The sequence below is a fragment of the Pseudomonas sp. Ost2 genome, assembly GCF_018326065.1.
Classification (GTDB): domain Bacteria; phylum Pseudomonadota; class Gammaproteobacteria; order Pseudomonadales; family Pseudomonadaceae; genus Aquipseudomonas; species Aquipseudomonas gingeri.
In genome coordinates, this window is the sequence record NZ_AP021904.1 from 6,190,150 (window position 1) to 6,420,835 (window position 230,686).

The 230,686-nt window shown below is 60.6% G+C and carries 202 protein-coding genes, 5 tRNA genes, 1 pseudogene and 1 riboswitch (2 of these 209 running past the window's edge); of the genes and pseudogenes, 75 read left to right on the plus strand and 133 right to left on the minus strand.

Annotated features, from left to right (window positions below; translation table 11 throughout):
- The 4 genes and pseudogenes from KI243_RS27355 to rplM form a co-directional block, all read right to left on the minus strand.
- Positions 1–480, minus strand: a pseudogene (locus tag KI243_RS27355) (cytochrome bc complex cytochrome b subunit); it reaches 731 nt to the left of the window's first position.
- A complete protein-coding gene (gene petA, locus KI243_RS27360; RefSeq protein WP_042934291.1) occupies positions 477–1,073 on the minus strand; it encodes a ubiquinol-cytochrome c reductase iron-sulfur subunit in 597 nt (198 codons plus the stop codon). Before petA ends, KI243_RS27355 begins: the two are co-directional and overlap by 4 nt.
- Before the next feature lie 254 nt (positions 1,074–1,327).
- On the minus strand, positions 1,328–1,720 hold the full coding sequence (gene rpsI, locus KI243_RS27365) for a 30S ribosomal protein S9 (RefSeq protein ID WP_177106548.1): 393 nt from the start codon (positions 1,718–1,720) through the stop codon (positions 1,328–1,330).
- Positions 1,721–1,734: 14 nt separating this feature from the next.
- A complete protein-coding gene (rplM, locus tag KI243_RS27370; protein WP_017123588.1) occupies positions 1,735–2,163 on the minus strand; it encodes a 50S ribosomal protein L13 in 429 nt (142 codons plus the stop codon).
- A gap of 245 nt (positions 2,164–2,408) precedes the next feature.
- Between rplM and KI243_RS27375 the strand changes: the two genes are divergently transcribed.
- Positions 2,409–3,449, plus strand: coding sequence for an NADP(H)-dependent aldo-keto reductase (locus tag KI243_RS27375; RefSeq protein ID WP_017123587.1), 1,041 nt, complete (start codon positions 2,409–2,411; stop codon positions 3,447–3,449).
- Between the two features lie 144 nt (positions 3,450–3,593).
- Here KI243_RS27375 and KI243_RS27380 read toward each other — a convergent pair whose 3' ends face one another.
- Positions 3,594–4,730: an acyl-CoA dehydrogenase family protein gene (locus KI243_RS27380; protein ID WP_017123586.1), complete on the minus strand. Its 1,137-nt coding sequence runs from the start codon at positions 4,728–4,730 to the stop codon at positions 3,594–3,596.
- Between the two features lie 238 nt (positions 4,731–4,968).
- Here KI243_RS27380 and KI243_RS27385 point away from each other — a divergent pair, with 238 nt between their 5' ends.
- Positions 4,969–5,889, plus strand: a complete 921-nt coding sequence (locus tag KI243_RS27385; RefSeq protein WP_177084570.1) for a GlxA family transcriptional regulator — start codon at positions 4,969–4,971, stop codon at positions 5,887–5,889.
- Between the two features lie 99 nt (positions 5,890–5,988).
- Here the strand turns inward: KI243_RS27385 and zapE are convergent, their stop codons facing one another.
- The 3 genes from zapE to KI243_RS27400 form a co-directional block, all read right to left on the minus strand.
- On the minus strand, positions 5,989–7,083 hold the full coding sequence (gene zapE / locus KI243_RS27390) for a cell division protein ZapE (RefSeq protein ID WP_212810108.1): 1,095 nt from the start codon (positions 7,081–7,083) through the stop codon (positions 5,989–5,991).
- A 90-nt stretch (positions 7,084–7,173) separates the two neighbouring features.
- Complete coding sequence (locus KI243_RS27395) at positions 7,174–8,526, minus strand: tryptophan--tRNA ligase (RefSeq protein WP_017123583.1); 1,353 nt, start codon at positions 8,524–8,526, stop codon at positions 7,174–7,176.
- A gap of 25 nt (positions 8,527–8,551) precedes the next feature.
- The gene (locus KI243_RS27400) at positions 8,552–9,181 is read right to left on the minus strand and encodes an alpha/beta fold hydrolase (RefSeq protein WP_177128427.1); all 630 of its coding nucleotides are present in this window, start codon (positions 9,179–9,181) and stop codon (positions 8,552–8,554) included.
- Positions 9,182–9,330: 149 nt separating this feature from the next.
- Between KI243_RS27400 and KI243_RS27405 the strand changes: the two genes are divergently transcribed.
- Complete coding sequence (locus KI243_RS27405; RefSeq protein ID WP_042934286.1) at positions 9,331–9,768, plus strand: DUF1043 family protein; 438 nt, start codon at positions 9,331–9,333, stop codon at positions 9,766–9,768.
- Between the two features lie 80 nt (positions 9,769–9,848).
- On the opposite strand, the gene KI243_RS27410 is transcribed toward KI243_RS27405, so the two are convergent.
- The 9 genes from KI243_RS27410 to KI243_RS27450 all read right to left on the minus strand — a co-directional run bounded on the left by KI243_RS27410 (position 9,849) and on the right by KI243_RS27450 (position 27,366).
- Positions 9,849–10,640: an OmpA family protein gene (locus KI243_RS27410; RefSeq protein ID WP_017123580.1), complete on the minus strand. Its 792-nt coding sequence runs from the start codon at positions 10,638–10,640 to the stop codon at positions 9,849–9,851.
- A 97-nt stretch (positions 10,641–10,737) separates the two neighbouring features.
- Positions 10,738–11,382, minus strand: a complete 645-nt coding sequence (locus KI243_RS27415; RefSeq protein WP_017123579.1) for an MBL fold metallo-hydrolase — start codon at positions 11,380–11,382, stop codon at positions 10,738–10,740.
- Between the two features lie 119 nt (positions 11,383–11,501).
- Complete coding sequence (locus KI243_RS27420) at positions 11,502–15,827, minus strand: hybrid sensor histidine kinase/response regulator (protein ID WP_212810109.1); 4,326 nt, start codon at positions 15,825–15,827, stop codon at positions 11,502–11,504.
- Between the two features lie 73 nt (positions 15,828–15,900).
- On the minus strand, positions 15,901–17,595 hold the full coding sequence (locus KI243_RS27425; protein WP_177084140.1) for an EAL domain-containing protein: 1,695 nt from the start codon (positions 17,593–17,595) through the stop codon (positions 15,901–15,903).
- 213 nt (positions 17,596–17,808) lie between these two features.
- A complete protein-coding gene (locus KI243_RS27430) occupies positions 17,809–20,556 on the minus strand; it encodes a LuxR C-terminal-related transcriptional regulator (protein ID WP_212810110.1) in 2,748 nt (915 codons plus the stop codon).
- 208 nt (positions 20,557–20,764) lie between these two features.
- Positions 20,765–22,129 carry a DUF1329 domain-containing protein gene (locus KI243_RS27435; protein ID WP_177106541.1) on the minus strand — a complete coding sequence of 455 codons (1,365 nt, stop codon included), beginning with the start codon at positions 22,127–22,129 and terminating at the stop codon, positions 20,765–20,767.
- Between the two features lie 29 nt (positions 22,130–22,158).
- The gene (locus tag KI243_RS27440) at positions 22,159–24,024 is read right to left on the minus strand and encodes a DUF1302 domain-containing protein (RefSeq protein WP_017123575.1); all 1,866 of its coding nucleotides are present in this window, start codon (positions 24,022–24,024) and stop codon (positions 22,159–22,161) included.
- A gap of 327 nt (positions 24,025–24,351) precedes the next feature.
- Entirely contained in the window at positions 24,352–26,034 is a 1,683-nt protein-coding gene (locus KI243_RS27445; RefSeq protein ID WP_177106540.1) for a fatty acid--CoA ligase, read from the minus strand.
- A 147-nt stretch (positions 26,035–26,181) separates the two neighbouring features.
- The gene (locus KI243_RS27450) at positions 26,182–27,366 is read right to left on the minus strand and encodes an MFS transporter (protein ID WP_177106539.1); all 1,185 of its coding nucleotides are present in this window, start codon (positions 27,364–27,366) and stop codon (positions 26,182–26,184) included.
- A 104-nt stretch (positions 27,367–27,470) separates the two neighbouring features.
- Here KI243_RS27450 and KI243_RS27455 point away from each other — a divergent pair, with 104 nt between their 5' ends.
- A complete protein-coding gene (locus KI243_RS27455) occupies positions 27,471–28,244 on the plus strand; it encodes a helix-turn-helix transcriptional regulator (protein WP_017123571.1) in 774 nt (257 codons plus the stop codon).
- Here KI243_RS27455 and KI243_RS27460 read toward each other — a convergent pair.
- The gene (locus KI243_RS27460; RefSeq protein WP_017123570.1) at positions 28,228–28,857 is read right to left on the minus strand and encodes a LysE family transporter; all 630 of its coding nucleotides are present in this window, start codon (positions 28,855–28,857) and stop codon (positions 28,228–28,230) included. The genes KI243_RS27455 and KI243_RS27460 overlap by 17 nt on opposite strands.
- A 92-nt stretch (positions 28,858–28,949) precedes the next feature.
- On the opposite strand from KI243_RS27460, the gene KI243_RS27465 reads away from it, so the two are divergent.
- The 3 genes from KI243_RS27465 (at position 28,950) to KI243_RS27475 (ending at position 31,781) form a co-directional block, all read left to right on the plus strand.
- Positions 28,950–29,915, plus strand: coding sequence for a 2-hydroxyacid dehydrogenase (locus tag KI243_RS27465; RefSeq protein ID WP_017123569.1), 966 nt, complete (start codon positions 28,950–28,952; stop codon positions 29,913–29,915).
- Between the two features lie 33 nt (positions 29,916–29,948).
- Positions 29,949–30,947: a class I SAM-dependent methyltransferase gene (locus tag KI243_RS27470; RefSeq protein WP_017123568.1), complete on the plus strand. Its 999-nt coding sequence runs from the start codon at positions 29,949–29,951 to the stop codon at positions 30,945–30,947.
- Positions 30,948–30,988: 41 nt separating this feature from the next.
- Positions 30,989–31,108, plus strand: a riboswitch (yybP-ykoY riboswitch).
- An 88-nt stretch (positions 31,109–31,196) separates the two neighbouring features.
- Positions 31,197–31,781 carry a TMEM165/GDT1 family protein gene (locus KI243_RS27475; RefSeq protein WP_177084128.1) on the plus strand — a complete coding sequence of 195 codons (585 nt, stop codon included), beginning with the start codon at positions 31,197–31,199 and terminating at the stop codon, positions 31,779–31,781.
- Between the two features lie 158 nt (positions 31,782–31,939).
- On the opposite strand, the gene KI243_RS27480 is transcribed toward KI243_RS27475, so the two are convergent.
- Positions 31,940–32,758 (minus strand): M48 family metallopeptidase, encoded by an 819-nt coding sequence (locus tag KI243_RS27480; RefSeq protein WP_042934278.1) that lies wholly within the window; start codon positions 32,756–32,758, stop codon positions 31,940–31,942.
- A 30-nt stretch (positions 32,759–32,788) separates the two neighbouring features.
- Positions 32,789–33,013 (minus strand): hypothetical protein, encoded by a 225-nt coding sequence (locus KI243_RS27485; RefSeq protein ID WP_146049124.1) that lies wholly within the window; start codon positions 33,011–33,013, stop codon positions 32,789–32,791.
- 20 nt (positions 33,014–33,033) lie between these two features.
- Between KI243_RS27485 and KI243_RS27490 the strand changes: the two genes are divergently transcribed.
- Positions 33,034–35,172 carry a methyl-accepting chemotaxis protein gene (locus KI243_RS27490; protein WP_212810111.1) on the plus strand — a complete coding sequence of 713 codons (2,139 nt, stop codon included), beginning with the start codon at positions 33,034–33,036 and terminating at the stop codon, positions 35,170–35,172.
- Positions 35,173–35,200: 28 nt separating this feature from the next.
- Here the strand turns inward: KI243_RS27490 and KI243_RS27495 are convergent, their stop codons facing one another.
- The 3 genes from KI243_RS27495 to KI243_RS27505 are packed head-to-tail and all read right to left on the minus strand — an operon-like array spanning position 35,201 to position 36,310.
- Positions 35,201–35,821, minus strand: coding sequence for an SOS response-associated peptidase (locus tag KI243_RS27495; RefSeq protein WP_017123564.1), 621 nt, complete (start codon positions 35,819–35,821; stop codon positions 35,201–35,203).
- 32 nt (positions 35,822–35,853) lie between these two features.
- Entirely contained in the window at positions 35,854–36,114 is a 261-nt protein-coding gene (locus tag KI243_RS27500) for a DUF2007 domain-containing protein (protein ID WP_017123563.1), read from the minus strand.
- A 13-nt stretch (positions 36,115–36,127) separates the two neighbouring features.
- Positions 36,128–36,310, minus strand: a complete 183-nt coding sequence (locus KI243_RS27505) for a CPXCG motif-containing cysteine-rich protein (protein ID WP_017123562.1) — start codon at positions 36,308–36,310, stop codon at positions 36,128–36,130.
- Positions 36,311–36,452: 142 nt separating this feature from the next.
- On the opposite strand from KI243_RS27505, the gene KI243_RS27510 reads away from it, so the two are divergent.
- Complete coding sequence (locus KI243_RS27510; protein ID WP_042934271.1) at positions 36,453–37,619, plus strand: 1-acyl-sn-glycerol-3-phosphate acyltransferase; 1,167 nt, start codon at positions 36,453–36,455, stop codon at positions 37,617–37,619.
- Positions 37,620–37,634: 15 nt separating this feature from the next.
- On the opposite strand, the gene KI243_RS27515 is transcribed toward KI243_RS27510, so the two are convergent.
- A complete protein-coding gene (locus KI243_RS27515; protein ID WP_177084568.1) occupies positions 37,635–37,922 on the minus strand; it encodes a hypothetical protein in 288 nt (95 codons plus the stop codon).
- Positions 37,923–38,127: 205 nt separating this feature from the next.
- Here KI243_RS27515 and KI243_RS27520 point away from each other — a divergent pair, with 205 nt between their 5' ends.
- Positions 38,128–38,334 (plus strand): hypothetical protein, encoded by a 207-nt coding sequence (locus tag KI243_RS27520; protein WP_017123559.1) that lies wholly within the window; start codon positions 38,128–38,130, stop codon positions 38,332–38,334.
- Positions 38,335–38,403: 69 nt separating this feature from the next.
- Here KI243_RS27520 and KI243_RS27525 read toward each other — a convergent pair whose 3' ends face one another.
- Positions 38,404–38,988, minus strand: a complete 585-nt coding sequence (locus KI243_RS27525) for a YajG family lipoprotein (protein WP_017123558.1) — start codon at positions 38,986–38,988, stop codon at positions 38,404–38,406.
- 192 nt (positions 38,989–39,180) lie between these two features.
- Between KI243_RS27525 and KI243_RS27530 the strand changes: the two genes are divergently transcribed.
- Together KI243_RS27530 and mqo are read left to right on the plus strand one after the other, a co-directional pair.
- Complete coding sequence (locus KI243_RS27530; protein WP_017123557.1) at positions 39,181–39,414, plus strand: hypothetical protein; 234 nt, start codon at positions 39,181–39,183, stop codon at positions 39,412–39,414.
- Positions 39,415–40,147: 733 nt separating this feature from the next.
- Positions 40,148–41,656, plus strand: coding sequence for a malate dehydrogenase (quinone) (mqo, locus tag KI243_RS27535; RefSeq protein WP_212810112.1), 1,509 nt, complete (start codon positions 40,148–40,150; stop codon positions 41,654–41,656).
- Positions 41,657–41,840: 184 nt separating this feature from the next.
- Here mqo and KI243_RS27540 read toward each other — a convergent pair whose 3' ends face one another.
- Both KI243_RS27540 and KI243_RS27545 read right to left on the minus strand, forming a co-directional pair.
- Positions 41,841–42,128, minus strand: coding sequence for a PA4642 family protein (locus KI243_RS27540; protein ID WP_017123555.1), 288 nt, complete (start codon positions 42,126–42,128; stop codon positions 41,841–41,843).
- 62 nt (positions 42,129–42,190) lie between these two features.
- Positions 42,191–42,685 carry a hypothetical protein gene (locus tag KI243_RS27545; protein WP_017123554.1) on the minus strand — a complete coding sequence of 165 codons (495 nt, stop codon included), beginning with the start codon at positions 42,683–42,685 and terminating at the stop codon, positions 42,191–42,193.
- A gap of 147 nt (positions 42,686–42,832) precedes the next feature.
- On the opposite strand from KI243_RS27545, the gene glsB reads away from it, so the two are divergent.
- Positions 42,833–43,741 (plus strand): glutaminase B, encoded by a 909-nt coding sequence (gene glsB, locus KI243_RS27550; RefSeq protein ID WP_017123553.1) that lies wholly within the window; start codon positions 42,833–42,835, stop codon positions 43,739–43,741.
- Positions 43,742–43,883: 142 nt separating this feature from the next.
- Here glsB and garD read toward each other — a convergent pair whose 3' ends face one another.
- The 4 genes from garD to kdgD form a co-directional block, all read right to left on the minus strand.
- Positions 43,884–45,437: a galactarate dehydratase gene (garD, locus tag KI243_RS27555; RefSeq protein ID WP_017123552.1), complete on the minus strand. Its 1,554-nt coding sequence runs from the start codon at positions 45,435–45,437 to the stop codon at positions 43,884–43,886.
- Positions 45,438–45,448: 11 nt separating this feature from the next.
- Positions 45,449–46,819 carry an MFS transporter gene (locus KI243_RS27560; RefSeq protein ID WP_017123551.1) on the minus strand — a complete coding sequence of 457 codons (1,371 nt, stop codon included), beginning with the start codon at positions 46,817–46,819 and terminating at the stop codon, positions 45,449–45,451.
- 98 nt (positions 46,820–46,917) lie between these two features.
- The gene (locus tag KI243_RS27565; protein WP_017123550.1) at positions 46,918–48,363 is read right to left on the minus strand and encodes an aldehyde dehydrogenase family protein; all 1,446 of its coding nucleotides are present in this window, start codon (positions 48,361–48,363) and stop codon (positions 46,918–46,920) included.
- A 58-nt stretch (positions 48,364–48,421) separates the two neighbouring features.
- On the minus strand, positions 48,422–49,333 hold the full coding sequence (gene kdgD / locus KI243_RS27570; protein ID WP_017123549.1) for a 5-dehydro-4-deoxyglucarate dehydratase: 912 nt from the start codon (positions 49,331–49,333) through the stop codon (positions 48,422–48,424).
- Between the two features lie 224 nt (positions 49,334–49,557).
- On the opposite strand from kdgD, the gene KI243_RS27575 reads away from it, so the two are divergent.
- Both KI243_RS27575 and KI243_RS27580 read left to right on the plus strand, forming a co-directional pair.
- Positions 49,558–51,207 (plus strand): phospholipase, encoded by a 1,650-nt coding sequence (locus KI243_RS27575; protein WP_212810113.1) that lies wholly within the window; start codon positions 49,558–49,560, stop codon positions 51,205–51,207.
- 14 nt (positions 51,208–51,221) lie between these two features.
- Positions 51,222–51,413 carry a hypothetical protein gene (locus tag KI243_RS27580; RefSeq protein ID WP_212810114.1) on the plus strand — a complete coding sequence of 64 codons (192 nt, stop codon included), beginning with the start codon at positions 51,222–51,224 and terminating at the stop codon, positions 51,411–51,413.
- A gap of 56 nt (positions 51,414–51,469) precedes the next feature.
- On the opposite strand, the gene KI243_RS27585 is transcribed toward KI243_RS27580, so the two are convergent.
- The 4 genes from KI243_RS27585 to KI243_RS27600 all read right to left on the minus strand — a co-directional run bounded on the left by KI243_RS27585 (position 51,470) and on the right by KI243_RS27600 (position 55,937).
- Positions 51,470–52,219 (minus strand): FadR/GntR family transcriptional regulator, encoded by a 750-nt coding sequence (locus KI243_RS27585; RefSeq protein ID WP_017123546.1) that lies wholly within the window; start codon positions 52,217–52,219, stop codon positions 51,470–51,472.
- Between the two features lie 70 nt (positions 52,220–52,289).
- Positions 52,290–54,023 (minus strand): ABC transporter ATP-binding protein/permease, encoded by a 1,734-nt coding sequence (locus tag KI243_RS27590; RefSeq protein ID WP_212810115.1) that lies wholly within the window; start codon positions 54,021–54,023, stop codon positions 52,290–52,292.
- 97 nt (positions 54,024–54,120) lie between these two features.
- A complete protein-coding gene (locus KI243_RS27595) occupies positions 54,121–54,681 on the minus strand; it encodes a response regulator transcription factor (protein ID WP_017123544.1) in 561 nt (186 codons plus the stop codon).
- Positions 54,678–55,937, minus strand: coding sequence for an ATP-binding protein (locus KI243_RS27600; protein ID WP_017123543.1), 1,260 nt, complete (start codon positions 55,935–55,937; stop codon positions 54,678–54,680). Before KI243_RS27600 ends, KI243_RS27595 begins: the two co-directional genes overlap by 4 nt.
- 206 nt (positions 55,938–56,143) lie before the next feature.
- On the opposite strand from KI243_RS27600, the gene KI243_RS27605 reads away from it, so the two are divergent.
- The 10 genes from KI243_RS27605 (at position 56,144) to KI243_RS27650 (ending at position 69,534) form a co-directional block, all read left to right on the plus strand.
- Positions 56,144–56,854 carry an SIMPL domain-containing protein gene (locus KI243_RS27605; RefSeq protein WP_212810116.1) on the plus strand — a complete coding sequence of 237 codons (711 nt, stop codon included), beginning with the start codon at positions 56,144–56,146 and terminating at the stop codon, positions 56,852–56,854.
- A gap of 96 nt (positions 56,855–56,950) precedes the next feature.
- The gene (locus KI243_RS27610; RefSeq protein WP_212810117.1) at positions 56,951–58,552 is read left to right on the plus strand and encodes an ABC transporter substrate-binding protein; all 1,602 of its coding nucleotides are present in this window, start codon (positions 56,951–56,953) and stop codon (positions 58,550–58,552) included.
- Positions 58,553–58,810: 258 nt separating this feature from the next.
- On the plus strand, positions 58,811–60,436 hold the full coding sequence (locus KI243_RS27615) for an ABC transporter substrate-binding protein (RefSeq protein ID WP_042934263.1): 1,626 nt from the start codon (positions 58,811–58,813) through the stop codon (positions 60,434–60,436).
- Between the two features lie 298 nt (positions 60,437–60,734).
- Positions 60,735–62,333, plus strand: coding sequence for an ABC transporter substrate-binding protein (locus KI243_RS27620; protein WP_017123539.1), 1,599 nt, complete (start codon positions 60,735–60,737; stop codon positions 62,331–62,333).
- A 172-nt stretch (positions 62,334–62,505) separates the two neighbouring features.
- A complete protein-coding gene (locus tag KI243_RS27625; RefSeq protein WP_042934261.1) occupies positions 62,506–63,906 on the plus strand; it encodes an OprD family porin in 1,401 nt (466 codons plus the stop codon).
- 77 nt (positions 63,907–63,983) lie between these two features.
- Positions 63,984–65,579, plus strand: a complete 1,596-nt coding sequence (locus tag KI243_RS27630) for an ABC transporter substrate-binding protein (protein WP_017123537.1) — start codon at positions 63,984–63,986, stop codon at positions 65,577–65,579.
- Between the two features lie 75 nt (positions 65,580–65,654).
- Positions 65,655–66,665: an ABC transporter permease subunit gene (locus tag KI243_RS27635; protein WP_178990951.1), complete on the plus strand. Its 1,011-nt coding sequence runs from the start codon at positions 65,655–65,657 to the stop codon at positions 66,663–66,665.
- 10 nt (positions 66,666–66,675) lie between these two features.
- Positions 66,676–67,587, plus strand: a complete 912-nt coding sequence (locus tag KI243_RS27640; protein ID WP_177084116.1) for an ABC transporter permease subunit — start codon at positions 66,676–66,678, stop codon at positions 67,585–67,587.
- Between the two features lie 10 nt (positions 67,588–67,597).
- Positions 67,598–68,566, plus strand: coding sequence for an ABC transporter ATP-binding protein (locus KI243_RS27645; RefSeq protein ID WP_017123534.1), 969 nt, complete (start codon positions 67,598–67,600; stop codon positions 68,564–68,566).
- Positions 68,566–69,534 carry a peptide ABC transporter ATP-binding protein gene (locus KI243_RS27650; protein ID WP_177084114.1) on the plus strand — a complete coding sequence of 323 codons (969 nt, stop codon included), beginning with the start codon at positions 68,566–68,568 and terminating at the stop codon, positions 69,532–69,534. Before KI243_RS27645 ends, KI243_RS27650 begins: the two co-directional genes overlap by 1 nt.
- A 115-nt stretch (positions 69,535–69,649) precedes the next feature.
- Here the strand turns inward: KI243_RS27650 and KI243_RS27655 are convergent, their stop codons facing one another.
- On the minus strand, positions 69,650–69,913 hold the full coding sequence (locus tag KI243_RS27655) for a hypothetical protein (RefSeq protein ID WP_177127833.1): 264 nt from the start codon (positions 69,911–69,913) through the stop codon (positions 69,650–69,652).
- Between the two features lie 257 nt (positions 69,914–70,170).
- Positions 70,171–71,754, minus strand: coding sequence for a peptide chain release factor 3 (locus tag KI243_RS27660; RefSeq protein WP_177084110.1), 1,584 nt, complete (start codon positions 71,752–71,754; stop codon positions 70,171–70,173).
- A gap of 339 nt (positions 71,755–72,093) precedes the next feature.
- Between KI243_RS27660 and KI243_RS27665 the strand changes: the two genes are divergently transcribed.
- The 5 genes from KI243_RS27665 to KI243_RS27685 all read left to right on the plus strand — a co-directional run bounded on the left by KI243_RS27665 (position 72,094) and on the right by KI243_RS27685 (position 77,253).
- Positions 72,094–72,810 carry an ABC transporter permease gene (locus KI243_RS27665; RefSeq protein ID WP_178990955.1) on the plus strand — a complete coding sequence of 239 codons (717 nt, stop codon included), beginning with the start codon at positions 72,094–72,096 and terminating at the stop codon, positions 72,808–72,810.
- 14 nt (positions 72,811–72,824) lie between these two features.
- Entirely contained in the window at positions 72,825–73,718 is an 894-nt protein-coding gene (locus KI243_RS27670) for a glycine betaine ABC transporter substrate-binding protein (RefSeq protein WP_017123529.1), read from the plus strand.
- Positions 73,719–73,727: 9 nt separating this feature from the next.
- The gene (locus KI243_RS27675) at positions 73,728–74,381 is read left to right on the plus strand and encodes an ABC transporter permease (RefSeq protein ID WP_017123528.1); all 654 of its coding nucleotides are present in this window, start codon (positions 73,728–73,730) and stop codon (positions 74,379–74,381) included.
- Positions 74,378–75,535, plus strand: a complete 1,158-nt coding sequence (locus KI243_RS27680) for an ABC transporter ATP-binding protein (RefSeq protein WP_177084106.1) — start codon at positions 74,378–74,380, stop codon at positions 75,533–75,535. The genes KI243_RS27675 and KI243_RS27680 overlap by 4 nt, the downstream gene beginning before the upstream one ends.
- A 554-nt stretch (positions 75,536–76,089) precedes the next feature.
- Positions 76,090–77,253 carry a type III PLP-dependent enzyme gene (locus tag KI243_RS27685; protein ID WP_103032579.1) on the plus strand — a complete coding sequence of 388 codons (1,164 nt, stop codon included), beginning with the start codon at positions 76,090–76,092 and terminating at the stop codon, positions 77,251–77,253.
- Positions 77,254–77,386: 133 nt separating this feature from the next.
- Here KI243_RS27685 and KI243_RS27690 read toward each other — a convergent pair whose 3' ends face one another.
- Positions 77,387–78,172 (minus strand): tetratricopeptide repeat protein, encoded by a 786-nt coding sequence (locus KI243_RS27690; protein ID WP_212810118.1) that lies wholly within the window; start codon positions 78,170–78,172, stop codon positions 77,387–77,389.
- A 228-nt stretch (positions 78,173–78,400) separates the two neighbouring features.
- Between KI243_RS27690 and KI243_RS27695 the strand changes: the two genes are divergently transcribed.
- A complete protein-coding gene (locus KI243_RS27695; protein ID WP_212810119.1) occupies positions 78,401–80,926 on the plus strand; it encodes a sulfite reductase flavoprotein subunit alpha in 2,526 nt (841 codons plus the stop codon).
- A gap of 127 nt (positions 80,927–81,053) precedes the next feature.
- Here the strand turns inward: KI243_RS27695 and KI243_RS27700 are convergent, their stop codons facing one another.
- Genes KI243_RS27700 through ptsP form a run of 3 tightly spaced genes read right to left on the minus strand, consistent with a single transcriptional unit; the run spans position 81,054 to position 86,613 of the window.
- Positions 81,054–82,799: a PTS fructose-like transporter subunit IIB gene (locus tag KI243_RS27700; protein ID WP_212810120.1), complete on the minus strand. Its 1,746-nt coding sequence runs from the start codon at positions 82,797–82,799 to the stop codon at positions 81,054–81,056.
- 11 nt (positions 82,800–82,810) lie between these two features.
- Complete coding sequence (gene pfkB, locus KI243_RS27705) at positions 82,811–83,752, minus strand: 1-phosphofructokinase (protein ID WP_212810121.1); 942 nt, start codon at positions 83,750–83,752, stop codon at positions 82,811–82,813.
- Positions 83,752–86,613: a phosphoenolpyruvate--protein phosphotransferase gene (gene ptsP / locus KI243_RS27710; protein ID WP_212810122.1), complete on the minus strand. Its 2,862-nt coding sequence runs from the start codon at positions 86,611–86,613 to the stop codon at positions 83,752–83,754. The genes pfkB and ptsP overlap by 1 nt, the downstream gene beginning before the upstream one ends.
- A 434-nt stretch (positions 86,614–87,047) precedes the next feature.
- Here ptsP and cra point away from each other — a divergent pair, with 434 nt between their 5' ends.
- Together cra and KI243_RS27720 are read left to right on the plus strand one after the other, a co-directional pair.
- Entirely contained in the window at positions 87,048–88,043 is a 996-nt protein-coding gene (gene cra, locus KI243_RS27715; protein WP_177084094.1) for a catabolite repressor/activator, read from the plus strand.
- A gap of 2 nt (positions 88,044–88,045) precedes the next feature.
- Positions 88,046–88,837 (plus strand): TatD family hydrolase, encoded by a 792-nt coding sequence (locus tag KI243_RS27720; RefSeq protein ID WP_017123522.1) that lies wholly within the window; start codon positions 88,046–88,048, stop codon positions 88,835–88,837.
- Here KI243_RS27720 and KI243_RS27725 read toward each other — a convergent pair.
- The 5 genes from KI243_RS27725 to KI243_RS27745 form a co-directional block, all read right to left on the minus strand.
- Positions 88,812–89,195, minus strand: a complete 384-nt coding sequence (locus KI243_RS27725; protein WP_017123521.1) for a hypothetical protein — start codon at positions 89,193–89,195, stop codon at positions 88,812–88,814. The genes KI243_RS27720 and KI243_RS27725 overlap by 26 nt on opposite strands.
- Positions 89,196–89,368: 173 nt before the next feature.
- Complete coding sequence (locus KI243_RS27730) at positions 89,369–91,399, minus strand: methyl-accepting chemotaxis protein (RefSeq protein ID WP_177118189.1); 2,031 nt, start codon at positions 91,397–91,399, stop codon at positions 89,369–89,371.
- 212 nt (positions 91,400–91,611) lie between these two features.
- Positions 91,612–92,451, minus strand: coding sequence for a regulatory signaling modulator protein AmpE (ampE, locus tag KI243_RS27735; RefSeq protein WP_017123519.1), 840 nt, complete (start codon positions 92,449–92,451; stop codon positions 91,612–91,614).
- Positions 92,448–93,011, minus strand: a complete 564-nt coding sequence (gene ampD, locus KI243_RS27740) for a 1,6-anhydro-N-acetylmuramyl-L-alanine amidase AmpD (protein WP_212810123.1) — start codon at positions 93,009–93,011, stop codon at positions 92,448–92,450. The genes ampE and ampD overlap by 4 nt, the downstream gene beginning before the upstream one ends.
- 83 nt (positions 93,012–93,094) lie before the next feature.
- Positions 93,095–95,317: a DUF1631 domain-containing protein gene (locus KI243_RS27745; protein ID WP_212810124.1), complete on the minus strand. Its 2,223-nt coding sequence runs from the start codon at positions 95,315–95,317 to the stop codon at positions 93,095–93,097.
- A gap of 374 nt (positions 95,318–95,691) precedes the next feature.
- On the opposite strand from KI243_RS27745, the gene nadC reads away from it, so the two are divergent.
- Positions 95,692–96,540: a carboxylating nicotinate-nucleotide diphosphorylase gene (gene nadC, locus KI243_RS27750; RefSeq protein WP_212810125.1), complete on the plus strand. Its 849-nt coding sequence runs from the start codon at positions 95,692–95,694 to the stop codon at positions 96,538–96,540.
- Positions 96,541–96,568: 28 nt separating this feature from the next.
- Here nadC and KI243_RS27755 read toward each other — a convergent pair whose 3' ends face one another.
- Positions 96,569–98,065: an AlkA N-terminal domain-containing protein gene (locus KI243_RS27755; protein WP_212810126.1), complete on the minus strand. Its 1,497-nt coding sequence runs from the start codon at positions 98,063–98,065 to the stop codon at positions 96,569–96,571.
- Positions 98,066–98,238: 173 nt separating this feature from the next.
- Between KI243_RS27755 and KI243_RS27760 the strand changes: the two genes are divergently transcribed.
- Both KI243_RS27760 and KI243_RS27765 read left to right on the plus strand, forming a co-directional pair.
- Positions 98,239–98,712 carry a hypothetical protein gene (locus KI243_RS27760; protein ID WP_017123514.1) on the plus strand — a complete coding sequence of 158 codons (474 nt, stop codon included), beginning with the start codon at positions 98,239–98,241 and terminating at the stop codon, positions 98,710–98,712.
- Complete coding sequence (locus tag KI243_RS27765) at positions 98,712–98,933, plus strand: hypothetical protein (protein ID WP_017123513.1); 222 nt, start codon at positions 98,712–98,714, stop codon at positions 98,931–98,933. Before KI243_RS27760 ends, KI243_RS27765 begins: the two co-directional genes overlap by 1 nt.
- A gap of 273 nt (positions 98,934–99,206) precedes the next feature.
- Here KI243_RS27765 and KI243_RS27770 read toward each other — a convergent pair whose 3' ends face one another.
- From KI243_RS27770 to KI243_RS27780, 3 genes are all read right to left on the minus strand, one after another.
- On the minus strand, positions 99,207–101,699 hold the full coding sequence (locus KI243_RS27770) for a toll/interleukin-1 receptor domain-containing protein (RefSeq protein ID WP_212810127.1): 2,493 nt from the start codon (positions 101,697–101,699) through the stop codon (positions 99,207–99,209).
- A gap of 299 nt (positions 101,700–101,998) precedes the next feature.
- On the minus strand, positions 101,999–102,286 hold the full coding sequence (locus KI243_RS27775) for a helix-turn-helix transcriptional regulator (RefSeq protein ID WP_212811253.1): 288 nt from the start codon (positions 102,284–102,286) through the stop codon (positions 101,999–102,001).
- 111 nt (positions 102,287–102,397) lie between these two features.
- Positions 102,398–102,724, minus strand: a complete 327-nt coding sequence (locus KI243_RS27780; protein WP_212810128.1) for a type II toxin-antitoxin system RelE/ParE family toxin — start codon at positions 102,722–102,724, stop codon at positions 102,398–102,400.
- 327 nt (positions 102,725–103,051) lie between these two features.
- Between KI243_RS27780 and KI243_RS27785 the strand changes: the two genes are divergently transcribed.
- The 3 genes from KI243_RS27785 (at position 103,052) to KI243_RS27795 (ending at position 105,720) form a co-directional block, all read left to right on the plus strand.
- Positions 103,052–103,741 carry a hypothetical protein gene (locus tag KI243_RS27785; RefSeq protein ID WP_212810129.1) on the plus strand — a complete coding sequence of 230 codons (690 nt, stop codon included), beginning with the start codon at positions 103,052–103,054 and terminating at the stop codon, positions 103,739–103,741.
- Entirely contained in the window at positions 103,742–104,695 is a 954-nt protein-coding gene (locus KI243_RS27790) for a tyrosine-type recombinase/integrase (protein ID WP_212810130.1), read from the plus strand. It begins immediately after the preceding gene.
- 347 nt (positions 104,696–105,042) lie between these two features.
- Positions 105,043–105,720: a hypothetical protein gene (locus tag KI243_RS27795; protein WP_212810131.1), complete on the plus strand. Its 678-nt coding sequence runs from the start codon at positions 105,043–105,045 to the stop codon at positions 105,718–105,720.
- Between the two features lie 725 nt (positions 105,721–106,445).
- Here the strand turns inward: KI243_RS27795 and KI243_RS27800 are convergent.
- Together KI243_RS27800 and KI243_RS27805 are read right to left on the minus strand one after the other, a co-directional pair.
- Positions 106,446–106,964, minus strand: a complete 519-nt coding sequence (locus tag KI243_RS27800) for a hypothetical protein (protein WP_212810132.1) — start codon at positions 106,962–106,964, stop codon at positions 106,446–106,448.
- 934 nt (positions 106,965–107,898) lie between these two features.
- A complete protein-coding gene (locus KI243_RS27805) occupies positions 107,899–109,755 on the minus strand; it encodes a hypothetical protein (protein WP_212810133.1) in 1,857 nt (618 codons plus the stop codon).
- A gap of 951 nt (positions 109,756–110,706) precedes the next feature.
- Between KI243_RS27805 and KI243_RS27810 the strand changes: the two genes are divergently transcribed.
- Together KI243_RS27810 and KI243_RS27815 are read left to right on the plus strand one after the other, a co-directional pair.
- Positions 110,707–110,949, plus strand: a complete 243-nt coding sequence (locus tag KI243_RS27810; protein WP_008091975.1) for a hypothetical protein — start codon at positions 110,707–110,709, stop codon at positions 110,947–110,949.
- Positions 110,942–111,868, plus strand: a complete 927-nt coding sequence (locus KI243_RS27815) for a site-specific integrase (protein WP_043273159.1) — start codon at positions 110,942–110,944, stop codon at positions 111,866–111,868. Before KI243_RS27810 ends, KI243_RS27815 begins: the two co-directional genes overlap by 8 nt.
- A 940-nt stretch (positions 111,869–112,808) precedes the next feature.
- Here the strand turns inward: KI243_RS27815 and trfA are convergent.
- From trfA to KI243_RS27855, 8 genes are all read right to left on the minus strand, one after another.
- Positions 112,809–113,714 (minus strand): plasmid replication initiator TrfA, encoded by a 906-nt coding sequence (gene trfA, locus KI243_RS27820; protein WP_212810134.1) that lies wholly within the window; start codon positions 113,712–113,714, stop codon positions 112,809–112,811.
- A gap of 2 nt (positions 113,715–113,716) precedes the next feature.
- Positions 113,717–113,920, minus strand: a complete 204-nt coding sequence (locus KI243_RS27825; RefSeq protein WP_081502512.1) for an AlpA family transcriptional regulator — start codon at positions 113,918–113,920, stop codon at positions 113,717–113,719.
- 117 nt (positions 113,921–114,037) lie between these two features.
- On the minus strand, positions 114,038–114,784 hold the full coding sequence (locus KI243_RS27830) for a hypothetical protein (protein ID WP_212810135.1): 747 nt from the start codon (positions 114,782–114,784) through the stop codon (positions 114,038–114,040).
- A complete protein-coding gene (locus tag KI243_RS27835; protein WP_212810136.1) occupies positions 114,781–115,998 on the minus strand; it encodes a tyrosine-type recombinase/integrase in 1,218 nt (405 codons plus the stop codon). Before KI243_RS27835 ends, KI243_RS27830 begins: the two co-directional genes overlap by 4 nt.
- Positions 115,999–116,163: 165 nt before the next feature.
- Positions 116,164–116,239 (minus strand) — tRNA-Thr (locus KI243_RS27840).
- Between the two features lie 39 nt (positions 116,240–116,278).
- Positions 116,279–117,697 (minus strand): O-antigen ligase family protein, encoded by a 1,419-nt coding sequence (locus KI243_RS27845; RefSeq protein WP_244861781.1) that lies wholly within the window; start codon positions 117,695–117,697, stop codon positions 116,279–116,281.
- Positions 117,698–117,736: 39 nt separating this feature from the next.
- The gene (locus KI243_RS27850; RefSeq protein WP_178989962.1) at positions 117,737–119,383 is read right to left on the minus strand and encodes a hypothetical protein; all 1,647 of its coding nucleotides are present in this window, start codon (positions 119,381–119,383) and stop codon (positions 117,737–117,739) included.
- A 117-nt stretch (positions 119,384–119,500) separates the two neighbouring features.
- Positions 119,501–119,902, minus strand: coding sequence for a prepilin-type N-terminal cleavage/methylation domain-containing protein (locus KI243_RS27855; RefSeq protein WP_177127819.1), 402 nt, complete (start codon positions 119,900–119,902; stop codon positions 119,501–119,503).
- A 224-nt stretch (positions 119,903–120,126) separates the two neighbouring features.
- On the opposite strand from KI243_RS27855, the gene pilB reads away from it, so the two are divergent.
- The 5 genes from pilB to yacG are packed head-to-tail and all read left to right on the plus strand — an operon-like array spanning position 120,127 to position 124,743.
- Positions 120,127–121,827 (plus strand): type IV-A pilus assembly ATPase PilB, encoded by a 1,701-nt coding sequence (pilB, locus tag KI243_RS27860; protein WP_177127856.1) that lies wholly within the window; start codon positions 120,127–120,129, stop codon positions 121,825–121,827.
- Between the two features lie 3 nt (positions 121,828–121,830).
- Positions 121,831–123,048, plus strand: coding sequence for a type II secretion system F family protein (locus KI243_RS27865; RefSeq protein ID WP_177127818.1), 1,218 nt, complete (start codon positions 121,831–121,833; stop codon positions 123,046–123,048).
- Positions 123,049–123,050: 2 nt separating this feature from the next.
- On the plus strand, positions 123,051–123,923 hold the full coding sequence (locus tag KI243_RS27870) for an A24 family peptidase (protein ID WP_178989964.1): 873 nt from the start codon (positions 123,051–123,053) through the stop codon (positions 123,921–123,923).
- Positions 123,920–124,543 carry a dephospho-CoA kinase gene (gene coaE, locus KI243_RS27875; protein WP_177084074.1) on the plus strand — a complete coding sequence of 208 codons (624 nt, stop codon included), beginning with the start codon at positions 123,920–123,922 and terminating at the stop codon, positions 124,541–124,543. Before KI243_RS27870 ends, coaE begins: the two co-directional genes overlap by 4 nt.
- The gene (gene yacG / locus KI243_RS27880; protein WP_017123507.1) at positions 124,540–124,743 is read left to right on the plus strand and encodes a DNA gyrase inhibitor YacG; all 204 of its coding nucleotides are present in this window, start codon (positions 124,540–124,542) and stop codon (positions 124,741–124,743) included. Before coaE ends, yacG begins: the two co-directional genes overlap by 4 nt.
- A 5-nt stretch (positions 124,744–124,748) precedes the next feature.
- Here yacG and KI243_RS27885 read toward each other — a convergent pair whose 3' ends face one another.
- Together KI243_RS27885 and KI243_RS27890 are read right to left on the minus strand one after the other, a co-directional pair.
- Positions 124,749–124,964 carry a hypothetical protein gene (locus KI243_RS27885; protein ID WP_178989966.1) on the minus strand — a complete coding sequence of 72 codons (216 nt, stop codon included), beginning with the start codon at positions 124,962–124,964 and terminating at the stop codon, positions 124,749–124,751.
- Between the two features lie 78 nt (positions 124,965–125,042).
- Positions 125,043–125,741: an energy-coupling factor ABC transporter permease gene (locus KI243_RS27890; protein ID WP_017123505.1), complete on the minus strand. Its 699-nt coding sequence runs from the start codon at positions 125,739–125,741 to the stop codon at positions 125,043–125,045.
- 135 nt (positions 125,742–125,876) lie between these two features.
- Between KI243_RS27890 and KI243_RS27895 the strand changes: the two genes are divergently transcribed.
- From KI243_RS27895 to KI243_RS27905, 3 genes are all read left to right on the plus strand, one after another.
- Positions 125,877–126,506: a DUF1780 domain-containing protein gene (locus KI243_RS27895; protein ID WP_042934238.1), complete on the plus strand. Its 630-nt coding sequence runs from the start codon at positions 125,877–125,879 to the stop codon at positions 126,504–126,506.
- Between the two features lie 67 nt (positions 126,507–126,573).
- Positions 126,574–126,747, plus strand: coding sequence for a DUF3094 family protein (locus KI243_RS27900; protein ID WP_017123503.1), 174 nt, complete (start codon positions 126,574–126,576; stop codon positions 126,745–126,747).
- A 63-nt stretch (positions 126,748–126,810) separates the two neighbouring features.
- Positions 126,811–128,112, plus strand: coding sequence for an NAD(P)/FAD-dependent oxidoreductase (locus KI243_RS27905; protein WP_017123502.1), 1,302 nt, complete (start codon positions 126,811–126,813; stop codon positions 128,110–128,112).
- 62 nt (positions 128,113–128,174) lie between these two features.
- Here the strand turns inward: KI243_RS27905 and KI243_RS27910 are convergent, their stop codons facing one another.
- The 33 genes from KI243_RS27910 to rluD form a co-directional block, all read right to left on the minus strand.
- Positions 128,175–129,137: an SDR family oxidoreductase gene (locus tag KI243_RS27910; RefSeq protein ID WP_177127812.1), complete on the minus strand. Its 963-nt coding sequence runs from the start codon at positions 129,135–129,137 to the stop codon at positions 128,175–128,177.
- A gap of 7 nt (positions 129,138–129,144) precedes the next feature.
- Entirely contained in the window at positions 129,145–130,272 is a 1,128-nt protein-coding gene (gene wecB, locus KI243_RS27915) for a UDP-N-acetylglucosamine 2-epimerase (non-hydrolyzing) (protein ID WP_177127811.1), read from the minus strand.
- Positions 130,265–131,275, minus strand: a complete 1,011-nt coding sequence (locus KI243_RS27920; protein ID WP_177106481.1) for a polysaccharide biosynthesis protein — start codon at positions 131,273–131,275, stop codon at positions 130,265–130,267. The genes wecB and KI243_RS27920 overlap by 8 nt, the downstream gene beginning before the upstream one ends.
- Before the next feature lie 125 nt (positions 131,276–131,400).
- The gene (locus KI243_RS27925) at positions 131,401–132,258 is read right to left on the minus strand and encodes an SDR family oxidoreductase (RefSeq protein WP_212811255.1); all 858 of its coding nucleotides are present in this window, start codon (positions 132,256–132,258) and stop codon (positions 131,401–131,403) included.
- A 27-nt stretch (positions 132,259–132,285) separates the two neighbouring features.
- A complete protein-coding gene (locus KI243_RS27930; protein WP_212810137.1) occupies positions 132,286–133,692 on the minus strand; it encodes a hypothetical protein in 1,407 nt (468 codons plus the stop codon).
- Positions 133,693–133,748: 56 nt separating this feature from the next.
- Positions 133,749–136,121 carry a hypothetical protein gene (locus KI243_RS27935; protein WP_212810138.1) on the minus strand — a complete coding sequence of 791 codons (2,373 nt, stop codon included), beginning with the start codon at positions 136,119–136,121 and terminating at the stop codon, positions 133,749–133,751.
- A gap of 37 nt (positions 136,122–136,158) precedes the next feature.
- Entirely contained in the window at positions 136,159–137,367 is a 1,209-nt protein-coding gene (locus KI243_RS27940) for a glycosyltransferase family 4 protein (RefSeq protein ID WP_178989975.1), read from the minus strand.
- A gap of 3 nt (positions 137,368–137,370) precedes the next feature.
- Entirely contained in the window at positions 137,371–138,567 is a 1,197-nt protein-coding gene (locus KI243_RS27945) for a glycosyltransferase family 4 protein (RefSeq protein WP_244861782.1), read from the minus strand.
- A gap of 47 nt (positions 138,568–138,614) precedes the next feature.
- Positions 138,615–139,736 (minus strand): N-acetyl sugar amidotransferase, encoded by a 1,122-nt coding sequence (locus KI243_RS27950; protein WP_256736574.1) that lies wholly within the window; start codon positions 139,734–139,736, stop codon positions 138,615–138,617.
- Positions 139,726–140,499 carry an AglZ/HisF2 family acetamidino modification protein gene (locus tag KI243_RS27955; protein ID WP_212810139.1) on the minus strand — a complete coding sequence of 258 codons (774 nt, stop codon included), beginning with the start codon at positions 140,497–140,499 and terminating at the stop codon, positions 139,726–139,728. The genes KI243_RS27950 and KI243_RS27955 overlap by 11 nt, the downstream gene beginning before the upstream one ends.
- A 1-nt stretch (position 140,500) precedes the next feature.
- Positions 140,501–141,115: an imidazole glycerol phosphate synthase subunit HisH gene (gene hisH, locus KI243_RS27960; RefSeq protein WP_244861783.1), complete on the minus strand. Its 615-nt coding sequence runs from the start codon at positions 141,113–141,115 to the stop codon at positions 140,501–140,503.
- A 151-nt stretch (positions 141,116–141,266) separates the two neighbouring features.
- Complete coding sequence (locus KI243_RS27965; protein WP_178989979.1) at positions 141,267–142,700, minus strand: hypothetical protein; 1,434 nt, start codon at positions 142,698–142,700, stop codon at positions 141,267–141,269.
- Complete coding sequence (gene pseI / locus KI243_RS27970; protein WP_177127804.1) at positions 142,700–143,752, minus strand: pseudaminic acid synthase; 1,053 nt, start codon at positions 143,750–143,752, stop codon at positions 142,700–142,702. Before pseI ends, KI243_RS27965 begins: the two co-directional genes overlap by 1 nt.
- Positions 143,749–145,266: a UDP-2,4-diacetamido-2,4,6-trideoxy-beta-L-altropyranose hydrolase gene (pseG, locus tag KI243_RS27975; protein WP_178989981.1), complete on the minus strand. Its 1,518-nt coding sequence runs from the start codon at positions 145,264–145,266 to the stop codon at positions 143,749–143,751. The genes pseI and pseG overlap by 4 nt, the downstream gene beginning before the upstream one ends.
- Positions 145,263–146,045, minus strand: a complete 783-nt coding sequence (locus tag KI243_RS27980; protein WP_178989983.1) for an imidazole glycerol phosphate synthase cyclase subunit — start codon at positions 146,043–146,045, stop codon at positions 145,263–145,265. Before KI243_RS27980 ends, pseG begins: the two co-directional genes overlap by 4 nt.
- Entirely contained in the window at positions 146,039–146,662 is a 624-nt protein-coding gene (hisH, locus tag KI243_RS27985; RefSeq protein ID WP_178989984.1) for an imidazole glycerol phosphate synthase subunit HisH, read from the minus strand. The genes KI243_RS27980 and hisH (KI243_RS27985) overlap by 7 nt, the downstream gene beginning before the upstream one ends.
- Positions 146,659–147,807, minus strand: a complete 1,149-nt coding sequence (locus tag KI243_RS27990; RefSeq protein WP_244861784.1) for an N-acetyl sugar amidotransferase — start codon at positions 147,805–147,807, stop codon at positions 146,659–146,661. Before KI243_RS27990 ends, hisH (KI243_RS27985) begins: the two co-directional genes overlap by 4 nt.
- A gap of 1 nt (position 147,808) precedes the next feature.
- A complete protein-coding gene (locus KI243_RS27995) occupies positions 147,809–148,441 on the minus strand; it encodes a pseudaminic acid biosynthesis-associated methylase (RefSeq protein ID WP_178989986.1) in 633 nt (210 codons plus the stop codon).
- Positions 148,438–149,136 (minus strand): pseudaminic acid cytidylyltransferase, encoded by a 699-nt coding sequence (gene pseF, locus KI243_RS28000; RefSeq protein ID WP_178989988.1) that lies wholly within the window; start codon positions 149,134–149,136, stop codon positions 148,438–148,440. The genes KI243_RS27995 and pseF overlap by 4 nt, the downstream gene beginning before the upstream one ends.
- Positions 149,133–150,272, minus strand: coding sequence for a UDP-4-amino-4,6-dideoxy-N-acetyl-beta-L-altrosamine transaminase (pseC, locus tag KI243_RS28005; RefSeq protein ID WP_178989989.1), 1,140 nt, complete (start codon positions 150,270–150,272; stop codon positions 149,133–149,135). The genes pseF and pseC overlap by 4 nt, the downstream gene beginning before the upstream one ends.
- A gap of 10 nt (positions 150,273–150,282) precedes the next feature.
- A complete protein-coding gene (locus tag KI243_RS28010) occupies positions 150,283–150,825 on the minus strand; it encodes an acyltransferase (RefSeq protein WP_178989991.1) in 543 nt (180 codons plus the stop codon).
- Entirely contained in the window at positions 150,822–152,096 is a 1,275-nt protein-coding gene (locus KI243_RS28015; protein WP_212810140.1) for an oligosaccharide flippase family protein, read from the minus strand. Before KI243_RS28015 ends, KI243_RS28010 begins: the two co-directional genes overlap by 4 nt.
- Positions 152,093–153,202 carry a DegT/DnrJ/EryC1/StrS family aminotransferase gene (locus tag KI243_RS28020; RefSeq protein ID WP_178989995.1) on the minus strand — a complete coding sequence of 370 codons (1,110 nt, stop codon included), beginning with the start codon at positions 153,200–153,202 and terminating at the stop codon, positions 152,093–152,095. Before KI243_RS28020 ends, KI243_RS28015 begins: the two co-directional genes overlap by 4 nt.
- A gap of 77 nt (positions 153,203–153,279) precedes the next feature.
- Entirely contained in the window at positions 153,280–153,873 is a 594-nt protein-coding gene (wbpD, locus tag KI243_RS28025) for a UDP-2-acetamido-3-amino-2,3-dideoxy-D-glucuronate N-acetyltransferase (protein WP_178989997.1), read from the minus strand.
- A gap of 7 nt (positions 153,874–153,880) precedes the next feature.
- Positions 153,881–154,831, minus strand: coding sequence for a UDP-N-acetyl-2-amino-2-deoxy-D-glucuronate oxidase (gene wbpB / locus KI243_RS28030; RefSeq protein ID WP_017123483.1), 951 nt, complete (start codon positions 154,829–154,831; stop codon positions 153,881–153,883).
- Positions 154,832–154,848: 17 nt separating this feature from the next.
- The gene (wbpA, locus tag KI243_RS28035) at positions 154,849–156,162 is read right to left on the minus strand and encodes a UDP-N-acetyl-D-glucosamine 6-dehydrogenase (RefSeq protein ID WP_178989999.1); all 1,314 of its coding nucleotides are present in this window, start codon (positions 156,160–156,162) and stop codon (positions 154,849–154,851) included.
- Between the two features lie 526 nt (positions 156,163–156,688).
- Positions 156,689–156,765 (minus strand) — tRNA-Pro (locus KI243_RS28040).
- A 107-nt stretch (positions 156,766–156,872) separates the two neighbouring features.
- A tRNA-Lys gene (locus KI243_RS28045) sits at positions 156,873–156,948 on the minus strand.
- A 5-nt stretch (positions 156,949–156,953) separates the two neighbouring features.
- Positions 156,954–157,030 (minus strand) — tRNA-Pro (locus KI243_RS28050).
- A gap of 9 nt (positions 157,031–157,039) precedes the next feature.
- Positions 157,040–157,115, minus strand: a tRNA-Asn gene (locus KI243_RS28055).
- A 390-nt stretch (positions 157,116–157,505) separates the two neighbouring features.
- Positions 157,506–160,070, minus strand: a complete 2,565-nt coding sequence (gene clpB / locus KI243_RS28060; protein WP_042934230.1) for an ATP-dependent chaperone ClpB — start codon at positions 160,068–160,070, stop codon at positions 157,506–157,508.
- A gap of 130 nt (positions 160,071–160,200) precedes the next feature.
- Positions 160,201–160,926 carry a peptidoglycan editing factor PgeF gene (gene pgeF / locus KI243_RS28065; RefSeq protein ID WP_177118160.1) on the minus strand — a complete coding sequence of 242 codons (726 nt, stop codon included), beginning with the start codon at positions 160,924–160,926 and terminating at the stop codon, positions 160,201–160,203.
- Positions 160,923–161,885 (minus strand): 23S rRNA pseudouridine(1911/1915/1917) synthase RluD, encoded by a 963-nt coding sequence (rluD, locus tag KI243_RS28070; RefSeq protein WP_042934227.1) that lies wholly within the window; start codon positions 161,883–161,885, stop codon positions 160,923–160,925. Before rluD ends, pgeF begins: the two co-directional genes overlap by 4 nt.
- Before the next feature lie 150 nt (positions 161,886–162,035).
- On the opposite strand from rluD, the gene KI243_RS28075 reads away from it, so the two are divergent.
- From KI243_RS28075 to KI243_RS28090, 4 genes are all read left to right on the plus strand, one after another.
- Positions 162,036–163,052 carry an outer membrane protein assembly factor BamD gene (locus KI243_RS28075; protein WP_017123477.1) on the plus strand — a complete coding sequence of 339 codons (1,017 nt, stop codon included), beginning with the start codon at positions 162,036–162,038 and terminating at the stop codon, positions 163,050–163,052.
- Positions 163,053–163,245: 193 nt separating this feature from the next.
- The gene (locus KI243_RS28080; protein WP_177064949.1) at positions 163,246–163,479 is read left to right on the plus strand and encodes a PP0621 family protein; all 234 of its coding nucleotides are present in this window, start codon (positions 163,246–163,248) and stop codon (positions 163,477–163,479) included.
- Complete coding sequence (locus tag KI243_RS28085; RefSeq protein ID WP_017123475.1) at positions 163,469–165,058, plus strand: ATP-binding protein; 1,590 nt, start codon at positions 163,469–163,471, stop codon at positions 165,056–165,058. The genes KI243_RS28080 and KI243_RS28085 overlap by 11 nt, the downstream gene beginning before the upstream one ends.
- A gap of 2 nt (positions 165,059–165,060) precedes the next feature.
- Positions 165,061–166,404: a sigma-54 dependent transcriptional regulator gene (locus KI243_RS28090; RefSeq protein ID WP_177064947.1), complete on the plus strand. Its 1,344-nt coding sequence runs from the start codon at positions 165,061–165,063 to the stop codon at positions 166,402–166,404.
- 267 nt (positions 166,405–166,671) lie between these two features.
- Here the strand turns inward: KI243_RS28090 and thiO are convergent, their stop codons facing one another.
- From thiO to KI243_RS28125, 7 genes are read right to left on the minus strand one after another with little or no spacing between them, the layout of a single operon-like run.
- Positions 166,672–167,772, minus strand: a complete 1,101-nt coding sequence (thiO, locus tag KI243_RS28095) for a glycine oxidase ThiO (RefSeq protein ID WP_017123473.1) — start codon at positions 167,770–167,772, stop codon at positions 166,672–166,674.
- A gap of 47 nt (positions 167,773–167,819) precedes the next feature.
- The gene (locus tag KI243_RS28100) at positions 167,820–168,233 is read right to left on the minus strand and encodes a type IV pilin protein (protein ID WP_017123472.1); all 414 of its coding nucleotides are present in this window, start codon (positions 168,231–168,233) and stop codon (positions 167,820–167,822) included.
- Positions 168,234–168,245: 12 nt separating this feature from the next.
- A complete protein-coding gene (locus KI243_RS28105; RefSeq protein ID WP_212810141.1) occupies positions 168,246–171,383 on the minus strand; it encodes a PilC/PilY family type IV pilus protein in 3,138 nt (1,045 codons plus the stop codon).
- Entirely contained in the window at positions 171,370–171,894 is a 525-nt protein-coding gene (locus tag KI243_RS28110; RefSeq protein WP_017123470.1) for a PilX N-terminal domain-containing pilus assembly protein, read from the minus strand. The genes KI243_RS28105 and KI243_RS28110 overlap by 14 nt, the downstream gene beginning before the upstream one ends.
- 7 nt (positions 171,895–171,901) lie before the next feature.
- Positions 171,902–172,606, minus strand: a complete 705-nt coding sequence (locus KI243_RS28115; protein WP_017123469.1) for a prepilin-type N-terminal cleavage/methylation domain-containing protein — start codon at positions 172,604–172,606, stop codon at positions 171,902–171,904.
- Complete coding sequence (gene pilV / locus KI243_RS28120) at positions 172,603–173,076, minus strand: type IV pilus modification protein PilV (RefSeq protein WP_063824037.1); 474 nt, start codon at positions 173,074–173,076, stop codon at positions 172,603–172,605. Before pilV ends, KI243_RS28115 begins: the two co-directional genes overlap by 4 nt.
- Entirely contained in the window at positions 173,076–173,540 is a 465-nt protein-coding gene (locus KI243_RS28125) for a GspH/FimT family pseudopilin (protein ID WP_017123467.1), read from the minus strand. The genes pilV and KI243_RS28125 overlap by 1 nt, the downstream gene beginning before the upstream one ends.
- Before the next feature lie 138 nt (positions 173,541–173,678).
- Here KI243_RS28125 and KI243_RS28130 point away from each other — a divergent pair, with 138 nt between their 5' ends.
- On the plus strand, positions 173,679–174,224 hold the full coding sequence (locus KI243_RS28130) for a GspH/FimT family protein (protein ID WP_017123466.1): 546 nt from the start codon (positions 173,679–173,681) through the stop codon (positions 174,222–174,224).
- Here KI243_RS28130 and ispH read toward each other — a convergent pair.
- The 6 genes from ispH to murJ form a co-directional block, all read right to left on the minus strand.
- A complete protein-coding gene (gene ispH / locus KI243_RS28135) occupies positions 174,201–175,148 on the minus strand; it encodes a 4-hydroxy-3-methylbut-2-enyl diphosphate reductase (protein ID WP_177064942.1) in 948 nt (315 codons plus the stop codon). The genes KI243_RS28130 and ispH overlap by 24 nt on opposite strands.
- 76 nt (positions 175,149–175,224) lie before the next feature.
- Complete coding sequence (gene fkpB, locus KI243_RS28140) at positions 175,225–175,662, minus strand: FKBP-type peptidyl-prolyl cis-trans isomerase (RefSeq protein WP_177084561.1); 438 nt, start codon at positions 175,660–175,662, stop codon at positions 175,225–175,227.
- 7 nt (positions 175,663–175,669) lie between these two features.
- Positions 175,670–176,185 carry a signal peptidase II gene (gene lspA, locus KI243_RS28145; RefSeq protein ID WP_017123463.1) on the minus strand — a complete coding sequence of 172 codons (516 nt, stop codon included), beginning with the start codon at positions 176,183–176,185 and terminating at the stop codon, positions 175,670–175,672.
- Positions 176,178–179,009 carry an isoleucine--tRNA ligase gene (gene ileS, locus KI243_RS28150; protein WP_017123462.1) on the minus strand — a complete coding sequence of 944 codons (2,832 nt, stop codon included), beginning with the start codon at positions 179,007–179,009 and terminating at the stop codon, positions 176,178–176,180. Before ileS ends, lspA begins: the two co-directional genes overlap by 8 nt.
- Positions 179,006–179,956 (minus strand): bifunctional riboflavin kinase/FAD synthetase, encoded by a 951-nt coding sequence (ribF, locus tag KI243_RS28155; RefSeq protein WP_017123461.1) that lies wholly within the window; start codon positions 179,954–179,956, stop codon positions 179,006–179,008. Before ribF ends, ileS begins: the two co-directional genes overlap by 4 nt.
- Positions 179,957–180,128: 172 nt before the next feature.
- Entirely contained in the window at positions 180,129–181,667 is a 1,539-nt protein-coding gene (gene murJ, locus KI243_RS28160; protein WP_212810142.1) for a murein biosynthesis integral membrane protein MurJ, read from the minus strand.
- Between the two features lie 252 nt (positions 181,668–181,919).
- Between murJ and rpsT the strand changes: the two genes are divergently transcribed.
- Positions 181,920–182,198 carry a 30S ribosomal protein S20 gene (gene rpsT / locus KI243_RS28165; protein WP_017123459.1) on the plus strand — a complete coding sequence of 93 codons (279 nt, stop codon included), beginning with the start codon at positions 181,920–181,922 and terminating at the stop codon, positions 182,196–182,198.
- A gap of 181 nt (positions 182,199–182,379) precedes the next feature.
- Here rpsT and KI243_RS28170 read toward each other — a convergent pair whose 3' ends face one another.
- From KI243_RS28170 to rplU, 5 genes are all read right to left on the minus strand, one after another.
- Positions 182,380–182,841 carry a CreA family protein gene (locus tag KI243_RS28170; protein ID WP_042934224.1) on the minus strand — a complete coding sequence of 154 codons (462 nt, stop codon included), beginning with the start codon at positions 182,839–182,841 and terminating at the stop codon, positions 182,380–182,382.
- A 20-nt stretch (positions 182,842–182,861) separates the two neighbouring features.
- Positions 182,862–183,980 carry a glutamate 5-kinase gene (gene proB, locus KI243_RS28175; protein WP_177084040.1) on the minus strand — a complete coding sequence of 373 codons (1,119 nt, stop codon included), beginning with the start codon at positions 183,978–183,980 and terminating at the stop codon, positions 182,862–182,864.
- 121 nt (positions 183,981–184,101) lie between these two features.
- Positions 184,102–185,325 carry an Obg family GTPase CgtA gene (cgtA, locus tag KI243_RS28180; protein WP_017123456.1) on the minus strand — a complete coding sequence of 408 codons (1,224 nt, stop codon included), beginning with the start codon at positions 185,323–185,325 and terminating at the stop codon, positions 184,102–184,104.
- Positions 185,326–185,525: 200 nt separating this feature from the next.
- Complete coding sequence (gene rpmA / locus KI243_RS28185) at positions 185,526–185,783, minus strand: 50S ribosomal protein L27 (RefSeq protein ID WP_042934223.1); 258 nt, start codon at positions 185,781–185,783, stop codon at positions 185,526–185,528.
- A gap of 35 nt (positions 185,784–185,818) precedes the next feature.
- Complete coding sequence (rplU, locus tag KI243_RS28190) at positions 185,819–186,133, minus strand: 50S ribosomal protein L21 (RefSeq protein WP_003176051.1); 315 nt, start codon at positions 186,131–186,133, stop codon at positions 185,819–185,821.
- A gap of 241 nt (positions 186,134–186,374) precedes the next feature.
- On the opposite strand from rplU, the gene KI243_RS28195 reads away from it, so the two are divergent.
- From KI243_RS28195 to KI243_RS28205, 3 genes are all read left to right on the plus strand, one after another.
- Entirely contained in the window at positions 186,375–187,343 is a 969-nt protein-coding gene (locus KI243_RS28195; RefSeq protein ID WP_017123453.1) for a polyprenyl synthetase family protein, read from the plus strand.
- Positions 187,344–187,544: 201 nt separating this feature from the next.
- Positions 187,545–187,886, plus strand: coding sequence for a zinc ribbon domain-containing protein YjdM (locus KI243_RS28200; RefSeq protein ID WP_017123452.1), 342 nt, complete (start codon positions 187,545–187,547; stop codon positions 187,884–187,886).
- A gap of 238 nt (positions 187,887–188,124) precedes the next feature.
- Positions 188,125–188,382, plus strand: a complete 258-nt coding sequence (locus KI243_RS28205; protein WP_017123451.1) for a hypothetical protein — start codon at positions 188,125–188,127, stop codon at positions 188,380–188,382.
- A 153-nt stretch (positions 188,383–188,535) separates the two neighbouring features.
- Here KI243_RS28205 and KI243_RS28210 read toward each other — a convergent pair whose 3' ends face one another.
- The 3 genes from KI243_RS28210 to KI243_RS28220 form a co-directional block, all read right to left on the minus strand.
- The gene (locus KI243_RS28210; protein ID WP_017123450.1) at positions 188,536–189,153 is read right to left on the minus strand and encodes an FKBP-type peptidyl-prolyl cis-trans isomerase; all 618 of its coding nucleotides are present in this window, start codon (positions 189,151–189,153) and stop codon (positions 188,536–188,538) included.
- 117 nt (positions 189,154–189,270) lie between these two features.
- Positions 189,271–189,576 (minus strand): DUF6482 family protein, encoded by a 306-nt coding sequence (locus KI243_RS28215; protein ID WP_017123449.1) that lies wholly within the window; start codon positions 189,574–189,576, stop codon positions 189,271–189,273.
- A gap of 135 nt (positions 189,577–189,711) precedes the next feature.
- Positions 189,712–190,200 carry a TIGR00645 family protein gene (locus KI243_RS28220; RefSeq protein ID WP_017123448.1) on the minus strand — a complete coding sequence of 163 codons (489 nt, stop codon included), beginning with the start codon at positions 190,198–190,200 and terminating at the stop codon, positions 189,712–189,714.
- A gap of 171 nt (positions 190,201–190,371) precedes the next feature.
- Here KI243_RS28220 and KI243_RS28225 point away from each other — a divergent pair, with 171 nt between their 5' ends.
- Positions 190,372–192,198 carry a hypothetical protein gene (locus KI243_RS28225; protein WP_212810143.1) on the plus strand — a complete coding sequence of 609 codons (1,827 nt, stop codon included), beginning with the start codon at positions 190,372–190,374 and terminating at the stop codon, positions 192,196–192,198.
- Between the two features lie 3 nt (positions 192,199–192,201).
- Here KI243_RS28225 and KI243_RS28230 read toward each other — a convergent pair whose 3' ends face one another.
- Both KI243_RS28230 and KI243_RS28235 read right to left on the minus strand, forming a co-directional pair.
- Positions 192,202–192,534 carry a hypothetical protein gene (locus KI243_RS28230; RefSeq protein WP_017123446.1) on the minus strand — a complete coding sequence of 111 codons (333 nt, stop codon included), beginning with the start codon at positions 192,532–192,534 and terminating at the stop codon, positions 192,202–192,204.
- 550 nt (positions 192,535–193,084) lie between these two features.
- Entirely contained in the window at positions 193,085–195,523 is a 2,439-nt protein-coding gene (locus KI243_RS28235) for an ATP-binding protein (protein WP_017123445.1), read from the minus strand.
- Between the two features lie 278 nt (positions 195,524–195,801).
- Between KI243_RS28235 and KI243_RS28240 the strand changes: the two genes are divergently transcribed.
- On the plus strand, positions 195,802–196,290 hold the full coding sequence (locus KI243_RS28240) for a DUF3015 domain-containing protein (RefSeq protein ID WP_017123444.1): 489 nt from the start codon (positions 195,802–195,804) through the stop codon (positions 196,288–196,290).
- Positions 196,291–196,364: 74 nt separating this feature from the next.
- The gene (locus KI243_RS28245; protein ID WP_177084036.1) at positions 196,365–198,218 is read left to right on the plus strand and encodes a DUF4105 domain-containing protein; all 1,854 of its coding nucleotides are present in this window, start codon (positions 196,365–196,367) and stop codon (positions 198,216–198,218) included.
- A gap of 204 nt (positions 198,219–198,422) precedes the next feature.
- Here KI243_RS28245 and KI243_RS28250 read toward each other — a convergent pair whose 3' ends face one another.
- Positions 198,423–198,791, minus strand: a complete 369-nt coding sequence (locus KI243_RS28250; protein ID WP_212810144.1) for a hypothetical protein — start codon at positions 198,789–198,791, stop codon at positions 198,423–198,425.
- Positions 198,792–199,063: 272 nt separating this feature from the next.
- Here KI243_RS28250 and KI243_RS28255 point away from each other — a divergent pair, with 272 nt between their 5' ends.
- Together KI243_RS28255 and KI243_RS28260 are read left to right on the plus strand one after the other, a co-directional pair.
- On the plus strand, positions 199,064–199,417 hold the full coding sequence (locus tag KI243_RS28255) for a hypothetical protein (RefSeq protein WP_103032776.1): 354 nt from the start codon (positions 199,064–199,066) through the stop codon (positions 199,415–199,417).
- Between the two features lie 71 nt (positions 199,418–199,488).
- On the plus strand, positions 199,489–199,983 hold the full coding sequence (locus KI243_RS28260; protein ID WP_017123440.1) for a GreA/GreB family elongation factor: 495 nt from the start codon (positions 199,489–199,491) through the stop codon (positions 199,981–199,983).
- Here the strand turns inward: KI243_RS28260 and gdhA are convergent.
- Positions 199,980–201,317, minus strand: a complete 1,338-nt coding sequence (gene gdhA / locus KI243_RS28265) for an NADP-specific glutamate dehydrogenase (protein ID WP_212810145.1) — start codon at positions 201,315–201,317, stop codon at positions 199,980–199,982. The two genes, KI243_RS28260 and gdhA, sit on opposite strands and share 4 nt — an antisense overlap.
- A gap of 245 nt (positions 201,318–201,562) precedes the next feature.
- Positions 201,563–203,227, minus strand: coding sequence for an energy-dependent translational throttle protein EttA (gene ettA / locus KI243_RS28270; protein ID WP_017123438.1), 1,665 nt, complete (start codon positions 203,225–203,227; stop codon positions 201,563–201,565).
- A 289-nt stretch (positions 203,228–203,516) separates the two neighbouring features.
- On the opposite strand from ettA, the gene KI243_RS28275 reads away from it, so the two are divergent.
- The 7 genes from KI243_RS28275 to KI243_RS28305 all read left to right on the plus strand — a co-directional run bounded on the left by KI243_RS28275 (position 203,517) and on the right by KI243_RS28305 (position 213,539).
- On the plus strand, positions 203,517–207,368 hold the full coding sequence (locus tag KI243_RS28275; protein WP_017123437.1) for a bifunctional diguanylate cyclase/phosphodiesterase: 3,852 nt from the start codon (positions 203,517–203,519) through the stop codon (positions 207,366–207,368).
- Positions 207,369–207,615: 247 nt separating this feature from the next.
- Positions 207,616–208,869 (plus strand): serine hydroxymethyltransferase, encoded by a 1,254-nt coding sequence (gene glyA / locus KI243_RS28280; RefSeq protein WP_017123436.1) that lies wholly within the window; start codon positions 207,616–207,618, stop codon positions 208,867–208,869.
- Between the two features lie 118 nt (positions 208,870–208,987).
- Positions 208,988–210,210, plus strand: a protein-coding gene (locus tag KI243_RS28285) for an IS3 family transposase (protein WP_212809915.1) whose coding sequence is annotated in 2 segments (ribosomal slippage) — positions 208,988–209,339 and positions 209,339–210,210 — 1,224 coding nt in all. Because the reading frame shifts where the segments join, the coding sequence is not laid out codon by codon here.
- A 114-nt stretch (positions 210,211–210,324) separates the two neighbouring features.
- Positions 210,325–210,633: a hypothetical protein gene (locus KI243_RS28290; RefSeq protein ID WP_212810146.1), complete on the plus strand. Its 309-nt coding sequence runs from the start codon at positions 210,325–210,327 to the stop codon at positions 210,631–210,633.
- Positions 210,634–210,726: 93 nt separating this feature from the next.
- Positions 210,727–212,040 (plus strand): C4-dicarboxylate transporter DctA, encoded by a 1,314-nt coding sequence (locus tag KI243_RS28295; RefSeq protein WP_042934220.1) that lies wholly within the window; start codon positions 210,727–210,729, stop codon positions 212,038–212,040.
- Positions 212,041–212,139: 99 nt separating this feature from the next.
- Entirely contained in the window at positions 212,140–212,853 is a 714-nt protein-coding gene (locus tag KI243_RS28300) for an FCD domain-containing protein (protein ID WP_212810147.1), read from the plus strand.
- Positions 212,854–212,876: 23 nt separating this feature from the next.
- Positions 212,877–213,539 carry a GntR family transcriptional regulator gene (locus KI243_RS28305; protein ID WP_017123433.1) on the plus strand — a complete coding sequence of 221 codons (663 nt, stop codon included), beginning with the start codon at positions 212,877–212,879 and terminating at the stop codon, positions 213,537–213,539.
- A 97-nt stretch (positions 213,540–213,636) separates the two neighbouring features.
- Here the strand turns inward: KI243_RS28305 and yjiA are convergent, their stop codons facing one another.
- The 3 genes from yjiA to KI243_RS28320 all read right to left on the minus strand — a co-directional run bounded on the left by yjiA (position 213,637) and on the right by KI243_RS28320 (position 217,021).
- A complete protein-coding gene (yjiA, locus tag KI243_RS28310) occupies positions 213,637–214,608 on the minus strand; it encodes a GTPase (protein ID WP_042934219.1) in 972 nt (323 codons plus the stop codon).
- A 133-nt stretch (positions 214,609–214,741) separates the two neighbouring features.
- Complete coding sequence (locus KI243_RS28315) at positions 214,742–214,939, minus strand: YbdD/YjiX family protein (protein ID WP_017123431.1); 198 nt, start codon at positions 214,937–214,939, stop codon at positions 214,742–214,744.
- A 15-nt stretch (positions 214,940–214,954) separates the two neighbouring features.
- A complete protein-coding gene (locus KI243_RS28320; RefSeq protein WP_103032777.1) occupies positions 214,955–217,021 on the minus strand; it encodes a carbon starvation CstA family protein in 2,067 nt (688 codons plus the stop codon).
- Between the two features lie 219 nt (positions 217,022–217,240).
- Here KI243_RS28320 and KI243_RS28325 point away from each other — a divergent pair, with 219 nt between their 5' ends.
- Entirely contained in the window at positions 217,241–217,609 is a 369-nt protein-coding gene (locus KI243_RS28325; RefSeq protein WP_177084026.1) for a PilZ domain-containing protein, read from the plus strand.
- 44 nt (positions 217,610–217,653) lie between these two features.
- On the opposite strand, the gene KI243_RS28330 is transcribed toward KI243_RS28325, so the two are convergent.
- The 4 genes from KI243_RS28330 to katB form a co-directional block, all read right to left on the minus strand.
- Entirely contained in the window at positions 217,654–218,382 is a 729-nt protein-coding gene (locus tag KI243_RS28330) for a hypothetical protein (RefSeq protein WP_017123425.1), read from the minus strand.
- A 22-nt stretch (positions 218,383–218,404) separates the two neighbouring features.
- Entirely contained in the window at positions 218,405–219,772 is a 1,368-nt protein-coding gene (gene radA / locus KI243_RS28335; RefSeq protein ID WP_017123424.1) for a DNA repair protein RadA, read from the minus strand.
- 46 nt (positions 219,773–219,818) lie between these two features.
- Positions 219,819–220,370, minus strand: a complete 552-nt coding sequence (locus KI243_RS28340) for an ankyrin repeat domain-containing protein (protein WP_103032778.1) — start codon at positions 220,368–220,370, stop codon at positions 219,819–219,821.
- A 196-nt stretch (positions 220,371–220,566) separates the two neighbouring features.
- Positions 220,567–222,108, minus strand: coding sequence for a catalase KatB (gene katB / locus KI243_RS28345; protein ID WP_017123423.1), 1,542 nt, complete (start codon positions 222,106–222,108; stop codon positions 220,567–220,569).
- A 285-nt stretch (positions 222,109–222,393) separates the two neighbouring features.
- On the opposite strand from katB, the gene mscL reads away from it, so the two are divergent.
- Positions 222,394–222,807, plus strand: a complete 414-nt coding sequence (gene mscL, locus KI243_RS28350) for a large-conductance mechanosensitive channel protein MscL (RefSeq protein WP_017123422.1) — start codon at positions 222,394–222,396, stop codon at positions 222,805–222,807.
- Between the two features lie 146 nt (positions 222,808–222,953).
- Here mscL and KI243_RS28355 read toward each other — a convergent pair whose 3' ends face one another.
- Positions 222,954–223,730, minus strand: coding sequence for a ferredoxin--NADP reductase (locus KI243_RS28355; protein ID WP_212810148.1), 777 nt, complete (start codon positions 223,728–223,730; stop codon positions 222,954–222,956).
- A gap of 393 nt (positions 223,731–224,123) precedes the next feature.
- On the opposite strand from KI243_RS28355, the gene KI243_RS28360 reads away from it, so the two are divergent.
- A complete protein-coding gene (locus KI243_RS28360) occupies positions 224,124–224,837 on the plus strand; it encodes an autoinducer binding domain-containing protein (protein WP_146049171.1) in 714 nt (237 codons plus the stop codon).
- Positions 224,838–225,004: 167 nt separating this feature from the next.
- Positions 225,005–226,129: a methyltransferase gene (locus KI243_RS28365; RefSeq protein WP_212810149.1), complete on the plus strand. Its 1,125-nt coding sequence runs from the start codon at positions 225,005–225,007 to the stop codon at positions 226,127–226,129.
- 25 nt (positions 226,130–226,154) lie between these two features.
- On the opposite strand, the gene KI243_RS28370 is transcribed toward KI243_RS28365, so the two are convergent.
- The 3 genes from KI243_RS28370 to KI243_RS28380 form a co-directional block, all read right to left on the minus strand.
- On the minus strand, positions 226,155–226,322 hold the full coding sequence (locus KI243_RS28370) for a DUF2474 domain-containing protein (protein ID WP_017123418.1): 168 nt from the start codon (positions 226,320–226,322) through the stop codon (positions 226,155–226,157).
- A 66-nt stretch (positions 226,323–226,388) separates the two neighbouring features.
- Positions 226,389–227,396: a cytochrome d ubiquinol oxidase subunit II gene (cydB, locus tag KI243_RS28375; protein ID WP_017123417.1), complete on the minus strand. Its 1,008-nt coding sequence runs from the start codon at positions 227,394–227,396 to the stop codon at positions 226,389–226,391.
- A gap of 3 nt (positions 227,397–227,399) precedes the next feature.
- Positions 227,400–228,839, minus strand: coding sequence for a cytochrome ubiquinol oxidase subunit I (locus tag KI243_RS28380; RefSeq protein WP_017123416.1), 1,440 nt, complete (start codon positions 228,837–228,839; stop codon positions 227,400–227,402).
- Between the two features lie 352 nt (positions 228,840–229,191).
- Here KI243_RS28380 and KI243_RS28385 point away from each other — a divergent pair, with 352 nt between their 5' ends.
- Positions 229,192–230,439, plus strand: coding sequence for an MFS transporter (locus tag KI243_RS28385; protein ID WP_017123415.1), 1,248 nt, complete (start codon positions 229,192–229,194; stop codon positions 230,437–230,439).
- 7 nt (positions 230,440–230,446) lie between these two features.
- Here the strand turns inward: KI243_RS28385 and KI243_RS28390 are convergent, their stop codons facing one another.
- Positions 230,447–230,686, minus strand: partial view of a DUF4879 domain-containing protein gene (locus tag KI243_RS28390; protein WP_244861785.1) — the 3' portion only. The gene runs 216 nt beyond the window's last position; only the last 240 of its 456 coding nucleotides appear in the window; its start codon lies off the right edge, out of view; its stop codon occupies positions 230,447–230,449.

Consider the following 230,686-nt stretch of genomic DNA (forward strand, 5'->3'; position numbering starts at 1 on the left):
CGGGATCGCACCGAACAGCGAGATGATCACCTGGGCGCCCCAGTAGGACATCTGCCCCCACGGCAGCAGGTAGCCCATGAAGGCCTCGGCCATCAGCGCCAGGTAGATCAGCATGCCGAACAGCCACACCAGCTCGCGCGGCTTCTGGTACGAACCGTAGAGCAGGCCACGGAACATGTGCAGGTAGACCACGATAAAGAACGCCGAAGCGCCTGTGGAGTGCAGCAGGCGCAGGATCGAGCCGTACTCGACGTCACGCATGATGTATTCGACGGAGGCGAACGCCTCTTCCGCCGAAGGGGTGTAGCTCATGGTCAGCCAGACACCGGTGACGATCTGGTTGACCAGGACGAGCAGGGCCAGGGAGCCGAAGAAGTAGAAGAAGTTGAAGTTTTTCGGCGCGTAATACTTGCTGAGATGGTCTTCCCACATCTTGGTCGCGGGGAAGCGGGCATCCACCCAATCCATGAACTTGCTCATTGAGCGTTCTCCTTGTCGACGCCGATGACGATAAGTTCGTCGGTCTCATAGGAATGCGGCGGAACCGGGAGGTTCAAGGGCGCGGGCTGGGACTTGTAGACGCGCCCCGCCAGATCGTAGTGGGAGCCGTGGCAAGGGCAGAAATAGCCCCCTACCCACTTGGGCCCCAGATCGGCAGGTGCCACTTCCGGACGGAATGTCGGCGAACAACCCAGGTGCGTACAGATACCGATCAGCAGGAGGATTTCCGGCTTGATCGAACGCGTCTCTGGATCAACGTAGGTTGGTTGTGTCGAGTTCTTGGACTGGGGATCGGAAAGTTGATCTTCGATCTTCTTCAGATTACCCATGATTTCCGGGGTGCGGCGAACGATGAATACCGGCTGGCCACGCCATTCAGCAATCATCTGCTGTCCTGGCTCGATCTTGCTGACATTCACTTTCACCGGTGCGCCTGCGGCTTTCGCCTTGGCACTGGGAAACCATGACCCCACGAACGGGACCGCAGCCCCCACCGCTCCTGCAGCCCCTACCACGGACGTGGCTGCTACGAGGAAGCGACGTCGGCCTGCATTCACGCCGTCATTGCTCATTCAGTCCTCTCCCATCAGCTTTGTGGCCTGTTAAATCAGGCGTCTACTAAGTAAAAACTTTGTACTTATAAAAATTTTGCCGAATGGTAATGAAAAGCCCCACCCCTGACAAGGTAATTACCGGGCCCACACTGCCCCAAGCCTTGTAGTATAGGGGGTCTACGGATGTGGCAAGTTGTCACAGCAAATATTTCGCCCATAAAAAAAGCCCGGTTCCACAAGGGAACCGGGCTTTTTCTGAAGCCGAGAGCGAATTAACGCTTCGAGTACTGCGGACGCTTACGCGCTTTACGCAGACCGACTTTCTTACGCTCAACTTCACGGGCATCGCGAGTTACGAAGCCGGCTTTACGCAGTGCACCGCGCAGAGTCTCGTCGTAGTCCATCAGGGCACGAGTGATACCGTGGCGGATTGCGCCAGCCTGACCACTCACACCACCACCGATGACGGTGACGTAGATGTCGAATTTCTCGACGGTCTCGGTCAGTTCCAGCGGCTGGCGAACTACCATGCGGGCAGTTTCGCGACCGAAGAAGGTGTCCAGGGTGCGGTTGTTGATGGAGATGTTACCAGTACCCGGACGCAGGAAGACGCGCGCAGTTGCGGTCTTGCGACGGCCAGTACCGTAATTTTGAGTCGCCGACATATTGAACTACTCCGTTAAATCTTCAGTTCTTGAGGCTGCTGAGCGGTATGAGGGTGCACAGCGCCCGCATAGACTTTCAGCTTACGGTACATGTCGCGACCCAGCGGATTCTTGGGCAGCATGCCCTTGACCGCGGTCTCGATCACGCGCTCTGGCGCCTTGGCGATCAGCTTTTCGAAGTTGATCGACTTGATGCCGCCCGGGAAACCGGAGTGGGAGTAGTACATTTTATCGGTGGTTTTGGCACCGGTAACACGAACTTGCTCAGCATTGATGACAACGATGTAGTCACCGGTGTCGACGTGCGGAGTGTATTCGGCTTTGTGCTTGCCACGCAGGCGGCTCGCGATTTCGGTGGCCAGACGACCCAGGGTCTGACCAGCAGCGTCGACGATAAACCAGTCGCGCTTAACTGTTTCCGGTTTAGCAGTAAAAGTTTTCATTCTTTATAGCCTCAGGGGCCGCCTGTAAATAAGACGGCGGATCTTACTGAATAGTGCGTACTTTGACAAGGTCAAAGGCAGCCGGATACAGACGCTTTCGGGGGCTCGGGTCGGCGCGTCCGTTCAACGGCAAGATTCTTTGGCGGCGGCGCATCACTTCCACTGCATAAAGAGGTGCGTAATTATGCAGATTGCGAAAAAAATTTCAACCTGCTTTTATGGTCGTTTTCCCACAGGAGCAGCCAATGGAATACCGTCAGCTAGGCCGGACCGATCTGAACGTGAGTGCAATTTGCCTGGGGACCATGACCTGGGGCGAGCAGAACACCGAGTCCGAGGCCTTTGCCCAGATCGAGCGCGCCAAGGCCGCCGGCATCAACTTCATGGACACCGCCGAGATGTACCCGGTGCCGCCCAAGGCTGAAACCTACGCCAGCACCGAACGCATGATCGGCAACTGGTTCAGGCAGCGCGGCGATCGCGCCGACTGGATCCTGGCGAGCAAGATCGCCGGTCCGGGCAACGGCATCGGCTACATCCGCGACGGCAGCCTCAAGCACAACCGCCAGCATATCGTCCAGGCCCTCGATGCCAGCCTCAAGCGCTTGCAGACCGACTGGATCGACCTGTACCAGTTGCACTGGCCGGAGCGCAGCACCAACTTCTTCGGGCAACTGGGCTACAAGCACAAGGCCGACGAGGACTTCACGCCGATCGAGGAAACCCTCGAAGCGCTGGACGAGCAGGTCAGGGCCGGCAAGATCCGCCATATCGGCCTGTCCAACGAAACGCCATGGGGCACCATGAAGTTCCTGCTCGAAGCCGAACGTCGCGGCTGGCCGCGGGCGGTGTCGATCCAGAACCCCTACAACCTGCTCAACCGCAGCTTCGAAGTCGGCCTGGCGGAAGTCGCCCTGCGCGAACAGTGCGGCCTGCTGGCCTATTCGCCGATGGCGTTCGGCTTCCTGTCGGGCAAGTACGAAGGCGGCGCGCGCCCGGACAAGGCTCGCCTGAGCCTGTACAGCCGCTTCAGCCGTTATTTCAACCCGCAGTCGGAAGCCGCGTGCAGCCGTTATGTCGCCCTGGCCCGTGAACACGGCCTGGACCCGGCGCAAATGGCCCTGGCGTTCGTGACCCGGCAACCATTCGTGACCAGCAACATCATCGGCGCGACCACGCTCGAACAGCTGGACAGCAACATCGCCAGCGCCGAGCTGAAACTGTCCGAGGAAGTGCTGGCCGGGATCGAGGCGATCCACAAGGATCATCCGAACCCCGCGCCGTAAGCGACCGCCCGTGCCGCTCGGGGCAGGCCCCCTCCCACCGATGCCAGATGACTGTGGGAGGGGGCTTGCCCCCGAAGCGCCTGTCGCTCTCAAGGACCTCTTCGCGAGCAAGCTCGCTCCTACAGGGATTGCGCCCTCCACCTGTCACAGCGAACGGGCAATGATCTCCTTCATGATCTCGTTGGTCCCCGCATAGATCCGCTGCACCCGCGCGTCCGCCCAGGCCCGGGCCACCGGATATTCCCACATGAAGCCGTAGCCGCCATGCAACTGCACGCATTCGTCGAGCACCTTGCATTGCAGGTCCGTGCCCCAGTACTTGGCCATGGCCGCCGTCGGCACATCGAGCTTGCCTTGCAGATGCAGCTCCAGGCAGCGGTCGACGAATACCCGGCCGATCTGGATCTCGGTGGCCATTTCCGCCAGCTTGAAGCGGGTGTTCTGGAAATCCGCGATGGACTTGCCGAAGGCCTTGCGCTCGCGGGTGTATTCCAATGTCCACTGCAACGCCGCCTCGGCCGACGCCAGGCCACCCACGGCCACCGTCAGGCGCTCCTGTGGCAACTCCTGCATCAGGTAGGCAAAGCCCATGCCGGCCTGGCCCAGCAGGTTCTCTTTCGGCACCCGGACATCCTGGAAAAACAGCTCCGAGGTGTCCTGGGCCTTCATCCCGACCTTCTCCAGACGCTTGCCCTTGGCGAAGCCCGGTGTATCGGCCTCCACCAGAAACAGACTGGTGCCCTTGGCCCCTGCCTTCGGATCGGTCTTGGCGACCACGATCACCAGGTCGGCGAGAAAGCCGTTGGTAATAAAGGTCTTCGAACCATTGAGGACGTATTCGTCGCCATCCAGCACCGCCGTGGTCTTCACCCCCTGCAGGTCGGAACCGGCACCCGGCTCGGTCATCGCAATGGCCGTGACCATCTCGCCGCTGACCAGTCGCGGCAGGTACTTGAGCTTCAGCGCTTCACTGCCGTAATGCAGGATGTAGGGCGCGACAATATCCGAGTGCAGCGAGAAACCGATCCCGCTCAAACCCAGGCGGCTGATCTCCTCGATCACCACCGCGCTGTAGAGAAAGTCCGCCGCCATGCCGCCGTAGGCTTCCGGCAGATGGGAACAGAGCATCCCCGCCTCCCCCGCCTTGTTCCACAGCTCACGGTCGATGTACCCGCGTTTCTCCCACTGAGCATGGAAAGGCTGCGCCTCCTGCTCGAGAAACTTGCGCACGCTGCTGCGAAAAAGCTCGTGCTCGGAACTGAACAGGGTTCTGGGAATCATGCGGGTACCTTGCAAACACGTGGAAGCCGGGATTGGCCCGTTGAGCCTATGCCAGTGTTTTACCTTGAACCACTGGACACATACGACAAAAAATAAGACGATCCAGCCGTCTGTTGACCACTTTCCCCTATAAGAACTTTCCACTAATAAGAATAATGGAATTATGGCTAATCCACTCTCGACGCCCTTGCGGCGCGTCAGCATCCTGGCTATCGATCGGGTATTCGCCTCGACCCTCATGCAGGCCAAGGATTTTTTCCATCTCGCCAGCCTGCGCTACGGCAAGCAGCTGGGCCAGGGCCTCACCCCGGTCTTCGAGACACGCCTGGTCAGCCCCGACGGCCAGTCCGTGCGCAGCTTCAGCGACGTCATCCTGCCCGTGGACGGCGGCCTGGAAAACGCCGATGTGATCGTTCTGCCGGCCTTCTGGGACGACTTCGACACACTCTGCCAGCGCTACCCGCAGGTCCTGCCCTGGCTACGTGAGCAACACGCCCGCGGCGCCGTGCTCTGCGGCGAAGCCACCGGTGTCTTCTGGCTCGCCGAAGCCGGCCTGCTCGACGGCAAGGAAGCCACCACCTACTGGCGGTTCTTCAACGCCTTCAGCGAACGTTTTCCCAACGTCTACCTGAACCAGGACAAGCACCTGACCGACGCCGACAACCTGTACTGCGCCGGCGGCACCACCTCGGCCTGCGATCTCTACATCTACCTGATCGAGCGCTTCTGCGGGGCCAACGTCGCCCAGGCCGTGGCCCGCGACATCCTTTATGAAGTGCAGCGCAGCTACGCGCCGGGACGCATCGGCTTCGGCGGCCAGAAGCTGCACCAGGACGTGATCATCCTGCAGATCCAGCAATGGCTGGAGGAGCACTTCGCCGACAAGTTCCGCTTCGAGGATGTCGCCCGCGAACACGGCATGAGCATCCGCAACTTCATGCGCCGCTTCCAGACCGCTACCGGTGACAAGCCATTGCACTATCTGCAGCGCTTGCGCATCGAGACGGCCAAGGGCCTGCTATCCGGCACCCGCAAGAGCATCAAGACCATCAGCTACGAAGTCGGCTACGACGACGCCAGCTTCTTTGCCCGGCTGTTCCGCCAGCACACGGAGCTGTCACCGAACCAGTACCGGCAACAGTTCCAGCAGGCAGCCTGAAGCCGGACGCCGGCCCGAGGGCAACGGCGTCCCGTGGTTTCGTCGGGAACAGGAAGGTTCTGCTCAGACGTGGCGCCGGCAGGCGCCACGAACACGGTCTTACGGCTTGTGCGCCCGCGAGAGGAACTCGTGGGACTGCATTTCCAGCAGGCGGCTGAGGGTCCGCTGGAATTCGAAGTTCAGGCGACCACCGGTGTACAGGTCCTTGAGCTCGACTTCCGCGGAGATGATCAGCTTGACGTTGCGGTCGTAGAACTCGTCGACCATGTTGATAAAGCGCCGGGCGATATCGTCGGTGGTGACGCTCATCTGCTCGACACCGCTGAGCAACACGGCATGGAAGATCTTGCCCAGCTCGATGTAGTCGTTCTGGCTGCGCGGGCCGTCGCACAGCTCGCGGAAGTCGAACCAGGCCACATCGTCACAGGTACGGATCGCCCGGATCTCGCGATTCTCGATCATCAGCACATCGTTCTCGACCGCCTGGGTGCACTCCGGCGTCAAGGCACGGAAGCTTTTACGCAGGCTCTCGTGAGCGGCTTCGTTGAGCGGGAAGTGGAACAGTTCGGCCTGCTCCAGATGACGCAGGCGATAGTCGACGCCACTGTCGACGTTGACGATCTCGGTGTTCTGCTTGATCAGCGCAATCGCCGGGAGGAAACGCGCGCGCTGCAGGCCGTCCTTGTACAGGCCGTCCGGCACGATGTTCGAGGTCGCCACCAGGGTCACGCCGTTCTTGAACAACTCTTCCATCAAGGTGCCGAGAATCATCGCATCGGTGATATCGGAGACGAAGAACTCGTCGAAACAGATGACCCGGGTCTCGGCGGCAAAACGCTTGGCGATGAGCGTCAGCGGGTTTTTCTCACCGTGCAGGGTCTTCATTTCCTCGTGCACCCGCTTCATGAAGCGGTGGAAGTGCGTGCGGGTCTTTTCCTTGAACGGCAACGCTTCGAAGAAGGTATCGACCAGGTAGGTCTTGCCACGGCCGACGCCGCCCCAGAAATACAGGCCCTTGACCGGTGCCTGGTCTTTCTTGCCGAACAGTTTGCCGAGCAGGCCCGGCTTGTTCTGCGAAGCCGTGACCAGATCGTCGTACAGGCGCTGCAAATGGCGCACTGCCGTTTCCTGGGCCGCGTCGTGAAAGAACTCGGGGCGTTTCAGATCAGCTTGATATCGTTCTAGGGGCGTCATAATTTCGTTAGCAAGGTAACAAAAACGGGCGGTCACTTTAGCGACGGCCCGTGGGAATGGCAATCGGCCCTTGGTCGGGCCGACGTTCGATTAGTCCTGAACCGGGGTCAGGGCAACCCGCAAAGCCTCGATGGCCGCATCACGGGCCGCTTCGTCGGCGAAGATCGGGCTGTCCGCCACGCACTCGCCTTCCAGCCACACGCTGAAGCTATTGGCCTCGGTGCGGATATCCAGTGCCTGGCCCGATTGCAATTGCTTGGTCACCCCACCCGCCGTCTTGCCGTCGGCAAAGTTGCACGACAGCAACAACTGCTCGCCATCGGCCGCCAGCAGACGGAAACGGAAACTGTCGTCTTCCCGGAAGCTGACAAAACGCGCGGCCTTGGCGGCTTTCTTCTTGCCGGTCTCGGCGACCTGCACCTGGTTGACGAAGGACCGCAGGCCGACCGCCTCGCGCAACTGGGCGAGGAACGGCGTGGCAACACTACGGGCTTTCTTCGCGCCGGCCTGGAGGATGTCTTCCAGGTCCGATGGGCGGGAAATCAGTTCGTGGTAACGCTCGCGCTTCTCGCTCAACTCGCCGTCGAGCAACTGGAACAGGCGGTTCTTCGCCTCGCCCCAACCCAGGCCGCCCAGCAGCTCATGGCGGAACTCGTCGGCTTGCGCGGCGGTGGAGAACGCCTGGAACAGGGTGAACAGGTGCGAGTTGTCCGGGTCCTTGGCTTCGCCCGGCGCGCGGGAGTCGGTGACGATCCGCGAGATCGCGTCCTTCATGTCCTTGGCGCTGGTGAACAACGGGATGGTGTTGTCATAGCTCTTGGACATTTTCCGGCCGTCGAGGCCCGGCAGCGTGGCGACGCTTTCTTCGATCAGCGCTTCGGGCATGGCAAAGAACTCCTTGCCCTGGCCGAACAGGTGGTTGAAGCGCTGGCCGATATCCCGGGCCATTTCCACGTGCTGGATCTGGTCGCGGCCGACCGGCACCTTGTGCGCGTTGAACATCAGGATGTCCGCCGCCATCAGCACCGGGTAGCTGTAGAGACCCATGGTGATGCCGGCGTCCGGGTCTTCACCCGACTCGACGTTCTTGTCCACCGAGGCCTTGTAGGCGTGGGCACGGTTGAGCAGGCCCTTGGCCGCGACACAGGTGAGCAACCAGGTCAGCTCGGGGATTTCCGGGATGTCCGACTGACGATAGAAAGTCACGCGCTCCACATCCAGGCCACCGGCCAGCCAGGTCGCGGCGATTTCCAGGCGCGAGCGCTGGATGCGCAACGGGTCATCGCACTTGATCAGCGCGTGATAGTCGGCCAGGAAGTAGAAGGAATCGGCATTGCTGTCACGGCTGGCAAGGATCGCCGGGCGGATGGCGCCAGCGTAGTTGCCCAGGTGCGGGGTGCCCGTGGTGGTGATGCCGGTGAGGATACGTGTACGAGTCGTCATGGGTAATCGCTTAGTCAGACTGCTGTCAATTCAGGAGGCGCGGCAGGATCAGATCCTTCAGATCGGTCAACTTGCCATGAAAAAAGTGTCCGCATTCTGCCACTTTCAGCAGCTCATGGGGACGCTCAAGGGCATCGGACCAGTCGTAGACCAGTTGTGGATCGATCACTTCGTCGGTTTCCGGCTGGATCAGGGTCAGCGGGCAGCCTTCCGGCAAGCGGTCCACGGCACGCAGGCGCATCACCGCGGCAGCCACCAGGAACAGGTGCTTGAGCGTCTGACCACGGGCTTCCAGGCGGCCGCCGAGGGTGGCCGCGACAAAGCCGCCGAAGGAGAACCCGAACAGCGTCAGCGGCAGTTCCGGGTGTTTCTCCAGCAACCATTGCGCGACGGCTTCGGCATCATCGACTTCACCGGTGCCCATGTCATGGCTCCCGGCACTGGCGCCGACACCCCGATAGTTGAAACGCAGGGTGATCAATCCGGCATCGCGGGCGGTGCGCTGCAGGGTCGAAACGACTTTATTGAGCATGGTCCCGCCCTGCACCGGGTTGGGGTGGCAGATCAGCGCCAGCCCGCGGGGCTCGGGGGTATCCAGGTACAAGGCTTCCAGTTGGCCGACCGGGCCATCGATGAACAAAGGGGTTTCGCGCATAAGCAAGGAATGAACTCCGTGACCTCTCAAGGGGTCGACTCGTCTAGCTAAAAGTCTCTGCCTGACATCATTGCGACCTTAAGATCGCGGTATACAGCGCAGGTCCGAGCCGTTAACGTAAAGCAAAGCCGTTTATAGAGGAAGGACTCGTGGAACACTCGCTCTTAGTTTGGTTGTTGCCGACTCTTGCCCTGGTTGCCGGTGTCGCCATTGGTTTCCTGGTCGCCCGTCTGGTGCCGAGTGCTGCGCCCAGCAGCACACAGCGTCAGCTGGACGATATCCAGGAACGTTTCGACAGTTACCAGAACGAGGTGGTCACCCACTTCAACAGCACCGCGGCACTGGTCAAGAAACTCACCCAGAGCTACCAGGAAGTGCAAGACCACCTCGCCGAGGGTGCCAACCGCCTGGCCCTGGACGAGCAGACTCGCCAACGCCTGCTCGCCGCCCTGCACGCCGATGCTGCACAGACACCACGGGAACGCCTGACACCGCCTCGCGGCAACCAGGAACCGCCGCGCGACTATGCCCCGAAAGCGCCGAACGCCCCCGGCATGCTCGACGAGCATTACGGCCTGAAGAAGTAACCCGGCTTCAAGCGCCACAAAAAAGCCCGCCCGATCATTGATCGGGCGGGCTTTTTTTACACCCTGAATTCAGTCAGGTGTCATGGGTACTGCTGGACCGGCTGGCCGTACTGCTGACCCTGCTGGTACTGCGGCTGGCCCTGTTGCTGATACTGACCTTGTGGCTGCTGACCTTGCTGGCCGTAATTCTGGCCAGGAATGGCCCGCAGGTTGACTTCCACGCGGCGGTTCTGCGCGCGGCCGTTGACATCGGCGTTGCTCGCAACCGGATTATCCGGACCGGCACCACGGGCCGACAGGTTGGCCCCGCTCACGCCCTGGGAGGTCAGGTAGTTGGCAACGCTCTGGGCGCGGCGCTGGGACAGGTCCATGTTCAGCTGGCGGCTGCCGGTGCTGTCGGTGTAGCCGACGATCTCGATCTGGTTCTGGTTGAACTCCTTGAGGGAGTTGGCCAGGTTGTTCAACGGCTGATAGAAGCTGCTGGCGATCGCATCGGAGTTGGTCGCGAACGTGATGTTGCCAGGCATGATCAGCTTGATCTGATCGCCCTGGCGCTGCACCTGCACGCCGGTGTTGGCCATGCTCGCACGCAGCTTGGCTTCCTGCTTGTCGGCGTAGTAGCCATAGCCGGCGGCACCCGCGCCACCGACCAGGGCCCCGATCAGCGCACCCTTGCCACGGTTGTTGTGATCGATGGCGGCGCCCGCGACGGCACCGGCCAAGGCTCCAAGCCCGCCGTACTTGGCAGTTTTACTCATACCCGAGGAGCCTTGCTCCGCCTGTCCCTGGTTGTCATACGGGTTTTGCGATGCACAGCCGGACAGCATGGCAACGGCGGTAGCGACGATAATCAAACGACGCGAGGTGAACATGGATCTAGCTCCTACTCATTTGGGGTGCAAAGGCCGTTGGCGATAGACCGTTGCTGGCGTTGGAACACGACAGACGGTAAAAATTCCATGAAACCTGTCAGGCGCGAACAAACGGATTTTCACGCATCTCGTCACCCAACCGGGTATCGGGACCATGTCCGGTCACCACCGTCGCCTCCTCGTCCAGCGTATACAGGCGCTGCTTGATCGAACGCACGATGGTCGCCTGGTCACCACCCCACAGGTCCGTGCGCCCGACACCACGACGGAACAGGGTGTCGCCGGCAATCAACAGTCTAGCCTCGGAAAACCAGAAGCTCATGGAACCGGGCGTATGTCCCGGCGTATGCAGGGCCACGCCACAGCCACAGGCCAGTTCCTCGTCATCGGCCAGCCATCGGTCCGGCGACGGCACCGGCGTGTAGGGCACGCCGAACAGGCTGCATTGCATCTCCAGGTTGTCCCAGAGGAACTGGTCGTCCTTGTGCAGGTGCAGGGTGGCGCCGGTCTTCTCCTTCAGTTGTCCGGAGGCCAGGAAATGATCCAGGTGCGCATGGGTGTGGATGATGCTGACGACCTTCAGGCCCAGGGCCTCGAGCCGGGCCAGGATCAATTCGTGATTGCCCCCCGGATCGACGACGATGGCCTTTTTCGTGATCGGGTCGCCGATGATCGTGCAGTTGCATTGCAACGGGCCGACAGGGAAGGTTTCGCGGATCAGCGCGGGTTTTGCGAGGTCCATGAGGAGTTCCTGCAATAAGCGGGTCAGGCAATAAAAAACCCCTGAGCGGTCCAGGCGCCGAAGCATCCGGACCGACAAGGGCCGCATCGCGAAAAGTATAAGGGCCGCTCCCGGCCCCATCAAGAAAACGGCCCGGCCGCCACGTCCCGGGACGCGTCGCCACGCCCTCCCGCGCCAAATGCCGCCTGCAACTGCTCGACACTGCGCGTCAGCAGTTCCTTGAGTTCGGGCAGCCATTGCGGATCGCCCAGCACCCGGGCAACGGCAGCCGCATCGCCATACAACAGCTCGCGCTCCAGGGCACCGGCACGCACCGACAGCGCCTGGGCCCCCATGGTCCCGGAACTGCCCTTGATCGCGTGCAACACGGCTGCCACCGCCGGCCCGTCACGGTCCTGCAGATGAGCGGGGAGCAACGCCAACTGTTTTTCCAGCTCCGTGCCAAAGCTGTACAACACGGTGCAGATCAGCTCGAAGTTGCCGCCGAAGCGGCTCATGATCGACTGACGCGGTTCGATCACCGTCTCCGTCGAAGCCTCCGGCGCCTCGCTCATCGTCAGCGGCCGGGGCGCTTCGCGTCCGGTCTGGATGCGCAAGGCCAGCACCAGTTCTTCCAGATCGATAGGCTTGCTCACATGGTCGTTCATCCCCGCCGCCAGGCAGGCTTCGCGGTCGCTGTTGGACGCGTTGGCGGTCATCGCCAGGATCGGCAACAGGGCGAACTGCGGGTGCCGGCGGATGTGTCGCGTGGCCTCCATGCCATCGATATCCGGCATCTGGATATCCATCAGCACCGCATCGAACGGCGTCGAGGCCGAGAGGACCATGCTCACCCCCTCCAGCCCGCCTTCCGCCAGGCTGACCTGGGCCCCCTCGCCTCTCAGCAGCTCATCGGCGACCTGGCGATTGAGGGCGTTGTCCTCCACCACCAGCAGGCGCATGTCGGCCAGGCGCCGGGAGCGGGCTACCGGCAAGTCCTGCACAGGCGGTTCACTCACGCTGAAGGCACGCTGGACCGCATCGGCCAACTGCCGGGGCGTCACCGGCTTGGTGAGGAAGCCCACGAAGGGGGCATCGCCCTCATGGTGCACATCCGCCAGGACTTCACGCCCATAGGCGGTGATCATGATCACCATCGGCGGCGGCACGGCCTGCTCCTGCAGACTGATCAGCCGGGCGGCGCTGAGGCCGTCCATGTCCGGCATGCGCCAGTCCATCAGCACCACGTCGTAGGGTTCGCCGCGCAGTTGCGCCTTGCGCACGCCTTCGACCGCCAGTGTGCCGCCACTCACCGTGTCCGCCGTCCAGCCCAGGGAGCGCACGGTACGCAGCAACAGTTCACAGGCCATCGAGTTGTCGTCGGCCACCAGCAGGCGCATCGCCGAATCGACACCGGGGCACGACAACCGCAGCGGTTCCTCACGGGCCACCTCCAGGCTGATATCGAACCAGAACCGGCTGCCGACGCCCACTTCACTCTCGACCTGCAACTCGCCGCCCATCAGGCCTACCAGCCGCTTGCAGATCACCAGGCCCAGCCCGGTGCCGCCGAACCGGCGGGTGGTCGAGGCTTCGGCCTGGGTGAAACCGTCGAAGATGCGCTGCAGCTGCTCGGTGCTGATCCCGATGCCGGTATCGCACACTTCGATCCGCAACTTCACCATGTCCTCGAACCGTTTCAGTTGCCGGACACTGACCACCACCTGCCCCTGCTGGGTGAACTTCAGGGCATTGCCCGCCAGGTTGATCAACACTTGTTGCAGGCGCAGGCTGTCGCCCACCAGACTGCCGGGCAGGTCGGAATCGAGGTCGAACATGACCTCGACCTCCTTGCTGCCCTGGTTGCCCGCCAAGACCACCGCCAGGTCGCGCATCAGCGGTTCGAGTTCGAAATGATGCGGATCCAGGCGCAGTTTGCCGGCCTCGATCTTCGAGTAGTCGAGGATATCGTTGAGCAGGCCCAGCAATGACTTGGCCGCCGTCTGGGCCTTGACCACGTAGTCACGCTGACGGGCATTGAGGTCAGTGTGCTGCACCAGTTGCAGCATCCCCAGCACCGCGTTCATCGGTGTGCGGATCTCATGGCTCATATTCGCCAGGAAGAACGACTTGGCCGCACTGGCGCTGTCGGCCCGGTCCTTGGCCCGCAGCAGGTGCGACTCCAGCTCGCGCTGGGTGGTGATATCCCGGTTGATACCAGTGACCCGCAACGCCCGCCCCTGTTCATCACGCTCGATCTGCGCACCGGCCTGGATAAAGCGTATGCGACCGTCAGGCCCCTGCAGCCGGAAGATCGGGTCATAGACCCGTTCCCCGGCCACCGCCGCCGCCAACTGCGCGGCCACGGCCTCGACGTCCGCCGGATGGACCCGCTCGTACCAGTGGGCATAGTTCAGCCCGTTGTCACGCAAGCTCGTCGGCTGGCTGTAGAACTCGAACATGCGGTCGTTCCACTGCAGCGTGTTGTCCGCCAGCGTCCAGGTCCAGATACCCAGTTCGGCGACATCGGCGGCCATCAGCAACTGGTCGCGAATCACCCGGGTCGCCTGCAGGCTCAGTTCCAACTGGTGCTCGGCCGCCTTGCGCTGGGTGATATCGACAGCGATGCCCAGGTAGCCGGTCAGTTGCCCCTCGTCGTCGCGCAGGGAAGTCACCACCAGGGTCACCGGGACATGGGAGCCATCCTTGCGCACATAGGTCCACTCGCGGGTTTCCGAGTGTTCGAATTCCGGCTTGTGGGCAAAGACCCTGAAACCTTCGATGACCTGCGCATACTCCACACTGAGCTCGGCCCCACGGTCGATCACTTCCTGGGCCACGTGAAGAATCGCCGGGGTGGTCTTGCCCAGCACTTCCTCGGCGCGATAGCCGAGCATGTGCTCGGCACCTTCGTTGAATACACTGATCACTCCGTCCAGGTCGGTGGCGATGATCGACACCTCGGAGGCCGAACGCAGCACGCTGCTGAACAGCAGGTTGATCCGCCGCAACTCCGCGGTCCGCGTCGCCACCTGCTCTTCCAGGCTGGAGTTGAGTTCGAGAATCCGCGCCTCGGCGGCCTTCTGCGCGGTGATATCGCGCAGGATCTTCGAGACACCGCTCACCCGGCCAGCGGCATCGCAGATAGGCGAAACATTCACCGAGACATTGACGCGACGATCGTCCTTGCAGCGCCGCAGGGTATCGAAGTTGGTGATCGTCTCGCCCCGGGCGATACGCGCCAGGATCTCGACCTCTTCCGAAGCCAGTTCGGACGGTACGATCAGTTCCACCAGCGGCCGCCCCACCGCCTCCGCGGCGGTATACCCCAACAGCGTCTGCGCACCGCGGTTCCAGCTGGTCACCACGCCCTGCAGGGTCGTACCGATGATCGCGTCGGCCGAACTCTCGACGATCGAGGCCAGGCGCCCCTGTTCGGCGATCACCTGCAGGCGGCGCTGGGAACTGACCCCGGCAATGGCGGCCAGCGCCGCCACCAGCAGGGTTGCCAGCACGCCGAGGGCAAACACCATCGTCGGCGATAGCAGATGCAGGCGCTGCACGAACAGAGGCAGGGCCTCCAGTTCGATCTGCCAGCGCCGCCCATAGACCTCCCGCTCCACGGTGTGGGTAAGCAGCCCGGTCGGCTGCACGTCCGCCTCGTGAAGCGTCTGGTAGAACTGCACCGCCGGCCCTGGCCCGGTGATGTCCCTGAGCCGCAGGTTCACCGCCTCGCTTTCCGGGATCAGACCGGCCAGGACGCTCTCGATCAGCAACGGCGCATAGCTCCAGCCGACAAGCGCGGCCGCCCTCTCGGCCTCGTTTTGCGGCACGACACCACTTTTATAGATCGGCAGCAGGATCAGGAAGGATTGTTGTGGCTTGCCCACTGCCTGTACCAGGGTGATCGGCGAGGTGAGGCGCACCTCCCCGGTCCGCGCGGCCATCCGCGCCGCCTCGGCCCGGTCAGGCTGCGAGGCGATATCCAGGCCGAACGCCGGTGCCTGCCCGCTGCCGGGTTCCAGGTACTGGATGACATACAGGTCGCCCTCGTGTGGCGCGAACTGACGAATGCTGAAATCCGGGGCGCCGTCGGCACGGGCGCGTCGCAGGAATTCATCGAGGTCCTGCACCCGCACCAGGCGGATAAAACCGAATCCGCGGGCACCGGGAAACTCCCGCGGCACGTCGCGCATCAGGCTGTAGCGATGGAACGTCTCGCGGGTAATGCCGTCCTCGCCGGCGGTGACAACCGCGCCGCGGGTGCCGCGCAGGCCGTACTGGTACAACTGCAGCCGGCTGGCCACCGACTGCACCGCGCTTTCGGCGGCGGCACCGAGGGCCTCGCGGGTGCGCTGCTCGTTACTGTGCTGCAGGATCAGGCAGCCCACGATAGTCGCCACCAGCCCGAGGGCCAGGAGCAACACGACACGTCCATTCAGGGCATACAGGCTGGCTCGTTTCAACGCAGGCTCCCTTGGTGACTACGGTTATCCCGAAGGCCGGGATATCGCTGATCGACAATCGCGGCCCGTACGCTCATGGCGTTTGCGGCCAGGCGGACAACACGTCGCAGATCCGGGCAAACGGGACCGGCCGGCAGTAGAGATAGCCCTGCATGATCCGGCAACCGTGTTCCAGCAGCAGGTCAGCCTGCTCCCGGGTCTCCACGCCTTCGGCGACGAGTTCCAGGCCAAGGGCCTGCCCCAGCTTGATGATCGCCTCGACGATGGCCAGGTCGCTCTTGTCGGTGAGCATGTCGCGCACAAAGCTCTGGTCGATCTTCAGGACATCGATGGGAAAGCGCTTGAGATAGGCCAGGCTCGAATAACCCGTGCCGAAATCGTCGATCGCCACGTGCACACCCAGGGCCTTGAGTGCCACCAGGGTTTCGCGGGCGTTGTCGATATCCCGGGCCAGCACCCCCTCGGTGATCTCCAGTTCCAGCCACTGCGGCGCCAGGCCGGAGTCGAGCAGGATGCCCTTGACCATGCCGAGGAACGACTCTTCGCGAAACTGCACAACGCTGATGTTCACACTGACGCAGATCGGGTGGCCCAGTTCGTGGAGTTTGCGGGTGTCCTTGCAGGCCTGGAGCAGCACGTACTTGCCGATGGGAATGATCAGCCCGGTTTCCTCGGCCAGGGGAATGAAGTCCGCCGGCGGCACCAGGTTGCCATTGCCGTCGTGCCAGCGGATCAGCGCCTCCATGCCGACCACGCGGTGCTCGCGGGCATCGACCTTGGCCTGGTAGAAGACCTCGAACACCCCGTCTTCGATGGCCTCGCGCATATGCCGCTCAAGCAGGTGCCGGGCGCGCATGCCACTTTCGATGGCCGGGGAAAAGAACTGGTAGCAGTTACGCCCGGCCTGCTTGGCCTGGTACATCGCGGCATCGGCGTGACGGTACAGTGACTCCAGGTCGTCGCTGTCCTCCGGGAAGACCCCGATGCCGATGCTCGCGCTCAGGTCATAGCGATTGCCCTGCAGCGAAAACGGGCTGGAGATGGTGGTCAGCACCTGTTCGGCGAAATCGCCCACGGCCTCGAAACCGTCCACCTCCGACAGCAGGATGATGAACTCGTCGCCGCCCTGCCGGCTCAGCGTATCCATGCCGCGCAGGATCATCGACAGGCGCGTGGCGACATACTTGAGCATCTGGTCGCCGACCGAGTGCCCCATGGAGTCGTTGATGGCCTTGAAGTTGTCCAGGTCCAGCAACAGCATCGCCAGCCGCCCATGATTGCGCCGGGCCATTTTCAGGGCCTGCTCGGCCCGGTCCTGCAGCAGCATGCGGTTGGGCAGGCCGGTCAGGGCGTCATGATTGGCCAGGCGCTTGGCTTCGTTGCGCAGGGTGATATGGGCATTGATATGGGCCCTGGCCACCGGCAGGTTCAGGGGTTTCTGGATAAAGTCGATCCCCCCGTAGCCCAGGGCCTGGAGCTCATAGTCGGCCTGGGCATGGGAGGTGACGAAAATCACCGCGGCGTCGGACAGCTTGGGGTCGGCCTTGAGTTCCTTGCAGACCTCGAAGCCGTTCATGCCGGGCATCTCGATATCGAGCAGGACCACATCCGGGCGACACTGACGGGCCACGCGCAAGGCTTCTTCGCCGCTCGTAGCAACATACACCTGCGCCAGGTCCCGCACCGACTCGCTGAGAATGAGCGCATCCGTCTTCTGGTCATCGACGATCAAGACGACCGGAGCGGGGCTGAAGGTGATCTCGCGCATTCCTTGCTCCCAGGCAATTCCCTTGTGATTCGCGACCAAAGAGCACTGATAGGCCCCCTACCCTCAAGCCGACACAGGACATGCCGCGTACTCAAGGCACAGCAAGAAAGCTCAGGCGTGTATTGGTTATAGCGCAGACAAGGCATATAGCCACCCCTGCCGGAGGGATTCTTCACCCGTCTGCCAGCCGGACCGCAGGTGTCACGCAGACTGTCAGCGCGGCTCGCCCAGCAGCCCCAGCTCCTGCGCCCGCGCCACGGCCTGGGTACGGCGCTCCACCCCCAGCTTGCTGTTGATATGGCTGGCGTGGGTTTTCACGGTGTGCAGGGAAATAAACAGCTGGTCGCTGATTTCCTGGTTCGAGCAACCCTGGGCAATCAAGTGCAGGACGGCCAGTTCGCGGGTACTCAGATGCTCACTGTGCGGCAGGCTTTCCACCGGCTCGCGCACGGTTTGCGCCGGCAGCAGTTCCAGCAGGCTCTGGCGCAGGGGCGTATCGGGCCCCAGCAACAGTTGCTCGCGCATCCAGTCCGGATGGGCCGTGGCCAAGGCCTGGAACGGCAGCAGGGCGCCACCGGTGGTCGCTTCCACGGCACGGGCAAACAGCGAACGGGCCCGAGCCTCCCTTGACCCGGCCAACTCCAGCATCACCAGCTGGTTCCAGGCCAGCATGCTCAGCAGTTGCCCGCCGCTGGCCTGGCCCTGCTCCACCAGTTTGAGCAAGCGTTGCCGGGCCGCCTCGGGCTTGCCCTGGAGCGCCTCGAGCTGTGCCTGTTGCAACTCGATATGTGCCGGCAGTTGCGGATGGAACTCGGGGGCGGCGGCCGCCTGCTCGCCGTTGTAGGTCTGCCCCAGTCGCCCGAGCCAGGCTTCGGCCAGGTCGACCCGCCCCTGTGCCAGCCACAGCTCGCATTTCACCAGGGTGATCATCGCCAGGTAATAGATCGGCGGGACATCCCAGATATGCATCAGCCGTTCGGCTTCGGCGAGCTCGGCAAAGGCCTTGGCGAACTCGCCGTTACGGCCCTCCTGGTTGGCGATCACACAGTGCCCCACCAGGACACTGATATCGCGGCAGGCCCGCGCTTCATGCAACCCGGCCAGCAGGCGCTGGCGCCCGGCTTCAGGTTGCAGGCGCAGGTTCAGCAGATAACCTTCGTACAAGGTCAGACGTGCCCGCGCCGCATACAGGCGTTGCGCGGGCAGGCCCTCCAGGCGCTGCAAGCCCTGGCGGACTTCATCCAGCGCCCGCAGCACTTCGCCGCGCGCCTGCAGCACCCGTGCCCGATCGTAATGGGCCAACGCCTCGAACAGCGGGTTGCCGACCCGCTGGGCCAGCTCCAGCGACTCACGGTTCAGCGCCCGTGCACGCCACAGGTCACCCTCGGCAATCGCCAGGTTGGACAATGTCGACAGGCATACCAGACGCTGGCCGTAGCGCTTGTGGGGCAGGCTGAGCAAGGCTTCGCCGCAATAGGCCAGGGTCAGTTCACGGTCGCCGCGCCCCCGGGCAATGATGCCGCTCAAGGCCAGCCACTGGGCCAGCATGGATTTCTGCGCCGTGGCCGAGGGCGCCGGCAGGAAGTTGCTCAGGTGACTGGCCAGTTCCTGCGCCGCATCCAACTGGCAGGCCAGGCCCAACGCCCAGGCATACAGGACGATCAAGCGTGGCGAGCTGATCAGCAGGCTGTCGGGCAGGTCCATCTTCCAGCGCAGCAGCATGCCGACATTCTGCTCGGCCAGCAGTTGTTCTTCGGACAGGTTCTGCACCAGGTTGGCCGCCACATCCAGGTGACCGGCGCGCAACGCCTGCTCCACCGCTTCATCCAGCAGGCCCTGGGCACTGAACCAGCGGCAGGCGCGCAAATGCAGGCTGGCGGTAGGGACCAGGGTATTGGTCGCGGGACGGGTGCGCAGCAGGTCGGAAAACAGGTGGTGATAGCGAAACCAGCGGCCGTGCTCGTCCAGCGGCACCAGGAACACCTGATGGGATTGCAGGTAGTCGAGGATCTGCGCACTGTCGTGGGATTCGCGGATGGCGTCGCACAGCTCGCTGCAAAACCGCTCCTGGGGGGCGGTGTCGTAGAGGAACGCCTGGACATGCGCCGGCAGGAAGTCGATCACCTCTTCCAGCAGATAGTCGCGAATCAGCCCTTCACCGCCGTGCAGGACCTGGGGCAAGGTGTTGTCGTCAGTGGCCTGCGCCGCCGCCAGCAACCAGAAACGCAACCCGGCGACCCAGCCTTCGCTGCGCTCGATCAGGGTCTGCAGGGCTTCGCCACGCAACGAGCTGCTGTGGCGGTCGAACAGGGCCATGGATTCGCCGAGGGTCAACCGCAGGTCCTGCTCGTTCAACTCGAGCAGTTGCCGCGACAGGCGCAGGCGCGCCAGGTGCCACTCGGGGCGTTGCCGGCTGGTGACCAGCACCAGCAATCCGGCGGGCAGGTGATTGAGGAAAAACTGCAGGCAACGATCCAGCACCGGGCCCTGGGCCAGATGATAATCATCCAGCACCAGCAGCAACGGCGAGCTGGCCGACAGATGCACGGCCAGCTCGTCGAGCAGCCCATCCAGCCACTCTTCGAAGGCAAACGGCTGGTGCCGCTGGCGCATTTTCAACAGACCCAGTGCCTGGCCGCCAAGGTGCGGGAAGTACTGCTGGAGGCCATCGAGCAGGCGTTCGAGAAAACGTCCGGGATCACTGTCCCGTGAACTGAGCCCCAGCCACAGGCTCTGCCAGTGCCCGGGCAGGCTCTGGCAAAACTCCACCGCCAGCGAACTCTTGCCAAAACCGGCCGGGGCACTGACCAGCAGCAGACGACCTTCCAGCCCGGCACTCAAGCGCTCGCACAGGCGCGGCCGCAACACATAACCCTCGGGCAATGGCGGTCGGTAGAAACGTCCTTCGAGTGCAGGTATGGCAGGCCCCATGGGACCTTGCATACGGGACAGATCAGTCATGGCCGGCTCTTGTTGAACGCTGTTATCGGCGGGGCGCATCAGCGCAGACTAGCGGTAAACGTCGCCGCACTGAAGGCTTTTTATCGTAAATGTGTCGAAATGCCTTTATCCGGAAATATCTCGCCACAGTTTCCCGCCGGACAAAAAAACGCCCCGAACCGGTCGGGGCGTTTTCAGCAGAGGATGCGCCTCTGCCCTGCAACGGGTATCAGCGAACGCCGTCCTGGCGCAGGGCCGCCGGGGTGAAGTCGCTGGTGGTGGCGGTGAAGCCGAAGTCATACGCCTGCTTCTCTTCGTTCTTCATGCCCAGCGCCAGGTAGCGGCCGGACTGCAGGTCGTAGAGGGTTTCCAGGGCATACCACGGCACTTGCTTGTCGTAGTAGTTCTCGGCATGGGCCTCGGCCACGCGCCACAGTTGACCACGACCGTCGTAATGGTCGATCACCGCCGCCTGCCAGGTGTCTTCGTCGATGTAGAAGTCACGCTTGGCGTAGATGTGACGCTGGCCTTCCTTCAGGGTCGCGACCACATGCCAGACACGGCGCAGCTCGTAGCGTGCCAGGTCCTGGTTGATGTGACCGGCCTTGATGATGTCGGCGTACTTGAGTTTCGGATCGTCGAGCTTGTAGCTGTCGGAGGCGATGTACATCTCTTTCTTGCCTTCGAGCTTCCAGTCGTAGCGATCCGGCGCACCGTTGTACATATCCAGGTTGTCGGAAGTGCGCAGGCCGTCGGCGGCGGTACCCGGACCGTCATAGGAGACTTGCGGGGCACGACGCACACGACGCTGGCCGGCGTTGTAGACCCATGCCGAACGCGGCTCCTTGACCTGGTCGAGGGTTTCATGGACCAGCAGCACGCCACCGGCCAGACGCGCCGGCGCGGTCACTTTCTGCTTGAAGTAGAACAGGATATTGCCCGGGTTGGCCGGATCGTAGTCCTTCATCTTGTCGCGGAAGACGAACTGGTCCTGGAAGTACACCAGGCTGAACGAACCGTTGGCCTGCGGCGTGGCCTGGGTCACCAGGCGGGTCACGCTGCCGCCACGATAGCGGGTGATGTGGTTCCAGATCACTTCCACACCGCTTTTCGGGATCGGGAACGGCACGGCGGTCTTGAAGTTTTCCAGGCCGTTGCCGCCGCTGACCAGATTGGTCTTGGTGGCGTTTTCCTTGATGGCGGCGAACACGTCATCCGGCACGGTGGCGCCACGATGGGACGGGTAGACCGGCATCTTGAAGGTGTCCGGGTAACGCTTGAACATCGCGTATTGGCCCGGTGCCAGCTGGTTCTTGTATTGCTCGACGTTCTGCGCGGTGATGGTGAACAGCGGTTTTTCACTGGCATACGGGTCGGACAGGAAACCCTTGCTGTCCACCGTGCCAATGTTCTTCGCCATCGGCGCCCAGGCCGGAATCGTACCTGCCGCGTTACCGGCCTTTTCCGCGCCCATCGGGGTCAGGGTGGTGCCCAGCTTCGCCGCTTCATCGGCGGACACCGCCGCCATCACGCCGGTCGCCAGCAACGACAATCCGAGTACGCCGACCTGCAACAGATTCTTGGTTATCTTCATGTTCTTGTTCTTCCTGAAATTCAGCGTACTTAGAAGTTCACACCGACGCTCAGCGCCACGAAGTCACGGTCATCCACCGTGCTGTAGTCGCCACCGAAGAAGTTGGTGTACGCCAGGCTCGCGGTGTAGGTGTTCTGGTATTCGGCATCGAGGCCCAGGCTGACGGCCTTGCGGCCTTCCTCGAAGTTGCCGCCAGGGCCTGGCGAATAACCCTTCACGTCGTGGGACCAGGCCACGTTCGGCTTGAGGTTCACTCCGGCGAAGACATCCGGGTATTCCCAGATGGCCCGGGCGCGATAGCCCCAGGAGGTTGCCGTGGTGAAGCCGTCGTTGTTGCAGTTGGTATTCAGGCCGTTGCTGTTGGCCAGACCGGCACCTTGAGCGGTGGATGTGTTCAAGGCCGCACAAGCACCGTTGGGCAGCGTGCCAGGACCGAAGACGGGATCACGACCGTACCGCACGTCCGACTTGCTCTCCAGGCCGCCCACATGAGTCACACCGACTTCACCTACCAGTGTCAGGCGGTTAGCCCCCATGACCTGATCGAAGAAATGGGTAAACGTTGTCTGGAACTGGGTGATTTCCTTGCGGCGATACCCATTCAAGTCCTGACCGGGGACACCGGTGAGCAGCGAAGCATTGCCTAATACCGGGCCGCCAATAGGGCGCACGCCAGCATAAAGAATGTCGGTAGAGTTCAACTGCACCGGAGCATTGGGCCGATAGCTCAGCTCACCGCTCCACGCGGTGCCGGTGGGCAAGGTTGTGGAGAAACTCAAACCGTAAAGGCGAATGTCTTCTGGGTATTCGATGAAATATTTCGAGTTACCGGCAACGATCAGTGGTCGCAAGGCCGCCAGCGGCCCCAAAGGCACGTTGTAAACCGACTGAGGTGCGCCCGTCGCACTGAAAATCGGTGCACGGCTATGGTAGTTCATGAAATAGGCACCGAACTCGGTATCCAACGGTTCGAAATTGTAGTGAAAGGCAACACCGAATTGACCGCTGTCCCGTGCGTCACGATCACCACCACGTCGAACCAGAACACCCTCGTTATTGACGTCTACACCAAAGGCATTAAGCGTCGGAAATGCCGCAGGGTTGATAGTGGAGCGTTTGTTCAGCACGCGCAGATTGTCTTTGCAACCATCGGATACGATGTCCGGCTGCGAGAAGAACGTGCCGCAGTTATCCGTTACCGTCTGGTCCCATTCCAACTGATAGAACGCCTCGGCCGACAGGTTGTCGGTCAGGGTCTGGGACACATAGAACATGTTGACCGGGATCAGGCCTTCCTTGATCTCGGCACCCGGACGGCGGAATGCCGACACGTCGATCGGGTTGATGGAGTTGATGCCGCCACCGATAAAGGTGCTTTCACCCCAGCTCACCACCTGCTTGCCGAAACGCACGGAACCCGGCTGATCGGCGATGGAGTAGTTGTGGTACACGAAGGCGTCGAGAATCTGCCCGCCGGACGACTTGGCGCCTTCCTTGCGGTTGTCGTTGCTGACGTTCTTGAAGTCCAGGTCTTCATCCTGCAGCTTGAAGTCGTACCAGTACTTGCCGCGCACGAACACGCCGGTATCACCGTATTTCAGTTCCAGGTCATGGATGCCCTTGAAGATCTTCGAGAAAGTCTGCCCGGCCTTGAAGTTCAGGTGTCCGTCATCGGAGGTCTGCGACAGGCCCTTGCCGCCGTTGTTGGCACCGATCAGATCCTTGTTCGGATTCTGCGTCGACCAACTGGCGCCCAGGGACAGGGACGAGTCGAAACTCCCCTCGATTTCCCCGATATTGAAACTGACGCCGAATGCAGGGCCGGCGAGCGTAGAGGCGAGGCTGACGGCCAGGGGCAGCTTCGCCCGGCGCCAGAACTGGTTTACTGAGATCATCGACGCTACTCCATGTGCTTTATTGTTATGGCAGATATCCAGAAACGCCCGGGGCAAACAGCAACCATCACTCCCCACTCACCCAGGGCGGCATCGCTGTATCGCGCGCCTGCTCCGTTCCTGAAAATCCTTGAGCGGACTATAGCCAGCAGGTAGTACTGCTTGATCCCTCTAAAGTGTGATTTGCAGTCACCAACCACTCTGGAACAGCCCTTTCGCCAAGCTCGCCGATACCGGCTCGGCAAGAATGGCTGAAAAAACCGATTTAGCAAGGCAAGCGCTTGCTTGGTGGGGCTGCCACGCCCTTTCGGGCGTGGCAAGGAGGACTCAAAGAGTCGAGAGGAAGGTACTGTTGCTCGCCTGCCATTCGACGATGTCGAGACGGATGCGCTTCTTGTCGAGCTTGCCGACGCTGGTCTTGGGAATTTCAGTAACAAGGGCGATCTGGCTCGGGATCGCCCACTTGCTCAGATGGCCCTGCTCAACGAACGGCTTGAGGTGCTCCTTGAGTTCCCGGGCGCCGATCTCATGGCCCTCGCGCAGCACCAGCAGGGCAAACGGGCGCTCGCCCCATTGCGGATCGGCGATCCCCACCACTGCTACTTCGCGTACCGCCGGATGGCGGCTGACCAGGTCTTCGAGGGCCAGGGATGAGACCCACTCGCCTCCGGTCTTGATCACATCCTTGATCCGGTCGCGGATGTCGATCACCCCCATGCTGTCGAGCGTCGCGACATCGCCGGTGTGCTGCCAACCCCCGGCCCAGAGCTCCGCGCCCTTCTGCGGTTCGTTGAAATACCCCTCGCTCAGCCAGGGCGCCCGCAGCACCAGTTCACCCTGGCTTTCCCCGTCGGCCGGCAGGAAGTTGCCCTCGGCGTCCATGATCGCCGCTTCCACCAGGGGCCCCGGCACGCCGGCCTTGATCCGGTAGGTGGTGCGTTCGTCCTCGGTGCCCGCCATCAACTCCTCGTTGAGGTGGGCGCAGGAGACCAGCGGGCCGGTTTCCGACATGCCGTAGGCCGCGGTCAACTGGATGCCGCGAGCCTTGGCGGCTTCGTACAGCGTGCGGTTCAGCGCGCTGCCGCCGATCACCATCTTCCAGCCCTTGAAGTCAGTGCCCTGGGCCGCCTTGGCATTGAGCACCATCTGCAGGATGGTCGGCACGCAGTGGGAGAACGTGACCTTCTCCTTGTGCCACAGCTCCACCAGGAACTCCGGATCGTAGCGACCCGGGTAGACCTGCTTGAGCCCGAGCATGGTCGCCACATACGGCAGGCCCCAGGCATGCACGTGGAACATCGGCGTGATCGGCATGTACACGTCATTGGTGCCCAGCAGGCGCACGCTGTCGACACTGCCCATGATCGTCGCCACGCCCATGGTATGCAGCACCAGTTGCCGATGGCTGAAATACACGCCTTTCGGATTGCCGGTGGTACCGGTGGTGTAGAACGTGGTGGCGACCGAGTTCTCGTCGAAATCCTGGAAGTCGTAGACCGGGCTCGCCGCCGCCAGCAACTGCTCGTACTCGCCGACCAGGTTCGGCAGGTCGGCCGTGGTGGCGTCGGTATCGGTCAGCAGCAGGGTCTTCTCCACCGTGGTCAGGTTCCCGGCAATCGCCTGGTAGAGCCCGACGAACTCGCTGTTGACCAGCACGAAGCGGTCGACCGCGTGGTTCATGGTGTAGAGGATCTGCTCCGGCGACAGGCGCACGTTGATGGTGTGGATCACCGCACCGATCATCGGAATGGCGAACATGCATTCCAGGTAGCGATGGCTGTCCCAGTCCATCACCGCCACCGTGTCACCGGCCTTGACCCCGGCCGCCGTCAGCACGTTGGCCAGCCGGGCGACACGCTCACTGAGGGTCGGATAGCTGTAGCGCACCTTGTCGCGGTAGATGATTTCGCGGGTCTTCTCGTAACGGCTGCCGGACATCAGCAACCGCTTGATCAAGAGCGGGTATTGATACGCACCTTCGGCGGGTGGAATTACGCGGGTCTGCAACATGGACGTCCCTTTGTCTGACTGCACGGTCGTGGCTAAAGATAGGCACTCTAGAGCCGTCGCGCACGCGCTAAATCACCCAAAGGAATGATTTGCAGACAGACGTGAATGCTAGCTTTAAGCCAGCATCCACACTGAAACCGTCATATTTCAGGCGACCTGCCCGGCAGGCTGCTGGGCCGGGGTTCTTGGAAACACCAGCGCGGCGATGAAGGTCAAGGCGCCGAACCCTGCCAGGATCAGGTACAGCCCGGCAAAACCCTGGCGCGGCTCGACATAGGCGATGAGAGGAATCGCCGTGGCGCTGGCGCCGAACGACAGGCAGTAACGCAGGGCGAATACCCGTGATTGCCATTGCGGGGCCACGAAGTTGGCGACCATCGCGTCATTCACTGTTACCTGGCCGAACACCACGAACATCAACGCCGCCCCCAGGACCATCACCGCCAGGCCATCAACCTGGGCCAGGCCGAACAGCAACGGGGCCTGGCACAGGGTCAGAAGCACGAACGGCCACTTCAGGCTGACACGGTCGATCACCCGGCCGATGCTCAACTGTGCGACAGCCCCGAAGGCATAGGCCAGGCTGACGATCAGCCCCAGGGTCTGCGGCGACGCGAACAACTCATGCAGGCGCTCCTGGAACAGTTTCGGGTAAGTCATGGTGGTGGCGTTGAACACCACACCGCCCGTGGCGGTCACCAGCGCCAGCACGGTAAACACCATGACCATGGAAATCTGCTGGCCATTGGCGCCCTTGAGCTTCACATGAGGGCGCACGGGAATCGGCTCCTCACGCACCTGCAAGGCAAACAGCACGCCCAGCAGGAGCGAGATGGCCCCTGGAATGATAAACGCCGAGCGCCAGCCGAAATGCGCCACCAGCAGTCCGGTGATCAAGGCGGAAAACGCCACCCCGAGGTTGCCCCACATGCCATTGATACCGATTTCCCGGCCGCGGTTCTGCGCGTAACTGACCAGCATCGCGGTGCCCACCGGGTGATAGATCGCGGCAAACACACCGATCAGGGTCAGGCCCAGGGTCAGCATCGGGGCGGTGCTGCTCAGCCCGGTAAACACCGAGGCCGCGCCGATGCCGAAAAAGAACAGCAGCATCATGCTGCGACGACTCCAGCGATCCCCCAGCCAGCCCGCCGGTAGCGAACAGGCGCCGAAGGCAATGAAGCCGCCCAGGGACAGGCCGATCATCCCGGCGAAATCCAGGCCGAAGGTCTGGCCCATGCCGAGCACGGCCGCGGGGAAGATCAGCATGAACATGTGATCGATCACATGGGCGGCATTGATGTAGCGGATTACGTTTCTGGGTTGATTCATCACGGCACGCTTCAGGAAAGTTATCGGTGCCTTATGCTAAGTTGGCCATAAAGTGCATTTCTGCCATATAACTCATCAAACCAGACAGACTGGAAGAAGCGGACATGTTGATCAGTCACTTCCTGCACGGCCCCGTCAGCGCTCATCCCCGCGACTATGCGGACGGCGCCCACCAGGAATTGCACCGCCACGAGGAAGCACAGTTGCTGTATGCGGTATGCGGGGTGATGCGCCTGGTCACGAACCAGGGCGCCTGGGTCATTCCCCCAACCCGGGCGGTGTGGATTCCACCGCTGGTGGAGCATGAGATCTTCATGAGTGGCGAGGTGCGCATGCGCTCGCTGTTTATCGCCGCCGAGCATTCGCCGGCCAACCTGCAAGGCTGCTGCGTGCTCGCCGTCACACCGCTGTTGCGCGAACTGATCGTGCGGGCGGTACAGGGCCCGAAACAGGCGAAGAATCCGCTGATTCAGCAACTGATGCTGGAGGAACTGGCGTCACTGGAGAATCTGCCGCTGCATATCCCGATGCCGACCGACCGGCGCCTGCAACGGATCTGCCTGGCACTGCTGCAGACCCCGGATCATCCCAACACCCTGGAAGACTGGGCGCTGCAGGTCGGCGCCAGCACCCGGACCCTGGCCCGGCTGTTCCAGCAGCAGGTACAGATGAATTTCAATGCCTGGCGCCAGCAATTGCGCCTGATGGAAGCCTTGCCACGGCTGCTGGCCGGCGAAAGCGTGCAGCACGTGGCGAAGGTGTTGGGCTATGGCAGTGCCCGGGCGTTCAGTGCCATGTTCCAGCGCCTGCTCGGCGAGAGCCCGCGGGAATATGTCGTCAATCTGAACCAGTTCAGCGGGATCAATGCATCTCGGTAAAGGCCAGCTTCACGCCGATGGCGATCAGTACCGCCCCCATGGTCCGGTCGAACCAGTGGCCCATGCGGGCGAAACCGGCACGCACCCGCTGCTGGCTGAAGAGCATCGCCACCAGGCAGAACCACAGCGCGGTCGCCGCCGCCAGGTACACGCCGTAGCCGGCCTGGACCAGCAGCGGGGTATGCGGGTTGATCACCACGGTGAACAACGACAGGAAAAACAAGGTCGCCTTGGGATTCAGGCCATTGGTCACGAAGCCCGAGGTAAAGGCACCACGCGCCGTGCGCTCGCCCACCTGCAACGCCAGGTCATCCGTTGCGGGCTTGGCCGGCTTGGCGCGGATCGCCTTGAAGCCGATATACAACAGGTACGCCGCCGCCAACCATTTCAGGGCATTGAACAGCACGATCGACTGCGACACGATCAGGCCGATGCCCAGCAGCGAATAGCCCACATGCAGGAAGATCGCGGTACCGACCCCCAACGCGGTCCAGGTGCCGGCGCGACGACCGTGGGTCACGCTTTCGCGTACCACCACGGCAAAGTCCGGGCCGGGACTGGCCACCGCCAGCAGGTGGATCAGCGCAACGGTCAAGAATTCAGTCAGGTACATGGACACGTCCGTGGGCTCCTCGGTAACTAAATATGTCATCTGGTAGGCTGGCTACCTTACGCCTTCATTCGACAGCACAAAAGGTACAGTTGATGAGCCACCCTCGCCGCGCGGTATTTCTCGATCACCCTTCCCTGGACCTCGGCGATCTCGACCTCGAACCTCTGCGCGCCTGCTTCGACGAACTGCGCCTGTGCGCCCGGACCACGCCAGAGAACGTGCGGGAGCACCTGGCTGGCGCCACCGTCGCCATCAGCAACAAGATCCCGTTGAACGCCGAAACCCTGGCCGCCTGCCCCGACCTGAAGCTGATCCTGATTTCCGCCACCGGCACCAACAACGTCGACCTGGCGGCCGCCCGGGCGCGGGGTATCACCGTGAGCAACTGCCAGGGCTATGGCACGCCTTCGGTGGCCCAGCACACGCTGATGTTGCTGCTGGCCCTGGCGACCCGCCTGAGCGACTACCAGAAAGCCGTCGGTGAAGGCCGCTGGCAGCAGGCCCAACAGTTCTGCCTGCTGGATTTCCCCATCGTCGAACTGGAGGGCAAGACCCTCGGCCTGCTCGGCCACGGCGAACTGGGCGGTGCCGTGGCGCGGCTGGCCGAGGCCTTCGGCATGCGCGTGCTGCTGGGGCAGATTCCCGGTCGGCCGGCGCGGGCAGATCGTGTTCCGCTGGCCGAACTGCTACCACAGGTCGACGCCCTGACCCTGCATTGCCCCTTGAACGAACACACCCGCCACTTCATCGGTGCCGCCGAACTGAGCCAGCTCAAGCCCGGGGCATTTGTCGTCAACACCGCGCGCGGCGGACTGATCGACGAACAGGCCCTGGCCGATGCGTTGCGCAACGGTCACCTCGGTGGCGCCGCGACCGATGTACTGAGCGTCGAGCCGCCGAGTGCCGGCAATCCCCTGCTGGCCGGCGATATCCCGCGCCTGATCGTCACCCCGCACAACGCCTGGGGCAGTCGCGAAGCCAGGCAACGCATCGTCGGCCAACTCGCGGAAAATGCCCGGGGCTTCTTCAGTGGTGCAGCGCTGCGGGTCGTCAGTTGATAAACTGCCGCACTTTTTTTCAGGGAGCAGACCATGGATCCGCGCAGTGAAGTACTGCTTCGTCAGGCTGAATATTTCCAGGGCAAGCTGCTGCTGGCAGGCTTGCCCGCCGACGATCTGCTCGGGCGCCTGCCCAATGCCCACGGCTGGTGCTGGCACGCCGGCGATCAGGCGGCACTCGAGGCACGCTTCGAAGGCCGCAGCCATTTTGGCGTGAACATCCCCGAGGTCCCGTTCGACAGCGCCGTGGTGTTCCTGCCCAAGTCCAAGGACCTGACCGACTACCTGCTCAATGCCGTCGCCTCGCGCCTGCCCGGCGGCGACGTGTTCCTCGTCGGTGAGAAACGCAGCGGGATCGAAGGCGCGGCCAAACAGCTCAACCCCTTCGGCAAGCCGCGCAAGCTCGACAGCGCCCGGCACTGCCAGCTATGGCAAGTCACCGTGGGCGAGGCGCCGGCGGCCAAGCCGCTGGAAAGCCTGGCCCGGCACTACCAACTGGATCTGACCGAAGGTCCGTTGAAGGTGGTCAGCCTGCCCGGTGTCTTCAGCCATGGCCGGCTGGATCGGGGCAGCGCCCTGCTCCTCGATCACCTGGACAAACTGCCCAGCGGCCAGTTGCTGGACTTCGGTTGCGGTGCCGGCGTGCTCGGGGCGGCCGTCAAGCGGCGCTACCCGCACAACAACGTGATCATGCTCGACGTCGACGCCTTCGCCACCGCCAGCAGTCGCCTGACCCTGGCGGCCAATGGTCTGGAGGCCGAGGTACTGACGGGGGACGGAATCGACGCCGCGCCCATGGGTTTGAGTGCGATCCTGAGCAATCCACCGTTCCATGTCGGGGTCCATACCGACTACCTGGCAACGGAAAACCTGCTGCGAAAAGCAGCCAAACATCTGAAAAACGGCGGCGAACTCCGGCTTGTTGCCAATAGTTTCCTGCGCTACCAGCCACTGATCGAGGAGCATCTCGGGGCCTGTGTGACCAAGGCCGAGGGACAGGGTTTTCGAATCTACAGTGCCAGGCGCGGCTGAAAAATAAACGCTTGCGCAATGGATTTTGCCTAGGCAGAATCCGCTCCGTCCTAGGGGAGTAGTCTCCCACGAGCGCCACGCTCGTCCGGCATGCGTCAACATACTTGGTCCTCAGACCATGGCGCATGCGACCCACGGTTCGCACAGACGAACCCGGGGTTTGACAAGACCTATGACACGAACACCTTACCCGGGGCGGGAAGGCTGTACGTGTCATAGCCGTGTCGACCCGCCCCTTAGGAAAACCTGATGCTGGATTCTCTCCTCGTTCCCACCGCAATCGTTGCCTTGGCCGAAATCGGCGACAAGACGCAACTGCTCGCGCTCATCCTCGCAGCCCGTTTTCGCAAGCCCTGGCCGATCATCGCCGGCATCGTCGCCGCCACCCTCGCCAACCACGCGGCGGCAGGTGCCGTAGGCGCCTGGTTCGGCAGTTTCTTCTCGGATGCGGTACTGCACTGGATCCTCGCCGCCAGCTTCACCGCCACCGCGCTGTGGACCCTGGTACCGGACAAGATGGACGATGACGAAGCCAGTACCTCACGCAAGTTCGGCCCGTTCCTGACCACGCTGATCGCGTTCTTCCTCGCGGAAATCGGCGACAAGACCCAGATCGCCACGGTGATGCTGGCCGCGCAATATCCGGAATTGTGGCTGGTGATCATCGGTACGACCCTGGGCATGCTGATCGCCAACGTACCGGTGGTGCTGGCGGGCAACTTCGCCGCGGAGAAACTGCCGCTGACCCTGATCCGCCGCCTGGCCGCCTCGGCGTTCTTCATCCTGGCGATCGTCGCGGTGTACAAGGCCATGCAAAGCAGCGGCTGGCTCTGAGCCTCCCCGTGCCGGGAGCCTGAAAAACACCAGGTAACCCGTAGGGGCCTGGCTTGCCAGCGATAACGATGCGCGCCGCACCGACGCCATCGCCAGCAAGCCGGCTCCTACAAGGACAGGGTCCGGCTTTGATCGAACGGTATGGCGGGACTGCAAGCTCAGGACTTGCGGGCCTGCTGATACAACGGCATCACCTTCGGAATGGCCGCTTCCAGAGAAGCGATCCGACTGGTGGACGCCGGGTGGGTACTCATGAATTCCGGCGGCGAACCTTCCGCCGCCTTGCTCATCTTGTTCCACAGGCTGATGGCCGCGTTCGGGTTGTAACCGGCCCGCGCGGCCAGCTCCAGGCCGATCAGGTCCGCTTCGTTCTCATTGGCGCGACTATTGGGCAAGGTCATGCCGTAGTTCGCCACGGTATCGGCCAGCGCCAGGCTGTCCTGGCTCAGGCCGAACAAGGCACCGGCGCCCTGCTTCGCCATCTCGATCCCGTAGGCCTTGGACATCGCTTCCCGGCCGTGCTCACGCAGGGCATGGGCGATCTCATGGCCCATCACCGCGGCGATCTCATCGTCGCTCAGCTTGAGCTTATCGATCAGCCCGCTATAGAAGATGATCTTGCCGCCGGGGCCACAGTTGGCATTGAGTTCGTCGCTCTTGATCAGATTGACCTCCCATTGCCATTGCGCGGAATCCGGACGGAATGTCGGGGCCTGGGCAATCAGCCGGTTGGCGATCGCCTGGACCCGCTTGGCATTGGCGCTGGTCTTGTCCAGCACGCCCTGGCCTTTCGCCTCCCCCAGCGTCTTCTGATACGACTGGGCGTACATCTGGTCGACTTCCTGGGTCGACAACATGCTGAACATATACTGCTTGCGCTCAACCCCGACGGCACCGCCGCTGGTGGTATTGACCGCCTGGCAGCCGGCGAGCAGCAGGCCCGCCGTCAGCGCACACAAAACCAATCGTCTAGCCATGAGCACTCTCCCTGAAAACTGCCGGCTATCCTAGGCGGTGATTTGTATCAACGCCAGATACAAACCATCTGTAGTCCCGGATTTCAGACGAACCTCAAACATCTGTAGGAAAAAATTCACGATCAACGCCATCCCACGGCCCGTCGAGCCCGGCGACATATCCATTTGCGACATGGGCACATCCAAAACAGCCATTTCCCGCAGGCTCCCTAATGCCCGCCGAACGCCCAGCCGATACAGCATGGCAGACGTCATTCCTTGCGTCCGGAGCCCTCATGAAATTCAAGTCGATTCAGTTTTCCGTCGCCGCACTGGCCGGGGCCATTGTCCTCAGCGTGGTCGCCGCCCTCGTGGTCTATGCCTTGTTATCCGGGGCCAAGACCCAGGACATGGTGCAGCAGCGCACCCAGGAACAGTTCGAGCAGGTGATCGAACAGCGTCTCAACGCCCTGGCCAGGACCCAGGTCAGCCAGATCCAGCGTGAGCTCGAAGCGCCGCTGCTGATCGCCGGCGGCCTGGTGCGCGTCAACGCGTTGATCGGCACCAACGACGCCGACGGCAAACCGGTACTGAGCGTCAGCCGTGAGCAACTGATCAGCCTGATCAAGGAAAACGTGCAGCAGAACCCGAAAGTGCTCGGCGCTTATATCGGCTGGGAAAAGAACGCCCTGGATCACAACGATGCCGCCTATCTCGACAACACCAAGGCCGGGGCCGCGAAAGATGGTCGCTTCCTGCCCTGGTGGTTCCGCAACGACGACGGCAGCCTCGGCTTCTCGACCCTGGTGGATGTCGATGACCAGAAGGTCCTCTCCACCGGCGTGCGCGCCAGCGAGTACTACCTGTGCTCCAAGGAAACCCACAAGACCTGCGTGATCGATCCGGCTCCGTACAAGGTCGGCGACAAGATGGTGATGCTCGCGTCCTTTATCGAGCCGATCATGCTCAATGGCGCGTTCCAGGGCATCGTCGGTGCCGACCTGTCGGTGAACTTCATCCAGGACATGCTGGTGGCGGCCAACCAGAAACTCTACGGCGGTGCCGGCAACATGGCCCTGGTGGGCACCAACGGCCGCCTGGTCGCCTATACCAAGGACCCGAGCAAGTTCGGCGAGAAAGTCAGCGATATCCTCGATGCCGAAAAAGTCGCGACCATGGGCAAGCTCAATCGTGGCGAAGTCACTTATAACGTCGACAAGGCCAAGGGCCTGATCGAGCTGTACCTGCCCTTCGGCATCGGCCAGAGCGATGCCCGCTGGACCCTGATGATGCAACTGCCGCTGAACGCGGTGATGGCCGACCTGCAGAAACTCCAGGGCGACCTGAACGACCAGCGCAAGGCCGATGTGTTCGGCATGGCGGTGGTCGGGCTGGTCATCGCCGGGCTGGGCCTGCTGGTGATCTGGCTGGTGGGTCACGGAATCGCCCGGCCGCTGAAGCAGATGGTCGCCATGCTCGACGATATCGCCCAGGGCGAAGGCGACCTGACCCGCCGCCTGACCAGCGATCGTGCCGACGAACTCGGTTCCATCGCCAAGGGCTTCAACACGTTCCTGATCAAGCTGCAGGCGATGATCACCCAGGTGGTGACGTCGGTGCAGAGCGTCAGCGATTCCTCCGAGCACACCGCCGATATCGCGATCCGCACCAACCAGGGCGTGCACAAGCAGATGGCCGAGATCGACCAGGTCGCCACCGCCGTGCAGGAAATGACCGCCACCGCCCAGGACGTGGCCCGCAATGCGACCCAGGCGGCCCAGGCAGCCAGCCATGCGGACATGGCCGCCAGCGACGGCATGCGCATCGTGCGCGACACGTCCACCTCCATCGGCGCCCTCGCCGTGGAAATCGGCCGCGCGGTGGGTGTGGTCCAGACCCTGGCCAAGGACAGCGAGAACATCAACGCGATCCTGATCGCCATCCGCGGGATTGCCGAACAGACCAACCTGCTGGCGCTCAACGCGGCGATCGAGGCGGCCCGGGCCGGGGAACAGGGTCGCGGCTTTGCCGTGGTGGCCGACGAGGTCCGCAACCTCGCCCAGAAGACCCAGCAGGCGACCGAAGAAATCCAGTCGATGATCCAGCAGTTGCAGCAAGGCACCCGCGAAGTGGTCAAGGTCATGGAGGACAGCCAGAACAAGACCGATGAAAGCGTGCAACACGCGGCCAAGGCCGCCCAGGCCCTGGAAACCATTACCCAGGCGGTGTCGGTGATCAACGACATGAACACCCAGATCGCCAGCGCTGCCGAGGAACAGAGCGCGGTGGCCGACGATATCAACCGCAACGTGATCAATATCGGCCAGGTGGCCAATGAAGTGGCGGGCGGTGCCGATGAGTCCAGCGCAGCCAGTGCGCAACTGACCAAGCTGGCGGAACAGCAGCGACGCCTGATCAATCAGTTCAAGGTGTAGTTGCAGGGGCTGGATGCGTTACCCGCACTCAGCCTGGCGTCAGGCACTCCGGCGCATTGAGCTTCGGATCATTCACCAGGTTGGCCAGCAGCCGTTCGCGCAACGGCGCCTGGGGGCTGGCCAGCAAGGCCTGCAGATCGTGCAACGGCGTGTCCGGCGCCAGCCACGCTGCCTGCCCCTCGGCATCGAGAATCAGCGGTCGCCGCTGGCTCGCCGCCGGCTGTGTCACCACCGCGGTGCTCAGCCAGACCTGCTCCTGCACCGGGTAGGCCTCCCAGATCGCCGCAAAGAACAGGCTCGAACCTTCCGCCGGCGTCAGCCAGTAGGGGCGCTTGCGCTGTGTTCCACGCCACTCATAGAAGCCATTGGCCGGCAACAGGCAACGGCGCTCGCGAAACGCCTGGCGAAACATCGGTTGTTCGGCCACGGTTTCGGCCCGGGCGTGGGCCGGCGTGCGCGACAGGTCGGTCAGCCACGGCGGTGTCAGGCCCCAGCGCGCGCGCGCCAGTTCACGCTGGCCGGTCGGCGCCCGCAGGATCAGCACCGAATCGTTGGGCGAAATGTTCCACTGCGCCTGCTGGTCGGCGGGGAAGCCGGGCAAGGCCGCGAAGGCGGGGTTCCAGCGAAACAGGGCAAAACGTCCACACATGGGGCAAAACGACTCTTCATGGAAAGACGCGGCTAGCAGAGCAGCACGTCGGGAAAACTCTCCGGTTCATCGCCGGGCAGCGGCAGCGCGGCATTGTACGCGGCGATCAGCTCGCGTGCGTATTGTGCCTGATCATTCTCCACCGCCAGGGCCAGCAAGCCGAATACCGGCAACTCCCCGGCTCCGCCCAGCAGGTCGCGCCCCACCAGATGCGCCTGTACCCCTTCGCTGGCGAGCATGCCTTGCAGCAGCTCGCCCTCCATCAGGTTTTCCGGCTCGTAGATTCGTTGCATCCGGGCGCCCTCATCACTCGTTCTCACTGTGAACGTCGAGCATCCATTCCTGGCCGTCGGTCTGCAGGTTGAAAACGATCGGCCGGCAGCACACCGGGCAATCCTCGATGTAGGTCTGGTCCCCGCCGGACAAATCCAGCACGGCCTCGGCCTCTTCACCACAGTAGGGGCATGAGTAGTACTCAGTTTCCAGCATCGCGGCCTCCGAAGTGACTTGTGCGTATAATCGCCGGTCTATTTGCAGGGCTAATTTTTTGTCTGGGCTTTATTTTTCAGATCGGGCTTTGTTATTTATCACTCAAACCTCTACTTACCCTAGCCGTTTCTAACAAGAGAGCATGATGGGCGAATTCGATGCCATCCGACCTTACGACGACTCCGAGGTGCCAGCCGTGCTGGCCCGGTTGCTCGGCGACAAGGCGTTTCTAGATATTCTCACGCACTTCCGCTTCCCACGCCTGGCCGAGGCCTTCGGCTGGCTGCTCAGGCCCCTGATCGCCTATCGGCTGCGTCGTGAGTTCGCCGATGTGAAATGCGTGGCGACCCTGCAGGACAAGATCGAGGTCTACGTCGACAACACCATCGAACGGGCCACCGACGGGGTGACCTATACCGGGGTCGAGCAGTTCAAGTCCGGCAGCGCCTACCTGTTCCTGGCCAATCACCGCGACATCGTGATGGATCCGGCCTTCGTCAACTATGCCGTGTACCACGCCGGCCTGCCGACACCGCGTATCGCCATCGGTGACAACCTGCTGCAGAAGCCGTTCGTCAGCGACCTGATGCGTCTGAACAAGAGTTTTATCGTGCACCGCTCGATCACCGGGCGACGCGAGAAGATGGCGGCCTATCAACTGCTGTCGGCCTATATCAACCATTCGATCCGCAACGACTGCCAGTCGATCTGGATCGCCCAGGCCGAAGGTCGCGCCAAGGACGGTGACGACCGCACCGAGTCGGCGATCCTGAAAATGTTCCATATGAGTCGCAAGGACGAACCCTTCGCCGAAGTCATCCGCTCGCTGAACCTGACACCGGTCTCGATCAGCTACGAATACGACCCTTGCGACCAGGCCAAGGCCCGCGAGCTGTATATCCGCGCCACTACCGGCACCTACAGCAAGGCACCGGGCGAGGATGACGTGAGCATTGCCAAGGGCATCACCGGCTACAAGGGCCGGGTGCATGTGAACTTCGCCGCACCGTTGACCGGGGCGTTCGAGGACACCAAGGTGCTGGCCCAGGAAATGGACCGGCAGATCCTCGGTGGCTATCGGTTGTTCCCGGTGCATTACCTGGCGTATGCCCAATGGAACGATGCCGACCCGCAATTGCAGGTACCCGCGGCCGCTGCGCTGTTTCCCGCCGAGGAGTTGGCCAAGGCCCAGGCGGAGTGGCAAAGCCGCCTGGATGCCTGTCCGGCGGAACATCGTCCGTACCTGGTGCAACAGTACGCGACGCCGGTGCGCAATCAGTACCGGGTAAAGGCCGGACTGGCACTCTGACCGGCAGCCAGGCCCTCAGAGCCGGGTGCTGAGCCAGGACAGCAGCAGCGCCACGCCCAGGCAGGCAAAGCCGAACCGATAGAAAAACCGGTTCGCCCGCAGCACCCGGGCATCGAGCAGCAGCATCGGCTGCTCGATCGACCGCCCCTCGCTCTGCATCTCCAGGTTTTCCAGGGCCCGTTGCTCACGGCGGCGGGTAATCTGCAACAACCACGCCCCCGGACAGGCCAGCAACAAGGCAAACAGATTGAGCCACTTGCCCGGATGACCTGCAAAACCGCTCAAGATCAAATGCAGCGACATCATGAACCCTCGGATAACCAGCGCCTTTCGGACCACGAAGCAAGCGGCGGATGGCCGTTCGCGACACGCCCGGGTATCGAATCACCCACGCATGACAATTTATTGTGTCCGGTACCGTACAATTTACGGGTTAATCGCCACTGTCACCTGAACGTCACCTTAACAAGCCAGTCTGTCGCACCTCGATACCGCCACGGAGCTTGTCATGCTGCACGCAGAGAACCAGGATCGCCTTTACCTGATCGCCCCCAGCGATGAGCAGGAAGCCCTGGTGGACGCCATGTCGTTCAACGTCCAGGACCGTCACTGGCTGGTGTATTGCGCCCTCGGCGGCCACCAGCACGCCGACCTGCCCGAAACCGACCTGACGACCGGCGTGAGCCTGCTGGACTTCTACGTCGAAGCCGCGTGACTTCAGGCGGGCATAAAAAAAACCGGCCATGCAGGCCGGGTTTTTCGTTTGTCGGATTCGGACCGGGAATTACTGGCCCAGCAAGCGACCGATGCTCGGGTCCTTGAAGACCCGGGTCAGTGCATCGCTGAGCACGTCGCTGATCAGCTTGGTGTTGGTTTCTTCATTGGGCGCCATGCCGAAACGCTGGTTCAGCGACGCACCGTACTGGCCGCTGTAGCGCTGGTTGGCGTTGGTCACGTCGGAGCGGAAGTTGGCACCGATGGTCGCCTCGGTCACATAGGTGGAGTCCTTGGGCGACTGATAAGTCAGGTCCGACAGGGTCACGGTCAGGCTCGGGGCGTTTACCGCGTTGGGCGTCGGGGTATAGCCCAGCAGGCGCACGGCGGCTTCGGCCTGGGCCTGGAGCTTGGGCACGATATCGGCGCCCTGGACGGTGATGGCGCTGGTTTCAGGGTACAGGCCACCGCGGGTTCCCAGTACCGGCGAACGACGGCCATCGACGACCCTCACCACCACCTGCTGACCATGGCCCACCGGCGCCAGCTGGGTGGTGAGCTTGGGTTGCGGGCTGAGCTGCTGGGGGCTGTTGGCACAGCCGACCAAGGTCAGACTGGTCACAGTGATCAAACCGAACAACAGGCGTTGCAACATGCTCATCTCTCCAAGGACTAGGCACAATCAGGTCAGCAGTATAGCCGTGCGCCCGGCCCAGCCACCAGACACCCCACCGACTTGCCCTTCGTTCAGGAAGCGTTCATGTCACAAGGTATTCATATGAACTACATTTGCACGTAATGCTTGCGTATCAAGCTTGTGACAATTCTCCATCAAAGGCTCTCCGCCATGGAATTTCTCTGGTATCTGTTCTTCCCGCGCAAGCCCCATCGCAGTTTCGCCCTGCTGGGAGCCGACGGTCGCTGCCAGGCCTTCAAGCAGTGCGAGCTGCCGCCGATGGGCGACGGCTGGGTGGAAATCGAGGAAATCCGCCTGGTCTGGCTGCACCAGCCATTGCCCGCCAGTGCCCGTGTCAGCCCGCGCGTACGACACTCGCGCCGCCCCCAGCCGTTGACCATCTGACCGGACGGCTAATAAAAGTCATTTAACAGGATCATTTCTGCGCGATTCTTAGTTACAATCTCCCCCCGATTATAAGGACGTCTCCTGATCGGGCCTCGCAGCATCGTTAATGCCCCGGCATTAGCTCCCCCGCACCGCCCACAGAGAGCCGCCCACACAGATCGAGTGAAGTCGGCGGGCTTGCTGTCACACCTGCAAACCACCGTTTTTACCGAATCTGCCAGAGCTGCCCTTGCGCTCGTTCACTGAGCTGTTTGCCCGTACGCCAGCCTCGTTTCCCGGCCGGCATTTGCTTCGCGGGTCCGGTGACAGGCTGCGGCAGCCCTTTTTTGAGGTTCACGTCTTCAAAAGAGCGTGAAAAAACGGGTATTCACTACTTCACGAGAGTGTGGCGAGCAAATGAAAAGTTTTGCGTCTGGAAATGCACCATCAGCGTCCTCAACGACTCAATCACACAGGACCCGATATTCCCGGACAGGTGCCTGAAGCCTGTCCGCTCACGGATTTGGTTGCACGATCGGATGCTCTCGACCATAAGTCGAATTGCCGGAGGTCGCCTGAAATGCGTTCATACGCACCTCAAGCCCACCGACAGCGTCCGCTGAAGTTGCAAAAAATTGCGAAGAATCGGACATGGCGAACCTGGCCATGAGTGACCTCGGGCTGCTTGAGCCCGGTCAATTCCTGGCGGCCATGCCGTCAATGTGGTGCTGCAGATTTTGGAGACGCGTTAATGGCGCATAACGAAGCAGTCGATGTGGTCCTGGTTGGGGCCGGCATCATGAGTGCCACCCTTGCGGTGCTGCTCAAAGAGCTCGACCCCGGTATCAAGCTGGAAGTCGTTGAGCTGATGGATTCGGGTGCCGCGGAGAGTTCCAACCCGTGGAACAACGCCGGGACCGGCCACGCCGGGCTGTGCGAGTTGAACTACACGCCACAGGCCGCCGACGGTTCCGTCGACATCAAGAAAGCCGTGCACATCAACACCCAGTTCGAGGTGTCGAAGCAGTTCTGGGCCTACCTGGCGCAGAAAGGCACCTTCGGTTCGTGCAAGTCGTTCATCAGCCCGGTGCCGCACCTGAGCTTCGTCCAGGGCGACAAGGGCATTGCCTTCCTGAAGAAGCGCTTCGAAGTGCTGCACCAGCACCATGCCTTCGCCGAGATGGAGTACACCGAAGACCGCGCGAAGATGGCCGAGTGGATGCCGCTGATGATGCCGGGCCGCCCGGCCGACGAGCCGATCGCCGCGACCCGCGTGATGAAAGGCACCGACGTCAACTTCGGTGCCCTGACCAACCAGTTGCTCAAGCACCTGACCAGCGCTCCGGATGCCCAGGTCAAGTACTGCAAGCGCGTGACCGGTCTCAAGTGCAACGGCGCCGGCTGGACCGTGAGCATCAAGGACGTGAACAGCGGCAACAGCCGTGAAGTCGACGCGAAGTTCGTCTTCCTCGGCGCCGGCGGTGCCGCCCTGCCCCTGCTGCAGGCTTCGGGCATCGAGGAAAGCAAGGGCTTCGGCGGTTTCCCGGTCAGCGGCCAGTGGCTGCGTTGCGACAACCCGGAAGTGGTCAAGCACCACCAGGCCAAGGTCTACAGCCAGGCCGCCGTGGGTTCGCCGCCGATGTCCGTGCCGCACCTGGACACCCGGGTGGTGGATGGCAAGAAATCCCTGCTGTTCGGCCCCTATGCCGGTTTCACCACCAAGTTCCTCAAGCACGGCTCGCTGATGGACCTGCCGTTGTCGGTACGCGCCGGCAACATCGGCCCGATGCTGGCCGTGGCCCGCGACAACATGGACCTGACCAAGTACCTGATCAGCGAAGTGATGCAGTCGATGGAGCAGCGCCTGGAATCCCTGCGTCGCTTCTACCCGGAAGCCAAAGCCGAGGACTGGCGCCTGGAAGTGGCCGGCCAACGGGTGCAGATCATCAAGAAAGACCCGAAGAAAGGCGGCGTGCTGCAGTTCGGCACCGAACTGGTCGCGGCCAAGGACGGCTCGCTGGCTGCCCTGCTCGGCGCCTCGCCGGGTGCTTCGGTCACCGTGTCGATCATGCTGGAACTGATCGAGCGCTGCTTCCCGGAAAAAGCCAGGGGTGAATGGGCTGCCAAGCTCCAGGAAATCTTCCCGGCCCGGGAAAAGGTCCTCGAAACCGACGCGGCGCTGTATCGCCAGATCAACAGCCGGAACAACATCAGCCTCGAGCTGGTGGAGCCAAGCAGCGAGACCGAAAGCTACGCCTGAGGTCATCGCCCATGAAAAACGCCCCGCTCTTCGATTGAAGAGCGGGGCGTTTTTTTGGCTGGACACTATTCTGCGAACGCGCCTGTAGGAGCCTGGCTTGCCAGCGAAGGGGACCGCAAGATCGCCAGAAGCTTCGCTGGCAAGCCAGGCTCCCACAGATTGCGTGGCGCCTGGAGAACAGCTATCAGCCGCGGGCGTTGTTGATCAGCTCGATGTAGTCAGGGGCGTTGCGCTGGTCCTGGATCAGGGCGACGAAGTCCTGGCCATGCTCATCCTTGCCGTCGAGGTCATAACCGGCCTCCTTGAAGAACACCAGGAAACGCTCGAAATCGTCGATCCGCAGGCCACGATAGGCCTTGATCAGCTTGTGCAGGGACGGCGAAGTCGCATCGACCGGCTCGAAGTCGAGGAACAACTTGATCTGCGCGTCGCCGATCTCGTCACCAATCACCTGTTTCTTATCTTTGCGCATTACCGGCTCCAGCCACAGACATTACACGGGGCGGGCAGTTTACCCCCGCATCTGCTCCGCTCTCAACGAGTACGAACTGATCCGGTATGCAGGTCGGCCCAGATGTGCCCGTTGGCGTAGGTGAGGAACTGGCAATACACCGTGTCGTTGCGCAGCAGGTCCATGACCACCCGGTACTGGGTCAGCGGGTAATACAGGTTCAGGGTCTTGCTCTGCTCGTCGAACATCGGTTTTTTCAGGCTTTTGCTTTCGCCGTCGAAGCTGATCAGCACCTGGCTGATGGTGGCCCCCTTGCTCAGGGGCTTGCCCTTGAGGCGCAACAGCAATGGCGAGGTGACCGGAATCGGCTGCTGGTTGGACTGGCGCTGGTTGCCGACCACCACCGAATACTCGGTGACTTGCAGCAGTTGCTGTTGCTCGGGCTCCTCGCCACGCAGCGACAGGTCGTCCGGCGGCAGATACTGCCCGTGCATGGGCGCGCCCGGCGCGGCTTCGGCCGCCAGGGGCAGGCCGGCGAGCATCAACAAGGTCACGGCGCTACGCATCGAAAGGGTCATGACAGGCTCCAGAACGCATGGCCGGGCACTCTAGCACAGAGACCCGCGACGCTTCTTCGACAACAAAAACTGTGCTCCCGATCCGCTGCCCGGCGTCTAGCAGCATGTAGTCCTGCGACCCCGCGGGAAGTGACTGCGAGCCCGAGAATGCAAGCGCTGTTGAACGAGATCCTCGATGAAGTCCGGCCCCTGATCGGCCAGGGCAAGGTGGCCAATTACATCCCGGCGCTGGCCGATGTGCCGGGCAATCAACTGGGTGTTGCCGTGTACAGCAACGACGGCGAGGTGTTCTACGCCGGCGACGCGCAGACGCCCTTTTCGATCCAGAGTATTTCCAAGGTGTTCAGCCTGGTCCAGGCGATCAACCATTCCGGCGAGGCCATCTGGGAACGCCTGGGCCATGAGCCCTCGGGGCAGCCGTTCAACTCGCTGGTGCAGCTGGAATTCGAACGCGGACGGCCACGCAATCCGTTCATCAACGCCGGCGCGCTGGTGATCTGCGACATCAACCAGTCGCGTTTCGCCGCCCCGGCGCTGTCGATGCGCGACTTCGTCCGGCGGCTGTCCGGCAATATGCAGGTGATGGTCGACGGCAAGGTGGCCGAGTCGGAATACCAGCACCGCGCGCGTAACGCGGCCATGGCCTACCTGATGCAGTCGTTCGGCAACTTTCACAATGATGTGGAAGCGGTGCTGCGCAGCTATTTCAGCCACTGCGCGCTGCGCATGAACTGCATCGACCTGGCCCGGGCCTTCTGCTTCCTGGCCAACGATGGCTTCTGCAAGCACAGCGGCGAGCAGATCCTGACACCACGCCAGACCCAGCAGGTCAATTCGATCATGGCCACCAGCGGGCTGTACGACGAGGCCGGCAACTTCGCCTACCGGGTCGGTTTGCCGGGCAAGAGCGGAGTGGGTGGCGGGATTGTCGCGGTAGTGCCGGGGCGCTTTACCGTGTGCGTCTGGGCGCCGGAACTGAACGCCGCTGGCAATTCGCTGGTGGGCATGGCGGCGCTGGAACTGCTGAGCCAGCGCATTGGTTGGTCGGTGTTCTGAAGCCCCCTGTGGGAGCCGGCTTGCTGGCGATTGCGATCGGGCAGTCGACATTGTTGTCGCCTGATACACCGCTATCGCCAGCAAGCCGGCTCCCACAGGATGATCGTTCCCACGCGGAGCGTGGGAACGATCAATCGAAGACTCAGGTAATCGGCGCGGGGTTGAACAACGTAATGTCGTTGTGCAGCTTGTGCCGCTCGGCCCAGGTCTGCTGCTTGCCGCTGGCGACATCCAGGTAGTAATGGAACAACTCCCAGCCCAGTTCCTCGATGGTCGCCCGTCCGGTGGCGATACGCCCGGCATCGATATCGATCAGGTCCGGCCAGCGCTGCGCCAGCTCGGTCCGGGTCGAGACCTTGACCACCGGCGCCATCGCCAGCCCATACGGCGTACCGCGCCCGGTCGTGAACACATGCAGGTTCATCCCGGCCGCCAGCTGCAAGGTGCCACAGACAAAGTCGCTGGCCGGTGTCGCGCAGAAGATCAGGCCCTTGCGGGTAAAGCGCTCGCCCGGGCCCAGCACGCCATTGATCGCGCTGCTGCCGGACTTGACGATCGACCCCAGGGACTTCTCGACGATATTCGACAGGCCACCCTTCTTGTTGCCCGGCGTGGTGTTGGCGCTGCGATCGGCCTCGCCCTTGGCCAGGTAACGGTCGTACCAGTCCATCTCGCGCACCAGCGCCTCGGCCACCGGCAGGCTCTCTGCTCGTGAGGTCAGCAGGTAGATGGCATCACGGACTTCGGTGACTTCGGAAAACATCACCGTCGCCCCGGCCCGCAGCAGCAGGTCGGACGCATAGCCCAATGCCGGGTTGGCGGTGATCCCGGAAAACGCATCGCTGCCGCCGCACTGCATGCCCAGGATCAGCTCCGACGCCGGCACGGTTTCCCGGCGACGCTGGTCGAGCTTCTTCAGGCGGGTTTCGGCCAGTTCCATGATCTGCTCGATCATCTCGGTGAACCCATGGCTCGAATCCTGGAGGCGATAGAGCCAGGGCTCGCTCAGGTCCACCGAACTGTCGCCTTCATGCATCACCTGCCCGGCCTGCAGCTTCTCGCAGCCCAGGCTGATCACCAGGGCTTCACCGCCCAGGTTCGGATTGCGCGCCAGGTTGCGCACGGTACGGATCGGGATATAGGCATCGGTCGCCGTGATCGCCACGCCGCAGCCGTAGCTGTGGGTCAGCGCCACCACATCATCGACATGGGGGTACTTGGGCAGCAATTCATCCTTGATGCGCTTGACCGCATGGTCCAGCACACCGGTCACGCACTGCACGGTCGTGGTGATGCCGAGGATATTGCGCGTGCCGACCGTACCGTCCGCGTTGCGATAACCCTCGAAGGTAAAGCCCTCCAGGGGGGCCTGGGCCGGCGGCACGTCGGTGGACAAGGGCAGGCTGTCCAGCGGCGGCGCGGTCGGCATGCGCAACTGGTCTTCCTTGACCCAACTGCCGCGCGGGATCGCTTGCAGGGCATAGCCGATGGTCTGGCCGTAGCGAATCACTTCGCCGCCTTCGGCGATATCCACCAGGGTCACCTTGTGACTCTGGGGAATGTGCTCGACGGTCACCAGGCCATCCGCGAAAGCGGTGCCAGCCGGCACGCCCTGGTCGTTGACCACGATCACCACGTTATCCCGCGGGTGCAGGCGGATAGAGCGCGGCGAGTCGGAATGTTCAATCAACTGCATGAAGCCGCTCCTCAGGAATGCGCTTGGGACAGATGCTGGGGTTGCGCATCATGCTTCGGGCCGGCGGGCGGCTCGCGCAATTCGACACGCTTGATTTCACCGACGATCACCAGGTAGCTGATCACCGCCACCAGCGCATTGGCGCCGACGAACACCAGTGCCCATTTGAAGGAACCGGTGGAACTGATGATGTAGCCGATCACGATCGGCGTGGTGATGGAGGCAATGTTACCGAACATATTGAACAGGCCACCGCTGAGACCGGCGATCTGTTTCGGTGAAGTATCGGACACCACCGCCCAGCCCAGTGCGCCGACCCCCTTGCCGAAGAACGCCAGGGCCATGAAGCCCACGACCATCCATTCGATGTCGACATAGTTACAGGCGACGATCGTGGTCGACAGCAGCAACCCGCCGATGATCGGTGCCTTGCGGGCGAAGGTCAGGGAGTGGCCCTTGCGCAACAGGTAGTCGGAGATGATCCCGCCGAGCACGCCGCCGATAAAGCCGCAGATCGCCGGCAACGAGGCGATGAAGCCGGCCTTGAGGATGGTCATGCCACGCTCCTGTACCAGGTACACCGGGAACCAGGTCAGGAAGAAGTAGGTGATGCCGTTGATGCAGTACTGGCCCAGGTAGACACCGAGCATCATGCGGTTGGTCAGCAACTGGCGGACGTAGTCCCATTTCGGACCATTGCCGGCGCCCTTGCCCTTGTCCTGGTCCATGTCGACCATGCCGCCGTTTTCAGCGATGTGGTCGAACTCGGCCTGGTTGATCAGCGGGTGCTGGCGCGGGCTGTGGATAACTTTCAGCCAGATCAGCGAGAACACGATACCGACACCGCCCATCACCACGAACACGTGCTGCCAGCCGAAGGTGTAGACGATCCAGCCCATCAGCGGTGCGAACAACACCGTGGCGAAGTATTGCGCCGAGTTGAAGATGGCCGAGGCCGTGCCGCGTTCGGCGGTCGGGAACCAGGCGGCGACGATGCGCGCGTTGCCGGGAAAGGACGGCGCCTCGGCCAGGCCCACCAGGAAACGCAGCATGAACAGCGCAACCACGGCGGTGGAGACGCCGAATTCGCCGACATAACCTTGCAGCACGGTGAACAGTGACCAGGTGAAGATGCTCAGGGCATAGACCTTCTTCGAGCCGAAGCGGTCGAGCAGCCAGCCGCCGGGGATCTGCCCGAGCACGTAGGCCCAGCCGAAGGCGGAGAAGATATAACCGAGGGTGACGGCGTCGATGCCGAGGCTTTTCTGCAGGCTGGAGCCGGCAATGGCGATGGTGGCCCGGTCGGCGTAGTTGATCGTGGTCACCAGAAACAGCATGAGCAGGATCAAATAGCGGACGTGAGTCTGCTTGGTCGCTTGCATGTAGATGTACTCCCACTCTTTATTTTTTTACGCGGGTAAAACATTCAGGGATGTACCGCACGGAGCCTCAGGCAAGAGCTCCGTGCGGGTAAAGCGCGTTACGAACCGATGTAGCTGGTCTTCACGACCGTGTAGAACTCCTGCGCGTAGCGGCCCTGCTCGCGAGAACCATAGGACGATCCCTTGCGGCCGCCGAACGGCACGTGATAATCCACGCCCGCCGTCGGCAGGTTGACCATCACCATCCCGGCCTGGGAGTGGCGCTTGAAGTGGTTGGCATACTTCAACGAGGTGGTGGCGATACCGGCGGACAGCCCGAACTCGGTATCGTTGGCCATCGCCAGCGCCGCTTCGTAATCCGCCACGCGGACGATATTGGCCACCGGGCCGAAGATCTCTTCGCGGCTGATGCGCATCGAGGCTTCGCTGTCGGCGAACAGGGTCGGCGCCAGGAAGTAGCCTTCGGTATCGCAGGTCACCAGTTCACCACCAGCTACCAGCCGCGCCCCTTCGGACTGGCCGATGCCGATGTAGCTCAGATCCTGCTCCAGTTGTGCCTGGGACACCACCGGACCAATGTCGGTACCGCTCTTGAGGGCGTGACCGACCTTGATCGAACGCATGCGCTCGGCCATGGCTTCGACGAATCTGTCGTGGATCCCGGCAGTGACGATCAGGCGGCTGGACGCCGTGCAGCGCTGGCCGGTGGAGTAGAACGCGCTCTGCACCGCCAGCTCGACGGCCTGCTTGAGGTCGGCGTCATCCAGGATGATCTGCGGGTTCTTGCCGCCCATCTCCAGTTGTACCTTGGCCTGGCGCGACACACAGTTGACGGCGATCTGCCGGCCGACGCCGACGGAGCCGGTGAAGCTGATGCCATCGACCTTCGGGCTGTTGACCATGGCATCGCCGACCAGGCGGCCGCTGCCCATCACCAGGTTGAAGACACCGGCCGGGAAGCCGGCGCGGGAGATGATTTCCGCCAGGGCCCAGGCACAACCCGGCACCAGTTCGGCGGGCTTGAGCACCACGCAGTTGCCGTAGGCCAGGGCCGGGGCGATCTTCCACGCCGGAATCGCGATCGGGAAGTTCCACGGTGTGATCAGGCCGACCACGCCCAGGGCTTCGCGGGTCACTTCGACATTCACGCCGGGGCGTACCGACGGCAGGTAATCGCCCGACAGGCGCAGGCATTCGCCGGCGAAGAACTTGAAGATATTACCGGCACGGGACACTTCGCCGATGGCTTCCGGCAGGGTCTTGCCCTCCTCCCGGGCCAGCAGGTTGCCGAGCTCTTCGCGACGGGCAAGGATCTCCGAACCGACCTTGTCCAGGGCATCGCTGCGCGCCTGGATACCCGAGGTGGACCAGGCGGGAAACGCCGCGCGCGCGGCATCGATCGCCGCCTGGACCTGGGCCAGGTCGGCCTTGGCGTACTCGCCGATGACATCGGACAGATCGGACGGGTTGATATTGGCCGAATACTCGGCACCGGCGACCCATTCACCGCCGATGTAATTATCGAAACGCTTTGCTTGTGCCACGGAAAACCTCCAGAACCGAAAAAGCCGCTGATCGCTCAGCGGCCTGGTGCATGTGTCGTTATTGCGCGCCTTGCTTGTCGATCAGCGCGGCCAGGGCTTCGTACTCGTCCGGCAGCAGGTCGGTCAGCGGGGTGCGCACAGGGCCGGCGTCGTAGCCGACGATCTTCGCCCCGGCCTTGACGATGCTCACGGCGTAGCCGGCGCGACGGTTGCGGATATCCAGGTACGGCAGGAAGAAGTCATCGATGATCTTGCCGACGGTGGCGTGGTCTTCACGGGCGATGGCGTTGTAGAAGTCCATCGCGGTTTTCGGGATGAAGTTGAACACCGCCGAGGAGTAGACCGGCACACCCAGGGCCTTGTAGGCCGCGGCATAGACTTCGGCGGTCGGCAGGCCGCCCAGGTAGCTGAAACGATCGCCGAGGCGGCGACGAATCGACACCATCAGCTCGATATCGCCCAGGCCGTCCTTGTAGCCGATCAGGTTCGGGCAACGCTCGGCCAGACGCTCCAGCAACGGAGCGGTCAGGCGGCAGACATTGCGGTTGTAGACCACGACGCCGATCTTCACCGACTTGCACACGGCTTCAACGTGGGCCGCGACCCCTTCCTGGCTCGCCTCGGTCAGGTAGTGCGGCAGCAGCAGCAGGCCCTTGGCCCCCAGGCGTTCGGCTTCCTGGGCGTATTCGATGGCCTGGCGGGTGGCGCCGCCGACACCGGCGAGGATCGGCACGCTACCGGCACAGGTGTCGACGGCGGTCTTGACCACTTCGGAATATTCACTGGCGGCCAGGGAGAAGAACTCACCGGTGCCACCGGCGGCGAACAGCGCCGTGGCGCCGTATGGGGCCAGCCACTCCAGGCGTTTGACATAACCAGCGCGGTGGAAATCGCCCTGGGCATTGAAATCGGTCACCGGAAAGGACAGCAGGCCGGAAGAGAGGATGGACTTCAGTTCTTGTGGATTCATTATTCGAACACCCTGGAAAGCACGTTGTGATGAAAGAGACGGGTCAGTCTTGCTGATGTCGTACGTCATCGTACAACTTAAATAACAAAGGTCAACAGGTATCGCTCAAGAGAGCCCTCAGACATTTCCATCCTTGACGTAGGAAAGTTTTCATCTATGCTCGAATTAACTGTATATGCATACAGTTATATTGATGAAATATCCGACATATCAAGGAGCTAGAAATGTCAGGAATTGAACGTACGCCACAGGAAATCCTGCTGCACGACGGCAAGCTCATTGCCGGGCTGGACAGTCTTTTTACCGAACAGGGCATCGCGATTCCGGGCGATGGCACGGCCATCGTGCTGCTCGCCGAGGGACATCACACCCTCAAGTACCATCGCCCTGAGCATCTGCCGACGGCCCCGGGAGCCGCAGCCAAAGGTTCGCCGCAGGCGCGCTTCGAAGGCGGCGAACACACTGCCATCGGCGACAGCACCCTGCTGCGTTTTGCCAAGGACGCACCGGCCATTCCGGCCTGGCAGGTCGAACTGCACCTGAGCAACGGCCTGGCCCTGACCTACGGCCAGGTCATCGCCCTGGGCGGCGATTTCTACGGCATCGCCGATCGCCCGATCGCCGATGGCGGCACCCCGGCGGAACGCCAGGCGCGCTTTACCGCGGCCTTCAACTCATTGGCGGTACTGCCCGCCTCGCGAGAAGAGGCACAGAAGATCCTGCAGGTCATGAAGAGCGAAATCACCGCGGCCAACCAGGCGATCCGGGATGGCCGGCAGCCGCACGAAGCCTACGACGAACTGGGCGATACCCTCTCGGGCGAATGGAACAAGATCACCGGCGGCGGCAGTTTTGCCTCCCCCCTGTTTCCCCTGGGGCGCTACCTGAAACTGGCCGCCGGCAACTGGGACCATTTTGGCGAATGGGCCCTGCTGGCCTACCAGGCCGGTCATGCCGTGGCCCTGCAACAGGCTGTTGTCGCCCGTCAGAGCGGCAGCGACCAGGACCTGGAACTGGCCTATGCGATGAATGCCTTCGCCGACCACTTCCTCACCGACCTGTTTTCCGCCGGTCATTTGCGTGTACCGCGCAAGCAACTGGCCGACAGCGTCACCCCCAGCGACGTGGGCTCGTTGATTTCCCGCTTCATGCACGACGAGGACAGCAAGTACGGCCTGAAAGTCAGCAACGCCAAGGGCGAGCGCTGGAACTGCTATGGCGACAAACGTTATTTCGACACCCTCGACAACAGCAACCGACTACAGGTCAAACAGGCGGTGCAGCAATCGGTGGACGAAGTGTTCGCGACGTTTCTCAGCGGTGTCGTCGTACCACCGCAAGCCTACGCCGCCCTGCGTTCGGTCCCGGACCTGGCGAAGGTGGAGAACAGCCAGGACAGCCTGAACTTCGCCCCGCTGTTCGCCCTCAAGGGCAAGGCGGTGATGCGCCGCAACGACGTCAACAACCTCAACGACCGCAGCCAGAGCGATAGCTGGTGGGGCTGGAGCACCTACCTGCTGCTCCAGGACTACAAGCCGAACAAACCCGCCGGCTACCTCAACCCTCCGGGCGGGGCACCGACGATCAAGGCCGACGGCTGGCAGAGCCGCACACCCAGCGAACCCAACTGGCTGCCGGGTCATGCCGTGCGTTATGCCTTCAGCTACACCAATGGACTGGACGAATCCTATATCGGCCCGTGGACGGCCTATGCCGAACTGACCGACCGCTTCCAGCCGACCCTGACGGTGCCGCTGGATGCGTCGGCGGGAGCCGGGGGACGCAATGTGTTCCGGCAGTTCCGTGGCGGCTCGCCGGAATTGATCGGTACGCTGGACAGCCAGGCCACGACCTTTATCGACAACCACCAGTGACAGGGAAAGCAACCATGACCTTTACCGTAAAACTCGAACTGGCGTCCGGTCAGTCACTCAAGGATATGCCGCTGGAACTGCTCGCCGACGGTGTGGCGATTGCCCGCGCGACGGCGGATGCCGAGGGGAAAGTGATCTTCGATGTGCAGGCACAAGCCGCGAAATGGGCGGTGCGTGTGGATCGCACGATCCTGCAAGATGCATAGAACACCTGTGGCGAGCAGGCTGGCCCGCTCGCCACAGAAGATCGGGCAAACTCATCTCAACCGCGCTGCGCCTCGGCTTCCTCATGGGCCTGGCGCAAGCGCTCGCGGCTGTTGGTCAGGTGCAGGCGCATCGCCGCCCGCGCCGCATCGGAGTCCTGGCGGGCGATCGCCTCATAGATCTCTTCGTGCTCGCGTCCCAGCCGGTTCATGTAGTGCTGCTGGTCATCATGGGCCAGGCGCGCCGAATTCAACCGCGTACGCGGAATGATGCTGGTGCCCAGGTGGGTCATGATATCGGTGAAATAGCGGTTGCCGGTGGACAAGGCAATCTGCAGGTGGAACTGGAAATCGGAAGCCACCGCATCACTGGCATGGGCCGCGCTTTCATTCAGGGCATCCAGCGCCGCCCGCATCGCCGCCAATTGTTCGGCCGTACGCCGCTGCGCCGCCAACCCGGCCGACTCGACTTCCAGGCTGATGCGCAACTCGAGGATCGCCAGCACATCGCGCAAGGTCACCACGGTGGCCGGGTCGATACGGAAACCGCTCGGGCTCGGCGTATCCAGCACAAAGGTGCCGATCCCGTGGCGGGTTTCCACCTGCCCCGCCGCCTGCAGGCGGGAAATCGCCTCACGGACCACCGTGCGGCTGACCCCGTGGGCATCCATGATCGCCGACTCGGTAGGCAGCTTGTCGCCGCGCTTGAGTTGACCGTCACGGATCTGCTCGGTCAGGACCGTGACCAATTCCTGGGCAAGACTGCGGCGCTTGCGAGGTGCGCGGAGCGCGGCGCTCTGGTTTTCCATACGAACATCTATCTCGGCTGAACGGCTGAGCCTGCATCATAGCTCAACCGGGTTGTACGATCACAGTTGACTATGCGCTGACCGGTTCCTGGGGTACCAGGTGTCCGCGTTCTATGCGCAGATGCCGGGTATGGAATTTGTTCAGGCTGCTGCGATGACCGACGCTGACGATCCCGATGCCCGGGACCTGCCTGATCAGGGCCTCGTAGAGGTCCGCTTCGTCTTCCTCGTCCATGGCCGAGGTCGCTTCATCCATGAACAACCATTGCGGCGCGTACAACAGGGCACGGGCGAAGGCCAGGCGCTGCTGCTCCCCCGGAGACAACATGCGCTGCCAGTGATTGCTCTCGTCCAGCCGCGGGATCAGGTGTTGCAGGCGGCAGGTCTCCAGCACATGGGCATAGCGCTCTTGCGTATAGGTATCGCCTGCCTGTGGATAACTCAGCGCCTCACGCAGGCTGCCGATGGGCAGGTAGGGTTTCTGCGGCAAGAACAGGTAGCGCCGCGCGGGTAGGCGAATGCTCCCGTGGCCGTCGAGCCAGAGATTGCCCATGGCGCGGAACAGGGTACTTTTACCGCTGCCAGAGCGACCGGCCAGCATCACACGCTCGCCCGCCGCGACGGTCATCTCGGCACCGCTCAGGAGATGGCGGTCATTGTTCAGGTCCAGGTTGAGGTTCTGTACCTTCAGTTCCTCGCCCACGCTTTGAACATCGATGGTGCGGACATGATCCTCGTTGTCGCTCATGGCCTGACGGAAGCTCAACAGACGATCGCAAGTCGCGCGCCACGCCGCCAGATCCGAATAGGCGGTGATGAACCAACTGAAGTTTTCCTGCACATTGCCAAAGGCAGAGTTGATCTGCATCAGCTCGCCCAACTGGATCTTGCCGGCGAAGTAGCGCGGGGCGGCCACGATAAAGGGAAAGATAATGGCGATCTGGCCATAGCCCGCGGTGAAAAACGTCAGCCGCTTGGAAACCCGCATGATGTCCCAGAAGTTGTGCCAGACCTTGCCGAAACGGGCGCTCAAGCGTTGATTCTCGTTCGGCTCGCCATTGAACAAGGCAATGCTTTCGGCGTTCTCGCGAACCCGGATCATGGAGAAACGCAGATCGGCTTCGAAACGTTGTTGCTGGTTGTTCAGGCCGATCAGGCGATGCCCGATCAGATGGGTCAACCAACTGCCCACCGCGGCATAGAGCAAGGCACACCAGAACATGTAGCCGGGAATGGTGATGCCAAAGACTTCGATACTGCCTGAGACGCCCCACAGGATGATCGAGAACGAAACCAGGCTGACCACGGTACGGATCAGGCCCAGTCCCAGGCTCAAGGTGTTGGAGGTGAAGGTATTGAGGTCTTCGGAAATCCGCTGGTCAGGGTTGTCGGTGTAGCCGCCCTGCTCCAGCTGGTAGTAGTTCTTGTGGCCGAGCCAGCGCTTGAAATGTTGTTCGGTCAGCCAGTTACGCCAACGGATCGTCAGCATCTGGGTCAGGTACAACCGGTAGACCGCACCGAGAATCGCCACGGCGGCAATGCCACCGAAGTACAGGATCAGCCGCCAGAAGGCCGTTTCGTCCTTCTGCTGCAAGGCGTCGTAGAAGTCCTTGTACCAACTGTTGATCCAGACCGAAATCGCCACGCTGAACAGCGAAAGGCCGATCACCGCCAGCAACAAAAGCCAGGCCTTGCCCTTCTCTTCACTGCGCCAGTAAGGCGTCGTCATTTGCCAGACCCGGCGGAAAAACTGTCCCTGCACGGCATCGTTGACCGCGGAATACTCGGCGTTCTTCTCAGTCATTCTTCAGGCTCGGTTAGCGTAAGAAAATTCACCAACCGATCATAGATGATTCGCACGCGCGAAAGCGCAGCCTGAGAAGGATTCGTTCAGCGCCGGTTCAGCGCCGCACCGGCCGCTTCTGCAATTTGCGCTGCAAGGTGCGTCGATGCATGCCCAGGGCGCGGGCCGTGGCGGAGATATTGCCCTCGTGCTCGGTCAGCACCCGCTGGATATGCTCCCACTGCAGGCGATCCACCGACATCGGGTTCTCCGGCACCAGGGTATCGAGGTCGGCGTGCTCGGAGAGCAAGGCGGCCAGCACATCGTCGGCGTCCGCCGGCTTGCACAGATAGTTGCAGGCGCCACGCTTGATCGCCTCCACCGCCGTGGCGATGCTGGAGTAGCCCGTGAGGATCAGCACGCGCATCTCCGGATCGAGCTCCAGCAGCTTGGGCAGCAGCACCAGGCCGGAATCGCCGTCCATCTTCAGGTCCAGCGCGGCGTAGTCAGGCAGGTCCTGCTGGGCCAGGATCAGGCCCTCTTCGGCGGAACCGGCGGTGCTGACGCGAAAACCGCGCCGGCTCATGGCCCGCGCCATCACGCGGGTAAAGGTGGCGTCGTCGTCCACCAGCAACAGATGCGGCAGTTCTTCGCCTTCGACCTGGATCTCGTCATTCATGCTTCGTCTCCTCGGGCGACACGGGGCAGGCGCAGCTCGGTGAGCGTGCCACCTTCCTCATGACTGTAGAGTTTCACCGAGCCGCCGGCGCGTGTCACGCTGGCCTTGCTCAAGAACAGGCCCAGGCCGAAACCTTTGCCCTTGGTGGTAAAAAAGGGTTTGCCGATCTGCTCGGCGATGGCCAGCGGTACACCGGCACCGTGGTCGCGGATACTGATGGTGAGGTTTTCCTCATCCCAATCGAGCCTTACTTCCAGGCCCTCCGGGCAGGCATCGGCAGCGTTGTTCAGCAGGTTGAGCAGGGCCTGGGTCAGGTCCGGCGGCGGCGCCAGGCGCGGTACTTCGCCCTGCCCCAGGCGCTGGAAGCGATAGCTGGCCTCGGGACGCATCAGGTGCCAGCGGTTCAGCGCTTCGTCGAGCCAGAGGGTGACGTCCTGCATCTCCACCGCCAGCCGGCGATTGGCCTCGGCCGCCCGCACCAGTTGCTGCAAGGTTTCCTTGCACAGCTTGACCTGGTCCTGGAGCACGCTCAGGTCGTCCTGGAGCAAGGGGTCCGGATGGTCCTGGCGCATTTCCTTGAGCAGCACGCTCATGGTCGCCAGGGGCGTGCCCAGCTCGTGGGCGGCACCGGCGGCCTGGGTCGCCACGGCCAGCAGCTGCTGGTCGCGCAGGCCTTCTTCACGCCGCAGCGCGCGTAACTCTTCCTGGCGGCGCAGCTCCTCGGCCATCTTCGCGGCGAAGAAGGTGATGACTGCGGCGGCCAGGGCAAAGCTCAGCCACATGCCATAGATCTGCAGCTTTTCCCGGGAGATCGGGAAGGTTTCCAGCGGGTAGAACTGCACCAGCAGCAAGGTGTACAGGACCAGCGCCACACCGGAGAGGACCACCGAAAAACGCCAGGGCAAGGTCACCGCGGCAATGGTCAGCGGCACCAGGTAGTAGGAGACGAACGGGTTGGTCGAGCCACCGGAGAAATACAGCAGGGCGCTGTGGATAAACAGATCGCAGGCCAGCTGTACCGCGTATTCGAGCTCGGTGACCGGCCAGGTGGTCCGTAGCCGCACCACCGTGAAGGCGCAGAGCACCATGGAGCAGCCCAGCGTGACCCACAGTTGCAGCCAGGGCAGCGGCAGCAGTTCGAACCAGTAGGCGATACCGACCGAACCGGCTTGGGCGGCCAGCACCAGGATACGGATAAAGGTCAGGCGCCACAGGTTCTGGCGAGTCGCGGACAACAATTGAAAGGGGGCGAGCATGAGCTCTCCTGATGAGCGCTCCAGGCGGATCGCCACGAGTATAACCAAGCTGGACGCCCGACAGGCAGAACTGCGGCAAACAGCCACAGTTCGTGACAGATGTATAGAAGTTGTAACTGGGTGAACTGCCCGATAACAGCTAGAGTCTGATGGTTTCACGCGGTATCGCCCGACGATAAGCGCGTCCCGTATCCCAAGGAGTTTTTATGCAACGGTTCACTCGCAGCGCCACCCTGCTCGCCCTCAGCATCGCCACCCTGGCCAGCCTGCCGGCAATGGCTGCCGACGAGCTTCATTACAACCGGATTTCCCTGCGCGCCGAAGTCAGCCAGGAAGTGGCGCGGGATCTGATGATCGTCACCCTCTATACCGAGGCGCAGAACAGCGATCCGGCCAAGCTGGCCGCCGAGATCACCACCACCATGAACAAGGCCCTCGGCGAGGCCCGTGAAGTGAAGGCCGTGACCCTGCGCCAGGGCAGCCGCAACAGCTATCCGATCTACGACAACAAGACCCAGAAGATCACCGGCTGGCGTGAGCGCGCCGAGCTGCGCCTGGAAAGCGGTGACTTTGCCGCCCTCTCCAAGCTGACCGGCGACCTGATGCAGACGCTGAAAATGGAAGGCATGGACTTCTCCATCTCCACGGCGACCCGCAAGGCCAGCGAAGATGCCTTGCTCAAGGAGGCGGTGAACGCCTTCAAGGCCCGCGCCCAACTGGCTACCGACGCCCTCGGCGGCAAGGGCTACAAGATCATCAACCTGAACCTCAACGGCAACGGTTATCCACAGCCTTACGCCCGTGGCGCGATGATGATGAAGGCCCCGGCCATGGACTCCGCCCCGACACCGGAAGTGGAAGCCGGCACCAGCCAGGTCAGCATGAACGCCGACGGTGAGATCGAAGTCCTGCAATAAAGGCCCGGACCAGAGCTTTCTAAGCAGGCCGGAACGGCGGTAACCTCGGTGACCGCCGTTTTTTTTGCTGCCGAAAAAGCACTCTCAGGGGATTCCATGGAAAGAACCGTGTTCAAACCGCTGCTCCTTGCCGCCAGCCTGCTGGCCTGTGCACCGCTGGCCCAGGCCGCGAGTACCCTGGTCTACTGCTCCGAAGCCAGCCCGGCCGGCTTCGACCCGAGCCAGTACACCAGCGGCACCGATTTCGACGCGTCGGCCGAAACCGTGTTCAACCGCCTGACCCAGTTCAAGCGCGGCGGCACCGAGGTCGAACCCGGCCTGGCGACGAGTTGGGAAGTCTCCGCCGATGGCCTCGTCTACACCTTCCACCTGCGTCCCGGCGTGAAATTCCACACCACCGACTATTTCACCCCGAGCCGCGACTTCAACGCCGACGATGTGCTGTTCACCTTCAACCGGCTGCTCGACCCGAACCAGCCGTTCCGCAAGGCTTACCCCTCGGAATCGCCGTACTTCACCGACATGGGCCTCAATACCACCATCAGGAACGTCGAGAAGCTCGACGAACACACGGTGCGTTTCAACCTGAACACGGTGGATGCGGCCTTTATCCAGAACCTGGCCATGAGCTTCGCTTCCATCCAGTCCGCCGAGTACGCCGACAAGCTGCTCAAGGAAGGCAAGGCCGAGGAACTCAACCAGAAGCCGGTGGGAACCGGGCCCTTCGTGTTCAAGCGCTACCAGAAGGACTCGCAGATCCGCTACGCGGCCAACAAGGCGTACTGGAAACCCGAGGACGTGAAGCTCGACAACCTGGTCTTCGCCATCACCCCGGATGCCGCCGCGCGCCTGCAGAAGCTCAAGGCCGGCGAATGCCAGGTCAGTGGCTACCCGCGTCCGGCGGACATCGAGATCATGAAGCAGGACCCGAACCTGCGGGTGCTCCAGCAGGCCGGCTTCAACCTCGGCTTCCTGGCCTACAACGTGACCCACAAGCCGCTGGACCAACTCAAGGTACGCCAGGCGCTGGACATGGCCATCGACAAGCCGGCGATCATCAAGGCGGTCTACCAGGGCGCCGGACAGCTTGCGCAAAACGCCCTGCCGCCGGCGCAATGGTCGTTCGACCCGAACATCAAGGACGCGCCCTACGATCCGACCAAAGCCAAGGCGCTACTGAAGGAGGCCGGGGTCGCTCCCGGTACCACCATCGACCTGTGGGCCATGACCGTGCAGCGCGCCTCGAACCCCAATGCGCGGATGTCGGCGCAGATGATCCAGCAGGACTGGGCCAAGGTCGGGATCAAGGCCAATATCGTCAGCTACGAATGGGGCGAGTACATCAAGCGCGCCAAGAATGGCGAACATGACGCCATGATCTATGGCTGGACCGGAGACAATGGCGATCCGGACAACTGGCTGGGCGTGCTGTACAGCTGCGGCGCGGTAAAAGGCAGCAACTACGCCAAGTGGTGCGATCCGGATTATGACCGGCTGGTGCAGAAGGCCAAGCTCGCGAGCAACCGCGACGAGCGGGTGAAACTCTATCAACAGGCGCAGAAAATCCTCAAGGAACAGGTACCCATCACCCCTATCGCGAACTCCACGGTATTCCAGCCGCTGCGCAAGGAAGTCCGTGACTTCAAGATCAGTCCTTTCGGCCTGACGCCCTTCTACGGCGTGAGTCTCGATAAGTAACACGCACGCCCCAACCGGGTGCGCCAGACGCCCCGGTTGCCTGCTTGCAGTGCGCTGTATGCACCGGAAAAACCGGGCGCAAACGGTTAAATGCGTCAGAATTTACACAATTGCGACATTCGTGTACGTTCGTGCCACAGTTTAAGGCTTGCGGCGCCTCTGCATCTTGCATTGGGTATGGGGCCTGCATAAGTATCCGCAGGTCGACTCACGAGGTCGTCCTCACAACCAAAAATGACAACAAATCATGAGGCCACCATGCTTAAAAAAGCAGTCATTCCGTTTTTAGTTGGCGCAGGCCTCCTGGCATCTGCACCGTTCGCCCTCGCAGCGACAAACCTGGTGTATTGCTCCGAAGGGAGCCCGGCCGGTTTCGACCCAGGCCAATACACCGCCGGAACCGACTTCGACGCCTCCGCGGAAACCGTCTTCAACCGTCTCAGCCAGTTTGAACGCGGCGGCACCGCCGTGATTCCTGGCCTGGCGACCAGCTGGGATATTTCGCCGGACGGCCTGACCTACACCTTCCATCTGCGCGATGGGGTGAAGTTCCACACCACCGACTACTTCAAGCCGACCCGCAACTTCAACGCCGACGACGTGCTGTTCACCTTCAACCGCATGCTCGACAAGGACATGCCGTTCCGCAAGGCGTACCCGACCGAATTCCCGTACTTCACCGACATGGGCATGGACAGCAACATCACCAAGGTGGAGAAGGTCGACGAGCATACCGTCAAGTTCACCCTGAAGACCGTTGACGCCGCGTTCATCCAGAACCTGGCAATGAGCTTCGCCTCGATCCAATCCGCCGAGTACGCCGACAAGCTGCTCAAGGAAGGCAAGGCCAGCGACATCAACCAGAAGCCGATCGGCACCGGCCCGTTCGTGTTCAAGAGCTACCAGAAAGACTCCAACATCCGCTACACCGGGAACAAGGACTACTGGAAGCCTGAAGACGTCAAGATCGACAACCTGATCTTCGCCATCACCACCGACGCCTCGGTGCGGATGCAGAAGCTGAAGAAAAACGAATGCCAGGTCAGCGTCTACCCGCGTCCGGCCGACCTTGCACCGCTCAAGGCCGACCCGAAACTGCAGATGCCGAGCCAGGCCGGTTTCAACCTGGGCTATATCGCCTATAACGTCATGCCGGTGCTCAAGGGCGAAACCGCCGCCAACCCGCTGGCCGACCTGCGTGTTCGCCAGGCGCTGGACATGGCCGTGAACAAGCCGCAGATCATCGAATCGGTGTACCAGGGCGCCGGCCAGCTGGCCGTCAACGCCATGCCGCCGACCCAGTGGTCCTATGACACCACCATCAAGGATGCCAAGTACGACCCTGAGAAAGCCAAACAGCTGCTCAAGGAAGCCGGCATCAAGGAAGGTACGGAAATCAAGCTGTGGGCCATGCCTGTCCAGCGTCCGTACAACCCCAACGCCAAGCTGATGGCCGAAATGCTCCAGTCCGACTGGAAGAACATCGGCCTGAACGTGAAGATCGTCAGCTACGAGTGGGGTGAATACCTCAAGCGTGCCAAGGGTGGCGAGCAACAAGCCATGATCATTGGCTGGAGCGGTGACAACGGTGACCCGGACAACTGGCTGAACGTACTGTTCGGTTGTGATGCCCTCAACGGCAACAACTTCTCGAAGTACTGCACACCGAAGTACGACGCCCTGATGAAAGAAGCCAAGTCGACTGCCGACCAGGCCAAGCGCACCGAGCTGTACAAGCAGGCCCAGCACATCCTCAAGGATGACGTCCCCTATACACCTATCGCGCACTCGACGGTGTACCAACCCATGAGCGCCACCGTGAAGGACTTCAAGATCAGCCCGTTCGGCTTGAACTCCTTCTACGGCGTCAGCGTCAGCAAGTAAGGTTTCGCAAGGGCGGCGTCGCAGGACGTCGCCTTTGCGCTGCCCCGCCAGAATTGCAGGAATTGCCCATTACCTGACCGCTCCCGGTTCCAGCAGAACGAGTCAGAAGCGCAGTTTTTTCCTACAACTCTCTAAGGCTCTACGCATTTACGGCAAGGACTTGGCGTCATAACGTCGAGACATCGCTGATAGGCGTTTGAGCGGCATTGCTGTACCTACTGACTCAGTCGGTGATGTTTCCATGTTTCAACACATGGCAATTGCTCATCGATGACAATAAAAATGGATTGGGATCGTCATGCGCCATACCTTCGTTTTATCCGCTTTTATCAGCACGGCCCTGCTGGCCGGTGCCTCTTTTGCCCAGGCTGCCGGTAGCCTGGTGTTCTGCTCCGAGGGCAGCCCGGCCGGGTTCGACACTGCGCAGTACACCGCCGCCACCGACAACGACGCCGCCGAGCCGATCTACAACCGGCTGGTGGAATTCGTCCGGGGCGAGACCACCGTCGCACCGGCGCTGGCCAAGAGCTGGGATATCTCGCCGGATGGCCTGGTGTATACCTTCCACCTGCGTGAAGGGGTGAAGTTCCACACCACCAAGTACTTCACGCCGAGTCGCGATTTCAACGCCGACGATGTGCTGTTCACCTTCAATCGCATGCTCGATCCCGAGCAGCCGTTTCGCAAGGCGTATCCCACGGAGTTCCCCTACTTCAACGGGATGAGCCTGAACAAGAATATCGCCAAGGTCGAAAAGACCGGGCCGCTGACCGTGGTCATGACCCTCAACAGCGTCGACGCCGCGTTCATCCAGAATATCGCCATGAGCTTCGCCGCCATCCTGTCCGCCGAGTATGCCGACCAGTTGCTCAAGGAAGGCAAGCCCAGCGACATCAACCAGAAACCGATCGGCACCGGCCCCTACGTGCTCCAGCGTTACCAGAAAGATACGCAGATCCGTTACGCCGCCAACAAGCACTACTGGGACCCGGCCAAGGTCAAGCTCGACCAGTTGATCTTCGCGATCAACACCGATGCCTCGGTACGGGTGCAGAAGCTCAAGCGCAATGAATGCCAGGTCACCCTGCACCCACGCCCCGCCGATGTCGATGCGCTCAAGAGCGACCCGAAGCTGCAGGTGATCGAAAAGCCCGGTTTCAACCTCGGCTACATCGCCTACAACGTGCGCCACAAGCCTTTCGACCAACTGCAGGTGCGCCAGGCCCTGGACATGGCGGTGAACAAGTCGAGCATCCTCAATGCGGTCTACCAGGGCGCCGGCCAACTGGCGGTCAACGCCATGCCACCGACCCAGTGGTCCTACGACGAAACCATCAGGGACACCGCCTACAATCCGGAAAAAGCCAGGGAATTGCTCAAGGCCGCTGGAGTCAGGGAAGGCACCGAGATCACCCTCTGGGCCATGCCCGTCCAGCGCCCTTACAACCCCAACGCCAAGCTGATGGCCGAAATGCTCCAGGCCGACTGGGCGAAGATCGGCCTCAAGGTGAAGATCGTCAGCTACGAATGGGGCGAGTACCTCAAGCGCACCAAGAACGGCGAGCATGACGTCAGCCTGATTGGCTGGACCGGCGACAACGGCGATCCGGACAACTGGCTCGGCACCCTCTACAGTTGCGACGCCATCGGCGGCAACAACTACTCCATGTGGTGCGACCCACAGTACGACAAGCTGATCAAGCAGGCCAAGGTCGTCACCGATCGCGACGAGCGGACGGTGCTCTACAAACAGGCCCAGCAGTTGCTCAAGCAACAGGTGCCCATTACCCCTATCGCCCATTCGACGGTCAACCAGCCGTTGAGCGCCAAAGTCCAGGACTTCAAAGTCAGCCCGTTTGGCCGCAATTCGTTCTCGGGCGTCAGTATCGAACAATAAAACCGTGACCCGCGCGTTGGGGACGAATTTCGTCCTCACGCAATCTTGCAGCCGAAACTCGGCGAACCACTGCCAAGCAAACGTTTGCGAAACAAAAAAACAGAGTTCACCACAATAGCCGGATCACCCAAAAAGACCGGCATTTCAAAAAGAAAGAAAAAGGAGCGGTACGTTGAAACTCTCTCAAAAAGCGTTGTTAGCCTTAGCAATCAGTAGCACCACCCTGATGGCCCATGCGGAATCCCAGAGCCAGGATTTCATTCCGACCGGCATCAATACCGGCAATGCCCAGAGTGAAGCCAAGGGCTTTATCGATGGCCAGAGCCTGAGCGGCACCACCCGCAACTGGTACGCCAACGAACTGAAGCGCCGTGATGACCGCTTCTCCTACAAAAAAGGCGGCACCACCCCGACGCCGACTCCGCGCCGCATCAACTGGGCCCAGGGCACCATCCTCAACTACAGCTCGGGTTTCACCCAGGGCACCGTGGGTTTCAAGACCGAAGTGGCGGCCTACAACGCCATCGCCCTGGACCGTGACCGCAAGGACATGGCTGGCGGCTCCAACCGTACCCTGACCCACAGCGACGGCGATGCCGTCGGCCAGTGGAGCAAGCTGGGCCTGGCCAACGTCCAGGCCCGCGTCTCCAACACCACCCTGACCGCCGGTCGCCAGAACTTCAGCACGCCGATCGTCGATAACATCGGCAACCGTGCCCTGCCTTCCAGCTTCGAAGGTGTGAGCATCCACAGTGAAGAACTGAGCAACATGGCCTTCGACCTGGGCACCTTCGACCGTGTCTCGCCACGGACCGAGCAGAGCCTGTCGAAATTCCGCAGCGAATACGGCAACGGCCAGGAAACCGACCACGTCAACACCGCCGGCATGACCTACCAGCCGTTCAAGAGCCTGAAGACCAGCCTCTACGCCGCCAAGGTCGAAGACTTCTGGAACCAGTACTACGCGGGCTTCACCCATGACCTGGGCGACACTTCGGTACTGGGCCTGACCACCGGCTTCAACTACTACAAAACCGTCGACACCGGCAAAAAGAAGATGGGTGAAATCGACAACGACACCTACTCGCTGTCCCTCGGCCTGACTCACCAGGCCCACAGCCTGACCTTCTCCTACCAGCAGGTGAACGGTAACGAGTACTTCGACTACCTGCACGAAACCAACGGCATCTACCTGGCCAACTCCCTGCTCTCGGACTTCAACGGACCGAACGAGAAGTCCTTCCAGATCGCCTATGGCATCAACATGGCCGAATACGGCGTGCCGGGCCTCAAGTTCAACGTCTACAGCTCCCGCGGCTGGGGCATCGACGGCACCCACTACACCGGCACCGCCTATGGCGAAGCGGGCGTCAAACGCAGCGACCTGCGCCTGATGGACGGCGAGAAGCACCAGGAATACGGCATCGGCGCGTCCTACGCGGTGCAAAGCGGTCCGCTGAAGGCCACCGCCATCCGTGCGACCTACACCACTCACCGCGCCAGCGCACAACAGGCTGACGGCAACCTCAACGAGTTCCGCCTGGTCACCACCATTCCATTCAAGATTCTTTAAGACGTAACGATGCCAGGGTCGATTCGACGAATCGGCCCTGGCGACTAATCTGGCTCATTTGATTACGGAGGGTTTATATGAAGATGCTTCCCTTGCGAGCGGCTATCGCAGCCACCTTGCTGACTGCTGCCATCGGCGTTTCGGCAAAACCCTTGGTGGTCTGCACCGAAGCCAGTCCGGAAGGTTTCGATCCGGTTCTGTACACCACCGCCGTCACTTCCGACGCCGCGGCTGAAACCCTGTTCAACCGCCTGGTGGACTTCAAGCCGGGCACGGCCGAGATCCAGCCGGCCCTGGCCGAAAGCTGGGAGATCAGTCCCGACGGCCTGCAGTACACGTTCCACCTGCGCAAAGGCGTCAAGTTCCACAGCACCGATTACTTCAAACCGACCCGTGAGCTGAATGCCGACGACGTGCTCTGGAGCTTCCAGCGCCAGCTGGACCCGAATCACCCCTGGCACAAGCAATCCACCGTCGGCTTCCCATATTTTGAAAGCATGGACTTCCAGAACCTGCTCAAGAGCGTCGAAAAAGTCGACGACCTGACCGTGCGGTTCACCCTGTCCCGGCCCGAAGCACCGTTCCTGCTCGACCTGGGCATGGCGTTCACCTCGATCCACTCCGCCGAATACGCCAACCAGTTGCTCAAGGCCGGCAAGATGGATGACCTCAACGCCAAGCCGATCGGCACCGGCCCGTTCATCTTCCAGCGCTATGCCAAGGATGCGCAGGTCCGCTACAAGGCCAACCCGGACTACTTCCGTGGCAAGCCACCGGCCGAAGCGCTGATATTCGCCATCACCCCGGACAACAACACCCGCCTGCAGAAGCTCAAGGCCAACGAGTGCCAGGTGGCGCTGTACCCGAAACCGGATGACGTCCCGAGCATCCAGGCCGACCCGAACCTGCAGGTCGTCAGCATGGCGGCCATGTCCACCGGCTACACCGCCATCAATACCGAGCACAAATACCTGAGCGATGTGCGGGTGCGCCAGGCCATCGAACTGGCCCTGGACAAGCAGACCTACGTCGACACCCTGTACGGCAAGGGCAACGCCATCGCGGCGGTCAACCCCTACCCGCCGACCCTGCTGGGCTACAACGACAAGCTGAAGAACCCGGCGCAGAACCTGGACAAGGCCCGCGCCCTGCTCAAGGAAGCCGGCGTGCCTGAAGGCACGGTCTTCACCCTGTACACTCGCAACGGCGGTGGCCCGACCAACCCGAACCCGCAACTCGGCGCACAGTTGATCCAGTCGGACCTGGCCAAGGTCGGCATCAAGATCGATATCCGCGTCATGGAGTGGGCCGAGATGCTCAAGCGGGCGAAAAAAGGCGAACATGACCTGGTTTCGGCCGGCTGGAGTGGCGACAACGGCGACCCGGATAACTTCCTGACCCCGCTAATGAGTTGCGAAGCCGCCAAAAACGGCGAAAACTACAGCCGCTGGTGCAACCAGCAGTTCCAGACGCTGATCGAGCAGGCCCGTGCCAAGACTGATCCTGCCGAGCGCGCCGCACTCTATGAGAAAGCCCTGGAAATCCTGCACGACCAAGTGGTGTGGGTCGAACAGGCTCATCCCAAGATGTTTACCGCCATGCGCAAGAACGTAGAGGGTTATCACATTAACCCGCTGTCCACCAATAACTTCGCCACGACCCAGGTGAAGTAGAAAAATACGCCGGTCGCCGCCCGCACCCCGGGCAGCGACCGGCACGCCTAACCGGCTGATGAGGTACACAACAAGATGTTTAGTTTTATTGCCCGCCGACTGGGGTTGCTGATCCCCACGTTTTTCGGCATCACACTGTTGACCTTCGCGTTGATTCGCATGATCCCTGGCGACCCCGTGGAAGTCATGATGGGCGAGCGCCGGGTCGACCCGGAAATGCATGCCCAGGCGATGGAACGCCTCGGTCTGAACAAGCCGCTTTACGCGCAATACATCGACTACGTGGGCAAACTCGCCCATGGCGACCTCGGTGAATCCCTGCGCACACGCACCAGCGTGTGGACCGAATTCTCCGCCCTCTTCCCGGCGACCCTGGAACTGTCCATGGCCGCCCTGCTGTTCGCCGGCGTCTTCGGCCTGCTGGCCGGCGTGATCGCGGCCCTCAAACGGGGATCGCTGTTCGACCATGGGGTCATGGGTGTCTCCCTGGCGGGGTACTCGATGCCGATCTTCTGGTGGGGCCTGATCCTGATCATGTTCTTCTCCGTCAGCCTGGGCTGGACCCCGGTTTCCGGACGCATCGACCTGCTCTACGACATTGAGCCGAAAACCGGCTTCATGCTGATCGACACCCTGCTCAGCGACCAGCCGGACGCGTTCTGGGATGCGTTGCACCACATGATCCTGCCGTCCATCGTGCTGGGCACCATCCCGCTGGCGGTGATCGCCCGGATGACCCGCTCCTCGATGCTCGAAGTCCTGCGCGAAGACTATATCCGTACCGCCCGCGCCAAGGGCCTGTCACCGACCCGCGTGGTCTTCGTGCACGGCCTGCGCAACGCACTGATCCCGGTGCTGACGGTCATGGGCCTGCAGGTCGGCACACTGCTGGCCGGCGCGGTCCTCACCGAGACCATTTTCTCCTGGCCCGGCATCGGCAAATGGCTGATCGAAGCCATCGGCGCCCGGGACTATCCGGTGGTGCAGAACGGCATCCTGTTGATTGCCTGCATCGTGATCCTGGTCAACTTCGTGGTGGATATCCTCTACGGCTTTGCCAACCCACGTATCCGTCACCAGCGCTGAGATCCTATACATGAGCACTCCAACTTCCTCTGTAGCAGTCGATCAAAGCCTGCTGTATCCATCGCCGTACAAAGAATTCTGGCAGGCCTTCGCCAAGAACAAGGGCGCCGTCGCCGGCCTGCTGTTCATGCTGCTGGTGATCTTCTGCGCGATTTTCGCCCCGTGGGTTTCGCCGCACGATCCGAGCGAACAGTTCCGTGACTTCCTGCTCACCCCGCCGTCCTGGCTTGAAGGCGGCCAGACCCAGTTCCTGCTGGGCACCGATGAGCTGGGCCGCGACCTGCTGTCGCGACTGATCCAGGGCTCGCGCCTGTCGCTGCTGATCGGCCTGTCCTCGGTGGTGATGTCGCTGATTCCCGGAATCCTGATGGGCCTGCTGGCCGGCTTCTTCCCGCGGATCCTCGGGCCGACCATCATGCGCCTGATGGACATCATGCTCGCCCTGCCTTCGCTGCTGCTGGCCGTGGCGATCGTCGCCATCCTCGGCCCTGGCCTGATCAACACCGTGATCGCCATTGCCATCGTCTCGCTGCCGTCCTATGTGCGCCTGACCCGCGCCGCGGTCATGGGCGAACTGAACCGCGACTACGTGACTGCCGCCCGCCTCGCCGGTGCCGGCCTGCCACGCCTGATGTTCATCACCGTGTTGCCCAACTGCATGGCACCGCTGATCGTCCAGGCCACCCTGAGCTTCTCCTCGGCGATCCTCGATGCCGCCGCCCTGGGCTTCCTCGGCCTCGGCGTCCAGCCGCCAACCCCCGAGTGGGGCACCATGCTGGCCTCGGCCCGTGACTACATCGAACGCGCCTGGTGGGTCGTCAGCCTGCCCGGCCTGACCATTTTGCTCAGCGTGCTGGCAATCAACCTGATGGGCGACGGCCTGCGCGATGCGCTGGACCCGAAACTCAAGAATGCCGCCTGAGGAGATTCCCATGTCACTGCTAGAAATCAAGAATCTCAATGTCCGCTTCGGCGACAAGACCGCCGTCCCGGTGGTCGACGGCCTCGACCTGGCCGTGGACAAGGGCGAAGTCCTGGCCATCGTTGGCGAGTCGGGTTCGGGTAAATCCGTGACCATGATGGCGCTGATGGGCCTGATCGAGCATCCCGGCATCGTCACCGCCGATGCCCTGCGCTTCGACGGCAAGGACATGCTCAAGCTCAACGCCCGCCAGCGCCGGCAGATCGTCGGCAAGGACCTGGCGATGGTGTTCCAGGACCCGATGACCGCGCTGAACCCCAGCTACACCGTGGGTTTCCAGATCGAGGAAGTCCTGCGCCTGCACCTGAAGATGTCCGGCAAACAAGCCCGCAAGCGTGCCATCGAGCTGCTGGAAAAGGTCGAGATCCCGGGCGCGGCCAGTCGGATGGATGCCTATCCGCACCAGCTGTCCGGCGGCATGAGCCAGCGCGTGGCAATTGCCATGGCGATTGCCGGCGAGCCGAAACTGCTGATCGCCGATGAGCCGACCACCGCCCTGGACGTGACCATCCAGGCGCAGATCATGGAGTTGCTGCTCAACCTGCAACAAGAGCAGAACATGGGCCTGGTGCTGATCACCCACGACCTCGCGGTCGTCGCCGAAACCGCCCAGCGGGTCTGCGTGATGTACGCCGGCCAGGCCGTGGAAGTCGGCCAGGTCCCGGGCCTGTTCGAGGTCCCGGCGCACCCCTACAGCGAAGCGCTGCTCAAGGCGATTCCGGAACACAGCCTGGGCGCCGCGCGCCTGTCGACCCTGCCGGGCATCGTTCCCGGCCGCTATGACCGCCCGCAGGGTTGCCTGCTGTCGCCGCGCTGCCCGTACGTGCAAGAGAGCTGCCGCCAGCAGCGTCCGGGCCTGGACCCGAAAACCAATAGTCTCGCCCGTTGCTTCTACCCGCTGAACCAGGAGGTGGCGTAATGGCCGTCGTTCTCACCGCCCGCGACCTCACCCGTCACTACGAAGTCTCCCGCGGCCTGTTCAAGGGCCATGCGCTGGTGCGCGCCCTCAACGGCGTGTCGTTCGAACTGGAAGCCGGCAAGACCCTGGCCGTGGTGGGCGAATCCGGGTGTGGCAAGTCCACCCTGGCCCGTGCCCTGACCCTGATCGAGGAGCCGTCTTCCGGCTCGCTGAAGATTGCCGGCCAGGAAGTCAACGGCGCCAACAAGGCCGAGCGCAAGCAACTGCGCAAAGACGTGCAGATGGTGTTCCAGAGCCCCTACGCGTCGCTCAATCCACGGCAGAAGATCGGTGACCAGCTCGGCGAGCCGCTGCTGATCAACACCAACCTGTCGGCTGCCGAGCGCCGCGAGAAAGTGCAGGCCATGATGCGCCAGGTCGGCTTGCGCCCTGAGCATTACCAGCGTTACCCGCACATGTTCTCCGGCGGCCAGCGCCAGCGGATCGCCCTGGCCCGGGCGATGATGCTGCAGCCCAAGGTATTGGTGGCGGACGAGCCGACCTCGGCCCTCGACGTCTCGATCCAGGCCCAGGTACTGAACCTGTTCATGGACCTGCAGCAGGAGTTCAACACCGCCTACGTGTTCATCTCCCACAACCTGGCGGTCGTGCGCCATGTGGCGGACCAGGTGCTGGTGATGTACCTCGGCCGGCCCGCGGAAATGGGCCCGAAGGAGGACATCTACACCCGTCCCCTGCACCCGTACACCCAGGCACTGCTGTCGGCGACCCCGACCATTCACCCGGACCCGCTGAAGCCGAAGATCAAGATCGTCGGCGAGCTGCCCAACCCGCTGAACCCGCCAAGCGGCTGCGCGTTCCACAAGCGCTGCCCGTACGCGACCGAGCGTTGCAGCACGGAACTGCCGGAGTTGCGCCAGGTGGATACCCGCCAGGTTGCCTGCCACTACGCCGAACAGTTCCTCTGACCGGCAACAAAAAAGCGCCCTCCTGAAGAAGCGAGGGCGCTGGAAACCCAGCCCTTTCTGTCAGGTTGCGCATCGACCCGACAGAAGGGGCTTTTTCATTTCTGGTCCTGATCGATCAAGTATCGTTGTCACCATCTTCATCGTCGTCGCTATCAGGTTCCTTGGTGGTGGAGTCATCGTCGCCCTTGCTGCCACCCTGATCTTCGTCACCGGGTTCGGCATCAGACTTGGCGACCATCAAACCACTGCCCTGGACACTGTTCGCTCCCCACAAGCCATGGGCCTGGGGCGGGCTCGTGCTGGCCCAGGCTGCCGTCGTGCCGAGTGACAGCATCACCAGCACCTTGAGCAGCAACACAATGCGTTGAAAGATTTTCATCGTCGATCCAGTCCTTCTGTAGGTAAGTCGCGAGTGCCTGAGCGCCGGCTCGCAGAACCTGCGCCAGCTTTGTCTGAACCTAGCCCCGTCGACGATTTTTTTCCATGCTGGCTACATGAAACTTTCCGGCGCCTCTTAGAACGATTCCGACTATTGAGCAGAACTGAAAAACCTATGGCACGTTTCAACCGCCCATAAAAAACCCCGCTGCCGAGCAGCGGGGTTTTCGGTGGAGCCCGTTGTTCGTCCGTGACGAATCAGTGGTGCTCACGGGTGGCGCGGAATTTCACATCCGGCCAGCGCTCTTCCATCAGCGCCAGGTTGACCCGGGTCGGCGCCAGGTAGGTCAGGTGACCGCCGCCGTCCAGCGCCAGGTTTTCCACGGCCTTGACGCGGAATTCCTCCAGCTTCTTCTTGTCGCCGCACTCGATCCAGCGCGCGGACCAGACGGTGATCGGCTCGTAGGAACATTCGACCTTGTATTCCTCTTTCAGGCGGCTGGCGACCACATCGAACTGCAGCACACCGACGGCGCCGAGGATGATGTCGTTGCTGCGCTCCGGGAAGAACACCTGGGTCGCGCCCTCTTCCGCCAACTGCTGCAGGCCCTGGCGCAGTTGCTTGGACTTGAGCGGATCGCGCAGGCGTACGCGGCGGAACAGTTCCGGGGCGAAGTGCGGGATACCGGTGAAACCCAGGGCCTCGCCCTCGGTGAAGGTGTCACCGATCTGGATGGTGCCGTGGTTGTGCAGGCCGATGATGTCGCCGGCGTAGGCCTCTTCCAACTGCTCACGCTCGGAGGAGAAGAAGGTCAGCGCATCGCCGATCCGCACGTCCTTGCCAGTACGTACATGGCGCATTTTCATGCCCTTGTCGTACTTGCCGGAGCAGATGCGCATGAAGGCGATACGGTCGCGGTGCTTGGGATCCATGTTCGCCTGGATCTTGAACACGAAGCCGGAGAACTTCTCTTCCACCGGCTCGACCGTACGCTCGTTGGCCACCCGGGCCAACGGCTTGGGCGCCCAGTCGACCACGGCGTCGAGCACATGGTCGACACCGAAGTTGCCCAGTGCGGTACCGAAGAACACCGGGGTCAGCTGGCCGTCGAGGAACTCCTGCTGGTTGAATTCGTGGCAGGCGCCCTGCACCAGTTCCAGCTGCTCGATAAACCGCTCGTACTCGTCACCCAGGTGGGCGCGGGCTTCGTCCGAGTCGAGCTTCTCGATGATCTTCACCTCGGTGCGCTCGTGACCATGACCGGCGGTGTAGACAATGATGTAGTCGTCGGCGAGGTGGTAGACGCCCTTGAAGTCGCGGTAGCAGCCGATCGGCCAGGTGATCGGCGCGGCCTTGATCTTCAACACCGCCTCGATTTCGTCGAGCAGTTCGATCGGGTCGCGGATATCGCGGTCGAGCTTGTTGATAAAGCTGACGATCGGCGTGTCACGCAGGCGGCAGACATCCATCAGGGCGATGGTCCGTGGCTCGACGCCCTTGCCGCCGTCGAGCACCATCAACGCCGAGTCCACGGCGGTCAGGGTCCGATAGGTGTCTTCGGAGAAGTCTTCGTGACCCGGGGTATCGAGCAGGTTGACCATGTGGTCCCGGTAGGGGAACTGCATGACCGAGGTGGTAATGGAGATACCACGCTGCTTCTCCATCTCCATCCAGTCGGAGGTGGCATGGCGATCGGACTTGCGAGATTTCACCGTGCCCGCCACCGCAATCGCCTTGCCCATCAGCAACAGCTTTTCGGTGATGGTGGTCTTACCCGCATCCGGGTGGGAAATAATGGCGAAGGTGCGGCGTTTCGCGACTTCGGCGGCCTGGTTGGTCATGGGAAATCGCCTGACAGGTGATTCAAAAAAGGGCGCAGATTATAGACCAAAGCCGACCCCAGCGGCCACCGCTGCCCTGCCGCCCGGCAGGCCACGAGATGGCCAAATGCAATTAATTGGGGAACCTTTTAAAGCGCACAGGCGTCCATTCCCCTGCCATGACCTTTCGTCAGGTGTAGAAAAATCAGCAAGTTAGCCTGACGAAGGCGGCGCTTATGGCTTTCCCATGTTGTGTTTCCGGCATGGCGACAGCTGCTTTTCGCGAACACTTTTCCAGAAGCCGGGCATGGCCTCGCCTCACGGAAAACTGTCTGCCGACTAAAAAAAAGGAGTCCATCTGTGGCTAATCGCTATGGCCAAGGGCTTATCGGAGGAGCGGTCGTCATCGTCCTCCTGGCCCTGCTGATCCACTGGATCGGCATCAGCACTATCGAGCACTACCGAGACGACTTGTGGTTCTACCTGCAAGCTCACCTTTACCTGGTACTGGCGTCGATGTTCGCCGCCCTTGTCGTCGGGATTCCCGCCGGCATCTTCCTCAGCCGACCGACCATGGTGGGCCGCGCCGAACGCTTCATGCAGGTGTTCAATATCGGTAACACCGTTCCCCCCCTGGCAGTACTGGCGATTGCCCTGGGGATCCTCGGCATCGGCGCGGGTCCGGCGATCCTGGCCCTGTTCCTCGCTTCCCTGCTGCCCATCGTGCGCAACACCTACGAAGGCCTGAAAAACGTCGAGGGATCCCTCAAGGAAGCCGCCGTCGGCATCGGCATGACCCCGCACCAGGTGCTCTGGCGGGTCGAGCTGCCCAATGCCGTGCCGATCATCGTCGGTGGTGTGCGGGTGGCCCTGGCGATCAACGTCGGTACCGCGCCGCTGGCCTTCCTGATCGGCGCCAACAGCCTGGGCAGCCTGATTTTCCCCGGCATCGCCCTGAACAATCAGCCGCAATTGATCCTCGGCGCGGCGTGTACCGCCCTGCTGGCGCTGCTGCTCGATGGCCTGGTGACACTGGCCAGCCGCCTCTGGCTGGAACGCGGCCTGCGGCCCGCCTGAGCAAAGGAAAAACCATGAAAAGATTCTGCTTGTTTCTAGGCTGTGCCCTGCTGTTCGCAGGATGGGCCCAGGCCGCCGAAAAGCCCGTGATCCGCATCGGCGCCCGGGTGTTCACCGAACAAACCCTGCTCGCGGAAATCACCTCGCAGTACCTGCGGACCAAGGGCTATGACACCCGGGTCACCGGCGGCCTGGGCAGCAACCTGGCCCGTAGCGCCCACGAAAGCGGGCAACTGGACATGCTCTGGGAATACACCGGGGTGTCGCTGGTGGCCTACAACCATGTGACGGAAAAACTCGACAGCGAACAGTCCTACGCACGGGTCAAGGAACTCGATGCGAAAAAGGGCCTGGTCTGGCTCACGCCGTCGAAGTTCAGCAACACCTACGCCCTGGCCCTGCCGCAGAAGGTCGCGCAACAGTACCCGCAGATCAACACCATCAGCCAGTTGACCACGGTACTCGCCGCCGAGGCGAAAGAGCGGCACCTGGTAGCCCTCGACACCGAGTTCGCCAACCGTTCCGACGGCCTGGAAGGCATGGTGAAACTGTATGGCATGAACCTGACGCGCCAGAACATTCGCCAGATGGATGCCGGCCTGGTCTATACCGCGCTGCGCAATGGCCAGGTGTTCGCGGGGCTGGTCTACACCACCGACGGTCGCCTGAACGCCTTCAAGCTCAAGCTGCTGGAGGATGACCGCCACTACTTCCCGGACTACACCGCCGCCCCCGTGGTGCGTCAGGCCTACCTCGACGCCCATCCGCAACTGGCCGCCGACCTCAAGCCGCTCGCCGAACTGTTCGACGACGACACCATGCGCCAGCTCAATGCCCGGGTCGACGTCGATCACCAAAGCCCGTCCGCCGTGGCCGCCGACTTCCTGCGCCAACACCCCATCCACTGAGGAGAAGACATGGAATTCCTGAACGCCTTTTCCCATCTGGACTGGCCACTGGTCCTGCACCTGACCGGGCAACACATCACTTTAGTCGGCATTGCCGTGACCCTGGCGATTGTCGTCGGCGTGCCCCTGGGCGTACTGATGACCCGTTTCCCGGCGCTGGCCGGTCCCCTGCAAGCCAGTGCCACGGTGCTGCTGACCGTGCCGTCGATTGCCCTGTTCGGCCTGCTGCTGCCGTTCTACTCGAAATTCGGCCAGGGCCTCGGACCGCTGCCGGCGATCACCGCCGTGTTCCTCTACTCGTTGCTGCCGATCATGCGCAACACCTACCTGGCCCTGACCGGCGTCGAGCCGGGCATCCGTGAAGCCGCCCGCGGCATCGGCATGACCTTCGGCCAGCGCCTGCGCATGGTCGAACTGCCGATCGCGGTGCCGGTGATCCTCGCCGGCGTGCGCACCGCCGTGGTGATGAACATCGGCGTCATGACCATCGCCGCCACCATCGGTGCCGGCGGCCTGGGCGTACTCATCCTCGCGGCCATCAGCCGCAGCGACATGTCGATGCTGATCGTCGGTGCCGTGCTGGTCAGTGTCCTGGCCATCGCCGCCGACCTGCTCCTGCAATGGCTGCAACGCTCGCTGACTCCCAAAGGACTCCTGAAATGATCGAACTACAGAATCTGAGCAAGACCTTCCAAAGCAACGGCAAGGCCGTCAAGGCCGTCGACTCGGTGAGCCTGACCGTCAACGAAGGCGAGATCTGCGTCTTTCTCGGCCCTTCGGGGTGCGGCAAGAGCACCACGCTGAAGATGATCAACCGGCTGATCGTGCCGACCTCGGGCCAGGTCCTGATCAACGGCGAAGACACCACCCAGCTCGACGAAGTGACGCTACGCCGCAATATCGGCTACGTCATCCAGCAGATCGGCCTGTTCCCGAACATGACCATCGAGGAAAACATCACCGTGGTGCCGCGCCTGCTCGGCTGGGACAAACAGAAATGCCATGACCGGGCCCGCGAGTTGATGAGCATGATCAAGCTCGAACCCAAGCAGTACCTGCACCGTTATCCACGGGAACTGTCCGGCGGCCAGCAGCAGCGCATCGGCGTGATCCGTGCCCTGGCGGCGGATGCTCCGCTGCTGCTGATGGACGAGCCGTTCGGCGCGGTCGACCCGATCAACCGGGAGATGATCCAGAACGAGTTCTTCGAGATGCAGCGGGCACTGAACAAGACCGTGATCATGGTCAGCCATGACATCGACGAAGCCCTCAAGCTGGGCGACAAGATCGCCATCTTCCGCGGCGGCAAGCTGATCCAGATCGACCATCCGGACACGCTGCTGGCGCATCCGGCGGATGATTTCGTCAGCAACTTCGTCGGCCAGGACAGCACCCTCAAGCGCCTGTTGCTGGTCAAGGCCGAGGACGCGGCAGACAACGCCCCGTCGGTGAGCCCGGAAACGCCGGTGGCCGACGCCCTGGAGCTGATGGACGAGCACGACCGCCGCTATGTGGTGGTGACCGATGCCGCGAACAAGGCGCTGGGTTATGTCCGCCGCCGCGACCTGCATCGCCAGGCGGGCAACTGTGGGCAGTACCTGCGCGAGTTCAATGCGACCGCAGCCTACGACGAGAATCTGCGCATTCTGTTGTCGCGGATGTACGAGTTCAACCGCTCGTGGCTGCCGGTGATGGACGCAGAGCGGGTGTTCCTCGGCGAAGTGACCCAGGAGTCGATTGCCGCCTACCTGAGTTCCGGGCGCTCCCGAGGGGCCAAGACCAGCATCGTGTCACCAGCCGAGATGGCCGCGGTCTGACAGGCCGCCATCGCCGGCAAGCCGGCTCCCACAGGGGATCGTGCCCAGCGCCGATCCCGTATTCGGCATGGAGCCCCCTGTAGGAGCCTGGCTTGCCAGCGATGAGGCCCCTGAAGCCGCCAACAGCTTCGCGGGCAAGCCCGCTCCCACAACAGCCTGCTCCCAGACCCGCCCCTCCGACACAGGCAGCGCCAACGGGGATTGGCATAAAACCCGCAAAAATCCCCTTCCCGAGGGAACATCAGACTGTCATCCGGGTCGGTTAAATAAGTGACTGATCCGGGTTACGCGACGAGCGCGTGCAAAAACGCGACATTTTTAGTTGATCTCAAGCCCCTCAAGTCCTAAAGTTCGCGCCGAACGTCCATGCTGGAAACGATCCATCCGGCTCAAGTACTGACGACGAGACAGCAAGGCCAAGGGAAGCGGTTGATCCCATGGCCTTTTTGCTTTCGGCGACATGCCTTGGGAAGTAGGCGAACCAAAGTGGGGATACGGAGGACGTTCATTTGCACCCATTGATAACTCACGTTTGCCACTAGGAGTCCCCCCGCATGTCGATCCAGGTCGAAGACTATTTCGCGCGCGATACCTTTGAGAAAATGAAGGCGTTCGCCGACAAGCAAGAAACCCCTTTCGTGGTCATCGATACCCAGATGATCTCCCAGGCCTACGATGACCTGCGTGCAGGTTTCGAATTCGCCAAGGTCTACTACGCCGTCAAGGCCAACCCGGCCGTCGAAATCATCGACCTGCTGAACAAGAAAGGCTCGAGCTTCGACATCGCCTCGATCTACGAGCTGGATAAAGTGCTGAACCAGGGCGTCAGCCCGGATCGCATCAGCTACGGCAACACCATCAAGAAATCCAAGGACATCCGCTACTTCTACGAGAAGGGCGTGCGCCTGTACTCCACCGACTCCGAAGCCGACCTGCGCAACATCGCCAAGGCCGCACCGGGCTCGAAAGTCTACGTACGCATCCTCACCGAAGGCTCGACCACCGCCGACTGGCCGTTGTCGCGCAAGTTCGGCTGCCAGACCGACATGGCCATGGACCTGCTGATCCTCGCCCGCGACCTGGGCCTGGTGCCTTACGGCGTGTCCTTCCACGTCGGCTCGCAACAGCGCGATATCAGCGTCTGGGACGCGGCTATCGCCAAGGTCAAGGTGATCTTCGAGCGCCTGAAAGAAGAAGACGACATCCACCTCAAGCTGATCAACATGGGCGGCGGCTTCCCAGCCAACTACATCACCCGCACCAACAGCCTGGAAACCTACGCCGAGGAAATCATCCGCTTCCTCAAGGAAGACTTCGGCGACGACCTGCCGGAAATCATCCTCGAGCCAGGCCGTTCGCTGATCGCCAACGCCGGTATCCTGGTCAGCGAAGTGGTGCTGGTGGCGCGTAAATCGCGAACCGCCGTCGAACGTTGGGTATACACCGACGTGGGCAAGTTCTCCGGCCTGATCGAAACCATGGACGAAGCCATCAAGTTCCCGATCTGGACCGAGAAGAAAGGCGAGATGGAAGAAGTGGTCATCGCCGGGCCCACCTGCGACAGCGCCGACATCATGTACGAAAACTACAAGTACGGCCTGCCCCTGAACCTGGCCATCGGCGACCGCCTCTACTGGCTGTCCACCGGTGCCTACACCACCAGCTACAGCGCGGTTGAATTCAATGGCTTCCCGCCGCTGAAGTCGTTCTACGTGTAAGCCTCCACGCCTGCGCTGCAGCCGAAAGGCCCGTGATTGCTCACGGGCCTTTTTTATTGTCACTTTGCCGGGCTATCCGCTGACACCCATCGATGCCCGGGTCCGCAGAAGGTACTCCAGGGCGCTTGAAGGCTCAGCCCAACAACCCGTGCAGTGCCGCGCGATCCTGCTCGTCGCCCAGGGCAGCCGCCTGCTGGTGGTAGGCCAGCGCCATGGCACGGATTCGCGGATCCCTGGCCGCCAGCAGGGTCTGGCGGCTGATCCGCAGGAATTTCAGATTGCCGCCGGCCAGCGCCTTGTGCAGCCACTCCAGCGCCTGGTCGACCCGGCCCAGGTCGGCCAGCACCGTCGCGTAACTGAACTGCCCGCGAAAATCACCGGCCTCGGCGGACCGGCGATACCACTCGCAGGCGGCAACAAGGTCAGCGGGACAGAAACGCCCATCTTCCAGATAGCGCCCCAGCAGGTTCATCGATCTGGCATGGCCCATCCCGGCGGCACGCCGGTAGTGCGCCAGCGCCTGGGCCTGATCCTCCCGCACCCCGCGTCCGGTCGCCAGCAGGTTGGCGTAGTTGTACAACCCCCAGTCCAGCCCGCCCTGCGCCGCCAGGTGGTAATGCCGCGCCGCCAGCCGCTCATCGGGCGCGCAACCCCAGCCGTGCTCATGGCAACGCCCGAGCATGTTGCGCGCCATCAAGTGACCGTCATTCGCGGCGATTTCAAACCAGCGCAGCGCCAGGGCCTGGTCGCGTTCGATGCCCTGCCCGTCCAGCAGTATCTGCCCCAGCAACGCCTGGGCCTCGACGACCCCTTCCGCCGCCGCCAGCAGGATCGCCTGGGCTGCGCGGGCCGGGTTCTCTTCCAGCATGACCTTGAGCGAATCGCCGTCCAGCACCTCTTCGCGCCTGTACAACAGCATGACGCCGACACCTTAAAGAGAAATAATCGCAATAGTATCTGATTCCCATTGATGCGGTAAGATACGCACCGATAAGCGCCTTACATCTGCGTTTCCGACCGCCCTGGCGCCTGTAGCGTTATGTAGCGGTCTGTTTGTAAAAAGCTAACAAATATGAATTCGTCGCATTCGCACACACGGCATAATGCGCGCCGTGAAGCATGACTTTGATTGAGCAAGGCGGTCGCCGTGTTGAAGAAAACACTGTTCCAGTTGCATTGGCTGTTCGGCATCAGTGCCGGGCTGGTGCTGGCGTTCATGGGCATCACCGGGGCCACGGTGTCCTTTCAGGACGAACTGCTGCGTCTGCTCAATCCCTCGGTGCTGCAAGTCGAGGCACCGAACCACGAGGCCCTGCCGCCCGCCGAGCTGGTGCGCAGGCTCGAAGCCAGAGAAGGCCAGACCGTCGCGATGCTGTGGGTCGAGCCCCACGGCGACAGCGCCGGCCGGGTGTTCTTCACCGCGCCGCCAGGTGAACGACGCGGGCAGCTGCGCTATTTCGATCCCTACACCGGTGACTACCAGGGCGATGTCGTCGGCCTGGACTTCTTCAACCTGATGCTGCAACTGCACCGGTACCTGGCCATGGGCGACACCGGTCGCCAGATCACCGGCGCCTGCACCCTGATGCTGGTGTTCTTCTGCCTCTCCGGCCTGTACCTGCGCTGGCCGCGCAAGGCCCTCGACTGGCGTGCCTGGCTGACCCTCGACTGGGCGAAAAAAGGCCGCGCCTTCAACTGGGACCTGCACTCCGTGGCCGGAACCTGGTGCCTGGTGTTCTACCTGCTGTCGGCCCTGACCGGTTTGTCCTGGTCCTATGAGTGGTACAGCAACGGCCTGAACAAGCTGTTCGCCGACTCCGTGGCCCAGCAGCGCAAGGTCGGACGTGGCCCCGCCCCGACCGGCCCGACGCCCACCGCCGACTACGACGCGATCTGGACCAGCATCAAGAGTGCCGCGGGCCCCGAGCTCAGCGCCTATAACATCCGCATGCCACCCGTGGCCGGCCAGCCGGCAACCGTGTATTACCTGCTCGAGGATTCACCCCATGATCGCGCCCTCAACCAGATCATGCTGGATCCGGCCACAGGCGCCATCCGCGAGCACTTCCGCTATGCCGACAAAAGCCTCAAGGGACAGTTGCTGACCAGTATTTATGCGCTGCATGTCGGCAGCTACTTCGGCCTTACCGGGCGCATCCTGCTGACGATTTCCAGCCTGACCATGCCGCTGTTCTTCATTACCGGCTGGCTGCTGTACCTCGATCGCCGCCGCAAGAAACGAGCGGTGAAAAAAGCCCGCGGCGGGCTCGGCCAGAACAGCAGCAACGCTCCCGCCTGGCTGGTGGGTTTCGCCAGCCAGAGCGGTTTCGCCGAGCAACTGGCCTGGCAGACCGCCGGCCAGTTGCAGGCCGCCGGTCTGCCGGTGCGGGTCCAGCCCCTGGCCGAGGTCGGCGAACGGGAGCTGCGCGAATCGCAGCATGCCCTGTTTGTCGTCAGCACCTTTGGTGACGGCGAAGCACCCGACAGCGCCCGTGGCTTCGAGCGCAAGGTGCTGGGTCAGGCATTGGCCCTCGATGGCCTGAACTATTCGGTGCTGGCCCTCGGTGATCGCCAGTACCCGCACTTCTGCGGCTTTGCCCGACGCCTGCATCACTGGCTCGAAGCCCGCGGCGGCAACGTCCTGTTCGCGCCGATCGAAGTCGACAGCGGCGATCCCTATGCCCTGCGCTACTGGCAGCAGCAGCTCAGCCAGATTACCGGGAGTGCGCCCCTGGTGGCATGGCAGGCGCCACGGTTCGACAACTGGACCCTGGCTCGACGCGTGTTGCTCAACCCGGGCAGCAGCGGTTCCGGCGTCTACCTGATCGGCCTGGATGCTCCGACGCCAACCCCATGGCAAGCAGGTGACCTGGTGGAAATCATGCCGCGTCACCACGGCGCGACAGTCGAACATTTCCTCGCCGGGCTCGGCCTGCAAGCCACTACCCCGGTGCAACTCGACGGCCTGCAGGAAACCCTGGCCCAGGCGTTGGCCGGTCGCCAGTTACCGGATAATCGCGGGCACCTGGTGGGCCTGCATGCCCAGGCCCTGGTCGATGCGCTGGTGCCCCTCGCCCTGCGTGAATACTCCATTGCCTCCATCGCCAGCGACGGCCAGCTGGAACTGCTGGTCCGCCAGGAACGGCACGCGGACGGCAGCCTCGGGCTCGGCTCCGGCTGGCTGACCGAACATGCGCCGGTGGGTGCGGCCATCAGCCTGCGCCTGCGGCGCAACAGCGGTTTCCATCTGCCCGGCGAACCGCGTCCGCTGATCCTGTTGGGCAACGGTACCGGGCTGGCCGGATTGCGCAGCCTGCTCAAGGCACGTATCGCCGATGGCCAGACACGCAACTGGCTGCTGTTCGGCGAACGCAACATCGCCCACGACTTCTACTGTCGGGAAGAGTTGCAGGGCTGGTTGGCGACGGGCGATCTCGCCCGGCTGGACCTGGCATTCTCCAGGGACCAGCAGGACAAGATCTACGTGCAGGACCGCTTGCGGGAGACGGCGGATGAGCTGCACCGCTGGCTCGCCGAAGGTGCCGCGATCTATATCTGCGGCAGCCTGCAGGGCATGGCATCGGGTGTCGACCAGGTCCTGGTGGAACTGCTCGGGGCCGAGTCCGTGGAGCGCCTGATCGAGCAAGGGCGCTATCGGCGGGACGTCTACTGACCTGCCCTCACCGCTCACTCACCGATCGTTCCCACGCTCCGCGTGGGAATGCAGCCCGTGACGCTCCGCGTCACAAAGCGGACGCAGAGCGTCCAGAGAGGCATTCCCACGCGGAGCGTGGGAACGATCATTGCGCCTGGGCCGGCTCCACGGTCAACTCGACTGCTTCCGGTCGCTTGAGCACGGCATAGGTCACCGCCGTCAGCAAGCTGCCGGCGATGATCGCCAGCAGATACGGCAGCGTGTGGTTGATCGCATTCGGAATCAGCATCACGAACAGCCCGCCATGGGGCGCCATCAGCTTGCAGCCGAAGTACATCGACAGGGCACCGGTCAGCGCGCCACCGGCGATGCTCGCCGGAATCACCCGCAACGGGTCCTTGGCGGCAAAGGGAATCGCCCCTTCCGAGATAAAGCACAGGCCCAGCACGAAGGCAGCCTTGCCCGCCTCCCGCTCGCTCCGGGCAAATTTGCGTCGGGCAATCAGGGTGGCGATGCCCAGGCCGATTGGCGGCACCATGCCGGCGGCCATGGTCGCGGCCATCGGCGCATAGCTCTGCGACGCCAGCAGCCCGACCGAGAAGGCATACGCCGCCTTGTTGATGGGCCCGCCAAGGTCGACGCACATCATCCCGCCGAGCAGCACACCCAGCAGGATCGCGTTGGTGGTGCCCATGCTGTCGAGGAAATGCGTCAGCCCCTCCAGCATCCCCGCCACCGGTTTGCCGACCACATAGATCATCACCAGGCCGGTGAACAGGCTCGCCAGCAACGGAATGATCAGGATTGGCTTCAGGGCTTCCAGACTGGCTGGCAACCGCGCATGACGATTGATCGCCCTGGCACTGTAGCCGGCGAGAAAACCGGCAACGATCCCGCCGATAAACCCGGCGCCAAGGGTGCTCGCCAGCAGGCCACCGATCATCCCCGGGGCCAGCCCGGGACGGTCGGCAATCGAGTAGGCGATATAGCCGGCCAACAGCGGCACCATCAGCTTGAAGGCGCTTTCCCCGCCGATCTGCATCAGCGCCGCGGCCAGCGTGCCCGGCTCCTTGAACGCGGTGATACCGAAGACGAAGGACAGCGCGATCAACAGGCCGCCCGCCACCACCATCGGCAACATGAATGAAACCCCCGTCAGCAGGTGCTTGTAGACACCGGCCTTTTCCTCCCTGGCCGGCGCCGCGCCAGCGCCTGTCGCGGCACTCTCCGGCGTGCCTTCGGCCAAGGCCTTGCGCAAGGTCGCGTCCGGTTGTTTCAGGGCCACGCCGGTGCCACACCGGTAGATGTTCTTGCCGGCGAAACGCTCGGTGGCGACTTCGATATCGGCCGCCAGCAAGACCACGTCGGCTTCGGCAATCGCCGCCGCGCTCAACGGGTTGCGCGCACCGACCGAGCCCTGGGTTTCCACCTGCAGCTCGTAGCCCAGGCGCCTGGCCGACTGTTGCAAGGCTTCGGCGGCCATGAAGGTATGAGCGACGCCGGTCGGACAGGCCGTCACCGCCACCAGGCGCGGTGCGCGCTGGGCCACCACCGGCGCCGCAACCGCGGCCTCGGGGGCGATGTAGACACTCGCTTCTTCGGCACCGCGTCGCAGTACCGCTTCGACGTCCTGCAACGCCTGGGCCGGGGTGGTCTGGAACACCCGCTTGCCGACAAAGCGCAACATATCCACAGGCGCGCTGCTGACCACCAGCACCCATTCCGCCGCCGAGAGGGTCGCCGCCGACAACTGGCGCTCCGGGTGCCGGCTGTCGTGTACTTCGACACTGGTGCTCCAGCCCTGGCGCTGGGCCGCCGCTTCCAGCAGGCGAGCGCACAACACGCTGGTGACCATGCCGTTCGGGCAGGCGGTAACAATGGCTAACTTCATCACAATCCCTCTTATTGTTCTGTCAGGGCGTGCACGCTGACGCCGCGTTCAAGCTGCGCCAGTCGTTCCCTGTCACCGATGCCGAAACCGATCTGGGTCACGGCCAGGGCGGCAATCGCCGTGGCCGTGCGCAGGGTCTGCTCCGCGCCGTGCCCGCTGAGCAGGCCATGAAGCATGCCGGCCAGCAACGCGTCGCCGGCACCGACGGTGCTCGCCACGCTGACGGTCGGCGGCAGCCCGTGCAATGCCGGTGCGGCGCAGAACCAGTTGACCCCTTCGGCACCGTGGGAAACCACCACGTGCTCGATGCCCTGGGCACGCAACCGGGTCGCTGCCGCGGATTGCGCGAGCAATGAGGTCACGGGGCTGTCCAGCGCTTCGGCCAATTCATCGGTATTGGGCTTGATCAACCAGGGCCCCGCCGCCAGTCCGGCCTGCAAGGCTGCGCCACTGGTGTCCAGGGCGACTTTCAGGCCCAGCTGTTTCAACCGCCGCAACAGCGCTTGCAGCCATTGTGGACTGACACCCCGGGGCAGACTGCCCGCGACCACCACGGCATCATGACCGGGGGCGATCTGTTCCAGCCGGTCCAGCAAGGCTTGCTGGGCCTCGGCACTGACCAGCGGACCGGGACCGTTGAGGTCGGTGATGCGGCCGTCGTGCTCGGCCAGCTTGATATTGCTGCGGGTCTCCCCCGGCACGCGGACAAAGGCATCGACAAATCCACGGCGGGCAAACAGGGTCTCGAAGGCTTGTTGATTGTCCTCGCCGAGAAAACCACTCACGGTCAGTTGATGCCCGAGGTCCGCCAGCACCTGGGCGACGTTCACGCCCTTGCCGGCCGCGTGGGTCTGCATGGCCTCGCTGCGATTGACCTGGCCCGGCTCCAGCCGTGCCAGTTGCACGGTCAGGTCCAGCGCCGGGTTCAGGGTCAGCGTCAGAATCCGCGCCATTACACCGCCTCCACGAGGGCGCGCACTTCATCGGCGCTGCCCACGGCCAGGGCCGCACGGGCCAGGGCCTGTGCGGCCGGCAGGGTCAGTTCGCGCACCCGCGCCTTGACCTCGGGAATGCTGCGGGCCGCAACGCTCAATTCGTCCACCCCCAGCCCGACGAGCACCGGTACCGCCAACGGGTCGCCCGCCAGTTCGCCGCAGACACCGACCCACTTGCCATGGGCATGAGCCGCGCGCACAGTGATGTCGATCAGTTGCAGCACGGCCGGGTGCAGGCCATCGGCCTGGGCCGAAAGTGTCGGGTGACCACGGTCGATGGCAAGGGTGTATTGCGTCAGGTCGTTGGTGCCAACACTGAAGAAGTCCACTTCTCGGGCCAGCACCGGCGCCAGCAGGGCCGCCGACGGCACTTCGATCATGATTCCCAGTTGCAGGTCGGCCACCGGAATTTCCAGGCGCAGGCGCTCGGTCATTTCCCGGGCCTGGCGCCACTCCGACACGCTACCGACCATCGGGAACATGATCCGCAGGGGACGGTTGTCGGCGGCCCGCAACAGGGCGCGCAACTGGCTTTCCATGATCTGCGGCCGTTGCAGGGTCAGGCGGATACCGCGCACGCCGAGGAACGGGTTTTCTTCCTTGGCGATCGGCCAGTAAGGCAGCGGCTTGTCGCCGCCGACATCCAGGGTCCGGACCACCAGCGGTCGCCCGCCCAGGCCGTCGAGCACCCGCCGGTATTCGGCTTCCTGGGTGGCTTCGTCCGGCGCCTGTGGATGCGCCATGAAGATCAGTTCGGTGCGCAACAGGCCGATGCCTTCGGCGCCCTGTTCCACCGCGCCGGCGACTCCGGCGCTTTCACCGATATTGGCAAAGACTTCCACCGCATGCCCGTCACGGGTCAGCGCCGCCTGGTGACGTTGTTCGGCAGCCTGGCGCAGGCGCTGTTCGCGGCTGTCGCGCTCCTCGGTGGCACGCTGCAAGGCGACGGCATCCGGCGAGACATGCAGCCGGCCACGCTGGCCATCGAGCAGCAAGGTCGTGCCCGGCGCCAGCAACAGCACCGCCGCGCCCGCCCCGACCAGTGCCGGGATGCCCAGGGCACGGGCGACGATCGCACTGTGCGCCGTGGCTCCGCCGCGGGCGGTGAGAATCCCCGCCACCCGCGCCGGATCCAGGCGCGCCACATCGGACGGGCCGACTTCGTCCATCACCAGTACATAGGGCTGCTCGGGCTCGGCCAGGGTTTCGACACCACACAACTGCGCCAGCACGCGCCGGCCGATATCCCGCAGGTCCGCCGCCCGCTCGGCCAGCAATGCATCCTGCAGGGACTCCTGCTGCCGGGCGGCCGCCTCGATCACTGCCATCCAGCCGGCTTCGGCGCTTTCACCCTGCTTGAGCCGGGTGTCGACCTCGTCGCTCAGTTCCGGGTCGTCGAGCATTTCCTGGTGGGTGATGAAAATCTCGCGAATGGCCTTGGCTTTGCTGCGCTGGATCAGACCATCGATATCCTTGCGCACCTCACTCAAGGCGCTGTGCAGGCGCTGGCGCTCGAGCGCGGCCGACTGGCCACGCAACGGGTAGTCGAATGTCTGCGGGACCTGGATATGCGCGGGGCCGATGGCGATCCCCGGCGCGGCGGCAATCGCCTGGACCTGGCTGCCGGCAACCGGGGCCGTCAAGGCTACGACCACCTCGTCCACGACCACGCTGGCGGCGCTCACCGCCGGCAAGGGTTCGACTTCCTCGCCGAGGCCTTCTGCCACCGCCGCCAGCAAGGCCGGCAAGGCATCGGCGGCGATCCCCGGTTCGGCAATGAACTCCAGCACCTGGGCCCGGCGCGCGCCGAGGCTGAGCAGCTTGCTCAGGCTTTTCACCGACACTGCGCTGCCCAGGGCGTCGACTATGCGCACACGAATATCGCCGTCGAAACGCTTCGCCAGTTGCGCGAGAACCTTCGCCGGCCGGGCATGCAGGCCATGGGCATTGGCCAGGGCGATGCGCGCGCTCGGCCAGTCGGCCGGCAATTCGCCGCCCAGTACCTCCAGTACCGCCCGGCTGCTGGTGGCGCGCCCCAGTTCATGGCCACGGCCTTCGATCAGCAGCGCACACAGGCGTTCGAGCAGGGCCTGATGAGCTTCGCCGAGACTGGCGAGACAGAACAGCCCACTCAAGGGTTGGCCGAGGTAGCGCAGCGGCTTTTCCGGTGTGACAAACGCCAACCCCGGCCGCTTGACCGTCTGCTCACTGTGCAGCCACCACAGGCCATCGCCCAGCGGCAACGCTTCGACCTGCTGCAGGACCGCGGCAAAACCGTTACTCACACAGTCGGCCTGGCGCAGCAGGCGGGCGCCACGCCAGACCAGTTCTTCGAAATCGTCGGCCGCCACGCCGAGGCCGATCATCTGGGCATCCAGCGCCAGTTCCTGCGGCGCGCCTTGCAGCAGTTTCAGCAAGGCTTCGGCGGAGCTTGCACGGCGCAGGGCCTGGCCCAGGTCCGTCTCGCCGAGGGCACGGGTGAGCAGTTGCAGCAGGCGCAGGTGCTCGTCGGATTTCGCCGCGATACCGATGGCCAGGTAAACGATCTGGCCATCGCCCCAATCCACGCCTTCGGGAAACTGCAGCAGGCGCACACCCGTGGCGAATACCTGGTCGCGGGTCTGCGGGGTGCCATGGGGAATCGCGATGCCCTGGCCGAGAAAGGTCGAGCCTTGCGCCTCACGGTCCTGCAAGCCGGCCAGGTAGCCCTCGGCCACCAGGCCGTCGGTCACCAGCTTGTCCGCAAGCAGTTGCAGGGCAGCAGACTTGTCCACGGCCGACTGGCCCATGGAAATCTGCTCTACGGTGAGCTCGAGCATGCCTTTCTCCTATTCAGCGCCCACAACGGGACGCTAGGTATTGTTTTGAATGAATCAGCCTGGGCTTGCGTGCCAGAACATAGCGAAATGGTCTTTCGGCAGGACCGTGACACCGGACGCAATCCCCGGAAAATACGCTTGCTGAAACGTTTAATCTAGCGTGTAGGACACGTTACTCGATTATTGTTCCGGGTTGAAGCCCTGCTGGTCGACAACTGGCTGTCGGCGAATCTGCTGGAAGAGCCGCGCATTTTTCAGTGATCTGGCGGGCCTGTTCGCGGGCAAGGCCGCTCCCACACGAGCCCGCTTCCCCACAAGTGGGCTCCCCTACCCGTCCGGTGCCCACACCCGCCCGCTTCCACAGTCGACTGCCGGAATAGGATACGATCAGAGAAAATGCAGCCGTGAGCTACAGCAAACAAGGAATCATCCGCTTGAAACTCAGTGATATTGCCCAACTGGCCGGTGTGTCCGTCACCACTGCCAGCTATGTCATCAACGGCAAGGCCGAGCAACAGCGTATCAGCAGCAGCACCGTGGAGCGGGTCCGGGCCGTGGTCGAGCAGCATGGCTTCACCCCCAATCCCCAGGCCGCCGGCCTGCGCAGCCGCAAGACGCGCACCCTCGGGTTTATCCTGCCGGACCTGGAAAACCCCAGTTACGCACGTATCGCCAAGCTGCTGGAGCAAGGCGCCCGCGCCCGCGGTTATCAGTTGCTGATCGCCAGTTCCGACGATGACCCGGACAGCGAACGCCAGTTGCTGCAACTGTTCCGCGCCCGTCGCTGCGACGCCCTGTTTGTCGCCAGTTGCCTGCCGGCCGACGATGACAGCTATCGCCAGTTGCAGGACCTGGGAATGCCGGTCATCGCCATCGACCGGGAAATGGAGCCGACGCATTTCTGCTCGGTGGTCAGTGACGACCATCAGGCCAGCCTGCAACTGACCCGCAGCCTGCTGCAACCGATGCCACGCCATATCGCCCTGATCGGCGCCCGCGCCGAGCTGAGCATCAGCCGGCAGCGGGCCGCCGGTTTCCAGGACGCGCTGGACGGTTTCAAGGGCGAGGTGCTGATCGAACACGGCGAAGCGTTCAGCCGTGATTGCGGCCGGCAACTGATGGATGCGCTGGTCAAGCGCCTCGGCCATCTGCCCGACGCGCTGGTCACCACCTCCTATGTACTCCTGCAGGGCGTATTCGATGCCTTGCACGACCATCCGCTCAAGCCACAGCCGCTGCGCCTGGGCACCTTCGGTGATACCCAACTGCTGGACTTCCTGCCCCTGCCCGTCAACGCCATGGCCCAGCAGCACCCGTTGATCGCCGACAAGGCCCTGCAACTGGCCCTGGCCGCCATCGAGGACAAGGACTACCGACCCGGCGTCCAGGCGATAGCGCGGACCTTCAAGCAGCGTATCCGCGAGTCCTGAGCATGGAGTTGATCGATACCCATACCCACCTCGACTTTCCGGATTTCGACGCAGATCGCGACGCGCTGCTCGGTCGCAGTCGCGCCCTGGGGGTTGGCCGGATGGTGGTGCTGGGGGTCTATCGACAGAACTGGCAGCGGGTCTGGGACCTGGTGCTGGGCGATCCGCAACTGCATGCGGCGTTCGGCCTGCACCCGGTGTACCTGGAAGATCATCGCCCGGCCGACCTGGACGAACTGGGCGCCTGGCTCAGTCGCCTGGCCCACCATCCACAACTGTGCGCGGTGGGTGAATTCGGCCTGGACTACTTTCTGCCGCAGCTCGATCGCGAGCGCCAGCAGGTGCTGTTCGAGGCCCAGTTGCAACTCGCCGCGGACTTCGACCTGCCGGCACTGCTGCATGTGCGTCGCAGCCATGCGGCGACCATCGCGACACTCAAGCGCTTTCGCCTGGGCCGTGGCGGAATCATCCACGCCTTTGCCGGCAGTCGCGAAGAGGCCCGGGAATACCTCAAGCTCGGTTTCAAGCTCGGCCTGGGCGGCGCCGGCACCTGGCCCCAGGCCTTGCGCCTGAGCAAGGTCATTGCCGGCCTGCCCCTGGACGCCGTGGTGCTGGAAACCGATTCGCCGGACATGGCACCGGTCATGTATCCCGGCATGCGCAACAGTCCGGAGCACCTGCCGGCCATCTGCGCCGCCCTCGCCGGACTCATGGCCGTCAGCCCGCAGGCATTGGCCGCCGCCAGCAGCGCCAACGCGTGCGCGCTGTTCAACTGGCCAGCGAATCCGGCCTGACCGCGACCTGCAGGACCAACGTCATCTGCTGCCGGTGGCGGGCGTAACGCAAGGTGGCGAAGTACAGCAGCAGCGCCAGCAGGGAAAAGTTGAGCTGCTCGACCACGCTGATCAGGCCGACCCATTCGCAGACCAGCGCAACCAGCAACGAGGAGCCGATCAACAACATCATGCTGGCCTTGAGCGGCGACCATGCGTCCAGCGACCTGAAGCGCTTCAGTTGCCTCGGGCAATTGAGCTGCAGCGCCTTGTCGCAGCAGCGACAGGCGAAGCTTTCGTTGATGGCAATCGCGTTCAAATGCCAGGCGCTGAGGGGAAATGTGCCGCGGCAGTGCGCGCACATCCCCTTGACGCCCATGAGCGTATCCTTCAAACCTGTTCCTCCCGAGCGATAACGGCTCACCGATGAGTCCGGTATAGATGGGTTTTCACCCACCGTAAGCCGAAAGATCGGCCCGCAAAGAAAACAGGATCTGGCCTACACGCCAAGATTTTAAGTACTACAGACTATTCCAAGGCCCAAGACCCGCGTCACACCCGGAACGCGCCGATCAACTGCTTGAGTTCAACCACCTGCGCCGACAGTTGCCGGCTGGCACTCTCGGTCTGGTGCGCACCATCGGCCGTGCGCTCTCCGGCCCGGTTGATCTCGACGATATTCTGGTCGATATCATGGGCGACCGCGGTCTGCTGTTCGACGGCCGCCGCGATCTGCTGGTTCTGGTCGACGATCATGCCGACCGCGCCAAGGATGTTTTCCAGGGCCTGCTGGACCTTTTCCGACTGGCTCACGGTACCGTCGGCCATCTGATGACTGACGCCCATGGCCTTGACCGCCGCCCCGACACCGCCGTGCAACTTGCCGATCATCTGCTCGATCTCTTCGGTCGATTGCTGGGTGCGCTTGGCCAGGGTGCGGACCTCATCGGCCACCACCGCGAAGCCGCGCCCCTGCTCCCCGGCACGCGCCGCTTCGATGGCGGCGTTCAACGCCAGCAGGTTGGTCTGTTCGGCGATGCTCTTGATCACATCCAGGACCCGGCTGATGGACTGGCTGTCGATGGCCAACTGGTTGATCACCTGTACCGACTGGTCGATCTCTCCGGCCAACTGGGCAATGCTGCCCTGCTGCGACTCGACCAGGGCCCGGCCGCTGAGGGTTTCATCATTGACGCTATGGGCACTGCTGACCGCCGCCGCCGCGCTGCGCGCCACTTCCTGGGCGGTGGCCGACATCTGGTTCATCGCCGTCGCCACCTGTTCGATCTGACTGCGCTGGCCGGCCACCGCCTGGTTGCTCCGGGCCGATACCGACTCCACCTGCCCGGCCTGACGCTCGACTTCGCCGACGGTCTGCCCGACCCGCTCGATCAGGTCATGGATCTTGGCCACCGTGCCATTGAACACCGCGCCCAGCTCACCCAGTTCATCGCGGCTGTGGGCAATGAAACTGACAGTCATGTCCCCGGCGGCGACCTTGTTCATCATTTCGCCCAGGCGACGCAAGGTGGTGCGGGTCGACGCGTAGAAACCGCCATACAGGTAGACGATGGAGAGAAACACCACCGCCAGCGCCACCACCAGCAACAGCATATGCAGGCGATTCTGCGCCAGGCGCTGTTGCAGTTCCTGATCGATATATCCCAGGGTCGCGTCATTGAGCTTGTAGGTCTGGGCCATTAAGCCACTGACCTGATCGTAGAAGGCCGGCCAGGGCGCTTCTAGGGTCTCGGCCATCACCACCTGCTCCTCGAACACCTCGCTGGCCTTTTTCAGCGAGGCCTGGCTGGTCGCGGTCAACGAATCCAGCGCCTGATGGGCGTTGCGACTGCTGCCCAGGGCGTCCTGCAACTTGAGGGCATATTCGGCCTGCAGCTTCTCGATCTGCTGCAACAACTCGTCAAAGCGGGTGCTGGACGATGAATTGAGAAACCCCTGACCAAGGGAATAAGCGCCCATGGAGCGGCCTTCGCCGAGGGTCTGGGTGACTTGCGGTGTGACGCTGGTGATCAGCTCGCTCAACTGGCGCAGGTCGCTCTGGCCGTCGCGACTGAGCCCGGACTGGCTGGCGATGATCTTGCTGAAAATCTGTGCCTTGCCCAGCAGCTTCTCGATCAGCGCGCTTTTGCTCTGCAGGGAGCTTTCGACTTGCTGGGCCTTGAATGCACTGACCATTTCGTCGCGCTTGGCGGTGAATACCGCCATCTGCTCAGGGTCGCCGGTCACCGCGGTCAGGCCCTGGAGCCGGTCCAGGACGCTCTGCTCCAACTGGCTGATCCGGCTTTCCAGGTCACCGGCCTTGCCGGATTGTCCCAGCACCGCGTTGATCTGCACCTGATTGTTCAGGGTCTCCAGGTCACGTCGCAGGGTCAGGCTGCTGCCGAGCAGATCCAGGCTCTGCAGCTCGACCTGGGTCGCGGAGAACTCACGGTAGGAGTCACGCACCAGGTAGAAGTTGGTCACCAGCATCGGCACGAAGAACAGCACGCTGATCAGACTGAACTTCATCCCGAAGCTCAGGCGATTCATCAGGGCGACGGCGGGATATAGCAAGCTCTTCACTAGAACGCTCCCTTTCCTATTATTTTTATTGTGGCAGGCACGACGAGGCATAAAGCCAGCATCCGCAGCTACTGCTTGTATAACGTAATTCGGAAAGGAGTTTTGTAACTTAAGGTTAACCGATAGCTGGAAAACCTGTTGGAGCCGGCGCCTACAATGATTGCGTCGGCAATCGAGCGCCGGCCGTGCCCCTGCTAGTGTCCCTCAAGGCATCAGATCAGCACGGTCCACAGGGCAAAACCGGCATACCAGAGCACCGCCGCCCGCAGCAGCAGTTCCCAGAGGCTGTCCAGGCTGGTGACGCCATCGGCACCGACGACGGCGGCCGGCACTTCTCCCGCCACCCGCCCGACTTTCTCCACCAGTTGCTCGGCGGTAATGTCCCAGTTGAGCAACTCGTGCAGCATCACCCGGCTGACCGCGACGAAATTGCCGACCAGCGCCAGGCTCGCCGCCAGCAGGCGTACCGGCAGCCAGTCGAAGGCATGGCGCAGCAAGGTGGCGCGCTCGGCCAGGGCCGGATTGCGGCTGTGCTCCGCGGCCAGGGCCAGCAGGCGATAGCTCAAGGCGGCCACCGGCCCCAGCAGGAAATACCAGAAGATCACCGCGAAGAAACTCTGGTAGGCCTGCCACAGCAGGTAGCCCTGGACCTTTTCCAGCAGTTCCTCACCGTTCTCGGCGCACTTCACGTTCATGTCGCGCCGGGCAACATGCACCCCGGCCTGCACGTCACCACGCCGCCAGGCATCGCGGAAAGGTCCCAGGGCCGCCAACAGATCGCCGCGTCCCAGGCTGTAGATCACCACCAACAGATGCACCGGCAGCGCCAGCAGACCATAGGCCACCGGCTGCAGCACCATCAGCAGCAGGCCGAGCAAGGCAACCGGCAGTAACACCAGCAGCACCAGTACCAGCCACGGCTGCTTCGCCCAACGAGGGCTGGACTCGAGCCTGGCCAGTTCGCCCAACCAGGCGCCATCACGCTGGACACGCTGGCGCAGGGCCGAGAACTTCTCGATCCATACCGCTAGCAGCAGCACCAGAAAACTCATTGTGACTCTCCTTTTTCCTGCAGGGCGACGCGAAAGCGCTCCCAGTCAAAGCCCGCTCCCGGATCGGTCTTGCGCCCGGGGGCAATGTCGCTGTGGCCGCAAATCCGTTGCTGGGTGATTGCCGGATAGGCGTCCAGCAGTTGCCGGGTCAGGGCGATCAACGACGCATACTGCGCTTCAGTGAAAGGCAGATCATCGGTGCCTTCGAGCTCGATGCCCAGGGAGAAATCGTTACAGGTCTCGCGCCCCTCGAAACTCGACACACCGGCATGCCATGCCCGTTCCAGACAGGAGACAAACTGCGTGACCTTGCCGTCACGTTCAATCAGAAAGTGCGCAGACACCCGTAGGTGGGCAATGCCGTCAAAGTAGGGATGTTCCGTGACATCCAGGCGATTCTGGAAAAATTCCTGGACTTTCCCGGTGGCGAATTGCCCGGGTGGCAGACTGATGTTGTGGATCACCAGCAGGGAAACTTCCCCTTCGGGGCGCTCGTTGAAGTTGGGCGACGGGCATTGATCCACGTCCTGGCACCAACCCGTGGCGGGATCCAGCTGCATACAGGTTCCTTCGAGGATAAAAGCGACAGGCCCAGTATGCCGCGATAGAGGCCGACATGGGCAGCACTCTCTGCGCAAAAAACTCAGCGCGCCTTCAACCGCCGCAGATTGCCGATGACCGACTCCAGGGCACGGTCGAACAGCAGCGCGTCGTCCAGCAGCCGCACCGCCCCGCGACGAAACTCGACGGCCAGGCCCTGGACCGTGCGTTCCAGCACTTTCATGCCGGTCCGGTTAACGAAGATGTACTTGCCGGTCGACTCGATGATCGCCGTCAGTTTGCAACGCAGGCTGTTTTCATCGTCCTCGCGGATCTCGACCCAACTGCCGATCCGCAACTGCCGGACCCACAGCAGCCCGGCGTCATTTTCGGGCAGTTCCACCAGACGCTCCTCGGCGGGCGCGTCGTCCGGTGAACCGAGGACGATTTCCTCCAGCACCGCGACCATCGCCGGTTGCGCCTCATCGACGGTAGCCGGCTCGGCCTGTTGTTTCGCCAGGCGCTGGAAAACCTGGACATGCAGGCTTTCCAACTGGCTGAAGAATTCGCTGGTGGCAAACGGGTCGAAGGCGGCGCTGGTGAGGCCGTCGCGCAACGCTTTGAGCAGGCCGGGCACCAGTTCCAGCAGGCGCAGGCGGGCATCGGCCTGGCCGCTGGGCTCCACGCTCCAGATCAGGTCGTCCATGGTTTGCAGGCCAGCCTGCCATTCGGCGGACGCCTCGCCGTGCTTGAGACAGGTGAGCAGCAGCACCTTGCTCCAGGCCTCCTGCAGCAAGCGCACCACGACTTCGGGCAAGGTCTTGCCCAGCAGCCGCTCGTTCAATACTTCCTGGACCCGCTGGCGCGCCTGCTCGGCCTTGGCCCGGCCTTCTTCGGCGTCACGGGTACGCTGCTCGAGCAACTCGCTGCGGCGACGTTCGTCACTGGTGAAGGCGAGGAAATCCACCAGCAACTCGGAGAAGATCGCCGGGTCGTCGACGAAGTCATTCAGCAGGCGCTGCACGATCTGTTCGATGCGCACGTACAAGGCATCGCGCTGATAGTCGTCGCGCGCGCCCCAGCCCATGGCCGCGGAGGCGATTTCGTTGAGCAGGCGCCGGGCCGGATGACTGCCCCGGCTGAAAAAGCTCTTGTCCAGCACCGCCACTTTCAACATCGGAATCTGCAGGCGTCCGATCAATGCCTTCAGGGAGTCCGGCAGGTTGCGGTCGTCGAGAATGAATTCGAAGAGCATGGCGATCAGGTTGATCACGTCTTCGTCCATGACCCCGACCACGCGCGACTTGCCGCTCTTGACGCTGACCCGGGTCAGCAGCTGTTCCAGCTGATTGCGCAGGTCGAAATCGTCCGGAGCGGTCTGCGTCGGGACGTATTGCTGCAAATGCGAGAGCAGCCGCAACAGATCGCGGGTGGAAATCGGCTGGATCTCGGAGCCCGCATCCAGCCTGGGCGCCACGCTGCCACGCACATGCAGCAACAGTTCCTGCAAGGCCGAGAACACTTCCTGGACGCTGGCATCGAGGGATGAAGAGCCCGCCTTGGCCGCTCCCGCCTCATCCTGGCTGGCCCGCGCGGCGGCGGCCGGACGATCGGAGGCACGACGGGACGGGACGACCTTGAGTTCTGGCAATACGCCAGTGGCGATCAGCAACTGGTTGGCTTCGGCGTACAACTGGTCCGCGTCGCTGAGGACATATTTCTCGAACAGCTTGAGGATGATCAGCTTGACCTTGATCTCCACCCCCAGGTCGCGCCCGGCCTCGAGGAAATACTCGCAGAGCATCGCCGGGCCCATGGGATTGTCCTGGTCCTCGAGGCGCCGGGTGATCAAGGCATTCAGGCGGGTGGTCAATTGGCCGAGAGCAAAACCGTCACGGCTCAGGACCTTGGCGACCATCGCATCCAGGGCGACGGTCTTTTCCAGTTCGTCATTCGGAACCAGTGCCAGCTTGTCGTAGGACATCGGCGCGGGCAGCGTCACCTCGTTGATATCGTACTGACAGAGGCCGAAAAAGGCCTCGAAAAACCGTTCGAGAAAGCCGCGCTCGATGCTTTTGCGCTTGAGGCGCAGGTCGCGCATGGCTTCGAAGAAAGTGTTCTGGTCGACATTGTTCAAGGCCTTGTCGGCCATTTCGAACAGGGTGTCATCGGCATTGTCGAACAGCACTTGCAGGCCCTGCTTGAGCTGCTGCGCGGCCTTGTCGCGAACCTGCAGCAGAACCACGGGCAAACGGGCGAGCGGCGACGGCGTCGCTCGTTCATCGGTGGCCTTGTGCAAAGGCACTACCTTCCCGTCATTGTGCATCCAAGCCTCCTGCTGCTGCGGTTCTTCGGTTCTGTGTGAACAATCGGTCTGCGCGGGTCATGGGCACGTCGCTCACAACCCCTTCACGGCGAGCGCCCGGGCACCCGTCGGGGGTATCGATAATCTGGGAATCACAGAGACGTCAAAGCTATGACGTCAATTACAAGGCATATTATCTTGCAAAAGATGTCACTTTTGCTAGCGAACTCTGCAATTCCTTTTCGCCCTTGTCGTCAGATAGACCGTCAAAGACGCAAAAACGCTCAGCCGAGGCGACCAAATGCAGGTTCGCGGGGCAACGCGCGGGCAGCCGCGCCTTGGGTTAGCCGGCGCCAAGGCCCTATAATCGAGGGACTTTGTTTGTGGAGCCCGTTATGCCGAATCTACGTCTCGCCGACCTGACCGCCGAAATCGAAGCCAACGTGCGCCGCGCGTTGCTCGAAGACATCGGCAGCGGCGACATCACCGCGCAACTGATCCCCGCCGAACGGCTGGCCAAGGCCACCATCATCACCCGTGACGAGGCGACGATTGCCGGAACGGCCTGGGTCGACGCCGTATTTCGCCAGCTTGATCCACGGGTTGCGGTGCATTGGCAGGTGCGCGACGGTGAACGGGTGCAGCCAAACCAGGCGCTGTTCCACCTTGAGGGGCCGGCGCGCTCGTTGCTCAGCGGCGAACGTTGCGCGCTGAACTTCCTGCAGATGCTCTCCGGCGTTGCCACCCACGCACGCTATTACGCCGACCAGGTGGCCGACACCGCGGTGAAGCTGCTCGATACCCGCAAGACCCTGCCGGGCCTGCGCCTGGCGCAGAAGTACGCGGTGACCTGCGGCGGCTGCCATAACCACCGCATCGGCCTGTACGACGCCTTCCTGATCAAGGAAAACCATATCGCCGCCTGCGGCGGAATCGCCCAGGCCATCAGCGCCGCGCACAAGATCGCACCGGGCAAGCCGGTGGAAATCGAAGTGGAAAGCCTGGAAGAACTGAAGGAAGCACTGGCGGCGGGCGCCGATATCATCATGCTCGACGAGCTGAGCCTGGACGATATGCGTGAAGCCGTGCGCCTGAACGCCGGCAAGGCCAAGCTCGAAGCCAGTGGCGGCATCAATGAAAGCACCCTGCGGCCGATTGCCGGGACCGGCGTCGACTACATCTCGATTGGCGCGATGACCAAGGATGTGAAGGCCGTGGACCTGTCGATGCGCCTGAGTCTCTGAGCCGCGTCCTGATAGACCAGGCTTGCGTTCATTTCCGGCTCCGGCGTATCAATTCGGACTCCACCGCCCCGCGCCACAGGTACATCACCGCGTAGGCGCGCCAGGGCCGCCATGCCTCGGCCAGCCCTTCAAGGGCCCTGGTGGTCAAGGGCGGACCGTCCTCGACGACTTCCCGACGCAGGATCAGGTCCGCGGCGGGGAACGCATCCGGATGATTGAGCACGCGCATGGCGATGTAATGGGCCGTCCATTCGCCGATACCCGGCAGCACGGTCCAGCTTCTGACGAAGTCGCCCAGGCGCTGCTCCGCGCGAAAGTCCACCCGTCCGTCGAGCAAGGCCCGGGCAATCCCCTGGAGAGTGGCTGCGCGGGTGCGGATCACACCGATCGAGACCAGGTCGGCGTCGAGCAATTGTTCGGGCGTGGGAAACAGCCGGTCCAGGCCAGGTGCCGGCGGTACTTCAAGCACGCTGCCGAAGCGGGTCAACAGACGCGCGGCAAGGGTGCGTGCCGCGGCGACGCTGACCTGTTGACCCAATACCGCCCGTACCGATATCTCGAAACCGTCCCAACCGCCCGGCAAGCGCTGGCCGGGATAACGCTCGACCCAGGGTGCCAGCACCGGGCTGGCTCGCAGCGTGGCGGCGATGGCCTGTGGGTCGGCATCCAGGTCGAACATCCGGCGAATCCGCGTCACCACCGGCAACATCTGCGCAGGGGCGACGTTGAAGAGCTCCAGCTTAAGCGCATGAGCATCGGCGGACCACGGACTGACCCGCAGCCAGCTGGGCGAACCGGCATCGCCGAAGACCCGCCAATAGCTGTCCGCCTCGACCACCTCGATCCCCGGCAAGGCACGGCAGGCGAGAAACGCCAGCAGCGCCTTGAAATCGTAAGGTGGCCGATAACCAAGGCGCAGGACGAGCGCGCTGCCGGCGTCGGCCCCGGGCTTGCGGCGCAGTTCCCGAGGCGCGACATGGTTGGCTTCGGCAAAGGCCGCATTGAACCGGCGCAGGCTCTGGAATCCCGAAGCCAACGCCACCTCGGTGATCGGTAGCGCGGTTTCGCTCAGCAGTTGCCTGGCGAACAGCAGGCGCTGGGTCGAATGCACCGCGATGGGCGGCGCGCCGAGGTGCTGGACAAACAAGCGCCGCAATTGCCGCCCACCGACATCCAGCCGTGCCGCCAGTTCGTCGAGAGAATGCTCGGCGAGAAAGCCTTCATGAATCAGCTTGAGGGCCCGCGCCACCAGATGCTCGCCGTGCAGCCAGACGCTATTGCCCGGCGCGAGCTCCGGCCGACAGCGCAGGCAGGGCCGGAAACCTAGCGCTTCGGCGGCGGCGGCGCTGGGGTAGTACTGCACATTCTCGACCTTGGGTGGCCGCGCCGGACAGACCGGCCGACAGTAGATCCGAGTACTGAGTACAGCGGTGAAAAACACCCCGTCGAACCGCGCATCACGGCTCAGGCGAGCCTTTTCGCAGATATCGGCAGCGGGAAACGGCACAGCGGTTGTCATGTTCATGGGCGCAGGTTAGCACCGGCAATGTGATCGATCTCGCCATTTTCGGACATCGATAAAGCAAAAAACCGGATCTTGGCTATACCTGTTTTCCGGCCCCTCGATACATCGCCCGACGTCGAATGGAGGGGCGACGCACCCGCGAATCAGCAAACGCCACCGGCAGGGAAGCAACAATGAGTGAATCAAAGCTGGACAGGACAATCCTGGTCCCGAAAGACCAGGTTGATCGATTCTTTTTTGGCGAGATCCCCACCAACCTGTGGCGGGCACTGCGCTCGGACAGTCCCCTGCCCCTGCTCGCGCCGGTCGAGAAGGGCTACATGATGGACAACAGGCAGTTCCGCCGGCCCGACATCACGGTTGAAACCGTGGAGAACAAGGAGTGGGTCATCATTCATCCCACCAAGCCGGAGGGAACCAGCACTTTCGACAGGAGCCAGACCTTCAAGGGCAAGCGCTGGGACTACTACCGCCTGCCGGAAGGGACGAAAATCCCGGACGGGCTGGTCATCGTCAAGGATGGCTACAATGAGTCCTTCGAAGCGACCCACTACACCATCGCTCCCGTGCGGAGCATGTTGCTCTCCACCTATAAACGCCTGCTGGCCGACCTGGCGCAAAGCGCGATCAAAGAAGGAAATCTCTGATGGAAATCCCGGACCTGCATGCACCGATACTGGTAATGACCCTGCGTGACGCCATCTCGAACCAGAAGCGCCTGATCGATGCGAACCTCGATGGCGACGTGGAAGATTACGAAGAGTACCTGCTGCAACTGACCCAGCTGTTCGACCATGTGAAGGACGAGTACAGGAAGATTGCCGATGACGTCGGCGTACCACTGGAGGTGTTGCTGGATGAGCACTAGGGATCAACAGTCCTCCCGAGCGACCGGGGGGACTGTTATCGGTCAGGTGGTGCGGAGATAGGAATCGAACTCCGAGCTCAAGGCCCTTGAAAAAACGAGCATTAAGTCAATAAAAAATATATAAAGGTACTCAAAAGGGTACTCGAGCTCACACTTCAATCGCTTCTAACGCGGGGGAAGCTCCCCCTGCGTGAGAACGGCGCGAAGTGATTACCTCCTGGAACGCCCCCAAGCCCGATGGAAATGAACCGTTGCGACAAGCCCAAGCTTACGCTAACGAGCCCCCCCTCTGTTTACTACCGCACCCGATGCAAAGGCCTCCAGCTTTTCTAAAAATCTGGTGCGCGCCTCATCAGTAAAATGCCTAGCTACTTCAGCCGCCCGACTATGAGCCGTGGCCAGGTCTCCTCGCACCGCGGCAAGATAGGCGCGAAGGACAGCTAAGGTTTTAGTCGATAGATTCACTCCGTCACTCGCTAGCCTCTCCAAGCGGGTCAGTGCGTCCTGCATGGCAGCTTCATTGCGGAAGCTCAAACCTATATCGAACTTCGCCAGGACAGGATAGATAATGCGAGGGAACGAAGCGATTGCGTCGTCGATAAGATCGAGAGATCGCTGATCATGCTTGCATCGAGCGGCAATGAGGGCTCTCCCGATCATAGCCATTTGGCGAGAGCGATCACTGCGCACATCCTCAAGCTCAGAGCAAAGCGCCTCAAGCACGGTGAGATATCTTTCCGGGCTGCTCCCGAGCACTAATGCACGGAAGTAAGCATGGATATGGAATTGATTGGTACGATTCTCCTCATAATTTTTTCGAGCTAACTCCCTCGCATCATCGTACTGCTCCATTTGCAGCAGTACTTCAACCAGTTCTCGTTTAGCTCTAACCCCAACAAAAGCTCCAGAGGCCACGCGGGAGAGCCGCTCGATAGCATCACGCTGGCGACCTACCAGACGATAGTAGTATCCGAGAATAAAATCATGCTCATCTCCATGAATACGCTGAGCTTCTTCCAGCACGCGGGTGTCCCTGAGACGGGCTAGAACCAGGCAAAGGTAATAGCGCACATCCTGAACCAGCTGTGGATCGAGATTTCGCTCTTTAGCCAGTAAAATGTCCGCCAAGTCGACAGCACGCCTCAGCTTACCTCGATCATAATAAAGCTCTTTGATCGTCCGTAGTATATGAGAGGGAATCATAAACCGGGGTTCTAGGCTTTCGCCCGAAGCAAGTGCGTTCTTTACTAAAAACGCAACACGAGACGAGTCGTACTCGTTCCAGTTACCGTGCTGAATATCGCGTTCAACCGCGGAATTCACCGCAGCACGAAGTTCAGGAATCAAACTCAAGTCATTCCGCTTTACATAATCACGAACCGAATCAACCAACCTTAAAAATTCACCCTCCGCCCCAATCAGCTCGCACACATGCTCAGAAACAAGATCAGCAATAATATTTACGAGCTGCTCTTCCTTAAATATCTGACAAAGAAAATCAACACTGAAAACTTCAGACTGGGCAAGAAGCCGTATTACGTTGAGCACAGCCTCGTTATCTTGGAAGGGGCGTAGCAGCATAGACGCTTTTTCCCCATTAAACTCGACAATTTCATTAGAGTGATCTATAGCGCCTCTGACGCCGAGTCTTGCCAAAAGATCAATAGCGAAGAACACTTCATCAGGGAATCCGTTGAGGAGGGCCGCGAAGGTTTCGAAATCTTCAGTGCTGAGTACTATCTCCTCAATCTCTAGAAGCCGAGCAAAGAGTCGGCGCCGCTCAGATGGATCCAGTTCGCCCAGAGTGCATGAAAACACCACCCGAGAGAGTTGACGAACTGAGTTAGGATTTGGGGCCCAGCGCGAAGCAACAAAAAGCAAGGGCTTACCGACCAGATCGGTATGGCTTACTATCGCCTCAAACCAAGGGGCTAATTTCCGCTCGTAGGTTACGAGGCACCCTTCATCAAGCACGACCACTCGCTCTTTAAGCTTCGCGAGGTCTTTTAGCAAACCCACTGTAATTGCCACTTTCTCGTCAATGGGACGCTCGGCAAGATTCAACTCGGCATAACTTGCGTCTGAAGCACCAAGATCCAAAAGTCTGAGAATGAAGTCCTCGATACTAGCATGGCGGTCTAGCGGAAGAACTGGAAAGTCTTTATCTGGCCCGTTAAGGGCAAGCTTACGCAAAGCATTGGATATGAGCGTACGACGACCAATCGATGGAGGGCCAACGACCACAGATAGCACGGGTTTAGGTTGACTATAGTCATCGAAGCGGCGCTCGAATGACTCAATATTCTTGTTTCGCCCCACAAAGGCACGCTCACGCTCCTTTAGCTTCGGATGTTTTGCCCAACTGGCCTGCCTCAATTTTTGTTGGATGCGACGCGCAGCAATAACGGGACGAGTAACCAATCTTAAATTATAATTTTCTTTAAGCCATTGGGGTATGCGCGGATCATCATGGGTCACACTACGATCTATAACCACAGGATAAATATATTTGAGCGAGCCATTTGCAAGCCGGATAGACGCACCATCTATTTCCTCACGAACCCAAGGAGACTTGAGCGACTCATCAGAAATAAACAAGCAAAACACTGTACTCTCATCTAAACCACGAATAATTTCATTCATGGTTTCTTCGCCAGACTCAAACGACATCTCATCATAGACGATGTCTTCTTCAGAAAGCCGCGAAGCGACGATACCAACGTAGCTCTTTTTGTCAGCGCTTGAGTGAGATAGAAACGCCTTCATGATCGATCCTTGTAATAGGTTTCGCGGTGACCTGGCCAGGCTCGCTCGATTCAGTCCTTGCATTAAGATAACCTAGCCGATGCGCACTCATTATGGTTTCGAGACCATGGTCATGGCTCTGCATAGCTAGCCCAATGACTGCATTCAGGGGATTTCAGTCTTGTGTGGCAGCCTTCTCTTCAATAGGAGAACACTTGCTAACCGCCTGCTGCTGAATTTTTCCCTCACGCATTCTCGTCGTCATCTTCCAGTTCTCAATCAGACAAAAACTCTCTGTGAGACTTGGCACTAGCTGGGTATTATGCTGCAGATTGCTCTTTCACTATCACTTCAATCTGAAGGCCTGCGCCAGGCAGCATCTTTACCAGAGCATCCAGGGAAAATTTATCAATTTTCCCTTTCAGCAAATCGTTCAGCCGAGGTTGCGTTACGTTCAATCTCTGCGCTGCGTCCTTCTGAGCAAGCCCCCAAGAACGTACTTTTCGAGTAATTTCCCGCATCAGCGTTGAACGCACTTGTAGGTTTGCGGCTTCTTCCGGCGACTCAACCAACGCACCCCAAAGATTGGTTTGGCGTTCGTTTGTCATCATGTTTACCTCTAGTGATGAATCTTTTCTATAGATACCTCATAGGGTTCGGGCTATGGTGGTGCACCTAATACTTAACCCCTAACGCGTACAAGGGGATACCAGTCCGCTTTAGCCCAGTGACTTCAATCTCTTTTTTGCAAGATCAATGTCACGCTTTTCCGTCTTTTCAGTGGTTTTTTGAAACGCATGCAATACCGAGATCACGGCTGCTCGATTCACCACATAAAACACGCGAAAAGCCCCTTCCTTTGCTCGGATTTTGATCTCGTAAACGCCAGGTCCTACAGTCTTGACTGGTTTGAAGTTGGATGGATCGTCTCCATGCTTCAGTAGGTCAAGCTGATAAATCACCCGATCACGGACTGCGAGAGGAAAACCTGAAATATCTTTCTTGCTGCTGCCACAAAAATCTACTAACTTCGATACCTCGGCCATTGGTAATACCTTAGTAAGCTTTTGATAATATTGAATTTTTTCTCAGTATATGAGTAAGCCATCAGCGTTCCCCAGCTTGGTCACCTGCTTGTTTGAACTACGGCGGCGCCGCAATCCAGAAAATCGTGCACTCCACATGGAATGCGCATAGGTCTACAGCTCGACACCTATGCTGAATCGCACCCGAGGGTGTAGATATAATTTATATCAGAACAAGGATAAGTCAAGGCATTTTTTGACGAAGCTGTGCTGTGAAAGGTCAGCACAACCTGTGATAGCGAAACTGGTGATAAAATACGTTATCACCATATTTAAAGCCGGATGCTCATGAGCCGCTCAGAACCCTTTCAGATCCGCGATTCCTACATCCGTGTCGATACCATGGCCGATACCTACGCAGAAATTGCCGAGGAGGCTTTTGCTCAGTTCCTGTCTGAAACGGCCAACCCGGTTCCTCGTCCTGACGGGATCGATGACGACCATACCGCCTTCGACGAACACGAAAGAAGAAAGGGTGTAGCAGGGATAAAAACCATCGTTTTCTCCGCGATGGCCCTCGAAGCGGCTGTTTTTGACCTGGCTGCCATCCAGCTGGGGGATAAGGTCGCCAAGGACTACCTGGACAAGATGGATCTAATGGGCAAGTGGATGATTGTGCCTCGACTCATCTGCGGTCGGTCGCTCAGGGAGGACGGCCCCGCCGTCAATGGCCTGAACGGGCTGATCAAAGCGCGAAATGCGTTGGTGCATCATAAATCCCAAGAGTGGGACAAAGCCGGTAAGGCCGAACGCGCGATGACGGATCGGTGGGCCAGTTTTGAAAAAGACCAGGTACCTAACGCCTTCAAAACACTGGTTCTGCTATCGCTTGAAGTTGATGCCGTGCTGGAAACCTTCCTGGGTGCTCTCCCCTTCTATGGAAAAGAGATTTTTAACGACACACCCCGCGCTCCTCAGGTCGAGGAGGTCGTGCAACGCTGTCGCAACATCCATCGGAAAAACTGGAAAGGTGCGTAGATGTCCGGACTTGTAATCCAGGGTGAACGCCGGCTCACGGCGGCCGAATTCCAGCACCTGGCCGCCGTGCCGGCAGCGGTCGAATGGTTCGCCAACATCGACAATCCTCGCACGCGTCGTGCCTACCAGGGTGATATTTCAGACTTCTGCCGCTTCGTTGGCTTAGCCGAAGCTGATGAGTTCCGCGTCGTCACCAGGGCGCATGTCTTGGCCTGGCGTGCTCAGCTCGAGCAGCGTGGACTGGCCGGAGCGACCATCCGCCGCAAGCTAGCCGCGCTGGCCAGCCTTTTCGATCACCTGCTGGAGTGCAATGCTGTCGCCGGTGGCAATCCAGTGCATGGGGTCAAGCGGCCCAGGATTGAAACGAATGAAGGGAAGACACCGGCTCTGGGGGACCACCAGGCGAAAGCGCTGCTGGATGCGCCATCGGCGGACTCGCTCAAGGGGCTACGCGATAGGGCCATTCTCGCTGTTCTGCTGTATCACGGCCTGCGTCGTGAGGAATGTGCGCAGCTGCAGCTGAGCGATCTGCAGGAGCGGAGAGGTATCAAGCACCTGCGGATTTTGGGCAAAGGTGGAAAGCTGCGTTTCTTGCCGCTGCATCCCGTGGCCGCCGAGCGAATCCATGCCTATTTAGAAAAGTCCGGTCATCACTTGCTCGAGCCCCAGGGGCCGCTGTTTGTACCGCTGCGGGGACGCTCGACCGGCACCGGCATTACAGCCAATGGCATCTACACCTTGGTAGGAAAATATGCGAAATGCGCCGGGATCGAGGTCGCGGGTTTGGGGGTGCATGGTCTGCGTGCGACCGCGGCCACAAATGCCCTGGAGCATGAAGCCGACATTGCTAAGGTCCAGGCTTGGCTGGGCCATGCCAATATCAGTACTACCCGGATCTACGACCGCCGTCAGCAGCGGCCAGAAGACTCCCCAACCTTCAAAGTGCGCTACTAGGTATACCTATAAGCAAGAAAATCGAGGTCGAACCCATTTCGTGAAGCCCCTCTTCCCACACCCTACACCCTGCAGCACGGCGAGGACACTGAGCACGCTGAGTACATTCAGCACGCCGAGCACCGAAAAGCAAAAATAAGATTATGAAAATCAGTAGGTTGTAAGCTTTTTATGCGCGATATCGCGCAATTTGATTATCTGGGCTAGGCTCATATCATGCATTTGAGTAGCTTGTATCGTTCATTCATGTGCTTGGAGATGCGTGATATTAGCGCTCAATGACGGTTTGCCATCATCAGCCGATGTCGGGAAACTGATCCCAACAGAAATCGAATGAGGGCTGCAAAATGGCCAACGCAAAACAGTCAGCTAAACGCCGCTTAACGATGGCGGAGCGTGCCCAGCAATTAATGCAGGTGCACTTCCCCGACATGCCTGAAGCGTGGAAATGGATGCGCAAAACCCACGATGGTTTTAGCACGATTCCCCGGACGCTGCCGATTGCCATGCAAGTCATCGATGCCGATTCGAAAGGACAGCCTGCCGGCCACGTGTTGTTTTGTCTATGGGCGCGTATGCCCGATCATCCGGTCATCACCATTGAGAATCCCAGCACATTTGCTGCTGAAGCGGGCTTTCTCGGGGAGCGAGCTGTGGATACCTGGCGCCGGCGTATGAAGAAGCTGCGAGAACTGCAGTTCATTGTTGCCAAGCCAGGTGCCTCGGGCGAATTCCACTATGTGATGCTCACGAATCCAAACGCTGCGGTTGAGTGGATGCGCCATAGCGGCAAAGTTCAGGACGGGCTGTATAGCCGGTTCATCGAGCGACTTCCCGAGATCGGTGCCTATGGCGATATCGAGGCGCTCCACGTCTACTGGGCCGCTCTTAAGGAAGCAGAGAAAGCTGCGGCCGCCGCTGCGGAAGCTGCGAAGCAGGCGTCGAACGCAACCGCGACACCTCCAGCGCCGCCAGCTCCATCCACCAAGCCCAAACGTACGGGGAGGTCTAAGGCTAGTGCTTAGGAGAGTCATGGGCATCGGGTGCTAATCCACCCACCTCGATGCCCTCAAAATGAAGCTCCGGACCGGCTGAGGGTCGAGTCTTAACCGGCTGGTGCTGTGGTGGTGCAAGGCTACAGTGAAGACCTGCAAGGGGAGGCCGTATGCGGATCGCCAGGAGAAGAGTCATGGGCATCGAGTGCTAATCCACCCACCTCGATGCCCTCAAAATGAAAGCCCCGAACCGGCTGAGGGTCGAGTCTTGACCGGTGGGGGCTGTGGTGGTGCAAGGCTAAGGCGAAGACCTGTAAAAGGAGGCCGTATGCGGATCGCCAGGAGAAGAGTCATGGGCATCGAGTGCTAATCCACCCACCTCGATGCCCTCAGAAAGAAAAGCCCTGAACCGGCTGAGGGTCGAGTCTTGACCGGTGGGGGTTGTGGTGGTGCAAGGCTAAGGCGAAGACCTGTAAAAGGAGGCCGTATGCGGATCGCCAGGAGAAGAGTCATGGGCATCGAGTGCTAATCCACCCACCTCGGTGCCCTCAGAAAGAAAAGCCCTGAACCAGCTGAGGGTCGAGTCTTAACTGGTCAGGGCTGTGGTGGTGCAAGGCTATGGGTGCTAGGCCTCGCGAGGAGTCTAGCACTTCTTTATCCTGCCACGACAAGGGAGCGGCAATCCATAGTCAAGCCGGCCCATTTTACAATGCCTTGAATGCTCCTTTGCCTGCTGCAGCGCGACACTTAGCCTGTCAGCGAGCTACGCTATCTTTTCTCAAACAAGCACCGGACTCCCCGACCTTGCTTGCAGCTCTCAGAGTTGTTAAGAAATCTCGCTCGATGACCTTCCCGTCTCGAACGCTGGTGAACGTCGCTTTTTTCATCCAGAGATGATCTTTCCTGCTCTCGTTCGGCACGACTGTGAGAACGATTTCCAATGCCGGACTTCCTGAGAACACTCCGGAGACCTCAGGTTTAGTGAACCGGAAAGTCAGCTCATTATCGTCTGTTGCAGCCACGTTCTGTTCGCTGGTGAGAGGAGCTCCCAGCTTCGCAGCGATCGGGAATCTTGCCGAGTACAAGGCTTTACCGTCGTGGACCTGCTTGGTGATATCCAGAAGATATTGCTCGCGATCTGAGGCGCTAGTCGGGGTTGCGCACTCTTCCCCCTCCGCAGCGAAGTATTTCCCCTCAAAGGCGTAATCGCTCTGCCAGCACCCGGCAAGGGAGGCGGATGCCATGGCCAACATCACCAGTTTCCATCTTTTCACACAGCACACTCCTTGATAGCAACTTGCCATTATCGCCATTCCCCCTGTCTTGAGCCACCAGACGCGCCTAAGGCATTGAGCTCCTTCACAAAAAGCTGAGCACGAAATTCGTCCAGGCTCAAAAGGGCTGGCATCCAGTACAGTCGGATGACCGGTCCTTCCGATGCCACAAATACCCGTCGTCTCACCGCCAGTCTCCAACTCCAGGAAGGAAACACTGCAGATAGAAAGGCAAGATCCTTCATATCGGCATACATCATGGCTTGCCCTCGTCATTCCCTTCCCGGAGCTCAATCCACTCGGCAATGGCCCATAACCCCACTCCCAAAATTGCCAACCCGATTACCAGCCAGGCAGGTACTAATCGATTCGTTCCCAGCCAGTACCCTCCCCCAGCGCATACAACCGTGATCAAAAAGGTCTTCATGCTTACCTCCACTCTCAGTAGAGGGTGAAGCAAAACACCACTTGGCATGGTGTCATCGGGCGGCGGAAAAAAATGCTCACTACCCCAAGTGGGAATCGAGGAATTCTCGGCGGATTTCATAGGCAAGCCGGGGTGTATTAGCAGTCCCCCACAGCACGAGAGTGTGCGCCGATGATTCTCAGTGGTTTTTTGGAGATTTTCGCTGGGTAGTCACTGGTATGGCGCAGGCTTGATTGAGTCTGGCGACGCCATGCCAGTGGCCGGGCACAGTATCGGAGACTCATCTCAGAGGAACCTTAAAGGTGACTCACTGGTACGGCTGTTGCGACCTTGTGCGGCTCACTGCTGTGGCAAGGCAAAAGCGGTGCCCCCAAATGACTTGTTAGGGCGCCGCGAATATAGCCGTTGAATTCTTTCGGAAATGGAGGGCTTGTGCAGATGAGCCCCGCAAATAGCGACGTCATCATCTGCACCAGGACGGTCAGCGCCGCCCCCCTTGCCCAAACTCTAACGTCTGGCTTTTGGTGGGTTTAGCGATCTTACACCACGGCTACCAGGCCGAAATGTCGGAATCGAGCTAGGCCCAACCGGGTTGGCTGAAGGTGGCATGGATGGAGGGGTTTCTTTACCCGGCAGAGCTTTAGAGCCACCGCCACGCCCAGCAGAGGCCGCCCCAGCTATGTTAGCAATTCGAGAGCCCAGCATGGCAAAGCCAACTGCTTTCATACCTAAGCGTCCTACATCGCTTGCGGTTGCCACAGCGCCGGACAAGCTACCAGCCAAACCTCCCAGCGATACACCGAGCATACTCGAGGTGATCCAGGTGGAAATGCCCAGTGATACAGCTGCAATAGCTGACATCAAACCACGGAGACCGTCATAGTCCGCCCCGACGCCTGACCACCCACTAGCAGCCCCCGCCTGGGCAACCGCAACAGCAGCCACAGTCTGGGACACCGCAACAGTGATCATCTGTGCCGTCATAACGGAGATGACCGGCAGCATCAGCAGCGACAGCCAATTGGTCAACATCCTACCGCCCCTGAGAGGTGCGAGCATCAAAAAGAACGGCGCGAGGAGTAACACAATCCAAAACAACCAGGCTGACATGATCACATAACCAGGTAACAGCGTTTGCAGATCAAGCCACCCGCTGAAGTTCTTCCACATCTGAGCCGCGGCTAAGAGGCTTCCAGCAACCTCACTATCCCCACGAGAGAGGCCCGCCGTTTTCTGCAACGAACCAGCCATGAATCGCTGCCAAGCTGTCGCTGTACTTACAGCCCCCACCTCAGCGCTTACTCGCTGCCCACTTGCTATAACCGCACCCGACTCGCGCAACGCCTGATACGCCTGCTCAGCGCCTATCTGGGCAATTTTGTATGCCTCGATGCAGCTGGTGGGTTGAAACATTATTCCTTGAGCGTCGCCGACGATAGCCGACTCCTGCCCTGGCACTGTGCTGATCGACAAGTAAGACGGCGTGGCTTGAGATTCCCCTGCAAGTTTGGCGGCCCAATGCGCTTGCGTTGGCAGCGCATAGCGGTCACCCATGAACGGCCCGGCAGCTTCAAGAGCACGAATACCGGCCTCACGACGCGACTGGATAGCTCTCTGGTCAAGCACCTGACCCAGACTAGTCCGGGCAGCCCCGCCGCCTAACAGATAAGCTCCCCAACCTCCATTTTCTTCGGCTGAACCGAAAACATACGTCCACGCGCCGCCAATAGCCGTGCGTGCTTGTGCTATCACGCCGACTTCTTCATCCGGTATCCCCAAGCCACCACCGCCGAGCAACCCGATAGCCTGCAAAGCTTCCACTTTGGCCGCGTGCTCGGGACCGGCAAGCTCAGCCGGCGCCGGGGCACAACTGGCGTTGTAATCTCTAATCAGCCGGGCCAAATCACTGCCGGCAAACACTTCGGCTGATCGACCTACCATGTTGTCAATCGCGGACTGCGCAGGGACGATTGTCCCGGCCACTGTTTGATCACTCAGGACCTGATCAAAAGCCTCTCTGTAGATTCTGTGAATCGTCATCACGAAACTGAGCGGCACCGCCTGAGCTTCGACCAGCCGGACCGTTGCTCCGCTTGGAAGAGTCACGGTCACGGGTCTCATTCCGTACGCCACAACCAGGAAAATCATAATTCCTGACAATACCGTACGCGCAGCTCCTTGCCCCACGCGCAATGCAACGAGCAGCATCCATCCAAATCCAACCGCAACGATAAGCGCGTTGCTGGTTTCGTTGAATGCGACAAATAGCGGCTCGGTGGCAGTCAGGATCGTCAACGCAACGTTTTCCCACAGCCCGAATACCCAATTGAATCCGGCGAAATCCTCAGCCGTGCCAATGCTCATCAGGCCGCCCGCCGACAGATGATCCAACTACGCAGAGCCAAGCCACACCGGACAGCCCAAAGGAACACCCAGAGGACACCGAAGACCGCGCCCAACAGAATGAAATACTGCGCAGTCGGAGCGGCTAGGAGGCTTCCGGTGAGCTGGACCGCATCATATTGGGCGAGTACGAGTTTCCCATATGGTGGAAAAATTGATGCGGCGATCAGATGTAGAACGCAAAGAACGGGGCCTAGGAGCAATCCCAGCCGCCCCGCCCACCTGGTAAGGAATGGCATACGCATCTGAACCCAGTCAAAGAAAATCGCGATTTTCATCGTCACATCACTCCAGTGATAAAGGATACGTATCGATCCTATGAATCCACTGGCTGCGGTTCTACCGAACCCTATGTAGTTACTGCTACTGGTTCTGCTCGCGCCCCGTGCCCGCTATGTAACGCTCCTAAACGTCGCGCCACATAGCGGGCCCCATCGAACGGTTTGATTTCGCGCAACAAATACAACGCAGCGCAGTTGCGTTGTTTGCCCTCCCCCATTTTCGTAAGCTGATCACGAACCAAACCGCACTGCCCGGCAGTCTCGTTACCCATGTGATTCATGGGTTGGGACAGTGGCAGGGAGCTCGGCCTGCGTCATCGCGGGCATTAGCCCATCGGCCACACTTGCGTCATCGCGTGTGTGCCCGGCCCAACGCCGACTACATATCGGGGCCATCAACGGCCAATCACTTGAGGAGAGAAGACAACCCAACATGGTCAGCCAGACCCAATGGCAGCCGAACCTGAGCGGACACTCAGGAACTCACTCGGAGAATCCGAGTAGGCGTGAACAGTCCCCGCCTGCATCTCATGCTAAGGGGGGCGAACAGGCACACAACGAACCATCTACGGATGGTGTGTCGCTGAACCGGCAACGGTCAGGAGTTCTTACACCTGATAGAGAGAATCCCATGAGCGAATTCGATGCGCAGAGCATTACTGCACGCCTCAAGGCCGAATCTAGGATTCGGAGAAAACCCCGAACCTATGCCCAACGTCGCTCATTGCTGGATAACTATAAGTACGAGCTGTTGCAGCTTGATTCCGCAGGCTGCAATGGCACTGAACTGCAACGCTGGATAGCAGAAAAAGGTATCAAGATTCAGCGCTCTACAGTGCACCGATGGCTACATCGGAATCGCCTGAGTGGCTAAGTTTGCCAAGCCTACAAAGCAAGCTGCATCCGTGATGAAAAAGCTCCAGGGCACCCACATTCGATCCGTGGGCACTGTCCGTAACTACGAGCAGCGGTTGGTACGCATCACCGCTTACCTACAGGAGCATCGCTTAGGCAGCCTTCGTGAAATGACTCCTGATCGCGCTATTAGCTACCTGCAGCAAAGAGCGACGACCGTGGGCCAGAAAACCTTGGATATGGAGCGTCAGGCTCTCCAGGCCATGATGCAGCACGTCACCCTAAAACTGCCGCTAGGCCAGACTCTAGAAGTAATCAAGAGCAGCGCGACCGCTCGTACTAGCACGAAAGAGCACCCGACTTTGGGTCGCCGTTTGGCCAACCAAACACGAGCATATAACCGCGAGCAGATGACGCTGATCGCCTCTCGGCAAGCTCCTCACAACTCGCTCGCGACAGAGATTGCATACGCAGCGGGTCTCCGTGCTCATGAATTGCTGAGCCTCCAAAGAACTCATCGCCGTGTAGCGGATGAACGTCCAACGCACGCGATGAAATTTACGGGAATTCGGGAAACCACGATCAGCTACACCGTTCACGGCAAAGGTGGACTGGTTCGTGAGGTGCGTATCCCGATTCCGCTGGCTCAACGATTAGAGAGGACCCGGCTGGCGGCACCACGGGTCGTAACGGATCGCGGCATCAACTACCAGCAATTCTATGCAATAGGCGGCGGCCAGCCTTGGAGCAAAAGCGTCAGCACTGCCTCGAAGGAAGCTCTCGGCTGGTCAAATGGCGCACATGGATTACGGCACACGTACGCTCAAGAGCGAATGGCTTCACTACAACGTCATCTCCCACGGAAACAAGCCTTGGAGGTGGTCTCACAGGAACTGGGCCACTTCCGCCCTGAGATTACCGAGGTCTATCTACGTTGAGCCCCCCGTCGATCCAACCCTGATTCACAGCTGCCTTCTCTTCGTTTTAGGTGCTTCGCTCATTCTAATTGTCGTGCTCCTCCTCCTACTTATCGAGAGCAAAAAAGCTATATCGCAAACTGAAACATTGCTGGATGCCAGCACTCAGCGACAGCTAGCTCTGCACAGAGAACAAGGCGAAGAAATTGAAGCTCTCGAACAGCTGCACCTTGAGCGCTTAGCTGCAACTGCAACGCATCATCGACGTGAGGTAGCTAGCCTTATGCAGATTCTCGGTATCGCAGACCAAGAGCGAGACGCCGCGATTAAGGCCGCCTCAGACGATCAGAGACAGGTCAAGTTGATGCACGACCGCATCGCTTACCTAAACGTGCTGATGGAGACATGGGCTACTGGCGACGATGCGACGGCCGCAGTCGTGAAACAAGCCCTCCAGAGGGATCGCAATCTCTTCTCATAGTCAGTTACTAGAACCCAACTGCAAAGCAGCGATTAGATTTGATTAGTAAGAGATTAGCAGCCTCCCGTGGTACGGCCGACACCCTATTCCTACTCGGCTGGAGCGCGATTTTTCAAATCGTCCAAGGGGTGCTGGAACGGTAATGGCGGGGGTGTCAGAACGGTATTCTAAGGGTGCTAGAACGGTATTCAGGGGTGCTGGAACGGCATCGGCAGGAGTGCTGGAACGGTATCGGCAGGGGTGCTGGAACGGTATCGACAGGAGCACTGGAACGGTATCGGCAGGGGTGCTGGAACGGTATCGACAGGAGCGCTGGAACGGTATCGGCAGGAGCGCTGGAACGGTATCGGCAGGAGCGCTGGAACGGTATCGACAGGGGTGCTGGAACGGCATCGGCAGGAGTGCTGGAACTTTATAAGTAGAAGACTGGTACGTTACGAGCAGGAGTGCTGAAACGGTACCAGCGGGACTGGGACGGTCTCAACGTTTCTTATCTAGGTGCCGCTTTTGAGAGGCGCTAGGAGTCGTCTTAACTTGGACCAAATGAGCTTCAACAAGATAGCTAAACGGTCTACCAACATTGGCACTTGCTTGCTTTACTGCCTCAAGAGACTTCAGCAAGTCCTTTTTAAAATCAATCAAGGAGCTTGCACGACTTCTGCACAACCTATGCAAAGTTTCGACTTTAAGATCATATGGCCGTGCGTGACTGGAATAAAATCCATGTAGCCACTGTGCAAGCGGCTTACCGCGCAGCGCATACCTTATTGACAAATCTACATCGGTGAATTGATCTTCACGAAAGAACACTCCGAGCTTCGGATTTAATCGTACGACATAAATTCGTTCACTACGCTCATGATGATCGCGATAAACCTCATGAATCAAGCTGCCTTCATATGCGTACCGACCAACCTTAACCTGCAAAGCCGTGGCTTTCAAGCGGCTGATGCTCAGGTCCAAGACACGACGATTTTTACCCGAATCGGTTTTCCCCAAAACTTTTAAAAGGCGGTAGGCAGTAATTCTGCACTCCACTCCCAACTCTTGCATTCGCGCCAAATGTAGAACTGCTGCCCAAACGTCCAAGTCACCTTGATCAAGGAGAGCACCTGTATAGAGGATACTGACACTACCTAGCGCATTGACGTCCATTTGTTCAACATAAGGACGCGCCCCCTTCCTCATGGCCCCAAACAACGCCGATCTAAGAGCCACATTAGGTACACGCCTAACTGAGTCGGACCAGTTTGGTAGTGATTCTCGCTTGGCTTCAAGCTCGACCTCAACGTGCTTATCTTTTTCTTTACGCCTAGCAATAGAGCTCTTTCTAAGCTCCTCTATCTTGATATTTACGCGTGGTGGAAGTGGCGGATTTGTAGCCATCGTCAACGAACAGAGGAACTGATTTTATCCGCTACCCAAGCCTGTACCTGCTCGGCAGGCCATGCTACAGAATTCGCTCCGAGAGAGATTCCAGGAGGAAACTCGCCGGCTCGAATCAAACGGTAGATCTGAGACTTGCTTAGCCCTACTAGGGCACAGACTCCCGGCAGGCGAAGCAACAAAGGTGAAACAGATTGGTTAGCCATCTATAGGGCCTCCTGAGGCCGGATTGGATGGCTAGGCATTCAATGGCACCTCAGTAGAGGAGTCATGAGGAACCTCAAATTCTCATAGGGTTCCTCAAGATTTTCGCTATGGATAAGTCACGCCTTTGTATCGGACTTGGACTGGATACCCATATATTTTCGCATGGTTCCATGATATGAAGGCATGTCAACTCCAGCCTCCTCCGCGAGAGCTATCAAGGTAGAGCTCACATCAGAATTCTTACGCGGCGGGTTACTGAGCGTACAGGCATAACGTTTGATATTACTTGAGCTAACCTTATCATCATAATTAATCGGCGACTCGCGATGAGCCTTATCAACTGCCTTTATTATATCAACCAGACCATTTACAATCTTGATGACAGTACCCAACTCCTGCTCGTTGATCCCGCCATCGCTCCTACCCTTAGCTTTCTCAGCTAAATTAGTACTTGACAGAAAATCTGGACTTTCAAACCCTGCATTCAAAATCCACTCTACTAAGACGGACCCTGAAAAATAAACTACACTATCAGGAACATCTATCGACCGCTGCGCCTCCTCACAATAGCAGCTCAGTTTATTTTTATCACCCTTGCTCGGCGAGCAAAAAAGCTCGTAGAAATACTTGCTCAACTCCTGAAAATAGATCACATGAGTTCTGGAGGATCGGTCATGACTTCCAAAACAACCAACCCAAAAAACATCATTAACCGAATTGGGAAGAAATCGATTTACACCGTACTCAACATATAATCTCTCAATCAGTTCATACAGCGCGTATGCAGCTTCTTGCGGTCTAATTTTGTGGAATCGAGCGTATCTCGGCACTAGATCACACAGGCGCATAAAATCATCACTCACTGTGCACACTCTCTTCCTTTAATAGAAATCTCGGCAGCCCCACACGACAAAGCATCTAAATGGTTGGCATACCACTGAAGCATTTCACGACGCCCTTCAAGGTACTGAGCGTGATTATAGGTTCCTCGAATACTGTTCTTGTCCACATGCGCCAGTTGGGTTTCCACCCACTCGCTGCGGTACCCCTGCTCATGCAGGGTGGTGGACATTGTGTGACGGAATCCATGCCCTGTGGCTCTGCCGTCGTAACCCGAGCGTTTCAGCAGCTGATTGATGGCGGCCTCGCTCATCGGCTTAGCGGGGTCATTCCGACCAGGAAATGCGAGCGTGTAGCCACCGGTGATGCTTTCTAGCTCACGCAGTGCAGACACAGCTTGTTTCGGCAGAGGAACTAGATGGGCCCGGCGCATTTTCATCCGCTGAGCCGGAATCGTCCAAAGGGCATTTTCGAGGTCAAACTCAGACCACGGCGCCTCTCTGAGCTCAGCAGTCCGTACACCAGTGAGAATCAGCAAACGGGTAGCAATTTTCACCACGTCATGCCCTGGGCACGCCTGGAAGCCTCGAATCAGATCCGGGATTTCCGCGATAGGAAGGAAGGGGTAGTGCCGCGAGGTAGGCGTTTGAAGTGCCCCTCCGATATCTGCAATGGGGTTGTACTCGACCCTGCCGGTGGCAATCGCAAAGCGGTACACCTCTTGGCAGCGCTGTCGAACCTTGCGTAGCTTTTCTAAAGCCCCACGCGACTCTATGCGGCGGAAGACCTGTAACCACTGCATAGGCTTGATCTTAGACAGAGGCAAGCTTCCAACCTGCGGAAAGATGTCCAGCTCAAAAGCCTCGATGACGTCAGTCGCATAACCTTCTGACCAGCGTGCAGACTTATGCTGATGCCACTCCAGTGCGAGACTTTTGAAGGTATTGGCACGAGAAATTGCCGCCTGGGCCCGAGCGACCTTTCTCTCAAGGCCTGGATGCCGCCCCTGTGAAACCAGCTGGCGTGCATCAAACGCAAGCTGGCGAGCCTGCGCCAACGTCACGTTGTCGATAGTGCCCAAAGAAATGTGTGACTGCTTACCGTCCAGCCTGAATCGGAAGCGCCAAGACTTGCCGCCGGCGGCTCGAACCCAGAGGAATAAGCCACCTCCGTCAGAGAGGCCAAAGTCCTTTTCACGGGGTGCAGCGTTCTTCACTTGCAGCGCTGTCAAAGGCATGCGAGTACCCATAGATTATTGAACAGCGCAAAGGTACTCGCAGGGGCACTCAGATAGCAAGGGCTGGGATGGGATCGGATGGCACTGCATGAAACAGGAAGCCCGCACTGGGCGGGCTTCTGAGGGGTTTCATGCGACTGCTTGGCACTGTATGAACCTATTGGCTGGTGCCGGAGATAGGAATCGAACCTACGACCTTCGCGTTACGAGTGCGCTGCTCTACCGACTGAGCTACACCGGCGTGGCGCTAACGCTAGCATCGGGCGACGAACGGGGCAAGCTACCGCGGCTTGATCGCGATCACGCCCTGGGTCCAGAAACGCGGCTGGAAGTGGCCGCCGTATTGTTCCTGATAGAGCCTGTTGCGCTCGTCCAGATGGGGCACGTCGCGGATCACGACATACACCAGGAACAGCACGGCGGCGGTACTGATGCCCATCCACGACCAGTGGATGAAAGCGTTGGGTTTCGCCGGCTCGCCTTTCCAGGCATGAATGCCCATCAGCCAGCCGACCACCAGGGACAACCAGAGCTGCGAGTACGGCATGACGATCACGCCGTCGACCATGGATTGGGTCAGGGCACCGATCAGGCTGGCGAACAGACAGACACGCAACAGATCGACCGGATCGCTGGAGTCGGCGCGTTCGCGGATCAGCCGGAAAGTTGCCCAGAGCCCGCGCCCGACCAGCCACATCACCAGCAAGGTGGAAGGCACGCCCCATTCGCTGGCCCATTGCAGAATGGCCTGGTGCGGATGGGCGGCGATAGGGTTGTGGATATCGGCGAAGTGCATGGGGCCGAAGCCGAGCCAGGGGCGTTCGCGGATCATGTCCCAGGCTTGTTGCCAGAGTGGGCCACGGCCGGAGAGGGAGGTGGTGAGGCGGTCGCTGGCGAAGTTACTGACTTCTATACCGAGGTAACTGGTGAGAACGTCGAACAGGAGCCAGTAGAGCGCTATGCCAACTGCGGCTGCAGAGAGCTGCCAGGTAATCCAGCGCTTGCCGGAGTGGCCGACGATAAACAATACACCGGCTGCTACCCCCATTCCAAGCCAGGTGCCGCGTGTGCCACCGGTTATTGCGATAAGCCACCAGAGGCTCAAGAGGGAGAGCGTGCAGATTTGGCTGGAGCGTTTGGTGGTGACCAGCAGTAATGGGAGGGTTAACAGCGGCAGAGTGAAGGTCTGGAATTGACCGTAGAAGCGCTTGTTGGAAAAACCACTCAGGAATACGTCTGCGTCCAGCACAACCCTGCCGCCGGAGAACGAGCGAAACACCACTGTCAGAAAGTCGAAGCTCTTGAAGGCGCAGATAAAAATGACAAACAGGATCAGGACCCGATCAAGAGAGACTCCATTTGTTCGTCGCGCGTGTGCAAAGGCTTCGGCGCAGATACAGGAGGCAGCGATCAGTGCAACCTCCACGAATGCCCACAGCGGCTGATGAGCACAAAAGGAGGAGGCGATACCCATCAGCAAAGTCAGTCCACAGGCCAGAACGGTAGGCTGATCAACAAAGCTGCGCGCAAATGGTTTCCGACAGCCAAGGAGAAAAACAAGGGCCGTACTGGCAACGACGATCTGGCCGAGACGCTGAAAGGTATGTCCACCTAGGCCGTGCCCAAAGACCACCACAACAGCAATTATCAGCGTGATTACCAACCAACCCCTTGTTCGCCCAGTCCAGGCAGCATCCATTACGACCTCGGAATGTCCATTTCAGGCAGTGTACAGACGTCAGGTTTTTGGAAGCAGCATCAAAGGCGTTTTGGGGTGCGCCCGGTCGCAGGCAAGCTGACTCCCTTGATTACATCCAAGTTCAAGGTAGCGCTGAGCCTCGTCAGGCTGCCCCAAGCTTTTCAAGGCACCCGCCATACCGATGTAGGGCCTTGTATAACTGGGCCTGAGGTTAATGGCGCGCTCGAACTCCAACTTGGCCTCCTCTGCCTTTCCACGTAAAAGAAGGATTTGTCCCCGCTGGTAATAGGCATATTCATATTTTGGCTTCAACATAACTGCTTTATCAATGTTCCCCGACGCCAAATCAACAAACCCCTCATCGAGGTAGCTAATCCCCAGATTATAATAAACCCGGTAACCTCCAAAAAGCCCTGGTTTGTCGCCCTGATTTTCATAATATTGCACTGCTTCATTCCACACCAATACAGGTGCAGATAACGTCATCAGGCGGTCATAGGAGAGCCCAAACAGATAAAGTGCAAAAGCAGGAGCCAAGGTGACCAGATAAATTTTCTTGAGCCTTCGCAGTCCCAGCGCCAAGGCAATAAACAATCCAGGAATCCAGAGATAGCTGCGATACAGTACAAAAGGTTCCTGCAAGCGGACCGACACCAACTCCGTTGCAAACAAAACCCACGGGAACAGTAGTGCGAATCCCAGAAGACCTTTACTCGCCCCATGCAACAGCAGTCTGAAGGCAGCCAAACCATAGATAACAAACGCCACCAGGCCAGCCCAAGCCCACCAAACGCCATACCCCAGAGGAAAAGGCACTCGAAGATCAAGCCCCATGGTACTCCCCTGAGGCAAGATCAGAATCGATAGGTACTTAAAGAAAAGCCCCATCTGATTCAACACACTCAGCACATATAGAGAACCATTCGGCTGGAACGCCTCATCACTAAGCACTTCTTCGCTCTTGATCTCATAGGCATTGCCGATCAAGCCCTTGGCCCAGAGTATGACTGACAAGGCGAAAATCCCCTGAATCGCCACCACTGTAAAAATTTCCCGGGTACCGAATGAATCAGGGAGTCGGCTACGGCGATGCAATACCCACAACAGCAAGCACAACGCGGGCAACATCACCGCATGCTCCTTGGCATACAGGGACAGCAGAATGAACAGGCAGGACGCCCAAAGAGCCCAGCGCTTCCCACAAAGCCCCTGCCAGAAGGTCCATAGTCCCAGCAGAGCGAAAAGAGTGGCACATACAATGGTACGCTGAATGAGATAACCCTGAGTCAGGATAGCCAGCGGGTGTATGGCGAATAAAAAAGCGACGATAAACGCCGCCGTATCGGTATTCAGAAAAAAAGAGGGACGTTTTTCCAGGCTGTTGAGAATCTGGCGAACAAAACCGAAGAGAGCCAAGGCGGTGCAACCGTGAAGAATCAGGTTCCCCAGTCTTAGCCAGATGATCTTGTCACTGAGATGGACAATGCTGGCGGCCATGGAGTCGTATACCCACAACCGCGGAGTCAGGCTGAGCCCCATTGATAACAAGCTCGCCGGCCCACCTTCGCGAAAAAAGGGCTCATCGTCAAAAACCAGGGGATTATTCAGGAAGGGAAAACAAAGTACCAATAACAGGCCAGCAGAGAGAACGGCCAGTAATACAAAAACCAATCGCCGTGAAACCATGGTATTCCTACACTCAGCATTTCAAACGCTCAAAACTTATAGAAACCGGCATGCCTTGAGGGGAATGCCGTTTTCATCTTACTACAAGCCTCTAGGCCTCATGTACAACATAAAAAATTATCTGCAAAAACCAAGAGCTACACAGCCCCCGCCAACAGCCCAAGTAATCGAATTACCGGTGACACTAGGATTAAGCGTGTAGGTGGTGTTCCCTGCCGCAGCTGTAGAAGTCATTGAGATAAAACCGTTCACAACCGACATGGAAGCCAGGCTGCTCGTCGCCGCCGTTACCGTTGGCACACCATTTGAGCCGGCACTACAGTTAGTGGCGCTCAGATTGTTTTCTGACATGCAAATTGCCACAGCCGTCTTGTATCCATCCGCGATCGAAACGACCTCGGCAAAGCGGGCCTTTTGCGTATAGGTGTTATAGGCCGGCAATGCAATCGCCGCCAAGATACCGATGATCGCCACAACGATCATCAGTTCGATCAAGGTGAAACCCTTCTGAGCATTCATATTTCGTCTCCAGACATGAAAAGGCCGTATGGCTCGTTTACCTCAAAGCACAGCCCGTGCCATTCCCCATGGCAACAGCGAACGCCTCTTACAAAAGCTTTTCACCCCCGAAAGACTGCTTCAGAACAACAGAACCTGACATTTTTTGTCACCCCCTTCTCCCCGATTTGGCACCATCGCCCGACTACGCTATAAGTCTCCGACTGTTTGTGTTTGGTGTCCAAATGAACGATATCGCCCTTTCCGGTCTGGCCAAGCAATTGGTGGCGGCCGAGCTGATTACCGACAAGAACGCTCAGCAGGCGTATCAGCAAGCCCAACGCAACCGCATCTCACTGGTCAGCTATCTGGTCCAGAACAAACTGGTGAAAAGCCGACAGGTTGCGGAAATTGCCTCGGAGCATTTCGGCGTTGCCCTGCTTGACCTCAGTACCCTCGACAAGGAAAGCCAGCCCAAGGGGCTGGTCAGTGAAAAGCTGATCCGCCAGCACCATGTCCTGCCTTTATGGCGGCGCGGCAACAAGCTCTTTGTCGGCATCTCCGATCCAAGCAATCATCAGGCGATCACTGATATTCAGTTCAGTACCGGCCTCACCACCGAAGCGATCCTGGTAGAAGACGACAAGCTTGCCGATGCCATCGACAAGTTCTTCGACAGTAATGCCAGCGGCCTTGAAGACATGGCGGACGTTGACCTCGAAGGGCTGGATATCGAATCGGTCGACGACAAGAAACATGATCAGATCGCCGGCCAGGATGCCGATGATGCCCCCGTGGTGCGCTTCGTCAACAAGATGCTGCTGGATGCCATTAAGGGTGGCTCCTCGGACTTGCACTTCGAACCGTATGAGAAGGTCTACCGCGTACGCCTACGTACCGATGGTATCCTGCGGGAGGTTGCCAAGCCTCCCATCCATCTTGCCGGCCGGATCGCCGCCCGCCTGAAGGTTATGGCCAGCCTGGATATTTCCGAGCGCCGCAAACCCCAGGACGGCCGGATCAAGATGCGTATCTCGAAGACCAAGGCCATCGACTTCCGGGTCAATACCCTGCCGACGCTGTGGGGCGAGAAGATCGTGATGCGGATCCTTGATCCGTCCAGCGCCCAGATGGGCATCGATGCGCTGGGCTACGAACCGGATCAGAAAGACCTCTATATGGCCGCGCTGAAGCAGCCACAAGGCATGATTCTGGTCACCGGCCCCACCGGTTCGGGTAAGACCGTTTCGCTGTACACCGGCTTGAATATCCTCAACACCGTGGATATCAATATCTCCACCGCCGAAGATCCGGTGGAGATCAACATGGAAGGCATCAACCAGGTCAACGTCAACCCGAAACAGGGGCTGGACTTCGCCCAGGCATTGCGCTCGTTCCTGCGTCAGGACCCGGATGTGATCATGGTCGGTGAGATCCGCGACCTGGAAACCGCAGAGATCGCGATCAAGGCGGCCCAGACCGGCCATATGGTGTTGTCGACCCTACACACCAACAGTGCTGCGGAAACCCTGACGCGCCTGCATAACATGGGCATCCCCGGTTTCAACATCGCCACCTCGGTCAACCTGATCATCGCCCAGCGCCTGGCTCGCAAACTGTGCACGCATTGCAAAAGGGAAATCGATATTCCTGAAGAAGCCTTGCTCAAGGAAGGCTTCCCGGCAGACCAGATTGGCAAGTTCAAGATCTATGAGCCCGTCGGCTGCGACCAATGCAACGCTGGTTACAAAGGTCGCGTCGGGATCTATGAGGTGGTCAAGAATACGTCCGATCTGCAGCGACTGATCATGGCCGAAGGCAACTCGATCGAGATCGCCACCCAGATGCGCAAGGACGGCTTCAATGACCTTCGAACCTCTGGGCTGCGCAAAGCCATGCAAGGCCTGACCAGCCTGGAAGAAGTCAACCGGGTCACCAAGGACTAAGCCATGGCGACGAAAGCAGTAAAGATCAGCGTGTATGCATGGGAGGGTACCGACAAGAAAGGTACCAAGATGAGTGGCGAACTCACGGGTCACAACCCGGCACTGGTCAAGGCACAACTGCGCAAACAGGGCATCAATCCGGGCAAGGTGCGCAAGAAAAGCGCGTCGATCTTCAGCAAGGGCAAGCGTATCAAGCCCATGGATATCGCGCTGTTTACCCGCCAGATGGCGACCATGATGAAGGCCGGCGTCCCCTTGCTACAGTCTTTCGACATCATTGCCGAGGGGTTCGATAACCCGAATATGCGCAAGCTGGTGGACGACATCAAGCAGGAGGTCGCTGCCGGCAACAGCTTTGCTACCTCTCTGCGCAAGAAACCCGAGTATTTCGATGAGTTGTATTGCAACCTGGTGGACGCTGGCGAACAGGCTGGCGCCTTGGAAAGCCTGCTGGACCGGGTAGCCACCTATAAGGAAAAAACCGAAGCCCTCAAAGCCAAGATCAAAAAAGCCATGAACTACCCAATTGCGGTAATACTCGTGGCAATTATCGTGTCCGGTATCCTGCTGATCAAGGTAGTGCCACAGTTCCAGGCGATCTTTGCTGGCTTCGGCGCCCAACTGCCTGCCTTCACTCTGATGGTGATCGGCCTTTCGCAGATACTCCAAGACTGGTGGTGGATTGTGATCCTTGCACTGGTAGGTGGGATCTATGCGTTCAGACGCGCACACAAGACCTCCGAGCGCTTCCGCAACCGGCTGGACCGAATGCTCTTGAAGATGCCGATTATCGGTCCATTGCTCTACAAATCTGCCGTAGCCCGATTTGCACGGACACTATCGACCACCTTCGCCGCCGGTGTGCCGCTGGTGGAAGCCTTGGACTCCGTCTCGGGTGCTACAGGTAACATCGTCTTCAAAAATGCCGTCAACCGCGTCAAACAGGATGTCTCCACAGGCATGCAACTGAACTTCTCGATGCGATCTACCGGCGTTTTTCCCAGCATGGCGCTCCAGATGACCGCCATTGGTGAGGAGTCCGGCTCCCTGGACGATATGCTCGACAAGGTCGCGACCTACTACGAAGCCGAAGTCGACAATATGGTCGATAGCCTGACCAGCCTGATGGAGCCCATCATCATGAGCGTGCTCGGCGTAATCGTCGGCGGCCTGGTCATTGCCATGTACCTGCCCATCTTCAAGCTTGGCTCAGTAGTCTGAACATGCCCTTACCCGACTTCCTGGCCAGCCACCCGCTGGCCTTTGTTTTATTCACGCTCATCCTCGGCCTGATCGTCGGCAGCTTCCTCAACGTCATCGTCTGGCGCCTGCCAAAGATGCTCGAGCGCGATTGGCGCGCGCAGGCCCATGAGGTCCTCGGTCTGCCGCAACCCGAGCCCGCTGCGACCTACAACCTGCTCCTGCCCCACTCCCATTGCCCGCGCTGCAACCACCCGATCCGCGCCTGGGAAAACCTGCCACTGATCAGCTATGCCCTGCTGCGCGGCAAATGCTCCAACTGCAAGGCGCCCATCAGCAAGCGCTACCCGTTGACCGAACTGGCCTGCGGCCTGCTCTCGGCCTTTGTCGCCTGGCATTTCGGTTTCGGCTGGCCCGCCGGCCTGATGCTGGTGCTGACCTGGGGCCTGCTGGCGATGAGCCTGATCGACGCCGACCACCAACTGCTGCCTGACGCCCTGGTCCTGCCGCTGCTGTGGCTGGGCCTGATCGCCAACCACTTCGCGGTCTTCACCTCCCTGGGCGACGCCCTCTGGGGCGCTGTCGCCGGCTATATGAGCCTATGGTCGGTGTACTGGCTGTTCAAGCTGCTGACCGGCAAGGAAGGCATGGGCCACGGCGACTTCAAGCTGCTGGCGATGCTCGGCGCCTGGGGCGGCTGGCAGATCCTGCCGCTGACCATCCTGCTGTCATCCCTGGTGGGTGCGATCCTGGGGCTGATTCTGCTGCGCCTGCGCAATGCCCAGACCTCGACGCCAATCCCCTTTGGTCCCTATCTGGCGATTGCCGGGTGGATTGCATTGCTCTGGGGTGGTCAAATAACCACTTCTTATCTGCAATTTGCCGGTTTCAAATGACCAAAGCTGCTTCAAAACCCTGGATTCTCGGTCTTACCGGCGGTATCGGTAGCGGCAAGAGCGCGGCGGCCCAGCACTTTATCGACCTCGGCATCCATGCCGTGGATGCCGATCACGCAGCGCGCTGGGTGGTGGAGCCCGGTCGCCCGGCGTTGCTGAAGATCGCCGAACACTTCGGCCCTGGCGTGCTGCAAGCCGACGGCCAGCTGGACCGCGGTGCCCTGCGCAAGCTGATTTTCGCAGACGCCGGACAACGGCGCTGGCTGGAAGCCCTGCTGCATCCGCTGATTGCCGAGGAGATCGCCAGCCACCTGACCCGCGCACAATCGCCTTATGCGATCCTGGTTTCACCCTTGCTGATCGAATCGGGCCAATATGCAACGACCCAGCGCGTGCTGGTCATCGACGCGCCGCAGGCACTGCAAGTCCAGCGCACACTGCTGCGTGACCAGACCAGCGAAGAACAGGTGCAGGCGATCCTCAAGGCTCAGGCCAGCCGCGAAGAACGTCTGAAACTGGCCGACGATGTGCTGGTCAACGACCGCGACCTCGCCTGGCTGCACAGCGAAGTCGAACGCCTGCACACCTTTTACCTTACTTTGCGTGGAGGCCAATCATGAGCCAATCCCTGACCGTCGAATGCCCGACCTGCGGCGCCCCCGTGGAATGGAGCGCGACCAATACCAACCGGCCCTTCTGCTCCGATCGCTGCAAGCTGATCGACCTGGGTGCCTGGGCCTCGGAGGAGCACAAGATTCCCGTCAGCCCGGATGCCGAGGACGACCTGTTCTCCGACGATCTGCCACCGCGTGCCCACTGAACTGATCAAGGCCGCATAAAGCTGTAGTCCAGTCCTTCATCGAGGTTCTCGGCGAGAAACTGCAACTCGTCGGCCAGATCCTCGGCACTGCGCACCGCCTTGCTCTGCTGCACCACCGCGCTGAGCAAGGCGCGCAATCCCAGCCCAGGCTCGAAACCCGCCGTGTGCGCAGCCTCCAGGCTGGCCCGTACTTCCTGACGCGCCCATTCGTACACACTCATGCCGACCACCTCCGGTTGTTTTCACGAAGCATGGCGGTGAGCCGGATACCGGTATTTGATGCAGGTCAACGCTGCCGGTCAACGAGAGCCACCGGGCGGTTCGTTGTCCTTCCAGGGCGCCGACAGATAACGTGTGCGGTTGAAGGTTTCCAGCCATTCAGGACAGAACACCACCAACGCACTGATCACCATGCCGTTGATAAACGCCTCGGGAAAAATGATCAGCCAGAGGTAGCCAATAAAATCCTCCAGCCACTCCGGCATCGCAAAACGCCCGTCGAACCACAACAGCGCCAGACTCGCCAGCAGACACAGGAGTGCCGCCAGGGCGGCGGCGAAAAACCCGGAGCAGAAGATATACACAAAGGGATTTTTCGGTTGTGCGCGCTCCACGACCATCGCGCACACCTCGGTCACCAGCACCGGCAGCAGGATCAGCAGCGCGCCATTGACTCCCAACGCGGCGAGGTCCTGGCGTCCGAGCAGCACCAGGCCGAGTTGCGCCACCAACCCACCGACGATCGCCAGCGGCCAGTCCAGCAACAGGGTGACCGCGGTCAGGCCGATAAAGTGGTAGGACACTCCCGTATCGAAATCCCGTCGCACCAGCCAGAGCAGGAACAACGCGAATACCGTGCCGAACAGCAGGTGCTGGCGCCGACTGTCGGTAAACAACTCGACCCAGGGCGAACGCCAGATCGCCCACAGCAGCACCGGCAGATAAACCAGCCAGCCGATGATCAGGCTCTCGGGCGACAGCAATTGCGCGCCGATCATAAGGACCTCTCCGTCACACCCGGAACTCCCTGTCCGCATAGGTCCTACAGTCTACACCGAGCCTCGCGACAGCCCGCCCCGACAAAATCCGTACACCACTTCCAGCGGTCATGGTTTCGACGCTAAGCTTGGGCCATGGACGACTCAGACTTCTTACGCTTGCTGACCATCCAGGCCGAGCAAGCCAACACGTTTCTTTCCAATGCCCGCAAATGGGAGCGTGAGCGTTGGGTCTGCCAGCGCCTCCTGCAAGGGCTGAACGTGCCTTACCGTAACGAAGACTTCCACCCCGCCGGCCAGGAACCACCGGACGTGCTGTTTCGCGATGCGTGCTTCGAAGTGTTTTTCGTCCTCGACGAAGGCCGCCGCCTCAACGATGAATGGCGCGAAGAACTGCAGCGCCGACGCAGCGCGTTTTCCCTGAGCCAACTGGTACGCCGCGAGGCCAGGCCCAAGCGCATCCCCGCCTCGGAGCTGCTGCAACGCCTGGCACCGACCCTGCGCAAGAAAGCCCACAACTACAAGGAGCGCGGCCTGGACCTCGGCGAGCTGGACATCATCGCCTTCGCCAGCCTGAAACGCGAAGTGCTGGACCTCAACAGCCACTTCCCACCACCCACCGAATACCTGCGCCAGGGCTGGCGTTCGCTGTCGCTGGTGGGCCCGACTTTCGCCCGGGTTCTGTTCGCCCATCCCGACGCCCCGGACTTCCTGCGCGGCAACCTGGGACGCAGTATTGTCTTCGATGTCGGCATCAGTCTGTGAGCCATGGTGTAAGCTCCTATCCTGTAGCGTTTACCTATCCAGTTACGTCTACCTGACGAGGCCTTTCATGAGCAGCCGCCTGAACCCGGACGACCAGAAGCATGTCGAACAGTACCTGCAGCTTTCCCAGCACCAAGTCGAGCGCCGGCCCTTCCGGCCGTGGATGCTCCTGGTGGTGGTGCTGGTCGTGGTGATCGGCCTGGGTCTGTTGAGCCGCCTCCTGAGTTATCTGGCGCTATGAGCTGCCTCGCGCTCGCCCGGATAACGCAAGCACAGATTTCCTTTAGCCTTGCGAGATATCCCCATGAACCATCGTATCGTGATCGTTGGCGGCGGCGCCGGCGGCCTGGAGTTGGCGACCCGCCTGGGCAAGACCCTGGGTAAGCGCGGCACGGCCAGCATCGTGCTGGTCGACGCGAACCTGACGCACATCTGGAAACCGTTGCTGCATGAAGTAGCCGCCGGTTCCCTGAACTCTTCGGAAGACGAACTCAATTATGTCGCCCAGGCGAAGTGGAACCACTTCGAGTTCCAGCTCGGGCGCATGAGTGGGCTCGATCGCGCCGGAAAAAAAATTCAGCTGGCCGCGACCTATGATGAAAACGGCGTGGAACTGCTACCGGCCCGCGAACTGGCCTATGACTCGCTGGTGATCTCCGTCGGCAGCACCACCAACGACTTCGGCACCCAGGGCGCCGCCCAGCATTGCCTGTTCCTCGACACCCGCAAGCAGGCCGAGCGCTTCCACCAGCAACTGCTCAATCACTACCTGCGCGCCCATGCCGGGAACATCGATGCGCCCGAGCAGATGATCAGCGTGGCCATCGTCGGCGCCGGCGCCACTGGCGTGGAACTCGCCGCCGAACTGCACAACGCGGCCCATGAGCTGGCGGCCTATGGCCTGGACCGGATCAAGCCGGAAAACATGCATATCACCCTGATCGAAGCCGGACCACGGGTGTTGCCCGCCCTGCCGGAGCGGATCGGCGGACCTGTGCATAAAACCCTGGAGAAACTCGGCGTCCGGGTCATGACCAACGCCTCGGTCAGCGAAGTGACCGCCGAAAGCCTGGTCACCGCGGATGGTCAGATCATTCCGGCGAGCCTCAAGGTCTGGGCGGCCGGGATCCGCGCGCCAGGCTTCCTCAAGGATATCGACGGCCTGGAGACCAACCGCATCAACCAGCTCCAGGTGCTGCCGACCCTGCAGACCACCCGCGACGAAAACATCTTCGCCTTTGGCGACTGCGCGGCCTGCCCGCAGCCCGGTAGCGACCGCAATGTGCCGCCGCGGGCACAGGCCGCGCACCAACAGGCGTCATTGCTGGCCAAATCGCTGAAGCTGCGAATCGAAGGCAAGACCTTGCCGGAGTATCGTTATACCGACTACGGCTCGCTGATTTCGCTGTCGAAATTCTCCGCCGTCGGCAACCTGATGGGTAACCTGACGGGGAGCGTGATGCTGGAGGGCTGGCTGGCGCGGATGTTCTACGTGTCGTTGTACCGCATGCACCAGATGGCACTGTACGGCACCTTCCGCACCCTGATGCTGATGCTGGGGAGCCGGATCGGGCGTGGGACGGATCCGCGGTTGAAACTGCACTGACAGACTCTGTGCCCCCACGAACAGAGTGGGGGCACAGAACCTCGATCACAGCCCCAGGGCCATCACTTTCGATGCGCCAGAAAGTCTTTCGCGGCCTTCGCCAAAGCCGCATCCACGCCGAGTGGCGGCGACCACCCAAGCAGTGTCCTGGTTTTCTCGATATCGACCGCCAGTGATCCACACAAGCGCTGGGACAGAGCCTTTTTTCCAAGCAGTCGCGCAACACCGCTCAACAGCCACATCGGTACCGGCAGCAGACAGGCACCGCGGCCCAGTGCCTGCGCCATGCGCCGCAACAGCTGGCTGGTGGACAGATCCTCATTGTCGCTCACCAGGAAAACCTGGCCGGCAGCCGCCGGATGATGGATGCACGTCACAATCAGATCGACCAGGTTGTCTATGGCAACCAGGCTGCGCTTGTTGCTGATCGCGCCCAACGGCAGGGGGATCCCCTTGCTCAACCAGCTCATCATATTGCGGAAGTTCGCCTTCACCCCCGGTCCATAGACCAGTACGGGCCGAATGATCACGACCTCCATTCCGGTAAGCGCCGCCAGGGCTTGCAAGCCCTGCTCGGCTTCCCATTTGGAAACACCGTAGGGATCCTGCGGGGCCGGCTGGTCACCTGCCGTATAAGGCCGCTGCGGCAACGTACCTTCACCGTTGACCTTGATGGAGCTCAGATAGACGAAGCGTCGGGCCCCTGCCTCTGCCGCCTGCTCTGCGAGACGCAAGGTCCCCTCCACGTTCGCTCTCCGGAAAGCAGCCAGCGGATCAGCCTCAAGCTCATTCATGACATGTACGCGGGCGGCGCAGTGAACAACCACCTCGATGCCTTCCAGGGCCGCTTGCCAATCGGTATCCGGGGCCAGGCCCGCAACCTCGCACACGTGAGCACCCGCTACCGGCTGCGCCGGCAACTTCCGGTAGGCAGAGCGCAGCGTGAAGGACGGGTCACCCAGCAGACGGGCCTGGACCGCCGCGCCAACAAAACCGCTGGCGCCTGTCAGAAGGATTCGCGTCATAGTGTGTTCAGGCTTTGTTCCAGACGGTGCGATTGATGTAGTCGGTATAACTCAGCACCACCCGGACAACCTGCAGGGAAACCGGGCCACCTTGATAATCCGGCACCAACGGCACCTTGCGTTCGTCGCGGGAATGCTGACTGGTGACCACGCGCACCGCGTCCATCACCGAATCACGCTTCAAGCCGCTCATGATCAGCGTACCTTCATCCATGCCTTCAGGGCGCTCATGGGCATTGCGCAACGTGACAGCCGGCAGGTTCAGCAACGAAGCCTCTTCGGTAATCGTACCGCTGTCGGACAGCACGCAGAATGCCGACATCTGCAGCTTGATGTAATCCAGCAGGCCGAACGGTTTGACAAAGCGGATCAACGGATGATCGAGCGATTCGCCCAAGGCCTCCAGGCGCTTGCGCGTGCGCGGGTGCGTCGAAACGATCAACGGGAAGCCATAGTGATCGGCCAGGGCCCGCAGGGTGTCCAGCAAGTCCCGAAGATTATCCGGGGTGTCGACGTTCTCCTCGCGGTGAGCGCTGACAATGAAGAACTTGTCCTGCTCCAGGCCGCTGCGGGCCAGGACATCGGACTGCTTGATCTTGGGCATGTAGTAGTCGAGGACTTCCTGCATGTGCGAGCCGGTCTTGATGATGGTTTCAGGACGAATACCCTCGGCGATCAGGTAACGACGCGCATGTTCGGTCAGCACCATGTTGATATCGCTGAGGTGATCCAGCACCTTGCGGTTCAGTTCCTCAGGCACTCGCTGGTCGAAGCAGCGGTTCCCCGCCTCCATATGGAACACCGGGATCTTGCGACGCTTGGCGGCGATCACCGCCAGGCAGGTATTGGTGTCACCGTACAACAGCAACGCATCGGGTTTTTCCAGCTCGAAGATTTCATCGGACTTGGCGATGACTTCGGCGATGGTTTTGGCAGCGGTATCGCCGGCCGCACCGAGGAAATGATCCGGCTTGCGGATATCCAGGTCATCGAAAAAGACCTGGTTGAGTTCGTAGTCGTAATTCTGCCCGGAGTGCACCAGCACGTGATTGACCTGGCGATCCAGCTCGGCGATGACCCGGCTCATCTTGATCAGTTCGGGACGCGTGCCGACCAGCGTCATGACCTTAAGCATCGAGTTGCTCCTTGATGTAATCAAGCTTGAGCAACAGTTCCTTGATTCCCGGGACGTCCAGGCGAACGGTATTGTGCGAGGTGTAGTCGTCCAGCTCGGAAATACGCTGCTCACCCTCGACAAAGTATTTCTTGTAGTTCAGGTCACGGTTATCCGCCGGAATCCGATAGTAGCGCCCCATGTCCTCGGCCTTGGCCATTTCCTCACGGGAAACCAGCGACTCATAGAGTTTCTCACCGTGGCGAGTACCAATCACCTTGACCTCATTACGCTTGCCGAACAGTTGCTTGAGCGCTTCGGCCAGGTCGCCGACAGTGGAGGCTGGGGCTTTCTGGACAAACAGATCCCCCTGCTGGCCGTGTTCGAAAGCGTGGAGAACCAGATCGACCGAGTCTTCGAGAGACATGAGGAAACGAGTCATTTCCGGATCGGTGACCGTCAGCACTTCACCTGAGCGAAGTTGATCGACGAACAATGGAATCACCGACCCCCGCGAGGCCATGACGTTGCCATAACGAGTAGCGCAGATAACAGGCCCCTTGGCCGGGATCATGCGCGACTTTGCAACCATCAGCTTCTCGGCCATCGCCTTGGAAATACCCATGGCATTGATCGGGTAGACCGCCTTGTCGGTGCTCAGCACCACTACTCGCTGCACCCCGCTGGCGATGGCGGCATTCAGCACATTCTCGGTGCCCAGTACGTTGGTACGGACCGCTTCCATCGGGTAGAACTCGCAGGAGGGGACCTGCTTCAGGGCGGCGGCGTGGAAGATGTAATCCACACCGACCATCGCCTGGGACAGGCTGTCGTAATCGCGTACATCGCCGATGTAGAACTTGACCTTGTCATTGGCCAGCGCGATACGCATGTCTTCCTGCTTCTTCTCATCGCGACTGAAGATGCGAATCTCGCGCACAGCGGTATTGAGAAAACGCTTGAGGACCGTATGGCCGAAAGAACCGGTACCACCGGTGATCATCAATACCTTGTCGTCGAACATAGAACCTTCTGAATCATAGGGCTTCGCAATGAAGCACAGTTTAAGATAAGGCCATCCAGCCCGTCGGCCATTAAAAACACAATACGTCTAGCGGTGGCACCAGCGGCAGCCCAAACCCGCAATATTCAACGATCCGCACTCATGGCGTGAATCAACTCAGGCCAAGCCGGTGCCACGTAGCCAGTCGCTTGGCGAAAACGAGAACCGTCCAGCGAGCGATCGATGACCAGCGCATCATCAGGTCGAATATCGATCTGCTTACCGTACTCAGCGGCAATCAACCCCAGCAAGTCGAACTTGGCGATCGGCTCGGCAGCGACATGATACAGGCCACTGAGAGATGAGTGCGGAATGACGAAGTCTTTCATAACTCGCGCCAGCTCAACCGTGGGCAATCCAGAGAAGATTGCCTTGGTAAATCCCTTTACGGAGCCATGCTCGGAGAGGAACCAATCAACCAACGCATGGTTCGAGTCCAGTTCATGCCCAATGATCGAGGTACGCAGAGTAATCGCATGTGGCAAGTCATGCAGCTCCCCAATGTACTTGGACTTGCCATACAGATCCTCAGCATCCGATGGATCGGACTCCAGGTAGCCACCTTTTCGTCCAGAAAACACGCAGTCGGTGCTTACATGGATGAGACGCGCACCGCTCAACTCACACAGCCGGGCCAACCGGTGTGGCAGCATGGCATTGATCGGCAGAGCAGTGAGCGGATCCTTTGCGTCCGCCAAATGCTTGATCAGCCCGACACAGTTGATCACCACGTCTGGCCGGACCCGGGAAAATACCGTCGCGAGTGCATCCTGATCTAGCACATCAATGCCTTTCAGCAGACGCCCGGACACCGGAGCAGGAAAACTCCGGATCGCTGCAGCACTGCGTAACGTGCCCCAGGCCTCATAGCCTGGATCGGCAGAAAACACACGAAATACAGCATTGCCGAGCATTCCGGTAACACCAAGAACCAAAACCCGCACCATGAATCGCAAACCTTCTTAAAAGTTTCAAGTCTTGTAGGACAAACGCAAAAATCTATCAAGCAAAAATAGAATCAAAACATTCAACAATATGGATCCGAACAGCATATAGCTCTGCAACGGCACATAACCAAAGCTGGTATAACGAAAAGCAATAACCTGAGCGATCAACGCACAGAGCACCAGATTTTTCCCACCTAATCGGTACACAAAATACTCAAAAAAAGCAGCGACCATCGAGAATGCCAATACTGCGCAAAACAAGAAAAGGTAGGACCCGGGATAGAACAGAAATGCGATGTAGCCCGGCAAAGAAACGAAATGTGTCCCATCACCGCGGGAGTTGTCGTAGGAAGACACCACAAAATTCTTGTCATAGAAAGAGTTGGCATTTTTTTCGAACTTTTCCGAAAGCGCCTCCTTGAATAACGTCCAACCTTTATCTGGTGCCCCTACCACAGCCATCACACCTTCCACACCAACCCAGCGATCAAGAAACAGGGTCGAGGTCTGTCCTATCACCTCCCCATTACGCTGGGATTGGGTATAACCGGCATAAAAGGTATTGGCCCGGAAGTAATTGACAGACAACACTGACGCGACAAACAAAAGCCCGAACACCACGACCGAAAATCCCGCCAACCTTAAGCGTAAACGTGGTTCTCGTTTTCGAAATTGTACCAGAGCGCCATACATCAAGGCAGATCCGTTGAGAATCATGCCCCGGCTCCACAAGGAGACATTGGACATTGCCACTTCAGAGAGCGCGATGACGACAGCAACCCAATAACGTTCTCTATTCAACTCGAATTCGAAACGCAAGATAACTGCAGAAATAGAGGCCATACCAAACATCAACAGCCACGCATAAGCGCCGTTGAGCCCAAAGGGCAGTTTTACCCGTTCAACCAAGCCCCGCTGATAAATACCAAACCATGCATTGGAAATACAGACGGCCAGTACCATCAGAACAAAGGCTATCAGTAGAGCGACTCGATATTTCCGATAGAAGACATACAAGCCCGTATAAGAGATATCAGGCAACGTATCAGGATAACTAAAAAAGAAGCGCTGACGAATAAAGCGCGCAAACAAAACTGCCGCTAACGCGCAACTAACCACCAACAACACCTGATCCAAAGAGTCAGCACTCCCATTGAAGCCCCCCACCGAAATATTGAAATGACCTTGAGAAAAAGCCGTATGCACACTAAATTTCAGCCAGAAACCTAGCCACAGCAAAACACCAATGAAAGAATCAAAAAAAATCACACCCCGACCAAATCCAAAGTACAACACCACAGTGGAAAGCCCCGTGAAAAGCAAATAGATCCAGGCACTCCCCTGATATTTACTCAATGCATAGGCTCCGACAATCGAAATTCCTGCAAATATTAGCAACCACGCTCCTTTAATCAGAATATTCCAGCGCATAACCCCTCAGACAACATGTCCATTAATCGATGAAAAACGCGCGCGAGGCAGAGAAATCACCGCCAACAACACCCCCATAAGAAAAACATGATTACACCAGAGTATGGCTGGCGCAGACCAACTTTGAATGTACTATCGACCACCAACATAAAGACGACCACCAACACCAAGCCCATATACGGGCTGTGTATCCAAAAATCCCGCCATCGTCGGCACACCGCCACCAGGCTGTACAGCGCCAGCACAATTAGTGGCAACAGCCCCAGCACACCAAAATTGTAGGCAAAGTCGAGGTAGTAGTTCAGTGCGCTCGGATAAAGCCCCCTATCGGGCGACGCTGCATGCCCAAACAGAACACTGGTCCAACTCGCACCAATTCCGTCAATATAAAACATCCAGCGCTCCAGATAACCGACCTGCCCCTCTAGCACCCGCATAGAAAGATTGGCCGTCTCCGACAGCGGCGCCAGAATTTCCACCTGCGACACGTAGCGAATATACAAAACCGCCAGCAACGCCCCAGCCACCGCCAAAAACGGTACGAGCAGCAGGGATGCGAAGCGTCGTCTTCGCATAAATTGCTGCGCGACGAAGCAGAACATCCCCAGCACGAAGAGTAGCATTGCAAGCAATGACCAGGACAAAACCACGTAGCAGCCCATCAGCAGGGTCAAGGCGCGCAGCCAACCTGCAAAACCTGCACGCCCCCAAAGCGTAAACAGCGCAAGCACGAACGCTGCAACGAACAATACGGAAGCATACTGCAGATGCTGATAGATACTGAAGAAATAGACAGAAGGCGAAAGTACCACATCACCCGAGGACATAGTCGCAAGCAACTGCAGGGGCAGCACCGTCAGCAGGATGAGCAGCGCGCCCTTCGCAACCTGCGTCAGTGCGTCTTCGCGAACACCAAATTGCTGTCCAAGGACCAGAGCGAACATCGGCAGGACGTACTGGATCAGCAGTATCAGCTTTTGCCTCCCGCCTCCGGTGTTATCCAGCCCAAGCAAAAGACTGCTCAATAGCATGCCGATGAAGACAAAAAACAGAATCAACAACGCCAGGCGTGCGCGCGAGTAACGCCCCAGCAACACCATTCCCGGGTAACAGACCAGTACCGAGAGGGGGATCGGCAGCAAAGTCAGAACCCCGCCACTGCTGAAGCTATTGGAAGGATCATCGAAAATGCCGCCTTGGAGCTGAAAAAATATCGGGAGAAATATTACCAATGCGATCAGCAGCAGCAAATTTTTCTGCGTGAAAAAGCCCGAATTGGGCCAGGAAAGCAGGCCATGACGTTCGCTGGCATAGAACACCCAGGACAGAAGCGCACCCAGCAAATACAGCAGCACCAATGCGTTGATGCCAATCCCGTAAAACAGAAAGGGAATGCACGATATCAGCAGAATATTCGACAACATGTCCGAACCGAACACGTCACCTCCGACCTCATCCTGAATGATGCGCAGTCGAATGCGCTGCGCCAGCACCATCACCACGCCTCCCACCAAGGAGCAGCCCACAGCGAGCCAGAACAGGCGATCCTTGTGGGTCCAGTCCAGCAGATCCGGAACGCTCCACACGCAGGCAACCGTTACCACACCGACCAGCAACATGACGACAAGGATCAGGTTGAAGATCTTGAGCAGGCGGCCCGGGCTCGCCTTGCGTTGCTCCTGCCTAACCATGGTCGGTCCCAACGCCTGAGAGAAAACCGCACCGAGAATGCCTCCCAAGGCAAAGGCAGAAAAAAGATCGCCAGCCACCTGCTTGCCCGCCACCAGCAAGATGAACAGGCGGAACACGTATACCGACACGCCGATAACCGCTGTCGAACCGAAATGCGGCAATAAAAAACGAATACTCGAAAACAGGGATACGCCATTACCCCACGTGCATATCCGAAGCCCGGAACTCATGCATCCAAGCAATGGTGACAGAGCCCAAAGCAAAATCATGGGCGTAGACAGGGGGCCATCGTTAAGCAACACAAGCAGCAGCGCCAGGGTAAGGCCACCCTGGATAAACAGAAAGCTTATTGCTGCCCGCTCCTGATGACGCAACTCCTGCTCACTGAGAAATATCTCCGCCAACCATTCAGTGGCGCGACGAGCTACCAGAAGAAGAACCACCAACCAACTACTATCCACAACCCCGGCACACAACATCCACGCCAGCGCGCCCAACGGCAGCAGCATGATCAAGCGCAGCCGAAGGATTCCGGGAGCATCGACCGTACCGGACTCGGAAAGAATCAGGCTGCGCGCATTGCCAGAAAACGAGTAGAAGAGTGCCACCGTGGCGCCGTGAATCAGTCCGAGATCCGCTGCCAATGCGGGCTTTCCGAATAGACTCAGGCCGATCATGACCACCATCATAGAGAAGGTGTTTGCCATGAAGGCAACCGGAAAGACCACCACACGCATCATCGATTCCTTAGGCGGGCAGGCTCATCCTGCATCGTCAGCGCTGCAACAGTTCAACCAAACGGATCACTTGGCTATCCATCTCGAAATGGGTATCGAAGTAGGCCCTGCCCGCTCTTCCCATGACCACTCGTTCGGCCGTTCCCAGCGCCTTCATACATCGAATGTTGGCAACCAACGGCAACACCTGCTCGGCAGGCGAAGCCAGACCCGCGCCCGCTTCACAGACCACCCTAGCCCCCTCACCGTTCATACAGGCGATGATTGGTCGCCCCGCAGCGAGATACGCTTGGATCTTGCTTGGAATAGTCTGGGCGAAGGCTTCCTCGTCATTGAGCGACACCAGCAGTGCTGATGAACGCTCGAAAATCGCCGGCATTGCCTCCATCGGAAAACGCCCTGGCAACACCAGATTGTCCAGTCTCAACTCCCGCTGCTGTGATTTGAGCCAGTCCAGCCGGCTCCCGCTGCCGACCAGCACAAGGCGGATATCCGGATCATCGCGCAACTCCACCGCCGCCTGCACCACTGTATCGAGGGCTTGGGCAGTGCCCAGATTACCGGCAAACACCACGCAAAACTTTTGCTGAAGTAGCGCATCCAGCTCCGGAGGTAGTGCAACTACCGACCGCACGCGCGCATTCATCGAATTTGGGTAATAGTGGATTTTCTCGCGTGCAGCATAACGGGCCACCGGCTCGACGAAAGCCCGGGACTGCACCAGCAGTGTATCGCAATGGCGATAAATCACTTTGACCATCCATCCCACCACCTTGAGCAAATGCTCATTGCGAACGAATCCGGTGGCAGACAAGCTCTCCGGCCACAGATCCTGCACCCAGAGTGCCAGACGCGCCTTCTTTAGCCATTTGAGGAGAATCGCCGGAATCGCCTGGGTAACGGGCGAGGGCGCGAAAACCAGGACCGTATCGAATTCGCGCTTGCGCAACATCCAGGGCAGGTAAAGCAACCCAGTGAAAACAAAAGAGAGGTAGTTGAGAATCAGATTCTTCGCCCCTCCTTTTCCTCGCGGCCACAGCGGCACACGCAGCACGTCGATATGTCCCTCGTAGCGCTCCCGCTGAGTACCTGCCGCGCAATAACCTTCAAATACGTTACCATCCGGATAGTTGGGCTTGCCGGTGGCAACCACGACGTCGTGCCCCTGCTCGACAAGGGTCCGCACGATATCGTTGATGATGAAACTTTCTGGCCAGAAGTATTGGGACAGCATCAGGATACGCATGACTCAACGATTTGCCTGTGATGAAAGAATCTGCCGGTACAGATCAAGCATGCGCGCAGCATTGGCCTCGATCGAGAATGTATGCTCCGCCCAGCTTTTGGCTTGCATACCCAACTGGCGGCGCCAGAGTGGAGACTCGGCCATCCGCTGCAGCGCATCGGCGATCAGCGTCGGATCTGGCGTCGGCACCGCCAGCCCAGTGACTTCATGCACCAGGGCGTCCGGCACCGGATTGGTCACCGCCACGACACTTGGAACGGAATAGAAAGCTGCTTCGAAAACCGGCCGGCCAGCTGCATCCAGGTGCGAAGGGAAGCAAAGGATATCCAGTTGCGGGTAGAGCGTGCGGACATCACTCACGAAGCCAAGCAGCTTGACCTGTTCCTCCAGGTTCTCGCGCCGGATCAACGTCTCAAGCTCGGCATACATATCCCGCGCGAAGCCAAACTTCCCGAGCACCCAGGCTTTGAAGCCAGAGAGTTGACGCGCGTTCTCGCCAGCGACCAAACACTCGATGCGGACACCTCGCCCCTTGAGAATACGCATCGCTTCGACCAGTTCGAAGATACCTTTGAGAGGAATCAACACGCCCAGGAAACCGACTCTGACTACCTCACCGTCACTCCTGGGTTGTGGCGCCGGAACCTGCCCGGCGACCTTGAGCCCGTTATGGATGATGCTGAGCGGTAAATTCGGCTCAAGCGTAGCGGCGACCGTATGGTCGATCGCCACTACAGCACCGGCATAACGACGCAATAAAGCGTTCATCCATCGAGTACGCAAGCCGGTGCCCGGCTTGCGCTGCAATGAGCGCACATGCACCACCAGTGGCACGCGCAACATCCACTTGGCAATAACCCCCAGAGGCAAGAGGGTGACATCGTTGATGTGGATCAGATCGAAGGGCTCATAACGCAAGCGCCATAAGCCGAGCAGCGAGAACGGCAACAAGAACAATTCGCGTAGCAGAATGATCCAGCGCACCTTACGGTAGTAACCGTAGCGAGTATTATCGAACTGACTCAGCCCCCTGATCGCTCTTACCTGCAACCCTGCCTCGGCAAAGGAGGGGCACACAGGTCCAGCGGGCGTCAACACGGTGCCGTGCACCCCCTCGCCTCGCAACATGGCATACAGCTCGATAAGGCTTTTTGAGGCACCGCCAAACGCTGCCGTGCCGTGCAAAAACAAAACTTTCAAGAGAAAACCCTTAACAGATCAGAGCCGAGAGGCCTTATCGAACAGACTCAGGAAGAACGCTTCATCTGATATAGCTTGCGGATAAAATCCCAGGCAAAGCGCTCACTGGGATAGGCATCGTGCGGCTTGGCAGCCCTGTGCAGGTAAGCTTCCAGCTGACTCTCGGTCCACCCCATCTTCTTCAGGAAGTACTTGCGATCACGATCAAGTTCTTCAGGCGAGGCGTAAGGCGATTGCTCAAGGTGCGACAGTGCCTGTGCGCGGGTCATCTGCCCACTCATTACCAAGGTCGACAGATGCAGCTTGCGCTTATCCACATCAAACTTCTGCGGCAGGATATAACCTTGATAGAAGCGCGTGAACACCGATTCATAGTGCTTGTACGGGTAACGTTTGTAGGCATATTTTTGTTCAAGCAGGTCGAGAGCTGCGTCTTTTTGATAATCATAGAAATCGAGGAACGGCACCCACTTGATACCGCGCACTACACGATTGTAGATGTAGCCCAAAGTTCCCATGATCGGGAAAGTCCTGATACGCACCGCGTTACGTCGGGCTATCGCCTTGATATTGCGTTTATCCCACTTGCGCCAGTTCCAGCCCTCGGGCATCGGCATGCCTTCGGTTGCCGAGTTGCTTCCAGAAAGGATGTACTTGATGCCATAGCGCCTGGCCTGTTCGTAGTTCACTGCCAGCATGGCGTTGTCGTAGAGCAGTTCCACGTCAATCACATCGGCATCGAAGAATGACTGCATCAACCCCTTGTATTCAGGCCAATCGATCACATGGGTATACAGGTCGACGCCCAGGTTGGTCACCAGATTCTTGATGTTGTTGACCGCCAGTTCGGAGTTCCAGTTGTTGTCCATGTGCACGGCCAGGGGGCGAAGACCCTCGGCCAACGCCAGATGGATAACATAGGAGCTGTCCACGCCACCTGAAAGTCCGATGATGCAATCATACTTCTTACCTTCACCGGCTTTTTTCACCTGCTCGACGAAAGCCTTGCGCCGCTGCGCACGTTCGACTTCCGGAGCGAAAACAACGCTGTTGACGCGTAGTTGGAAATACGTGCAAAAATTGCAGATGCCCTGTTCATCAAAAGAAATACCGGATGCACTGTCATCCATTACGCAACGGGTACAGACCCTGTGTTCTTTAGGAAACATCTTTACCCCTGAAAAGCGACTCGAGCTCTGAATATTTTGGATAACTGATAAGCACCGCACGGTGTGGCCCCTGAAGGACAAAGAGGCTGCCTGCAGCAACGGCAGAAGCGCCGGCCTTGGTGGCTTCTACAAAGTCCTGCAATCCGGCCGCTCCGCCCAGCGCAATCAAGGGAACATCCACAGCCTGCGCGGCACTTTGAATCAAACGCAGATCATACCCTTGCTGCATGCCATCACGGTCAACCGAATTCAACAGCACCTCTCCGGCACCTGCTGCGACCAACTCTTTTAGAGCCGCCACCCAATCATCTCCGATTGAGCGACGTGCCGAAGACGACCACAAGCGATAGCGACCGAGCCAGTCCCGCTTGATATCAACAGACACCACGACGCTCTGGCTGCCAAAACGCTCGGCGATCTCGGTAACCAGCTTCGGGTTGCTCAATACAGAGGTCTGCAGGACAACTTTTTCCACGCCGGAGGAAAAAATCCGCCTCGCCTGCTCGATCGTGGAGATACCACCGCCGTAGCCCAATGGCATGAAACACTCGGCGGCAATACTCTCGATCAGCGTATAGTCGGGCGCGCGCCCCCGACGGCTGGCATCGATGTCAAGCACCACCAGTTCGTCCACTTCCTTCTCATTGAAGATGCGAATGGCATTGACCGGATCACCGACGTATTTGTGCTTACCGAACTTCCGGGTCTTGACCAGCCCCCCCTCGCGCAGCAGCAACGCGGGTATCACACGATGCTTGAGCACGTTACACCTCGAGAAAATGTCGGAAAAGCTCCATGCCAAACCTGTGGCTCTTTTCCGGATGGAACTGGAAGCCCCAGATATTCGCCCGCCGGAACGCCGCAACGAATGTTTCACCATATTCGCATTGCAGCAGAACATCAGCAGGATCAGAGCATTCAACACGGTAGGAGTGCACGAAGTAGAAACGTCGAGGGTTCTCCGAAGGCGGCAACAGAATATCAGCGCGTACCTGATGTACTTCGTTCCAGCCCATGTGTGGCACTTTGAGCACTGCACCCTCCGGTCGGAACCGGCGAGCTGTAGCATCGATCCAACCGAGTCCGGGCAATTGCCCCTCCTCACTGCCACGTGTCAGCAGTTGCATGCCCAAGCAAATCCCCATGATGGGCACATAGTGCTCGAAGACAGCCTGCTTCAGCGGGTCGACCCAACCGGCATCACGCAAGTTACCCATACAATGATCGAAAGCTCCTACGCCGGGCAGAATGAGCTTGCCAGCATCGGCCAATTGCTCAGGCGAGCGAATGATCTGCGCCTCTGCCCCGACGTGCTGAATCATGTTGACCACCGAGGCCAGATTGCCGCAGCCATAATCGATCACAGAAATTTTTTGCACGGCCAGTATTCACTATCGAATGAGGTTGCTTCGCTTTCAGGCCAGTACCGCCCTGCATCAGGCCCGCTCAAAACGAAATAGGATACCTTGTTCTGATCCATTTTGCCGGCCAGCGAAACCATGAACGCTGGCTCGCTCTATTCAGAAACCTTCAGCCCGCACTGGCAAGTACGTGACCAAGATAATTTCTGTAGTTGCCCACCCAATCCTTTGCCCAGATTTCCTCACCAGCAACAGATGACCCGGGCCACTTAGGCGTGAGCAACTCTTCGACAAATCCCTTCGCATCCGTGAAACCGGTGAAAGGATGGTTGGGATAACTGAATTTAGCTTTCGGCGTTTCCCACAATAAAACCTTACCGGCGATTCCAAGCGCTTCGAACAACCCGGTAGAAACTTCGCCTGCCACAGCGTATGCGCTGGTAAAAGAGCTGTAGATGTCGCGATTGGTATCGATGAAGACATCCCCGATCTTACCGTCAGAATATCGACGCAGGACCTCGGCACGTTCCAGTGGATGCGGACGCAATACGATACGGTACTGCCCCTGCAACAAATCAGCCAGCTCAGTGGCTAACGTTACGTAAAGCGCAAACTCAATACCATCGCCCAGCAGAAGAATATCGTTCTGCGTCCCCTGGGCCAGTGGCATACCGCGTCGCTGCTCGCTGTAATGGGGATGCCCGATAACCCATTTCTCGACCGGCACATTGATCTGTTCGTTCCACCACGAGCCATAACCCAGAAAATCGTGCGGTAGACACGCCTTGTATTCGGCACTGTCACGCAGGAGTGGCGCATAACAATAGGCATCGTGACCAGCGGATACCATGCCGTGCTGCGGCTCGGCGACGCGTACACCCATTTCCCGAGCAATCTGGTTGATCGGCGAAAAATCGCCATAGCAGGCCTGCTCCAGCAGAATCAAATGCGGCCGAACCTTTTCAAACAAGCGCCGATAGGCATAATGGACAACCGGCAAGCGGGCCAGCTTGCGAGCCAGCATTCCGACCAGCATGTCCATCTGTGTCCGGGAGATACTCAAATCGAGCAGATCATGTGCCCTTTGCCTGGCGTATATCAAGACCTCGCGCGCGATCGCAACATGCGAATCTCGTTGCAGCAACCGCCCGGCCATGGTAATGGCGCCTTGCCACGGCAGCCAGTAGGAAACCCGCTGATTCCAGCGAGGTCTGGGTACATTCCAGTCCATCAGACCTTCGACGGTTACAGTGTCCGCGGGTGATGCCTCCACCAGGTAGTCGGTAATCCGATTGAACCAGAGCCCTTCACGCAGAAAGCTGCCCGCCCCTGTCCCGATAACCAGAACATCGCCACTCAAGCGCCTTTGCCCTAGATTGTGTCGAACTACACGGGAAAGCGATGCAAACGCCTGCCGACGCGGTAAGGCAGGTACTGCAACGATCAATGGCGCCTCTTTATAATAGAGGTCGGAAATAAGCTGACGATAAAACTGGTTACGCACCAAAGGCCAAATCAACGCTCCGCTGCGGTGACAGCGAAACGTCAGAAAAGCGGGATCGTTTTCAATCTCGAGTAATTGCGCAAAGCTTGGCTGCCGCACTAGACAAGATTCCAGCTGATCGGCGTCCCGCGTTTGATGGCTTGCTTCGCACGCTTGCCGATCACCTGCTCGAAGTACTTAGGGGGCAACCCCAGGCCCGGCCGGATGATGCGAACATTGGCAGGTGATAGCAGCTCACCTTCTGAAATGTCCTCGCTGGCATAGATTGAGCGGCGGAAAACCCGGCTCTTTTCTTCGGCAGCAGTGGCGCCATAGCTGACACGTCCCAGGGACTGCCAGGCGCGTTCGGTTTCAATGACCAGTTGCGCCATTTCGGCAGGCTCCATCGAAAATGCGCTGTCGACACCGCCGTCGGCACGGGACAGCGTGAAGTGCTTCTCGACCACGGTTGCGCCCAGCGCCACACTGGCTACCGACACACCGATCCCCATTGTGTGGTCGGACAATCCAACTTCGCAGCCAAACAATTCGCGCAGATGCGGGATCGTCAAGACATTGGTGTTCTGTGGCGTCGCCGGATAGGTGCTGGTGCACTTGAGCAAGACCAGATCCTTGCAACCGGCCTGTCGCGCCGCACGCACGCTTTCATCAAGTTCCGCCACGGTGGCCATGCCGGTGGAAATGATCAATGGCTTGCCCGTAGCTGCCACACGGCGAATCAGTGGCAGGTCGGTATTCTCGAAGGAGGCGATCTTGTAGCAGGGAACGTCCAGAGCCTCGAGAAAGTCGACCGCCTTGTCATCGAACGGGGTGCTGAAAGGGATCATGCCCAACTCCCGCGCCCGGTCAAAGATCGGCTTGTGCCATTCCCACGGAGTAAACGCCTCGCCATAGAGCTTATACAGCGAAGTACCGGCCCACAGGCTCTTAGGGTCGCTAATATGGAACTCGCCTTCATCCAGATCCAACGTCATTGAATCCGCGGTGTAGGTCTGAATTTTCAGGGCATGGGCACCACTACTCGCCGCAGCCTCGACGATTTCGAGAGCCCGCTCGAGGGACTGGTTATGGTTGCCTGACATTTCAGCGATAATGAAAGGCGCATGACCAGGGCCTATGTGACGATTTGCAATTTTGAATGATTCAGTCATAGCTCATGCAACTTCTTTGAGAATCGAGTGTTGTCGATGCCATAGCCTGCGGCTATGAACAACCCATTGGAGCGTTTGTTGGAGCCCTTGACGTGCGCGTGAAGCCAGCGTACGTCGGTGCAATGCCGGACAATCCAGTCTTCTGCACTTTGAAGCAGATCACTACCGCGGCAATGCGAGGTCGCATCGGGCACCAGATAAATAGAAACCTCGGCTAGGCCATCTTCTTCCAGGTCAAAACGCACAACCCCTGCCGGATCGCCGCCCTGTTCGCCGATCAGCAGCTTGCGTCGCGGATCTGCAAGTACTGACGTGAGCCAGCGGCAGTGATCCTCCCAGGCAATTTCTTCGGTATTTCGAGAAACCGCACGAATCAAGGGGTGATTACGCCAACGATACAGGGCGATCGAGTCCTGTGGCTGTGCAACGCGCATTTCTACGCCAGTGCACCCCATGTGCGCAGCCAGGCGCTGTACACCCAAGCCATCCACCATCGCCATGCCCTGATTCGAAATCAACGTGCGCAACGCGGAATTCTGCTGTAGGACTTTCAGGTGTAGTGCGAGATCCGTCTGAAAGTTTTCACCCACAAGAAAGGTATAGACCAGGCCTCGGCTTGCCGCGTCGGCCAACTGTCGAGCCTGATTATCCGCAGTGCTCAACGCCAATGTCGGCAGCCCAAGGCTGCATCGTTCCCAAGTTGCCGTACCGCCAGCGCCAATCGCCAGATCAGCGCTAGCCATCAACTCAGCCATTCGCGTGGTCTGCACATGACAACGGTAGCCCTGGCGCTGGCACAGGGTCTCGATGGCAGCACGCTGCGGATGCAGCGCTCCGAGCACTACATCGACTTCAACGCCTGCCTGGGCTAAGCCTGATAAGACCGACAACGCCTGGCCGGTGAAATTGTGCTCATCGACGCCGCCAAAAAACACCAGCACCCGCCTCACATCCCCCTCACGCGGACGGAGGCCCCTGCGCAGGTGTCGAAATTCGTCTCGCAATAACGCAAAGCGTGGTCCTAGAAGTAACTGCGAGGTCTGGGGCACCTTGCCATCATAACGTGCGTGCATGTCGTGATACAGATTCTGATCCAAGAGCAGGTCACATTCATGCCGACGATCAGCCAAATCATCAATCACCAGCATCCTGCGCACGGCTTGCCGCAAGCGAAACTCCCAGCGCCAGTCGAGAGCATAGTGATCGACAACCAACCAGTCCCATGCTCGCCCCTGAAGCGCTTCCAGACTATCCGCAGCATCAGTGGCCTGGGTGGTACCCAGCCAAGCAGCATGTGCCAGATCGGTATCGGCTGTGTCACTCTCACGTGCCGGCAGGCTGTACAACCCATGCCCGCGCTGCTCGAGCAACTGCGCAAGATGCGAGGGCAACTGGCGACAAAGGAAAACGCACTGCGCGCCACGCTGCGTGAGGGTGTCGGCCAGGGTAAGACAACGCATGAAATGCCCGGTCCCCATTCTCTGAGCGGCATCAACACGTAGAACGATGTTCAAGACCTCGCCTCACCCACGAAGTTGCGTCTCACCGGAATGCCGGCAGCCTGCATAGCCGACTTGGCGCCAGCAGGTGTCAGCTCGGTAAAGTGGAAGATACTGGCGGCAGCCACGGCCGAAGCTCCCGCCTGCTGTACAGCATCAATCATGTGCTGATAGCTGCCGGCACCTCCGGAAGCGATCAGGGGAATATCCACCGCCCGGGCAATTCTTTCCACCAGTGGCAGATCATAGCCTTCCATGGTGCCGTCACGGTCGATGGACGTCAGCAGGATCTCGCCTGCTCCACGCGCGGCCAGCTCTCGAGCCCATTCCTCCACCTCACGCCCGGTATCCCGGGTGCCGGCATGGCTAAAACAGCGATAGCTACCGTCATCCATGCGCCGGGCATCAATGCTCGCAACCACACATTGAGCGCCAAATCGCGCGGCTGCCGCCTCAATCAACCCGGGATTGACATAGGCTGCGCTATTGATGGCGATTTTGTCGGCACCACTGTGCAGCAGCGCTAATACCTGCTCTACGCTAGTGATACCACCACCTACCGTCAGAGGCACCGCACACTCCTCGGAATAGTCATTGACCGAATCATGGTCCGGCAATTCGCCTTCCTGGGTTGCCGTGATATCCAACAGAATCAATTCGTCCACATCGCGCGCGTTGTAGACCTTGATCGCGGGTAGCACAGGCCCAACCCGCCGCCAACTATCGAAGCCGGCACCTTTCACCAGCCCCAACCCCTTCCAGAGCAAAGTGGGGATGACACGAACCTTCAACATGGCGAATAACTCAGGAAGTTACGAAGTAGACGTCGGCCCGCCTTGGAGCTTTTCTCCGGATGGAACTGACAACCAAAGACATGCCCCCTGCGCACAGCCGCAGTCAGGTCGACGCCGTAGGGAACGCTCGCCAACCTGTGCTCTTCTGCCTCGGTAACAAAGGCATAGCTGTGCACAAAGTAGAAGTCGGACTTATCGGGGATACCTTCGAAAAGAACGTCGCTACCATCGTGGCACGCTTCATTCCACCCCACATGCGGAATCCGCAACGTGCAGCCCAGCTCGTCCAGGCGACGCACATGACCGGGAATCAATCCGAGCCCAGGCGTGACGCCATTCTCATGACCCTCGCTGGCTAGCAGTTGCATGCCCAGACAGATACCCAGCAATGGCTTGCCCTGTTCGCCCACTACTTCCCGTAGCGCTTCGCTCCAGCCACCATGATCGAGGTGAGCCATACCTTCTTTGAACGCCCCGACACCCGGCAGCACGATACGGTTCACGTCGTACAGTGCGGACGGGTGATTGGCGATTATCGGCTCGGCCCCCAACTCCTCGAAAGCCCGGCGTACCGAGCCCAGGTTGCCCACCCCATAATTGATGATGGCTACTTTCATACGTTGTCGTGATTCAGCTTCACGAGGTTGCCGTGTCGATCCTTGATCAGCACACCAGCCGCATCACGCTTGAAGATTTTCTTGTTGGTAAACCGGTCACAAATCTTGATGAACTCGTCCGTGGTCATTTCCAACGGTTCAAGAATCTCTGCGAGCGGTTTACCCAGATAGGTCCATGGAAACTTGCCATCACGCGCCTTGACGATTTCGATGGCGTCCTGCCGCGTAATACGCCCACGCCGTACATGCAGACAGGCGATATCAGTGGCGCGAGAAAAGCCGAACTTCAGGTACTTGAAGTAGTCATGAATACCGGTCTGGTGGTTATCCAGGTTCTCGTAGTTGACCATCGATCCCTCAACCGGCTGATCGTGGGTAACGAAACCATGGGCTTGGGCAATCAGGGTATTGGAAAGACCGTCCCATGGCAGATAGTGCCCGAGGAACAGGCCGGTTACACCGACTCGCTGCAGATCCTCATCCGAAGGGTACTGGTAAGGCAGGAGATGGCGTGCTTCGATCCCATAGGTCTCGGAAAGATCAGACACGCGTAACCCCAGCAACCCGCCAAACTCTTCCAACCAACGACGGGTGAGGGTGTTGTTTTCGGTGGCTGCCGCAGGTCCGCCGTATTCATTCTGCGAGTTTTCACCCCAAACGATCAGAGGCACATTGTATTGCACAGCCGCCCGCACCGGGATGGTAAAGATACCCACGTGCTCAGGCCAGGAAATATCACCGACCTCGGCCAAACCGATGCGATTGAGTTTGGCACGCACCAGTGGATTGGGTGAAAACTGGACATGATCCACCCCCAGGCGCTGAAGGTTCTGGATATTGCGCCGACCGTTCTCACTCTGGTCACAAGTCGTCGAGGTGACGCACAGAGGGTTCAAACCCAACTGCAACATCCGAATGACCTGATAGGTACTGTCCTTGCCACCGCTTACCGGAACAATGCAATCCCAATTGCTTCCATGACGTCGATATTTTTCAAGCAGCGTCAGAAGCTCGCTCTTACGCTGATCCCAATCGACTTCCTTACGTTTCTCAAAAGAGCGGCAGGCATTGCAGACACCCTCCTCGTCTATATGCAGATCCGGTTTGGTGTGCGGCATCACACAGCGAACACAGTACTTCAACATCTCAAATCCCCTTTTCCATCAGGAACCAAGTGATGTCGTCCTGCGGGAACGCCGGATCGCGGCGGTACGCAAAACCATAATCAACCAATTTCAGATCCGGGTACTTATCCATCATCTCCCCAGCGAAATCGCGCTTGAACAGGCGATCGGCATGACCACGATAGGAAATGGTGACAGGTGAAGGGTTATAGTACTCACACACAAGCACGAAACGCCGAGAGGCGTTATAGAGTTTCTCGTAGACGACCGGCAGCATGTCCGGATTGATATGGATGAGCACGCCCTTGATCAGCGACAAATCGACTTGCTCGTTCACCGGATAGTTGAAGATCGAGCCTTCGTAGACATTCTCCTGACCGATATGCGCTCGTAACTGCGCCGCCGCGTCAGGGTTGATTTCGACGCCACGTAGCTCCATGCCCGGATAAAGCAGCTGCAATGCCCGCAGGTTCATCCCGATGTTGGCACCAAACTCGATACCCGAAGAAATCCGCCCAGCCTGCTTGAGTGCCTTGGTGAAGAAATTCAGGTTGGAGGCCAGCAGTTGCTGACTGTCGTTGCGGCCGATGTACTCGGACCCGAAGCCACCCGCCCAGAACTCTTCCTGCGGTGTCACAAAATCCGATGCACTCATTGTCTCTGGTCACTCATCAATTGTTTGAAAATCATTTCAGCACGAATCCAATCGTCCATATCGTCAATATCCTGAACCCTCCAACGCGGAATACAAACCGGCATTGAGTGACGATCGAAGACTCTCAGCCCTTGAACCCAAGCATCGGCGCGCCCCCAGTAGAACTGACCCGCATCGTGCAAGGCGACTGGCAAATCCTGGGAGCGCGTTGAAAAAAACTCTGGAAACAGCATGGAAAGACCGCCTTGCGCAGACGCTTGAAAGGCGCGATATACCGAAGGAGAAAACTCGGCAACCGAGAACGCGTAGGCCCAGTCTCCCGATTGCAAAACCTTCAGACCATGCACCAGATCCTCAGCCCTAATCAGAGGCGCAGTCGCATAAATGCAGCATACCGCCGTGACAGGCACACCCTGATCTTGCAACCAACGCGTGGCATGGGCAATCACCTCGGTGGTCCCGGCGTAGTCATCGGACAATTCGGGTGGCCGCACAAAGGGTGTTTCTGCCCCCCAGGTACGCGCCATTTCGGCAATTTCCTCATCGTCAGTCGAGACGATTATACGCTCGAACAGACCACTCTGCCGGGCAGCCAGGATCGACCAAGCGATCATCGGTCGACCACAGAACATCTTGATATTCTTGCGTGGGATGCGCTTGCTGCCACCCCGCGCCGGGATCACAGCTACATTCAAGACAAGGCCTCGCGAAGCAAGTCAACCACACTCTGCTGCTCTTCATCGGTCAGGTCATAGAATAGCGGCAGACTGAATGCTTCGGCGAAATAGCGCTCAGCTTCGGGAAAGTCGCCAGGTTTGAACCCCAGGTTGCGGTAATAGGGCTGGGTATGCACCGGAATGTAATGTACCTGAACCCAGACATCCGCAGCACGCAATCTGGAAAACACCTCGCGGCGACGCTCCGCCGGCACCCGGATCGGGTACAAATGCCAAGCCGACTCCTCACTGGCTTGCGGCAGGACGATGGGCAGATCAGCCAGAAGCGCATGGTACTGTCGCACCAATTGGCGACGACGAGTAATAAACTGAGGGAGACGCTTCAGTTGGCTAGAGCCCAATGCGGCCTGCAGGTTGGTCATCCGGAAGTTATAGCCCAGTTCGATCTGCTGATACTCCCAAGGCCCCTGCGGAACACTGACCAACTCGTCGCTACACTGCGCAATACCATGCGTACGCAACCGAACCAGACGCTTCGCCAACGCCGGGTCATTGGTCGTTAGCATGCCGCCTTCACCGGTGGTGATAATCTTCACCGGATGGAAACTGAAAACGGTAATATCGCTGTACTGGCAAGCACCGACCGGCATGCCTTGGTGTTCAGCACCGACCGCGTGCGAGGCATCCTCAATGATCCGGAAGCCGTACTCCTTACCCAGCGCCGCAATGGCCTGCATGTCGCAACTGCGCCCGGAAAAATGCACAGGAACAACCACCTTGGGCAGCCTGCCAGCCTGCCGCGCAGCAGCTAGCTTTTCCGCCAGCCGCTCTACACTCAGGTTAAGCGTTTGCGGATCGATATCGACGAAGTCAATATCGGCACCGCAATAAAGCGCACAATTGGCGCTGGCAACGAAGGTATTGGGACTGGTCCAGACCAGATCTCCCGGCCCAACATCCAGCGACAGACAAGCAATGTGCAGAGCGGACGTGGCGTTACTGACCGCCACCGCATGCCGGGCCTGGCAGACCTCGGCCACGGCCTGCTCGAAGCTGGCGATACCGGGGCCCTGGGTAAGCCACTCCGACCGCAACACTTCGACTACCGCGGCGATATCGGCTTCACTAATATTTTGTCGACCGTATGGAATCATAAACCCTGCATCACATGTTTTTACTGTGGTTAGAAGTCGAACTGGTAGCTAGCTGCCGCTTCTTCCTAATAAGTTTCGCCGGTACCCCACCCCAAATCTCATCCGGCGGGATATCTCGTGTCACTACACTATTGGCACCAACGACGCTATTTGCCCCAATCGAAACACCTGGATTGACCAAAACGTTTGCCCCAATCCAACAAGCATCGGCAATCATCACATTACCGGCTTTTGAAGGCACCGGTTTCACGCGAAAATCACTGTCCGGCTGAACAGACTCAGTGAATATCCGTACATTGGATGAAATATGGCAGCCAACGCCAATTGTCACACTGCTTCCGGAAGAGGCGTGGACGGTGGAGTTATCACCGATATAGCTGCTCTCGCCAAGGTAGATGTTTCCGTCGCCGTACAGCAAAATATTCTTACCATTGAAGCGAAATCCTGGCGACACGCCATAACGCGCACGAAATGCAGAATAAATGACTCGCCAATAAAGAGCACTCAGGCCGAGCAGCACGCGGACCAGGAATCTGTTCGCGATGCTCATCATATTGGGTTACTCCCCACTCTTAGCAGGGAGCGCCAAGGCAGCGGAAAAACCTTCTGCGCCAAGTACCACGCTCCCAAAAAAAACATAAATTGAACAAGAACATACGCCCACGCAGCGCCAATCACACCCACCCAGGTCACCAGTGAATAGGTCAGCGCAACGCTCAGCAAGCCGACGGTCAGTGTCAGTTTTGCCAAAGGCACGGTCCGCTCAAAAAAGAACAAGAATCCCGCCACCACGTAATACATACCCATAAAAGCATTGCCGAAACCGATCAATTGCGCGACCGGTAAAGAGGTACTGTACTGCTCACCTACGATAAAGGGATAAAGGTAAGGTAAAACGCTCACGTAACCGACGGCAAGCGCCAGGAAACCCGCAAAAACAACAGCGCACTGACGGACCATGCGCAGGCCGGATGACGAGTCCCGGGTTTTCAATTCGGAAAACAGATGAGGACCGAAAGCCTTGACGAAGGCATCCGCCAGCAATCCGACCACCATCCCCATCTGCACACCGACTGCATAAGCGCCCGTCACACCGATACCAAGCAGGTGAGTAATGATAAAACGATCGCTCATGGCAATCATCATCGCGCCCACCGCATGAGGAATCAGGGGCACACCGAAGCGCAGGACTGCGCGGATGTAATCGCGATCCAGGCTCCAGCGGACCAGTCGTCGGCTCTGCAAACCATAGAGCGCAAGGCCAGCAAACAGAAATACCGCCACCGTGATACCCAGGGCCCTTCCCTCCCATCCCAGCCCGAAAAGAAAAATCAAACCGAGGGAAAGCGAGAGGTTCAAGGCGGTCTGCAGTATTTGGAACAGCCCGTATCGCAGCACCTCGTTTCTGACCTGCCAGATCACCAGACGGACCTGAACGATGACCTGTGCTGCCGAAACCAGCACAGCGACCAGCAACCAGCCCTCAGGAACTCCTGTCGACTGGACAAGGGATCCGGCCATCAGCCAAACCACCAGTAGCACCAGACTGGTGCTCATAGCCAGGACGCCAAGGCATGCACCGACAAAACGTGGATGATCAGTATTACTGTCGAAATGACGGACGCTGACCGAGCCATGAATACTCAGCCCGGTGAAAGCCGAAAGCACCCCAATCACAGTAGTGAACATAGCCACCACACCATATTCCGTTGGTGCCAACACCCTTGTGAGAACGGGCAGGAGGAAAAAAGGAATGGCGCTATTAATGACATTTGCCAACGTGTAAGTCGCAGTGGAGTTCAGCAACTGCCTCAACGCCGTCATACAATTTTTCGCAAAGCTGCTTGCAATGCATCAACCACCTGCGCCTGCTGCTCCTCGGTCACGTCCGGCCCCATGGGCAGACTCAACACGCGTCGACTGCATGCCTCGGCAACCGGAAAAGCACCTTGGCTCTGGTTCAGATGCGCAAACGCTGGCTGCAGATGCAACGGTACCGGATAATGCACAGCCGTCGGCACCCCCAGCGCATTAAGCTCCCGGGAAAGCTCGTCGCGCTCATCGACCTGCAGAGTGTACTGCGCATACACACTGCTACCGTGTGGTAGAACGCGGGGCGTGATGATACCCGGGCAGGATGCGGCGATCAGCCGGTCGTAACGCGCCGCCACCTGAGCCCGACGCTCCACCTCCCAGTCGAAGCGTTCAAGCTTGGCGAGAAGAACGGCCGCCTGCAGGGTATCCATGCGGCCGTTCAGACCGATACGTGGATGGTGGTAGCGCCTGTCCTGCCCGTGTATACGAATCTCACGCATCACTTGGGCCAACTGATCGTCATCAGTGAACAATGCGCCGCCGTCACCATAGGCACCCAGCGGTTTGGATGGAAAGAAACTGGTCGAGCCAATGGTGCTCAACCCACAGGAACGACGCCCTTTGTAGGTAGAGCCGAATGACTGAGCCGCATCTTCGATTACCGGCAGCCCGTACTTGTCAGCTATCGCATTGATCGCATCGAGGTCCGCACACTGCCCATACAGGCTGACCGGCATAATCGCACGGGTACGCGGGGTTATGGCCGCTTCTATTTTCGCGGGATCAATGTTGCCCGTATGCGGTTCGACATCAACAAAGACCGGCTTGGCGCCCAGCAAAGCGATCATCTCACCCGTTGCAATGAACGTGAAAGGTGTCGTGACGACTTCATCCCCCCTCTCAATTCCCAGCGCCATCATGGAAATCAAAAGCGTACAGGTACCGCTGCTGGCACTGATGCAGTGCTTGACCCCCACATACTCGGCAAGGCGGGCCTCGAGCTCACCTACTTCGGGCCCCATGATGTACTGACCATGTTCGAGTACACGTTCGATGCGTTCGTGGATTGTATCCTTGAGCTCGCGGTACTGGGTTTTGAGATCGATAAATTCCATAAATCACTTCGTTATTGGCTATTTGCCATCATGAATACCTGCCATGACACGAACGATACCGCCAACCTGCCAGATTGCTAACTCATCGACGCGCCTGTTTCCTTGGACAATCTGTTACCACTGAGTACGTAACGGGCGCCGCTATGCTCGCACAGCACCGCCCCCTCCCCCTCGACGGGCAACTCCAACCGCTCACCAAACTCGCTCATCCAGCCGATCTGCCGAGCAGGCACGCCAACCATCAAGGCATAGGCAGGAACATCCTTGTTGACCACAGCACCTGCGCCAACGAAGGCAAACTCACTGATGGTGACACCACAGACAATGGTGCAGTTGGCGCCCAGCGTTGCTCCCTTCTTCACCAAGGTATCGCGGTACTCGTTTTTACGCTCGATCAACGAGCGCGGGTTATAGACATTGGTAAACACCATGCTCGGCCCACAGAACACACCTTCTTCCAGGGTCACGTTGTCGTAGACCGAAACGTTGTTCTGGATCTTGCAGTTATCCCCGATGACCACCTTGTTGCCTACGAAGACGTTCTGCCCAAGGGATACCCCCCTGCCGATACGCGCGCCACCGCAGACATGCACGAAGTGCCAAATCCGCGAGCCATCGCCAATCTGCGCCCCCTCATCGACAATGGCTGAAGGATGAACCTGATAATTCATGCCCGCCTCAGCGATTCAAGATTGCAAGGAAAGGGTGGCCCTCTCCGTTCTGCGGCGCAACGATGGCAGACGAACGAATAGTGTTCACCGTCTCCACGCAGTGACGCGCGTCTTCAATACCATAACCACGACCGGCGAGAATTTCCCGGTAGCTGGTGGTATGCAGGTCGGTAAAGCCCTCGGAGAACTCCATCTCCTCACCATCGACCGTGATGGATCGATACGTCGATTTCTGCCCCTTGACCGAGTCCGGCAAATCCTGGGCATCGATCGACAGGAACCAGCGCACACGCGCTTTTTCGTACTCCAGGTAGCCCGCAGCCTTGTAGTCATTGGCGAAGTGCACAACGTTACGCTGCAGTTTGCCGAAGATGAAATGCAGCATGTCGTAGAAGTGCACACCGATGTTGGTTGCGACCCCATAGGACTTGCGCGGATCGCCCTTCCAGCTCTCCATGTACCACTTGCCGCGCGAGGTGATGTAGGTAAGCTCCACATCGTATTTGCCGTCGCGGGCCTCTCCCGCCACCTTCTCCTTGAGATCGAGAATGGCCTGGTGATGACGCAGTTGCAGGATGTTGTACACACGCTTGCCTGTCTCGCGCTCGACCAGGGCAAGCTCATCCAGTATTTCAGGAGTGGGTACCAGCGGCTTCTCGCAAATCACATCGCAGCCAAGGCGCAAGCCGGCTGCAATATGCGCATGGTGCAGATAGTTTGGCGAACAGATCGACACGTAGTCCAAGGCAGTACCCGGATTACGCTTGAGCTGCCAGGCGTGCTCGATGAAACGCTCGAACTCGGTAAAGAACTCGCTCTGTGGCGACAGGCTGTCAATGATCCCCACGGAATCATTGATGTCATAGGCCGACACCAACTCGTTGGCCGTGTCTTTGATTGCGCGCATGTGCCTTGGAGCGATGTAACCGGCGGCGCCGATAAGGGCGAAACGTTTCAAGAGGAACACTCCAGCAATCAGGCTTTGATGATATGAGCTTCAGGGACACGGTACTTGCCGCGGCTATCGATCAGCAGTCGTGCGTGCTGGCGAATCAGCTCATAGTCGAATTTATCGTGATCAGTGGCCAGGACAACGGCATCGAAACTGGCAAGGTTTTCAACTGTCAGCGCTTCACTGGACAGGTCGAAGTGGTGCTCACGCATCTTGGGGAAAACCGGGACATGTGGATCGCTATAAGCCACCACACACCCCTTGGCCTCAAGCAGTTCCATGATTTCAACGGAAGGCGACTCGCGCATATCGTCCACGTTTTTCTTGTAGGCAATACCGAGTACCAGCACCTTGCTGCCCTTAAGGGCCTTGCTGCTGTTGTTGAGACCATCCATCAGTTTACCGACCACATACTCGGGCATGGCCTGGTTGACCTCGCCGGAGAGCTCGATGAAGCGCGTGTGCAAGCCGTACTCACGGGCCTTCCAGGTCAGGTAAAACGGATCAATCGGGATGCAGTGCCCACCCAGGCCCGGGCCAGGGTAATACGGAGTGAAGCCGAAAGGCTTGGTAGCAGCCGCGTCGACCACCTCAAAGATATCGATCCCCATTCGATCGGCGACCACTTTCATCTCGTTGACCAGGCCGATATTCACCGCACGGTGGATATTTTCAAGCAGCTTGGTCATCTCCGCGGCCTTGGTGGAACTGACGGAGACCACGCGATCAATCGCCTGCTCGTACAAGGCAACCCCCACCTCCAGGCAGGCTGGGGTATGTCCACCGATCACCTTGGGAATGGTGCGAGTCTCAAAGTCCGGATTGCCTGGATCTTCACGCTCGGGCGAATAGACCAGGAAAATGTTCTCACCGACTTTCAACCCGCCTTCCTCGACGCGCGGAAGCAGCTCTTCTTCCGTAGTCCCCGGATAAGTGGTGCTTTCCAGAGAGACGACCTGCCCCTCGCGCAAATAGGGTTTTATGGCTTCGGTGGTGTTGATCACGAAGCTCATGTCCGGTTCACGGTACTTGTTCAGAGGGGTTGGCACACACAGAATCAATGCATCACATTCGCTGGCCCGCTGAAAATCAGTGGTGGCCTCGAAACCGCTTTGACGAGCAGCGTGTATTTTTTCCGCGGGAATATGCTCGATATAGCTTTGCCCAGCATTCAGGCGAGAGACCTTGGCTTCATCGATATCGATGCCCAGCACACGAAACCCGATAGCGTTGTAACGCAACATCAGCGGCAGACCGACATAACCTAGCCCGACGATACCAATTAGAGCTTCTCTGCTTTTGAACTTGCCAACACTCGCGTGCTTGATGCCCGACATCAGGTAAAACTCCCATTCAACTCTTGAAACGATTCAAACTTCAACTAACCGGGGTTCATCACCTGTTGCTGATGTTTTCCTTCGCATATCCGTCCTGCATTTTCCTGGCCACGCTCACGCCGTGCCTGCCACACATCGCATCAACCCCCCGGAGGCCATTTCTGCATACAAACGACAAACCAACAAGCTCATCCTGGCAGCCCCGATACGAATAGCCGTCTGCACTGAAAACGCCAGCCTGCGGGCCATGGCACCATGGCGGCCCAGGATGACACCCCTTAAGGCCCATAATCAAAAAACTAAATTATGCCATTTATCTGCCCGCATGGCTTTAAGGTAATTGCCGGCCCAACCACTCGATGAGAACCGCAGACTGAAGCGCAGCCCTCCGCCCTTCAACACCCGAGGCTCTACAAGGACCAGAACAAAAGGCAGCATGAGCGCGGCGAGAATGCCCCCCCCCGGCCCATTCCTTGAATTCGACCGCAAAAAAAAAGCACCCTTGCGGGTGCTTTTTTTCTGAATATGGTCGGGGTAAGGGGATTCGAACTCCTGACATCCTGCTCCCAAAGCAGGCGCGCTACCGGACTGCGCTATACCCCGGTAAAAAAAAGGCACCTTTTAGTTTGAAATTAAAAGGCGCCTTCTTCGATCAGCGCTTTTGGCCTCTGATCTTAAGATTTGATTCCAGCGCTAACCGGTTTCAAAAATGGTGGGTCGTGTGGGATTCGAACCTACGACCAATTGGTTAAAAGCCAACTGCTCTACCAACTGAGCTAACGACCCAAAAATGGTCGGGGTAAGGGGATTCGAACTCCTGACATCCTGCTCCCAAAGCAGGCGCGCTACCGGACTGCGCTATACCCCGGTTTGAAATTGGCTCCGTGACCAGGACTCGAACCTGGGACCCAATGATTAACAGTCATTTGCTCTACCGACTGAGCTATCACGGAACTACATATTTCAAGTTACAACTCTTACATCCAACGCTCACTCCCATCGCTGGAAGCTTACTCTTCGACTCGTTCGCATCGCTGCGCTGCGTTCGTGTGTCTGAGGCGCGCTATTCTACAACCTTAAACCACCCTGTCAACCCCCTAAATTGCTTTCAAGACAATGATTTGCAATCTTTTTTCAGGAATTCCCCTGGGGAGGGAAATCCGGGGTGACCGTACTGCGGGGCGCACTTTACAAGCCTTTTTCTTTGAGTTCAACGCCCTACCGAAAAAAAGCTTTCCGAAATCCTGTGGGAGCCCGCTTGCCAGCGATAGGGCCCATGAGCCCTGCATCGTCCTTGCGCACGCCATCGCCGGCAAGCCAGTTCCTACAAGTGATCGCGGACCTCAGGCAAAGACGATCTCATCGTTTTCCACCGTACCCGTAACGCTTGCCCCGGGGACAAAGCGCCCCGACAGGATCAACTGTGCCAACGGGTTCTCGATCCAGCGCTGGATGGCCCGTTTGAGCGGCCGCGCACCATAGACCGGGTCGTAACCGACGGCGATCAGCTTGTCCATGGCCTCGGCGCTCAACTCCAGCTTCAGCTCGCGCTCGGCCAGGCGTCCACGCAGGCGGCCCAACTGGATCTCGGTGATACCGGCGATCTGATCCCGCGCCAACGGCTCGAAGATCACCACTTCGTCGACCCGGTTGATGAACTCCGGCCGGAAATGACTACCCAGCGCATCCATCACCGCTGCCCGCTGCGCCTCACGATCGCCCACCAGCTCCTGGATCTGTACCGAGCCCAGGTTGGAAGTCATCACGATGACCGTGTTGCGGAAATCCACGGTACGACCATGGCTGTCCGTCAGGCGACCGTCTTCCAGCACCTGCAGCAAAATGTTGAACACATCGGGATGGGCCTTCTCGACCTCGTCCAGCAGGATCACGGAGTAAGGCTTGCGGCGTACCGCCTCGGTCAGATAACCGCCCTCTTCATAGCCCACATAGCCCGGTGGCGCACCGATCAGGCGAGCCACGGAGTGTTTCTCCATGAACTCGGACATATCGATCCGCACCATCGCCTCTTCGGTGTCGAACAGGAATTCGGCCAGGGCTTTGCACAGCTCGGTCTTGCCCACGCCGGTCGGGCCGAGGAACATGAACGAGCCGCTCGGCCGGTTCGGGTCGGACAACCCGGCACGGGAACGCCGTACCGCATTGGCGACAGCCACTACCGCTTCCTCTTGACCGATAACGCGCTGGTGCAGCAGGCTTTCCATCTTCAGCAGCTTGTCGCGCTCGCCTTCGAGCATCTTCGACACCGGAATACCGGTCCACTTGGAAACGACCTCGGCAATTTCTTCCTCGGTCACCTTGCTGCGCAGCAACTGGTTTTCGCTCTGGCCATGCTGGTCGACCATCTGCAGGCTGCGCTCGAGGTCCGGGATCACCCCGTACTGAAGTTCGGCCATGCGATTGAGGTCACCCTTGCGGCGGGCGGCTTCCAACTCCTGGCGCGACTGCTCGATTTTCTGCTGGATCTGCGCAGAACCCTGCACTTCGGCTTTTTCCGAAGTCCAGATTTCTTCCAGGTCGGCGTACTCGCGCTCCAGACGGACAATTTCTTCCTGGAGTTTTTCCAGGCGCTTGATCGCCGCCTCATCGTCTTCCTTCTTCAGCGCCTGGGATTCGACCTTGAGCTGAATCAGGCGACGCTCCAGGCGGTCCAGCACTTCCGGCTTGGAATCGATTTCCATGCGGATGCGGCTGGCGGCCTCATCGATCAGGTCGATGGCCTTGTCCGGCAACTGGCGATCGGTGATGTAGCGATGACTGAGCTTGGCCGCGGCAATGATTGCGCCATCGGTGATCGCCACCTTGTGGTGAACCTCATAGCGTTCCTTCAGGCCGCGCAGGATGGCAATGGTGTCTTCCTCGCTCGGCTCGTCCACCAGGACCTTCTGGAAGCGCCGCTCGAGGGCCGCGTCCTTCTCTATATACTGGCGATACTCGTTGAGCGTGGTCGCCCCGACGCAGTGCAGCTCGCCGCGGGCCAGCGCCGGCTTGAGCATGTTGCCTGCATCCATCGAGCCTTCGCCCTTGCCGGCGCCGACCATGGTGTGCAATTCGTCGATGAACAGAATGATCTGCCCTTCCTGCTTCGACAGCTCATTGAGCAGCGACTTCAGGCGCTCTTCGAACTCGCCCCGGTACTTCGCCCCGGCAATCAGCGCCCCCATGTCCAGCGACAGCAGGCGCTTGCCCTTCAGGCCGTCGGGCACTTCGCCATTGATGATGCGCTGGGCCAGGCCTTCGGCGATCGCGGTCTTGCCCACGCCGGGCTCGCCGATCAACACCGGGTTGTTCTTGGTCCGCCGTTGCAGCACCTGGATCGTGCGACGGATTTCGTCGTCACGACCGATCACCGGATCGAGCTTGCCCTCTTCGGCACGCTTGGTCAGGTCGACGGTGTACTTGTCCAGGGCCTGGCGCGACTCCTCGACGTTGGCGTCATTGACTGCCGCGCCACCGCGCAGGTTGGTGATCGCGTTCTCCAGGGCCTTCTTGCTGACGCCCTGACCCAGCAGTAACTTGCCAAGCTTGCTGTTCTCGTCCATGGCGGCGAGCAGCACCAGTTCGCTGGAGATGAATTGATCGCCCTTCTGCTGGGCCAGCCGGTCAGCCTGGTTCAACAGCCGCGCGAGATCCTGCGACATGTTCACGTCGCCGGTGGGATTCTGGATTTTCGGCAACTGGTCGAGCTCCTTGCTCAACTCCTTGCGCAGGCTGTTGACCTCGAAGCCTACCTGCATCAGCAGGGGTTTGATCGAACCACCCTGCTGCTCCAGCAACGCCTGCATCAAGTGAGCGGGCTCGATGGCCGGATGATCGAGGCCTACGGCCAGGGACTGGGCATCGGACAATGCCAACTGCAATTTGCTGGTCAATCGGTCTATACGCATTTTTCACCTTCCTTTTGAGCAGGCCGGAGCGATGGACACACCTGAATGAAGAAACCTGCCAGATGTCCCTATAGATGCGGTCGATTCTGGGAGTTTCAAGCGTCGGACAATTGACGCAGATCAGGAGAGTCTAGCCTTCGAGCCAGATCAGGGAAGCAAAACGACCGGTGCGCGGACTGCGCCGATAGGAATAGAAGCGCGGATCGGAAACCGTGCAGAAGCCGCCGCCATGGACTGCCGTGATCCCCCGTGCCGCCAGACGGAGGCGGGCCAGGGCATAGATGTCCGCCATGAAGCGCCCGGCGTTGCGGCTGGGAACAAAGGCATCGCTGGCTTGGGGATGGCCCGAGACAAAGGCTTCGCGGACCTCGGCCCCCACTTCGAAGGCCTCTGGGCCGATGGCCGGACCAAGCCAGACCAGAATCTCCGAGGCGGGCACGTCGAGGCTATCGGCGGTCGCTTCCAGCACTCCCGCCGCCAAGCCGCGCCAACCGGCATGGGCCGCCGCCACACGGGTACCGGCACGATCACAGAACAGGGCCGGCAGACAATCAGCGGTCATCGCCGTGCAGGCAACCCCTGGTGTCGCAGTCCAGCTGCCATCGGCCTCGGCGGTCACCGCCGGATCGGCCTCGACCACCACCACCCCATGCACCTGGCGCAACCAGGCCAGACGGATATCGAAGGCGCTATTGAGACGTCGACGGTTTTCCGCGACCGCCAGCGGATCGTCGTCGACATGATCGCCGAGATTCAGGCTATCGAACGGTGCCAGGCTGACACCGCCCGCCCGGGTAGTGACACAGGACCTGACCCTTGCCGGCGCAGGCCAGTCGGGAATCAGGAAGTCACTCACCCGATGAACGCCTCGCGATCCTGCTTGAGCAGCGACAGCAACCAGACGAAGTCGTCCGGCAGCGGCGATTCCCAGCTCATGCGCTGACCGGTCGTCGGATGGTCCAGTTCCAGGAAGCGTGCGTGCAAGGCCTGGCGCGGGAAGTTCTTCAACGACTCGACCATGGTCATGCTTGCGGCCGGCGGGATGCGGAAACGTCCGCCGTAGGCCGGATCACCGACCAACGGGAAGTTGATGTGAGCCATGTGCACACGGATCTGGTGGGTACGCCCGGTTTCCAGCTTCACCCGGACGTGGGTATGGGAGCGGAAACGCTCGAGCACGCGATAGTGACTCACCGCCTGCTTGCCGCCTTCCATCACCGCCATGCGCTGGCGCTGCTGGCCGTGCCGGCCGATCGGCGCGTTGATCTTGCCACCCGCCGTCACCACACCGATCACGATGCACTCATAGATGCGGCTGACGCTGCGGCTCTGCAATTGCGTGACGAGCTGCGTCTGCGCCTGGATGGTCTTGGCCACGACCATCAGGCCGGTGGTGTCCTTGTCCAGGCGATGCACGATGCCCGCGCGCGGCACATTGATGATATCCGGCACGTGGTGCAGCAAGGCATTGAGCAGGGTGCCATCGGCATGCCCGGCAGCCGGGTGCACCACCAGGCCCGCGGGCTTGTTGATGACCAGGATATCGTCGTCTTCATAGACGATATCGAGCTCGATGTCCTGGGCGATCCATTCGCCCTGGGCCTCCTGCTCGGCGGTCAGCTCGAGGATGGCGCCGCCATGGACGATGTCTCGCGGGCGGATGACCGCTCCATCCACAGTCAGGCGGCCGTCTTTGATCCAGGCGGAAAGGCGCGAGCGCGAGTGCTCGGCGAATAGTTGTGCGGCGACTTGATCGAGGCGTTGGCCGCCCAGTTCGGACGGCACCTCTGCGCGAAGTTCAATTTTATCGGACATGCTCGGACTAGGCGTCGGCACAGCCTTTGGTTTCGGCTGCGCGCTTGTGGTTAAATACGGCGTCTTTTGCCCCGAGGCTTTCAACGGGGCACTCATCATAACAGGACGGCCCCGCCCAAGACAGCGGCCGTCATAGGGACGCAAGCCGCCATGCAAGTGAAACACCTGCTGCTGATCGCCATCCTCGCACTGACCGCTGCTTGCTCATCGAAGGAAGTCGTTGACGAAAACCTGAGCGAAGTCGAGCTGTACCAGCAGGCGCAGGCCGACCTGGACAACCACAGCTATACCAGCGCCACCGCCAAGCTCAAGGCCCTGGAGTCGCGCTATCCATTCGGCCGCTACGCCGACCAGGCCCAGCTCGAACTGATCTACGCCAACTACAAGAACGCCGAGCCGGAAGCGGCCAAGTCCGCGGCAGAGCGTTTTATCCGCCTGCACCCGCAGCACCCGAACGTGGATTATGCCTACTACCTCAAGGGCCTGACCTCTTTCGACCAGGACGTGGGCCTGCTGGCGCGCTTCCTGCCGCTGGACATGACCAAGCGTGACCCGGGTGCCGCCCGCGACTCCTACAACGAGTTCGCCCAGCTCACCAGCCGCTACCCGAACAGCCGCTACGCGCCGGACGCCAAGCAGCGCATGATCTACCTGCGCAACCTGCTGGCGTCCTACGAGATCCACGTGGCCGACTACTACCTGACTCGCCAGGCCTACGTCGCCGCGGCCAACCGCGGTCGCTACGTGGTGGAGAACTTCCAGGAAACCCCTTCGGTCGGTGACGGCCTGGCGGTGATGGTCGAGTCCTACCAGCGCCTGCACCTGGATGAACTGGCTGCCAGCAGCCTGGAAGTCCTGAAGGCCAACTACCCGAATCACCCGAGCCTGGTCGACGGCCAGTTCGTGCCACGCGTCGCCGAGGCGGACAACCGCTCCTGGCTGAGCAAGGCCACCCTGGGCCTGATCGAATCCCGTCCGCCGCTGCCACCGGGAGAAACCCGCGCCAACCAGGACGTGCTGAAACAGTTCCAGGATGCCAAGGATGCGATCCCGTCAGACCTGAAGCCGACCGAAGGCGATGCCGTTGAAGAAGAACAGCATGAAGCCGAGGGCAGCAACAGCAACCGTTCGTGGTTCAGCTACATGACCTTCGGTGTGTTCGACTGAGTCGTGGGAGCCGGCTTGCTGGCGATAGCGGTGTGACATTCACCGCTATCCTCGCGCAAACAGCGACATCTGTTCAAAAGAGAGCCCTTATGGGCTCTTTTTTTTATCTTTGGCCCGGCCCGCGGTAATTGCTCTGTGCGCCCGTCATGAGCTTGGCTAAACTGCCGGATCACTCGCCGAATAGCTGGTCGCCATGGTTCGTTTACTGTTCTGGATTGCTCTGATCGCTGCCGCCGTATGGTTCTGGCGCAAATTCAAACGGGCCGAAACCGCCGCCCGCCCCTCCGACGAGCTGAATGCCCCGCCCATGGTGCGTTGCGCGCACTGCGGCGTGCACCTGCCTCGCGACCGCGCCCTGAGCCAGCAACAGCAGTGGTATTGCAGCCAGGCCCATCTCGAGCAAGGCCCGGGCGCTCGTGACCGCTGAGACCCTCAGTCTCGAAGGCTCCCAGGCACAACGCCTGCTGCGGCTCTATCACCTGTATCGCCTGAGCATCGGCGTGGCCCTGGTCCTGCTGATTTCCAGCAAGATGGACGACAAGTTGCTGGAGCTGGCCGACGGCGAGCTGTTTCGCACCGGCAGCTGGATCTACCTGATCCTGAATATCCTGGTAGTGGTGCTGCTGGAAAACCCCAAGCGCCAGGCCCAGGTCTTCAGCCTGGCGCTGGCCGACGCCATCATGCTCTCCGGCCTGTTCTATGCCGCCGGCGGCACACCCAGCGGGATCGGCAACCTGCTGATCGCCTCGGTGGCGATCAGCAACGTGCTGCTGCGTGGTCGTATCGGCCTGTTGATTGCCGCCGTATCGGCCATCGGCATTATCTACCTGACCTTCTACCTGAGCTTCAGCCGCCCGGCAGCCGCCAACTACTACGTACAGGCCGGGCTGCTCGGCGCCCTGTGCTTTGCCGCGGCGCTGCTCGTCCAGGGCCTGACCCGCCTGCTGATCGTGAGCGATACCCTGGCCGAACAGCGCGCCAGTGACGTGACCAACCTCGAAGCGCTCAATGCACTGATCCTGCAACGCATGCGCACCGGCATCCTGGTACTCGATGCCGAGTACCGCGCCCAACTGGCCAACCCCAGCGTCCTCGCACTGCTGGGCCAGACCGATGTCATCGGGCAATCGATCGAAAGCTGCTCGCCAGAGCTGATCGCCCGCCTGCGCCTGTGGCAAAGCAATCCCACGTTGCGCCCGCAAAGCCTGAAAATCGCCGGTGGCAGCGCCGTGCTGCAGCCCGCGTTCATCGCACTGCAGCGTGGTGAGCAACAGCAAACGCTGGTTTTCCTCGAGGACCTGTCGCAGATCGCCCAACAGGCCCAGCAACTCAAGCTCGCCGCCCTGGGCCGCCTGACCGCCGGTATCGCCCACGAAATCCGCAACCCCCTGGGTGCCGTCAGCCACGCCGCCCAGCTGCTGCAGGAGTCGGAGGAACTGCAAGGTCCTGACCGGCGTCTCACGCAAATAATCCAGGATCAGTCCAAGCGCATGAATCTGGTGATCGAGAATGTACTCCAGCTGTCCCGTCGGCGACCCGCCGAACCGCAGTTGCTCGACCTGGGCACCTGGCTGGAGACCTTTGTCAGCGAATGGCGCGAACGGGCCCGACCGAACCAGCAACTCCACCTGGAGATCGGCAGTGCCTGGCTGCAAACCCGCGCCGACCCGCTACAGTTGACACAGGTATTGAACAACCTGCTGGAAAACGGCCTGCGCTACAGTGCCCAGTTGCATGATCAGGCCGAGGTCTGGCTGAAGCTGTCGCTGGAACAGAAGAATGAACTGCCGACCCTGGAAGTACTGGATAATGGCCCCGGCGTCGCCCCCGAACAGCTGCAGCACCTGTTCGAGCCGTTCTTCACCACCGAAAGCCAGGGCACGGGCCTGGGCCTGTACCTGTCCCGCGAGTTATGCGAAAGCAACCAGGCCCGCCTGGACTACTCCAGGCGCCAAGGCGGCAGTTGCTTTCGCATCACCTTCGCTCACGCACGCAAACAGAGTTGAACATGAGCCCACGGCAAAAGATCCTGATCGTCGATGATGAGCCGGATATCCGCGAACTCCTGGAAATCACTCTGGGCCGGATGAAACTCGATACCCAGAGCGCCCGCAACGTCGGCGAAGCCCGGGAAAAACTGGCCCGGGACAGCTTCGACCTGTGCCTGACCGACATGCGCCTGCCGGACGGTACGGGGCTGGAACTGGTCCAGCACATCCAGCAGCGCCACCCCCAGGTGCCCGTGGCGATGATCACCGCCTACGGCAGCCTGGACACCGCGATCAACGCACTCAAGTCCGGCGCCTTCGACTTCCTGACCAAGCCGGTGGATCTCGCCCGCTTGCGGGAGCTGGTCGCCAGTGCCTTGCGCCTGCCGCTGGCCGGTGAAAAACCACCGTCCATCGATAACCGCCTGCTGGGCGATTCGCTGCCTATGCGCGCCCTGCGCAAGCAGATCGACAAGCTGGCCCGCAGTCAGGCGCCGGTGTATATCAGTGGCGAATCAGGCAGCGGCAAGGAACTGGTGGCACGCCTGATCCACGAGCAAGGGCCCCGCGCCGAGCGCCCGTTCGTGCCGGTCAACTGCGGGGCGATTCCTTCGGAGCTGATGGAAAGCGAGTTTTTCGGCCATCGCAAAGGCAGCTTCAGCGGTGCCGTCGAAGACAAGCCCGGATTGTTCCAGGCCGCCAACGGCGGCACCCTGTTTCTCGATGAGGTCGCCGACCTGCCCCTGGCCATGCAGGTCAAGCTGCTGCGGGCGATCCAGGAGAAGGCCGTGCGCAGTGTCGGCGGTCAGCAGGAGGAAGTGGTGGATGTGCGGATCCTGTGCGCCACCCACAAGGACCTGAACGGCGAAGTCAGCGCCGGACGCTTTCGCCAGGACCTGTATTACCGGCTGAACGTCATCGAGCTGCGGGTGCCCTCGCTGCGCGAACGCCGCGACGATATCGAGCCACTGGCGACCAATGTGCTCAAGCGCCTGGCCTCGGGCAGCGGGCAACCTGCCGCCAGGCTGCACCCCCATGCCCTGGATACCCTCAAGGGTTATCGCTTTCCCGGTAACGTGCGCGAACTGGAGAATATGCTCGAACGAGCCTACACCCTGTGCGAGAACGAGCAGATCGAAGCCAGCGACCTGCGACTGGCGCAAGCCGAGGGCAATAACGCCGAGCCCGGGGAGCCGAGCCTGGCGCAGATCGATAACCTGGAAGACTACCTGGAAAGCATCGAGCGCAAGCTGATCCTCCAGGCCCTGGAGGAAACCCGCTGGAACCGCACCGCGGCGGCCCAGCGACTGAATCTGTCATTCCGCTCGATGCGATATCGCCTCAAGAAACTGGGGCTGGATTAAACGCTCATTGATTGACACAGCTACTGCGGGAGCCGGCTTGCCGGCGATGGCGGCCGCAAGATCAATGCAGTTCCCACCGGCCTCATCGCTGGCAAGCCAGGCTCCTACATTGTTTGTGCTCGGACACGGACTCCACGCCCAGCCCGAATCCCGTGGGAGCCGGCTTGCCGGCGATGGCGGCCGCAAGATCGATGCAGCTCCCACTGGCTTTATCGCTGGCAAGCCAGGCTCCTACAGGGTTGGGTTTCCAGGATCACCGGGGAAGCTTCAGAGCCGGCCCTCGGGCGCATAAGGTGCCGGGTCGATGATCGGTTCGTGTCCCAGCAACAGATCGGCAAACAGCTGGCAGGACGCTGGCGCCAGCACCAGGCCGTTGCGGTAGTGCCCGCAGTTGAGCCAGAGCCCGTCAAAACCGGGGACCCGACCAATGAACGGGATGCCCGCCGGCGAGCCGGGGCGCAATCCCGCCCAGTGGGCAACGGGCTCGACGCCCGCCAGCGCCGGGATCAGCTCCACCGCCGATGCCTTGAGGCTTTCCAGGGCAGACAGGGTCGGCGTCTTGTCGAACCCCTCGTGCTCCAGGGTGCTGCCGATCAGGATATGGCCGTCGCGTCGCGGGATAGCATAACGCCCTTTGGCGAGGATCATGCTGGGCAGAAAATCCGCCGCGCACTTGTACAGAATCATCTGGCCCTTGACCGGCTCGACCGGCAGCTCCAGGCCCAGCTTCTTCAACAGTTCACCACTCCAGGCACCGGCAGCCAGCACCACCTGGTCGGCCCGAATGCCACCTGTGGCAGTCTGCACGCCGACCACCTTCCCGCCCTCGCGGATAAAGTCGCTGACTTCGCACTGTTCGTGAAGGGTGACATTGGGCAATGCCTGCAAGGCCGCCTTGAGTGATTTCACCAGACGCGGATTGCGCACATTGGCGACATTGGCCATGTAGATCGCCCGGGAGTAGCCCCCGCCCATGACGGGCACGGCGTCATGGACCGCCGAGATATCCACAGGACTCAACGGGCGCTGCTCGCGTTCGGCCCAGGCCAGGGCCTCGGCCTCGTCATCCAGGTCGAGCCAGTAGAGCCCGGTGGTGTGCACCTCGGGATCCACACCGGTGCTGGCGAAAAGTCGCTCACCCAGTTGTGGATAAAAATCCTGGGACCAGTGGGCCAGGGCCGTGACGGCCGAACTGTAGCGCCATGGGTACAACGGCGAGACGATCCCGCCGCCGGCCCAGGAGGACTCCTGGCCCAGGCCGGAACGATCAAGCAGGGTTACCCGGGCGACCTGCCCGGCCAGGTTGAATGCGGTCAAAAGGCCAATCACACCGCCGCCGACAATGACTACGTGTTGCTGGGTACTCATTTATTGATCCAGACAGAAAAGAAACCGACACAACATCCCTGACAGATTCAGCGACCCCAGCAATCCTTGAGGCTCATGCCCGCTCCGGAGTTGGTTCGAGCGTTGGTGTTGCTCAATGTATAGGTACCACAGGCATCATTGGCCATCATCGAACCCGGTATCGGGGTTGCCGTCAAGGTGAACCCCGTCGCGGCAAGGTTCGAGGCAATCGTGTAGTACGTGTTACCGCCACTCACCGTCGCCCCGGCGTAGGTAGCCACCGGGTTGGCCGCGGTGGCGCTGCGCGAGTAGAAACGCTCCAGCGCCTGCGCCTGCTCGTAGAGCAATTCGGCAATTTCGTAGCGATGAGTGCGCTGCACGTAGGCGGTGTAGTTTGGATAGGCGATAGCGGCAAGAATCCCGACAACCGCCACGGCAATCATCAACTCGATCAGGGTGAAACCTTTACTGGCTCTACGCATTGATTCCCTCACTCACTGTAATTGTCGCCACATGATGCGTCGGTTGTTCACGCCACCCAGTTCGATCGGCGAGCCTTGCGGCCCTGTAATGATCTGGGACCCATCAGGATTGCTGACCAGGCCACCGATGTTCGGCACGCCACCACTGTAGTTGATACCACTGAATATCTGGTCGCTGGCATTGACTCGCCGATCGTTGTTGGAGTCCAGCACCGGGTACGTCAGCATGGCCCCGGTCACCGCATCGACATCCATCAGTCGGCCCGATCCCGAGCTCGAACACGGGTCGCTGGTGTCAACGATGGCCGTCGTGAAGATCAATCGACCAAAGGTCAGGAGCGCCGGGTAAATGACCCGCTCCCCGGTCAGGATGTTGTTGAGAACCAGGGAGAAGTAGAACCCTTTCTTGGTCGTGTAATCGACCGAATTCTGACTGGAGGTGAAAAACGACGTTCCCGTCGCGGGAGCATTGATCGTCTGGGCCACCAGATTGCTCTCGGTATAGCTGGCGCTGGTCCCGTCATTATCCAGGACGGCGTAGAACGCCTGGCGTGCCGTGGTGGTCTTGTCCGCCGTTTCACTGAGTTTGCCGGTACCGAAATAAACCAGCTTGCCTTGCCCGGGCAGGTTGCCGACGACCGGTTGCGCGGTAATCGGCTGGGCCGAACCACCCGAAGCGGTAAACAGCGGTGCGCCACCAAATGCCACTCCCCAGTTCGAAGGTGTGGAATCGGTCAGGTTGAACTTCCACATCTGCCCTTTCAGGTCACCGCCGTACGCATACTGCACGACACTTTGAGCATTGACTCGCAGTTTCACCGAACTGAGGCCGTTGTTCCCGGTGTTGTCGGCGGTGATCTTGGTGATCAGCGACCCGTCGCGCATGTCCACCACATACAACGCCGCCACACCGGAGGTACTGCCGTAGCCGTTGCCGATGAACGCCGCCCAGCGACCATCGGCCAGGCGTGCGACTTCCGGCTTGGCATAGGCATAACCCAGGTCATTGAAGACGTTGAGCGTATTGGCGACATCCGGCGCCTTGATTTCCCACAGGGCGCTGATGGTGTTGGAGGTCGACGCCCCGTAGAGCCGGATCGCGAAGAACGCCTTGCCACCGGCACCGACACCGCCTACCGCGACAGTGTTCCAGGTGCTGTTGAGCTTGGCATCGGCCACGGTGATCTGGCCATCGTTGAGGAACTTGTGGCTGGTGCCATTGATGTAGTTCGGATCGGCGACATAGTGCAGGTTGTTGATCACACTCGACGGCATGTAGGCATAAAGGCGGTTGCCAACCACCGGGTCGATGACGTTGAAGAATCCATCGTTGGCGTTGACCACCAGGCGAGCCGTCATCCCGGTACTCTTGCCGTCCAGGTAGGTGGTGTAAGTGGTGTCGCCAAGACTGTCCGATGCCGTGCGATCGGTCGGCGACGCATAAACCAGTCGCGAGTTGACGACATCCCCCAGGTACACGCTGCGGGTTTTCAGACCGGTCCTGTTGGTGCCCTTGCTCCACTCCACCAGATCGTTGCCGGTAACACCCAGGGGCAGGCTCAATCCCAGGGCGACCTGCTGAAGCGGGGCGAAGTTGCCATAGGCGAGAGTGATAGCCGCGCTGGTCAGGGTATTCCACGACTGAAAACTTGGAGTGGCCGTACCGCTGGGAGAGATGGTCGTGTCGCTCGTCCAGTTGGCCGTGGAACTGAGCGATCCGTCGGTATTGAACGCAAAGGCCCGGATGGTGCCGCGCCAATCGGTGGGGTCGTACTGCGAGGTATAGAACAAGGTATTGGCGCGCAGGCTCGATGAACTCGCTGCGCCACCACCGCCGGATCCCGCCTTGGAGGTGATGTCATTGAGTGCCGCCGACAGCGCCGCGTTCAACCCCGCACTGTCGGTCGCCTGATAGTAGTTACCGTGTCCATACCGCGCGGTATCGGCCAACATCTGGTTGTCAGCCGTAAACCCCACGGAGTAGGTAAACATATTCTGTTTCGGGAAGTCCGCAGCGTCCCAACTCTTGCCGGCAGCATCGTTACCCGCGGAGCGCATGTCGATGTCATAGGCGAACTTGGCGATATCGTCCAGATAGAGCGTGTCGCCTTCGCCGTCGCCACTCAGGTTGTCGCCGTCATTATTGATCCCGTCCCAGTTCGGCAGGTTGCTGCCGCCCAGAGGGTCGTTGCTCGGGAACGTGCGGTCATAGGTCGGCAGGCCATCCGTGATCACCACCCCGTAGTTCTTCTGGCAGCGGTACTGGATCGGGCTGGTATAGGTACTCGGTGTCGAGTTGTAGTACGGCGCCATCCCACGGAAATAGCGAGTGATCTCGTAATACGTTTCAGCCAATGGCGTGTTGGCAACCGCCGACAGACCACCGATAGAGGAAATCAGCGCGTTGTAGTTGGTGTCCGCCTGGGCTTGGGTGGTCGACCCGCTCACCGGCGACAGATCGCTGATCCCCCGGGCGATATTACCGCCCGGACCATTATCACCGCTGCGAGGCGAATTGAAGGTCGCCAGCCCGATACGCAGGTTGCGGTTGCTGGTGACCAGTGACGAGGACACGTTACGTGCGACGTTGATCCGATAGTCATTGGGGATCGTACTGTCGGTGGAGTAGTCCTTTTTGACCAGCCCGGCGGTGATCATCCTGGCGATGAGATAAGCCACATACCGGTTGGAAATCCGGGTATTGCCACCACCGACGGGATCGGGGAACTTGATGCAGTAAAGAACATTGGTAGGCGCATTGTTACTGACACTGGTAGCGATTCTGAAACCATCGTAGCCACTGCTGCAGCCACCCTGGTTGAAATCACTGATGAACTGATTCTCATTGGTCATATCGAGCGTGACCAGGCCATTGATGTTGGTACTGCAACTGGTATTCGAAGCGCAGTTGTAGACCTGGGGAGTCGTCGTCGCCTGATTGAAGTCCGCCGTACGAATCAGGTTGTTCATACTCCCCGAGTTATCCACCAGCAGCATCACGTTCGGTGTCACCGAACCGGCGCTCAACAAGGGCGAGTCAGAGGGCGTGAAGGCATAGGCCGGAGCACTGAGGTAGAGCCCGAGAAGCCCCCCGCCTATCAGTTTGGCGAGTCGCGAAAGCCCGCTGCCCGACCGCTTACTTCTTGACATAGATGCTCTCCAGCACGGTGCGCGACGCACCCTGATTACCCACGCCGGTAATCCTGTAGGTGGTCCAGGAAAGACTGTCTTCCATGCCCGCCTGGTTCACATTGACCGGGTCCTTGGTGGTGCCCAGCTTCTGGATGCCATAGAAACCATTGGTGACCGCCACCCAGGTGACTCCCGAAGTGGCATTGGCGCCCGCGGTCAGCGCCACGGCATTGTTGGTCGCCTCGGCGGGCGGTGCACAGCGCGTGGTGCTTGAGCAAACCGCCAAATCGTATGTCGACGCCTGCACAATGCTTTCCCCCACACGTAGCGCGCTCTCGGCAAACTGGAACGACTCGTTGCGCACCTTGACGCTGCCGGACATCTTTTCCTGCAGGTTGGCGTTCTGCATCGACGAAATACCGATCAGCGTCAGCAACAGCAAAAACACCAGGCTGACCAGCAATGCCATGCCGCGCTGGGATCGCGGATTGAATCGATGAGCCCCACGGGCAAAAGTCTTCACATGCATGCCCTCCTTATCTGAGCCGGTTACGCACGGACGCCACGACGTTGAATGTGCGATTGCTGACCTTGTTGGTCGGGTCCCTCAGCGTCAGGGTCAGGCGCACACTGCGAATCAGGGCTGCGTTGGAGGGGTTGGCGGAGTAACTGAACGCCGTGCTGTCGAGCACCGTCCGGGCCATCCCGAACGACACCGAAAAAGCCTGCACATTGCTGATCAGTGGCTGGCGATTGTTCAGCGGGCCGATATAGAGTTGGTTGTTGGCGAAGGAGTAGACCAGTTGCCTGACCGGCAAGGCGATCTGCCCACTGCCCGCCGCCCGGGCGCCGGTATAGGCCGTGGATTGCACCAGGCAATCGGAGAGAATCGTCCAGGCCGGCACCGTACCGTTATTGCCGACGTCCGCGGTGACCAGAGTCAGCGCCTGATTGGCGTTGTCCCAGGTAATCGGCGCATTGTAGGCCGCGGTGAAGGCGCTGTTGTCACTGGAGTCCGCCACGGTGCCGACACACCCGAACATCCCCACCATGCGGACTTCCTGCTGGATCTTGCTCAGCACGAAGCGAGCATCCTCCTGAATCCCGGCAGCGGCGGTCTGGCTCGTGTAGGTGTTCTTGGCCGCGACGAATATCTGTGTAACGCCCAGGACCACCACCAGGCCCAGCACCAGCGCAACCATGATCTCGACCAGGCCGAATCCCCCGGAAAGCTTTTTCATAGGCCGTTCCACACGGTTGAAACCTGGCTGACCAGGGAGAAGGTCGAAGTGGCGGCAGCGTTCGCGGCGCGTGCGTCATTCCAGTTGATCGTGATAGTGACGACACCGGACGCGACCGAGATGGTGCCGGTAACGTTCGCCGCACCGGCGATATTGTTCAGGTTGGTGACGAAGTCGGACAGATCCTGGTCCCGTATCGTCGAAATGCTGCTGGGAGCCGTAAGGCTTCCCAACTGATAGTCAGCCCCGGGATTGACGCAGGGATTGAGCGTGGAATTCGAACAAGGGTTGGCTCGAATGCGATCCAGTATGTCGTAGGTGATGAAACTGACCTGGGTGCCGATGGTCGAGCTGTCGGTACTCTTCAGGGCATTGAGTTGCAAGGCCGCCGCACCGAGCAGACCGATCGCCATGACCAGCATGGCCACCAGCACTTCCACCAGGGTTGTGCCCCGTTGATCGCTACGCATCATTGGCACACTCCATTGAGGACGATCCGCCCTGTCAGGCACACGGTGACCGCATTGGTGTAGGCCCCCTCGACAAAGGTCAGGGTGGTATTGGCCGCCGGGCTGGCCAGCCCACCGAGGTTGTTGAACTCGATGAACGCCACGTTATTGCTCGCCACCGTCGCCGCCGTCGACATGGCCGGAGTCACCCGCAGCACGTTCCCCGCCGGGCTCAGCCGAGTGGTCAGTTCCTGGGTCCAGGAGCCTCCGACCGCCGTGGGCGCAATGCGCACATTCACCCCCCGGTTGATCGCCTCGAGACGGGTATAATTCAACGCGCGCATCAGGTCGCTGGCCTCGGAATCGGCTCGGGTCTTCTGGATGCTGCTGGTGAACACCGGTGCCGCGACCGTGACCAGAATCGCCAGCACCGCCACCGCGACCATCAGCTCGACCAGCGTGAAACCTCTGGTACGTTGAAACATATGCGTACTCCCCACCCCGCCTGCTCTGGACTATAACTAGCCCTGTCCTCCAGACAACCGACGACAGGATATACGGTTGTTTTGGATGGACCAGTGCACGGAAGCACTGTCATCAAAATAAACAGGGAGTCGGCCGATATGTCACCGCGAGGCTTCACACTGATCGAACTGCTGGTCGGGCTGGCCCTGATCGCCCTACTGGCCCATCTGGCCTTTCCGTCGTTCAGGGACCTCATGGACTCCCAGCACCGAAGAGTCTCGGCCGATGAACTCGCCACCGGCCTGCGCACGGCCCGCACCGAAGCGATCCTGCGCCAGCGAAGCGTGATCATTCACCCGCTGGAAGGCGACTGGAGCCGTGGCTGGAGGATCGTGATCGACCAGAACGGAAATGGCCATGAGGACCCGGACAACCCGGTCCTGAGTGAGCGACGCGGAGATGGCAGAACCCCCATCAGGGGCAATACCACCATGCGCAGCTTTATCCGCTTCACCAGCCTGGGCGAACTGCGCTACGAGAACGGCTCATCGAGGGGAGGCACGCTGCATGTCTGCGCGAGGGAGCAAGCCATCAGCCACCTGCGGGTGGTACTGGCCTCGACCGGCAGAGCGCGGATCGATACACGAGAGCGCCCGGAGGCGCTCTGTCAGACTGCAGGCTCAGAGCAACGAGCGAACGCGTAGTTCCTTGGGCATGGAGAACGTGATGTTCTCCTCGCGACCGGCCAGTTCATCGGCACCGGTGGCGCCCCAGGCCTGGAGCTGCTGGATCACCCCGCGCACCAGTACTTCCGGTGCCGAGGCGCCGGCGGTGATGCCGATGCGCTCGACGCCGTCGAACCAGCTGCGTTGCATGTCTTCGGCTCCGTCGATCAGGTAGGCCGGGGTCGCCATGCGCTCGGCCAGCTCACGCAGGCGGTTGGAGTTGGAGCTGTTCGGGCTGCCGACCACCAGCACCACATCGCATTCGTCCGCCAGTTGCTTGACCGCGTCCTGGCGGTTTTGCGTGGCGTAGCAGATGTCATCCTTGCGTGGCCCGCCAATGGCCGGGAACCGAGACCGCAGGGCGTCGATGACACGGCTGGTGTCGTCCATCGACAAGGTGGTCTGGGTCACGAAGGCCAGCCTGTCGGGATTGCGCACCTGCAAGGCGGCGACGTCTTTCTCGTCCTCCACCAGGTAGATGGCGCCACCGTTGCTGCCGTCGTATTGCCCCATGGTGCCTTCCACTTCCGGGTGCCCGGCGTGGCCGATCAGGATGCATTCACGACCATCGCGACTGTAGCGCGCGACTTCGATATGCACCTTGGTGACCAGCGGACAGGTGGCATCGAACACCTTCAGCCCGCGACCGGCCGCCTCGCTGCGCACGGCCTGGGAAACGCCGTGGGCACTGAAGATGACGATGACGTCGTCCGGCACCTGGTCCAGCTCCTCGACAAAGATGGCGCCGCGGGCGCGCAGGTCTTCGACGACAAATTTGTTGTGCACCACTTCGTGACGCACGTAGATCGGCGGTCCAAAGACTTCCAGGGCCCGGTTGACGATTTCAATCGCCCGGTCCACGCCGGCGCAGAAGCCACGGGGGTTGGCGAGTTTGATTTGCATGCTGTGCCTCGTGTCTTGCGCGCGGGTTTCAGATCAGTTTGACCGCTTGCGCGGTCTATCGCCAGCCAGCCGGCTCCTACAGCGCCTTGACCTCGAAGATTTCCACATCGAAGGTCAGGGTCTTGCCGGCCAGAGGATGGTTGAAGTCGACGGTCACTTCGACGTCATCGAAGGCCTTGACCACACCAGGCAGCTCGGTATTGGCCGCGTCGTTGAAGATCACCAGCAAGCCTTCCGACAGCTCCATGCCCTGGAACTGCGAACGCGGGATGATCTGCACATTCTGCGGGTTGGGCTGGCCAAAGGCATTTTCCGCCGGGATGGTCAGGCTGCGCTTGTCACCGGCCTTGAAGCCGAACAAGGCCGCTTCGAAGCCCGGCAGCAAGCTACCGTCGCCAACCTTGAAGGTCGCCGGGGTCTTGTCGAAGGTACTGTCGACCGTGTCGCCATTTTCCAGGTGCAAGGCGAAGTGCAAGGTGACCTGGGTGTTCTGACCGATCCGTTGCTCAGCCACTGCGTGTTCAGTCATGAACGGTTTCTCCGGACTTTTTGCTTTTGAACATGTCCAGCGCCAGCATCACCGCGCCCACCGTAATGGCGCTGTCGGCAAAGTTGAACGCCGGGAAGTACCAGCGGTTCTGCCAGTGCACCAGGATAAAGTCGATCACATGACCCAGGGCGATGCGGTCGTACAGGTTGCCCAGCGCCCCACCCAGCACCAGTGCCAGGGCGATGGCCAGCCAGGTTTCGTTGCGCCCCAGGCGCTTGAGCCAGACCACCAGCACCGCACTGACCACGACCGCGATCAGGGCGAACAGCCAGCGCTGCCAGCCGGAGCTGTCAGCCAGGAAGCTGAAGGCCGCGCCGGTGTTATAGGCCAGGGTCCAGCTGAAGTAGTCGGGAATGATCACGATCTGCTGGTACATGGTCAGCGAGCTTTCGAAGTGGAGCTTGCTGACCTGGTCGATGACCAGGACCAGCACGCTCAACCACAACCAGCCCAGGCGGCCGAAACGGCCGGCACCGGCATTAGGCATAGTGACGCACCTCGCCTTCGCCGCTGATGTTGTCGACGCAGCGACCGCAGATTTCCGGATGTTCCGGGTTCACCCCGACATCCTCGCGGCAGTGCCAGCAACGGGCACACTTGGCGTGGCCGGACTTGACCACCTTGAGCTTCAGGCCCGGCACCTCGGTGACCACGGCATCCGCCGGCGCCAGCGCCAAAGGCGCCACGGTCGCGGTGGAGGTGATCAGCACGAAGCGCAGTTCGTTGCTCAGTTTGTTCAGGTCGGTGACCAGTGCCTCTTCGGCGAACAGGGTGACTTCCGCCTGCAGGTTGCCGCCAATGGCCTTGGCTGCCCGCAGGTTCTCCATTTCCTTGTTGACCGCGACCTTGACCGCCATGATCCGCTCCCAGTAGGCGCGATCCAGCTCGAAGCCTTCCGGCAGTTCGCTGAGGCCTTCGTACCAGGTATTGAGCATCACCGATTCGTTGCGCTCGCCCGGCAGGTACTGCCACAGCTCGTCGGCGGTGAAGGCCAGGATCGGCGCGATCCAGCGCACCAGCGCCTCGGAGATGTGGAACAGTGCGGTCTGGCAGGAGCGCCGCGCCTTGCTGTTGGCCCCGGTGGTGTACTGGCGGTCCTTGATGATGTCGAGGTAGAAACCGCCCAGTTCCTGCACGCAGAAGTTGTGCACCTTGGAGTAGACGTTCCAGAAACGGTACTCGCCGTAGTGCAGTTCCAGTTCGCGTTGCAGCAACAGTGCACGGTCCACCGCCCAGCGATCCAGGGCGAGCATTTCGTCCGCCGGCAGGATATCGGTGGCCGGATTGAAGCCGCTCAGGTTGGAGAGCAGGAAACGCGCGGTGTTGCGGATACGCCGGTAGGCGTCGGCGCTACGCTGCAGGATCTGGTCGGACACCGCCATTTCGCCCGAATAGTCGGTCGAGGCGACCCACAGGCGCATGATGTCGGCGCCCAGGGTGTCGTTGACTTTCTGCGGCGCGATCACGTTGCCCAGGGACTTGGACATCTTGCGGCCGGCTTCGTCGACGGTAAAACCGTGGGTCAGCAGTTCGCGATACGGCGCATGGTTGTCGATGGCGCAACCGGTCAGCAGGGAAGAATGGAACCAGCCGCGATGCTGGTCCGAACCTTCCAGGTACAGGTCGGCGCGCGGGCCGCTCTCGTGGCCTACCGGGTGCGAGCCACGCAGCACGTGCCAGTGGGTGGTGCCGGAGTCGAACCAGACGTCGAGGGTGTCGCTGATCTTGTCGTACCGCGGCGCTTCGTCACCCAGCAGTTCGGCGGCATCCAGCTTGAACCAGGCCTCGATGCCTTCTTTCTCGACACGCTGGGCCACCTGCTCCATCAGCTCGACGGTACGCGGGTGCAGCTCACCGCTTTCCTTGTCGAGGAAGAACGGAATCGGCACGCCCCAGTTGCGCTGGCGGGAGATGCACCAGTCGGGACGGTTGGCGATCATCGAGTGCAGGCGGGCCTGGCCCCAGGCCGGCACGAACTGGGTGTCCTCGATGGCCTTGAGCGCCCGCTCGCGCAGGGTATCGCCAGCCACGGGCGCCTTGTCCATGCCGATGAACCACTGCGCGGTGGCGCGGTAGATCAGCGGGGTCTTGTGGCGCCAGCAGTGCATGTAGCTGTGGCTGATGGTCTCGGTGTGCAGCAGGGCACCGACTTCGCTGAGCTTGTCGACGATGTTCGGGTTGGCCTTCCAGATGAACTGGCCGCCGAAGAACTCCAGGGAGTCGACGTACACGCCATTGCTCTGTACCGGTGTGAGGATGTCGTCATTGACCATGCCGTAGTGCTTGCAGGTCTTGAAGTCGTCCTCGCCGTAGGCCGGGGCGGAGTGAACCACGCCGGTACCGGCGCCCAGCTCGACGTAGTCGGCCAGGTAGACCGGCGACAGGCGATCGTAGAACGGGTGGCGGAAGTTGATCAGGTCCAGAGCTTCGCCCTTGGCGGTGGCGATCACCGCACCTTCCAGGCCGTAGCGGGACAGGCAGGACTCCACCAGTTCCTCGGCCAGCAGCAGCAACTTGTCGCCGACATCGACCAGGGCGTAGGTGAACTCCGGATGGACGTTCAGCGCCTGGTTGGCCGGGATGGTCCACGGGGTGGTGGTCCAGATCACGATCGAGGCCGGCTTGGTCAGCGACGACAGGCCGAACGCGGCGGCCAGCTTGGACTCATCGGCAATCGGGAACGCGACGTCGATGGTCGAGGACTTCTTGTCCTGGTACTCGACTTCGGCTTCGGCCAGCGCCGAGCCGCAATCGAAGCACCAGTTCACCGGCTTGAGGCCCTTGAACACGAAACCGCCCCTGACGATTTCGGCCAGGGCACGGATTTCACCGGCCTCGTTCTTGAAGTCCATGGTCTTGTAGGGGTTGGCGAAGTCGCCTAGCACGCCCAGGCGGATGAACTCGGACTTCTGCCCTTCGATCTGCTCGGTGGCGTAGGCACGGCACAGTTCGCGGGTCTTGTCCGCGCCCAGGTTCTTGCCGTGGGTCACTTCGACCTTGTGTTCGATCGGCAGGCCATGGCAGTCCCAACCCGGCACATACGGCGCATCGAAGCCGGCCAGGGTCTTGGAACGGATGATCATGTCCTTGAGAATCTTGTTCAACGCATGACCGATGTGAATCGTGCCGTTGGCGTATGGAGGACCGTCGTGAAGAACGAACTTCGGACGATCCTTGCCAATCTCGCGCAACTTCCCGTACAGGCCAATGCTGTCCCAGCGCTGCAGGATCTGCGGTTCGCGCTGTGGCAGGCCGGCCTTCATCGGGAAGGCGGTGTCCGGGAGGTTAAGCGTGGCTTTGTAGTCGGTCATTTCAGGCTCTTTTTAAGCGGTGAACCCTGCCAGTGGGCACGGGCGGCGGCGACGTCCGCATTGATCGCCGTCTTGAGCGCCTCGAGGGAGGCGAATCGCTGCTCATCGCGCAGCTTGTGGTGGAAAACCACGGTCAAACGCCGGTCATACAGATCACCGGCAAAATCCAGCAGGTGCACTTCCAGGTGAGCGCTGCCATCACCTGAAACCGTGGGTCGCACGCCGATATTGGCGACGCCCGGCCACGGCTGGCCGTCGATCTCGACGCTGACCAGGTAGACCCCGGTCAACGGCACCCGACGGCGCTTGAGCTGCACGTTGGCCGTTGGCGTACCCAATTGGCGCGCCAGCTTCTGTCCGTGCAACACCCGTCCGGCAATCCGGAACGGACGGCCGAGCAGACGCTCGGCCAGGGCAAAGTCGGCTGCCGCCAGGGCGTTACGCACCTGGGTGCTGCTGACCCGCAAGCCATCGAGTTCGACGGTCTGCGCCGCCTCGACGGTAAAGCCGCGGACGTTACCCGCCTGCAGCAGAAAATCGAAATCGCCGGCCCGGTCGCAGCCGAAACGGAAGTCGTCACCGACCTCCAGATGCTGCACACCCAGCCCGTCCACCAGGATCGTATCGACGAACTCGGCGGCACTGAGTTTGCTCAGGCGCTGGTTGAACGCCAGGCACAGCACCCGGTCCACGCCCTCGGCGGCCAGCAGTTGCAGCTTGTCGCGCAAGCGCGCCAGGCGGGCCGGCGCGGTCTCCGGAGCGAAGAACTCCCGGGGCTGCGGCTCGAAAATCACCACGCAGCTGGGCACGCCCAACTCCAGCGCACGCTCGCGCAGTCGGGCCAGGATGGCCTGGTGACCACGATGAACACCGTCAAAGTTGCCAATAGTGGCGACACAGCCCCGATGCCGGGGACGCAGGTTGTGGAGGCCTCGAACCAGCTGCATAACGCGCTTCTTGCTCATAAAGTGGTCGATTATAACCATACCGGGCCCGGCTTAATACCTGTCACGCGTCGACACATGCCCCCGCAGGAGCCCGGCTTGCCGGCGAACAGGGCCCCGGGAGCGCTAAAAGCTTCGCGGGCAAGCCCGGTTCCCACAGAAACGCGGCGCTCCCTCACATCAACGACTTGCGATTGAAATGGCGCAGGCGCAAGCCCAGCAGCAACAGCATTCCAAAGTAGGCCAGCACCCCGGCAACCACCAGTGCCCCCAGGCGCAGGAAGCGTTCGAGCATGTGCCCCTGGTCCCAGGCAGGCATCCAGTGCATCAAGCCCAGCAATACCGCCGACATCATGCCGACAGCGACCAGCAGCTTCAGCAGATACAGACTCCAGCCCGGCTGCGGGATGAACAGCTTCTGCTTGCGCAACTGCCAGAACAACAGGCCGGCATTGATGCAGGCGCCGCCGCTGATGGCCAAGGCCAGCCCGGCATGGGCCAGCGGCCCGATAAAGACCAGGTTGAGCAACTGGGTGACCACCAGGGTGAAAATCGCGATTTTCACCGGCGTGCGAATGTTCTGCTGCGCGTAAAAGCCCGGCGCCAGCACCTTGATCATGATGATCCCGAGCAGGCCGACCGAGTAGGCGATCAGCGCCCGCTGGGTCATGGAGGCATCGAAGGCACTGAACTGGCCGTACTGGAACAGTGAAACGGTCAGGGGCTCGGAGAGAATCGCCAATGCCAGGGAGCACGGCAGCACCAGCAGGAAACACAGGCGCAGCCCCCAGTCGAGGATGCGCGAGTACTCGTGGCGATCCTTGCTGGCATAGGTCTTGGACAGGATCGGCAGCAGGATGGTGCCCAGGGCCACGCCCAGCACGCCGGAGGGCAGCTCCATCAGGCGGTCGGCGTAATACATCCAGGACACCGAGCCGGCCACCAGGAACGAGGCGAAAATGGTGTTGATGATCAACGAGATCTGGCTCACCGAGACCCCGAGAATCGCCGGCAGCATCTGCTTCATGACCCGCCAGACACCGCTGTCGCGCAGGTTCAGGCGTGGCAGCACGAGCATGCCGATCTTCTTCAGGTGCGGCAGTTGGTAGAGCAGTTGCGCCAGGCCGCCCGCCAGGACCGCCCAACCCAGCGCCATCACCGGCGGGTCGAAATACGGCGTCAGGAACAGGGCAAAGATGATCATGCTGACATTCAGCAGGGTCGGCACGAAGGCCGGGACCGAGAAGCGGTTCCAGGTATTGAGGATCGCGCCGGCCAGGGACGACAGCGAGATCAGCAATATATAAGGAAAAGTCACCCGCAACAGATCGGCGGTCAGCTTGAACTTCTCCGGCGTATCGGTGAAGCCGGGCGCGGTGACCCAGATCACCCAGGGCGCGGCCACCATTCCGAGCACCGTGACGAGGGCCAGGACCAGGGTCAGCATGCCGCTCACATAGGCAATGAAGGTGCGGGTCGCCTCCTCGCCCTGCTGGCTCTTGTACTCTGCCAGGATCGGCACGAACGCCTGGGAAAAGGCCCCTTCGGCAAAGATCCGGCGCAGCAGGTTGGGCAACTTGAAGGCAATGAAGAAGGCATCGGTGGCCATTCCGGCGCCGAAGGCGCGCGCGATGATGGTGTCGCGAACAAACCCCAGGACCCGGGAAATCATCGTGATAGAGCTGACGGCGGCCAACGACTTGAGCAGATTCATTGAAGGATTGTGTGCCTTTGGGTAAAGAACAGGCGAATAAAACGCCCAGCTATGCGATACTCCGCGCCGCAACAGCACAGAGCCAAAGCTCGCGAGTTTACAGGTCGTACGCCGGAAAGAAATATCCCGGTGTCCCACATATACCACTCAGCGGAACGCATCGCCTGCCCTTGACAAGACTTCAACTCATCGGCATGATTCGCGGCCTATTTTGTTTGCTATTTCCTAAAAAGTCTTTCGAGGAGCTCGACGGTGGCCAACTCACCTTCCGCCAAAAAACGTGCAAAACAGGCTGAGAAGCGTCGCAGCCACAACGCCAGCCTGCGTTCCATGGTTCGTACCTACATCAAGAACGTAGTGAAAGCCATCGACGCAAAAGACGCTGCTAAAGCGCAAGCTGCCTATGTTCTGGCTGTTCCTGTTATCGACCGTATGGCCGATAAAGGCATCATCCACAAGAACAAGGCTGCTCGCCATAAAGGTCGTCTGAATGGCCACATCAAGGCTCTGAACCTTGCTGCTGCAGCCTAAGCGACACGCTTGTTAAAAAACCGACCCCAGGGTCGGTTTTTTATTGCCTGTGACTTGTGACGCGGAGCGTCACGGGCGGCATTCCCACGCGGAGCGTGGGAACGATCTATCAACTCCACAAGAGCAAGGCCTGCCTCCTACAGGTTCGCGACAACCAATAGCAGCGGGCAACCCTTGATTCTCACTGATTCGGCCAAGGCAGAATCGGAATAGCCGTCACCGCATTCTGCGGGCTGCCCTCGATCAACCGATCGCTATAGACCAGGTACACCAGCGTATTGCGCTTCTTGTCGAGGAAACGCACCACCTGCATGGTCTTGAAGACCAGCGACGTGCGCTCCTTGAACACCTCGTCACCATCCTTCAGCTCACCACTGAAGCGAATCGGCCCGACCTGGCGACAGGCGATCGACGCCTCGGCACGATCCTCCGCCAGACCCAGGCCACCTTTCAGGCCGCCGGTCTTGGCACGTGACAGATAGCAGGTCACGCCCTCGACCTTCGGATCATCGAACGCCTCGACCACGATCCGGTCATTCGGCCCGACGAACTTGAACACCGTGGACACCTGGCCGATTTCCTCGGCCGATGCCAACAACGGCATCGCCAGGAACAACCCCAACAATCCTTTTGCCAACCCCATGCCCTTCTCCCTCGAACCCATCACACCAGAATAAGGTTATCGCGATGAACCAGTTCCGGCTCCGCCATGTAACCCAGCAAGCCGACAATCGCATCCGACGACTGACCAATGATCTTCTGCGCCTCAAGAGCGCTGTAGTTGGCGAGCCCGCGGGCAATCTCACGACCATCCGCAGCCACGCACACGACCATTTCGCCACGACGGAAGCTACCCTGCACCAGCTTCACCCCCACCGGTAGCAGGCTCTTGTGATCACGCGCCAGGGCGTTGACCGCACCGTCATCCAGCACCAGCGTGCCACGGGTCTGCAGATGCCCGGCCAGCCACTGCTTGCGCGCCGCGAGCATGCCGCGCTCGGGCGACAGCAAGGTACCGATGCGCTCGCCCGCCTTGAGGCGATCCAGGACCCGCTCCAGACGACCGCCGACGATAATGGTATGCGCGCCGGAGCGTGCCGCCAGTCGCGCCGCGCGCAGCTTGGTCTGCATGCCACCACGCCCGAGGGCGCCGCCGGTACCGCCCGCCACCGCGTCCAGCGCCGGATCATCGGCACGCGCCTCATGGATCAGCTGGGCATCGGGATTGTTGCGCGGGTCGGCATCGAACATGCCGTCGCGATCCGTCAGGATCACCAGCAGGTCCGCTTCCACCAGGTTGGCGACCAGCGCCGCCAGGGTGTCGTTGTCGCCGAAACGGATTTCATCGGTAACCACGGTGTCGTTCTCGTTGATCACCGGGATCACCTTGAGCTCCACCAGGGCCCGCAGGGTGCTGCGCGCATTGAGGTAACGCTTGCGGTCGGACAAGTCATCATGGGTCAGCAGGATCTGCGCGGTATGACGACCATGCTCGGCAAAGCTCGACTCCCAGGCCTGCACCAGGCCCATCTGGCCAATGGCCGCCGCCGCCTGCAACTCGTGCATGGCACTCGGTCGCACCGTCCAGCCCAGCCGGCTCATGCCCGCCGCCACGGCACCCGAAGACACCAGCACCAGCTCCACGCCAGCCTCGTGCAAGGCCACCATCTGCTCAACCCAGACACCCATTGCCGCGCGATCCAGACCCTTGCCGTCCGCCGTCAGCAGTGCGCTGCCGATCTTCACGACCCAACGCTGCGCACCTGTCACCTTGCTCCGCATGATCTTCCAACCTTAGCCAGCGAATGGCACGACCGAGCACCATCCACGCGATTATGTGATTTACGTTTTACAGAGACTAAAACGCCGCTTCAGTGAGCGGCGTAGTAGTTTAACCAATGAATCAGTCGCGGACGTAAATGATTTCCGGACCATCTTCGTCATCGACATCTTCTTCATCCCAGTCATCGTCACCGATGTCATGGACGCTCTTGACGCCGCTGCGGCGCAGGGCCCGCTGGTCATCCAGTGCCTGCAACTGAGCACGCGCCTCATCCTCGATACGCTGGTCGAGATCACGCAGCTCATCGGCGTAGGCCGGATCGTTGGCCAGGCGATCGAGACGATCTTCCAGGTAGCGCATGATGTCGCGAGTCAGACGCTCGGTCCCTTCCTTCGCAATCGCCGAGATCACATAGACCGGACCGGTCCACTGCAGACGGTCGACAACTTCCTTGACCCGCTCCTCATGCTCTTCCTCGAGGATCTGGTCGCACTTGTTCAGCACCAGCCAGCGATCACGCTCCGCCAGGGACGGGCTGAAGCGGGCCAGTTCGTTGACGATCACTTCAGCGGCATCCGGCGCACTGCTGTCATCCAGCGGCGCCATGTCGACGAGGTGCAGCAACAGACGGGTACGCGCCAGATGTTTGAGGAAGCGAATCCCCAGGCCGGCACCTTCCGAGGCACCTTCGATCAGGCCCGGGATATCCGCGACAACGAAGCTTTTCCAGCGGTCGACACTGACCACGCCCAGGTTCGGCACCAGCGTGGTGAACGGGTAGTCCGCCACTTTCGGCTTGGCGGCCGAGACCGAGCGGATAAAGGTACTCTTGCCAGCATTCGGCAAGCCCAGCAGACCGACGTCAGCCAGCACCTTCATTTCCAGCTTGAGGTCGCGCTGCTCGCCCGGCTTGCCCGGTGTGGTCTGACGCGGCGCCCGGTTGGTACTGGATTTGAAGCGGGTGTTGCCCAGACCGTGCCAGCCGCCATGGGCCACCAGCAGGCGCTGGCCGGCCTTGACCAGGTCGCCGATGACTTCCTGGGTGGCGGAATCGATCACCGTGGTGCCGACCGGCACACGCAGCTCCAGATCCTCGCCCTTCTTGCCGGTGCAGTCGGTGCTGCCACCATTGGAACCACGCTCGGCATCGAAGTGCCGGGTGTAGCGGTAATCCACCAGGGTGTTGAGGTTTTCGTCGGCGACCATGTAGATCGAACCGCCATCACCCCCATCACCCCCGTTGGGACCACCGTTTTCGATGAATTTTTCCCGACGGAAGCTCATGCAACCGTTGCCGCCGTCACCAGCCTTTACGCGAATCGATACTTCATCAACGAACTTCATAACACACGCCTCTCGCCACCGGGACGAGCCGAATAACCACAAACATCAAGTATAAGACCCTTGCAAAGATGAGCGCGGCGACCTCAATCAACGACCGAAAAATCCAGCGCCGGCAGCCCATACAAACAGCTTTGCAAGAGACTCACCCCACAAACGAAAAAGCCCCGTCGCAAGACGGGGCTTCTCCAGCATTCTCGCGATTAAGCCGCGACGATGCTCACGTAACGGCGGTTGAAAGCGCCTTTTACTTCAAACTTGATCACGCCTTCGACTTTAGCGAAGAGAGTGTGATCCTTGCCCATGCCAACGCCGTAACCGGCGTGGAACTGGGTACCGCGCTGACGCACGATGATGTTGCCCGCTTTGATAGCCTGGCCGCCATACATCTTCACGCCAAGGCGTTTGGCTTCTGAGTCGCGACCGTTACGGGTACTACCACCAGCTTTTTTGTGTGCCATGAGTTCAATTCTCCAAAAAGGGGATTAGGCTGAAATTAAGCCTGAATACCGGTGATTTTGATCTCGGTGTACCACTGACGGTGGCCCATACGCTTCATGTGGTGCTTACGACGACGGAACTTGATGATGCGGACTTTATCGTGACGACCTTGGGAGATCACTTCAGCCACAACGGTAGCGCCAGCAACAACTGGAGCGCCGATGTTCACGTCATCGCCATTGGCGACCAACAGAACGCGATCAAAGGTAACGGATTCGCCAGTGGCGATTTCCAGTTTTTCGATCTTCAGGTATTCACCTGGAGCGACTTTGTACTGCTTGCCGCCGGTAACGATTACTGCGTAAGACATGGTATTTCTCCGATAATCCTGCTCACCCAGCGCTTTATAGGTAAAGGTATTGGCTGGCATGGCTGCATGGGGCTGGAACGGCCCAAGTGCAATTGCGTAAGGCAGGTGCTGCCCAGGAAGTTCAGGGTGCGCGATTGTACGCAAGCCGCCTGATCCTTGCAAGTGGCCCGGTATCCTGCCTTGACAGGCCGGAACCCCCGCCCTAGCATGCCGCGCAACCCTTCTGGAGCGACTCTCGCTGATGCAACCCCAAGCATTCTACCGCGCGGTGGCGGACGATTTTAGCGCCGTCGACGGCATCATCAAGAAGCAGCTGACTTCCCGGGTGCCGCTCGTCTCGAAAATCGGCGACTACATCACCTCGGCCGGGGGCAAGCGCCTGCGTCCTTTATTGGTGTTGCTGTGCGGCAAGGCCCTGGGGCGCGAAGGCGATGACCTGCGCCTGCTGGCGGCGACCATCGAGTTCCTGCACACCGCGACCCTGCTGCACGACGACGTGGTCGACATGTCCGGCATGCGCCGTGGCCGCTCCACCGCCAACGCCATGTGGGGCAACGCTCCCAGCGTGCTGGTCGGCGACTTCCTGTACTCGCGCTCCTTCGAGATGATGGTCGAACTGGGTTCGATGCCGGTCATGAAGATCCTCTCCCAGGCCACGCGCATCATCGCTGAGGGCGAAGTGCTGCAGTTGTCCAAGGTGCGCGACGCCAGCACCACCGAGGAAACCTACATGGAAGTCATCCGCGGCAAGACCGCGATGCTCTTCGAAGCCTCCACCCACAGCGCCGCCGCCCTGTGCCAGGCGACGCCGGAACAGGCCGAAGCCCTGCGTACCTTCGGTGACCACCTCGGCGTGGCCTTCCAACTGGTCGACGACCTGCTGGACTACAAGGGCGATGCCGAGACCCTGGGCAAGAACGTCGGTGACGATCTGGCCGAAGGCAAGCCAACCCTGCCGCTGATCTACACCATGCGTGAAGGAACGCCGGAGCAGGCGGCCCTGGTACGCCAGGCAATCCAGAAGGGCGGGATCGAGGACCTGGAAAGCATCCGCGCCGCCGTCGAAGCCTCGGGCTCGCTGGAATACACCGCGCAACTGGCCCGTGACTACGTCGCCCGGGCGATCGCCTGCCTGGAGGCCCTGCCGGCCAGCGAGTATCGCGATGCACTGGTGGAACTGAGCGAGTTCGCGGTCGCCCGCACTCACTGAGGCCAATAGCGGCCTACCGTAGGAGCCGGCTTGCCGGCGATGAGGTCCTTGAACGATGCGCAGCTCTTGCGCACGTCATCGCCGGCAAGCCGGGCTCCTGCAAAGTCCTGCGTCAACCCGCCCTGCGTTGCCGCGCCCCCCTCTTCGCTAAAAACCCTATATAATGTGCGCTTTTAGCCTTCCCGAACCCGAGGAGCCTTAGTGAGCACGTTGCCACCCTGCCCGAAATGCAATTCCGAATTCACCTACGAAGACGGTACCCAACTGGTCTGCCCGGAATGCGCCCATGAGTGGTCCGCCACCGGCGAAGCCGAGACCGCGTCCGACGACAGCGTGAAAAAGGATTCCGTGGGCAACGTCCTGCAGGACGGCGACACCATCACCGTGATCAAGGACCTGAAGGTCAAGGGCACCTCCCTGGTGGTCAAGGTCGGTACCAAGGTCAAGAACATCCGCCTGTGCGACGGCGATCATGATATCGACTGCAAGATCGATGGCATCGGCCCGATGAAACTCAAGTCCGAGTTCGTCAGAAAGGTCTGAACAAACGCCAACTCGATCGTTCCCATGCTCTGCGTGGGAACGCATCCCGTGACGCTCCGCGGCGCCTGCAGAGCATCCAGCAAGGCATTCCCACGCTGGAGTATGGGAACGATCAATCCCCTCCTTGCGCTTGACGCCCGACAATTCCCCCACAGAAAAACCAGGAATCCGCCAATAGGCACTTGCTATTCTTTGAATAAGAATTATTCTCATTGAAACCCATCAAGGAGATGAGACCATGACTTATTTGATCGATGCCTGGCTGGACCGCCCACACCCTTACCTGCGCATCCTGCATCGGGAAACGGGTGAAGTCTGTGCGGTACTGGAAGAAGAAGCCCTGAATGAACTGCAGGACCAGGGTGACCTGGATGTCAGCGGCCTGAGCTCCAGTGAACCGCTGGTGCTCAAGGAACTGGTGCGCAACCTGTTTCTGTTCTGCTATGCCCGGGCCTTGCGCCCGACGGGGGACCTGAACAGCAAGCTGCAGGTATGACAACGGTGTCTGTGGGAGCGGGCTTGCCCGCGAAGAGGCAGGTACATCCGCCACATTGCTTGTGGCAGTAAGACCGCCTTCGCGGCGGTCCGACATCCCGGCAAACCTGCTCCCACACAAGGACCGCCCCCATGGAGAGGCGGGTGCGGCGAGTTACAGAACGTCGAGCAGCTCGACGTCGAACACCAGAACGCTGTGCGGCGGGATGCTGCCAACGCCTTGAGCGCCGTAGGCCAGTTCGCTCGGCACATACAGGCGCCATTTGCTGCCGGCATTCATCAGTTGCAGGGCTTCGGTCCAGCCGGCGATCACGCCACCTACCGGGAATTCGGCTGGCTGGCCACGCTCGTAGGAGCTGTCGAACACGGTGCCGTCGATCAGAGTGCCGTGGTAGTGAGTACGCACGGTGTCCTCACGGGATGGCTTGGCGCCTTCACCTTGAGTCAGCACTTCGAACTGCAGGCCCGATGCCAGGGTGGTGATGCCGTCACGCTTGGCGTTTTCAGCCAGGAATGCCAGGCCGGCACCTGCCGCGGCTTCAGCCTTGGCGGCCGCTTCGGCCTGCATGATTTCGCGGATGACCTTGAAGCTGGCGGACAGTTCGTCCTGGCCCACACGGCTTGGCTTGCCGCCAAACGCGTCGGTCAGACCGGCTAGGATCGCGTCCAGGCTCACGCCCGGTGGCGGGTTGTCACGCAGTTGGTCGCCCAGCTGACGGCCGATGCCGTAGCTGACGCGGGTTTCGTCGGTGGACAGATTTACTTCGGACATAACACTGCTCCGCTATGGGTCTGCTCTGGAAAACACCCTGGAATACGGCATTTCCCCTCGCGCCCGGAACCAAAAAGGGCGAGCAGACTAGCACAGAAGCGTCCGCTGTCAGCAGCCTCACCAGCCAGAATGGAAGGCGATGGGCACCTTCAGGCTGTCCTCGGCACTGGCCGGCATCCCGCACATTTCGTCGTGCACCGAGGTATGGATCAGGTGGAACGGCAGCTTCGGCATTCGTTCCAGCACCTCCCTGGCATGCTCCACCGAACGCAGGTGCAGGGTCTGCCCATGATCGTCGTTGAGCGGGTAGGCCGCGCCGTGCATCCGTGCTTCCAGCAGATAGATGCCACCTTCGAGGGAGATCAGGTTCAACTCGTCGATCCGCCCGGCGAGGGCGAAACTGTTCAGCTCTTGCAGGTTCATGGGCGCACCTCGACTTTTCGGACTGGGCTATAGACAGGCATATGCCTGACCCGACAAAAGCACAAGGCGAAAACCACGCCGCCCGTCCGTTTCACAACGGACGGGCGGCGCGAACACGGCCACGGAGCGTGACGATCAGTGCTTGGTCAGCTTGTCCAGGTAACCCATGGCGAAGGCCGAGATCACAAAGGTCATGTGGATGATCACATACCACTGCAAGTGCACCGGATCGACGTTCTTGGCGTCCATGAACACCCGCAGCAGGTGAATCGAAGAGATCGCCACGATGGAAGCCGCCACCTTCATCTTCAACGAGGTGGAGTCCATCTTGCCCAGCCAGCTGAGCTTTTCCTTCTCTTCATCGATATCCAGCTGGGAAACGAAGTTCTCGTAGCCGGAAATCATCACCATCACCAGCAGCCCGCCCACCAGCGCCATGTCGATCAGCGACAGCAGCACCAGGATCAGGTCGGCCTCGGCCATGGCAAACACGTTGGGGATGACGTGAAACACTTCCTGGAAGAACTTCAGCGCCAATGCCAGCAACCCCAGGGACAGCCCGAAGTAGATCGGCGCCAGGAGCCAGCGCGAGGCATACATTGCATTTTCGATAAAACGTTCCATGAATCTCACATATCGCCTGAAATGGCGGCGAGTATACCAGCCGTGAAACCCGAGGGAAAAAGCTCCCGCCAGACGCCTCGTTCAACACAGGGACAGCTCTGCAAAAGCGATTTTCTGCTAGTGTCGGCATCAACGACATCGCGCATGCACTGTGGACAGGAAAACTGAACAATGGATTTGCGACGCCCCCTGGGTTGCCTCGGACTCTCGGTAGCTCTGCTGATGAGCGGCTGCTCCCCCAATGACAAGCAACAACAGACCAGCCTCGAGGAAAGAACCGCAGAATTCGAAAAGACCCTCGACACGATCCAGGATCCCAAGCTCAAGGACGCCGTCGCGGACCTCGGCGGCTCATTGCTGCTGCTCGAACGCGCCCGCCTGCGCCTGCGGGACAAGCCGATCGAGACCGAGTACAGCGACAATGCCCTGGCGCTGCTCAAGCACTACCCGACCCCGCAGGCCCTGGCCGACACCTACATCAACGGGCTGTTCGTGCTGCGCAAGGCCTCCAGCTCCGATTACCTGACCGACCTGCAGCCGATTTTCCCGTTCAGCTTCAACTATCCGACCGAGTTTCCCTTCCCCCATGCCCTGGAATGGCAGTCGGTGACCCTGAGCAACAAGCAGGTCGTACCCTTCCAGCCCGAATGGTCGGAGACCGATCCCGGCATCCAGTTGAGCCCGTCCAGCGCCAACATGACCAATCCCGACGACCTGACGGTGACCTACCCGTACGTCGACGGGGTGGAAGTCGAGAACCGCAACCAGCCCCAACCCCTGACCCTGCACGGCAAGGTCGAGGTGATCGCCCCGCGCAAGGTCTTTACCTTCGACCTGACCCGCAAGGACATCGGCAAGCGGCAGACCAGCGAAAACATCAGTCTGACCCTGGTCTCGCTCGACAAGAACAATGCCGAGATAGAACTGAGCAACAGCGCGCCCCAGGCGGCGCAGGTCGGCGATACGGCGCTGAACCCGCTGATCGCCCAGGCCAGGGACAGCACCGGCCAGTTCCTCTCGCGCTCGGGGTCGATCAACGAAAACGCCGCGCAGATCGCCTTCTACCAGCAGCAACTGGATGAGATGCTCAAGCAGAAGAGCTGGAGCGACGCGTTCGAGAAGAAACTCGACGATGAGCAGAAAGCCTTCGAGGCCAGGCAGAGCAGCCATTACACCCGCGTGTACTTCAACGGCATGATCGACAAGCTGGAAATCAGCGTGCTGGATTTCTCCGATGCCACCGTCAACCGCAAGGAACTGGACCTCCCGATACGCCAGTTCGATGACACCACCAGCAAGGACATCCAGCCGCTGCCGATGCCGGTGGTGGTCTACGACGACCAGGCGCCCCACTACCTCAAGGACGCCGACCTCGACGCCGAGCAGTTGAAAAAGAGTGTCAGCATCAGCCAGTCCGTGGACGACGCCAGCGCCGCGCGCATCGAGTTCGACCATCCGAAGACGTTCAACGACGAACTGCTCGGCTCATCCTTCAACCCTGGCGACAGCCCGGTGACGTTCTTTGCCGAAGACGAACAGGGAAAACGCGGCGAACCGCTGGAGCTGCCCAAGGAAGCGTTCGAGGTCAACCCGCTGGAAGGCACCATCACCTACGACCTCAACCTGTTCCCGGAAACGCCGGCCTATGCCATCGGCTCGATACCGCTGTTTCTCGCCGATATCCAGAAAAACACCCTGGACGCCCGGCAGTTGCCCAAGGGCCTGGAACTCAAGGGCAATGCCCTGGTGGTCGACCAGAAACTGTTCCCGGCCGAGTCCTGGCGCTTCTACGCCAAGGACGACAGCGGCAACTACCTGAAGGAAATCCTCGCCACCAGCCACAACGAGAAAGCCGACTCACCGCCGCTCTATGACGTGCACTATTTCTACGGGCAACCGACGCAACTGGAAAGCTACCAGCGCACCGACCTGCAGACCGTCGAGTACGGCTTCGAGGTCAAGCTCGACAAGGTCCAGAGCAACGAGCCCGCCGAGTAATCCTCAGTGCAGCTCGTAGCCACCCGGATGTCGACCGCGCTCGCCGTTGATCTGCCGTAGCTGGGCCTGCAGGTGCAGGCGCCAGATCTGCGGTTCCTCGGCCAGTTCGTAGCCGTGCAGGGTCAGGCTTTCGACAATCGAGTCGAGGATCGATTCGGCGACGAAGGGGCCGTGGAAAGGGCCCTGGGATTTGATTGCGGAGGGTTGCTCACCGGCCATTCCGGCGGCGAACAAGAGGGTCCACATCCCGTTATCCCCGGCGAGCGGGCGAATGACGCATTCGATACGGGTGACCAGGCCCAGGCATTGGCGGGTAAGACAAAGGCTGCGCGACATGGCGGCGACCCTCGGTAGGTCCTGTCTTCAGCCTCCGACGTGAAGGCTGCATCGTTCCAGTGACTACAGTGGATGTCCTTGCCCAGAGAATAGAATAAATCCACCGGGCGCAAGGACCTGGAGGACCAACGGGCGCCAGGGGAACGGGCGCCAAAGCCTTGACCCCCGCCCTTGCGGAACTTGTGGGAGCTGGCTTGCCAGCGAAGAGGCCCTTGAGAGCACCAGAAGCTTCGCGGGCAAGCCCGCTCCCACAACAAGCCCACTCCCACAGTCCATGCGGTCGCCGCGATACCTGTGCCGGGGCGTCGATCCAATGTGGGAGCTGGCTTGCCAGCGAAGCAGCCCTTGAGAACGCCAGAAGCTTCGCGGGCAAGCCCGCTCCCACAACAAGCCCACTCCCACAGTCCATGCGGTTGCCGCGATACCTGCGCCGAGGCGTAGACCCAATGTGGGAGCTGGCTTGCCAGCGAAGAGGCCCTTGAGAACGCCAAGAGCTTCGCGGGCAAGCCCGCTCCTACAACAAGCCCACTCCCACAGTCCATGCGCGCCGTCAGGAGGGCTTGACCTCCGCCAGCGCCTGCTCGGCGGCCTCTCTCTCGGCCTCCTTGAGGTCATCCTCGCTGATCATTTCGGCGATCACCCGCAGGCGCTCCACCACCCGTGCATTGACGCTGCCTTCCGGGAACTGGCCGTCGGCATCCGGCTCGCCGGCGGGTTCGCCCACCAGCAGGCTGAGGGCCTCGTCGGCCTGACGCACCGCATACACATGGAACTGCCCGGCCCGGACGGCCTGCAGGACTTTCTCGTCGAGCATCAGCGTGGCGACGTTGGCCTGCGGGATGATCGCACCCTGTTCGCCGGTCAGGCCACGGGCCTCGCAGAGCCGGAAGAAGCCCTCGATCTTCTCGTTGACCCCACCGACCGCCTGCACCTCGCCGAACTGGTTGATCGAACCGGTAATGGCGAAACATTGCTTGAGCGGGGTCTTCGACAAGGCCGAAATCAGCGTGCAGGCCTCACCCAGGGAAGCACTGTCGCCATCGACATAACCATAGGACTGCTCCAGGGCGATGCTCGCGGAGATCGCCAGGGGAAATTCCTGGGCATAACGGCTGCCCAGGTAGCCGGTGAGGATCATCACGCCCTTGGAGTGGATCGGCTGCCCGAGATTGACCTCGCGCTCGATATCGACGATACCGCTGCCGCCCGGATAGACCGTGGCGGAAATCCGCGCTGGCACGCCGAACGCCGAATCGCCGACCTCCAGCACCGTCAGGCCGTTGCACTTGCCCACCGCGGCGCCGGCGGTATCGATCAGGATGATCCCCGCCAGCATATCGTCGAGGATGCGCGCGGAGACCCGGCCGGTTCGCGTGGCCTTGGCCTTGAGCGCCCGTTCGATATGGCCGGCATCGGTGCGTTCGTCACCGGCCAGGTGACGGATGAAATCCGCCTCGCTGACCAGCTGGAACAGATCGCCGATCCGCGCCGACAGACGCCCCTGGTGCTCGGCCAGGCGCGCACTGTAGGTCGCCAGGCGCGCCACCGCATCGGCGGTCAGCGGCGCCATGCCCTCTTCCGAGGTGCGGGTCTTGAGCAACTGGGCGAACTGCTCCAGACTTTCGTCGACCATCGGGATGTCTTCGTCGAAGTCCACCAGCACCCGGAACATCTCCTGGAAGTCCGGATCCAGGTCCTGCAGGGTGTAGTACAACTGGCGCGCGCCGATGATGATGACCTTGACCTGCAGCGGGATCATCTGCGGCGTCAGGGTCACGGTCGCCAGGCGACCCAGTTCGCCCAGGGGCGACTCCATCTTCAGCTTGCGCGATTGCAAGGCGCGCTTGAGCGCGTCCCAGACGAAGGGCTCGCTGAGCATCTTCTCCGCTTCGAGGATCAGGAAACCACCGTTGGCGCGATGCAGCGCCCCCGGGCGCAATTGCCGGTAGGTGGTGTACAGCGCACCCTGGTCGGTGCTGTATTCGATCCGGCCGAACAGATTGTCGTAGGTCGGGTGCGGCTCGAACACCACCGGCGCCCCGCCACTGGCCGGATGCCCGACCACCAGGCTCGGCGCGTACTGTTCTTCCAGCAACTTGCGGGCAACCGCGTCGGTCTTGCTGTCGTCCACCAGTTGCTCGACCACGGTCTTGAGCAGGTAGACCTGCATCGCTTGCAGATAACCACAGACTGCCGCGTTCTCGGCGTACTTCTCCGACAGCGGGGCGAGCAGAGGCTGCAAGGCCAGGGTAATGGTCTCTTCGTTCAACTGGCGCAACTGGTTGCTCGACTCGCGCTTCCACTGCGGCAGGCTGGCGAGTTCCTCGTTGAGACGCTCTTCGAGATCGGCGATATCGGTATGGAAACGCTCGCGCTCGGCCTCCGGCAACTGGGCGAACTCCGCCTCGTCGAGGGCCTTGCCGTCGCTCATCGGGGTAAAGGCGATATTGGTGCTGTCGCGATACAGGGCGACTTCCTTTTCCAGCGCCAGGCGCTCGATCACATCCAGGGCGCGGTCATAACGCTGGTTGAACGCACGGTCGATGGCACTTTTCTTCTGCTGATAGGACGGATGTTCGAACACCGCCGGAAACGTCGCCAGCAGATTGTCGATCAGACCGTTGATATCGCTGATGAACGCGCCGGCCTCGCCCGCGGGCAACTCCAGCGCCCGAGGCTCGCGCGGCTCATCGAAATTATTGACGTAGACCCAGTCCGAGGGGGTCTGCAGGCGCTTGCCTTCCGCCTTCAGGTAGCGTTTGACGAAGGAAAAACGCCCGGTGCCGGGCTCTCCCATGACAAATACGTTGTAACCGGGGCGTGGCATCGCCACACCGAACTGCAATGCTTCGACCGCGCGTTCCTGGCCAAGCACACCGCGAAAGGGCTCCAGATCATTGGTGGTAGAGAAGCTGAACTGTTCAGCGGAGAAAGGGCGAGTCAGCGCTTCGGGCGCTAGACGCAGGCTGGCAGCAACAGAATCAGGCATCGGGCTTCCTTACATCAGGCGGGGCAGATGAAGGCATTCTGGCGCTGGCCGTACCCGGCTGGCAAGGCAAGTGGCAGGTGAATCCTCGCAGCGGGACAAAAGCCCCGGGAGCCGGACTACAAGAAGGTGTATATCTTATTCATAAAGGGAAAAAACCACGGAACCCTTGGATCGTGCCTAAACTCCAACATGCGCGGCTGGACTGATAACCGGCCCACCGGTGCTCTCACAGGCCGGACACCCTTGTCCATTGGTATGCACATAAAGAGAACAAAGCTATGAAACGGATTCTTCTCGGTACTCTCTTCACCGTTGTCTCCTTCCAGGCCTTGGCGCAGGCGCCAGGCGGCCCGGATTGCGGTTGGGGCAACATGCTGTTCAAAGGTCAACGTGGCACCCCCGCACACTTCCTGGCCTCCACCACCAACGGCACCTCCGGCAACGCCACCTTCGGGATGACGTCCGGCACCAACGGCTGCACCACCAAAGACGCACTGACCTACGGTGGCAAATCCTGGATTGCCATGAATGGCATGATGAACGAGCTGTCGGAAGACATGGCCAAGGGTCAGGGCGAAGCGCTGACCACCTACGCCGTGGTCCTGGGGGTCGCACCGGAAGACCGCGCCCATTTCGCCGCCGTGACCCACGAGCACTTCCAGCAGATCTTCAGCAAGGCTGACGTGACCGCAGACGACGTGCATACCAACACCCTGGCCGTACTCAAGAGCGATCCACGCCTGGCCAAGTACGCGACCCAGGCTTGACCGAGCCCCGCCCGCTCCTTCCGGAGCGGGCAACCCCTGCCCGACCCTCTTTCGCCGGACAACAGTTGCCCATCATGCTCAAACGCCTTGCCTACCTGGCGCTCTGTGTCTGCGCCCCGCTCCAAGCCGCTTCGCACATCGATGATCAACGTTTGCAACAACTGGCCAACGATCCCTTCTGGATCTCCCTGGGCCATTACGAAAGCGCCAAGCTGGGCGGCTGGCGCAGCTATGTGAGCGACAAGAAATTCTTCCTCGCCGCCGACGGCGCCCATCACCCGGATGCGGAACTGAAAGCCACCGTCGCCGCGCTGTATGCCCCGGCCAGCGCCGGCAACCAGCATGCCCAGTGCGTCTACCCGGCCCGCAGCCGCTGGCTCAAGGCGCAACTGCAACTGACCGATCTGCCGGCCCCGGACTGCTCCGACTTCAACCAGTGGTTCAAGGACGTCTCGCCCCACAGCACGGTGATGATCTTTCCGGCGGCCTACCTGAACAGCCCCTCGTCGATGTTCGGCCACACCCTGCTGCGTATCGACCAGGAAGATGTCCAGCGCGACCAGACCGCGCTGCTCAGCTACGCGATCAACTTCGGGGCCTATATCGAAGGCTCGGACAACAGCATTCTGTATGCCTGGAAAGGCCTGATGGGCGGCTACCCCGGCTTGTTCGCCCTGGTGCCCTACCAGGAAAAACTCTCCGAATACCGCAGCCTGGAAAACCGCGACCTGTGGGAATACCGGCTGAACCTCACGCCTGAAGAAACCCAACGCATGGTCGAGCACGTCTGGGAACTCAAGCAGATCCAGTTCGACTACTTCTTCTTCGACGAAAACTGCTCCTATCGCCTGCTGGAACTGCTGCAGGTTGCCCGCCCGAGCCTGCGCCTGACCGGGCAGTTCCCGCTGACCGCCATCCCCACCGACACGGTGAAGGCGGTCAAGGAGGCAGGCCTGGTGGAAAGGATCGACTATCGCCCGTCCCGCGAACGCGAACTGCTGGAACGGGCCAAGCCCCTGACGGACGATGAGCAGGCCTGGGTCCTGAAAGTCAGCGCCGACCAGAAAGTCCTCCAGGACCCGCTGTTCAAGGCCCAGCCCAGGGCCCGCCAGGCGCTGATCGTCGATGCCGCCTATCGCCTCGAACGTTATCGGGCCAACGGCCTGGAGCGCGACCCGGTGCGCTCGCAACGCAGCTTCGAACTGCTCCGGGCGATCAACCAGAACCCCGCGCCGGAGTTGCAGATCACGCCGCCCGGACTGCCGGAAAACGGCCATGAGTCGCGCACCTGGCAGGCCGGGATCGGCACCCGCGGCGACAAGGCCTTCGGCGAGTACGGCCTGCGCATGGCCTATCACGACCTGAACGACAACGCCGAGGGCTTCCCTCTCGGCGCCCAGATCGAAATCCTGCAGATGAAACTGCGCCAGTACGAAGGCAACCACTGGCAATTGCAGCAACTGGACCTGGCCACCATTCGCTCGCTGACACCGCGCAACGCGCTGCTGCAACCCTGGTCCTGGCAAGTGACCGGCGGCCTGGAGCGGGTGCCGGGCAAGCACGATGACCAGACCCTGGTCAGCCACGTCAATGGCGGGGCCGGCGGTACCTGGCAATTGAACGATGAGCTGCTCGGATTCGCCCTCGGCACCGTGCGCGTGGAACACAATGCCGATTTCGCCGCGTTCGTCTCACCGGCCGCCGGGTTCGATACCGGGCTGCTGTGGAAAAACCCGCTGGGCAATCTCAGCGTGGAAGCCAAGGGCGACTACTTCACCAATGGCGAAGTACGCCGCAGCCTGAGCCTCAACCAGCAATGGGAGCTGTCGCGCAACCTGGGCCTGCGCCTGAGCGCCCAGCGCGAGTTCAGCAAACTGGCCTCGGCGGAAAACGAGGTCATGCTGGAACTGAAGTGGTATCACTATTGAGCGGCGCCTGCTCGGACGCCATCGCCAGCAAGCCGGCTCCTACAAGGAGCCCGGTATGTCGATAGACTTGTGCCGAAACATAGACTTGTAGGAGCCGGCTTGCTGGCGATGACGGCGGTGAATTTGACATCGCCATTCCTGGCCAACGCCTACAGGAGCCATGCCCAGACGGTATTTTGTATTCGACGCAGACCACAGACAGGGCTATTCACACTGAAAGTTCAACTGTACGGACTGCACCGCCGTCCGGCCGAACTTGCGCTCCAGAAACTCGCCCCGTAAACGCCGGCAATGCTGGTAATCGCGCCGGGCCATATTGTCGATGGTGATATTGCCCACATCACCCGATGTAGTCCGTCCGCCAAAGCGGAGAACCACCGGCGGGGCTTCGGGCTGCAAATGAAACCGGCGGGGAGACTTCTCGTCAGGTGCTGGCGATGCCACTGCCTGAGTGGGAATAGGCAACAGGCCATACCGCTCCACCAGAAAGCTCGCCGGCAAGGGATCACCCACGGCAACACAGGCGGACAGGGTCAGGCCGACACCCACGCCATGGGGTTTGAAGCAACTCATACACGACTCTCTTTCTTTCGACTGCGATTGTCCCCACGCCCTGGCGCGGGACTGAAACACCTGGCACAGAGCGCCCGGTACTGCTTTAACCTGAACAGAAAGATAACGACCCGGGTCGGAAAAGTTTACTGCCCAGACGCACAAACCGCTCATTGCCCGACGTCACAGGAGCGCGAACAGGCCCAACAGGTTCATCACAACCTCTTGACGCTGCGCTCACGCGCGACCTTCTACACTCAACTCCATAGGGGTCGATCTGTACGGGTATCACGATGTGGCGTTGGCTGTTGCTGGCAGCAATGATGGGATTGGCGGGCTGTGAATCGACCCACGATCACCTGCTCGCCCAGGGTTATCCACCGGCGTTCGCCGATGGCTTCGACGACGGCTGCGGCAGTGGCCGGCAAGCCGCCGGTGCGATCACCGGCGAATTCCGCAAGAACGTTTCCCGCTATCTCCAGGAACGTGAATACGCCACGGGCTGGGATGACGGCTTCCGGCAATGCCAGGCCATGCTCGAGAATCAGGACCGCGACACCTACAAGAACCGCCACTGGGACGAGCGCGAACGCGCCTGGCAACAGGAGAAAGACCGTGACGCCGCACGGGCCTACCGTTCGCAATAGGTCGCTTTCGGACAATTCCCCGGCACCGAATCCTGCGAGCATGGTCCATATGCCATGCACGGGAGAATGCCATGAGTCGTGCCTTCGTCAACGAAGACAGCGCCGCCGCCCAGGCCAGCCAGCCGGTGGAGCGCCAGGTCAGCACGCAGCCCAACTACGTCACCGCGACGGGCCTGGCCCAGTTGCAGGAACGCGTTGCCGGGTTGCAGGCCGAATACAGCCGGCAGAGTGCCCTCGGTGAACAGGCCGACAAACAGCGCCAGGCCGATATCGAACGAGACCTGCGCTATTTCAACCAGCGCCTGTCCAGCGCCATGCTGGCCGCTCCGGCGACCTCCAGCGAAGTGGTGCAGATCGGCAGCCGCGTCACCTTCGCCAACGAACAGGACGAGGAACAACAGGTCCAGCTCGTCGGCGAAGACCAGGCCGACTACGCCAGCGGCCTGATCAACTGGGGCTCGCCGCTGGGACGGGCGCTGCTCGGCGCGCACCCCGGCGATGAAGTGCTGTGGAAACGACCGGCCGGGGACCAGTTGATCGAGATCCTGCGCATCGACCCGGCTTAAACCACACCCTGGGCGAGCATGGCCTCGGCGACCTTGACGAAGCCGGCGATGTTCGCGCCCTTGACGTAGTTGACCCGGCCGTTTTCCTCGCCGTAATGCACGCAGGCATGATGGATCGATTGCATGATGCCGTGCAGCTTGCTGTCGACCTCGCCGGCGGTCCACAACAGGCGCATGGCATTCTGTGACATCTCCAGGCCACTGACCGCCACGCCACCGGCATTCGAAGCCTTGCCCGGGGCGAACAGGATGCCCGCCTCGATAAAGATATCCACAGCCTCCAAGGTGGTCGGCATGTTCGCACCCTCGGCCACGCACAGGCAGCCATTGCGCAACAGGGTCCGGGCCGCCTCGGCGTCCAGTTCGTTCTGCGTCGCACAGGGCAGCGCGATATCGCAGCTCAGGGTCCACGGATGCTGGCCGGCGAGGAACTCCAGGCCAAAGCATTGCGCCAGCTCGCTGATCCGCCCGCGCTGGACGTTCTTCAACTCCAGCAGCGCCTGCCACTGTTCGTCGGTCAGGCCGGCCTCGCAATACAGCGTGCCTTCGGAGTCGGACAGCGAAATCACCTTGCCGCCCAGGTCCATGACCTTGCGCGCGGCGTACTGTGCAACGTTGCCGGAACCGGAGATCGCCACGCGCTTGCCCTCGACCCCATCGCCCTTGCGCTTGAGCATTTCCTCGGCGAAATACACACAGCCAAAGCCAGTGGCTTCCGGACGGATCAGGCTGCCGCCGTAGGTCATGCCCTTGCCGGTCAGTACCGAGGTGAACTGGTTGGCCAGGCGCTTGTACTGACCGAACAGGAAGCCGATCTCCCGGGCGCCGACTCCGATATCACCGGCCGGGACGTCTACGTCGGCACCGATATGCCGGTACAGCTCGCTCATGAACGCCTGGCAGAAACGCATGACCTCCGCGTCACTCTTGCCCTTGGGATCGAAGTCCGAGCCGCCCTTGCCGCCGCCCATCGGCAGCGAGGTCAGGGCGTTCTTGAAGGTCTGCTCGAAGGCGAGGAACTTCAACACACCGAGATTCACCGACGGGTGGAAACGCAGGCCGCCCTTGTAGGGGCCGATGGCGCTGTTCATCTGGATACGGAAACCACGATTGACCTGGACCTTGCCCTGGTCGTCGACCCACGACACGCGAAACACCACGGCCCGCTCCGGCTCGCACAGACGCTCAAGAATGCCCGAGGCCAGGTAGTGCGGATGACTCTCCAGAAACGGCCAGAGACTGCGCAGGACCTCCTCCACCGCCTGATGGAATTCCGGTTGGTCCGGATCGCGTTTTTTCAGGCGGGCGAGGAAGTGGTCAACGGATTCGATCATGGAAAAGTCTCGTCAATGAGTTGTCGTTATCAGGAGATTGACCCGGACTGTAGCAATTGAAAGAGCACTACGACAGTGCAAAATGTCGCAGTTATGAATTTAAATGGTGCAATTTATATAAATATTCCGAGTTCAGGGCGCAAAACGCACCATAAAAAGGCTATCAGCTACCCGGGTTGCACCTGGGAACGACAGGCAAAAAAAAACGGAGCCCGAAGGCTCCGTTTTCTCGACCACCGACCTGATCAGGCCAGTTTCTTGTGCCGTACGCGGTGCGGCTGGGCCGCTGCGTCACCGAGGCGTTTCTTGCGATCCGCTTCGTATTCGGTGTAGTTGCCTTCGAAGAACACCGCTTGCGAGTCGTCTTCGTAAGCCAGGATGTGCGTCGCCACACGGTCCAGGAACCACCGATCGTGGGAGATCACGATGGCCGCGCCCGGGAAGTCCAGCAGGGCTTCTTCCAGGGAACGCAGGGTTTCCACGTCGAGGTCGTTGGACGGTTCGTCGAGCAGCAGGACGTTGCCGCCCTCCTTCAGGGTCAGGGCCAGATGCAGGCGGCCACGCTCACCACCGGACAGGTCCTTGACGAACTTCTGCTGGTCGCCGCCCTTGAAGTTGAAGCGACCGACGTAGGTACGCGAAGGGATTTCGTAGTTGCCGATGCGGATCTGGTCGGAACCGTCGGAGATCTGCTGGAACACCGTCTTGCTGCCGTCGAGGTCGTCGCGGCTCTGGTCGACGCAGGCCAGTTGCACGGTCTCACCGATCTCGATGCTGCCCGAATCCGGGGTTTCCTTGCCCATCAGCATGCGGAACAGGGTCGACTTACCGGCACCGTTACCGCCGATCACGCCGACAATCGCGCCCTTGGGCATGCTGAACGACAGGTTGTCGATCAACACGCGGTCGCCATAGCCCTTGCTGACGTTCTTGAACTCGATGACCTTGTCGCCCAGGCGCGGACCGGCCGGGATGTAGATCTCGTTGGTCTCGCTGCGCTTCTGGAATTCCTGCGATTGCATTTCCTCGAAGCGCTGCAGGCGGGCCTTGGATTTCGACTGGCGGGCCTTGGCGCCTTTGCGCACCCACTCCAGTTCTTCCTTCATGGCCTTTTCATGGGCCGACTGCTGCTTGGATTCCTGGGCCAGACGATCGGACTTGGCTTCCAGCCAGCCCGAGTAGTTGCCTTCGTACGGAATACCCGCGCCGCGGTCGAGTTCGAGGATCCAGCCGGCAACGTTGTCGAGGAAGTAACGGTCGTGCGTGATCGCGACCACGGTGCCCGGGAAGTCGTGCAGGAAGTGCTCCAGCCAGGCGACGGAGTCGGCGTCCAGGTGGTTGGTCGGTTCGTCGAGCAGCAGCATGTCGGGAGCCGACAGCAGCAGGCGGCACAGGGCCACGCGGCGCTTTTCACCGCCGGACAGGTGTTCGACCTTCGCGTCCCAGGCCGGCAGGCGCAGCGCATCGGCGGCGACTTCCAGCTGGCGCTCCAGGTTGTGACCATCGCTGGCCTGCAGGATGGCTTCGAGCTTGGCCTGTTCGGCGGCCAGCTTGTCGAAGTCGGCGTCCGGGTCGGCGTAGGCAGCGTAGACCTCGTCCAGGCGCGCCTGGGCGTCCTTGATCACGCTGACCGCTTCCTCGACCACTTCACGCACGGTCTTGGTCGGATCCAGTTGCGGTTCCTGCGGCAGGTAGCCGACATTCAGCTCCGGCATCGGCCGCGCCTCACCGTCGAACTCGGTGTCGACGCCAGCCATGATTTTCAACAGGGTGGACTTGCCCGAACCGTTCAGGCCAAGAACGCCGATCTTGGCGCCCGGGAAAAACGACAGGGAGATGTTTTTCAGGATTTCCCGCTTCGGCGGAACAACTTTGCTCAGCCGATGCATGGTGAAGACGTATTGAGCCATGGAGAACCTAGCGTCAGTGACTGATGAATAAAGGCGCGAGCGTAGCTCGGACAAGGCGGGATAGTGCGGCATGCATCATGCTTGTCAAACGCAACGCCGATCCCGGCCTCAAAGAGGAGCGCAAAACTCCCGCGTAACCGGCAAAGCTACCTGAATGCGTGAAACAGGGCAAACCGCTCGGTCGAACGGGGCTGGCACTTTGCCACAAGTCAAGGCATGCTAGCCGCCCTTCGGGCGTCCGGCTTATAGTGCACGTCGCGCCAATCCAGCCCAACCGCAGGATCACAGTTTGACCAACGCCAACCCGCCATCGCCCGCGCGCGCATCCCGTCATGTGTCCGGCACACCCCTGCGCGGCACAATCAAAGGCGTACTGGCGATACTGGTGTTGTTCCTGCTCGCCCTGCTGTTCTGGCAACTGATCGATCAGTTCCAGCACACCCGCAAGATCCAGCGCCAATACAGCATCGACTACAGTGCCGAACTGGCCGATCACGTCAGCCTGAACATGAAGCTCAATGCGCAGATCGCGGCCAACCTGCTGCCGATCTTCGAGAAGCCCGAGAACCGCGAGCAGCAACAGCAATTGCTCGGCAAGCTGCGCCTGTCCCTGCCGGACATCCAGAGCATTGCCCTGCTCGACGCCAAGGGCAACATCATCAGCGACAGCGCCGTCGACAGCCACGATGCCGACTACCTCGCCGAACTGGTCCGGCGCAGCAGTCGCACCCAGACCTATTACTTCACCAATGACGACGACGGCTCGATGGTGCACCTGCTGCTGCGCCAGGCCAGCGGCGAGACCAACGGCTACTGGGCGTTGCGCCTGGCACCGACGCTGTTCCAGAGCCTCACCCGTCAGTCCGAGCAGAAATTCCAGCCGACCTGGGTCATCGAGAACCGCCTGAACCATCGCGTCATCAGCCGTGACAACGACATCACCCCACGGCCTTCGGTGCTGCAACCGGATGACGAAGCCAACAGCGTGCTGATCGTCCCGCTGTCCAACAGCGACTGGCAGCTGCGCGGCCTGTTCGACCAGCGCAAGGTCCTCGAGGAACTGCTCCCGGCGCTGATCGGCAAGTGCCTGCTGGGACTGGGGCTGTCGATGCTGCCGGTGCTGGCCCTGATCAATATGCGCCGGCGCCAGCGCCAGGTCCATGAAGGGCGCCGCCGCTACCAGGACATCTTCGAAGGCACCGGCGTGGCGCTGTGCGTCCTCGACCTGTCGGGGCTGCCGGCCTTTCTCGCCGACAACCACCTGACCGACAGCGAAAGCCTCAAGCGCTGGATCGCCCATGATCCCGAACACCGTCGCCTGCTGCTGGAAGAATTGCGCATCACCGAAGTCAACCTGGTCGCGCTGCGCCTGCTCAATGTCGACTCCTGCGAGACCGCCTGGAAGTGCCTGATAGACGGTTGCCCGACCCAGATCACCGGTATCGGCTACCCGCTGGTGGAAGCGCTGATCAACCACCAGAGCCAACTGGAACTGGAGATCAAGCTCACCGATGCCCACGGCCAGGACCAACACCTGTGGCTGGTGCTGCGCCTGCCGGAAGATCCCGGCGACTACCCGGCGGTCATCCTCAGCATCACCGATATCACCAGCCGCAAGCTGATCGAACTGTCGCTGCTGGAGCGCGAAGGGTTCTGGTCGGATGTCGTGCGCACCGTGCCGGATCACCTCTACGTCCAGGACGTGATCAGCCAGCGGATGATCTTCAGCAACCACCACCTGGGCCAGACGCTCGGCTACAACAAGAGCGAACTGCACCAGATGGGCGAGTACTTCTGGGAAATCCTGCTGCACCCAGAAGACGCCGAACACTACCACCGCCTGCGCCACCAGCAGCGCCACGCCGGCTACAGCCAGCTGTTGCAGTGCCAGTTGCGCTTCCGCCACCGCGACAACCAGTGGCGGCGCTTCGAGATCCGCGAACAGGCACTGGCCCGGGACAAATACGACCAGGTCACGCGGATCATCGGCGTCGCCAAGGACATCACCGACCAGATCGAAGCCAGCGAATCCCTGCGCGACAGCGAACAGCGCTACCGGATGCTCGCCGAAAGCATCAGCGATGTGATCTTCTCCACCGACAGCAAGCTGCACCTGAACTACGTCAGCCCGTCGGTGCATGCCGTGCTCGGTTATGAAGTCGACTGGGTATTCAAGAACGGCTGGCATTCGACCATCGCCAACCCGACGCAACTGACCGGCATCTACCAATTGATGGAGCGGGTCAGCAAAGCCCTGGACAAGCCCGAACAACTGGCCGAGCTGCGCAGCCAGGTACAGACCCAGCTGTTCCTGTTCGACTGCCTGCGGGCCGATGGCCGCAAGATCCCGATCGAACTGCGCCTGGTGCTGGTCTGGGACGAGCACGGCGCCTTCGAAGGGATTCTCGGTGTCGGTCGCGATATCAGCCAGCAGCGCCGCGCGGAAAAAGACCTGCGCATGGCCGCCACGGTATTCGAGCACTCGACCTCGGCGATCCTGATTACCGATCCGGCCGGCTATATCGTCCAGGCCAACGAGGCTTTCAGCCGCGTCAGCGGTTATGCCGTGTCCGATGTCCTCGACCAGTTGCCCAACATGCTGACGGTCGACGACCAGCAGGAAGCCCACCTGCGTTATGTGCTCAAGCAACTGCAACAGCACAACACCTGGGAAGGCGAAGTCTGGCTCAAGCGCCGCAGTGGCGAGCACTATCCGGCCTGGGTCGGCATCACCGCCGTGCTCGACGACGAAGGCGACCTCGCCAGCTACGTATGCTTCTTCAGCGACATCAGCGAGCGCAAGGCCAGCGAGCAGCGGATCCATCGCCTCGCCTACTACGACGCCCTGACCCACCTGCCCAACCGCACGCTGTTCCAGGACCGTCTGCACACCGCGCTGCAACAGGCCGAGCGGCAGAAGTCCTGGGTGGTGCTGATGTTCCTCGACCTCGACCGTTTCAAGCCGATCAACGACTCCCTCGGCCATGCCGCCGGCGACCGCATGCTCAAGGAAATGGCCACGCGCCTGCTGGCCTGCGTCGCCGAGGACGACACCGTGGCGCGCATGGGCGGCGACGAGTTCACCTTGCTCCTGCAGCCACGGGTCACCCGCGAAATGGCCTTGAACCGGGCGATCCACGTCGCCGAGCAGATCCTTTCGAGCCTGGTGACGCCTTTTGTCCTCGAAGGACGGGAGTTTTTCGTCACCGCCAGTATCGGTATCGCCCTGAGCCCGCAGGACGGCAGCGAACTCAGCCAGTTGATGAAAAACGCCGACACCGCGATGTACCACGCCAAGGAGCGCGGCAAGAACAACTTCCAGTTCTACCAGGCCGACATGAACGCCAGCGCCCTGGAGCGCCTGGAACTGGAAAGCGACCTGCGCCACGCCCTGGAACAGAACGAGTTCGTGCTCTACTACCAGCCGCAGTTCAGCGGCGACGGCAAGCGCCTGACCGGTGCCGAAGCCTTGCTGCGCTGGCGCCATCCACGACGCGGGCTGGTACCGCCGGGCGACTTCATCCCGGTCCTGGAAGAGCTCGGGCTGGTGGTGGATGTCGGTGACTGGGTGCTGTCCGAGGCCTGCCGCCAACTCAAGACCTGGCACCAGAACAAGGTCCGGGTGCCGAAGGTCTCGGTGAACATTTCCGCCCGGCAGTTCTCCGACGGACAACTGGGCACGCGGATCGCCACCATCCTGCGGGACACCGGCCTGCCGCCGGCGTGCCTGGAGCTGGAGCTGACCGAAAGTATCCTGATGCGCGAAGTCAGCGAGGCGATGCTGATCCTCGCCGGCCTGAAGAACCTCGGCCTGAGCATCGCCGTGGACGACTTCGGCACCGGTTACTCGTCGCTCAACTACCTCAAGCAGTTCCCCATCGACGTCCTGAAGATCGACCGCACCTTCGTCGACGGCCTGCCGTCGGGCGAACAGGATGCGCAGATCGCCCGGGCCATCATCGCCATGGCCCACAGTCTCAACCTCGCGGTGATCGCCGAAGGTGTGGAAACCCACGAGCAGCTGGACTTCCTGCGCGAGCACGGTTGCGACGAAGTGCAGGGCTACCTGTTCGGCAGGCCGATGGCCGCCAATCGCTTCGAGGCACAATTCAGTAACGATGCGCTGTTCATGTTCGACTGACAGGCCCGTGGCGCCGGGACCGACGCTTTCGCGGGCAAGCCCGGCTCCCACCAGTATGGGGGCGACCACGGGTTTTGCACATGATGCAAAGTCGCAGGAACCGGCCTTGCCCGGGAAGAGGCCCTGGCAGGTGCCGCCGGCAAACCTGAACACCGCTTATCTGCGACATGATGCCCTTTCATATGCCAGATAAAACCCATTGGGTTAGAATGCCTTCCTTTTCTGCCCCCGATCCTTGAGGACCGCCATGTTCAGCCGTGATTTGACTATTGCCAAGTACGACGCCGATCTCTTTGCCGCCATGGAGCAAGAAGCTCAGCGCCAGGAAGAGCACATCGAGCTGATCGCCTCGGAAAACTACACCAGCCCCGCGGTGATGGAAGCCCAGGGCTCGGTCCTGACCAACAAGTACGCCGAAGGCTATCCGGGCAAGCGTTACTACGGCGGCTGCGAATACGTCGACGTGGTTGAGCAACTGGCCATCGACCGCGCCAAGGAACTGTTCGGCGCCGATTACGCCAACGTCCAGCCACACGCCGGCTCCCAGGCCAACGCTGCCGTCTACCTGGCCCTGCTGCAAGGCGGCGACACCATCCTGGGCATGAGCCTGGCCCACGGCGGCCACCTGACCCACGGCGCCAGCGTTTCCTCCTCCGGCAAGCTGTACAACGCCGTGCAGTACGGCATCGACGCCAACGGCCTGATCGACTACGACGAAGTCGAGCGCCTGGCGGTCGAGCACAAGCCGAAAATGATCGTGGCCGGTTTCTCCGCCTACTCGCAGATCCTCGACTTCCCACGCTTCCGCGCAATCGCTGACAAAGTCGGCGCCTACCTGTTCGTCGACATGGCCCACGTGGCCGGCCTGGTCGCCGCTGGCGTCTACCCGAACCCGGTGCCGTTCGCCGACGTCGTCACCACCACCACCCACAAGACCCTGCGCGGTCCACGTGGCGGCCTGATCCTCGCTCGCGCCAACGCCGACATCGAGAAGAAGCTGAACTCCGCGGTATTCCCGGGCGCCCAGGGCGGCCCGCTGGAGCACGTCATCGCCGCCAAGGCGATCTGCTTCAAGGAAGCCCTGCAGCCTGAGTTCAAGGCCTACCAGGAGCAAGTGGTGAAGAACGCCCAGGCCATGGCCGAAGTGTTCATCGAGCGCGGTTTCGACGTGGTTTCCGGCGGGACCAAGAACCACCTGTTCCTGCTGTCGCTGATCAAGCAGGACATCTCCGGCAAAGACGCCGACGCCGCCCTGGGCAAGGCGTTCATCACCGTGAACAAGAACTCGGTACCGAACGACCCACGCTCCCCGTTCGTCACCTCCGGCCTGCGTTTCGGCACCCCGGCAGTCACCACCCGTGGTTTCAAGGAAACCGAATGCCGCGAGCTGGCCGGCTGGATCTGCGACATCCTGGCCGACCTGAACAACGAAGCGGTGATCGACGCCGTTCGCGAGAAGGTCAAGGCCATCTGCAAGAAGCTGCCGGTCTACGGCGCTTGATAAACCCCGCTTGACGCAACATTGAAAAAGCCCGGTCAGCGATGACCGGGCTTTTTTTCGCCTGGTGTCCCGTCCTGAATAAGGTTTACACCTTCTGACCTTTTTTCAGGAGGACGCAATGGATTCAGGCAAAAGGCGCAGTCAGCGAGATTACACACTGGCTTTTAAATTGTCGGTCATCGATCAGGTTGAAAAAGGCGAGTTGAGTTATAAAGAAGCTCAACGGCGCTATGGTATCCAGGGCCGGTCTACGGTGTTGGTGTGGCTACGCAAGCATGGTCGGCAGGATTGGAGCCAAGGCGCGTCTATTCGAGTGTTGAGGACCAGGTCCATGACCGAGCCAACTCTACCGCTGACACCCGAGCAGCGAATCAAAGAGCTTGAAGAACAGCTGGCGCTGAGTAACCAGAAAGCTCAGTTTTTCGAAGCCGTCGTGAATGTTCTGAAAAACGACTACGGTATTTCCGTCGTAAAAAAGCGACCCGGCAAGTCCTCTCACAAGGGCAAATCGAAGACCTGAGCATCACCAGGGCTTGCCTGTTCATGGGGATTTCTCGTCAGGCCTATTACAAGCGCAATCGGGCTTATGATGCACGGCTCAGCCACAATCAACGGATAGTGGATTTTGTCTTGGAAAAGCGGCGGCGTCAGCCAAGACTTGGAACACGTAAGCTGCACCATTTACTGCAGAGCGAAGCAGAAACGGTGCTGCAGGTAGGGCGGGACCGCTTGTTTGCAATCTTGCGAGAGGTGCGCGAACTGGTCCCGCGCAAGCGGGCTTATCACAAAACGACTCATAGCCATCATCGCTTTCGACGCCATCCCAATCTGCTCAAAGCAGGTCCGGATCAAGTCGTTGCCAATGGGCCTGAACAGGTATGGGTTGCGGATATAACCTATCTGCCCACCCAAGAAAGCGTGGCTTACCTGAGCTTGGTAACTGACGCTTACTCGCGAAAAATAGTGGGCCATCATGTGCATGAAAGCCTGCATACAGAGTCAGTCATCAGGGCGTTGAAGAATGCCGTTGCAGAGCGCAAAACCAAGCAGACGTTGATACATCACTCGGACCGTGGTGCCCAGTACTGTTCTGATCTTTATCAACGACTGCACATCAGGCACGGCATTATCTGCTCGATGACGGATGGTTATGACTGCTATCAGAACGCTCTGGCCGAGCGCATAAACGGAATTTTGAAGACCGAGTTCCTGTTGCATCGCCCAAGGGACTTGGCAGAGGCGAAGAAAATGGTGGATGAATCGGTCCTGATCTACAACGGAGAGCGGCCGCATTTGTCCCTGAAATACAAAACGCCCAATGCGGTGCATCGGGCGTTTTGAGTGAAATAGGTGTCAACCTATTTCAGGACTAGACATGGAGAAAACTCGCCGTCCGTCGCCCCTTCGTAGCAGAGCAGCGCCTTTGCGGCGGAGCACCCTCTTGTGGGAGCCGGCTTGCTGGCGATGGCGAAGCACCATCCTGTGGGAGCCGGCTTGCTGGCGATGGCGAAGCACCATCCTGTGGGAGCCGGCTTGCTGGCGATGGCGGAGCACCATCCTGTGGGAGCCGGCTTGCTGGCGATGGCGGAGCACCATCCTGTGGGAGCCGGCTTGCTGGCGATGGCGGTCTTGAGGCTTGCATCGCTCTCGCGGGCCTCATCGCCGGCAAGCCAGCTCCTACAGGACCAGCATTACTGGTCAGACCAGTCCTACCAATTTCGCGAAAAAACCCTTGTGCCTGCGAAAAAACCGGGCGTAGACTGACCTCGCACTGGACATACCGGTAAGACCACAACAATTAAGTTCCGAAGCTGCGGCCCAGGCCCGGATAACGGAACGCCGACCAGGATCCTCCTCATGCTCAGATGGTGCTCGCGTTCGATTTTCCTCCAGGTTGTCCTTGGGTTGATGCTCGGCATCATCTGCGGACTCGCCCTTCCCGAATTCTCCACCCAGCTCAAACCCCTCGGCGACGGCTTTATCAAGCTGATCAAGATGCTGATCGGACTGATCGTCTTCTGCGTGGTGGTCAGCGGCATCTCCGGCGCCGGCGACTTGAAGAAAGTCGGGCGGATCGGCCTCAAGTCGGTGATCTATTTCGAAGTCCTGACCACCATCGCTCTGCTGATCGGGCTGATCCTGGCCTACTCCACCGGCATCGGCAGCGGCGCCAACATTCACCTGGAGCAACTGTCCACCGCGGCCATGGGCGATCTCGCCGATCGCGGCCAGCATCTGCGCGGGACCACGCAGTTCCTGATGGAGCTGATTCCCAACTCGGTGCTCGGAGCCTTTGCCGACAACAACATTCTCCAGGTACTGCTGTTCTCCGTGCTGTTCGGCAGCGCCCTGAACCTGGTGGGCGAGTCCGCGTCGGGCATCTCCCGCCTGATCAACGAACTCAGCCATGTGATCTTCCGCATCATGGGCATGATCGTGCGCCTGGCGCCGATCGGCGTGTTCGGCGCCATCGCCTTCACCACCAGCACCTACGGCCTGGAATCGCTACGGCAACTGGGCAGCCTGGTGGCCCTGTTCTATGTCACCTGCCTGGCCTTCGTGCTGCTGATCCTCGGCCTGGTGATGCGCGTGTCCGGCCTGCGGATCCTGCCCTTCCTCAAATACCTGCGCGAAGAGTTGCTGATCGTGATGGGCACGGCCTCGTCGGATGCAGTGCTGCCGCAGGTGATGCGCAAGCTCGAACACCTGGGCATCGGCAGTTCGACGGTCGGTCTGGTCATCCCCACGGGGTACTCGTTCAACCTGGACGGTTTCTCGATCTACCTGACCCTGGCCATCGTGTTTATCGCCAATGCCACCGGTACGCCGCTGGCGCTGACCGACCTGCTGACCATCCTGCTGGTGTCGCTGATCACCTCCAAGGGCGCCCATGGGATTCCCGGCTCGGCCCTGGTGATCCTCGCGGCCACCCTGACGGCCATTCCGGCGATCCCGGTGGTCGGTCTGGTGCTGGTGCTGGCGGTCGACTGGTTCATGGGCATCGGCCGGGCCATGACCAACCTGATCGGCAATTGCGTGGCGACCGTGGCCATCGCCCGCTGGGAAAAGGACATCGATGTGCAGCGGGCCCACAAGGTCCTCGATGGCCAGCAAGGCTATGGGTTTCAACCAAGAAAGCCGGCGGCGCCGGCCCATCAGCAGGAGTTCTGAGGTGCCGCGTCCAGGGACGGGCGCTTACCCCGCACCCGGGGCTGGCGAAAACCGCGCCGGCCCGGGTCGCGGCCAGACCGTTTCAACAGGGGGTAAACCGTGATCAGCTCATCGACCGTCGTCAATTCAGTGGTAGCAAAACTGCGCGCCGCCCTCGCCCGCGGCCAGTGGCGCTCCGGCGAAATGCTCCCGGGCCAGCGCGAACTGGCCGAACAACTGGGCATCAGCCGGCCAAGCCTGCGCGAGGCGGTGACCGTCCTGGAAACCCTCGGCCTGGTGCGTTCGATGCCGGGCAAGGGCGTGGTGGTACTCGATGCCGCCCCCGACGAGACCACGGCCGTCCACAGCGGCGTCGCCGATGCCAGCCTCGAAGACATCCTGCAACTGCGCTACACCCTGGAGCCGTTTATCGTCGGCCTGGTGGCGCAGTCCATCAGCAGCAAGGAAATCGGCCAGTTGCGCCTGACCCTGATGGACATGCGCGAAGCCCTGGAGGCCAACGACAGCGAAGCCGGGATGAATGCCTATATCGCCTTCCATGAAGAGCTGTTCGCCCTGACCTCCAACCCGATTTTCCAGAACGTGGTGCAGCAGACCGCCAATGCTCTCAAGCAGAGCGCCGGGGTCCTGCGCAATTCACCCGAGCACCTGGCCGAGCGCCTGCAGGAAAACGAAGCCGTGGTGCGCGCCATCCGCAACAAGAACAGCGCCCTGGCCAGCGCGCAAATGCGCCGGCACATCCTCCAGGAGGGGCTGCGCATGGGTATCGAACTGACCATCCCGGACGACCATCTGGGCAGCACCGAGCAATAACCACCCGCCGAGGGAGACCGGACATGAACAGCGTAGCGACACCCCTGCCCTTCACCGCCACGCGCGCTTTCGTCCAGCCACGAGGGCCGGCCTGCTGCGCCGAGACGCTTTATGCCCGGGTATTCGAAGACATTCTCGACCGCCGGTTCGCCACGGGCCTGAGCGAAGAAACCGTGATGCAGGCCTACGGCGCGGGTCGTAGCCAGGTGCGGCGGGTGCTCGGCCGCCTGGCGCGACAGCAGGTCATCCTCACTCGCCCCAACCAGCGGGCGCGGGTCGCCGAACCGGGTGCGGAACAGCTGCAACAGACCCTGCAGGCCCGGCGACTGGCTGAAACCAGCGTGATCCAGCTGCTCTGCGGCAACGCTGGCGGACTGCGCTTCGATGCATTGCATGCGCTGGTCGCGCGCGAACGCCGAAGCGTTGAAGACCACCGACAAAGCGCGGCAATCAGGCTGGGTGGCGAGTTTCATCTGGAGCTGGCCAGGATGGCCGGCAACGCGCCCCTGGCACATTTTCTCGGCGGGCTGGTGCCTCTGACCGGACTGGCGCAGGCACAGCAGTCGACACACCGCGAGGATTGGCCGGTCCGTGAAGCCATTCTCCATGAGCTGGAGAACGGGAATCCGAGGGCGGCCATCGAGCGGCTGGTGGATCATCTGGATCAGCTGTCCGGATTGTCCTGATCCCGTGGGAGCCGGCTTGCCGGCGATGAGTCCGGCAAGTCTTGCATCGCTCTTGCAGGCACCAGCGCCGGCAAGCCATCTCCTGCAACTGATTCCCTCAGTCGCCAGTCATCCGGGCAAAACCTGCGCGGATCTTCTCTTCCGGCAGGTCATCGGCGATGAACACAATCACGCTTTCCCGGGCCTCGCCGTCTTCCCACTCGGTGTCCCAGTCGAAACCATAGAGTTTGAGCACGCCCTGGAACACCATGCGGCGCGGTTCTCCGGCGATATTCAGCACGCCCTTGTAGCGCAACAGCTGTTTGCCATGATCCTCCAGTAGCTCGTTCATGAACTCGCTGAGCCGGTCGAGATCCAGCGGCTGGTCGCTGCGCAATACCAGGCTGGAAATGCGATCGATAGAGGGCGCCTTGCTCACCGGGCGCAGACTCAGGCCGCCGCCCAAGTCGGCATTCAGGTTGAAGCCGCGCACATCCAACAATTCGGCCAGATCAATCCGGCCATGCTCGACGATACGGATCGGTGCCCGCCGGTTGATCCGCGTCAGGCGCTCGCTCAAGGCGTTGAAGGTCGCCTCGTCCACCAGGTCGCGCTTGCTCACCAGCAGGCGGTCGGCAAAGCCGATCTGCGCCTGGGCGATGGTCTGGGTCAGGTGGTGCTCGGCATGGGCGGCGTCCACCAGGGTGATGATGCCGTCGAGGATATAGCGCTCGCGCAATTCCTCGTCGATGAAAAAGGTCTGGGCCACGGGCGCCGGATCAGCCAGCCCGGTGCACTCGATCACCAGCCGGTCGAAGGCGATTTCGCCACTGTCCAGGCGTTCGAGCAACAGGTACAGGGCCTTGGTCAAATCGGTGTGGATGGTGCAGCAGACGCAGCCATTGGACAGCGTCATCACTTGCACCGGCTCGGCCCCCAGCAATTGGGTATCGATACCGGCGTCGCTGAATTCGTTCTCGATCACGGCGATTTTCAGACCGTGCTCGACCTTGAGCAGATGGCGCAGCAAGGTGGTCTTGCCGGCACCGAGAAAGCCACTCAGGACGGTAACAGGAATAGGAACTGACAAACCAGAATCTCCCCTAGGTAAAAAACTGCAAGAGCCCGGCTTGCCGACGATGGCGTCCGCAAGATCGCCATCGCCGGCAAGCCGGGCTCCCACAGTGACGGTGTTCAGCCTTGTAAGACAGGGCGTCCTCGGATCAACAGCACTTCGGCCCGCCCTTGCCGCCATAACGGGCTTCCTGGCGTTCCCGGAAGAACGCCTCGTACGTCATCACCGGCTTGTCCGGGTGCTTGTTCTGCATATGTTCCACGTAGGTGTCGTAGTCGGGCATGCCGACCATCAGGCGCGCGGCCTGACCGAGGTATTTGCCGAGGCGACTCAGGTCATTGAACATTGCAGTATTCCCCTGTCAGGCTTCAGGCACGGCCTGGAACGGTGTTTCCTTGTCCGTGCGCTCCTTGTTGCCCCAGGCCGCGACACCGACCTTGAGGGCGTAGAACAGGATGCTGAAGACCACGAACAGGAACAACGCCGTCAGCGTCGCGTTGGTGTAGGCGTTGAAGATCACGTGCTGCATCTGCGCGATGTCCTTGGCCGGGGCAAGTACTTGCCCGGCGTCCAGCGCGGCGCTGTATTTCTTCGCCAGGGCGAGGAAACCGATGGCCGGGTTGGCATCGAACAGCTTGATGAAGCCCGCGGTGGTGGTGCAGACCAGCAGCCATACCGCCGGCAGCAAGGTCACCCAGATGTAGCGCTGGCGTTTCATCTTGATCAGCACGACGGTACCGAGCATCAGGGCGATACCGGCCAGCATCTGGTTGGAGATACCGAACAGCGGCCACAGCGTGTTGATGCCGCCCAGCGGATCGATCACGCCCTGGTACAGCAGGTAGCCCCAGAGCGCCACGCAACCGGCGGTGGCGATCAGGTTGGCGGTCCAGGACTCGGTGCGCTTGAGCGATGGCACGAAGGAACCCAGCAGGTCCTGCAGCATGAAGCGACCGGCACGGGTGCCCGCATCGACGGCCGTCAGGATGAACAGGGCTTCGAACAGGATCGCGAAGTGGTACCAGAACGCCATGGTGTTTTCACCCGGCAGGACATGGTGGAGGATCTGCGCGATACCGACTGCCAGGGTCGGCGCGCCGCCGGCACGGGCAAGGATGGTGGTTTCACCGATGTCCTTGGCCACCGCCTGGAGCGCATCCGGGGTAATGGCAAAGCCCCAGCTGCTGACGGTCTGCGCCACGGCCACCACATCACCGCCGACGATCGCCGCCGGGCTGTTCATGGCGAAGTACACACCCGGCTCGATCACCGAAGCGGCGACCATCGCCATGATCGCCACGAAGGACTCCATCAGCATGCCGCCGTAGCCGATGTAGCGGGCGTTGGTTTCGTTGTCCAGCAGCTTCGGCGTGGTCCCGGAAGAGATCAGCGCATGGAAGCCGGACACCGCGCCACAGGCGATGGTGATGAACAGGAACGGGAACAGGCCGCCTTTCCAGACCGGGCCGGTGCCGTCGGTGAACTGGGTCAGCGCGGGCATTTTCAGCTCGGGCATGGTGATCAGGATGCCGATCGCCAGGGCGATGATGGTACCGATCTTGAGGAAGGTCGACAGGTAGTCCCGTGGCGCCAGGATCAGCCACACCGGCAGCACCGCGGCGACGAAACCGTAGCCGATGAGCATCCAGGTGATCTGTACGCCGGTGAAGGTGAAGGCCTTGGCCCAGACCGGATCCGCCGCGATCTGGCCTCCCAGCCAGATCGAGCCGAGCAGCAGGAGCACGCCGACAAGCGAGATCTCACCGATGCGGCCCGGACGGATGTAGCGCATGTAGATGCCCATGAACATCGCGATCGGGATGGTCGCCATCACCGTGAAGATGCCCCATGGGCTCTCGGCCAGGGCCTTGACCACGATCAGCGCCAGCACCGCGAGGATGATGATCATGATCAGGAAGCAGCCGAACAGGGCGATGGTCCCGGGAATGCGGCCCATTTCCTCGCGCACCATGTCGCCCAGAGAGCGACCGTTGCGGCGGGTGGACAGGAACAGCACCATGAAGTCCTGGACCGCGCCGGCCAGCACCACCCCGGCAATCAGCCAGAGCGTACCGGGCAGGTAGCCCATCTGCGCCGCCAGCACCGGGCCGACCAGCGGGCCTGCACCGGCAATCGCCGCGAAATGGTGACCGAAAAGAATGTGTTTGTTGGTCGGCACATAGTCCAGACCATCGTTGTTCAACACCGCCGGTGTCGCCCGATTGCCATCGAGCTGCATGACGTTGTTGGCGATGAACAGACTGTAGTAACGATAGGCAACCAGATAGATCGCCACGGCGGCGACCACGATCCACAAGGCGTTGATCGCCTCGCCGCGGCGCAAGGCCACTACGCCCAGGGCGCACGCTCCCACGATTGCCAGCACCAGCCAGGGTAGATGGCGCAGCGGGCTATTATTATTTTTCATTTTTATATTCCAGCCAGATGGACAGAAAGACAGCCACCTTGAGTTTAGCGCCAAAGCGACCAATGGCTATACCGACATTGGTATAGAGCGGTCTTTTATTGTCGCCGCGGACATCAACCTGTCATCGCCGCCATGGCAGAACCACGCGACGGCCCGCCCTGGCGCTTGCCTGGCCCGGCATGCGGTCTATAGTCAGCGAATCTGCACAGAGACCTGAACATGAGACGCCACCCGATCAATCGCCGCCGTTTCAAGCGCATCGCCTTCGATGCCGTCACCACCCTCAGTCAGGGGGCCACGGTCTGGTCGGCACAACTGGTGGACCTTTCGCTCAAGGGGTTGCTGGTCCAGCGGCCGGGCAACTGGCATGAGGGGGCGCACGGCACCTTCCTGATCGACATTCGCCTGGGCAAAGACGCCCACGTGGAAATGGACGCCCGACTGGTCCATGACGATCACGGCCAGCTGGGCTTCAAATGCCTGCATATCGGCCTGGAGTCGATCCAGCACCTGCGTCGCCTGATCGAATTGAACCTGGGCGACGAAGCGGAGCTGGAGCGGGAACTGGACGCCCTCTTCGACGATTGAACGGCACGGCGCCGCCCACCACGGCAGCGCCCACTCTCACCCGGTCAGGGAAAGGCCGAACGCTGGGGGAAATCGCTTTCCGAATCCCAGTAGCCGGCCTCGTCCCGGGCCGTCAGCTGCCAGACGCCGTCTTTCAGACGATAGGTCTGGTAGGTGGTGACGAACTCCTCGCCCTCCTCATCTGCCGCGCTCGAAGACACCTGCAGGATCTCCGGAGCCGAATCCCCGGCCTGCCAGGCCGCCTTGCCGGTCTGGGCGAGGAACAGCGGCTTGAGCTTGCCGTCCGCCGTCTGGTACTGCATCGGCTGCAGCTTGCGCTGGGCCGGCATCAGCACCTGGGTCGCGGGGCCGCTGGTGCTGCCCATGGGGGCGGTCTGGTCGACCGTCAGGAAAAACGTCGGTGCCGGCATGCCGTCCATCGGCGCTTTTTCCAGGGTTGCCAGCGGGTAGGCCAGGCCGACACTCTCCACTTCCTCGCCGGCCGCCGAGATCAGCCGGACCCGCGCCTCGACGATGGGCGTGCGCGCGACATCCTTCGCCAGCGCGTCGTCGTCAAAGGCATCCTCATCGAAGGTGCTGCCGTTGCCCCACAGGGATTGATGCAAGTCGGAGGTGATCCGCGCATCTTCCAGCAACTCCAGCGCACCGCCATCTCCCGTCGGCATCTCCTGGGCCAACCGATACCCTTCCGGCACCGCGGCCGTTGCCGCGCCGGCAGCACCGGCCCAGACCATCCATCCCGCCAAACACATCGCCGCACCGATAAAACGCATCCCGCCGACTCCTTCCATCCCGTTATTCGAACAACGCGTCCAACGCCTGCTCCAGGCGCGTGACGGCAATGATTTTCAACCCCGGCGGCGCCTCTTTCGGCGCGTTGCCCTTGGGCACGATGGCGCGCTTGAAACCGTGCTTGGCCGCTTCCTTCAGGCGCTCCTGGCCACTGGGCACCGGACGCACCTCGCCGGACAGACCGACCTCGCCGAACACCAGCAGGTCATGGGGCAGCGGCCGATTGCGCAGGCTGGACATGACCGCCGCCATCAGCGCCAGGTCGGAGGCGGTCTCCAGTACCTTGACGCCACCCACGACGTTGAGGAAGACATCCTGGTCATGGGTCGGAATACCGCCGTGACGGTGCAGGACCGCCAACAGCATCGCCAGGCGGTTCTGATCCAGCCCGAGGGTCACCCGCCGTGGATTGGCCATATGGCTGTCGTCGACCAGGGCCTGGACTTCTACCAGCATCGGCCGGGTCCCCTCCCAGGTGGCCATGACCACACTGCCCGGTACTTCTTCCTGGGCCCGGGTGAGAAAAATCGCCGACGGATTGGAGACTTCCTTCAGCCCCCGGTCGGTCATGCCGAACACCCCCAGCTCGTTCACCGCGCCGAAACGGTTTTTCACCGCCCGCAACAGACGCAGGCGACCGTCGGACTCACCTTCGAAGTACAGCACCGTGTCGACCATATGTTCGAGGACCCGCGGACCGGCCAGCGCGCCCTCCTTGGTCACATGGCCGACCAGGAAGATCGCCGTGCCGCTCTGCTTGGCGTAACGCACCAGCAAGGCCGCACTTTCGCGCACCTGGGAAACGCCTCCCGGCGCCGATTGCAGTTGTTCGGTGAAAATCGTCTGGATCGAGTCGATCACCATGACCTTGGGCTTTTCCACCCGGGCGGTGGCGATGATGGTCTCGATGCAGGTTTCGGTCATCACCCGCAACTGGTCCTGGGGCAGCCCCAGCCGACGCGCGCGCATCGCCACCTGTTGTTGCGATTCTTCGCCGGTGACGTACAGCGCCGGCATGCGCGTGGCGAGGTTGCACAGGGTCTGCAGGAGAATGGTCGACTTGCCGATGCCAGGGTCGCCGCCGATCAACACCACCGAGCCATCCACCAGGCCGCCGCCGAGCACGCGGTCCAGCTCACCGGAGGCGGTGGAGAAACGGGGAATTTCCTCGACGCTGACTTCCGCCAGGGTCTTGATCTGCGCCTGCTGTCCGGCCCAACCGGTACGGCCGCTGGGCGCCGCCGCGCCGCCGCTTTCCACCAGGGTCTCGGTCAGGGTATTCCAGGCACCACATTCGCCGCACTGGCCGGCCCATTTGGGAAAGGTCGCGCCGCACTCGGTGCAGCCGTACATGCGCTTGGCCTTGGCCATCTCAACCCCCATGGAAAAACCGCGATGATAGCTCAGCCGGAAGCGATCAGCGCGTCGCCGGTGTACGGATTTCTCCATCCGCCAGACGGGCCGCGCTGTTGCCCAGAGGATCCTCGGCATCCAGGTTGGCGCCTTTGGCCGCCAGGGCGTCCAGCAGGCCGGTGCGTTTGAACAGGCCGGCATACATGGCGGCGGTCTGTCCGGCGGCGTTACGCTGGTCGGGGTTGCAGTCGGCATTCAGCAGGCGCTGGGCGATCTTCACTTCGCCCTTGAAGATCGCCCCCATCAGCGCGGTGTTGCCGCGCTTGTCCTGGGCACAGGCATTGGCACCGGCGGCCAGCAGTCGCTCCACCGCCGGCCCCTGGCCGTGGTAGGCCGCCAGGATCAGCGCGGTGTAGCCCTGCTCGTCCCGGGTATCGAGGCTGTAGCCGGCGTCGATAAAGGTGTCGAGCATCTCGACGTCGCCACGGCGGGCGGCATCGAAGTAGTAATCCTTGAGCTGCGCCTGGAGCGCGGCCGGATCCGCCGGAACAGGCGGCTCCTCGGCCGAAACGGCGAAGGCACAGGTCAGCAGAAGCAGGAAAGCATAAATACGCATGGCGGGTACTCCTACAGAATTCACGTCACCGCAAGCGTGGCGACGCCCCCTGGCAACACATCACGGCAATGTGGCTCAGGGGCCTGCAGGAGCCCGGCTTGCCGGCGAAGAGGCCCTAGAGCCTTGCCGCGACGCACTCGACCCCATCGCTGGCAAGCCAGGCTCCTACAGGTTGCATGGTGTTTTCAGGTTCGGCTCAATCCGACAGCTTCGCCGCCAGCGCCTTGACCCGCGCCAGGTCGCCCTTGGCCACCTGGGTCACCCCCGCGCCGTACTCCGGATCGGCCTTGTAGAGGAACGACAGGATGATGTGCTTGCTCTCGTCATCGGTCGTCGCCAGCGAACCACCGAAGTTCTCGATCAGGTCCTGCTTTTCCTTCTTGCTGTAGGAGCGATACAGATCCCCCGCCTGCTTGAAGTTCTGCTCGCGCTGGATCTTCGCCTGCTGGGTCGTGCCCGACAGGGCCGACTGGCTGTAGCGGGCAGCGGGTGGCTCGTCACGGGGCAGCAGGCGACTCGGCTGGTAATTCACGCCAGTGCTGCTGTGCCCGCTGTTCATCGCGCCATCCTGGTTGCCGTTGTTGACGGCGACCCGCGGCGCGTTGATCGGCAATTGCAGCGCATTGGGACCCAGGCGGTACATCTGCGTGTCGGCGTAGGAGAACACGCGCCCCTGCAACAGGCGGTCTTCCGACGGTTCGATCCCCGGCACCAGGTTCGCCGGGGCCATGGCCACCTGCTCGGTTTCCTGGAAGACGTTGGCCGGATTACGGTCAAGGACCATCTGCCCGACCTTGCGCTCGGGAACGCCGGGCCAGATCTTGGTGGCATCCAGCGGGTCGAAATCGAACTTGCTCAAGTCCTGCGGGGCAAGTACCTGGACATACAGGTCCCACTTGGGAAAGTCGCCCTTGTTGATATGGCGCACCAGATCATTGGTCATATGGCTGTAGTCGCGGCCCTGCACTTCGACGACGCCTTTTGGATCCAGGTTGCGAATCCCCTGCAGACTCTTCCAGTGGAACTTGACGTAGTGCACTTCACCCTTGGCATTGATCAACTTGTAGGCATGTACACCGTTACCGTCCATCTCCCGATAACTGGCCGGGGTACCGGAGTCCGAGTACAACTCGGTCAGGGTCCGCGTGGACTCGGGAACATGGGAGAAGAAGTCGAAGCGACGCGAATCGTCATCCAGGTTGGTGCGCGGGTCGGGCTTGAACGCGTGCACCATGTCCGGAAACTTGATGGCATCGCGAATGAAGAAGGTCGGGAAGTTGTTACCCACCAGATCCCAGTTGCCTTCGGCGGTATAGAACTTGGTGGCGAACCCCCGCGGATCGCGCAGTGTTTCCGGAGAGTGGTTGCCATGCACCACTGCCGAGAAACGCACGAATACCGGCGTGCTCTCACCGGCAGCGAAAACCTTGGCCTTGCTCAGGTCGCTCAGGTCATTGGTGACCGTGAACGTGCCATGGGCACCGGTACCACGGGCGTGTACCACGCGTTCCGGAATGCGTTCGCGGTCGAAACGCTGCAGCTTCTGGATCAGTTGCACGTCCTGAAGCAATACCGGCCCGTTGCTGCCGGCGGTCTGCGAGTTCTGGTTATCGCCCACGGCCGCGCCGTTGTCGCGGGTCAGGGTGGCGGCTTGGACGGACAGGGATAACAGGCTGGCGGTCAAGATGCCCAGCACGCGTCGCGTGGGCAAACTCCCCGGCACAGGAGTGATGTTCATGGAGGATTCCTCTGGATTTTTTTAGTGCGCATCCCGATGCGCTCACCAGAGGCTAGTGATCGCCGCACCATTCTCTAAATAGAAATGCCCGAAGAGGCCGATTGAGAAAATCCACAAGTCAGGACCGCCAGGGGCGAGTATTTCGCGCGATTGGTGGCACTTTGCAAACTTATCGCCGGACAATAGGTCGATTAAGGCGGGCGCAGGCAACCCGGGCATCGAGCAAGATGCCCACGGCTGAATTACACTGCGCTCACTCAACTCATCTGTAACAAGGAATAACCTATGGGCGTGCTAAGTGAGTTCAAGGCCTTCGCGGTCAAAGGCAATGTGGTCGACATGGCCGTCGGTATCATTATCGGCGCGGCCTTCGGCAAGATCGTGTCGTCGTTCGTCGGCGACGTGGTGATGCCACCGATCGGCTTGCTTATTGGTGGGGTGGATTTCAGTGCCCTGGCGGTCACCTTGAAGGCCGCTGACGGCAATGTGCCTGCGGTGGTCCTGGCCTATGGCAAGTTCATCCAGACCTGCATCGACTTCCTTATCGTGGCCTTCGCCATCTTCATGGGCGTCAAGGCGATCAACCGCCTGAAGCGCGAAGAGGCCGTGGCCCCGAGCCTGCCACCGGTGCCGACCAAGGAAGAAGAATTGCTGGGAGAGATCCGCGACCTGCTCAAGGCCCAGAACAACCGGCCCTGACAGCCACGACACAACCCCTTGCAGGAGCCCGGCCTGCCGGTGATAGCGATCTAACGCACGCCATCACCGGCAAGCCGGGCTCCTACAGGTTTGCGCTATCCAGAAACGGCATTTCAAACGTCCCGACCGTTTGCGCACGCCCGCCCCTACCAGTAGTTTTCCACCGCGACCTGACCGGGGCGACGACTCAGGCTCAGTTGCATATCACGCTGCTTCAGCACCTGGCGGGTATCGTCGATCATCTGCGGGTTGCCGCAGATCATCACTCGCGAGTGCTCGGCGCTCAGGGCCACACCGGCCGCGCGCTCCAGCTCGCCACTGACGATCAGTTGGGGAATCCGTCCCTGCAATACCCCCGGCACCGCCTCGCGGGTGATGGTGGGAACGAAGCGCAGCTTGTGGGCATACTCGGCCAGGTAGTCGCGTTCGCCCAGGCCGGCGATCAGTTCCCGGTACGCCAGCTCGCGCTCATGGCGGGCACTGTAGACCAGCAGAATCCGCTCGAATCGCTCCCACACCTCGAAGTCCTGCAGGATCGACAGGAACGGCGCCACCCCGGTACCCGTGGCCAGCAGCCAGAGATCGCGCCCGTCGACGAAGCGGTCGAGGGTCAGGTAGCCCACGGCCTGGCGTTCGATCAATAGCGAATCGCCCACTTCCAGGCGACTCAACTCACTGGTGAACTCGCCACCCGGCACGACGATGGAAAAGAACTCGAGAAACTCGTCATAGGGCGACGAAACCATCGAGTAGGCCCGCCACACCACGCTGCCATCCGCCTTGGTCACGCCCAGGCGGGCAAATTGCCCGGCACGAAAACGAAACCCGACATCCCGCGTGGTACGCAGGGTAAACAGACTGGAGGTCTGGGGACGGACATCGAGCAGGGTCTGCCGGGTAAATTTTTCTGCGCTGGCGGTCATGGTGCGCTCCATCGGGACTGGAGGGTCAGTGTCGCGCAAAGCCGACCCGAGAAACACCGGTGGTTTGTAGTGGTATAAGTTTCACCCCGAAACATGTACAAATATATAGATAAAGTACAGCACCATGAAAAAACAAAAGCTTATAAATGAAATTCCGCATTTCACATTTTTTTCACAAAAAAATTACACCCCCGAAAAAGCAAAACATATCAAAATGACATCTATCATTTACCCCCCCGGACAATACTTGACGCGATAACACCCTTCCTTTAAAGACAATAAAAATATCATCAGCATATAAAAAAACCCCACCGAAACCAGGAATTTTCCTACACTACTTCAGGCACATTCGGTCCAAAAGAACCGCACCAAGCTTCAAGGAAGGGAACCTCAATGGAGAACTGGCAGGATACTCAACTGCACCAGCTCATGAGTGAAAAAGAAGAACAGGCAGTCTTCAACGCAGTTTTCAATCTGGCAGGGCAAATACGCTTTACCTATGTATCGTTCAGAGTCAGCACCTTGTTAGGAGGCGTCCAACCAAACAGTACATCTTTCAACAACTATCCATCCGAATGGAACTCGTGTTACCAGCGCAACAATTACATCACGATTGATCCGCTGATCGCTCACTGTCACAGTTCAGTGTTTCCCATACTCTGGGTACCGGAAACCTTCAGAGCGACACCGACACTCTGGCGCGACATGCAGACCCATGGCCTCAACCACGGGTGGTCGCAGTCGGTGCACGACATTCGCGGTATCGTCAGCACCCTGAGCCTGGCCAGGACCTACGAGCCCATCACGTCCAGCGAGTTCTACTCGAAGACGGGCCATATCCTGTGGCTATGCAATTGGCTGCATTCGTACATGGCGGAAAAGCTGGTCAACTCCTGTCAGCCGCAAAACTACCATCCGCTCTCGCCTCGGGAAACCGAGATCCTGAAGTGGACGGCTGAAGGCAAGACCGCTGCGGAAATCGCCAACATCCTCAACCTGACGGCACGCACCGTAGGCTTTCACATGAGCACGATCATGAGAAAACTGGGGGTCAGCAACAAGGCCTCGGCAGTACTGCGCGCCGCCAAGTCCGGATTGCTGTACTGACCCGGCATCCCCATCTACCCGGCAGAAGGACCTGCCATCCACACGTGCCACAGGCAATATCTTCGAAACCCACGTAAAATCCCCGCTCTTGCCTACCGTTGCAGACCACGCTTGCTCCAAGCGCCGACTCAAGACAGCCGCAAACCGTCCTCCAGAGCCTGTACCCCATGCCCCTGCTAGAAAGCCCGTTCGCCCAACTCGATCTGATCCGCCAGCCTGAACAGCAGAACGAACCGCTGCAGGCGTTCGACGCGGCCGATCAATACCTGCTCGACCACCTGGCCGCGCAGGCGGTCCCGCGCGACACCCGGGTACTGGTGCTCAACGACAGTTTCGGCGCACTGGCCGCCAGCCTGGAAGGCCATGTGCAGCTCACCAGCAGCGGCGACTCGTTCCTGGCGGCCCTGGCGTTGGAAAAAAACCTGGTGCGCAATGGCAAGGCCTTCGATGCCGTGCGTCATGTACCGGCCAGCGAGGCCCTGAGCGGCCCGTTCGACCGGGTCCTGATCCGCGTGCCCAAGACCCTGGCGCTGCTGGAAGAACAACTGATCCGCCTGCAGGGTCAACTGGCGCCGGGCGCGCAGGTGGTCGCCGCGGCCATGGTCAAGCATTTGCCCAGGGCCGCGGGAGACCTGCTGGAGCGTTACGTCGGCCCGGTACAGGCCTCATTGGCGGTGAAGAAAGCCCGCCTGCTGATCGCGACACCCGAAGCCAGAGCCGCTATCGGCTCACCCTACCCGACGCGCTACACCCTCGATCAACCGGCGATCGAGCTGCTCAACCATGCCAACGTCTTCTGTCGCGAAGGCCTGGATATCGGTACCCGGGCCTTCCTTCCCCACCTGCCCGACAACCTGGGCAATGCCCGGGTCGCCGACCTCGGCTGCGGCAACGGCGTGCTGGCCATCGCCAGCGCGCTGCAAAACCCGCAGGCCCACTACACGCTGGTGGACGAGTCGTTCATGGCCGTGCAATCGGCTCGGGAAAACTGGCAGGCGATACTCGGTGACCGGGAAGTGACCGTGCGCGCCGATGACGGCCTCGCCGGCCAGGCGGCGCAATCACTGGATGTGGTGCTGTGCAACCCGCCCTTCCACCAGCAGCAGGTCGTCGGCGACTTCCTCGCCTGGCGGATGTTCCAGCAGGCCCGGGAAGCACTGGTGGTCGGTGGCGCGCTGTACATCGTCGGCAACCGCCACCTGGGCTATCACAGCAAGCTGGCCCGCCTGTTCCGGGGCGTCGAGCAAGTGGCGGCGACACCCAAGTTCGTCATTCTCAAGGCCCGCAAGTAGGCGCGATGAGGTGCCTGCCGGGTGATCAGTGAGTCGTCAGCCCCGCGGCGTTCATGAACAGGCGCATCAGGCTGGCGACCACAAACAACGCCAGCACACTGCCTGTCCAGATCATCGCCAGCCAGCCCAGGCGCTGCCAGAGCGGTTTCTTCTCGGCCTGTTCGATCTCGTGCAACGAATGTTTACCTGTCATCTCGGGGTCCTCGTCGTCATAAGGACGGCGCCCTGAAGGACGCCATCGCGAGCCATCGGCCATCACCTAGTGATAGCCATCCTCGTGGGTCACCTTGCCGCGGAACACGTAGTAACTCCAGAAGGTGTAGCCGAGGATGAACGGGATGATGAACAGCGTGCCCACCAACATGAAGCCCTGGCTCTGCGGCGGTGCGGCGGCATCCCAGATCGAGATCGACGGCGGCACGATATTCGGCCACAGGCTGATACCGAGGCCGCTGTAGCCGAGGAAGATCAACACCAGGGTCAGCAGGAACGGCGTGTAGTGGGCGTTGCGCGCCACCGCGCGGATCAGGCCGTACAAGGTCACGAGCACCAGGATCGGCACCGGCAGGAACCAGAACAGGTTCGGCAGGGTGAACCAGCGTGCGGCGATCTCGGCATGGGCCAGGGGCGTCCAGATGCTGACGATGCCGATCACCGCCAGCAGGACAAACGCCAGCGGCCGCGCCAGGTCATGCATCTGCTCCTGCAACTTGCCTTCGGTCTTCATGATCAGCCAGGTGCAGCCGAGCAAGGCATAGGCCACCACCAGGGCCACGCCGCAGAACAGCGTGAACGGCGTCAACCAGTCCAGCGAACCGCCGGCGAACTGCCGGTTGACCACCGGGATCCCGTCGATGAAGGCGCCCAGGGCCACGCCCTGGAAAAAGGTCGCCGCCAGTGAACCGCCAATGAAGGCCTTGTCCCAGATATGCCGCTTGTCGTCCTTGGCCTTGAAACGGAACTCGAAGGCCACGCCGCGGAAGATCAGGCCGACAAGCATGAAAATCAGCGGCAGGTACAACGCCGACAGCACCACCGAATACGCCAGCGGGAAGGCGCCGAACAGCGCCGCGCCGCCGAGTACCAGCCAGGTCTCGTTGCCGTCCCAGACCGGTGCCACGGTGTTCATCATCACGTCGCGGTCACGATCGCCCTTGATAAAGGGAAAGAGAATGCCGATCCCCAGGTCGAAACCATCCATGACCACGTACATCATGATGCCGAAGATGATGATCACGGCCCAGATCAGCGGAAGATCAATACCCATGATTCAGTTCCCCTTGTTCAGGCTGTCGCCATGGCCGTTTTCACTGCCTTCATCGGCGGCGGAAAGCGGACGGGCCGGTGTGCGTTGCTGACCGGGCCCACCGTGGCTCGGTTCGGCACCTTCGTTGATCTTCGGCCCTTTGCGGACCAGGCGCATCATGTAGCCCAGGCCCACGCCGAACAGCGAGAAATAGACCACGACAAACAGGGCGAGCGTGATGCTCATCTGCACCAGGCTATGCCCGGAGGACGCATCCGCCGTGCGCATCAGCCCGTAGACCACCCAGGGTTGGCGGCCGATTTCCGTGGTGAACCAGCCCGCCAGGATCGCGATCAGGCCGGACGGGCCCATCCACAAGGCCAGGTGCAGGAACAGGCGGTTCTCGTAGAGACGGTCGCGCTTGCGCAGCCACAGGCTCCACAGGCCGGTGAAGATCATCAGGAAGCCGAGGCCGACCATGACCCGGAACGACCAGAACACAATGGTCGAATTCGGCCGGTCCTCCGGCGGGAATTCCTTGAGCGCCGGCACCTGCTTGTCCAGCGAGTGGGTCAGGATCAGGCTGCCCAGGTAGGGAATTTCCACCGCGAACCGGGTTTTCTCGGCCTTCATGTCCGGCCAGCCGAACAGAATCAACGGGGTCGGTTCGTTGCCGACGTTTTCCCAGTGACCTTCGATGGCGGCGATTTTCGCCGGCTGGTGCTTGAGGGTGTTGAGGCCGTGGAAGTCACCGATCACCGCCTGGATCGGCGCCACGATCAGCGCCATCCACATGGCCATCGACAGCATGGTGCGGATCGCCGGGTTGTCCCGGCCGCGCAGCAGGTGCCAGGCCGCCGAGGAACCGACGAAGAACGCCGTCGCGACAAACGCGGCGGTGGCCATGTGCATCAGGCGGTAGGGGAAGGACGGGTTGAACACCACCGCCAGCCAATCCACCGGGATCACCCGGCCATCGATGATTTCATAGCCCTGGGGCGTCTGCATCCAGCTGTTGGACGACAGGATCCAGAAAGTCGAGATCAGGGTGCCGATCGCCACCATCACCGTGGAGAAGAAGTGCAGCCCGCGGCCGACCTTGTTCCAGCCAAACAGCATGACGCCAAGGAAACCGGCCTCGAGGAAGAATGCCGTCAGCACCTCGTAGGTCAGCAGCGGTCCGGTGACCGCACCGGCGAAGTCCGAGAAACGACTCCAGTTGGTGCCGAACTGGTACGCCATCACCAGGCCGGAAACCACCCCCATGCCGAAGTTGACGGCAAAGATCTTCGACCAGAAATGATACAGATCGCGGTACGTATCGTTGCGCGTCTTCAGCCACAACCCTTCGAGCACCGCCAGGTAGCTCGCCAGGCCAATGGTGATGGCCGGGAACAGGATATGGAATGAAATGGTGAACGCGAACTGGATTCGGGCGAGATCAAGTGCCTCCAAACCGAACATAAGTCTTCCTCTGTCAGGTAATACCGGCTGCCGACCTGGAGGCCTGCACCCACTGCCCCCACGGATATGGAGTGTGGCGAATTCGAATTCGTTCTTTTAAACCATCGCGACGCAGGGAGTCGGATCCAGATCGGCGCCGCAAAGGGAAGTGACCTGGATCAATCAACGATAAAAGAGTAGTCCCATTCCGACGACCGGGTTATGTGGTCTTTTGCCGCGTGACAGGTTGCCTCAGGTGCAGATTTCATCTGATCCGCAAAAAACGGGCGAAGGGAAAAACACCGACAGCTCAGCAACTTTTTGTTACATGGGGATGATAATCTGCCCTACCCCCTGCCCAGGCGAGTCCCCGATGCCCACCGAGACGCCGTTGTTGCTGCGCCATCACCGCCCTTTCCTCGCTTTCTGGCTGGCCCGGATCTTTACCGCCAGCAGCTTCCAGATGCTCACCGTGGCCATTGGCTGGAACCTCTATCAATTGACCGGCAACGTGCTCGACCTGGGCCTGGTAGGGCTGGTGGAGTTCGCCCCACGCGTACTGTTCATGCTGCACACCGGGCATGTCGCGGATCGTTATGACCGGCGCAAGGTCGCGGCGCTGTGCCAGACCCTGCAGGCCCTGATCGCCCTGAGCCTGGCCATCGGCGGCGCGACGAACCAGGTGACCCGGGAGATGATCTTTATCCTGGCGTTCCTGCTCGGCGCCGCGCGCTCTTTCGAGATGCCCACCACCCAGGCGCTGTTGCCGTCCATCGTGCCGGCGGCGCTGTTCCCCCGTGCGGTGGCGGCGGCACAGTCGGCGCAGCAACTGGCGACCATCGTCGCCCCGGCCCTCGGTGGCCTGCTGTACGCCTTTGGCAGTGTCTGGGTCTACGGTCCGACCGTCGCCCTGTATGTCATCGCCTGCCTGCTGATGCTCAACCTGCCGGCACGCCAGACACCCCTGAACAAGGGCAAGGCGACCCTCGACTCGCTATTGGCAGGGATCCGTTTCATTCGCAGCCGCCCGGACATTCTCGGGGCCATCTCCCTGGACCTGTTCGCGGTGCTGCTGGGTGGCGCGACCGCCCTGCTGCCGGTGTTCGCCAAGGACATCCTGCTGACCGGCGCCTGGGGCCTGGGCCTGCTGCGTTCGGCACCGGCGGTCGGGGCGCTGCTGATGTCACTGTGGCTGGCGCGCTTTCCGATGGAACGCAGGGTCGGCCGGGTCATGTTCACCGCCGTCGGGGTATTCGGCGTGGCGACCATCGCCTTCGGCCTGTCGACCTCGTTCTGGTTTTCCCTGGCTGTGCTGGTGGTACTCGGCGCGGCGGACATGATCAGCATGGTGATCCGCTCATCGTTCGTGCAACTGGAAACCCCGGATGAGATGCGCGGCCGCGTCAGCGCGGTGAACGGCCTGTTCATCGGCGCTTCCAACCAGTTGGGCGAGTTCGAATCCGGGCTGACCGCCCACTGGTTCGGCACCGTGCCGGCCGTGGTCCTCGGCGGGGTCGGCACCCTGGTGATCACCGGGACCTGGATGAAGCTGTTCCCGACCCTGGCCAACCGCGACCGCATGCACGCCGAAAAGCGCGAGACCGCACCGGCGGCCGGTTGATGCCGACCTAGTTGATATCTATGGTCGCCGTCATCGTCTGTACCGGCATCGTCAGCGAGCGGTTACTGAAGCTGAAGGTGCCCTGCTGCTGGTCCTGCAGGTCGTAGATATAGCTGTAGCCGACCACCGCGCCGCCGTTGCAGGGCACGAACGGCTTGCTGAACTCGCACAGGGAATTGCGCTGGCTGTAGTTGATCGGAGTACCGTTGAACGTCGCACCCGGTGCGCGCCCATAGCCCAGTTCGAC

What these genes read in the sequence shown, in the direction of transcription:
- rplU (WP_003176051.1), bottom strand. Translation starts at nt 186,133, where the DNA reads ATGTCTTACGCAGTAATCGTTACCGGCGGCAAGCAGTACAAAGTCGCT.
- glsB (WP_017123553.1), top strand. Translation starts at nt 42,833, where the DNA reads ATGCAAGCGCTGTTGAACGAGATCCTCGATGAAGTCCGGCCCCTGATC.
- kdgD (WP_017123549.1), bottom strand. Translation starts at nt 49,333, where the DNA reads ATGAATCCACAAGAACTGAAGTCCATCCTCTCTTCCGGCCTGCTGTCC.
- KI243_RS27590 (WP_212810115.1), bottom strand. Translation starts at nt 54,023, where the DNA reads ATGACTGAGAAGAACGCCGAGTATTCCGCGGTCAACGATGCCGTGCAG.
- KI243_RS27505 (WP_017123562.1), bottom strand. Translation starts at nt 36,310, where the DNA reads ATGCTGGAAACTGAGTACTACTCATGCCCCTACTGTGGTGAAGAGGCC.
- ispH (WP_177064942.1), bottom strand. Translation starts at nt 175,148, where the DNA reads ATGCAAATCAAACTCGCCAACCCCCGTGGCTTCTGCGCCGGCGTGGAC.
- KI243_RS28325 (WP_177084026.1), top strand. Translation starts at nt 217,241, where the DNA reads ATGAGACGCCACCCGATCAATCGCCGCCGTTTCAAGCGCATCGCCTTC.
- KI243_RS27770 (WP_212810127.1), bottom strand. Translation starts at nt 101,699, where the DNA reads ATGAAGGCGTTTCTATCTCACTCAAGCGCTGACAAAAAGAGCTACGTT.
- KI243_RS27620 (WP_017123539.1), top strand. Translation starts at nt 60,735, where the DNA reads ATGCGCCATACCTTCGTTTTATCCGCTTTTATCAGCACGGCCCTGCTG.
- KI243_RS28075 (WP_017123477.1), top strand. Translation starts at nt 162,036, where the DNA reads ATGCAAGTGAAACACCTGCTGCTGATCGCCATCCTCGCACTGACCGCT.
- KI243_RS27930 (WP_212810137.1), bottom strand. Translation starts at nt 133,692, where the DNA reads ATGCGCTGGAATATTCTGATTAAAGGAGCGTGGTTGCTAATATTTGCA.
- lspA (WP_017123463.1), bottom strand. Translation starts at nt 176,185, where the DNA reads ATGCCTAATGCCGGTGCCGGCCGTTTCGGCCGCCTGGGCTGGTTGTGG.
- rpsI (WP_177106548.1), bottom strand. Translation starts at nt 1,720, where the DNA reads ATGTCGGCGACTCAAAATTACGGTACTGGCCGTCGCAAGACCGCAACT.
- KI243_RS28105 (WP_212810141.1), bottom strand. Translation starts at nt 171,383, where the DNA reads ATGTCAAGAAGTAAGCGGTCGGGCAGCGGGCTTTCGCGACTCGCCAAA.
- KI243_RS27790 (WP_212810130.1), top strand. Translation starts at nt 103,742, where the DNA reads ATGTCCGGACTTGTAATCCAGGGTGAACGCCGGCTCACGGCGGCCGAA.
- KI243_RS28365 (WP_212810149.1), top strand. Translation starts at nt 225,005, where the DNA reads ATGCCCCTGCTAGAAAGCCCGTTCGCCCAACTCGATCTGATCCGCCAG.
- KI243_RS27585 (WP_017123546.1), bottom strand. Translation starts at nt 52,219, where the DNA reads ATGGAAAACCAGAGCGCCGCGCTCCGCGCACCTCGCAAGCGCCGCAGT.
- KI243_RS28090 (WP_177064947.1), top strand. Translation starts at nt 165,061, where the DNA reads ATGAGCCCACGGCAAAAGATCCTGATCGTCGATGATGAGCCGGATATC.
- katB (WP_017123423.1), bottom strand. Translation starts at nt 222,108, where the DNA reads ATGAACATCACTCCTGTGCCGGGGAGTTTGCCCACGCGACGCGTGCTG.
- ileS (WP_017123462.1), bottom strand. Translation starts at nt 179,009, where the DNA reads ATGACCGACTACAAAGCCACGCTTAACCTCCCGGACACCGCCTTCCCG.
- KI243_RS27395 (WP_017123583.1), bottom strand. Translation starts at nt 8,526, where the DNA reads ATGACGACTCGTACACGTATCCTCACCGGCATCACCACCACGGGCACC.
- rpmA (WP_042934223.1), bottom strand. Translation starts at nt 185,783, where the DNA reads ATGGCACACAAAAAAGCTGGTGGTAGTACCCGTAACGGTCGCGACTCA.
- petA (WP_042934291.1), bottom strand. Translation starts at nt 1,073, where the DNA reads ATGAGCAATGACGGCGTGAATGCAGGCCGACGTCGCTTCCTCGTAGCA.
- KI243_RS27510 (WP_042934271.1), top strand. Translation starts at nt 36,453, where the DNA reads ATGATGGGCGAATTCGATGCCATCCGACCTTACGACGACTCCGAGGTG.
- pilV (WP_063824037.1), bottom strand. Translation starts at nt 173,076, where the DNA reads ATGCGTAGCGATCAACGGGGCACAACCCTGGTGGAAGTGCTGGTGGCC.
- KI243_RS27640 (WP_177084116.1), top strand. Translation starts at nt 66,676, where the DNA reads ATGAGCACTCCAACTTCCTCTGTAGCAGTCGATCAAAGCCTGCTGTAT.
- KI243_RS27805 (WP_212810133.1), bottom strand. Translation starts at nt 109,755, where the DNA reads ATGAGCATTGGCACGGCTGAGGATTTCGCCGGATTCAATTGGGTATTC.
- KI243_RS28010 (WP_178989991.1), bottom strand. Translation starts at nt 150,825, where the DNA reads ATGATGAGCATCGCGAACAGATTCCTGGTCCGCGTGCTGCTCGGCCTG.
- KI243_RS27725 (WP_017123521.1), bottom strand. Translation starts at nt 89,195, where the DNA reads ATGGGCGTCAAGGGGATGTGCGCGCACTGCCGCGGCACATTTCCCCTC.
- KI243_RS28320 (WP_103032777.1), bottom strand. Translation starts at nt 217,021, where the DNA reads ATGAAAAATAATAATAGCCCGCTGCGCCATCTACCCTGGCTGGTGCTG.
- KI243_RS27655 (WP_177127833.1), bottom strand. Translation starts at nt 69,913, where the DNA reads ATGAAAATCTTTCAACGCATTGTGTTGCTGCTCAAGGTGCTGGTGATG.
- KI243_RS27485 (WP_146049124.1), bottom strand. Translation starts at nt 33,013, where the DNA reads ATGACGTCTGCCATGCTGTATCGGCTGGGCGTTCGGCGGGCATTAGGG.
- KI243_RS27650 (WP_177084114.1), top strand. Translation starts at nt 68,566, where the DNA reads ATGGCCGTCGTTCTCACCGCCCGCGACCTCACCCGTCACTACGAAGTC.
- KI243_RS28235 (WP_017123445.1), bottom strand. Translation starts at nt 195,523, where the DNA reads ATGCCTGATTCTGTTGCTGCCAGCCTGCGTCTAGCGCCCGAAGCGCTG.
- ribF (WP_017123461.1), bottom strand. Translation starts at nt 179,956, where the DNA reads ATGCAGCTGGTTCGAGGCCTCCACAACCTGCGTCCCCGGCATCGGGGC.
- KI243_RS28220 (WP_017123448.1), bottom strand. Translation starts at nt 190,200, where the DNA reads ATGGAACGTTTTATCGAAAATGCAATGTATGCCTCGCGCTGGCTCCTG.
- KI243_RS28205 (WP_017123451.1), top strand. Translation starts at nt 188,125, where the DNA reads ATGACTTATTTGATCGATGCCTGGCTGGACCGCCCACACCCTTACCTG.
- KI243_RS27440 (WP_017123575.1), bottom strand. Translation starts at nt 24,024, where the DNA reads ATGATCTCAGTAAACCAGTTCTGGCGCCGGGCGAAGCTGCCCCTGGCC.
- KI243_RS28385 (WP_017123415.1), top strand. Translation starts at nt 229,192, where the DNA reads ATGCCCACCGAGACGCCGTTGTTGCTGCGCCATCACCGCCCTTTCCTC.
- KI243_RS27850 (WP_178989962.1), bottom strand. Translation starts at nt 119,383, where the DNA reads ATGGTTTCACGGCGATTGGTTTTTGTATTACTGGCCGTTCTCTCTGCT.
- KI243_RS27855 (WP_177127819.1), bottom strand. Translation starts at nt 119,902, where the DNA reads ATGAATGCTCAGAAGGGTTTCACCTTGATCGAACTGATGATCGTTGTG.
- wbpD (WP_178989997.1), bottom strand. Translation starts at nt 153,873, where the DNA reads ATGAATTATCAGGTTCATCCTTCAGCCATTGTCGATGAGGGGGCGCAG.
- KI243_RS28020 (WP_178989995.1), bottom strand. Translation starts at nt 153,202, where the DNA reads ATGGAATTTATCGATCTCAAAACCCAGTACCGCGAGCTCAAGGATACA.
- KI243_RS27825 (WP_081502512.1), bottom strand. Translation starts at nt 113,920, where the DNA reads ATGGCTAACCAATCTGTTTCACCTTTGTTGCTTCGCCTGCCGGGAGTC.
- KI243_RS27700 (WP_212810120.1), bottom strand. Translation starts at nt 82,799, where the DNA reads ATGAAGTTAGCCATTGTTACCGCCTGCCCGAACGGCATGGTCACCAGC.
- KI243_RS27435 (WP_177106541.1), bottom strand. Translation starts at nt 22,129, where the DNA reads ATGAAGATAACCAAGAATCTGTTGCAGGTCGGCGTACTCGGATTGTCG.
- KI243_RS27495 (WP_017123564.1), bottom strand. Translation starts at nt 35,821, where the DNA reads ATGTGTGGACGTTTTGCCCTGTTTCGCTGGAACCCCGCCTTCGCGGCC.
- KI243_RS27760 (WP_017123514.1), top strand. Translation starts at nt 98,239, where the DNA reads ATGAGTGAATCAAAGCTGGACAGGACAATCCTGGTCCCGAAAGACCAG.
- KI243_RS27935 (WP_212810138.1), bottom strand. Translation starts at nt 136,121, where the DNA reads ATGCGTGTGGTGGTCTTTCCGGTTGCCTTCATGGCAAACACCTTCTCT.
- KI243_RS27865 (WP_177127818.1), top strand. Translation starts at nt 121,831, where the DNA reads ATGGCGACGAAAGCAGTAAAGATCAGCGTGTATGCATGGGAGGGTACC.
- ettA (WP_017123438.1), bottom strand. Translation starts at nt 203,227, where the DNA reads ATGGCTCAATACGTCTTCACCATGCATCGGCTGAGCAAAGTTGTTCCG.
- KI243_RS27775 (WP_212811253.1), bottom strand. Translation starts at nt 102,286, where the DNA reads ATGACAAACGAACGCCAAACCAATCTTTGGGGTGCGTTGGTTGAGTCG.
- KI243_RS28130 (WP_017123466.1), top strand. Translation starts at nt 173,679, where the DNA reads ATGTCACCGCGAGGCTTCACACTGATCGAACTGCTGGTCGGGCTGGCC.
- KI243_RS28340 (WP_103032778.1), bottom strand. Translation starts at nt 220,370, where the DNA reads ATGCGTATTTATGCTTTCCTGCTTCTGCTGACCTGTGCCTTCGCCGTT.
- KI243_RS27530 (WP_017123557.1), top strand. Translation starts at nt 39,181, where the DNA reads ATGGAATTTCTCTGGTATCTGTTCTTCCCGCGCAAGCCCCATCGCAGT.
- wecB (WP_177127811.1), bottom strand. Translation starts at nt 130,272, where the DNA reads ATGCTTAAGGTCATGACGCTGGTCGGCACGCGTCCCGAACTGATCAAG.
- KI243_RS27720 (WP_017123522.1), top strand. Translation starts at nt 88,046, where the DNA reads ATGGAGTTGATCGATACCCATACCCACCTCGACTTTCCGGATTTCGAC.
- KI243_RS27375 (WP_017123587.1), top strand. Translation starts at nt 2,409, where the DNA reads ATGGAATACCGTCAGCTAGGCCGGACCGATCTGAACGTGAGTGCAATT.
- KI243_RS28295 (WP_042934220.1), top strand. Translation starts at nt 210,727, where the DNA reads ATGCTCAGATGGTGCTCGCGTTCGATTTTCCTCCAGGTTGTCCTTGGG.
- mqo (WP_212810112.1), top strand. Translation starts at nt 40,148, where the DNA reads ATGGCGCATAACGAAGCAGTCGATGTGGTCCTGGTTGGGGCCGGCATC.
- KI243_RS28355 (WP_212810148.1), bottom strand. Translation starts at nt 223,730, where the DNA reads ATGACCGCCAGCGCAGAAAAATTTACCCGGCAGACCCTGCTCGATGTC.
- KI243_RS28100 (WP_017123472.1), bottom strand. Translation starts at nt 168,233, where the DNA reads ATGCGTAGAGCCAGTAAAGGTTTCACCCTGATCGAGTTGATGATTGCC.
- KI243_RS27885 (WP_178989966.1), bottom strand. Translation starts at nt 124,964, where the DNA reads ATGAGTGTGTACGAATGGGCGCGTCAGGAAGTACGGGCCAGCCTGGAG.
- KI243_RS28015 (WP_212810140.1), bottom strand. Translation starts at nt 152,096, where the DNA reads ATGACGGCGTTGAGGCAGTTGCTGAACTCCACTGCGACTTACACGTTG.
- KI243_RS27845 (WP_244861781.1), bottom strand. Translation starts at nt 117,697, where the DNA reads ATGGATGCTGCCTGGACTGGGCGAACAAGGGGTTGGTTGGTAATCACG.
- trfA (WP_212810134.1), bottom strand. Translation starts at nt 113,714, where the DNA reads ATGGCTACAAATCCGCCACTTCCACCACGCGTAAATATCAAGATAGAG.
- KI243_RS27500 (WP_017123563.1), bottom strand. Translation starts at nt 36,114, where the DNA reads ATGCAACGAATCTACGAGCCGGAAAACCTGATGGAGGGCGAGCTGCTG.
- KI243_RS27470 (WP_017123568.1), top strand. Translation starts at nt 29,949, where the DNA reads ATGGATCCGCGCAGTGAAGTACTGCTTCGTCAGGCTGAATATTTCCAG.
- KI243_RS27560 (WP_017123551.1), bottom strand. Translation starts at nt 46,819, where the DNA reads ATGCAAGCGACCAAGCAGACTCACGTCCGCTATTTGATCCTGCTCATG.
- KI243_RS28125 (WP_017123467.1), bottom strand. Translation starts at nt 173,540, where the DNA reads ATGTTTCAACGTACCAGAGGTTTCACGCTGGTCGAGCTGATGGTCGCG.
- KI243_RS27385 (WP_177084570.1), top strand. Translation starts at nt 4,969, where the DNA reads ATGCAGGCCAAGGATTTTTTCCATCTCGCCAGCCTGCGCTACGGCAAG.
- proB (WP_177084040.1), bottom strand. Translation starts at nt 183,980, where the DNA reads ATGCGGAGCAAGGTGACAGGTGCGCAGCGTTGGGTCGTGAAGATCGGC.
- KI243_RS27795 (WP_212810131.1), top strand. Translation starts at nt 105,043, where the DNA reads ATGGCCAACGCAAAACAGTCAGCTAAACGCCGCTTAACGATGGCGGAG.
- KI243_RS27520 (WP_017123559.1), top strand. Translation starts at nt 38,128, where the DNA reads ATGCTGCACGCAGAGAACCAGGATCGCCTTTACCTGATCGCCCCCAGC.
- KI243_RS27455 (WP_017123571.1), top strand. Translation starts at nt 27,471, where the DNA reads ATGTTGATCAGTCACTTCCTGCACGGCCCCGTCAGCGCTCATCCCCGC.
- yacG (WP_017123507.1), top strand. Translation starts at nt 124,540, where the DNA reads ATGAGCCAATCCCTGACCGTCGAATGCCCGACCTGCGGCGCCCCCGTG.
- coaE (WP_177084074.1), top strand. Translation starts at nt 123,920, where the DNA reads ATGACCAAAGCTGCTTCAAAACCCTGGATTCTCGGTCTTACCGGCGGT.
- KI243_RS27480 (WP_042934278.1), bottom strand. Translation starts at nt 32,758, where the DNA reads ATGGCTAGACGATTGGTTTTGTGTGCGCTGACGGCGGGCCTGCTGCTC.
- KI243_RS27995 (WP_178989986.1), bottom strand. Translation starts at nt 148,441, where the DNA reads ATGAGTGCATCGGATTTTGTGACACCGCAGGAAGAGTTCTGGGCGGGT.
- pilB (WP_177127856.1), top strand. Translation starts at nt 120,127, where the DNA reads ATGAACGATATCGCCCTTTCCGGTCTGGCCAAGCAATTGGTGGCGGCC.
- KI243_RS28380 (WP_017123416.1), bottom strand. Translation starts at nt 228,839, where the DNA reads ATGTTCGGTTTGGAGGCACTTGATCTCGCCCGAATCCAGTTCGCGTTC.
- KI243_RS27745 (WP_212810124.1), bottom strand. Translation starts at nt 95,317, where the DNA reads ATGCACAATGACGGGAAGGTAGTGCCTTTGCACAAGGCCACCGATGAA.
- pseI (WP_177127804.1), bottom strand. Translation starts at nt 143,752, where the DNA reads ATGACTGAATCATTCAAAATTGCAAATCGTCACATAGGCCCTGGTCAT.
- KI243_RS28225 (WP_212810143.1), top strand. Translation starts at nt 190,372, where the DNA reads ATGGATTTGCGACGCCCCCTGGGTTGCCTCGGACTCTCGGTAGCTCTG.
- clpB (WP_042934230.1), bottom strand. Translation starts at nt 160,070, where the DNA reads ATGCGTATAGACCGATTGACCAGCAAATTGCAGTTGGCATTGTCCGAT.
- KI243_RS28210 (WP_017123450.1), bottom strand. Translation starts at nt 189,153, where the DNA reads ATGTCCGAAGTAAATCTGTCCACCGACGAAACCCGCGTCAGCTACGGC.
- KI243_RS27890 (WP_017123505.1), bottom strand. Translation starts at nt 125,741, where the DNA reads ATGATCGGCGCGCAATTGCTGTCGCCCGAGAGCCTGATCATCGGCTGG.
- KI243_RS27615 (WP_042934263.1), top strand. Translation starts at nt 58,811, where the DNA reads ATGCTTAAAAAAGCAGTCATTCCGTTTTTAGTTGGCGCAGGCCTCCTG.
- radA (WP_017123424.1), bottom strand. Translation starts at nt 219,772, where the DNA reads ATGGCCAAGGCCAAGCGCATGTACGGCTGCACCGAGTGCGGCGCGACC.
- KI243_RS27605 (WP_212810116.1), top strand. Translation starts at nt 56,144, where the DNA reads ATGCAACGGTTCACTCGCAGCGCCACCCTGCTCGCCCTCAGCATCGCC.
- KI243_RS27785 (WP_212810129.1), top strand. Translation starts at nt 103,052, where the DNA reads ATGAGCCGCTCAGAACCCTTTCAGATCCGCGATTCCTACATCCGTGTC.
- zapE (WP_212810108.1), bottom strand. Translation starts at nt 7,083, where the DNA reads ATGACGCCCCTAGAACGATATCAAGCTGATCTGAAACGCCCCGAGTTC.
- KI243_RS27515 (WP_177084568.1), bottom strand. Translation starts at nt 37,922, where the DNA reads ATGTCGCTGCATTTGATCTTGAGCGGTTTTGCAGGTCATCCGGGCAAG.
- KI243_RS28315 (WP_017123431.1), bottom strand. Translation starts at nt 214,939, where the DNA reads ATGTTCAATGACCTGAGTCGCCTCGGCAAATACCTCGGTCAGGCCGCG.
- KI243_RS27540 (WP_017123555.1), bottom strand. Translation starts at nt 42,128, where the DNA reads ATGCGCAAAGATAAGAAACAGGTGATTGGTGACGAGATCGGCGACGCG.
- KI243_RS27920 (WP_177106481.1), bottom strand. Translation starts at nt 131,275, where the DNA reads ATGTTCGACGACAAGGTATTGATGATCACCGGTGGTACCGGTTCTTTC.
- cgtA (WP_017123456.1), bottom strand. Translation starts at nt 185,325, where the DNA reads ATGAAGTTCGTTGATGAAGTATCGATTCGCGTAAAGGCTGGTGACGGC.
- murJ (WP_212810142.1), bottom strand. Translation starts at nt 181,667, where the DNA reads ATGAATCTGCTCAAGTCGTTGGCCGCCGTCAGCTCTATCACGATGATT.
- KI243_RS27670 (WP_017123529.1), top strand. Translation starts at nt 72,825, where the DNA reads ATGAAAAGATTCTGCTTGTTTCTAGGCTGTGCCCTGCTGTTCGCAGGA.
- KI243_RS28195 (WP_017123453.1), top strand. Translation starts at nt 186,375, where the DNA reads ATGCAACCCCAAGCATTCTACCGCGCGGTGGCGGACGATTTTAGCGCC.
- thiO (WP_017123473.1), bottom strand. Translation starts at nt 167,772, where the DNA reads ATGAGTACCCAGCAACACGTAGTCATTGTCGGCGGCGGTGTGATTGGC.
- KI243_RS27450 (WP_177106539.1), bottom strand. Translation starts at nt 27,366, where the DNA reads ATGAATCAACCCAGAAACGTAATCCGCTACATCAATGCCGCCCATGTG.
- KI243_RS28255 (WP_103032776.1), top strand. Translation starts at nt 199,064, where the DNA reads ATGTGGCGTTGGCTGTTGCTGGCAGCAATGATGGGATTGGCGGGCTGT.
- KI243_RS27870 (WP_178989964.1), top strand. Translation starts at nt 123,051, where the DNA reads ATGCCCTTACCCGACTTCCTGGCCAGCCACCCGCTGGCCTTTGTTTTA.
- pfkB (WP_212810121.1), bottom strand. Translation starts at nt 83,752, where the DNA reads ATGGCGCGGATTCTGACGCTGACCCTGAACCCGGCGCTGGACCTGACC.
- rplM (WP_017123588.1), bottom strand. Translation starts at nt 2,163, where the DNA reads ATGAAAACTTTTACTGCTAAACCGGAAACAGTTAAGCGCGACTGGTTT.
- KI243_RS28330 (WP_017123425.1), bottom strand. Translation starts at nt 218,382, where the DNA reads ATGCGTTTTATCGGTGCGGCGATGTGTTTGGCGGGATGGATGGTCTGG.
- nadC (WP_212810125.1), top strand. Translation starts at nt 95,692, where the DNA reads ATGCCGAATCTACGTCTCGCCGACCTGACCGCCGAAATCGAAGCCAAC.
- ampD (WP_212810123.1), bottom strand. Translation starts at nt 93,011, where the DNA reads ATGCAGCTGGATCCCGCCACGGGTTGGTGCCAGGACGTGGATCAATGC.
- KI243_RS27595 (WP_017123544.1), bottom strand. Translation starts at nt 54,681, where the DNA reads ATGAATGACGAGATCCAGGTCGAAGGCGAAGAACTGCCGCATCTGTTG.
- KI243_RS27755 (WP_212810126.1), bottom strand. Translation starts at nt 98,065, where the DNA reads ATGAACATGACAACCGCTGTGCCGTTTCCCGCTGCCGATATCTGCGAA.
- gdhA (WP_212810145.1), bottom strand. Translation starts at nt 201,317, where the DNA reads ATGATCGAATCCGTTGACCACTTCCTCGCCCGCCTGAAAAAACGCGAT.
- mscL (WP_017123422.1), top strand. Translation starts at nt 222,394, where the DNA reads ATGGGCGTGCTAAGTGAGTTCAAGGCCTTCGCGGTCAAAGGCAATGTG.
- garD (WP_017123552.1), bottom strand. Translation starts at nt 45,437, where the DNA reads ATGCAGTTGATTGAACATTCCGACTCGCCGCGCTCTATCCGCCTGCAC.
- KI243_RS28215 (WP_017123449.1), bottom strand. Translation starts at nt 189,576, where the DNA reads ATGAACCTGCAAGAGCTGAACAGTTTCGCCCTCGCCGGGCGGATCGAC.
- KI243_RS27905 (WP_017123502.1), top strand. Translation starts at nt 126,811, where the DNA reads ATGAACCATCGTATCGTGATCGTTGGCGGCGGCGCCGGCGGCCTGGAG.
- ampE (WP_017123519.1), bottom strand. Translation starts at nt 92,451, where the DNA reads ATGAGTTTTCTGGTGCTGCTGCTAGCGGTATGGATCGAGAAGTTCTCG.
- KI243_RS27910 (WP_177127812.1), bottom strand. Translation starts at nt 129,137, where the DNA reads ATGACGCGAATCCTTCTGACAGGCGCCAGCGGTTTTGTTGGCGCGGCG.
- KI243_RS27675 (WP_017123528.1), top strand. Translation starts at nt 73,728, where the DNA reads ATGGAATTCCTGAACGCCTTTTCCCATCTGGACTGGCCACTGGTCCTG.
- KI243_RS27895 (WP_042934238.1), top strand. Translation starts at nt 125,877, where the DNA reads ATGGACGACTCAGACTTCTTACGCTTGCTGACCATCCAGGCCGAGCAA.
- KI243_RS27525 (WP_017123558.1), bottom strand. Translation starts at nt 38,988, where the DNA reads ATGTTGCAACGCCTGTTGTTCGGTTTGATCACTGTGACCAGTCTGACC.
- KI243_RS27410 (WP_017123580.1), bottom strand. Translation starts at nt 10,640, where the DNA reads ATGTTCACCTCGCGTCGTTTGATTATCGTCGCTACCGCCGTTGCCATG.
- KI243_RS27415 (WP_017123579.1), bottom strand. Translation starts at nt 11,382, where the DNA reads ATGGACCTCGCAAAACCCGCGCTGATCCGCGAAACCTTCCCTGTCGGC.
- KI243_RS27425 (WP_177084140.1), bottom strand. Translation starts at nt 17,595, where the DNA reads ATGCGCGAGATCACCTTCAGCCCCGCTCCGGTCGTCTTGATCGTCGAT.
- KI243_RS28115 (WP_017123469.1), bottom strand. Translation starts at nt 172,606, where the DNA reads ATGAAAAAGCTTTCCGGGGGATTCGGCCTGGTCGAGATCATGGTTGCG.
- KI243_RS28110 (WP_017123470.1), bottom strand. Translation starts at nt 171,894, where the DNA reads ATGCATGTGAAGACTTTTGCCCGTGGGGCTCATCGATTCAATCCGCGA.
- KI243_RS27990 (WP_244861784.1), bottom strand. Translation starts at nt 147,807, where the DNA reads ATGTTGAAGTACTGTGTTCGCTGTGTGATGCCGCACACCAAACCGGAT.
- KI243_RS28370 (WP_017123418.1), bottom strand. Translation starts at nt 226,322, where the DNA reads ATGACAGGTAAACATTCGTTGCACGAGATCGAACAGGCCGAGAAGAAA.
- KI243_RS27545 (WP_017123554.1), bottom strand. Translation starts at nt 42,685, where the DNA reads ATGACCCTTTCGATGCGTAGCGCCGTGACCTTGTTGATGCTCGCCGGC.
- KI243_RS27685 (WP_103032579.1), top strand. Translation starts at nt 76,090, where the DNA reads ATGTCGATCCAGGTCGAAGACTATTTCGCGCGCGATACCTTTGAGAAA.
- KI243_RS28305 (WP_017123433.1), top strand. Translation starts at nt 212,877, where the DNA reads ATGAACAGCGTAGCGACACCCCTGCCCTTCACCGCCACGCGCGCTTTC.
- wbpA (WP_178989999.1), bottom strand. Translation starts at nt 156,162, where the DNA reads ATGTCGGGCATCAAGCACGCGAGTGTTGGCAAGTTCAAAAGCAGAGAA.
- KI243_RS27980 (WP_178989983.1), bottom strand. Translation starts at nt 146,045, where the DNA reads ATGTTGAAGGTTCGTGTCATCCCCACTTTGCTCTGGAAGGGGTTGGGG.
- KI243_RS27900 (WP_017123503.1), top strand. Translation starts at nt 126,574, where the DNA reads ATGAGCAGCCGCCTGAACCCGGACGACCAGAAGCATGTCGAACAGTAC.
- KI243_RS28170 (WP_042934224.1), bottom strand. Translation starts at nt 182,841, where the DNA reads ATGGGGTTGGCAAAAGGATTGTTGGGGTTGTTCCTGGCGATGCCGTTG.
- hisH (WP_178989984.1), bottom strand. Translation starts at nt 146,662, where the DNA reads ATGAAAGTAGCCATCATCAATTATGGGGTGGGCAACCTGGGCTCGGTA.
- KI243_RS27765 (WP_017123513.1), top strand. Translation starts at nt 98,712, where the DNA reads ATGGAAATCCCGGACCTGCATGCACCGATACTGGTAATGACCCTGCGT.
- KI243_RS27950 (WP_256736574.1), bottom strand. Translation starts at nt 139,736, where the DNA reads ATGTTTCCTAAAGAACACAGGGTCTGTACCCGTTGCGTAATGGATGAC.
- KI243_RS27635 (WP_178990951.1), top strand. Translation starts at nt 65,655, where the DNA reads ATGTTTAGTTTTATTGCCCGCCGACTGGGGTTGCTGATCCCCACGTTT.
- KI243_RS27490 (WP_212810111.1), top strand. Translation starts at nt 33,034, where the DNA reads ATGAAATTCAAGTCGATTCAGTTTTCCGTCGCCGCACTGGCCGGGGCC.
- KI243_RS27430 (WP_212810110.1), bottom strand. Translation starts at nt 20,556, where the DNA reads ATGACTGATCTGTCCCGTATGCAAGGTCCCATGGGGCCTGCCATACCT.
- KI243_RS27660 (WP_177084110.1), bottom strand. Translation starts at nt 71,754, where the DNA reads ATGACCAACCAGGCCGCCGAAGTCGCGAAACGCCGCACCTTCGCCATT.
- cydB (WP_017123417.1), bottom strand. Translation starts at nt 227,396, where the DNA reads ATGGGTATTGATCTTCCGCTGATCTGGGCCGTGATCATCATCTTCGGC.
- KI243_RS27400 (WP_177128427.1), bottom strand. Translation starts at nt 9,181, where the DNA reads ATGCGCGAAACCCCTTTGTTCATCGATGGCCCGGTCGGCCAACTGGAA.
- KI243_RS28080 (WP_177064949.1), top strand. Translation starts at nt 163,246, where the DNA reads ATGGTTCGTTTACTGTTCTGGATTGCTCTGATCGCTGCCGCCGTATGG.
- KI243_RS27465 (WP_017123569.1), top strand. Translation starts at nt 28,950, where the DNA reads ATGAGCCACCCTCGCCGCGCGGTATTTCTCGATCACCCTTCCCTGGAC.
- KI243_RS27445 (WP_177106540.1), bottom strand. Translation starts at nt 26,034, where the DNA reads ATGTTGCAGACCCGCGTAATTCCACCCGCCGAAGGTGCGTATCAATAC.
- KI243_RS27580 (WP_212810114.1), top strand. Translation starts at nt 51,222, where the DNA reads ATGACCTTTACCGTAAAACTCGAACTGGCGTCCGGTCAGTCACTCAAG.
- pseC (WP_178989989.1), bottom strand. Translation starts at nt 150,272, where the DNA reads ATGATTCCATACGGTCGACAAAATATTAGTGAAGCCGATATCGCCGCG.
- KI243_RS27380 (WP_017123586.1), bottom strand. Translation starts at nt 4,730, where the DNA reads ATGATTCCCAGAACCCTGTTCAGTTCCGAGCACGAGCTTTTTCGCAGC.
- KI243_RS27475 (WP_177084128.1), top strand. Translation starts at nt 31,197, where the DNA reads ATGCTGGATTCTCTCCTCGTTCCCACCGCAATCGTTGCCTTGGCCGAA.
- KI243_RS27460 (WP_017123570.1), bottom strand. Translation starts at nt 28,857, where the DNA reads ATGTACCTGACTGAATTCTTGACCGTTGCGCTGATCCACCTGCTGGCG.
- KI243_RS28260 (WP_017123440.1), top strand. Translation starts at nt 199,489, where the DNA reads ATGAGTCGTGCCTTCGTCAACGAAGACAGCGCCGCCGCCCAGGCCAGC.
- KI243_RS27780 (WP_212810128.1), bottom strand. Translation starts at nt 102,724, where the DNA reads ATGGCCGAGGTATCGAAGTTAGTAGATTTTTGTGGCAGCAGCAAGAAA.
- KI243_RS27610 (WP_212810117.1), top strand. Translation starts at nt 56,951, where the DNA reads ATGGAAAGAACCGTGTTCAAACCGCTGCTCCTTGCCGCCAGCCTGCTG.
- KI243_RS27600 (WP_017123543.1), bottom strand. Translation starts at nt 55,937, where the DNA reads ATGCTCGCCCCCTTTCAATTGTTGTCCGCGACTCGCCAGAACCTGTGG.
- KI243_RS28230 (WP_017123446.1), bottom strand. Translation starts at nt 192,534, where the DNA reads ATGTCGCGCAGCCTTTGTCTTACCCGCCAATGCCTGGGCCTGGTCACC.
- KI243_RS27575 (WP_212810113.1), top strand. Translation starts at nt 49,558, where the DNA reads ATGTCAGGAATTGAACGTACGCCACAGGAAATCCTGCTGCACGACGGC.
- KI243_RS28250 (WP_212810144.1), bottom strand. Translation starts at nt 198,791, where the DNA reads ATGAGTTGCTTCAAACCCCATGGCGTGGGTGTCGGCCTGACCCTGTCC.
- KI243_RS27810 (WP_008091975.1), top strand. Translation starts at nt 110,707, where the DNA reads ATGAGCGAATTCGATGCGCAGAGCATTACTGCACGCCTCAAGGCCGAA.
- KI243_RS27645 (WP_017123534.1), top strand. Translation starts at nt 67,598, where the DNA reads ATGTCACTGCTAGAAATCAAGAATCTCAATGTCCGCTTCGGCGACAAG.
- KI243_RS27690 (WP_212810118.1), bottom strand. Translation starts at nt 78,172, where the DNA reads ATGCTGTTGTACAGGCGCGAAGAGGTGCTGGACGGCGATTCGCTCAAG.
- KI243_RS28245 (WP_177084036.1), top strand. Translation starts at nt 196,365, where the DNA reads ATGCTCAAACGCCTTGCCTACCTGGCGCTCTGTGTCTGCGCCCCGCTC.
- KI243_RS28240 (WP_017123444.1), top strand. Translation starts at nt 195,802, where the DNA reads ATGAAACGGATTCTTCTCGGTACTCTCTTCACCGTTGTCTCCTTCCAG.
- KI243_RS27680 (WP_177084106.1), top strand. Translation starts at nt 74,378, where the DNA reads ATGATCGAACTACAGAATCTGAGCAAGACCTTCCAAAGCAACGGCAAG.
- KI243_RS27940 (WP_178989975.1), bottom strand. Translation starts at nt 137,367, where the DNA reads ATGCGTATCCTGATGCTGTCCCAATACTTCTGGCCAGAAAGTTTCATC.
- rluD (WP_042934227.1), bottom strand. Translation starts at nt 161,885, where the DNA reads ATGTCCGATAAAATTGAACTTCGCGCAGAGGTGCCGTCCGAACTGGGC.
- ptsP (WP_212810122.1), bottom strand. Translation starts at nt 86,613, where the DNA reads ATGCTCGAGCTCACCGTAGAGCAGATTTCCATGGGCCAGTCGGCCGTG.
- KI243_RS27630 (WP_017123537.1), top strand. Translation starts at nt 63,984, where the DNA reads ATGAAGATGCTTCCCTTGCGAGCGGCTATCGCAGCCACCTTGCTGACT.
- KI243_RS28360 (WP_146049171.1), top strand. Translation starts at nt 224,124, where the DNA reads ATGGAGAACTGGCAGGATACTCAACTGCACCAGCTCATGAGTGAAAAA.
- glyA (WP_017123436.1), top strand. Translation starts at nt 207,616, where the DNA reads ATGTTCAGCCGTGATTTGACTATTGCCAAGTACGACGCCGATCTCTTT.
- KI243_RS27835 (WP_212810136.1), bottom strand. Translation starts at nt 115,998, where the DNA reads ATGCCTTTGACAGCGCTGCAAGTGAAGAACGCTGCACCCCGTGAAAAG.